This is a genomic window from Mucilaginibacter sp. BGA-UO-ETr-C110 (assembly GCF_059567985.1).
Map to the genome: position 1 here is coordinate 633,223 of NZ_JCAQPB010000002.1, position 230,686 is coordinate 863,908.

Genomic DNA, 230,686 nt, shown 5'->3' on the forward strand with positions numbered 1-230,686 from the left:
CTGTTGCCTTATTAATTAGAAAAATCGTGATTGGAGAATATTTCGGGACTTAAGCCGCATTCGCGTAGAGCTCTGGAGTTGCTGTAAGCCAGTTGTTTATAAAAAGGCTCGTCCTGATTTACAATAATGGGGTTGCTTATCACCAGGTTTATGGTAAATATCTTTGAAAACTTGTTCCCTGATTTTTCTGTGGCCTGGTTTAAATATTTAAAATATCCCGGGATGGAATTGTATTCATTGTTAAGAACAGCCTTTTTAATTTTAAGACTGTAAAACGCCAGTTTCATGTATGGGGTAAACGAATTTTCTTTTGTTTTAAACAGCTCAGAAACATGATCGTGAATAGTTTTAAGCTCCTTTACCCTGCCTAATAAAAAGTACGAATCGGCCAGTAGTATTTTTAAAAAGAAATTATAGCCCGTGGCTTCCATTGAATCTTTAGAATGCACCTTTTGGAGCGCATTAATGTACCTGAGCATTTTCCTGGGTTTCTGGCATATTAAAAGGGTGTAGCCAGCTAATAAGTAAACAAGATCATTCCCCTGGCTGTAACGCAGGTTCCCGGTTTGTTTTGGCGGATTAAAATAAAAGCGGGTAATGGTAACAAAGAAGTCTTTTTTTATAATGCCATACCTAAAAAAGTAATATATGGTATTAAGGCACTCTAATGGACTTATGGTAAACTCCTGGTAATCCTCATGCGAAAAAACGTTGAGCTTTATCAAATAAGCCTCCAGCGAAGACAGATCTAATTGCAGTACAGATATAATAGCCAGGGCGCTATAGGTCAGGATCTTTTTGTAATTAGATAGTTCGAATTTTAACAGCGATTGTAAAGTTTTTTTGTAATCGGGGGTTATCAGTTCCAGCCCAAGAAAGTAATAAAACAAACCATCACTGCAATCTTGCTTAAAGTAATTGGCCATGACGCCTGTATTGTTTTGAACTAGGTGAGCTTTATTAAGCAGATCTCCCAGAAAAACAACCAGGTCTGACCTTTCCCTGGGATTAAGATCGGCTTTGGAAAGTGCCGAAAAGTTTTCTTGCTGCCCGTTTTTCATCGCATGCATAACGCACCACTTAATGATGGGTACTTTAATCTCGTTGTTAGAAAATAACAGGTTAATAGCTTTTATCAGGTTTCCGTCAAAAGTGTTGTTATTGTCGTACAATAATTTATTGGCTATGGCCAGTTCTAAAAAATTATTGTTCCCGAATTGAACGTAAGTATTAAATTGAGCATCATTGCTTGTATTGGTCTCTTTTAAAAAACCAATACTTAATAACTCTTTATAAGCCTGATTATACTGGCTGAACAGATCATTTACCCTTAATTTATCCACATCATATTCCCGCCTCCTAAAATCCATGTTTTCGATGAGCCCTTTTAACAACAGGGCTTTATCTGCAGCGTGGTGCCCCAGGTAAATTTTATTAAATATAAAATTGGAGATCAGATCGTATATGGAAGTATGATCAATATTATTAAGCGAAAAGTTGTCCTTGTGTTGTTTATAGTAAAACTGGAAGTAAAGCGGGTGATTAAAGCTGTTGGCAACCTCGGCCGGTATTAGCGTTTGCATTTCCGGATTAATGTTGAGGCACAGCTCTTTTATTTCCTGTAAATTGAAGAGCGGTACGTTGCTGTTTAATTGCGGATCGGTTATCGTACCAATAAACCATTTGGGGTGATCTGGATCCAGCACATGCCGGTTGTTGATCCAGTTTGACGACCGCATGGTTAAAACCATCTTGAACCATTTGTGCGACTGATAAAATGAAAAAATGTCCATTAACTGGTCAAGTAACAATTGAAACCAGTTGTTTTTAAACATGTGTTCATCCAGGCCATCAATAATAAGGTAAAAGTTACCCTCCTTGTGCTTATTGTCGTCAAGCAGAGAAATAATATCCTCTTCAAGTGTATAGCCTAATAAGGCCAACAGCCAGTCGTTAAAATCCTTCCCGCTTATCAAAACATTCATTAAGGCGTTGCTGCTGAAAAACAGGATGATATCATTGCTGCCCGAAGTAATATTCAGCGCCAGTCTTTCGTCTACCCAATGGCACAGGGCTATAGTTTTGCCATAAGAGGGAGGAGCAAGTAAAACTGTTGCCGCGTAGTCGCCTTTTAAAAATTCATCAAAATGTTTTTCAAGAAAGTTTCTTTTGATGCTCTGATTAAACGGAATGCCTGATTTATTTTTTAAGGCCTGCAGCGTAAAATTAGTGATCTTGGCTGCTTTTTGACTCAGCGAATCCCAATCAACATTTTTGTGGTTACTGTTAGTATGCTGTTTGTCCTGTTTTTTACAAAAGTCGTCCCAACCATTATATCCACAGTAATTTGATAATACATCAATGGTAAATAACGATGGCTTGAATTTGCTTAGCGCGAAGCCATAGATCCGTTTTAAAGTAGTCTCGCTTACAGTATGGCTCGTTTTGTCACTTATCCGGGCCGAAAGTGTTTTACAATCACTTGCCTGGATGCGGGTAAGGTGTGAGTTTTCTAAAACATACGATTTTAATAATTCAAATAGCTGCGATGAAAAGGCTGTCATATTATTAAAAAGTATCGGGCATATGGCTTTTAATGAACGTTTTATTGATAATCAAAACACCATCACCCTACATTATAAGTTTTAGTTGATCAGTAGGTTAATTATAAGTTTATGAATGTATGTAATTTTATAGCCTAACATTTTATTTCTGCTCTTAATGAACGAAATGAATGTTTTCATTGATTTTATTCATTTTTGCCGCTAAATGAACAATTATCCGGGACATATTTATTCATAAATTACTGTTCGGGGGCGATACAGTTGTTGTGCAGATGATCGGACCGGTTGCCTATAGGTTAATTTATGGCCAATAGGGTGTTTTTGCATCTGTTTGTTATAAAAGTGAAAAAATAGATACCGCGCAAATTAACACATGGAAAATACCCATCACCAATAAATCTGATTGTTCATCGGTCAGGATGTTTCCCGGTGCTTTAATGCTTAGTTTTTTTAATTTCACATAGCCATAAATACCTGTTATGGCAGCTAAGATCACGGCAAGTGCCGCAACCTTGTCACTTGTAATGCTATTTATCATAAGTCGGTTTTTAGGTTAAAATCCGCTTGGTGGCTTATAATGGTTATGCATAGTTATGTATAAAGCTTACAAATGAGGTTTGTTTATTTTATTCATTATTATACAGTTGTTCACATTGTTCATTCTGTCAACTTCCCCTTCAAGCCAGTCTTTTGAGCTTAACTTTCCTATAGCTAAACCCGTATTACTTTACAATTTGATACCTGCTTTTGTATCAATAATTCTTGCAGATTAATAATTAAAAAGAACGCCTTAACACCTTGTACTTATATTAAAAAAAACAGATGGATAACACAGACATTTTGGCCGAAAAACTTGATTTTACATACAAAAAAGAAGAAGGGCCCAGCGATGTAAGAGGGTTAATCGCTTTGTGCCTTAATTATTGGTATGTATTTGCATTAAGCATTATTGCTTGCCTGATAGCCGGATTTGTTTATATACAGTATAGTCCGAATCAATGGAGCATATTAGGGAAAGTAATTGTTGAAGATGAACAGGGTACCCCGGAGAAAGCACTGACCAATGGACTTAACGCCGACCTTGCCTCCTTATTCGACGTAAAGAGCAACGCGGATAATGAGGTTAAAATATTAAAATCAACAAGTCTTATAAACCGTACTGTTGCCAAGCTAAACCTGAATATTCATGTGCTGGATAACAATGGCTGGAAAAGCTTTGAAATACATGAAAATGCGCCGTTCTCGGTATTTGTTGATTATAAAAAGAAAGATATCCGTTTTAGTAAATACAAAATAGCGATACTCAGCAATACAACTTTCCGGATTAAGAACAGTAAAGAGGACCTGGATATTAATGGCGAGTTTGGGAAACCGATTCAGCTTGGTCAGTACGATCTTACCTTAAACAAAACAGACAAGTTTAAACCTTCCGGATATTACAAGTTAAATATCCAATCAAAAAAACAGGCAGCAAAAGATCTGACCGATAACTTAGCTGCCGGGCTTGATGATAAACAAGCCACGGTGATAAATCTGCAACTAAGCTATGAAAACCCGGATCATGGTGAATTGATTTTGCAAACGTTGATGGAGATGTATCTGCAAAGCAACTTATCTAATAAGATACGTAAGGCCGATAGCACCATGAAATTCATCAATGCCCGCCTGTTGGTTGTTGGTGACGAACTGGGTAAAGTTGAAAAAAACCTGGAGCAGTATAAGGTTCAGAATAAAATATCAGATATCAACGCGCAATCAAAAGCGCTTGTTGAAGGAGCTAATCAGTATCAAAGTAAACTGAATGATAACTCGGTACAATTGGCGGTGGTAAATGACCTGTACAAATATGTAAATGATGCTAATAATCCGCAGGTTGTGCCTAGCTCGTTGATAACCAAGGATGTTGCCTTTGGTACCGCCATAAATGCCTATAATGAAATGCTTTTACGGAAAGAGCAGCTTAAGCTAAACCTTACTGATAACAGCACCATCATACAAAACCTTAACCAGCAAATTGAACTGTCCCGCCGATCATTGATGGCGAGCATTAAAAATTATCGTAACAGTTTGGAGGTTTCGCAACAGACATTCAAAAAGCAAAACTCATTTATCGAAAACAAGATATCTGATGCCCCGGTAAAAGAGCGGATTTACCTGGATTACTCCAGGCAGCAAAGCTTAAAACAGGATCTTTATTTATTCCTGTTGCAGAAAAAAGAAGAGACGGCCATCTCTCAAAATGCAACCATGTCAAGCGTACGCATATTGGATGTTGCAGAGAGTAGTGAAAAACCTTTCGCACCGAAACAATCGCTGATATACCTTATCGCTTTGTTTGCAGGTATCTTTTTACCGGCCACAGGCTTAAGTATAAAAGAGATGCTGAATATCAAGATCAATAGTAAGGCTGATATTGAGAAACACACTAGTGTGCCATTGCTGGGTGAAATAAGTCGTAACACCAACCGTAACAAGCTCTTAATATACAATGATTTCCGCTCCATAGTTTCGGAAGAGATCAGGGCGGTACGTACCAATCTGAAATATGTTACGGAGAAAGGAAAGTCGAATGTGATCCTCTTTACCTCGAGCATGAGCGGAGAGGGTAAATCATTTATCTCCCTTAACCTGGGTAATTCCATAGCTATGTCTGGCAAAAAGGTAGTGTTGCTTGAACTTGATTTGCGCAAACCCAGGTTGCTGAAAAACATCGGTGTCGAAAACGATCATGGTTTTACCAATTATGTAATTTCAAACGAAGAGGAAAGTATCGATAATTTGATCAAGCCTTCTACTTTTAATGAAAACTTCTTTTTCATATCATCGGGCCCTATCCCTCCGAATCCGACTGAATTGTTAATGCACGACAGATTGAAAACTCTGATAGAAGAACTGCGAACCAGGTTTGATTATGTGATCATTGATAGCGCCCCGGTAGGACTGGTTTCTGATGCCCTGATCATTGAAGAGTTTGTGGATATCACTTGTTATGTGGTAAGGCAAAACTATACCTACAAATCACAACTGGGAATAGTGAACGATCTGCACAAATCAAAAAAGGCCAAACATCTTTACCTCATTGTAAATGATATTGAGCTTAAAAAGAACAGCATTACCGGTTATGGTCACGGTTACGGTAACTATGGTTACGGCTATGAAAGCATTGAAGATAAAGGGAATGCCCTGACATCAATCTTTAATAAAACAAAACAACCTAACACATAAAATATAGCAGATAATTTATGTTACAGGCTATACAAACTCATGTTCAGCGCTTTTTTACAAAGGGACACGAGCGTTCTTTGAAAACTAAAAAGAATATCATTCAATCGGTTTTGTTGAAGGGAGGCAGTGTGGCAATTTCGTTGTTACTCATCCCGCTTACCATTAAATACATTAACCCAACCCAATATGGTATCTGGCTAACGCTGAGTTCCATTATAACCTGGGCTGGTTTGTTTGATATGGGGCTTGGCAACGGGCTGCGCAATAAACTTGCCGCCATGATATCATTGGGCGATGTTTCGTCGGCAAAAAGTTATGTGAGCTCAACCTACGCGTTGTTGTTTATCATATCAAGCACCATGTTTGTAGTGTTTTATTTTGTTAATCCCTACATCAAATGGCAGCAGATATTAAACGCGCATAATACGCCGGCAGGATACCTGAGCATGATCGTACTGATCGTGTTCGCGTTTTTTTGTTTTCAGTTTGTAATACAACTGATCAATAACGTTTTAACGGCAAATCAGGCCCCGGCCAAAACCGCTTTTTTAAACCTCATGGGGCAAATATTATCGCTTGTAGCGGTACTGTTTTTAATGCGGGTTAAACAGGGCGAATTGCTTGATGTGGTTATTATCATAGCCGGTTTGCCATTAGTAGTATTGGTAGCGGGCAGCATCTGGTACTATAATAGTAGCTATAAGGAGCTTGCGCCGAGCTTTGGGTCGATTAACTTAAAACACGCCAAAGAGTTGCTGGGTGTAGGCGGAGGGTTTTTTATTATACAAATAAACGCCCTGGTGCTTTATGAAACAGACAATATTGTGATCACCCAGTTATTTGGCCCTAAGGAGGTAACTACTTTTAATGTGGCTTACAAGTTGTTTTCGGTGATCCTGATGTTCTTTGTTATTGTGATAACGCCATTTTGGAGCGCTTTTACTGAAGCGTATACCAAAAATGACCTGGAGTGGATCAAAAACGCGGTTGCCAAAATAAATAAACTATGGATAGCCCTTAGCTTTTGTGCTATATGTCTGCTCATCGTATCGCCCTGGTTATATCGCCTGTGGCTGGGGAAAACGATAACAGTACCCATTTTGCTATCCATAGCCATGTGCCTGTATACTATTACCATTATATGGCAAGCCATACATGTACAGCTTTTAAACGGGATAGGTAAAATAAAGCTTCAGTTGTATGTGGGTATTGTTGGTTCCATAGTAAACGTGCCACTATCAGTTTTTTTAGGTAAAAAGATAGGAGTGGCCGGGGTAACACTATCCAATGTTATTTTATTTATCATCATGGGAGTGCTTTTTTCTATACAAACAAAAAAAATAATTAATAAAACGGCTACCGGCATTTTTAATGCCTGATACGGGCCAGGGGTGAAATATTATTATCAGGTTGATCATGTATTATATCAGGAAGTTTTACAGGTTGTTACGGGTGCTCTACTATAAAATGGCACGTCAATACTCGTGGCTGATCAGCAGTTTTAAATTTTATTTGAACGGCGTAAAATATCACCGCGACTTTGTTGGTTTTGGCATCCCCATATTGGACATTAACATGCAGGGAACTTTCTCCATTGGCCGGAGGTTTTGGTTCAATAGCGGTAAATATCATGCCATGGGTGGCCGGCAGCAGCAATGCTACTTTGTGGTGGCCAAAGGCGGTGAATTATCCATTGGCGACAATGTAGGTGTTACCTCGGTAGCTTTTATTTGCCATAATAAAATAAGCATCGGCAATAACGTAAAAATAGGTATCAATACGGTTATCTATGATACCGACTTCCATTCGCTTGACGCACGGATGAGGAACAGTTATCCCGAACGGCTGGATGGTGTGAAAACAAAGCCGGTTATTATTCGTGATGGGGCTTTTATAGGCGGACACAGTACTATTTTAAAAGGGGTAACCATTGGTAAAAACTCCATTGTAGGGGCAGGTTCGGTCGTGTTTGAAGATATCCCGGATGAGCAGGTTTGGGCAGGGAATCCGGCCCGGTACGTGCGCGATAATTTTGTTTATGCAACAACGGCTTAAATAATTAAGAAAAATGATCAATCGTATATATCCACTTTTATTACTGGTGCTTATTATGGCTTCATTTTTTCATATGCAGGCCATAGTGATAGTTATTGCGTTGCTGATCATTTTTATGCCCTTAAAACATCGTTTGGCCGCTGTAAAGGCTGCCCGTGTTTTTGCCATTCTATTACTGCCCGTGTTATTCGCCCTGATAGTTGGTTATGAGAACGACAATTATCTTATCGTAAAAGATTTCTACTACTTCAGTATACCTGTGTTGTTTATACTGTCGGGCATAGTACTGGCCTGCCGGCTTGATATCGAAAAGTTCTTGAAAACGCTGGTTTACGCAGGGCTGATCACATCGGTATTGGTAACAGCTATATCGGTATCATACATGGGGATCAGCGCTTTATTCGATCCATACTCGGCCCACTATGCCATGGGTATTGTAGGTGCTCCCGGCCCGCCAATGGGCTTGGCCTGTTTGCTGTTTACCTGGAAATTTAATATCAGGTTGTTTAAGCCACACTGGTTTAAATTATTTATGGCCGTAAACGCATTTGGAATTTACATGTGTGCCTCCCGTACCTACTTTATCATCATGGTATGTTTTGCCCTGCTCATGGTGGCCGACAAGGTTAAAAAGATCTGGATAATCCCCACTATCTTCTTCATGGTTATGCTGATAGCATTGATACCTACTGATATTTTTCAGGCTACCTCGTCCGAAACCTTTATGAGCAAATTGCTGGGTTCATTTAATGAGCTAAAAATGGGCGATTATAATACCGAGCAGGATATCAATATGAAATACCGTGGCTATGAATCTTTCATGGCGTTGAAGAGTTATATGGAGGGCGATACCAAAGACTGGATATTTGGCGGTTTAGGCAAAACCGTCGATCTGAAAACCTTTGTACGCCTGGGTGAGGATACCGATTTTCAGTTTATCCCGGTTTTGCATAATGGCTGGCTTTATCTGCTGGTAAAAATGGGTATAGCAGGTGTATTTACCTATATCGTAATATTTTTTGGATTGATCATCAAAAACTGGCGAAAGTACGCCGATAGTACGGCCAAACCGGCTATCAGGCTATTCGCTGCTTTGAGTATTGGTTGCATATTTAGCCTGCTGCTTACCAATTATATTGTTACCGCGTTATTTAATGCCGAAATGTGTATTGTGATGATAACATTGGGCTATAGTTACCTCAATTTCAACTCGCTGGTTTTTAAGCAGGAACAACGTGAAAAAGAAAAAGTGCGGGCCTATCAGTTTGAAGCCGCTTAATGGATATAAAAATGGAAACACATTTAAATACCCCAAAAGTTACCATTATTACGGTTGTATATAATGCGGTTGCTACTATTGAAGATACCATCCTGAGCGTGATCAATCAAACCTATCACAATATCGAATATATTATTGTTGATGGTGGCTCAACCGATGGTACTTTAAAAGTGATCAATATGTACAAGGAGCGGGTAAGCCGCTTCATCAGTGAGCCCGATAAAGGTATAGCTGATGGCTTTAATAAGGGTATAGCCATGGCTACCGGCTATTGGATAGGGATGATCAATGCTGATGATTGGTATGCCCTTGATGCGGTGGAAGTGATGATGAACAGGGGCGCGGCGAAGGATGATGTACGTTGCGGTAACATTATGCTGATAGGTAAAAATGGATTTGAGCGTGAAAAAAAGAGCAAAGTAGACTGGTTGAATTTTGGTATGTACATCATGCATCCCACCTGTTTTATCCGAAAAGAAGTTTACCAAAAAACAGGGAAGTATGATACCAGCCTGAAAATAGCGATGGACTTTGATATGTTCCTACGGATAAAATATAATGGTTTTGAAATTGCCCATATTGATGAAACCGTAGCTTATATGCGTATGGATGGGGTAAGTAACGATACCGTGAAAATGCACCATGAAGAACTTGCCGTAATGCGCCGGCACTTAAAAGGCCTCAATTATTTCAACTCCTGGTTGTTTAATTATTTGAACCGCTTGCGCTGGAAATATTTTTACAAAGATCCGCTAAGAACACAATTAAACTGAGATAAGCGAGAAACCTGATACCCCTGTCATGAAAAAAAAGATACTTATATCGGCTTATGCAATATCTCCTTTTAGAGGTTCTGAGTATGGTGCGGCCTGGAATACGGTAACCCATCTGGCCAGTCAGCATGAGGTATGGGTGCTTTATGGTATGTCTGATAATTTTATGGGCGATACTCAAACCATGAAAAAATACGTGGAAGAAACGCCTTTGGCTTCGGTGCAATTTATCGAGGTACAGCCTAGGCGTTTGGCCAAAGCCATCACCCTGTTAGATAAAGCCGGCCTGGGCTGGTTCTTCTACTTTGCCTACTATTTGTGGCAAAAAAAGGCCTTAAGTGTCGCCCGCGAAGTTTTAAAAACCGTTGATATTGATGTAGTGCACCAGTTAGGGCCTATCGGCTACCGCGAGCCCGGCTTTTTATGGAAGCTGAATAAACCAACAGTTTGGGGGCCAATAGGCGGCATGAACATCATCAACCCAGAGTTGCTGAAAGGGAAACCTTTTTCAACTCGATTGAAATTCAAGGTTAAAAACGCCATCAACCATATTCAGCTAAATTATTCAAGGCGCATCAGGGAAGCATTTTTGCAGGCTGATGTACTGGTGGCAGCCACATCTGCCGGGCAGCAAACCATTCGCGAAAAATTTGGAGTGGAAAGTTATTATCTATCCGAACAAGGCATCGTTAGCCATACTTTTTTGGATGAATCAAAGTTTGATCACATTAACCAGCAGGTTCAGCTGGTGTGGTCTGGCACGCTTATCGAACGTAAAAACTTCAGCATGTGTCTTGATGTACTGGCAAAAGTTAAACAGAATAACTGGAAGTTGCACGTATTGGGCAATGGTCCGCTGAAAGAAAAATTACAGCAAAAGGCAGCCGAGCTAAAATTAACCGATCATCTGGTATGGCATGGCCACATACCCCGGCCGGATGCTATCCGTGTGATGTCGGGGGCTCATCTGCACATCATCACCAGTATGGCCGAAGATAACCCGGCTGTGATATTTGAGGCTTTAACTTATGGTGTACCCACGTTGACTATGGATCATTGCGGTATGGGTAACGTGATCTGTAATAAATGCGGCATCAAAATAAAACTGGATGTCTACGATACTATCGTCAATAATATGAGCGCTGCCCTGGAGGATGTGCTTGTAAATCCGCATAAACTAGTTGATCTGGCGCAAACTACACTGGCGTGTGCTGCTGATCATAGCTGGGATAACAGGTTGGCCAAACTGAACAGTATGTATGAAGAGGCTATTCTGGTACGTGAAAAACGTTATAATTCATCCCCTACACTAACCCCATTAACTGCCTGATATGCTTGCCAACCGTCAACATAAAACAATCAAATTAGGTATTGATGCCAAGTGGTTTTTCAAAGGGCCGCCGAGTGGCAACATGGTGGTGAAAAATCTGGTGAACGAGATGGTGAATAACCCCAATGATCAGTTTCAGCTTTATCTGCTCATTACCCGCGATTGTAAAAAACAGGCACTCGCGTATTTTCCTGCATCCGTAAAACTTATTTTTTTACCGGTTATCCCAAATATGTTATCTAACATGTTGCTGGTGCCTTTAATAGCCCGGGTATATGGGCTGCAGGCGGTGCTGTTTCAAAATTTCAGTAGCCTTTGGAACAACAAATTATGCAAAATAGTTTACATACATGATGTTTTGTTTTTGGATTATCCGCAGTATTATTCGGGTTCGGAGATCGCGTATTTCAGTAAAATGAAACGCTTAGCTGCCAAGGCCGATATGATCATCACCATATCAAATTCTGAAAAGGAGCGGCTGGTTAAAAATAATGTTGCCGGCGAAAACAGGATAGCCGTTGTTTACCACGGCATTAACCATGCTTTTAAAACATTAGCTAACTATGCCGATGACAGTGTAAGCGCTTTCATGCATAAGTATAATCTGCCCGCCAAATACCTGTTATACGTAGGTCGTGTTAATATCCGCAAAAATATATTTCACCTGGTTAGCGCCCTGAACCTGCTGGATGATAAATCCATTAAACTGGTGGTTGCCGGCGAGTTAGGCAGCGATATCAATTTACTGAAAGATCATATCCAGGCCGAAGGTGTTTCGCACCGGGTGATATTCACCGGGCATGTACCCGAAGAAGATCTGTATTTGATCTATGCCAATGCCACCGTTTTCTGCTTCCCCTCATTTGCTGAAGGATTTGGTCTGCCTCCACTGGAGGCCATGCAATGCGGGGTGCCGGTTGTAGTATCGCGGCGCACCGCTATGCCCGAGGTTTGCGGAGATGCGGCTATATATATTGATCCCGATCATCCCGAAGATATTGCCGAAAAGATAAATTTTTTGCTAAACGATACAGTGTTGTACCAGAAAAAGGTGTTGGAAGGGATTGATCATGCTAAGAAATTCTCCTGGCAACTATCGGCAAATGGAATATTAAAATTAATAGGCGATGCATACATTAATTGAAAAGGTAATACGCAAGCTTAAAAATAACCCCGATTATAAGTTCGAGAACGATTATAGTTTGAGGGAGCTGTCGGTTATTTTATGGGGCAGGGGCCGACAATTATCCCGTGGTGTATGGAAGCGGATGTTTTTTAAAAGCTCAGATGGCTTGGTATTCATAGGTTCGCATGTAAATATCAAGCATCCCTACCTGTTTTCCGCGGGTAAAAACCTCATTATCGAAGATCATGTTTATATCAATGCCTTATCGTCCGAAGGTATCCGGATCAAAAATAATGTTTCTATTGCCCGTAATTGTACGCTGATCTGCACCGGTGTCATCGCTCAAAAAGGTAAAGGGATCATTGTGGGTAATTGCAGCGGTATTAACGCGGGTACTTATTTAGGCGGTCAGGGAGGTATTGAAATTGGCGATAATGTGATCATTGGCCCCGGGGTTAAAATATTTTCAGAGAACCACAACTTTTCTGATTTTAACATCAATATCAAGGATCAGGGTGTAACCCGGAATGGTGTTTTTATTCATGACAATTGCTGGATAGGTGCCGGTGTAACTATATTAGCCGGTGTAACCATAGGCGAAGGTTGCGTAATAGCCGCCGGTAGTATTGTTACCAAAACGGTGGCGCCCCATTCGGTAGTGGCCGGGGTGCCCGCTAAAGTTTTAAAGAAACGCGGCGAGTTGCTTAGCCAGGAAGTACCTGTATAAATCATAACTCCTAAATCAAAATTATGCCCGCAAATAATATGGCAAAACTCAAAGGCTCGGTATTGTACATGGTATGTGGCATCATAGGCTGGCTACCGTTCCATACGCTAAGGATATTTTTGCTACGCATGTTAAAAGCTAAAATAAGCTGGAAGGTTGGCTTGTACAGGAGCTTTGAAGTAAGAAGTCCATGGAAATTGAGTATTGGGGCTGGTACTATAGTGGGGCACAACGCTTTGCTGGATGCGCGTATGGGTTTAACTATCGGTAATAATGTGAACATCAGCAATGAGGTGATGATTTGGACCCTTCATCACGACTATAATAGTCCCGATTTTGCGCAGACAGGGCAACCGGTAGTAATTGAAGATTATGTTTGGTTATGTTCGCGTACCGTTATTTTGCCGGGTGTTACCATTGGTAAAGGTGCTGTGGTTGCCGCTGGCGCGGTAGTTACCCGCAATGTGCAACCCTATACTGTGGTTGGTGGCGTACCTGCCAAACCTATAGCCAAACGCAATGAAAATCTTACTTACGATTTAAGCGACGCGGTTTTACCCATTATTTAATACCACCATTTAATTCCGGTTTTCAATACGCGCATTGGGTTACCGCCAAAAATGGAATTTTCGCCGCTCAATGGTTTGGTTACCATGGAGTTGGCTGCTACCACACTGCCCGATGGTATTACCGCCCCTTTCAATATGGTGCATTTACAACCCACCCAAACATTATCGCCAATGATGATCTCTTTTGGATGGTTAAATACTTCGCCGGTTGCTTCGTCGGCAATATGATGAAAATCGGTATCCATCACCAGTGATTCCCATGATATACCACTGTGATTGCCAATCACTATTTTTTTGGCAGCAACAATAGCGCATTCGGTGCTCATGTTAAAATCGTCGCCAAAAATGAGCTCAGCGTTTTTAAAAACGTTGATTTTGCAGCCGTGCATAATAAAAGCTCTGCCATTAAAAACAACATCGCCGTCTACCTCCCATACCGCTCTTGATCTTTTAAAGTCGGTAATTCCAATAGCGCCATAACCAATCTGTATCAAAGCGGTTCTGATAGGCGCATTGATAATTACCCTGCCTTTTGTTTTGTGCAGGAACACGTTACGTGATATCAATACCGGGAATTTGATGGCGGTTTTAAAAGGGAAATATCTGAAGTTAAAAATGATGCTCTTTAAATTGATCCTCCTCAGGAATTTGAATGCTTTGATCATTATTAATTATTATTTAGGGGCGTAATACATATAAGTATAATAATTTTTTGTTGGAAAATATAATGTTTTTTTATAATCAGCCCTACTTTCCTGTTTATTTTGTTCACTCATGTTTTTAACATCCTGTTTGTTCACATAGCTTATAAACGAAGCTTTTGCCTGTGTTTCTACGTATAATTATACATGGTTCGATCAGAAGAAATATACTGATGACCAGAGCCCTAAAATATTGATCAATTATTGATTAAAATATTAAATATATATTATTATGCGTATAGCTATCATTGGGACCAGGGGTATTCCGAACCATTACGGCGGTTTTGAACAATGCGCTGAATACTTGGCTGCGGGCTTGGTCAAAAAGGGTTATGAGGTAGTTGTTTATAATTCTCATAACCATCCGTACCAGGAAAAAACCTGGAATTCTGTCGAGATATGCCACTGTTACGACCCGGAGTTCAAACTGGGAACAGCGGGTCAGTTTTTATACGACTATAACTGCATAAAAGATTTAAAGAAAAAAAAGTTTGACATTATTCTTCAATTGGGATATACCAGCAGCTCCGTATGGGGTTGGCTTTTACCCAGAAACTCCGTGGTTACTACCAATATGGACGGGCTGGAATGGAAAAGGTCAAAATACTCCAAACCTGTTCAGTCGTTTTTAAGATTTGCCGAAAAACTGGCCGTACGCTACAGCGATCATTTGATAGCTGATTCTGTAGAGATCCAAAGATACATTGAGAACAAGTACAATAAAAAATCGACCTATATAGCTTATGGGGCCGATATATTTGACCAACCCGATCCCTCGGTATTGGATGAGTTTAAATTGACAGCCAACCAATACGACATGCTGGTTGCCCGCATGGAGCCAGAGAATAGTATCGAAACCATTCTAGATGGAGTAGTTAAGGCTGATACCAACCGTGAGTTTTTAGTGGTGGGTAGTACAGATAATGATTTTGGTACTTATTTAAAAGCTAAATTTGCTTATTATCATAATATTAAATTCTGTGGTGGTATATATAATATGAGTAAACTCAATAATTTGAGATATTATTCTAACTTATATTTTCATGGTCATACTGTGGGCGGTACCAATCCATCGCTGTTAGAGGCTATGGCATCAAACAGTCTCATCTGCTCAAATGATAATAAATTTAACCGTGCCATTCTGGAAAACGATGCCCTGTATTTTACAGATACCGATGATGTTGTGTTCCACCTGCTTACCGGTAACAAAAGCGAGGCTCGCTTTATCCAGTTAATGGAGAACAACAAACAAAAAATAACAGAGCTTTATACCTGCGACAAGATCATCGATTTATATGCAGATCATTTTGAATCGATCCTGGCAGAACGCGGGAAAGTTTATCAACCCAAAACGGTTAATCCTGAAGTATCATTCCTTTTAGAAAATTTATAGATCAATGCGAATTAATAGATTACTAAGCTATTTACCGGTACTTTTTGCGGTAAGCGCCCTTACTATGCTTTTGGGTTCATGTTCATACAAACAGAACCAGGCCTATTTTGAACAAAACTCCAAAGCCCAGGCCGCCCCTGTGAAAATGGACGATTACAAGATCGCCGAGTATAAAATTAAGGCTGGCGATATTTTGCGGGTCCGGAATTTGCAGAGCATTAAATTAATTACCGACGAGGCCAGCGCCGCTAGCAGTACAGATCAGGCATCATCCGGAGGTAGTACCCAGGCATTGGATTATCAGGTTGAAAGCGATGGTACTATTGCTCTACCGGTAATAGGACGAGTACAGGTAGCGGGTTTATCAAGACTGGAAACATCAAATAAACTGGACGATCTGTACCGGAAAAATGTGCTTAAAAATCCAATTATAGAGGTGAAGGTGATCAATTTGAAGGCTACATTGGTAGGGGAAGTAAAAAGACCGGGCAATTACCCCTTACTGAAAGATGAAACCACCCTGATGGAAATACTGGGCGAAGCAGGCGGACTTACCGAAAAAGGTAACGAAAAAAAGGTGAGGATAGTGAGGGGCGGAGGGTTGCAAAGTAAACAGATTATTGAGGTTGACCTTGATGATGTGGCTTCTTTATCAAATCCCGAAACCATTATCCAAAATCAGGATATCATTTATGTGGAACAAAACAGGCGCGCTATACGTAATGATAAATTACAGAACATTACCACCATTGCCCAACCGGCTTTGCTTTTATTGAATACGGCTTTAATTATTCTTACACTTAGAAAATAAGTTAGCCCTACATCTGAAACCTGATTACTGTTTGCACTACCTACAAAGTACAATCCCCGGACATAATCTGTCCGGGGATTTGTTTTTTGGAATAGCTGCCTGCTAATTCAACTGATAGCTTAGGCCAGTTTTTTCTTTTTTACTTCAAGGTTGGGTAAAAAGGCGGTAAGTATACCAATGAGAGGCAGAAAAGCACATACATGGAAAACATAGCTAATGCTGGTGCTATCGGCCAGCTTACCCAAAATAGCCGACCCTAAGCCACCCATACCAAAGGCAAAGCCGAAAAATAAGCCCGCTATCGTACCCACTTTCCCTGGCATCAGCTCCTGGGCATAAACTAAAATAGCCGAGAATGCCGAAGATATGATCACACCAATAAGTATGGATAAAATGCTTGTCCAGAATAAATTGGCGTAAGGCAGTATCAGGGTAAATGGCGCCACACCGAGTATCGAGATCCAGATGATATACTTACGCCCGAAACGATCGCCCAAAGGGCCACCTAAAAGGGTACCCGCTGCAACCGCAGCCAGGAATACGAATAAATAAAGCTGCGAACTTTGCACGCTCAAATGGAATTTATCGATCAGGAAAAAGGTGTAATAGCTGGTGATACTGGCCAGATAAAAGTATTTCGAAAAAATAAGCACAATAAGAATCCCCAATGAAATAGAGATACGCCTGGGAGATAGCTTATGGCTGGCTACAACCACATGCGCTGTTTTAGTTTTAGGCAGGGCAGAAGCTTTATACCAGTTGCCTATGTAAATTAAAATGATAATGCCCAGTAAAGCGACTAATGAAAACCACATCACACTGCTTTGTCCAAAAGGAACCACAATTAAGGCCGCCAGTAATGGCCCAAGCGCGCTGCCGGCATTGCCCCCTAATTGAAATATGGATTGTGCCAGTCCGCGTTTGCCGCCCGACGCCAGGTGCGCAACCCTTGATGATTCCGGGTGGAATATGGACGAGCCGACGCCAATGAGAGCCACTGCCACGAGTATCGAGTAAAAGCCCGGAGCAAATGCCAGGCATATCAGGCCCGATAAGGTGAAACCCATACCTATGGGTAACGAATATGGTTTGGGCTTTTTATCGGTATACATCCCCACAAAAGGTTGCAGCAAAGAGGCCGATAGCTGGTAAGTTAAGGTTACCAAACCAATATCGCTAAAGCTCAGATGATAGCTGGTTTTAATAAGCGGGTAAATGGATGGTATAACAGATTGCAGCATATCATTCAGTAAATGCGACAGGCTGATGGTGAAAAGGATAGAGTAAACTGTTTTTTCGGCTATAGTTTTGGTTTGTTCCAGTGGTTCGACTAAAGATTCATTCGTCATATCATCTGATGATTAAAGGTAAAAAAAATTTATCGTTGTATTATTTGTGTAATGCAGTCCCAGGCCTTCTTCTCGTCGCGGTTTTTAATGCTTTCATAAAGCTCAGCGTGAAGTGTATCCTGGAATATGGTAACATCTGGGTATATTTTCAGGAACCAACTCTTGAGTTGTATGGAAAATGATTGATACAGATCGGTCAGGATAGGGTTGCCGGCAGCCTCGGCAATGCTCATGTGAAATTCGATATCGGCCTCTATACAATCTTCCATCGAGCCACCGTGCGCCATGGCTGTACGTTTATCCAGCTTGGCTTTTATTTTTTCCAGGTCTTTTTCGGTACGGTTGGCAGCGGCTTTTTCCGCTATTTTCATTTCAAGTAACTGGCGCACCTCATCCAGGTCATGAGCCTCGGCCCGTTTTAAACGCTGATGAAAGGGTTCGTTGATGCCGGCCGGGGCTTCAATAAATGTACCCACACCCTGCTGTACCCGCAATAACCCGGAGTTAGCCAGGATGCGGATAGCCTCGCGTACAGATGACCGCCCCACACCAAACTGTTTCATCAGTTCGGGTTCGATAGGTAACTGTTCACCGGTTTTGTATTTGCCCGTGGCAATAGCTTTTCGCAATTGTTCGGCAACTTCTTCGGCAAGAGACCTTTTCTGGATAATGGTCATCATCATATCATCTGATGACTAAAGTATAGACTTTCTTTTGGAAAACAAAATTTAATTAAAAAATGATAAATCCTTTGCATGATCAATACTTTCTTTAATGTGCAATATTTATAAATTTATAACCTGATAAAATCCTATTTTCACGGCTCGAAAGTCGAACGTAAAGCACAAGATATTAATCAATAAAATGAAGAAAATAATTTTAGTAACCGGAGCATCATCTGGTTTGGGCCTGGCTACAGCCAGTGCGCTATCGGCCCAGGGGCATACAGTTTACGGCACCAGTCGCGACCTGAAACGCATCAGCAATGTATCGTTTACTCCCCTGGAGATGGATGTTACTAATGATGCCTCGGTAAACGCGGCCATTGCCACCATCCTCAAAGCCGAAGGCCGTATAGATGTGGTCGTAAATAACGCAGGTAACGGTATTGCCGCGCCTTTGTATGCCGTGCAGGTTGATGATGCAAAAAAACAGTTCGAAGTGAACTTTTTTGGTGTGGTACGTGTAAACAGTGCCGTATTACCCGGTATGATTGAGAAAAAACAAGGCCTGGTGATCAACATCAGTTCATTAGCGGGTTTGTTTGGTTTGCCGTACCAGGGTTTATATAGCGCCTCAAAATTCGCTATTGAAGGCTATTCACAAAGCCTGCGCATGGAGTTGCAAAATACTGGCGTTAAAGTTGCAGTGGTAAACCCGGGCGACTTTAAAACCGATTTTACAGGCAGCCGCGAAAAGGTACCTTTTACCCTGCCAAATGAGCAGCTGAAAAAAGAATTTGAAGCAGCCGTAGCCAGCATGGAAAAAGACGAAAGCATTGGCGGCGAAGCCAGTAAAGTAGCCGATCAGGTGTGTAAAATTGTGGCCAAATCAAAACCGGCGCATAACTACCTGGTAGGGGCATTGGGTCAAACTATTGTGCCTACACTTAAAGCCATACTGCCGGGCTCCATATTTGTAAAACTGATGAATGATCATTACGGGATAAAATAATCGTTCAACCCTTTAATGGAAACAGTAAAAAACAACAAGAAAACCATTTGGGCCTGGGCCATGTTTGATTGGGCCAATCAGGCTTATAATATGGTGATCCTATCTACCATATTCCCGGCTTATTATGTGGCTATTACCCAGGATAAAAATCCGGGTGCTATGGTTACCTTTTTTGGTCATCGGTACATCAACACGGTGCTATCTACTTATGTATTAGGCTTGTCCTATCTTATTATAGTAGTTATCCTGCCCATATTAACGTCCATTGCCGATTATAAGGGACATAAAAAGTTATACATGCAATTGTTCACCTGGATGGGGAGCCTGGCATGTGCCGGTATGTTCTTTTTCACGATGAACACCTTCACGTTCAGTATGATCTGCTATGGTTTGGCATCGATAGGGTATTGTGGTGGTTTTGTGTTCTATAATTCCTATCTGCCGCAAATAGCCACACTTGACCAGCAGGATGCCGTGAGTGCAAAAGGTTTTATCTACGGCTTTGCTGGTAGTATTGTGGTGCAGGTGCTTTGTTTTGTATTTGTATTATCGCCCAAAACATTTGGTATTACCGATGACGTGGCGGCACGTTTGTCATTCCTCATAGTAGGTATCTGGTGGATAGGTTTTTCGTTCATCGCTTTTTATATGTTGCCCAAAGGTCAGCCTAACGCAGGTTCGCATGAATATAATGTGTTAACCGGCGGATTTAAGGAACTGGGCAAGGTTTGGCGAAAAGTAAAGCAGCTGCCTTTATTAAAACGGTTTTTGCCCGCCTTTTTCTTTTACTCAGTAGGAGTACAAACCATTTTACTGGTGGCTGCCAATTTTGGAGCCAAAGAACTAAAAATGCCTGAGGAAGATCTGATCATTATCATTCTGCTTATACAGATAGTGGCTATCATCGGTGCGGCTATAACCGCTAAGATGTCGGCTAAATATGGTAACACCAAAGTGCTGGCGGGTATAGTTGGTATCTGGTGCCTGATATGCGGCAGTGTTTATTTTGTGGCCAATGCCCACCAGTTTTATGCCGCTGCGGTAGTGGTAGGACTGGTTATGGGGGGCGTACAGTCATTATCACGATCAACATTTTCTAAGTATATCCCAGCCAATATCCCGGATACGGCTTCCTATTTTAGTTTTTATGACGTTACCGAAAAACTATCGATCGTTGTGGGCCTGTTCGCATTCGGTTTTGTAGAATCAGTGACCCATGAAATGCGCGATTCTGCCCTGATGCTCGATGGCTTTTTTGCCATGGGTCTGATACTGTTATTGTCGTTAATCGTAGTTGAGGCGAGGGTTAGGTCGGCGGAATCTTTGGCGGCGTAGTTATTTGAACCATGATTTTCTTGATTATAGGATTCTTTGATTTTAAAATCCTGGAATCCCTTAATCCCATAAATCGTGGTTCGGACAAAATTACACATTCAAAAGACACACCATCCCTCAAAACTAAGTACATTTGCGGCTTGTTAATTGACTACCATGGCTAAAGTTTCTATCAACCTGGCAACAGGTTCCATACAAAAAGAAGATATTATTGTGGGTATCGATCTGGGTACCACCAATTCCTTAGTGGCATTCATCAACCCTGATAAAGATCCGCGGGTTATTAATGATACGGGTAAAGGTGTCCTGGTGCCTTCTGTTGTGCATTTCGGGCCAACCGGTGATGTTTTGGTAGGTAACGAGGCTAAAGAGTTTCTGATAACCGATCCGCAGAATACCGTTTTCTCGGTAAAACGCCTGCTGGGCCGCAGTTACCATGATATTGAAAATTATAAAGACTTTTTCTCCTACAAAGTTATCGACGACGATACCGAAAGCCTGGTGAAGATTAAGGTTGGTGATAAATTTTATACCCCGATAGAACTATCGGCACTGATATTAAAAGAATTAAAAGCCCGTGCTGAACACGCGCTGAAAACCCCGGTGAACCGTGCGGTGATCACTGTGCCTGCCTATTTTAATGATTCGCAGCGCCAGGCAACACGTGACGCCGGTAAACTGGCTGGCTTGGATGTATTACGCATCGTGAACGAGCCAACTGCCGCGAGCTTAGCCTATGGTATTGGTCTTGATCCCGAAGAAACCAAAACCATTGCTGTGTATGACCTGGGTGGTGGTACTTTTGATGTATCCATACTACAAATACAGAACGGCATTTTTGAAGTGCTGGCCACCAATGGGGATACCTTTTTAGGCGGCGACGATTTTGACCGCCTGATTGTTGATCACTGGATTGAGAAAAACCAGCTGAACAAAGCTGAGATCATTGCCAATAACGAACTGGCTCAACAGTTACGACTGAAGGCCGAGGAAGCTAAAAAAGCCTTTGCGCACCAGAGCCTGTTCAATGAAAAGATAGGGGATATCTGGTGTACGCTTGATCGTACTACTTTCGAAGAGCTGATCATGCCTAAGGTACAGCAAACCATCACCGCTTGCAAAAACGCGCTGAAGGACGCTAAACTAACCATCAAAGAGATCGACGAAGTGATTATGGTTGGGGGATCAACCCGTACAGCATTGGTTAAAAAAATGGTGGCTGAATTTTTTGGTCGCCCGGTACATGATGATGTGAATCCTGATGAAGTGGTGGCCCTGGGCGCTGCTATACAGGCCGATATTTTGGCCGGTAACCGTAAAGATATTTTATTGCTGGATGTTACACCGCTGTCATTAGGTATCGAAACCATGGGCGGTTTAATGGATGTGATCATCCCGCGTAACTCCAAAGTACCTACCAAAGGCGGCAGGCAATATACCACCTCCATTGATGGGCAGGTGAACATGAAGATTGCCGTTTACCAGGGTGAGCGCGATCTGATCAAAGAAAACCGCAAACTGGCGGAGTTTAACCTGAAAGGTATCCCATCGATGCCGGCGGGTTTCCCCAAGGTGGATATCAACTTTTTACTGAATGCCGATGGTATATTGACCATACAGGCGATTGAACTGCGCTCGGGCGTGAAACAGGAAGTAGAAGTAAAACCTACTTATGGCATTACCGATGAGCAGGTAGAACAGATGCTGATGGACAGTATAACCCACGCCAAAGACGATGTAGCCCAGCGCATGCTGATTGAGGCTCGTACCGAAGGCGAACAAACGGTATACGTGGTGGAACGCTTTTTGCAAAAGAACGGTAATTACGTTACGGTTGCAGAGTCTGCAGAAACACATAAACACCTGGTGGCCCTGAAAGAGTCGCTGGTATCTGGTGATAAAGACCTCATCCTGAAACGTATTGATGAGATCAATGAGTTTACAAGACCCTTTGCCGAGCGCCTGATGGATCAGGCCATCAGCACCGCTATGAAGGGTAAGAGTATCGAATAATAGACATTGTTAACAAAAAACAAATAATGAGAATCAGGATATTAGAGTCAAGAATCAAGAAAAAAGTGTTATGTTCTGAAAAAAGTAGATTCCTGGTTCTTGTCTTTTGTCTTTTGACTCTTACTTTAAATGGGGTTTATGCAAATGACCTTCATTATATCCATAAAGACACTACCTTAAAAAGTGCCCCCACACTGGATACCCTGCAATATGATTCGCTGATGAAACGCCTGGCCAATGGCGATCAAACCGGCAGATGGCCCGTGAAAAAAGCGCCATATCCTTTGCCTGGTGCTATTTTGCCCTTCAACCGCATTGTAGCTTATTATGGTAATATGTACTCCAAAAATATGGGCGTACTGGGCGAATACGCGCCCAAAGAGATGCTGGCCAAGCTCAAAGGCGAAGTTAAAGTATGGGAAAAAGCCGATACCCTTACACCAGTTGTACCCGCACTCCATTATATCTGTGTAACTGCCCAGGCAGATGCCGGTAGAAACGGGTTGCATAATTTACGGATGCCTTTTAGAGAGATCGACAAGGTGTTGGACATGGCCAAACAGATCAATGCTATTGTGTTTTTAGATATACAGGTAGGTTTCAGCACCATGCAGACCGAACTGCCCTTGCTGGAAAAATATATGAAAATGCCCAACGTACACCTGGGCATCGACCCGGAATTTTCTATGAAAGAGGGGAGTGTGCCCGGCAAACGTATAGGTACTTTTGATGCCGACGATATTAATTATGTAACCGGTTATTTAAGCGGCCTGGTAAAAAAATACAACCTGCCGCCCAAAATATTTGTGATCCACCGCTTTACCAAACGCATGGTAACCAATTATAAGGATATCAAATTGCGTAACGAGGTACAGGTAGTGATGGATATGGACGGCTGGGGCGGCCCCGATCTGAAAAAAGGCACCTACAAATATTTCATAGCCCAGGAACCTGTACAGTTTACCGGCTTTAAGTTATTCTATAAAAACGACATCAAGAATGTGCCTCACCGCATGCTTACCCCCAAAGAAATTTTAAACCTAAAACCCGCGCCTATTTACATACAATACCAATAATCGGCAGGTAAAAGATAAACCAAAAAGGCCCGGCTTCAATAGCCGGGCCTTTTTGGTTTATCATAGTATACTTTATAACATTTCTGGTGGAGGCGTTACCCCTTTTAAGCGCAGATAAACCGTAGCTTGACCGCGGTGGTGTGTCTGATGTTCAAAAGCTTTACCTAAAACAATAGCCTTTGGCAGATCTTTACCGCCAAATTTCATGCTTTCCTGTAGCTGGGCAGGGGTCATGCCCTGTATCGAGCTGATCACAAAATCGTAACTGTCCATTACTGCTTTGGTAGTAGCGGCTTTTGTTTGCTCAACAGTTTTTTCGGCTGATGTTTTTCCAAGCGGACTTGCTTTGCCGCTTACCGATGAAGCGAAAAAATAATTGGCATCTGTTAAATGTAGCATCTGCCCGGCAAAGGATCTCATTTCGGGGGTTGGTTTAAAGCTGTAACCATCATCGGGCATGGCATCCAGGTAGGTTTTGGTGAAGTTTTTGGCGCGCTGCCATTCGGCAACTATTTGATCGGTAGTAACCTGGGCGCGCACTGTTGCGCAGGCGAAAACAGTTACCATGAAGGTAAGCAGCAGGGTTAGTTTTTTCATGATTTAATAGTTTTAAGATTGGTTAACTTTGGTTGATACTAAGTTATTATATTCCCTTGTCATGCTGAATGATTGAAGCATCTATTTTGCGATATACTTATTGAAGAACATCCTTCGTTCTTACTCATGACGTATTGTAGAATATAAAAGGCCTGGTCAGTCTGCGCCTGTCGAAGACTCGCGTAGGGGCCTTACCCGCCATGGTTCGACGGGGCTCCATGATACCCCTGTTTTATCTTTAAGCTGAAACCATCTAAACCACGGGTTAGAAACCCGCGGCAGCAGCGGAAGAGCGCATAGTAAGATTTGTTTATATCCAATTAAAAATGCAGTTTTAGGCCATCTAATTTTATCACATGAAGCCACTGTATACCTGCCTTACGCTTGTCTTATTAACCCTGTTTACCCGGCAAGTATCTGCACAGAATATGAATGCGAGAATGAATGCTGTTAATAATATATGGAACAAGCAGTTTACTCAATCACAAATGCGGATGCAAATGCAAAACAGGATGAATATGTCCTTTTTTAACCAGAAGAATGGAAGCTATAATTACGACTACGTTTATGTAATAACCATGGCCGATAGCTCTAAAAGGCAGGTTTACTCAAAAATATACTTAGATACTACTAAGCATAAAAACTACTTGTTGTTTTTAGACAGGAATCTTCCTAAAACTGATCCGAACAGGATCAAGAAAATATATGCCAACGAAACCTTGAGCATTGAACGTAATCTTGCCGGAGGTGGGGTGATTGATGATAAATGGTATAAGGGTGTAGCAAAAGACAGCTGCTGGATGTTTAAAGTAATATCCGGGCCTATTAATGCTTATTCGGTATTAAGCGAGGAAGATGGTTCTAAGTTTATGCCGGAAACATTGGTAGGCATCCAAAAAGGAGATGGTCCCATATTACAAGTTTCTGCCGAAAATTTAATGCCCATGGTTGAGCAAAACGCTGATGCTTTTGGATACGCTAAAACAAAAAACTATTACGAAGCCATTAAAAAATACAATCAGGATGCAGCAAAGGCTGCAAAAAAATAGATCCCCGTTTCCGGGGACCTGAATTTTTTATAGTTTGTTGATGGCGTCTTGTTCTTTCAGCGCCTGGATGTTGTTCTTGTCGCTGAAATCATCTGTCTGGTTAGCAAAATCTTCCAGGATGCTCGCAATATTGTCCAGGTTGTCGGCTACGCGCTGGTGCATATCCGGAAGGTCCTTTTCCAGTCTTTTATTGCCCAGTTCTATATTATCTACTTCAATTTTAGCCAGCTTGGTGATAATAGCCTGCTGACTATTCTTCAGGTCTTCCAATTCATGGACAATTTTCTCCATCAGTCCAAACTTCTTTAACTTATCCATACTGTTGTGTTTTTTAATTTAAAGTATACCTCATTAACTCTAAAAAATAAAAATTGTTTAGAATTTGGATTATTTGCAAATAACTAATACTTTAGTTTAAAACTAAAACATTAGTTGTATGAAAAGCCTTGCATTGTCTGTTTTGCTTGTTTTTTGTTTATCGGTAGGGGCAAAAGCGCAGCAACAACCGGCTGTAAATGACTCCTTATTGCTTGATTATTACCAAAACCAGCGCTTTGCCGAAGCGGCCGACTATCTCAAAAAAACATATCCCGAACCGGTAAATAATATCCGCGTACTGGGCAAACTGGCTTATACATCGCAAATGGCGGGGCGGCTTCCCGATGCGGAAGGATACTATCTGCGGATATACAATACTGACTCCACCAATACCGTGGCCTTATTTAGCCTGGGTGCCATTAATCTGCGCCGGGGTAATAATGTAAAGGCCGAAACTTATTATAAAATGATAGCCCAAAAGGACAGCACCAATTTTTTGGTGTATAAGCAACTGGGCAAAATTGCTGCTGATAAAGCCGATTTTGTGAACATGATCTATTATCTGCAGAAAGCCAATAAGCTGAATCCGGCCGAACCCGATGTTGCATCCGATTTGAGCGATCAGTATGTAAACCTGAAACAGTACCCTGAGGCCGAAAAGGTACTGAATGGTGCTATTGCCCAGGATCCCGACAATATGATCTTATTACAAAGCCTCCTCAAATTGGTTTCGTCGCAGGATAAGTTCGAAGAAACAAAAAAGACCTGTTTAAAACTGATAGACCTGGGCAACCGTTCGGGTTATGTGTTAACCAAGCTGGGAGTGGCCTACTACAATCTCAAAAGCTACGCCTGCAGTGTAGAAACCTTTGCCGATCTCAATATGATGGAACAGACCGAAACCAGCTTTTATGTAGCTGCCCTGGCGTACAAAGCGCTTAAAGATCAGCCCAAAGCCATCCAAAATCTGGACAATGCCATTAAAGAGGGGATATCTCCCAACATTGGAGATTATTACGCGGAAATGGCAGATAGCTATGAGGTACGCAAGAAATATCAAAAGGCCGTTTGGGCCTATCAAAAAGCGCTGCAGTTTTCGGAGAAACCGATATTGTATTACCTGCTGGCTTCGATTTATGATACTGAGCTTAAAAACAAGTCGCTTGCTTTAAAGTACTACAGAAAGTACACAGACAGCAAACCGCCCGAAAAGCAGCAGAAGTATGTGACCTATTCCAAATCGAGATTGGACGAACTGGCGCGTTAACGTTGCATGAGCCGGGCTACGTATTTGCCAATGATATCAAACTCCAGGTTAACCACCGAGCCTTCACGGATGTTATGCAGGTTGGTATGTTCAAAAGTGTAGGGGATAATAGCTACAGAAAAGCTGTTGGCTTTGGAATTGACCACGGTTAAGCTGATACCATTAACACAGATAGATCCTTTTTCGACAGTGACATTGCCGATAGCGGCGTCGTATTCAAAAGTGTATTCCCAACTACCATCGAGTTCCTTAAAGGCAATACAAACAGCGGTTTGGTCAACATGGCCCTGAACGATATGGCCATCGAGCCGGGCATTCATTTGCATACAGCGCTCCAGGTTTACAGGCTCGCCCACTTTCAGATGGCTCAGGCTAGTTTTGTTTAGTGTTTCTTCAATAGCGGTAACCACATGCAGGCCATCGGCCAGCGCTACCACCGTTAAACAAACCCCATTATGAGCAACCGACTGGTCGATCTTCAACTCATGCGAAATAGCCGATTCAACGGTAATATGTAAATTGCCCTGTTCTTGCTGCAGATCGGTCACTTTACCCAAAGTTTCTATAATTCCTGTAAACATATGCCCCTGACCCCCTAAAGGGGGAGTTTTTTGATGAGCACCAAAGCTAAAGAATATTATAGATGTTTTTTGTCAGGGAAGTTTGAAATTTAACGAAACGACTCACCCGATCATCGCTTCGCTCGACCCTCCTCTCTTCGCCTGCGGCGGAAGGAGGGGATTTGAAGATGCTGATATTTTCTTTCCCTGTCAACAGATAAGCTTAACAACAAAAAAAACGTACCTGCCCCTACGGTCAAGAGCAGGTATCCGACAGGATTGTCCTACTATGCCTTGTACTGCTTTATGTGATCACGCACTACTTTGGTTTTGAAAATATTGTTTTTAGTATTAGAGTCCTGAAGTTAAAGGATAAAATGATCTTTTTTTACCCAAAAACTCAATTGATGAGCTATCTAGATATTCGTCAATCATAATAACATCGTTTAGATTTCCGGGATTAAGTTCTTTAATTTTATTATCCTTTGTTTTAATAATTCTACCAATTGAAGTCCCATGCTTTGTATTATAAACTGATTCATAATAGCCTGCAATTTCAGATGCTGAAATTGTTTTTTTTGAAAAAAAACGGATCAACGTTATTTGTCCTAATTGTTTATTTATTTCAACTTTAATTATTCCAAAAAATGAAAGACCTATGTTAATGGAAAAGTAAATTAATAATAGGGTTAATGAATATAAGAGCGCAATTCCATTTTTAGCTTTGTTCATTATTATGCCATAATAAACAATTAAATAGATGGCTATAAGGAAAGTAAGTAGAATTATTATCCTACCAATTATGCTTTTAAAATTTGTAAAAATTGTTGCCATACAATTTAGATTGTGAATATACACATTTAGCGATATCAATTAAAGCTGATCTAGGGTTCGTTGCCACTTATAGTAATCGCATAGGCCAGGTTCTAAAGGGCTTTGATATACCCCAATATTTTAGTATATTTACAATAGAGCCCGGTTGTCTTTTTATAAGAGAACCGGGCTGTTTAGTTAAGAGAAAAACAAGGCCAAAAATCGACCAGATAGCATGTAATTATTTGATTATCAATAAATTAATACTTTTTAAACCTTTCAAAACACATCAAAATCATGTTGAAATTTGTTAAAAAGTGTTAAAATGGATGTTTTTCAATCAGTTTTGAGCTCTTTTTAAGCTGTTTTAGACCAGAAAAGTGTTAAAATTTAAGGTTTAAAAAGTTTTACGAACCGTAGACTATTTAAAACTGGTGGCTACATCAACCCTTTTATTACGCAGGTCCTTACCACCCTCAATTACTGATTTTAGATTGGTGAGGTAAAATGTCCACCCGAGCTGGCATTGCACATACAAGTTTTTTGCCGGGTCATTTTCCAGGGGGATGTTTTCCTGGGTAAGTTCAACCAGGGTCATTCCGTATTTGTTCTGGATGTCAATGGTTACAATGCTGCCGCCGGTAAAAGTAAATTTGAGCAGGTCGGAGCCATTGTTTTCCAGTACCTGTCCGTTTTCGACCGTATCATCGTCAAAGCCATGCCAGTACCAGGAGTAGGTATCTTCCTTACTGATGAACTCGTCTTTTTCGCGCTGACGGCCAACTATGGTATAAAAATCAGCCTGGCGTAAAAACCAGCTTTCGAGCCCGGCAGGAGTGGCCCAGGCCTCGTAAATATTGCGGACGTTGGTATTAAAATCTGCGGTTAGTTTAAAAGTTGTCCAGCGGTTGTCAGTCATATATAAATAGCATTGTTTGATATAAAAATAATCATAATACCTTACCCTTTTATTAACTTGCTTTTAAATATTAACCATGGTTAAACAAAGCGCCGGAATACTATTATACCGAAAAACTGAAGGCAAACTACAGGTTTTCCTGGTGCATCCCGGCGGCCCTTTCTTTAAAAATAAAGATGATGGCGGCTGGTCGATCCCCAAAGGTGAATTTTTGGATGACGAAGATCCGTTGGAAGCCGCCAAACGCGAATTTGAGGAAGAAACCGGGCAGTCCATCATTGGTAAATTCGTCCCCCTAAACCCGATCATCCAAAAGGGCGGTAAAAAGGTACATGCCTGGGTCGTAGAAGGTGATATAGACCACCTGACTATTAAAAGCAACCAGTTTGAAATGGAATGGCCGCCACGTTCGGGCAGGCAACAGTCATTCCCCGAGGTGGATAGGGCGGAATGGTTTGATGTAGACATAGCTAAAGTGAAGATCAACCCGGCGCAAGTGGGGTTCATTGAAGAGTTGGTGAGCCTGCAGGGTTTGTAAAACTAATTTCACCTTTTGCCGTTCTGCTTTTACCTTTATGGGCAATTACATAACTTAGTAAAATGAAGTTTTTTAAATATCTACCTATAGCTTTTTTATTGATCTCGATTGTATCGTGTAAACCAAAACCAAAGTCGACCGATGTACCCGTGGTTGGTTTTGTGGATGCATTTGAGGATGCCACCATATCGCAGGCTCGCGCCGGTTTTACTGATGCTTTGAAAAAAGAGGGCTTTAGCGAGGCTAAAAAAACAGTGCAGATAGAGTACAGCAATGCCCAGGGCAATATACCAACACTAACCCAGATCGTTAATCACTTTGTTTCTGAAAATGTTGATCTGCTGGCTACCTGTACAACCCTTTCTACGGTTACGGCAATACAAAAAACCAAAACCATACCCATTTTTGCCATGGTATCGCCAGTACCCGAACGGATGAAAGTGCTTGATGCCAATGGCAAAGCTCCTGCTAATTTGTTTGGTGCGTTGGAAGATCTGAACTATATTGATACTTCGTTTGCTATTATCCCTAAACTGCTGAAACCAAAGGGTGCTAAACTGGTGATCGGTATGATCTATAATCAATCGGAGCCACAGTCGACAGATGCACTAAACCGCATCAAGTCGCTGGCCGAAAAGCAAAATATAACCATTGTAGCCCTGCCTTTAAATTCTTCGGCAGATGCACAGCTGGTTACGCAATCCCTACTAAATAGGAACATTGATGCTTTTTTTGCCAATCCAGATAATACCGTTTTCGCATCATTTGAGACCATTTTGAAAAGCTGCAACCAAAAGAATGTACCCATATTTACCAGCGAAGCTGGCCTGGTACAACGTGGTGCTGTAGCTGCTTTTGGTGCTGATATTTACCAATGGGGCTACCAGGTAGGCGAACAGGCCGCCTACTTCCTGAAAAACCATAAAACAATTGGCCTGGCGCCGCAGATGGTGAAGATCAGGAAAAGGGTATATAATGCTGCCGCGGCCAAAAAATACAACCTTACGGTGCCTTCAAATTTTGAGGCTGTTAAATAAATGGATTTTTATCTTACCACGGTAACACTGGGACTTTGCTATGCGGCTTTGGCGCTGGGTATTTATATCTCCATGAAGATATTTAATATCCCGGATATTACTACCGATGGCAGTTATACGCTGGGTGGAGCGGTTACGGCTGTGATGTTGACGCACCACCAGTCGCCGTATGTTATTTTACCGGCGGTGATCATAGCCGGTGGTGTAGCGGGTGCATTAACAGGCCTGATCCATACCAAGCTAAAAATAAACGCTTTGCTGGCCGGTATCCTGGTCATGACGGCTCTTTTTTCGGTAAACCTGACTATCATGGGGCGTTCTAATATACCTCTGAGTAACTTTCCTTCATTGTTCTCGTCGGTGCTGATAGTTGCCGACCCTAACCAGAATACATTTTGGATCCTGCTGGTATTTGTGGTGCTGATCACTTTTTTGATCGGTTACCTGCTCAAAACAGATTTTGGCATAGCCATGCGGGCAACGGGCAACAGCGAATCCATGATCAGGGCGCTGGGCGTTAATACCGACAGGATGAAGATCACCGGTTTGGCATTGGCTAACGCGCTGACAGCCCTGAGCGGCTACTTTTTTGTCCAATCGCAGGATTTTGCCGATATCAACATGGGTATAGGCATCGTGATCGTGGGCTTGGGCTCGGTAATTATTGCCGAATCGCTGATCAACTGGCTCCGTATTACCAGTGTTTGGCTCAGTTTAATTCTGGTGCTGAGCGGGGCCGTGGTATTTCAGCTGGTTTTGGCGCTTACGCTGGCCATCGGCATCGACCCGAATATGCTTAAAATAGTTACCGCTGTTTTTGTATTGCTGATAGTTAGTTTACCCCGTTTATCATCACTCCGATCATCATGATAGCGATAAACGACGTACATAAGGTTTTTAATAAGGGTAAGGCCAACCAGGTTAACGCAGTTAGCGGCATCACCCTGAATATTGCAGAAGGTGAATTCCTGGTGATCGTAGGTTCCAATGGCTCGGGTAAAACTACCTTGCTTAATTTAGTAGCAGGAAGTGTGTTCCCGGATACAGGGAGCATTAGTATAGATGAAAATAACGTCAGCAAGCTGCCTGATTATCGCCGCAGCCAATGGATCGCCCGGGTGTTCCAGAACCCGGTAAGCGGTACGGCATCTGATCTGAGTATTCTGGACAATTTCAGGCTGGCCGCCATACGCACAAAGGCCAAAGGTTTATCTATCGGTGTTAATGATAAATTTAAGCAACAAGTTAAAGAAAAGATAGCCACGCTGGGTATGGGCTTGGAGAATAAGGTAGAGCAATCTATGGGTACGCTCTCAGGCGGGCAGCGCCAGGCTCTAACGCTGTTGATGAGTGTGATGGATAGTTGTAAGGTATTATTGCTGGATGAGCCTACAGCCGCGCTTGATCCGCGATCCGCAGAGGTGGTGATGCGTACGGCCGATAAACTGATCGCAGATTTTAAACTGACTGCCATATTGATCACCCATAACCTCAAGGATGCCTATAATTACGGCACACGGATCATCCAAATGAGCGAAGGGCTGGTGCTAAGGGATTTGAACAACAAACAAAAGTCAGATTTAAAGCAAAATGACCTTTTTGATTGGTTTGCTTAAAAAATGGCAAAGTAATTGTATGGTGTTGTGCATTATGAAGACTAACAATTTTGAATCCATACTCGACGCTTACCAGTTAGTGAGCGGCGCCAAGATAAAAGGAAAAAAACAAGACGAAATATTTGAACTGGGCATATACGATGCTTTAAAAAGAGGCTACACTCTGTATCCTTTGGAGCATGGCGTAAAATATGATGATTTCAGCGTGATCGTATCAGAAAAAGAATTGAAGAATAACTTTTTGATCGAAGGATCTAAGGCCGCGATTGCTGCTTAAGGCTCTCTGAATTTGGAGACGCAAATATGCGTCTTTACATGAAAATGGAAAACGTAGAGACGCATATTTGCGTCTCTCATCTCGCATTTGCTCCTCATTTTGCAATTTCGATCAATAAGTGTAATTTTGTAAAAAAAATAAATGATGCTGTTTAATAATTCATTCTGCTTTAAAAATATGATGTGGCCCATGGTGGCCCGGCAGAAGGGTTGTGCATCAATGATACTCTTCTCCAGTCCGTTTTAGAAAACGCTATTGCCACGGACAGAATTTATTACATCATTATTTATTCAATTTATGCTTGCTGCAAGTGAGCTTTTGCAATTTTAAAATTTATGAACACTTATTATACTATCGAAGAAAAGTATCTGCAGGCTATCGATAAAATATCATACGGGAAAACGCCCAAAGCCCTTAAATTACTGAACGAGATAATTAGCAACGACCCATTATACGCACGCGCCCATCACCAATTGGGGATGATATATTATTACGAGATCAAGGATTACCAAACCGCAGGCTATCATTTCAAAACCTGCATGGAGCTGGAGCCAGCTTTCCCGGATAACTATAGCCATTACCTTGATCTGTTGGTTTTTCTGAATATGGAGAAACTGGTGAATACCATATCAACCAAAGCTTTAAACACACAGGGTGTTGACGCTGCCGGGATATATAATTTGCTTGGCTTGTTCTATGAAAAGAACAAGCAATGGACAAAAGCGCTGGATGCTTATCAGAAGGCGTTTATGGAGGTAACCGAAAATAACGAAAAGGTAGATATTGAATTGAGCCTGAAACGGGTAAAGTCAAAAATGAAACAAACTTTGGCTTATACGTATCAGATAACGGAGTAAAGAGCCTCACCTAAATCCTCTCCAAAGGAGAGGACTTTAAAATAACTTAAACAACAAAAGCGGGTATACCCGCTTTTGTTGTTTAAGCCTTTAGCTCTTTTTATTAGTCGCCCGTACGGCTTTCACCTGGGCAGCGGTAATGGCAGAGGCCTTATTGCCGAAGCTGTTACGCACAAAGGTAAGCACATCGGCAATTTCCCGGTCTTTCAAGAAATCGTGCGAGGCCATACTGTTGGAGTAAGTTTCGCCATTGATCTCTACATCTTCGTTAAAACCGTTCAGCACAATTTTGATCAGTTTGGTTTTATCGCCCAAAACATAGGTTGTTTTAACCAGGGGTGGATTCATGTGGGGCACACCCAAAGCATCAGCCTGGTGGCAGGATACACAATACTGGGTAAATACCTTCTGACCGGCTGCAATCGATGCTTTCAAACCAACTGTTGTATGCTTTACATGAGCTTTGGCCTTATGCCTGGTTTGGGCTTGTAAACCGGTTACGGTAAACAATACTGATGCGAATATGATTAGGGGGGCTTTTTTAAAGTCCATTATTTTTTATAAGTTATTTTGTAAATAGTTCCCTGGTTATCGTCTGTTACATAAAGTGAGCCATCGGGGCCTTGTGCTAACCCGCATGGGCGGTGCTCTGCACGACCAGATGCAGTTTGCGCTGCGGTACCTGCAAAGCCATCGGCAAATACTTCCCATTCACCGCTTGGCTTGCCATCTTTAAACGGCTGAAATACCACGAAGTAACCCGCCTGCGGTTCTGGCGCACGGTTCCAGGAACCATGAAATGCGATGAAAGCGCCATTCTTATATTTTTCGGGGAATTGGTTACCGGTGTAAAATAACAAGCCGTTAGGGGCAAGGTGGCCCGGGAAAGCAGCAACAGGATCAATAGCATCCTGACCGCCTTCTTTTTTGCCATCGCCGCCATATTCGGGCATTAAGATCTTTTTGTGCTGCTCCTGATCATAGTACATATAAGGCCAGCCGGCGTTATCACCTTTTTTGAGGGCATACATACATTCGGCCGGTAAAACGGCTGATTGTTTGGTGGTAAACATATCCGGGAAAAGATCATGTAGCTGATCGCGGCCGTGTTGCATTACAAATAGTTGGTTGTTTTGCTGGTTCCAGTCGAAACCAACCACATTACGAAGGCCTGTAGCATAACGTACGCCGTCGCCATAATGTTGGTTAAGCTTATCGGCCTTAAATTGCCATATACCGCCTGCAGAGTCTAAAATAGGGCAGCCTTTTTGACCTGGTGAACCTTTTTTACGATCCTCTATCTGACAGGCATTGGAGTAAGCGCCGATGTTCACGTACAGATTGCCATCATTATCAAGGGTGATAGCCTTAGCTTCATGCTCTCGGCGACTCAGCAAACCGGTAACTATTTTCTCAGGCTGATCAGGGCTGACCACTTCGTTCTGAGCATTCAATTTATAACGAAAAACCTCCTCGTCAGATGACGCATACAGGTAACCGTTTTTAACATACACACCCGTCCCGCCAAAGGTACCAAAGCCTGTTTTTACGGTTGCTTTATCACCCTCCTGGTGCAGGAATAAAATGCCTTTGCCGTTTTTTGCACGGTTAAGTTTAACATAAATATCACCCTGTGGGGTTACTGCTATTTCACGGGTACCACCCAGTTTGTCGGCAATAACTGCGGCATTAAAGCCTGCAGGTAGTTTTAATCCGGCTCCACCATCAGTGGTTGGGGTAGTAGTGTTAAGGGAATCTTTGCCGTTATTAGCAGGCCCGCCGCTTTTACAGGCGTTAAATAATATGAACCCCGCTATTGCTGCCACAGGCAGTAATACGGAGAGTAATTTTCTGTTCTTCATGGCAGTTGATTAATGGTTATCAAATTAAATAAATATACAGGGAATACCCAAATCTGTTTTGTAGTAATGCTATGACATAATCAGCGTTTTTGGGAGTAAAGAACAAGGAACAAGGATTTTCTTATCCATGCTCCTTGTTCCTAAAATAGTTGTACTGTTAAACCATTGCTATTGTTTATCGTCCTAACTGTATAAAATTTAACAAACATGAAAAAGTTAATCATATTATCAGCAATAGCAGCAAGCGGATTATTTTATGCCAAAACCGCCGATGCACAAATATCTATCCACTTAGGTTTTAATATACCGGTGCGCCACGTTTATGCACCAGCGCCACAGCCTGTTGTTGTGCAGGAAACCCCTGTTTATGACGATGATAATGTACCTGCCGACTACAATGGTGATGATGATTACTACTATCTGCCCGAAGTTGAGGCTTATTATTCTGTACCAAGGCATTGCTATTATTATAACGATGGTAATTCATGGGTAACCGCAGCTTATTTACCAGGCGCATACCGTAACTATAACTGGCGTAGTGCTGCAAGATACGAAGTACGCTCTCCAAGACCTTATATGCACCATGATCTTTATAGGTCAAGGTGGGGTGGTTACGCTGGTGGTCGCGCCAATTGGGGTCATCGTTTTGACAACAGGTATAACGGAGGTTACGCTTACTCAAGCCGTGATAACCGCGGATGGGGCAGAGGCGACTATGGTCGCGGTAACTGGGGTGGCAGATCAAACCAAAACAACAACGGTGGATGGAACAGAGGTAACCAGAACCGTGGCAACTGGGGTGGCAGAGATAATAACAATGGTAACCACAATCGTGGCAACTGGGGTGGCCAACGTTCAGATAACCATAGCAACGATAACCGGGGAGGCCAGCGTTTTTCCTATAACAGGGGACAATAAATTAAAAAGCTGATAAATAATTAATGGATTAATATTCAACTCCCCAAATATATAAATAATAGAGAGATCGCCCGTAATGGGCGATTTTTTTTGTGGGGTTTTAATAAAGAACTACCTAAAATAACTCGATTTAGCATTTATTTATGCCTATAGTTAACTTATCATACTAAAGGCTCTTTTGTGTTATTATTTATGTTATATATTTGGATAAACAACACTAAAAAATTTGAAGAAGAAATTATCTATCGTTGATATTGCCAACAGCCTTAACATATCTAAAACCACTGTATCCTTTATTCTGAATGGCAGGGCACGCGAAAAACGGATAAGCGAGGAACTGGTTGAACGTGTTTTAAAATATGTAAAAGAAGTTGGCTATAAACCAAATTCACTGGCAAAAAGCCTGCGCACAGGCAAATCAAATATTATAGGTTTATTGGTGCAGGATATATCCAATAACTTTTTTGCCACTATAGCCCGCCAAATTGAGGACAGGGCGTACAAAAACGGGTATAAAATTATTTATAGCAGTACTGATAATGATACCCAAAAAACCCAGGAGCTGATAGCTATGTTTCGTGACAGGCATGTTGACGGATATATCATTGTGCCGCCAGAGGGTATTGAAGAGGATATCAGTGCCCTGATCAAAGATGGCCTGCCTGTGGTATTGTTTGACAGGTATATGCCTGGGGTTGAGACCGATTATGTAGTGGTTGATAATTTGTTCAGCACCTACAATGCAACCCGGTATCTTATTGATAAGGGGTATAAAAATATCGCTTTTATCAGTTTTAATAATCAGCAAACCCAAATGGCCGACAGGCTTAGCGGTTATAAAAAAGCCATCACCGAAAGCAAGCTTAAAACCAATATTAAAGAGGTTGATTTTTACCAGGATGAAAAACTGATGACCGATCCGATCCAGGCTTTTCTGAATGAACACCAGGAAATAGATGCCATACTGTTCGGCAATAATCATTTGGGAACCTGTGGACTAAAAGTGCTCCGGAAACTGGGTAAAAGGATACCGGAAGATATTGCCCTGATATGTTTTGATGATTATGAGGTTTTTGAACTTTGCAACCCTCCTGTAACGGCAATAGCACAGCCCATTGATGCCATTGCTGATAAGGTGATCACACTATTGCTTAACAGGCTCAATACTTCTGTAGAGAATGGTGTAAAACAACAGGTTATATTAAGCACTGACCTGAGGATCAGAAAATCTACAAAATAAAATGCACTGCCAACAGTTTAAGTAAGGTGCTATTTAATTATTGATGATGAAAAAGGTTTTGCTGTTTTTATTATTCCTTAGTACTGGCTTAAGTGTTTTTGCGCAGGGTGTTGGCTTACAGGTGGGTAATCCGGTATCAGAAAAGTTTTCGGTTGAAAGATTACAGCGAATTGATCATCTGATAGAGGATAATATCGACTCCGGTTATATCAACGGAGCTGTCGGCCTCATCGCCCGGAATGGTAAAATAGTGTACAATAAATCATTCGGTATTGCTGATGCGGAGCAAAAAAAGCTGATGAATAATGATAACATATTCCGGATTGCTTCACAAACCAAAGCTATTACCAGTGTTGCGGTAATGATGCTATTTGAGGAAGGAAAGTTTTTGCTGGATGAACCTATCTCAAAATATCTACCTGCATTCGCGCACCCTAAGGTGATCGATCTGTATAATGATAAAGATACCACTTACACCACTGTACCCGCTAAACGGGAAATAACTATCCGCGATCTGCTTACCCATACATCAGGTATCGAGTATGCGCAGATAGGTTCGCCCAGAATGAATGCCATTTATGCAAAATCGGGAATACCCGGTGGCTTTGTAGCCGGTAAACTTCGTGTGGCCGATGCTATGGATAAATTAGGAAAACTACCATTAACCCATCAGCCCGGTGAGCACTGGACCTATGGTTTAAACATAGATGTATTGGGTTACCTGGTTGAAAAAGTATCAGGAAAAACCTTAGACCAGTTTTTTAAAGAGCGCATATTTGATCCGCTGGGGATGAAAGATACCTATTTCTATATACCTGCCGCCAAGCAAAACCGCTTGGTAGCGGTTTATACACCCGATAAACAACAGCACCTGGTAAAATGGAGCACTTCTACACTGCAGGGAGTAGATTTCGATTACCCTAAAGCGGCAGGGACATATTTTTCAGGTGGAGCCGGTTTAAGTTCAACTATTAAGGATTATGCCATCTTTTTGCAAATGATGCTGAATGGGGGCATCTATAACGGTCAGCGTTTACTGGCCAGGCATACGGTTGAAATGATGACCGAAAATCAAATAGGCGATCTGTATATTAACCCAGATAAGGACAAATTTGGTTTAGGTTTTGGTATTACTACTACAGCAAGCTCAACTAAATTGGGCATAAGCCCTGGCTCATTTGCATGGGGCGGCTTTTATGGTACCTTGTATTGGGTAGATCCCAAAGAACACCTGGTTTGCCTGCTTTTTATACAGAACTGGCCATTACCGCATAATGCTATACAGGATAAATTCCGCGCCCTGGTTTACCAGGCTTTGGTGGATTAATACTCCAATTGTAATCGTCCCCAATATCAGGTAAAATCCACACTCAAATAGCGTGTAACTACGGTTATGTATGCCTTTGGCTTTGTTTAATTTTATGAATATAAACGATTGATCTGTAAGTTGTAAATCGGCCTTGCAGATTATAAAAGTATATTTATGGAAGAAGGCCCCTGCTACCGGAACCAGATATCGAATACCGAAAAAGTTATAGCCGGACTTTTATTGTCCCTGCTTACCTTATCGGCTTTAATCACCATGATCGCATTTTGGCCCGACAGATTGCCTTCAAGCGGCAGAGCCGCGAGGTATGATCGTCGCTTATTTAACGTAACCCTGTTAGATAGCACCTGTATCATCTATAATAATACAGCCCCGGTACATCGGGTAAATAAAGTTGAGCCTGCAAAAAATGATACATCCCAAAAAGTTGCGGTAGCAAGTAAAGTGTCGGTTGCTGATAGTCAGGTACCCTGTATTACACCCGTTAACATCAATGATACTATCCAGTTTAATACTTTGATATTGCTTTTAGTGGCCACCGCCGGTTTTTTGGGCAATATGGTGCATATCTCTACCTCATTTACCACTTTTATAGGTGCCGGGCAGTTTAAACGCAGCTGGTTGTTATGGTATTGTGTTAAGCCTTTTACGGCAGCGGCTTTGGCTGTGATCGTTTATTTTGCTTTTAGGGCAGGTTTTTTAAATTCGAACGATCCAGGTAATACCTTGAATATTTATGGCATCATGACCATATCTACCCTGGCAGGTTTGTTTACAGATATTGCCACGCAGAAGCTTAAAGAGATATTTGAAGTAATATTTCGTCCGAAAGAGGCCCGGCCGGATAGTTTGAAAGATGATAAGGTAACTTTTGTAGATACCAATCCCGAAAAATTAAATGCTACTCAATGCAATGATATCGTCATTGCCGGCGAAAACCTGGACAAGAAAAAATGGATCATTAAAATGAACGGAGCCAAAATTGCCGATGAGGTAATTGTGACAACCCCTAAATTGATACATTTTACTTACTCCCTAAGCGAAACCGACGGATCAAAAGGACATGTTATACTCACTGTTGCCAGCGGCCTTGATAAGCCGGAATACACTTATAAATGGGATCTCACAGCGGTAACCTAAATCTATTACAGAACGCCCTTTAAAACGTCCCAAACATTATTGGCCACAATTTTGGCGCCTTGCGCTGTAGGATGGATACCATCAGCCTGGTTCAATGAGGGTATGCCAGCTACGTCTTGTAAAAGAAAAGGCACCAGTTGGGCGTGGTTTTTAGCTGCCAGATTGGGGTAAACGGCCTTGAATTTATTGGCATAGTCAGCACCCATATTAGGCGGAACCTGCATACCTAGTAGCACGATCTTTACTTCCGGATATTTAGCTTTCACCTTATCAATAATACTTTGCAGGTTTTTATTAGTCTCACTTACCGGGATACCGCGTAAACCGTCATTAGCGCCAAGTTCCAGTATAAAAATATCTACCTTTTGTTTCAACAGCCAGCTTAAGCGAGCATTGCCACCGGCTGTGGTTTCGCCGCTTAAACCTGCGTTAACCACTTTGTAGGGTAGTTTCAGGGAATCTATCTTATCTTTGATCACACCCGGGAAAGCCTCCGACGGGTCATCCAACCCATAACCGGCGGTCAAACTATCGCCAAAAAACAAAACGGTTTTTGACGCGGCTGCATCCGGCTGGGCTGCTGCACTGCTTTTGGCTCCCTCATCAGTTGCGGGTTTTTTATTTTGATCGCACGCCGCGAAAATGAGCGTGGTCAGTAACAGGAACGTTAATTTGAATTTGTACATGGTATTAAGCGTTATTGCGTAATATTTCGAGCGGCGGTTTATTTAAAACGCCCCTGCTATTTAACAAACCAATGATAACGGTTAGTATGGATATAACGAAAAATAATATCAACGCGGGCAGATAATTAACTGTATAGGGTATCTCAAAACTGTATTTGGCCAATAACCAACTGCCGCCAAAAGCGATCACTATACCTGTAAGGGCAGATAAAGAGCCCAGGAATAGGTATTCCAACGCGGTAATGGCAAAAATTTGTCTACGGCTTGCACCTAAGGTGCGTAGTAATACACTTTCTTGTATGCGCTGATATTTACTAATGCGAACCGATGCTACCAATACCACTACACCGGTTATGATACTGAACGCGCTCATAAAGCGGATCACATAGCTTATCTTATTCAGCAACTCATCCAATACGCTTAAAACCAGGCCCAGGTCGATAATAGAAACATTTGGAAAGCTATGCACAATGGCCCTTTGGAAAGTAGCCGATACTTTAGTTGATGGCACATGGGTAAGCAATACCTGGAACTGCGGGGCGTCTTCTAAAACACCTGTTGGGAAAACCACCTGGAAATTGGTCTGCACTTTACCCCAGTTTACTTTACGTACGCTGGCCACGTAGGCGGGCATTTCTACCCCTTGAACGTTAAAAACTATTTTGTCGCCAATTTTAAGGTTTGCCCGATGGTACAGATTTTCTTCCACAGAAACGGGAATGTCTTTTCCTGGTGTTGCTTTGCCTATCCAGGTTCCATCGGTCAGTTTTTCTGATCCGGAGAGGGAGTCGCGGAAAGTAACCCGGTATTCATAAGCAAATACCCCGTGCGGGATTTTTATGGTCGAGTCTTTTTGCAGGTCGGCAAAGGTTTTACCGTTGATCTGTTCTATCCGCAGGGTTACAATGGGTACCTGTTGTAATACAGGCAAGCCCTGCTGACGGGTTAAATGGGCAACAGAATCCTTCTGACTATTTTGTATATCAAACAAGATCATGTTGGACTGATTGCTGCTGCTCGACAGGGTAACCTGACCGATGAGCAAATTTTGAATCAAGAACAATATGCAAATGAACATAGTACTTAAACCTATGGATACCATAAGGATAAGGGTTTGATTATTGGGCCGGTATAAATTGGCAAAGCCCTGTCGCCACAGATAGCTCCAGGAGCCGTTGATCAATAATTTAGTAAGGCGCATCAACAACCAGGCTACCGCTGACAGTATCATAAAAGCTGCCAGTATGCCCAGCGTAAAGAACAGGCTCCCCAACCAGCTATCTAATTGTAAATAGGTAAAAGCTATGATGAACAGCATAATGAGTGCATATACCAGCCAACGGAGCGGATCACGGGACAGTACCGCGTCATCAAAGGATAGGCGTAAGGTGTTTAATGGCGATACATTTCGCACGGATATCAACGGCAATAAAGCAAAAAGCAGGGAAATGATTACCCCTAATAAAATACCCTGACCAATAGCCATCCATGAAATTTGAACGGATATGGTGAATGGGATAAAATCCTTAAATAAAATCGGTAGCAGATGTTGTATCGCAGTACCTAATGCTGCCCCAATAACAGAACCAATGAGCCCGATACCAACAATCTGGATAAGGTATATCAGAAAAGCTTCAGATGCTTTAACACCCAGGCAGCGCATAATGGCAATAGATGCTATTTTTTCGCGTACATAGATATGAACAGCGCTGGCCACACCTACACAACCCAATAGCAAAGCAACAAAACCCACTAAGGATAAAAAACGACTCAGATCGCCAAAGTTACGACCGGTATTTTCTTTCCGGCCTTCAATGGTTTCATATCGCATCCCCGCTTTATCCAGCATCGGGTCGAGTTTCTTGGTAAGCTTATCCAGGTTCACTGGTTTGCTGAACTTATAGTAAAAGCTGTAGTTTACCCGGCTGCCAATTTTTACCAGCCCGGTTTGCTCCAGGTATTGCATGGGTATATAAACCACCGGTGCTATTCCAGCTACGGCGCCGGCTTGCCCGGGAGCACGGTTTAAAATGCCTGTAATTAAAAACTGGCTACTGCCGATCTTGATAGAATCGCCCACATGAGCGTTGAATTGCAGCATCAGGGTTTTATCAACCACAGCCATTTGGCCTTTTCTGAAGGATGTGCCCGCTTGTTCAGGTGTGGTTTCAATAGCACCGTAATAGGGGAAATTGCCCTGTAGGGCCCGTACCTGTACCAGCCTTGTGCCTTTGCTTTTCGGAAAATAGGCCATCGAGGCAAAGCTGCGTTCCTGCGAGCGTTCGTCACCTAATGAATCCAATAATTTTTTCAGATTTGCATCGACCGGTTTATTGCCTGATACAGAAAGATCTGCGCCGATCAGAGTAGCTGCCTGTCCGTTGATGTCATTTTGAACATTATACTTAAAAGCATAAATAGCTACCAACGCAGCTATACCAAATACAATGGCGGATATGAACAAAAATAGCCTCGACCGGTTTTTACGGCTATCGCGCCAGGCCATATTAAACAGCCAGGGGATATTCATTTTTCTTTGATAATTAACGAGATTGGTCTCCATAAACTTATCCGTTAATTGTTTTTTCATCAGCTATCAGCTGACCACCTTTTATCCGGATGATGCGTTGTGTTTTCGCGGCCAGGTCCAGGTCATGGGTTACCAGGATAAGTGTAGTGCCGGCCTCTTTATTCAGATCAAAAAGGAGTTTTACCACCTTTTCGCTGGTTTCGGCATCCAGGTTGCCGGTAGGTTCATCGGCAAATAATATTTTGGGCGAATTGGAAAAGGCGCGTGCCAGCGAAACCCGTTGTTGCTCACCACCCGACAATTGAGAAGGGTAGTGGTGCCCGCGATCGGCCAGGCCCACTTTATCTAGCAGATCCAACGCTCTTGCACGTATATTTTTTTCGTTACGAAGCTCTAAAGGAACCATTACGTTCTCCAAGGCGGTCAACGTAGGCAGCAACTGAAAATTCTGAAATATAAAACCAACATATTGGTTACGTACCTGCGCGCGCTGGTCTTCTGTTAAATTTCCGAGGTTAATACCATTTAATTCCACTGCTCCCGCACTGGAGCGGTCGAGCCCGGCACATAGGCCTAACAAGGTGGTTTTACCACTGCCCGAAGGGCCCACAATAGCATTGGTAGAACCGGCAGCAATGCTGAAATTTATATCATGTAGCACGTTGAGCGTACGCCCCGCGCTTTGGTAGGTTTTGCCCAGATCTGCAATGTTGAGTATAGTTTCCAAACGGTGTGTTTTTTATGGTATAGATGCACCTGGCTATAATTTGTTACCCGGCCAGTTTGCATAAATATCCATGAATTATGCCATTTGGAGCTTAAACGCAGATAGGTTTTTATTAAATGACTTTAAAAATACAATTACAACTTAGCTTTCAACCGTTCTTTTACATCCTGCTGCCATTCGTATTGTAAAATGCTCAGGAGAATAGAATCACGCCTGGTTCCGTCTGGAAGGGGCATGTGGCTACGAATAATACCCTCTACCGTACAGCCTATACTTTTCATGGCCGCGATGCTGCGCTCATTCCGGGCATCGGCACGAAAGCCTACCCGTTTCAGGTCCAATTCTTCAAAGGCCAGTTGCAGTAGTAAAAATTTGCAGTGTTTGTTGAGACCGGTGCCTCTGAATTTTTCGCCATACCAGGTATAGCCTATTTCCAATGCCTGGTTGGCCGGTTGTATATCATAAAAGCGGGTACTGCCTGCATATTCGCCTGTTTTTTTATCGTAAATAATAAAAGGGTATTCCTTACCCTCAAGCCTGGCTTTAAGGGCCTGATCAATATAATTACGCATGCCATCAGCGCCTTTGGCACTTACTTGTGAATAACTCCAGGTGTTGGGCTCATATAGGGCAAAAGGCAGCAGGTTTTGATAGTCGTCGATAGTTAAAGGTCTGATCAATACCCTGTCGTCTTCTAAAATATAATCGGTTTCGGGTGAGAGTTTTGAACTCATGATAGTGGTTTACTTTTTAAGTTTTCAGGCTTTATCAGCCATGGCGTGCTCGTACATCTGCATAAATGGCTTGTTCTTTAGTTCAATAGCAAGTGCAGAATTGCGTTGCTCGCAATATTTTAACATTTCATAACAATCAACCAAAACATCATCGCTCAGGTCTTTAAAGGTCATTTCGATTACCTTGGCCGATATTTTATAATATTCATCAAGGGCAGCCGTCCCTTTGGGAGTTATTTTGATGAGCTTAGCACGCTTATCATCGGGCGAGGTACGCTCCGTTATCTTTTTTTCGCGGATAAGCCTGTTGATGATCTCCATGCCGGTAGTGGTTTCGGCAAACATCTGGTTGATCAGATCGCTCTTTTTTACTTCGCCCATGTGCACAAGCGTATTCAGATAATAAAAGCTTTCCGCAGGGGGCATCTCGATATGGTTAACTGCCGATCGGAAGTAAAGGGAGTAGGCGCTCAAAATACGGCCTACTGTTTTAAGCAGACTAACACCATTCATAATGCGTTCGCTTTTTTTGCCCGGATGTTTGGGTTTTGGTCGTTGTTTTTGAAGGTAATATCGACAAAAAGCTTCAACGGATTGCTCATTGCTAACCTCTTCAAAAGTAGTCCATTCCTCTACCAGTTGTACAATAGGTTTCATGTTGTTACTATTTAGTTGTAAAATTATGAAATTATATCTAAAAAGTTTTAATTATTACCAAATAGGAGTATATTTGAATTAATGTTTCTGTTTAGTAGTAATTTGGTGCGATTGTAAATTATTTGTCCGCCAGCAAAATGTTTTACTTTCATAATCGTCATCATACATATAATGGTGTATTTTTACTAAGCCGTTAACCTTATACTTTGAAACATCTGTAGATGTATATCTGAAAAAGACATGAAAACTGATACTCAAAAACCCGATAAAAAACCACCTGGTGTTTTTAGCTTGCTAAAGCCGTACATGGGCCTCGTTTCTCTGCTTTTGTTGTTTGCATTACTCAGCAATGGCGTGAATCTTTGGTTGCCCAAGATAATAGCCAGCGGAATAGACGATTATACTAAACAACACTTTGTGTTTAGCGATATCATTAAAAAATTCTCATTAGCGGTACTGGTCATTTTTATTTTCAGTTATCTGCAAACCATTATTCAAACCTATGCTTCGGAGCGTGTAGCCCGTGATCTAAGGCAAAAGCTGGCCGATAAGATATCCAGGCAAAGTCATGCTTTTATTGAAAAAGCCAATCCGTCCAAGCTGCTTACCAATTTGACTGCCGATGTTGATTCCATAAAGTTGTTTGTGTCGCAGGCGCTGGTATCCATTGTGTCATCGCTGTTTATCATTATTGGTGCAAGCATATTGCTGTTTACTATTAACTGGAAGCTGGCCTTGGCCGTGATCGCCATTATCCCTATCATAGGCGGTACATTTTTTTATGTGTTAAAGAATGTACGCGCATTGTTTATAAAAAGCAGGGGCGTAATTGACCAACTGAACAAGGTAATTAACGAAAGCATCCTGGGTGCAGCGCTTATTCGTGTGATCAATTCGCAACAGTTGGAGTATAATAAGTTTTTAGAGGCCAATACCGAGGCTAAACAATATGGCTTAAAAATACTGGGCTTTTTTGCCGGACTGATACCTATTGTAACCTTTACAGCCAACCTGGCAGCCTTAACTATTTTAATGATGGGCGGCCATTTTGTGATCAAGGGCAGTATGACCCTGGGTAGCTTTGCCGCCTTTAACAGTTATCTGTCGTTACTCATATTCCCGATATTTATATTAGGTTTTATGAGTAACCTGATCGCGCAGGCCTCGGCATCGTTTACCCGTATCAGTGTGGTGCTGGATGCACCGGATATGGTTGATGCCGGAACCTTAAAAGAAACACTGCGCGGTGATGTGGAACTTAAGGATGTATCATTAGTTTACGGCCAAAAACCGGCACTTAAAAATGTATCGTTTTCGGTAGCGGCAGGATCAAAAATTGCTATCATCGGGCCTACAGCTGCCGGTAAAACGCAGCTGCTTTATTTGCTCACTAATCTCATCAATCCAACGTCGGGTTACGTACATTATGACGGGCGGAGCATTGATAGCTATAACAGCGAATCGTTCCATAGTCAGGTGGGTTTTGTTTTTCAGGATAGTATCATTTTTAACATGAGCATCCGCGAAAACATCGCTTTTAGTGATACGGTTACAGATGAATCATTGGAAAAAGCCATTGAAACAGCCGAATTGAGGGATTTTATAGACAACCTGCCCGATAAGCTGAATACTATAGTTTCCGAACGTGGATCGAGTCTTTCTGGCGGACAAAAACAACGAATCATGCTGGCCAGGGCTTTGGCCGTTAACCCAAAAGTTTTATTGCTGGATGATTTTACAGCCAGGGTTGATACCAATACCGAGAAAAAGATATTAAGCAATATCCAGAAAAATTACCCCGGACTAACCCTGATATCGGTTACCCAGAAAATAGCATCGGTTGAGCATTATGACCAGATCCTCCTGCTTACCCAAGGCGAAATAGTAGCTCGTGGCGTGCATGATGAGCTGATGCAAACCAGTCCTGATTACGTACAGATATTTAATTCGCAGCAAAGCACCAGTAATTACGAACATGGCGTTGCTCATTAAAAATAGATGTGTAGATTTCAGATGTGCGGATTCTGTTAATTCTAAAATTCTAAAAATTCGAGTTTAGACAAAAATCACTAAATCACTAATTCACTAATTATATATGAATTACGATCTGAATAAGCTTAGCCATGCACAGCAAAAGACCTCGACCCTTGCAGGACTTAAAAAGCTGTTACAGCTAATTGCTCACGAAAAGAAAATACTTTTATTAGCCCTGTTGGCTATATTAACCAATTCCTCTCTCAACTTACTGGGCCCTCTTGTTATTGGGCACACGATTGATACCTATGTGCAGCATAAGGATTATAGCGGGGTTATTCATAACGCCATTATATTGTTATGTATGTATTTGCTGGCTTTGTTTACCAGCTATAGTCAAACCAAGCTGATGGGTAGTGTAAGTCAGCGTATGTTGTTTACCCTGCGTAACTCTATATTTAATAAGTTACAGCAACTGCCGGTAGGTTTTTTCAATCAGAATAAGGCGGGCGACCTGATATCGCGGGTAAACAATGATACTGATAAACTGAACCAGTTTTTTTCCCAATCGCTGATGCAGTTTATCGGGAACATCTCCATTATGGTAGGCGCGGGCGTGTTTTTGTTACTGATCAAGTTTGAATTGGGTGCCGCAACGCTTGCTCCGGCTGTACTTATTTTGGTGCTGACACTGGTTTTATCGCCATGGATAAAGCGTAAAAATGCACTGAACCTGAAAAGCGTAGGGGGGATGAGTTCGGAGATACAGGAAAGCCTGCATAATTTTAAAGTGATCATCGCCTTTAACCGCCGCGATTATTTCCGGAAACGTTTTGAAACGGCCAATCGTGATAATTACAAAACCGCGATCGGATCAGGATTGGCAAACAATGTTTTTATACCCGTTTACGGCTTGTTTGCCAGTATAGCGCAACTGATCGTGCTGGCCTTTGGTATTTATTTGATCACCATCGGGCAGTTTAGTATTGGTTTGCTGGTGAGTTATTTATCATACTCCACCAACTTTTATAACCCTTTGAGACAATTGGCCGCGTTATGGACAAACTTTCAACTGGCTATGGCGGGCTGGGACAGGATATCACAAATACTGTCTCTCGAAACCGATCTGCCTGTTATGGAAAATGGGATATCTGAACAAAATGCCGCCCTGCTGGAATTCAGGAATGTGCACTTTGGTTATAATGATGATCAGGAAATACTGCACAACATCAGCTTTAAGCTGGAGCAGGGTAAAACCTACGCCCTGGTTGGGCCAACCGGTGGCGGTAAAACCACTACAGCATCATTGATTGCCCGCTTATATGATCCTTCAAAAGGATTGGTTATGCTGGATGGCAGGGACATAAGAACCTACAGCCTGGAAGAACGTACCCAAAAAATTGGATTTATTTTACAGGAACCGTTTTTATTTACCGGAACGGTTAAGGATAATATTTTATACGGTAACGATCTGTATAAGGGTCACACCAATGAGCAACTGGAAAAAGTGATCATTGATGCCAACCTGGGTAGCCTGCTGGCTATTTTTGAAAGTGGACTGGAAACCCAGGTGCTTTCTTCGGGTGATAGTATCAGCCTTGGTCAAAAACAACTGATCGCTTTTATGCGGGCGGTATTGCGTAATCCTCAGATATTGATTTTGGATGAGGCTACGGCTAATATTGATACTATAACCGAGCAGTTATTGAGCGATATATTGAACAAGTTACCGGATACTACCACCAGGGTGATCATCGCGCATCGCCTGAATACCATTGAAAATGCCGACGAGATATTTTTTGTCAACTCTGGCGAAGTATCACGGGCCGGTTCGCTTAACGATGCTATGGATATGTTGCTGCAGGGCAAGCGGGTTAGTTAAAGGATTTGGCTATGATATTTATTTATGATGATTGGTGCTAAGGTTTTAACCCGCTACAATAAGTGATCTTATAAAAATTAAAAAATGTTGCCTCGAATAAAATAGTTGTAGTATCGACACTAAATAATTGCATAATTATTTTTACACTTGCAAATAAACTTTAACCAAATTATGCAGAAGTATACCGGCGAGACACGCATTTTAGCGGCAACAGATTGTATCATTTTTGGATTCGACGGATTTAATATCAAACTATTGCTTGTACAGCGTGGTCTTGAACCCGAGAAAAATAAATGGAGCCTGATGGGAGGCTTTATACAGCCTTCGGAGTCGCCAGATGATGCCGCCAACCGCATATTAGAATTACGTACCGGACTTAAAAATGTATACATGGAGCAGTTTCATGTATTTGGTCATCCAGACCGCGACCCGGTGGAGAGAACTTTGTCTATCGCTTACTTCGCGCTGATTGATATTCATCAGTATGAAAAACAGCTGAGCGAAGAATATCACCCGGAATGGTTTTTACTGAATGAAATGCCCGAGCTGATATTTGACCATACAGAAATGGTAAGGCTTGCCTTACGCCAGTTGCGTTATAAGGCCGCGTTACACCCAATCCTGTTTCAGCTATTACCAGAAAAATTCACCATACCGCAACTGCAGGCACTTTATGAAGGCGTTTATCAAACCAAGTTTGACGATCGTAACTTTAGCCGTAAACTATTATCAACCGGCTTGCTGGTAAAACTACCCGAAAAAGATAAGCTATCTTCAAAGAAAGGCGCTTTTTATTACAAGCTTGACCAATCGCATTACGAACAGAATTTTGAATCATTCCTGAACCTGGTGCCTAATCCTGAGAAATTCTTTTAATTAAGATAGGCTAGAAGTTATATTGAAAGCTTTACTAAGGGAACTCATATCGAATAATGAATTTTGAATTTCCAACATCGAAATCATTATTCCACAGTTCGTGCCCGATCCATTATATTTCAGACCCCTCAGGATCCTTTTCAGGTGACCTTGAGTGGGTTTACATATAAACCCACTATATAATCATAAATTATGGTTAATTTATTGATTATCAATTATGTATGTTGATGTTAACCATAAAAAGTGTAAACCATGTAAACCCAGTTTTAACAAAATGGACCACTTGTTCAGGGTTTACTAAGCTAAGTTTTTAGGGATCGATACCATGAATGTGGCACCTTTATTTGGCGATGATGTTACTTCGATACTGCCCCGGTGTTTTTCAATGATACCAAATACGATAGAAAGCCCCAATCCGGTGCCTTCACCTATACCTTTAGTGGTAAAGAATGGTTCAAAGATCCGTTGTTTGGTTTCTTCGGTCATTCCTACACCGGTATCAGTAATTTCGATGGTAATGTGATCGGTATAGTCCTTAGTAATGATCATAATACATTCATCGTTATGGTGATCTTTGCTTTTAATGGCATATATGCTGTTATTGATCAGGTTAATGATCAGCTGGTTAACTTTACCCGGGTAGCAGTTTAAAGGCTCCAGTTTATCAAAAACAGGCCTGATCTCAATATAATACGGAATTGTACTTCGTAAAATAAGCAGGTTGTTCAGGATCGATTTATTGATGTCTGCGGTTTTTAATACCTGCTCATCGGTACTGCTAAAGGTGCGCAGGCTGTTTACTATTTCTGCTGTTCTGTTTGCACCATCCTCTATTCCATTTAATAAAACAGTTATCTCATCCCTGATAAAATTGAGGTTGATCTTTTGTTTATAATCGTTTAGGTCCCTTAAAAAGAGCATCTGCTCCGGGTTATTCAAGGCGTCGTCATACTTATCCAATAAAGCTAAAAGCTCATCAAAATCAAGCCGTAAAGGTGCTATATTGGAACTTACAAAGTTAATGGGGTTATTAATTTCATGGGCCACGCCAGCTGTAAGTTGTCCCAATGAGGCCATTTTTTCGTTATCTATGAGTTGCTTTTGGGTAGCTGTAAGATTATCGATAGATAACGAAAGACTTTTATTGATCTTAGTTAATTCTTCAGTTCGCTCTTTTACCTTGCTTTCCAATAAAATATTTTGCTGAATTATTAATCGCTCATTTTCCTGGGCAACGGTAAGCGCAAAACTTTGTGATTCGTTTTTTTGGTAGCGGTAAAAGTTAATTTTTTCTGCTAAAGCTGCCGAAAACAGGATCAGTTCTAAAACAGAACTGTAAATCACAATATTAGCCGTTATATTGTTGTAAGGCATAAATCCTTTATTACGCGCTACAGATATCAACAAACTGATTAAGAACAGCCCCCAGCCCAGTAAAAAGAACTTAGCTGGTTTAAAATTGCTCTTCAAGTATAGATAAGCTCCTATCATAAGCAGACTAATTGCAATGATAGCTGTACTAATGGTGATTAAATTATAGGCAATACCGGCCATGCCTGCTACAATCACCATAAGAGTTACTAAGTAGAATAGATAGAGTAATAGATAGTATTTATACCACTGCTTTAAATTTTGTTTGAGCTGTAAAAATTTGCTCATAAAAAGCAAGATGGAAAACCCGAGCAGCACCCTGATCACTGGGATCACATAATTATTTAAAGTAGTTTTGTCGGTTGTAAATAAATTGACTCCATAACCACGTTTAAGTAACTGGGAAAGGCCTAAAAAAACTATATAATTTACATAATATAAGTAGCTGTAATCACCAACAATAAAAAACAACAATAAATTATATAGGGCCATCACTATAAAAACACCTACTATGATACCGGTGGTTATATTTTCAATATTACGGCTTTCTAAAAACGCTGGGGTGCTGTAAATTTCTATCGGAACAACGGCAGATGCATTGCTTCTTATACGCAAATACACGGTGCTTGATGTTTCCGGCAATAACGGGAAATTGATAAAAGTTAGGTTTTGAGTATGATCGGGACTTAGATGGCGCGGGACTATGCTTGTGTTTACTGCATAATAAAGGTCGAATTCATCAATAACACTTGCATTTATACCAATAGTGATCAGCGGCTCTTTACTATTGTTTTTTAAGTTGAATTTTACCCATGTGGTAGACTTTGAAAACCTTAAAGCCGGAAGTGTTTGTTCAACGCGGTGAAACTTATTGCTATTTACAACCTGGGCAATGGTTAAATTATTGTCAGGAGCCTCAAGCTCGTAAAAATATTTATTGGTTAACAGGTGTGATTGATCATTATTAATAACCAATGTATCAGTTGGGTAGGCAAAAGTTGCAAGCCCCAATACCAGCAGATACCCGGTTAATAATATTTTTTTCATGATATAGTTGTTACACCTGTACAGAACAATAATTATAATAAAAATGCGCAGTAAATTAAACTTTGCATAAATTTACTTTTGTAAGCCGATATTATCCGTTCACTAAAGTGTTTTGCTATGGCCGTAGGAGTGTTGTATGTTGATGATGAAATAAATAACCTGAATAGTTTTAAAGCAGCCTTCAGACGTGACTTTAACATATATACGGCCAGCTCTGCTGTTGAAGGGCGCAGGATACTGAATGGGAATGAGATTGGGGTGATCATTACAGACCAGCGTATGCCCGTTACTACCGGGATTGAATTTTTGGAATCTGTTTTGCAAACGAATCCCGACACGATCAGAATATTACTAACCGGGTTTTCAGATATAAACGCAGTTATTGATGCTATTAACCGGGGACAGGTTTATAAATACCTGGTAAAGCCATGGCAAAATGATGAACTCCGGATCCACATTCAAAATGCCATTGAAATTTATATCCTTCGAAAAGAAAATAAAGAGCTCACCTATAAATTACAGATAGCTAACATGGAGCTGGAAACACTGGCTAAAGCTTTCAGGTAATGCGTACCCCTGTCTGGCCTTCTGGGCAATATTACTTATAAAGATTATATTAGTTTATTGCCCGTATTTGGGGCTATTTTGCCTTGAAATAAGGTTGAATTAGGCGGGTTGTAAACGTTAACCAATGAAAAGGATCTTATTCATAGCCTTTAATTTTGTTCTTTTTATTCAGTGTGTTATAGCGCAACAACGGCCTCAGTACACACAGTATATTTTTAATAGTTATCTCTTAAACCCTGCCTTATCAGGTATTGAGAACTATACCGATGTAAAAACAGGCTATCGCAGCCAGTGGACAGGCCTGGAGGGTGCGCCGGTAACAGCCTATCTGTCGGTAAATATGCCCATTGGCAAAAACTTTATACAGGGCGATGCTACCGCTTTTCCGGCCAGTGGGGGGCTTAATCCGGCCAGCAGGTTATATACGCAACAATATCAGGCTGCGGAGCCGCATCACGGCGTTGGGTTAACTGTGGTATCAGACAAGGCCGGGCCTTTTACACAAACAAATATTGATGCAACTTATGCCTATCATCTGGGGCTAAGCAGTCGCCTAAATCTGGCGGTTGGGGTATCGGCTGGTTTCAGCCATAATGTACTAAACTTATCAGCGGTCACAACTGCTGACCCTTCAGATCCTATATTTAACAGCCTGAATAATAACCAATGGAAATCAGATCTTGGGATAGGGGTTTGGGCTTATGCTTCTGATTATTTTATAGGTGTTTCGGCCCAGCAGATATTACCTCAGAATGTGTATATAACCAGTAAGGCAAACCTGTATCAGAATAAAACTGTACCACATTATTTTTTAACAGGAGGGTTTAAAGTTTTTTTATCTGAGGATGTTACGCTTATACCGTCGATTATGCTGAAGTATATCCAACCTTTACCCACAACCTATGATATCAACATGAAATTATCCTTTGCCGATAAACTTTGGATAGGTGGCTCATACCGTCATAATGACTCCTACGCAGGGTTGGTTGGACTTAATTTGAGCTCATTTGTCAATATTGGCTACTCTTATGACGTCACTACATCCGCGTTGAATACTGTAAGCAATGGTACACATGAAATTGTCATCGGAATATTACTTAATAACCATTATAAGGTAAGTAGTGCTCAACATACGTTTTAGCCGGAGGCTAAAGTTCCCTTCTTAGCCTGGCAACCGGGATGTTCATTTGTTCACGGTATTTGGCAACGGTTCGGCGGGCAATATTGTAACCGGCATCTTTTAGGATATCAGTTAGTTTTTCATCGGCTAAAGGATGGCGTTTGTCTTCCTTGCCTATATGCTCTTCCAGGATCTTCTTTACTTCCTTGTTAGATACTTCTTCACCGCTTTCGGTCTGGATAGCTTCTGAGAAGAATGATTTGAGCAGGAAGGTGCCAAATTCTGTTTGTACGTATTTGGAGTTAGCTACACGCGACACTGTTGAAATATCCATGTTTATCCTGTCGGCAATATCCTTCAGGATCATGGGTTTAAGATTCTTGTCGTCGCCGGTTAAAAAGAACTCATATTGGTACTGCATGATGGCATTCATGGTCTTCAGCAAAGTTTGCTGACGCTGTTTGATGGCATCAATGAACCATTTGGCCGAATCGAGTTTTTGCTTTACAAACTGTACCGCTTCTTTGAGTTTTTTATCTTTTTGTGCTGCTTTATCATAATGCTGAAACATTTCCTGGTAGGAGCGACTTACCCTTAGTTCCGGCGCATTTTTAGAGTTGAGCGTTAATATCAGCACGCCATCATTGTTGGTGATATGAAAATCGGGTATCACCTGCATTTGCTTGGTGTTGATTTCGTTGGAATCGCCCGGTTTGGGATTAAGTTTTAGTATTTCATTCACCACACCGCGTAACTCGTCGGAGTTCATGTTCAATGATTTTTCGAGCTTATCGTAGTGTTTACGGGTAAATTCGTCAAGGTATTGTTCAACAACAACAACAGCTTTTCCAATGATCGGATCGTTGGGGTCTTTTTTACGCAGTTGTATCAGCAGGCATTCCTGTAGGCTTCGTGCCCCAACTCCAGCCGGGTCAAATCCTTGTATTACCCTCAGCATATCTTCTACTTCTTCATCTTCGGCCATTACATTTTGTGAAAATGCAAGGTCGTCGGTAAGCGACATGATAGGGCGGCGCAAATAACCATCATCATCCAAACTACCGATGATTTGCTGACCGATCTTAAAATCTTTATCGCTCAAGGGTAAAAGGTCAAGCTGTAATTGTAGACTTTCAAAAAATGAATTTTGTACAGCTATCGGGATCTCTTTACGTTCGTCTTCATCATCGCCATTTTGGTCATAACGTGATCCGTAGTCGTTCACGTTATCGTCCTGCAGGTAATCATCAATATTAAACTCATCCATTTCACCCTTTTCCTCGTCGCCATTATAAGTGTCTTCGTCTGGATCGCGGTCAGGGTATTGTTCTTCGGGTTCGTTTAAATTGGTTAAGCTCAGATCTTCAAGCGCAGGGTTCTCTTCCAGTTCTTCTTTTATTCTGGTATCCAATGATACTGTAGGAACCTGCAGCAATTTTATAAATTGTATTTGCTGCGGCGAAAGCTTTTGTAAGAGTTTTTGTTGAAGATTCTGTTTAAGCATAATTAAGATGAGCCCAAAAATACATCAATTACCATTAACTTTAAAATATCTTATAGCCTATGGACGCTGGTATTAAATATTAAAAAATATAATTTGTTTGAATACCATTAAAATTTATTCGCTACTTTAGTTAAAACTAAAACCAATTTATTCCGTTACCAGAACTAAATTATTAACTAAAATCTATCATTATGGCAATAATCAAAGAGTTTAAGGAGTTCGCCATGCGCGGCAACGTTGTTGACCTTGCAGTGGGCGTTATCATCGGTGCAGCTTTTGGTAAAATAGTTACCTCATTGGTAAATGATGTAATTATGCCGCCAATTGGCTATTTAACCGGTGGTATTGATTTTAAAAACTTAAAGATACTTCTTAAGGCGGGTGACCCGGCTAAAAAAATAGCCGATGTATCTATCAATTATGGTAGTTTCATCAACACGGTGATCGAGTTCCTGATTGTTGCTTTTTGTATTTTTATGGTAGTAAAAGCTATCAACTCGCTCAAAAAACCAGAAGAAGCTGCTCCGGTTGCAGATCCTGCACCAACAAAAGAAGAAACTTTACTTACCGAGATACGCGATCTGTTAGCTAAAAAAGCATAATAAATTTGAACAAAGATTTTTGGATCAAAGATAAAGGATCATTGACGGGGATATCCTTAGTCTTTGATCCTTTCGTCTTTAATCTTTATTCCTTGCTCGTCAATTTTGGATCTGTTAGAATAATATAATCTGCCAGGGTTTTGAATTTTGTCCAATCGGGGTTGTCAAAACTTTCATCCGCATAAGAGGCTATGGTTAATACTCTTGCTTTTGGCGCGTATTTTTTGAGTTGAGCCACTGCTCCCAGCTTTTCTTCGCTGTGAAAACCGCCATTAAGCTGTAATATTTTAAATCCGGTATGGGTTTTAAGAAACTGCGCTATCGACCAGGCCATCGTAGCATCCCACAGGTTTTGTGACTGATAGATTTGCATGCCAGCCATCGCTTCATGCCCGCCCATGATCTTAACAAACTTATCATAATAAGCCCCGATAGCGGTATCAATAGGGAGGGGAGCCAGATAACTTTTGGCTTGGATACTCAGTTGTTGTAAACTGCCCAGACCATTGCGCGTAACCATATTGGTATAACGTGAGGGGGCATTGGCAGCAATAACAGGTAAGCGGTTCAATTTGGCTAGTTCAACCAGTGGCCGATAGTCTTTATAATTTGGCCAGGCACGGGCATCAGTTAATAGGTTTTTTTCGCGGATAAGATCGTTAAGATATTCGTTTAACACCAACTGACAGTCGGTTTGAAACATCTCCATGGAAAGGGCCGACTGGTTTGGATATTTTTCTGTCAGGCCCTTAAATAGGACATACTCGAGGGAATGAGCGGTTGAATCGTTATGTTCCTCGCCGAAAAATAGCACATCAATTTTACTGGTTTGCTGAATAATATCGGTAATTGTTACCAATTTTTGTTCGGTAGTGCTGTATATTTTGTAATGAGAAGGCGATATATCCTGCCCCAAAACAACTGATGGTAAACCTATTAGGAGCAGGATAAGTAATGATTTCATATTGCGGTTTTAAAGTGCTTAATTTACAGTAAGAAACATAGAGCAACAAATAAGAAAAATAGTATTTGAAATGTTTTGAAAAATTACTACATTTGCGCTCTTGTTTTTAAAAAGATCGAATAGAATAAAAATATAGCCATGAAAAGAACTTTCCAGCCTTCTCAAAGAAAAAGAAGAAACAAACACGGTTTCCGTGAGCGCATGTCAACTGCTAACGGTAGAAGAATATTAGCAGCCAGAAGAGCTAAAGGCAGAAAAAGATTATCAGTTTCTGACGAGGGTCGTCATAAAGCATAATCCTGGTTGCTTGGTCCTTTCATAGGGACATGGACCGTTTATATGCTTAATGTCTCCGGTTCAAATAATGGCAACTATGTATACTTTTAAAAAAGAAGAACGATTATGTAATAAAAGGCTTATTGATAAGCTTTTTCATAACGGTTCTTCTTTTTTGTGTTATCCCTTCAAAGCTTCGTGGTTATTTCATTCCGAACCACAGATATTCCCGGCCCAGGTTTTATTTTCGGTTTCCAAAAAGCGTTATAAGCACGCTGTTGACCGTAATTTAATAAAAAGATGCATGCGCGAGTCGTACAGGTTGCACAAGCAGCAATGCCTGTATAATTTACTCACGGCAGCCGATAAAACAATTGTGCTGTCGATAGGGTATATCGGAAAAGAAATTGTCCCTTACAGTGTTATCGAAAAAAAGATGCTGAAGATGTTGGGTCAGCTTGGTGAGCAGTTAACGGCTGCAAGTAACGTTCCGGTGAAATGATATGAACGCGGTGATCAATATATTGAAGACAATTGTCGGCAGCATTTTTATACTGCTGATTAAGATATATCAATATTTTATTTCTCCGCTCACAGGCGCTTCATGCCGGTATACACCAACCTGTTCACAGTATGGTGTGGAGGCTATCAAAAAACACGGGGCCTTTAAGGGCGGATGGTTAACTTTGAAACGCATTGCCAGCTGCCATCCTTGGGGCGGCCACGGCCATGATCCGGTACCTTGAATTTAAGTTCTGAGTCTTAAAAAGATGAGTGTTATTTTACAAATTGAAACCGCCACCACTTCCTGTTCAATAGCCCTGGCTATTGATAGTAAAGTTGTAGCGTTTAAGCAGATAAACGAACGTAACATACATGCAGAGGTGATCACTTTGTTTATTGATGAACTGGTGACCTCAGCAAATTTAACTTATAATAATCTTGATGCTATTGCTGTGAGTAGTGGCCCGGGCTCCTATACCGGTCTGCGTATCGGGGTTTCAACAGCTAAAGGGCTATGTTTTGCCCTGGATAAACCACTCATCGCCATTGAAACACTGGAAGCTATGGCTTATGGTGTTATTCATAGCGATGATTTTACCATTGAGCAGGATACGCTTTTATGCCCCATGATAGACGCCCGACGTATGGAGGTTTATTGTGCCTTGTTTGATGCTACAGGTCAGAAAGTTAGAGCTACCTCTGCGGACATTATAGATGAGTACGGTTTTGCTGAAGAGCTCAATAATCACCGGATCATATTTTTTGGCGATGGTGCCGATAAATGTGAAACCACATTAGGCGCTAGTCCTCATGCTCAGTTTTTAACAGGCTTTGTTAATTCGGCAACTTTCCTTACCCAAAAGGCTGCAGAAAAGTTTGATAAAAAAGAATTTGAAGATGTGGCTTATTTTGAACCTTATTATCTCAAAGATTTTATAGCTGGAAAGAAAGCTTTATAAATAAAACAAAGCGATTGTCTTGGTTCCTGATGCTAATATCTAGATGCCTTTATTGGTGCTGGTTTTAAATAAACGACCAAACAGGCGACCAAAAAAGCCTTTTTCACCCATCGGGATAACACTGGCATTCATAGGATGTTCAATCACGTGCCCAAACTTCAGGGTGAATCCTAAATAAAAATCCCCTCCCGAATAATTGCCTACACGATTTATCTGAGAGTTATTATTTACCGCGGCCAAGGCTAATCTGCCTGTATTGGTAAGCCTTTCGGTACCTATGTAAAATTCTGTATTTGGCGATTTGACCATGAGCTGCGTACCAATATTAAAAAAATGCATGTCGTCATAGCTTGTAGTAAGGGTAGCAGTAAAAATGCCACGGTAATTAAAATGGTTAACCAGGGCTCCTTTAAAATCCGGGTAAAACAGCGCTTTTGAGGCTATAAGGGTGGGAGAATATTTCCATGTATTACCATAACCTATCCAGTAACTTTTGGTCGCACTCAGTTCCGCAAGGCCATTTATGGCAGTGGTGAGTGGTTTAACCGTTTTATTATTATCGTCCTGCATTATTTTATGCACCCGGTTGTAAAGTGTATCTGCAAAGTGCTCAGATCCTAAGTTTTTGATCACGCCACTGTTATTGAAATCATAAGTAGTTGACCGGTTACTCCAGTGAATAAAACCGAGATCTTTAATATTACCTTGTATGGTTATGCGGTCGTCGGTAATGTATGAAACCCCGAAACTTACAGCGGCACCAGGGTTGCGCAAATTGGGTAGAAAATCACGGGAATCACGTTGGCCTGGTATGTAATTGGCATAATAACGACCGGCTAAGGCCAGTACCGCACTTGGGTTATTCGGATCTGTCCGGTCAAAAGCAATTTGCGATTGGGTGATGTTAAACTGCTGATATTCTATACCCAGCAACGCGCTTATTTTAAAACCCAGTGCTATCTTTTTATTGATACGTTCGCGGTACGAAAAGCCTATCTGGTGATATGCCTGATACCGGTAATTGTCATTAAATATGTTGGTATAATTATCGTTTGGGAAATTCCGTGTACCGTTTAACATGGCCAATGATTCGTCTGAGAAAAGTCCCCGGGCCTCAGCTTTGGTCTGCGCCGAAAAGCCTATCTCCACATCGCCATTAAAACTTGTAAACAGTTTGAACATAATAGCGTAGGCATTTACGTTGGCGTTAAAATGGTTGTATTTTCCCTGTCCTATTTGTAAATTATCGGTATCGTATTTTGAATCGCTGCCAAATATCTTGGTTTTAATAGTACGTTGTGCATTACCAGTTAAATAGGTATTCACATTGAAACTTGGGATAAAAAAGTTAAAGGCATACTGCCTGCTGGAGTCGGGGATGAATGATCGTTGCGAAGGATTTTCGAAAGAATCATATAGAGTGCCTGTATTGTATTGCGAAAATTGCTGTGCAGAAGCGGATAAAGAGAAAAATAATATACCAAAAACAATTAATAGCTTATTTCTATTCATACAACAATTTGCCAACTTTCTGTTTAGTAATGGTTTATTTTGAACCAGTAAGAAATATTTCCATAAACTATAGGGAAATATTGCAGACACAATAGCCCCTTTTAACGGGAATTGTTAGCGTATGGTTGTATGTTTTTTTATTTAATTGGAGTAGCGGTGCTGTCTGTATTATTCAGGCGCATACATAGGTTGGTGTAGAAGTTTTTATCAGAGGCGCTAAACTGATAGGCAGCCGCGTAAAAGCTTTTCCAACTGGGGGCGGAACTTTCAAAAGCATCATAAAAAGCATCTTTCAGATCTCTTTTAAATATGGATTGCGAGTTTTTAAAGTTGATAAAAAAAGCCACGTTGCTTCTTTCGGCCACCAGGTTGTCAAACTGGTTGTATTGATCGGTTTTATTGATAAACTTACGGTTATAGTAGGTATCTGAATAACTTGTCAACTCGGAGGGGGTTGCAGCCAGCACAAGGTAATTATCGATGATCATGAAGTACGGCTTTCTGAAAATGCTGAAAGCATCACCTAACAGATAAAATGGTACTTTATCGTAATTAAACTGCCCTATATTATCATTGGTCATGGTGCTGATATTCATCATGATGGGTCTTAATTTTGAACCATCCTTAACAGAAACAATAGCGTATTTTTCCTGGTAACGTGTAGTAATCACGGCAAATTCGTTACCCAGTAAGTGCTCAAACTCCGGCTTTAGAAGTACGCCGGTTTCTGCCTTTATCTTACTGAAAAGCTGATCTTTCTCCTTGCTGATTCCCGCTTTAATATGCCACTGTGCAAGCCCCGCAGAAAATTTTGAAGGATCAGATACCGCGAAGTTGATAGTGTAAGCCGTTGTGGATGGGAAAATCTCCTTTAGGTGATTCACTACAGGCTGCTGATCGGCAAATAAATTTAAATAACTGGCTGTATGGTTGTGTTGTAGGGTGGTAAAGCCGCTAAACATCAAAGCATCGTTCTTAAAGTTTAAAGTAAGGGCCGCTAAAGCGGGCAATAGCTTAAAGCTCTTAAAAATATCGGTGTCCTTGTTTTTAAATATCTGGTCAAAAAGAGGGGTGAGCTGGCTATAATTAATATAAAGGTTAGCCAGGGAATTGGCGTTTTGCTGTTCGGGCAGCGGAATAAAAACATTCTTATCGTCCTTATATAAGATGCTTTGATCTATCAATTCTTTTGAAAAGCTGCCGGCAAAAATATTATTCTCTTTTTGGGTAATGTAAAAGTGTTTATTAATGGCCTTAACTAGTACATCGTAGGTTATTCCAACAGTATTGTGTACCGTGGCTACCGATAAGCCGCTATTGGGTTGGGTATTTAAAGCAGTAAAGGCATCTGTTTTAAAATCGTTGGTGGTAGGTATGGTGATGAGCAGGTTAACGTCGTTACCGTTTGAGGGGTGTACCGAGATAAATACATTTTGCCCGTCAAAAAAACGCTCCAGCTGTGCCGATGTGATTAATAGCTTACGCAGTGTATCCAGATCGGCCAGCTTGTCTTTACCAATAACCGCACTGAGTAATTGGTTGCCCTTAAAAATGTCGTAAAATCCTTTTTCGCTGTTGAATTCAAATACCGCGGTAGCATTGTCGGGGATGGTATGCATCACCTGGCCGGTACGTACCCCAGGCGGACTTAAGTTTTTAAAGTAAACAACCGTTATGGCTATTGTAGCGGCAAGTAAAATTAAGGTGATAACTATCAGACGTTTCATAGCGGATTGCTTTACAAAGATAGAATTTTACCCTGCGCCATTAAAGTAATACTTTCAATTGGTTAACTTAGCTTTTTATATCTGCATGAACAAACAAATAATTATCACGGCTTCGGTTTTTGGCATGCTGGCCGTTATTACCGGGGCTTTTGGGGCACATGGCTTAAAAGGCCGCTTATCTGCCGCCGATTTGGAGGTATGGCACACCGCCGTACAATACAATTTTTACCATGTATTCGCACTGCTTTTCCTGTCGACCTTTGCTCGGTTTAAAAATAGCCAGATAACCTGGGCCTATTACTTTTTTAGCTTTGGGATCCTGTTTTTTTCGGGTTCATTGTACTTGCTGTCGTGCCGTAGTCTGTTGGGTTGGAATTGGCTGATAGCGCTTGGGCCGATTACACCGCTGGGCGGCTTGCTGTTTATTTTAGGCTGGCTGATGCTGGCCATTGCTGCTTTTCGCAATAAGTGATTTTTGATTTCGGACGTCGGATGTTCGATTTCGGATTTAGAGTTTAGTATTTAGTTTTTAGAATTTCCCCCTTCCATGTTAGAATTTGCTGAAATTGACCATACCGATCGTAAAACGCTTTTTGCCGAAGTGATTTTACCACTGGCAATTTCAAAAAACTATACCTACCGGGTTCCGTATGAGCAAAATGATGCCATAGCCATAGGTAAAAGGGTAGTAGTGCAGTTTGGTAAAAGCAAGCTCTATACGGCCATTGTTAAAGAGATAAGCACGCTTGCACCTGAAAAATACGAGGCGAAATATATTATTGAGATCCTGGACGATCAACCGGTAGTAACCCCTCATCAACTTCATTTTTGGCAGTGGCTGGCCGACTATTATATGTGCAATATTGGCGAGGTAATGAATGCCGCGCTACCTGCTGCGCTAAAACTGGCCAGCGAAACCCGTATTGTACTCAATAAAGAGTATGATATTGACCGATCAACCCTGCACGATAAAGAGTTTCTGATCGTAGAGGCCCTGGATATTCAACCGGAGCTTACCGTAAGTGATATTGCCAAATTATTGGGTCAAAAAACGGTAATGCCTATCCTGAAACTGATGTTCGAGAAAAACATCATTCATATATCCGAAGAAGTAAGCGAACGTTACAAACCCCGTAAGCGAACTTTTATTACGCTGAACCCGGTTTATAATCACCCCGATAATTTGCGTGAGCTTTTTCCGATACTGGAGAAACGCGCCCCCAAACAAGCCGACGCACTGCTAGCCTATATTAAATTGGCAAGGCATCAAAAAGCCATCACCAAGAATGAGTTGATTGAAGAAAGCGGTGCAGGTGAATCGAGCATTAAATCCCTCATAGAAAAAGAGATCCTGATAGCCGAGGAAAAAAATGTAAGTCGTCTGCATTTTGAAGAAGAGGAAGAGCTGAACAGTAACTTTGAATTAAGTGAACAGCAAACCGAAGTGCTGCAAAGTGTGCGTACGCAATTCAAGGAGAAAGATGTAGTACTGTTGCACGGGGTTACTTCATCGGGCAAAACACAGGTATACATCAGGCTGATAGAAGAAATGATGCGTAACGAGCGGCAGGTACTTTATCTGTTGCCCGAAATTGCGCTCACCACCCATATTATTGAACGGCTGCGCCTGTATTTTGGCGCCGACATTGGTGTTTACCATTCTCGCTTTAACGATAATGAAAGGGTAGAAGTTTGGCAAAAGGTGCTCAATAATGATTATAAAGTGATCCTGGGAGCTCGGTCGTCGGTATTTTTGCCTTTTAATGATCTCGGCCTTATTGTGGTTGACGAAGAGCACGAAACCTCCTACAAACAGTTTGATCCGGCTCCGCGATATAACGCCCGTGATGCAGCCATTTTTCTGGCTAATACGCATAAGGGAAAGGTGCTGTTGGGCTCTGCTACGCCATCATTCGAAAGTTATTTTAATGCCCGTACCCATAAGTATGGTTTTGCCGAGCTCACCGAACGTTATGGTGGTGTACAACTGCCCGATGTGCAGGTGGTGAGTATCAGCCATGAAACCAAGCAAAAAACCATCCAATCACATTTTACCAGTGTGTTGATGGAAGGGATCAACCAGGCCTTGATCAATAAGGAGCAGGTGATCCTGTTTCAGAACCGGCGTGGTTATGCGCCGGTGCTCATGTGTAAAATATGTGCTTATACGCCAAAATGTATTAATTGCGATGTGAGCCTTACCTATCATAAAAGCAGTGGCAAATTGCATTGCCATTACTGCGGTTATAAAGAGGATTCGCCATCTGTTTGTCCGGCTTGTGGCTCAACGCATCTGGAATACAAAGGTTTTGGTACCGAGAAGATAGAAGATGAACTAAGTCTGTTGCTGCCCGAGGCGCGGATTGCCAGGATGGATTTGGATACCACCCGTGCCCGCAACTCGCTGCAAACCATATTGAACAACCTGGAAGAAAAAAAGATAGATATACTGGTAGGTACCCAAATGGTAGCCAAAGGGCTTGATTTTGCCGATGTAACCCTCATAGGGATCATTAATGCCGATAGCATGCTTAAATTTCCGGATTACCGGGCAAACGAGCGCAGTTTCCAGATGCTGGCCCAAGTAAGTGGTCGGGCCGGGCGGAGAGGCAAGCAGGGTAAAGTGGTGATACAAACTTACGATCCCAATCACCGGGTTATCAAGCAGGTGATCGCCAATGATTACAACGATCTGTATTTTACAGAAATGGAGGAGCGTAAAAGCTTTAAATATCCACCGTTTTATCGCATCATCAATCTGGATATTAAACACAAAGATCCCGACGTATTGTACAATCAGGCCAATTATCTGGGTAATGAGCTTCGCAGGCATTTTGGCGAGCGGGTAATAGGTCCCGAGTCACCATTGATCAGCCGTATTCGTAATTATTATATCAAATCAATCATGCTCAAATTTGAGCGGGATGGTATTTCCATTGTTAAAGCCAAGGCCATATTACGGGATGTGATCACCCAGTTTCAAACTACCAAGCTAAGCAAGGGTAGCATTATTCAGCCCGATGTTGATCCGTACTAAGGAGGATACTCTACAACACGTCATTGCGAGGAGGAACGACGTGGCAATCCCCGATTAGCAGAGCCGCTCTGTACAGTTAGGGATTATTAATTATTATTAATTTTCTTTAAAAGTATTAATGAGCTCCCTTCGGTCGGTTGGCCACGCTATCGCTCGCAATGACGCGTTTTTTTATACGATGTTAATCGTTTAAACTTTTTATTGGTTAAGGCATAATGAATTATCCATCCATACGTTATCCACATCCCTTAAATGCTGAAATTCCTGCTAACTTTGCCGTATAAATGGCTTATAAGTATATTGATAATTACCGCGAAAAAGGCGCCCGGAAACGATTAGTTGACATCCTGAGAAAAAAAGGTATCCAGGATGAAGAGGTGTTGCTGGCCATAAGCAAAGTACCGCGTCACTACTTTTTTGATGAAACTTTCTGGAACCAGGCCTACAGCGATATTGCTTTTCCAATAGGCGAGGGGCAAACCATATCGCAACCCTATACAGTTGCCTACCAAACAGAATTGCTGCACATCCGCAAAGGAGATAAAGTACTGGAGATCGGCACAGGCTCGGGTTATCAAACCTGTATATTAATGGAGCTCGGCGCAAAAGTTTATACCATTGAACGCCAGGAAAAACTGTATGAACGTACCCGGTTTATCCTGCCCGAAAAAATGGGGTACAAACCCCACTTCTTTTGTGGGGATGGTTCCATTGGCAAAGCCGAACACGCGCCCTACGATAAAATCATTGTAACCGCCGGTGCGCCTACTGTACCTGATGTACTGCTGAAACAACTAAAAATAGGTGGCATACTTGTAATCCCGGTAGGCGACGAAGAAACCCAAAAAATGGTAACCGTACTCAAAGTTGCCGAGCATGATTACGAAAAGATTGTGCTGGACACTTTCAGGTTTGTACCATTGGTAGGAGATAAGGCTTGGTAGGAAGATGTGCAGATGTGCGAGTTTCAGATGTGCAGATGAAATCACGTATTAACGTGCAAAGATGATTTTGATATAAAATATGAAGCCCGGCTTTTACTAAGCCGGGCTTCATTCATTTCAATTAAAAAAATCATCTGCACATCTGAAACTCGCACATCTACACATTCCCGAAGAGTTACCTTTTCATCGCCCGGTCCATTTCAACTTTGGTGTCGCGCTCTTTTAGGGTTTCGCGTTTGTCAAATGTCTTTTTACCCTGTGCCAAACCGATCTCCAGTTTGGCAAAACCTCGCTCGCTAATGAACAAGGCCAGTGGCACAATGGTCAAGCCTTTTTCTTCGCCGCGGGTCAGGAGTTTTTTGAGCTCTTTTTTGGTGAGTAACAACACACGGTCGCGTTTGGCCTCGTGATTGTAAAACGATCCGTATGAATATTCTGATATATGCAGGTTGCGTACAAACAATTGGTTATTGATAAAGGTGCAAAAAGCATCATTGATGTTGGCCTTGCCCTCCCGTATCGACTTTATTTCGGTGCCTAATAATTGAATACCGGCTACATATTTATCCAGTATGTGGTATTCAAAATAAGCCTTCTTGTTTTTTATATATATTTTATCCTGAGTAGTCATGTTTTCCTTTCGGTGAGGTACAAATTTACGTAAAATTTTAACCTCTTGATTTTAAGAGGACCGCAAATATCCGCCAATGTACCTAAATAACCAAATGAGTATGTTTGGGACTATTACCTACTCGGCTTTACCACCAATACAGGCACATTAACCATATGCCTTACGGAGTTTACAGTTGTGCCAAAAATAAGGTCCTTGAGCGCTTTGTGACCATGTGAGCCCATCACTATAAAATCAACGCCTTCTTCATTCACGATCTTAGCGATGGCACTTGCCGGATTACCATAGCCAATTTGCGCCTGTGCTTTGAATCCCAGGTTTTCCAACGCGGTAACGTACTGATTGAGATTGTCTGCATCACTTTGGGTTTCACTATCCATAACCTGTTTGCCATAGTAGCGTGCACCGGCAGTTTCCACTACGTGGATGAGGGTATAATTGGCCCGTTTACCACCCTGCATAATGGCATGCCGTAAGCAGTCGTTATCATTTTTTGAAAAATCGATGGTAATGGCTATGTGTTTGTAGATAATGGCATCAAGCTCGGTAATGGCGCTGGCAATGCCATGGGGCGCGTAAACTGGTTGATCTTTGTGCTTGTATAGCATCGGCCTGAAGAATACATATATCAGCAGTGCCACTACGCCAATTACGATGGGAAAAACCAGGGCATAGATCCAGATAGCTGAGGATGGGTATTCTTTTATCCAGTCAAATAATTGTTCGTATACCAGTTTGGCGTTTAAAGCAACAATAATGACGGCACAGATCCAGGCCAATACTTTTACTTTAAGGCTGATGGCAAATTTACCCATCCGTTTCTTGTCGGATGTAAAGTGGATAAGCGGGATAACCGCAAAACCTAATTGCAGACTCAGTACCACCTGGCTTAATATGATCAGGCTGCCCAAGCCCGCCTCGCCAAAATAAATAATGGTGAATACGGCCGGTACAATAGCCAGCACGCGGGTGAGCAAGCGGCGTAACCAGGGTTCAATACGCAGATTAATGTGGCCTTCCATAATAATTTGCCCGGCGAGGGTGCCCGTAATAGTTGAACTTTGTCCCGAAGCGATCAAGGCAATGGCAAAAAGCACAGGGGCAACCCTGCCGAAAATATGTTCCAGTAATTTATAGGCGTCTTGTATCTCGGCAACCTTAAAATAACCGTTCTTGTAAAACGCGGTGGCTGCCAGTATCAAGATAGCCGCGTTCACCAAAAAGGCCAGGTTAAGCGCGATAACGGTATCAAACAAATTAAATTTAATAGCCGATTTAATGCCCGCGTCTGTACGGGTGATCTGCCGGGTTTGCACCAGCGAGGAGTGCAGGTACAGGTTATGCGGCATCACTGTAGCGCCAATAATACCAATAGCAATGTATAACGATTCGCCGCTTAAATTACCCGGGGCAAAGCCTTTGGCAATTTCCACTACGCTGGGGTTCACAATAAACATTTCTATTAAAAAAGATAACCCTACAATAAATATCATCGATATGATAAAGCCTTCCAGCTTACGCATACCCTTGTTCATAAGATAAAGCATGAGAATGGTATCGGTAATGGTAAGCGATACACCCCATATCAGGGGAAGGTTAAACAGTAGTTTTAAACCGATGGCCATACCGATGATCTCGGCCAGATCACAGGCTATAATGGCTATTTGGGCCAGTATGTACAACCAAAAATTCACAAAGCGGGGATAGGCGTTTTTAGATGCCTGTGCCAGATCGAGCCCGCGAACGATGCCCAGACGCGCGCTGAGCGATTGTAAAAGGAGCGCTATCAGGTTCGAGGCGAACAATACCCATATCAGTTTATAGCCAAACGCGCTGCCGCCGGCAATGTCGGTTGCCCAGTTGCCCGGGTCCATATAACCCACACTAACCAGATAGGCAGGCCCCAGGAAGGCCATTATTTTGCGCCATCCTGTTTTGTTTTCGGTGGTAACCGAACTGTGTACGTCTCCTAATGATTGATTGTGGTTATCGGTCATAAAGCTATCAGTAAGTTATTGGCCGCTTCGCGGCTGATGTGTATTTCTTTTTTATTTTCAATTTGTAAGATCATGGAATGGTCAAACTCAACAATTTCCACGATGGATATTTTTTTTCCGAGCGTAAGCTGCTGTCTTTCGAGATATTGTAAAAAAGATGAACTATGATCGCGCACGCCGGATATGGTTCCGCTATCGTTTACGCTTAGTGCGGATATGGGCTTTAGTTCTGAGGCGTTAAACTGGCCATTACAGTCGGGGATAGGTTCGCCATGCGGGTCATGCTGGGGATAGTCCATAAACTCATCAAGCCGGTCAATCAGTTCGGCCGATGATATATGCTCCATCTCTTCGGCCATATCATGTACCTGGTCCCATTTAAACTTGAGCTTCTCCACTAAAAAATACTCCCAGAGCCGGTGTTTGCGGATAATATTTACGGCTATCTTTTCGCCCGATGGGGTGAGGCTTACGCCCTGATACCGGGTATAGTTGATCAGGGCCTTATCAGACAGCTTTTTCAGCATATCAGTTACCGACGAAGCCTTGGTGTTTAATGACGCGGCAATTTGATTAGTGCTCACATTTTCGGCATCAATAGACAGGTGATAGATTGATTTTAAATAGTTTTCCTCGGCTAACGTATTCATTTATACAAATCTAATAAAAAATTTAGACTTATCTAAATTATGAAAATCGTGGGAAATATATTTTTGTTGAATTACTTTTAAGAGAAATATAATTTTGTGAACAGAGGAAAACTGTATATTTGCGTACATTATTGTAACCTAATGGCTGCGGAATTAGATAAAATCGATCTTCAAATACTTAAGATATTACAGGAAAACGGAAGAATAACCAACCTTCAACTTTCAAACGAGATAGGGCTTTCACCGGCACCAACCTTAGAACGCGTACGTAAGCTGGAAAATGCCGAGTACATCAAGAGCTATCATGCCCTGGTTGATGAAGAAAAACTGGGCCTGGGTATCAAAACCTTTATACAGATATCGCTTGATTTTCATCAGAAAAATACCATTCAAACATTTCTGGATGAGATCAAACACATTAAAGAGGTAACCGAGTGTCACCACGTAACCGGCCAGTGCGATTTTTTACTAAAAGTTTATGTGCGCGATATTAAATCATATGAACAACTGATCATGGAAAAGATAAGCCGCATCACGGTAGTTAAAACTTTCCAAACCATGATGATCATGTCAACCAGCAAAAAGGAACCGATTGTTCCGTTGGAATATTAGTTAGAAGAGAAGCAAGAAGTTAGAGTCAAGAATCAAGATAAAAGTGTCAAGGTTCTTGACTTTTGTTTTTTAGCTCTTGATTCTTGACTCTAACTTCTTGGCTCTTTCCTTAGCGTATCTGCCAGTCTATCTGTTTCTTTCCTTCTTTTTCTAAAATGGCGTTGGTTTTTGAAAATGGTTTGCTGCCGAAAAAACCACGGTCGGCAGAGAAAGGTGAGGGGTGGGGCGATTTCAGGATAAAATGTTTTTTCTCGTCTATTAATGCCGCTTTTGATTGCGCAAATGCTCCCCAGAGTATAAATACAATGCCTTCTTTTTTGTCGGATATGGTTTTGATCACCTCGTCGGTAAACTCTTCCCAACCCTGTTTTTGATGCGAACCGGGGCTACTGGCTCTCACCGTTAAAGTAGCATTTAATAATAAAACACCCTGTTTGGCCCATTCTTCGAGATTGCCGTGGGCGGGTATTTTAAAACCGGGAATATCTGTTTGCAGTTCTTTATAAATATTGATGAGCGAACGGGGAGTGGCAATGCCTTTTTGTACCGAGAAGGAGAGTCCGTGAGCCTGGTACGCGCCATGGTAAGGGTCCTGGCCCAATATTACCACTTTTACATCGTCAAAAGGAGTGGTGTTAAACGCGTTAAAAATTTCACTGTTTTTGGGGTAAACTAACTGGCCTGCCGCCTTTTCTTTCTGTAAAAAATCCTTTAGTTTTATCATGTAGTCTTTCCCAAATTCGGCCTTCAAAACTTCCATCCAGGAGGGGTCTAATGCATTTGCCATAAATATTGATATAATGTTGATTAAGCGTACAAATTAACGGATATTTGTACTCAATATATAGTATCATAAATTATGTCAAATATTGTTAGGCTAATTATAGCCTGTGTATTGTTCGGTGCGGCGGTTGCGCTTTGTGCCTTTGGATTTTGGGGCTGGGGAATTTTAGTTTTGTTTTTAGGCGGTATTGTGCTGTTGAGCTTCTTCTTTAACGAGAACATGCTCATATCGCAATTTTACCTGCGTAAAGAAAATTCAGAAAAAGCCGAAGCTTGGTTAATGAAGATCACTGATTACGAAAAACAGCTGCATAAAAATCAGCATGGTTATTATAACTTACTCATAGGTTTGGTTGAATCGCGCAAGGCGCCGATGAAGTCGGAAAAATACTTTAAAAAAGCGCTTCAGCTGGGCATGAAAATGTCGCACAATACGGCTTTGGCTAAATTGAGCCTGGCAGGTATCTCTATGGCCAAACGTAATAAACGCGAGGCGCAGATGTACCTTTCAGAAGCTGCAAAAGATGATAAGAATAAATTATTGGCCGAGCAGATCAAGATGATGAAGGGACAAATGGCTCAGATGGATAAGCAACAGGTAGTAAGGGGCGGATATCGCCAATTCTGATCGGGAAAGAAAATAAAAATGAATAAAATAAAAAAGGGACGCGAAAGCATCCCTTTTTTATTTCTCGTCAATAGCGCTAAAATACTCAGCTGTAGCCGAGTGGTTCTGGTAGGGCGATACTACACGGTCGCTATATGAATAATCGCTTTCTTCACTGGGATTGGCCACTTCGACCATCTTTAATAAACTCCTGATGAACGATAAGTTGAAGTTACTTCTGTTCAGTTTGATCAGGTATTCGTTCTCGGTGATCTCCAAAATTGAATTGGTCATGACTTTTTTTGATAGTTGTTTATTGCAAGTATAATCAACATAATTAAACACAAAGTACCGTTTGCTTTAAGCTTTTATTAATAAATTGTTATTAAATTACTGATACAGAGTTGGGTATCAAAATAGCCCCGATAGGAGCCCTGTTAAGGTGTTAACTGGGGTAAAAATAGCATAAAAAGAAATACAAACCGGAGAGTTTTCGTTTTTATTTTTTATATATGGACACTTATCAGCATCTCCTGTGGCTTATATCTTGATATCTTAACCGTAGTTGGTGTTATTACCGTACCGCACTTTTTATTAATGCTGGTTACGATAAGCCACAGGGCTGAGACCTGTTTCTTTTCTGAAAAGCCTGGAAAAATAAGGAGGATTTTCAAATCCAAGCTGATACGCGATCTGCGCCACCGTAAGGTCGGCACCAATCAATAGGTTTTTTGCTTCTGTGATCAGGTAGCTGTGGATATGGTCGATTGCTGACCTTCCTGTTTCCTGCCTTAACAGATCACTAAGATAATGGGGCGACATTTTGAGTTGTGCTGCAATGGCCGTAACGGTCGGCAAACCATCCGTCTGCAATGCACCACCCTCAAAATACTGCCGGATGGCTTTGTTAAATTGGGAAATTACCTTACCTGTCAGTTCGTTCCTGTTCAGGAACTGACGTTTATAAAACCGCTGAGAATATTTGAGGATAGCTTCAATATGTCCCAAAATAATCTCCTTACTGTACTCATCCTGATTGTTATTATATTCTGTCTCGATCTTCCGGAATAGTTCCCACATAATTTCTTCCTCGCGGGGTGAAATGTGAAGGGCCTCATTGGTTTCGTAATCAAAAAAACTATATTTTTTGATGGTCTGATGCAACGATTCCCCATTCAGGAAATCACGGTGAAACATAATCGTAAACCCACTACCTTCCAGTTTAATGTTTTTAAGTTCAACAATCTGACTTGGTTTAATATAGATCATGGAACCTCCATTGTGATCGTATTTGGTACGGCCGTAATAAAGACTGCCGGATATGACTTTCTTAAACGCGATGGTATAAAAGTCGGTTGTATATTCATTGTTAGGGATACCGCAGGTAGTTGGGCATGTATCTACACATGTAATCAGGCTAAGTAAGGGGCTTTCCGACATCGGCCACCCTCTGGCTTTATGCAGTTCGCTTAAGCTTTTAAAATGCTTCATTTGAATAAAGATACAGCATCCGGCTGATAGGATACTGTATCGTTTTTTAATTTAACTGATTAATGACCATGTGCTGCTGCGGAAACTTCTTTCCATGATTCCCAAACTGCCAGCCGGTCTGCATAAACCTGTTGTACTCTGGGTAAGGCGACTTTTCCTAAAAATAAACGCAATGGCGGCTGATCGCTATCCACCAATTTTAAAATAGCCGGTACTGTTGCTTCGGGGTAGCCAACCATTTCCGGGGTAAAATAGCCATTGAATGTTTCCTTAAGGCCGTTATATATGGCAAGAGATTGAGTTTTAACGGCCGAATCGCCACTCCAGTCTGTGCCAAAGGCATTGGGTTCAACAAGGCTTACCTTGATACCGAATCCTTTTACCTCTGCAGCAAGACTCTCGCTTAATCCTTCAACTGCCCATTTAGAGGCGATGTAAATACTTATAATAGGTGCAGCAGTGTGACCTGCCAAACTTGAAACTTGTACGATATGCCCATAACCTTGCTCCCGCATAATTGGGATAATCGCCTGCGTCATCCATAGCAAGCCGAATACATTGGTTTCGAACTGATCCCTGGCTTCCTGTTCAGTCGCCTCTTCAATGGCACCAAACAAACCATAACCTGCGTTGTTGATCAGCACATCTATACCTCCAAAATGTTCATGAGCTTGTTTAACGGCTGCAAAGCATTGTTCCCGGTCGTTTACATTCAATTTGACGGGCAACACCGCTTCCCCATAAATGCTTACAAGGTCTTTTAACGAGTTAAGGTTTCGTGCGGTGGCGATTACCTTATCACCACGTTTTAAAAATGCTTCCGTCCATATTTTACCCAATCCCCGGGATGCGCCTGTTATTAAGATTACTTTAGATTTCATATGCATTATTTTATGCCACAAAATTACCGGTGGCAGGTATCGGTGAGTTATACATATCGCTGAATATCGGATACATATTTTTCCAGTATGGGATTCTGGGGCTTTATATCATATCAATGGAGATTGATCCAGTAAACAGCCGCCCTGCTTCAACCGAGTGTCTGCGGTATCATTATATTGATGAGTATACGATTTCTTGCTTGTTTTATTTAAAAAGCAAGGCCGGCAAACCTACACCTATAGCTACCCCGTAAGCCAGGTCGGCCCAAAAAAAGCGCAATATGTTAAATACGTATATAAGTCCGATAATAGGAAAGGAGATAAGGGCAAGGATGTTTTTCTCTTTAATTTTCTCTTTGGCTTGTTTATATAAATTTCTGGCATCCTGGTTAGATGGAATAGCGTGCATGCCGATGGATACACCCAGCCACATCAAAAAATAGGATAGGGGATGGCTTATATTAAAAAAGTTGATCGGTATATAAGCCGGTAGGCAAATGAGCAGGCACAGTAAAGTATTTACAAAAAACGGGCCCATACTTATTAAAAAGGTGGTGTAAAAGTTGGTGGTGTTTTCATGTATCACATAACCCACCGGGTTAGCAAATTGAAAATAACATACCTTAAAAACCGCTACCTTACGCAGCTTGCAGAAAAATAAATGTGCAAATTCATGTACAATAACACCTGGAAAGGTGAAGATCGAGATCAGGATGCCGGGAATAAACATATTTTACTGATTAGATGAGGTGTAACCATTTGGGAATTTTTTATGAAACTGATCTCTGGTGATGATCTGCCGCGAATCAAGCCGGTACTGGATCAGGCTGTAATATTCCTTTGCTTCGGCGCTGGTATCACCAAGTGTTTTTGCTTTATTGATATACTTAAGTGACAGTTGCCTGAGCGAATCCACATTGTTTTGCGCATATAAACAGGCATAAGCAGATGACACTCCGGCCCATGATTGCGCCTGCGTAGTATCTAACAGTAAAAAACGTTGAGAAGCGGCCAAAAACTGGCTATAGTTCTTACTATCAAAGTCCGATCCTATTTCAGCCTGCAGGATATATTCTTTCACATGAAAATCAGGCGAAAGGTCTTTACATTTTTCGAATTGCGCCAAGGCTGCTGTCGACTTGTCTTTCGACATTAGATCAACGGCCTTAAAGTAGGCTGTCATTTCGGCTAGGTCGCTGATTTCTGGTACCTGCGCGGATGCCTCGCCCATAAAATTTGCCGCTCCGGAAAAACTTTTTTGACCGAAAGCCTCATTGGCGTGTTTAATATTGCGATAAGCTGAATAAAACCGCCAGTTCCAGAAAATGGAAAATACAACCAGTACTAAAACTCCGGCAAAAAACAGCTTTACCCAAGAAGGAAAAATACTTTTATCAAGATTGATTTTGCAATTATCACAGATGGGATAAACGGATAGTTTATTGAGTGTTACATCGCCAAAATCCTGTTGGCAAAAAGCACATACCGATCCGGAAGGCGTGGCTTCGGGGCCCTCAACCGGTTGTTCCTTTTCGTCGTTAATGTTTTCGGAGCAGGATATGGTATACTGTTTACGGGCTTGAACCCGATCCTTTTGGGAATGGTTACCGGCATCTGCGCCGGCGCATTTTAATGGTGACATGTGATATAAGTGATAAGGCCGTTTGTATTACGCTTGTTGCATTTGTTATACAAGGGTAAATATAATTTAAAAAACTAATCCATGAATACCGTAAAAGGAAATTTTTATGAGATAAAATGGTATTATCCTTTGATAAACCTATGTTTTAGAATGCGTTCCGTGACACTATCGGTATAGGTTAGCCCCATCGTTATTAGCGTCAAGGGCTTGGCTGTCCTCCTTGTGAAAGTGGTTTACATTACCGTTGGGCGATAATTAATCCCAAATGCCGTTCTGCGCTGTAAATATCACCGGCACACCGCCAGTTACCATAATAGTATGCTCATGCTGCGCAACAAAACCACCTTTATTACCGCGCAGCGTCCAGCCATCAGCTTGTGTATCTGCAATTGTTGACCGTGTTGAAATGAATGTCTCTATCGCTACCACCGAATTCTTTTTGAAACGCGTAGTGTTATATCTGTCACCGTAGTTAGCTATCTCGTGGGGTTCTTCGTGCAAACTGCGGCCAACACCGTGTCCGGTCAGGTTTTTTATAACCGTGTAGCCGGCTTTTTTGGCTTCAGTCTCGATCAACCTGCCTATCTCTGATATTCTGACACCACCTTTAATGTTGCTGATCGCCTTCCTCAATATGTTTTTTGAGGCTTCTACCAGTCTGCCATGGCCGTGAATATCTTCGCCCAATACAAACGAGCCGCCATTGTCGGCCCAATAGCCATTTAATTCTGCCGACACATCAATATTTACCAGATCGCCTTCTTTTAGGATTTTATCCACTGACGGTATGCCATGCGCAGCTTCCTCATTAATACTGATACAGGTATGCCCGGGAAAACTGTAGGTTAGCATAGGTGCAGAACGGGCACCCATCTGTGCCAGCAATTCGCCGCCATACTCGTCAAGTTCCTTTGTTGAAATGCCTGGTTTGGCAAACTCACGCATCTTTTTAAGCGTGATGGCAACAGCATTACTTGCCTGCTGCATTCCAATTCTTTCGTCTTCGGTAGTTATGGACATTGTTAAGCTTTTATCTGTTACAAAAATAACAATTAATACATTTCACACCGTTTACCAAACGTCAGTTTATGAAAACAAGGCCATGGCAATTATTCAGCTTTTCCTGCTGTTGTGACTAAATTGGAATAGTTTTTAAAGAGCCTTACCACATATAAAGAAATCTGTTCTCCTGTAATTAGTCAGAATAAAGAGGGGAGGAAACTTTTTTTAATAAAATTTGCGAAACCAGTCAGTTGCGCATATATTTGCAACCAGTTGGTTTCTTATTTAAATAAATAATTATGAAAAGTAAAATTCTCTTTGTTTTATGTCTATTGACCAGTTTGATGTTTATTAATGCGGGCCTGGATAAATTTTTTCACTATATGCCCATGCCAAAGGAAATGCCGGAGAAAATGGTAAAGACCGGAAAGGCATTTATGGAAATTGGCTGGCTTATGCCCCTGGTTGGTGCGGTGGAAATCCTTGGTGGTTTGTTGTTGATAGTCCCCAGAACGAGGGCGTTAGGTGCTGTTGTTATTGTGCCTGTTTTAACGGGTATTCTACTGGCCAACATCAGTATGGCTCCGTCTGGTTTGCCTATTGTATTTGCTTTGATCGCCATTATTGTTTGGGTAATTATTGACAACCGGGAAAAGTACCTGCCCATGATCAGGAAATAGATTTAGTTACAGGGCTTGATTGTCATAATGCAAGCCGGTATAAAAAACACTTTAATGAGACGAGATATTTTTCAAGCCATAGCCGACCCGACACGGAGAGCGATCATTGCTTTAATTGCCATACAAGCAATGACACCTAATGGTATCGCCGAGCATTTTGATACCTCACGGCAGGCAATTTCAAAACATCTAAGGGTTTTAACTGAATGCGAACTGGTGAAACAAGCGCACCAGGGCCGGGAAATTTATTATCAATTGGAGATTGACAAAATGAAAGAGGTGGACAAATGGCTGGAACAATTCCGGCAGATTTGGGAAACCCGCTTTCAACAACTTGATGAACTTTTATCAACTATTAAAAATAAAAAATAATGAAACACAATTTGTACTTCGACTTTATTGCAGACAAGATAAAAAATACACTGACAATCAGGCGCGAGTTTTTAGCCGACCGCCAATTGATTTGGGACTGTTATACCAAGAGTGAATTGCTTGACCGTTGGTTTGCCCCCAAACCATTAACCACCAAAACAAAATCAATGGATTTTCGTGAAGGAGGACATTGGCACTATGCAATGGTAGAACCAAACGGTACAGAATACTGGGGTTATACAGAATATGTAAAAATAAAGCCGATTGACTACTATACATCTTTAGATGCTTTCAGTAATGCGGAAGCTGAAATAAATAAAGACCTGCCCCGTGCAGAATGGCTGGTAACTTTTACCGATAAAGAAGAAAACGCTTTGGTAGAAACTATCGTTACCTACAAATCACTTTCAGATTTGGAGCAGGTTATCCAGATGGGCATGGAACAAGGAATGATGGCGACCCTGGAAAAATTGGATGAATTATTATTGATCTTGAAAAAATAACAAGTCGGCTTTTTGCTGACGCACGTCTGACAGCAATTAAAGACTTACGGATAAACTGTGTCAAGCCGGGGCTTGACACAGTTTATTTTACAGATCCTTTTGGTTAGTTTGTTGATCTTTTAATATCTGTTCAACGGTTAACCTCAACTTTTCTAAAGGAATGGTTAAATTACAGCCAGGAGCACCTTCAATAGCGTTGTCTGAATCGGGTTGTCCAAACAGGTAATAATATTTTTGCCCCAACGCCGCCGATAAATGCCAGTAACATTGGTTGTGGTATACTTTATCTCTTCTAAATTCCAATACAGCTGTTTCTTTCGGCATAAAAATGGCGTTAGTTAAGCCCGCACCATGCATAGATATCATTATTGACGTGCTGTTGGCTAATTGTATTTGCTGTTCAATGCTAAAATCTTCAAAATTAACCACTTCAAAATCGTATTCTTTTAATAATGCAACAACCTGATCGTCATTTAATACTTTACGATTAGATGCTTTACTGCGACTAATATAAATTCTGCGGGTGGCATGTGGATTGTTAGATACGAGAATATCGCTTAGTCTGCTTTGCACCTGTTTTATTAACTCATCATGTACTTTGCCGCTTAAAACCACAGAGGTTACGAGTGTGAGATCCGGCGCTTTAACAAATTTACCCCTGCTTATCCATTCAATACCGCGGGGTTTTAAATTAAGGAGATCTAACAGTTTAATACCCACATTTTTGATGTAAGGTTCATCAGGTAGCAATAAGGTATAATTTTGTAATTCGGCAGCTAACAGGGTTAGTCTGGGTAAATAATCATTTATCCAGTGGTAATGGTTATTACTCCACTCATCAAAAGCTAATAAGTATTTTTCATTATAGGCAAGCTTCCTTTTGGGTTTTAGAAATACTTTTTTAAGGAATCTGAACCAACCACGATTTCTAAATACCGATGGTGCTACCAATGATGCCTCAACTAATTTATAAGCAGAAGTATATAAATTACCAGAGAAATTTACATAACAGTTTTTAAAAGTTAATAGTTCTACATTATGGGTATCATAAGAAAACTCAGATTTGCAAAAATCCAATTCTCCTGTGCGGTAGTTTTCAGGAAGTTTTCTGTTGATAAGCTGTGATGGATATAAAAGCATGCCGGGCCAGATAGATATAAAAAGGTAGTTGTATATTGTAATTTCTGCGCCAAATTACGTAATAATCTCATAGATGTGTCTCTATAAAAAGATCATCCTGATCGCTCCAGACTTAATCTACTGGTTAGGGTATCAACACAAATAATTATTCAAAATCCCACCATACTAATTTCCTGGGCGGATCACCCAAAGTATAAGGCTCCCCGATACGCGGAACGTTTACAGGGATGCCCAGCTTTTCAGCGGCGGGCAGGAGGCTTTTTATAGGTTCGTTCCAGGGATGATCAGCTTCTACAAACTTGGCCCAGTGGATGGGCTGTAACAAACGGGCATGCAGGTCGACGGCAGCCTGGGCAGCTTGCCCAAGCCACAGATGTGTCCATGGCCAGTTTGGACTGTATTGCCCGCATTCCAGCAGCGCCAGGTCAAATGGTCCATATTGCTGGCCTATTTGTTTAAAGTGTGGTCCATAACCACTATCGCCACTGTAAAACAGCCGGTAACTACCTGCTTGTATTACATAAGATGCCCAAAGTGTTTTATTTTCTTTGCTATACGAACGATTGCTGCGGTGCTGCGCCTGCGTAGCGGTGATCCGGAGACCGCCAGGCAGGATGGCCGATTGGTTCCAATTCAGTTCGATGATCTTTTTAGGGTCAAACCCCCAATACACCAGATCTGAACCGACACCCAGCGGCACTACCGCTAATTTAATATGGTCTTTCAGTTTTTTTAGGGTGCGATAATCCAGGTGATCATAGTGATCGTGCGAAATGATCAGCACATCAATCGGCGGCATATCCTCTGCGTGATAATGCTTAGTGCCCGGAAAAGCAGTAACCAACCCAGGCACCGGCCCGGCATGGTTGCTAAAAATAGGATCGATGAGTATATTACCCTGCCCCGTTTTGATCAGCAAAGACGAATGCCCGAACCAAACGATGGTAGGTGCAGGGGCAGTCAGCGTCTTTAAATCAGTTTTAACCCATGGTAGTGCGTGAGAAGGTCTGATGGTTTCAGGGCGTCTGTGTAGCATCATACGTAGCCGGCTGCGCTTGACGGTAGAGTCGGAACGTTCAGCCAAATTTTCGAAACTGCCATTTTTGTAATTAGGTAAAGTATCCAACCGGGCAAGCTCTTCGCCCTTAGGATCCTTCCCCAGTGACCTTACTATACCACAGCCAACTGCCTCTATCAGCAACAACACAGCCAGTCCCATCCTCAAACACCAGTATTTCATACCCTACAAATAACGGTTAAGGTTCACTTATTGTTTTATTTCATCAATGACGCAATTGGTAACACGCTTGCGGTAGATGAAAACACTAACCAGAAGCTGAATATATTACATTTCATTTTTACAATAAGCCGCGATATATATTACTAGCTGTTGATAACAACTATAAGTAGCACAAATACAACTATAAGTATTTGTATTTTTTTGATTCTGGAAATGTAGCCAAATACCTTTGCAGTGTCGAATTAAATTAATCATACTATGTTAAATACTAAAATGATCGGTAATAGAATTACCGAAGCACGAAAGAAAAAAAATATATCTCAAGCGCAATTGGCTCAATTTCTGTTTATCAGTCCGCAAGCAGTTGGAAAATGGGAGCGGGGAGAATCAAGTCCTGATATCATTACTTTTAACCGGCTCTCGGAAATTCTGGATGTTGACCTGAACTATTTTTCAGAAAACTTCCAATTCCCGGATGAGGAAACAGCTTCTAAGATGCTTACTAACAATACCAGCGACAGTGAACAAACGACGCCGGAGGTTGCTAACCTTTCCCGCGCCGAGGAGCGCCAGGTGCCGATAGACCTCACTGCTGTCGATCTGCAAGAGAGCGATTTCGCGGGCGTTGTTTTACACAAAGGGAAATTCAAAGCGAGCCCGTTGCGCGGAGCCAACTTTGCTGGCGCCGACTTGACCGGTAGCTTGTTTGAGGTCAGCCAAGCGCATGAAGCCAATTTTGACTGTGCAAATCTTACAGACTGTACCTTTTCCATCACTGACCTTGCAGATGCGAGCTTCTGCAAATCAGTCCTTGTAGGTACCGACTTCAACAAGTCATCGCTGGCCGGAACAAAATTTACGGATGTAAAACTGACCGACGTGAAGTTAACCATGATCGATCTCAGACAAACAATCTTTGAGAACTGCATTTTTAATGGTGTGGATTTCAAATATTCAGACCTGCGGGGAATGCGTTTTGAGGGGCATACCTTCATTGGGGTCCAGTTTGACAAGTCTGCACTGAACGATGTTTCGTTTACAGGAGCGACACTCAGGAACGTATCATTCCGTCTGCCTTTTTCCGTGACAAACAAATCGTATCGTGCCTTCAAAACCGTCTGTTTTGACGGCGCCATGATGGATAAGCTAACCTATGCGGGGCTTAAAGGTCTATGGGTTGTCGACTTGTCAAAAGTTATAGTTATATAAAGGGGAAAGTATGTGCAAAACAAGGCAATCTAGATGAAAGGATCGCAAAAGCCCCCCCCCATGCTGCAAGCGCCCCGTTTGTGGTATTTATAACCACGATGGAAATTTAATAATTACGGAGCATAGGTAGTGCCAGGTGGCACATGTATCGCATATGATCAAGAATGTTTAATGAAAGCCTACGGGCCAGTAAGGGGTAATGTTTAGACTTACACACTATTGTCAGAAAATACAAAAGCCAGACCTCGTGTGGCTGGCTTTTTGTATTAGCTAAGTTTTCCTTACTATTGAAGGTATACTTTATATTTTAACTGCCAGGTTTGCGCTAAATCTGCGTGGCATCATCTGGTTTACATAACTTCCCCAATAAACTTTGTTGGTTAAATTATCTAACTTAAAACTCAAACGGAAGGTTTTGTTTTCATAGCTTGTTACCGCATTTAAAACAGTATAGGCTGGTATATAAAATTCTCCGGTGCTACGCGACTGGCTAATGTAGTTCTTGCTATTATAATTACCTCCAATACCCAATGACAGCCCTTTTAAAGTTTTCCCCTGGAAGGCGTAATTAAACCATAAGTTAGCCGTTTCGGCCGGGCCAGTCCACTGCCTTAATCCATCAATATCCGGATCTGTATTGATGGTATATGCGTTATTATGCGAATAGCCGGCAACTACGTTGAGCCCTTTTGCAAAGTTAGCGATCAGCTCTGCTTCAAATCCTTTACTGGCTTGTCCGCCATCCTGAACGCTGAAACCAACCCGGTTAGGATCAAGGCGGATCACATCTTTCACTTTTATATCGTAATAACTAAATGTTGAATTCAACATACCATCAAGCAGATCAATTTTAAAACCCAATTCCCATTGATTGGCGTTGCTGGGTTTAAAAGTGGTCCTTTCGCCGTCAGGCTGTATCACAGGGCCATTATTTGAAAAGCCGTTCATGTAATTACCAAATAAAGAAACCTTTTCGGGGATAACCTGGTAAACAAGTCCCAATTTTGGAGATAAATTGGTTTGATTATATTTTCCTGTGGTTGTATCAGCAGTAACATTGTATGATCCGCCTGAACTAAAATGATCAAGCCGAAGGCTCACCATAGCCATAAAATTATCCGTAATATTAAACACATCAGAAAAATAAGCGCCGTAAACGCTTTGTGAGGATATATTTCTGATCGGACTTAGTTTAGCAAGCGCCACATCAACACTTTGTTTACTGATGTTGGTATACTCCGGATCTTTTCCGGTCAGTTTTACCTTATCATACGGGTAGGCAATTAAAAAATTCTCATTAGCACGATTGGTATAATAATCGAGCCCGATAACCAGTCTGTTGCGGTGGTTGCCGATCTTGAAATCACCGGTAAAGTTTTGTTGCGCTTCAATGGCATTATAATTTGAATTGCTGTACCGGATATTTCTATTTACTGAATCGCCATGAATTTCATTCCATACCCGGTACCCATCACTTGAACTTTTGGTTTGAGATAAAATAGTTTGTGATTTCCATTTGTCTGAAAGTTTATAATTCACCTCGGCGATCAAACTTACCGAAGGTTTTGATTCGGTAAGATCATTTCCCTGATAATACCGCTTCCAGTTTAAGTCCAAACTTTCGGTATTGGTTTTGGTAAACGAGTTTTCGGGAAACAGACGATGAAAGTCATTTGACTTTTGCTGATAAATTTCTGCATCTAACGAGATTGATAAACGATCATTTACGTTATAAAGCAGCGATGGCGCTATAAATAGCCTCCTGGTAAAACCAGCATCCATATAGTTACCTTCGTCATGGTAAGCGATGTTGGTACGCAGCAATAAGCCTCTTTCTTTATTTAGCGGGGTATTGATATCGGCAGTAATTCTATTTAGATCGTAACCGCCTATGGTATAGGTAACCTCTCCTTTAAATGTGTCGAATGGTTTTTTGGTAACCCGGTTAATTAAACCACCAAATGAAGTTAAACTATTGCCAAACAGCGTTGCCGATGGGCCTTTTAATACCTCAATACGTTCGATATTGGCTACATCCAGGCTATTGTCTTTATTATCCTGAACGCCGTTTCTCAATAAACTTTGGTTTGAAAAGCCCCTCATGTAAAATGAATTGCTCCCATTAACCAGGCCCTGACTAACGCCGGTAACGTTTTTTAAAACATCGTTATAACTCACAATAACCTGGTCCTGCAGAAGGTCTTTGGGTACCACATTATAAACCTGCGGATTTTCCAGGTTTTTGAGGGGTAGCTTTGCCACGCCATCAGTCTCTTTTTTGGCGAACTTATTATAGCCTGAGGTGATCACTACTTCCTGTAAAGCCTGGTTGTCTTCGCTCAGTACAAAATCGGCTGTAATCGTTTCGTTGGCTTTAACTGTTACCTGCCTGTTTTGCGAAACAAGGCCAATGTGCTTTACCGTTAAAGTATAAGTGCCTGCTGGGATGTTGGTAAGTATATAATTACCACTCTCGTTTGTTTTGGTTGCTTTAACACCTGTTAACGTAACACTAACTAGTGGCGTTGTATTGCCATTGGCCAGGGTGATTGTGCCCTTAACAGTACCGTTTTGTTGTTGCGCTGAAGCTGATAATGAAAAAGATAAGTAAAGTAATAGCACGGTTGTAGCTTTATACACCCGGCGCGGTATATGTAATAGGGTAAAACTTTTAGGCGTAAAAGTGCATCTGCATAGTAAAAAGGATTTCATAGTTTTGTTAAAATGATTAATTGATTAAAAGGATCGGTTAATGTTACCCGGTGTAAAGTTTGGCGACCAAGCACCGGGTTTTTTGTTTTATCAGGAAGCAGGATCAGGGCGGGGCTTTATACATGAGCTTTGCGGGATTAGGGGTGGATGCGTCGCAAAGAAAAGTCTTATTTAGAATAAATCCAAATAAAAATAATATAAAGTACTTATTGATCTTTGTTGCTGTAAGCGTCCCGCTTGTAGTATTTATAAGCTTATGGAATATAACTATTATGCAGCGTGGTAAACGCAAGCGGGATGCTTGCGGTGGTGGGCGTTGTAACATGGCACACAATCGCAAGAACAGAACAAATTAAAAAATATAGAACAGAGTAACAATATAATGCAGATTTAGTCACATTGGCGGTTTACAAACCGATACCTTAGGCAAATGATCAAGAAATATTCAGTTTTAATAGGAGTAGTAATCTCGCTGATTTTAATAGCCATAGCGATTTTAATTTACCCGGGCGGTACCATGTTCGATGAAACTTCTATAGGCTTTAGCTGGACAAAAAATTTCATGAGCAACCTGTTTGGAACAAGAGCGTTGAATGGCGATGAAAACCCTTCCAGAATTTGGGCATACTTAGGAATGATTTTCCTCCCAGTTACTTATGCCATATTTTTCATCAATATGTCAAAAAAGATACCTGATAAAAATGCTGCCAGTATTATAAAGTATGCAGGTGTAGCTAATGTAGTGTTTACGTTTTTAACCGTAACACGTTGGCACGACACCATGTTAATCATATCAACCGCTTTGTTTTGGACATGTTTGGTTATTATCACGGTTTTTATCCTGAAGACACGACATCATTTATTTAAATTCTTTTGCATAATTATTCTTTTGGTTTTTTATTACAGTGTTTACCTATGGGGCATAAGTGATTGGAGTTTATTACCAATCATGCAAAAAGTAAACTTTGTCAGCTCAACCTTATTGATTTTAGGACTTGAATATTTTACCAAACAGGAAGATTTTGCTCATATTAAACCAAGAAAACATAAAGAATTAGCAACGAATCGCTGACAAAGGTTTTGCAGTAGCGGGGAGCTTAATTAAAAAGCACACGCGGTACGCGTGTGCGAGCGAAGGGGGGCCTCATTGTCTTATCACTTTCAAGCGCGTGTTCATAAAACCCGATATATCTTTCAAGAGCCTCCTTCTACTTTTCCTGTTTGACCACATCTCTGGTATCAGCATCACGAGGCCACTAATCCTCAGCAATGGTTATTTTTGCTGAAATCACGTTTAAAAAGTATCTTGTTATTTCGCTCAATATAGTCGCCCGATATAATCAAATATGGATGATTAGGCGAATACCCTGCGCTGCGGCTTCTTACAATTATTTTGTCGTTAACTTTCAGGCTATTTAACTGCTGAAAATCCTTAGGAATAAATTGCATCATGTATTCTTCGCCATTAATCCTGACTATAAGCCATTTTGGTCCTGATGATTTCGCGTTTGCGCGCTGAAAAGTAAGAGAGGTTACCACGGCCTCCATATTGGCAAAAGCTTTTATATACTTCCTTATTTTATCAGCACTGGCGTGCACCTTTTTACCTTCAGGAGAAACCTCCCATTCTTTGTACTTTATACCGTCAGGAGAAGCCTCCCATTTTTTCCTGTCATCCGCCATGCGGGCTTTCCTGTCAGCAATGGACAACGGCTTTGGGGATCGCTTAGTTTCATTTTTAACTTCACGATTAGCAAATACTAGTCCGCTCACCACAACCAGCGGTAAGATCAGCGCATAGATGAGAATTTTTTATTTTTCATATCCTTTCAAATTGATTCAGCGAATCTACTTTGATATTTTTCGGGTCGAGTGGTTTGGATTGTAAATAAAAATGTAAATTTTGTAAATAAATTATAAAATAGTAGCGGAATCGTCAGTCCCGGACGGATCCGGAATGAAAATCAGGCGTCCCCACGCTGCCGCAAGCGTCCCGCTTGTGGCATTTATAAACATGATGGAAATATAACAGTTGCTCAGCATGATAACCACAAGCGGGACGCTTGCGGTAGCAGCGGTTTGTATAATTGTTAATCTTTACTGATGCCGGGCTTTTAAATGCACTTATCAATCATGAGATCATTAAGTCCAAAGCAGACTTTCAATAAATCTCTTTCCCCTCAATTGTTTTCATATTCAAGGAATCTACTTCGCAAAGTCCGTTTGACATAAAACCGATGCCGGTTATCAAACCGCACGAGTGGTGATAACTCGCGGAAAATATTTTTGCGCCGTTAATGCTGATTGTGACGTATTTGTTTTTGACTCTAAACTCCACATTTTGCCAGGCCCGTACGTCGCTTCCTAGAGCTGAGAGATCACTGGTTTTTCCGTTTAGGGCGTTTTCTCCAAACTGGCTAATTAATTCGCTGGTGCAGCCCTTTAAAGTACTCATGAAATACATAGGCTTACGCTGGCAAAAAACCTCGCTCATCAAAAAAGGGCAGGGTTCGTTTTTCAATTCATCAACCTTTATCCGGAACCTGAGTACGAAATTATCACTGCTGCTTTCAATGTGGGAAGGGAAATAGACATTGAAAAATAAAGTTTCCTTTTGAGTATCGATCTTGCTTTTTGCCAGATCGTTTTTCGTTAGTTTTAAAGAGCGCCCCTTTACCCCATCTGCCGCAATATATTTGGGCAGGCCCTTGGCAAAGCCTTCTTTCGCGTAAAATATCCACCGGTCGGTGGGGATGCTAACATCAACGGTTTTAATTGTTTTATCATTTGCGATCAATTTGGCAGTATGATAGCCTGGTTCATAATAAACGTCAGTAAGTGTATAGTTGTGTTTGAATACCTTTACACGCCGGTTTTTGTCCCATGATTGCTGGATAAAAAAGCTGTCGGCTGCCACTGAATCAACATTATAGCTGAAGACAACCGTATTCGGAATATCATTACCTGTAACCTTCCTGGCGGAGAACCTGGCCTTGTCGGCAGCGGTCAAGCTGGCTTTCCCGGCTGTCATCATCACGGCAAGATATACGGTAACTAACAATATAGGGGCAGCCCATAAAAACTTCCGGCTATTAAAAGCTTTGGCCCCGCCAGGCGAAGGAGCGCCGGACTTTTCTTTGTTTGCCTTTCCATTTTGATTTACTTCCAGGTTTTTACTGATCTTAAACTGCTGCCAGTTTTGATACCCCGACGTCACAGCTATCGCGTCCAGCGTCGCAATTTGCGGCAAGCGCGAAAACTGACCGTTCAATAACCGTTTAATGGTCGATAAACTAATAATTACACCAGTTTGGGATTCAATCCGATCACATAAAAACATCAGGTTGCGTTGGACCAGATTTTTTGAATCAGCGAATCCGGCATTTTTGCAAAGCTCGGTCATACAAATACTCACTAACCGATGTTCACCGGGCTCTTTTGCCTGCGTTTTGAACTTTATTGAATGGCTTTTGAACATGAATTTGAAATTACCCCGGCTAAGTTTGTCAAGGAAAATAACGCTATAACGACCAAATCAAATATATTAATCTTAAAACTTAAAAACTATCGATAATGAGCAAGTTCTTCAAAACCGTACTTTTAACAGGTCTATTCGTGGGCACCACCGATATTCTTTCGGCATTCATCTCTATTGAAATAAAAAACGGGAAATTTCCCGAACAAATGTTCAATTACATTGCGGGCGGAGCGCTGGGCTTGCCCGCCGCTTTGAATGGGGGCACGCCAGCAGCGTTCCTGGGCTTGTTTTTCCACTATTTTATCGCTTTATCGTTTACGCTCTTTTTCTTCCTGATATTTCCCAAACTGAAGTTTTTGACCTTCAATAAATACTTGGTTGGGATGCTTTATGCTGTTTTTGTAAGCCAGGCGATGGCGCTAATTTTAAAGCTTACCCCACTTCCCTCAGGCCGGTTCGGCCTTGCCGGCGTATTTATAGGTTGGATCACACTTGGTATTGTATTTGGTATTCCCATTGCGTATAATGCCTACAAATATTACGAGGTTGATTAAATACCCCGCCAGTTCAAGCGTCTGCGCTTGAACTTTTGATAGGTGAGCGTCGACGCTCACCGTTTTTTGCTTAAGCGTGGACGCTTAAACAGGCGAAGTTTTAAAACTTCGTAAGTCTTACTTGGCGCAAGTCTTGCCTCCGCTCCCGCAAGCGTCCCGCTTGTGGTATTTATAAGCTTATGAAATATAACAATTACTTAGCATGATAACCACAAGCGGGACGCTTGCGGCAGCGTGGGGGAAAATATTAAAAATATTATATTACTTTGATTTAAGTTGCTTATATTTAGTTACTTAAACCAAATCACAATGAAACAACTAATTTGTCCGGCAGGGCTTCTTGCCATTCTTTTAACATTTGCGGCGTGTAAAAGCCAACACCCTCTTGTAGCTGGCAATCCTGCAACTCAACCTAATGTAAATCCCGTTAGGCTTGATCTATCAACAGGGCTCAATATCGATTACGGACCGTTAACCAATGGCTACGCCAGATCAAATGACGTGTTTATGGTTGAAGTCACCGGTTATAACCCATTGAAATACCGCATTGGAGCTACTACCACAGGACTTGTCACTTTCCAAAATAGTGCAAGCCCGGTTATTGCCTATACAACCATTACTGCTCCAACGGCCACAACTAACGTGGCGCCTGGTGCAACGCGAGATTCTTCGGCAACGTTGGCAGCAGATGTTACTAAATTAAGAGCTATTATTTTGCGCATTACCGGAGCAACTCCCAAGATCAACAATGACATCAAAACGATCTCGGAATTCCTGAATATTTTGGCAGATTATCAGAATACGATTGATAGGTCATGGAAAAAGATTGAACAATTGACAAGCCTTACCATCCAAACTGAACAAAAGAAAATTTACAACAGGTTAGGAAATCTTATCAACGATTATTTCCCCGAAGGAACGAAGAATCCATACCAGCCGACACTCGGGGCAACCCCCGCTTGCCAGATCGATTATTATATGATCACCGATTTTCCAGTAACAGTTAATAATGATCTGACAAAACGGATAGACGAATATAAACTTGCTTTAAATGACCTTACAGCTTTTGAAACTGCCCATGCAGACGATATAGAAGGTTACGCCAGGCAGGTTGGAATTAGCGATTATGATAGTTTTAAGACGGATTTTAAGAATAGCCTGGCAGCTACTCAAAGTTATCAAATCGATTTTACTACCACTCAACAACCGAAGCTCGCTCCTTTTGCGGCATCGGTCACCGATGTGGCGGCGCTTCAATATTCAACGTTGGTTGGGCCATTTACACTGCAGCAAAATGATGAGATCACCATTAAATTTTCCAAAACTGATTTAATAACTAATGCCGATGCTTTATCAACTTTTCCTGGTATTGTTATCAAACGGAGAGGCGGAGCAAAGATCGATTTTTCGGCAGGACTCTTTTTTTCGGGACTTAACGACAAATCCTATGTAGCTTCTCAAACCACGCGCATTACGCAGGATTCAACCGTTGAGAACGGAACGGTTGTAGTAAAGCCCAATCAATCTACTTTTAGTTCCATTAAGCAACGCAGTGGGGCTAATTTTAGTTATGGACCAATGGCGTTCATGCACTTTCATAGCATGACAACCGGCCCTCTTAACTATGGTGCATTCATAGGAACAGGCTTTATGTTTAAAGACAATGCAAAACCCGTGCTGGCAGTGGGCGCAAATTTCATGATATCGAATTTTCAAAGGGTAGTCTTCGGAGTAGGCGGCGCATGGGGAAGTGTGACCCGGTTGAGCTCCAAATATCAGGAAAACGTACTTTATCGCGAAACGATAACCGACGTGACCACTGAATCGCATTTAGATTTTAAAGGTATGTTTTCTATATCATGGAATTTATCAAAGTAAATGTTATGAAAAAAATAATGTTGCTCATATTCACGTTCGCTTTGATTAGTGTCAAAGCTTTAAACGCCCAAGTTACTCAGGAATCGAAGACCGGACTGCTTAAACCGTCGGAGGATTATCTTAAACGGCTGCCACACGCCGCTGCTGCGTCTGTGCCTGACGATTTCGTTCCGGACCCGAAGGCCGATCTGTCTGACCAGATGCCGCTACCGGGTAACCAGGGAAGCCAGGGCAGTTGTGCGGCGTTTACCGCAGTTTATGATTGCCTGACCTACATCCAGAATCGTAAGAATAATACAAGTGCTACAGTAAACGGAGCAATTGATTCCCTGCGAACCTACAGTCCGAAATATCTTTATAACCTGCTAAAAATGACTGAGGTTGGCATTTCCGACTGCCAGGGTGGCGTGTTGTTATCAAAAATTTTAGATGGATTGAGGGACAAAGGCTCTCCCACACTTCGTGATCTTCCTTACAAAGGCCAGGATGCCATGGATTGCCTTTCACCTATACTTATAGAACAGCTTTCGGCATTGGCAGAGGAAAATAAAATTTTGACGTACGATATTTTAACGTCCTTTAATACAAGGCAATTCCAATATTTACTGACTACATTCAATCCGATAATAATAGGGATGGATTTAGATTCAAACTTTGTAAAAAAAGGCTACACTACGGGTCAGCATGGCGAGCTATTCGTTTATAAATTTGATCCTGGAAAGCCGTACTTAGGCTATCATGCCTTACTCGTTACTGGGTATGAACAATCAACAGGTTGTTTCAAAATCTTAAATAGTTGGGGAAGTAGTTTTGGAACCAACGGCTATTTTTTTATGAAGTATCAGGATCTCATCGGCAGCGTTAAGGAAGCATACATAGCAAAGGCGAATACAACAACAGCCATAGCACCCACAGCACTGGTTAGTAATGAAAGCCGGACTTATAGTTTGGACAACCGGGGACGCTATCAAGGGTATTTTCGATTGGGATTTTTTAAAAAATTTGGGAAATACAATATTGGTGTGAATTATGTAAATAAAATCAAGGGGGAGGTTATTGTTTCTGTACTTACACCATCAAAAAAAACACTTATCGCTAATCTTTTGCTGTTTGAAGATGATACCAAATATTTTTATTACAATAAAGAGAAGATCAACATAACATTTTCAGGCATTGATATTGATGGCGTCAGTTCCTTAAAAAACGATGTTCTATTGACGATAAAGGTCAGTCCTGATTCACCTGACCCGGTAATCAGAAAAATGTTAAATTAATGGGTTTGAACAACCGTTCCGCCAGTTTAAGCGTGGACGGTTAAACTGGCGAAGTTTTTAGTTCCATCCAACAAAAAAAGAGACGCACATCGTGCGTCTCTTCAAAAATTATATCAATCCCAAAATCCTTAAATCAAAGTCCGGAATTATTCAAACCAGGCCATCACCACTTCTTTGGCAGGCATGGTAATGTCCAGTTTTAGTTTTTTGCGCATACCGCCCAGGTCGTTGAAAACCTTGTTGGGGTTGCCGGCTTTGAGTTCTTCAACAGTGTTAAAACCCATTTTATTTAGTACGGGTACCCATTCGGCAGGTACGCCTATGTTTACAAAATCTTCGGCGGTGGCTACTTTCGCTTTTTTCTCGGGGCGCATTTGCGGGAAGAACAATACTTCCTGTATGGTGCTTTGGTTGGTCATCAGCATCACCAAACGGTCGATACCGATACCCAGTCCCGATGTTGGCGGCATACCGTATTCCAGGGCACGTAAAAAGTCGTCGTCCATGGCCATCGCTTCGTCGTCGCCACGACCTGCCAGTATCAATTGCTCCTCTAAGCGCTCACGCTGATCGATAGGATCGTTTAATTCCGAGTAGGCGTTCGCTATCTCCTTGCCATTCACAAACAGCTCAAAACGCTCCACAAGGCCATCCTTGCTGCGGTGCTTTTTGGCCAGTGGGGTCATTTCGATAGGGTAGTCGGTAATATAGGTCGGTTGGATCAGGTTAGCCTCCACTTTGGCGCTGAAGATCTCGTCGATCAGTTTTCCTTTGCCCATGGTCGGGTTAACTTCTATTTTAAGTTCGGCGCAGGTTTGGCGCAAAGCGGCTTCGTCCATAGCCGATACATCGATACCGGTATATTTCAGGATCGAATCATACATCGACAGCTTTTCGTACGGACCTGCAAAGTTAATCTCGTTTTTACCTACCTGTACCACCGGGATGCCATGTACGGCACGAGCTACGGTCTCCAGGCATTCTTCTACCATTTTCATCATCCATATATAGTCTTTATAGGCTACATAGATCTCCATAGCGGTAAATTCCGGGTTGTGGGTACGGTCCATACCCTCGTTACGGAACATTTTACCAAACTCATACACACCGTCGAAACCGGCTACAATCAGGCGTTTTAAGTACAGCTCGTTGGCGATACGCAAAAACAGCGGCATATCCAGCGTGTTATGATGCGTAGCGAACGGCCGTGCCGCCGCGCCGCCATGTACAGGCTGCAGTATAGGGGTTTCCACCTCCATCCAGCCCTGCTCATTAAAATAACCACGCATAGCGCTGATCACTTTAGAGCGATTAATAAAAATGTTTTTGAATTCGGGGTTAACCGTTAAATCCACATAACGCTGGCGGTAACGCAGTTCCGGATCGGTAAAGCCATCATGTATAGTACCGTCATCCTCGCGTTTTACAACCGGCAGGGGTTTAAGCGATTTGGAAAGAACGATCAGTTCACGAACATGGACTGATATTTCGCCGGTCTGGGTTAAAAATACATAACCTTTAACACCAACATAATCGCCAATGTCCAGCAGTTTTTTAAATACGGTATTGTATAAAGTTTTATCCTCATCCGGACAAATATCATCGCGTTTCAGATAGATCTGTACGCGACCGGTTGAATCCTGGATCTCGGCAAATGACGCGCTACCCATGATACGACGGGTCATGATACGACCGGCAATTACTACATTTTGGTAGGCCTCGGGTTTGTCCTTAAAGTTATCGGTAATATCCTGTGCCCAGGCGTTAACATCAAAAGCTTCGGCAGGGTATGGGTTAATACCCAATGCCCTTAATTGTTGTAAAGATTCGCGGCGTATAATTTCCTGTTCGGATAGTGCAATACTCATGCTATAAACGGTATTTTAAATAATTTGCAAAAATAGCGTTTTTAATGAGTTTGGTGGTGAGTTTTTTTATTGAGAATGAAAGGGCGTAGAAATCGACTCACCCGATCTGTGCTTCGCTGGATCACCCTCTCTTCGCCTGCGGCGGAAAGAGGGTTGGGAAACACTAATAAATAGCGTCATTGCGAGGTACGAAGCAATCTCTATGCTTTATAGAGAAAACATACATGGTCGACCTGCATAAGTAGAGATTGCTTCGTACCTCGCAATGACGCGTGAAGAGAAAATCCCCTCTTTCCGCCGCAGGCGAAGAGAGGGATGGCGAGCGCAGCGATGCCAGGGGGAGTCGACATCGCGTGCCGATGGGGTTGCCATTCTCCCTATATTTTCGTATCTTCGTATATACAGCAGCCCGGTTCTCTTTTAACAGAGTACCGGGCTGTTTAGTTTAAGAGAAAACAAGGCCAAAAATCAACTGTTTTGCATGTACTTTATTGTAAATCAATTATTTAATACTTTTTAAAGTTTCAAAAACTGCTCAAAACTGTGTTAAAATTTGTTAAAAAGTGTTAAAATGAGGTTTTTCTAAACGTTTTTGGCCTGTTTTTATGCTGTTTTTGATGAGAAAAGTGTTAAAATTAAAGGTTTAAAAAGTTTTTGAACTCCGTATTTTAACATTTGAAAAACCTAATATAATGATGATGAAAAAAATGGCTCCTATATTTCTTTTTTTGGTAGCCCTGTCGGGTAGGGCGTTTAGTCAGGATGCCCCGGGTTTGTATGATGCCGGTACCAAACCACAACTGGTATCCAAGCAATTTTCCTTTACCGAAGGGCCCGCTGTGGATAAACAGGGCAACATATTTTTTACCGATCAGCCCAATAACAAGATCTGGAAGTATGATACCGATGGTAAGCTGTCGATTTTTCTGGATAGCGCGGGTCGCTCCAACGGGATGTATTTTGATAAAAAGGGCAACCTCATCAGCTGTGCTGATGCTAAGGATGAACTGTGGTCTATCAGCCCAAAAGGTAAAGTTACCGTGTTGCTAAAGGATTATGAAGGGCATCTGTTTAATGGCCCGAACGATGTCTGGATCCACCCCAATGGGGGCATGTACATCACCGATCCCTACTATCAGCGTGATTACTGGGCCCGCAAAAAGCCCGATCTAGATGGTCAAAAGTTGTATTACCTCGCCAAAGGAAAACATAAAGCCGTTATTGTAGATGATAAATTTGTGCGCCCCAACGGTATTGTAGGTACACCTGATGGCAAAACATTATATGTAGCTGATATCGGTGATAGCAAGATCTATAAATATGATATCAACAAAGATGGCTCATTAAGCAACCGTAGCCTGTTTTTTGCCCAGGGATCTGACGGGATGGCTATTGACGAGCGCGGAAACATTTACTTATGCGGTAAAGGCGTGACCATTGTAAACCCTAAAGGAGAAAAAATAGGGCATATTGATATTGATGAACCATGGTCGGCTAATGTATGTTTCGGCGGTAAAAACAAGGATGTTCTGTTCATCACCGCTTCAAAGGCCGTGTACACTATGCAGATGAAGGTGAAGGGCTTTGATTAAGATGCTTGTTGCTGTATAAAACGGGCTACCTGTTGCTGTTCATCAAGGCTAAGCAAGTCGCCGGTATACTTCCATTGTTGATGCATAGGCTCTATAACCATATTGCCCAGGTAATCCGGATTGGCTTCATCGGGTAAGGCAGGTGCACCTTCGGCTATCTCCAGGTCTTCCGTAAATAAGGTCGATTCGTTGTCGATAGCTGTTTTATAGATTTTGTAAGTGCCTGTGTCTGTAAGGTCTGGCCATAGGATGGGCTCAACAATAATATTTCTTGAACTGCCGTCGGGATGCTTTAGAATAAGAGTGGCCGGGTTTTTCATAACAGGTTATTTCCTGATTAATACAGTAGGTTTCACACTTTGTTTGCATGGGTTGTTTTCAAAAATGTATAGAAACAAGAAGCGCCCCTGATGGGCAGGGGCGCGTTCTAACCAATTATAAACCTAAATTATGAGAAGAGTTGCAAGGGAGGAGTCGAACCATCGTTTGCTGCCTGTCAGCTCCTTACAATAACTATGGTACAAATATACAAAGTATGTTTTATATTGCAATAGTTTCAATGATAATATTTATGTGTTAACAATTTGTTAATCATATGATACTTGGAGTATGATATTAATAATCAAATAAGTGTACTTTTTACAGCTAAACGCTGAATATCAATTAGATTTATCATGTAGTGTATGTTAATAATTACCCCTGCATTGATGGAATTTTGTAAATTGAACATGATTTTTGTACCAGGGTTGCAAATTAAATTGCTTTTCGCTGACAAAAAAGGATCAAAAAATCGAAACATTTCTTCACAAAGGGCGTAGGTCGGGACATTTCGGACAGGTAAATAAAAAAGCTGCCCCAAAACAGGAACAGCTTTCTAAATTTTTTATTTGATCGTATTAAATTATTGCTTTGGAGCAGCATCGGCCGCATTGGCAGCTTTTTTCTGATCATGTTTTGCTTTTTTAGCGGCTTTTAAATCGGCAAAAGCTTTTTTCTGGTCGGCGGTTAAAATGGCATACAATTTTTGATCTGTTTGGGCCTGTATCGCTTTATGAGCGGCTTTGTTGGCTTTTTTATTAGTCTTATGCGCTTTTAAACTATCTACGCGTGTAGCCTCGGTTAAAAATAGGGTGTTCACCTGCTTGGTTTGACTGGCAGTAAGTTTTAGTTTCTTTTGCAGGTTTTGAGTTTTGTGCGCTGCCTTTTGCGCAGGCGTTTTAGCGGTTTGTTGCTGGGCATTGGCCAATACGTTTAAGCCGGTTACCAAGGCTATGATTAGAATTATTTTTTTCATTATCTTTTTTATGAATGGTTTGTTAGGTATGACAAACGGAGACTCGTTTAGTTTAACAAATATAAAATGAATCTAATTAACAGAAACTTAACACAAAAAACTCAAATTTATAGTTAAACCAAAGTGTCATATTAAAGTCAAAGCATTTATAATTTATGATCCTGCGCAAATGATCATCTATGAAAAAGACCATAAAGTACCTCTGCTGTATCGCATTGCTGATTTTGGGAACAGTATCGCTTTCCTCGTTTTTTGTTGCACGTAATCATAATTCGCCTTTCAGATGGAAGTTTCCTTACCGGCAACAAGGCTTAACCGAAAGACAGGCTGCTGCACATTTACTAAATCGCTTCACCTATGGAGCCACTCCCGGCGAAATTGATGAAGTAGTAAAATCGGGCCTGGAAAACTGGTTTAAGCAGCAAATGGATGCCGATCTTCCGGATGATTCTCTTAACCGCCTATTAGCGCCATATGATGCTCTTAAGCTGAGTAATACGCAGGTGGTTACCGAGTTTCCCAAAAATGCGCAGGTATTACGCATGGCCATAAGCGCCGGCGTAGTGAATAAAGACTCTGTGAAAACTGATCAGAAAGCTTACAAAGATGTGCTGCAAAATTATATGCAGCAAAATGGTATGAAACCCGAACAGGAACTTTTCAGGCAGTTTATCAATCAAAAAATATTGCGTGCCGCGTATACCAATAACCAGTTGCAGGAGGTAATGACCAGCTTTTGGTTTAATCATTTTAATGTATCCATCACCAAAAACGATTGCGCGCAGTTTATACCAGCCTATGAGCGCGATGTGATCCGCCCTAATGCATTGGGTAAATTCAATGATATTTTACTGGCTACGGCTAAATCGCCGGCCATGCTGTACTACCTGGATAATTTTACCAGTTCGGCTCCTACCAGTGATGCGCCTGTAGTAAAAAAGCTGATCCGCGCCGCGCAGATACAAAATATGCCCGGTCAGATGGTGGATAGTGGCAGGCGTGCGACCCTGGTGACCAAATTACAAAAAGCAAAAAATACGCAAGGATTAAATGAAAATTATGCCCGTGAGGTAATGGAACTACATACGCTTGGTGTCGACGGTGGATATACACAACAGGATGTAACCCAGGCTGCCAAAGTATTAACCGGTTGGACAATATACCCCATAGGGCAATATGGCAAGCTGGGGAAAAATATTATGGATAAAATAGGTGCCGATCGTTTGGAAAAGCGGGGCTTTGTTCGTGACAGCGACTTTTTATTCAATGCCAACCGCCACGATAAGACGGATAAAGTGGTTTTAGGCAAGCATTTTGGTCCGGATGAAGGATATCAGGAAGGAGTGCAGTTATTGTCCATGCTGGCACATAGTCCGGCTACGGCAAAATTCATCAGTCGCAAAATAGCAGTACGTTTTGTAAGCGATAACCCGCCACAGAGCCTGATCAATAAGATGGCCAAAACATTCCTGGATAAAGATGGCGATATTAAACAGGTATTGATTACCATGGTAAGTGCCCCCGAGTTCTGGAGTCCATCAGCCCTGCGCGAAAAAACAAAATCGCCTTTTGAACTGGCTATAGGCTCTGTGCGCAATCTGCATGCCAACATTGAACAGCCTTATCAGTTATATAACTGGATCAATAAAATGGGCGAGCGAGTGTATTACTACCAGGCCCCAACCGGTTTTCCGGATAAGGGACAATACTGGATCAATACAGGTGCGCTACTTAATCGTATGAATTTCGGCCTTGCTCTGGCTACCGGCCGTATACCAGGTGTAAAGATAGACCTGGCAGCGCTAAACAATCATCACGAACCTGAAAGCGCACAGGCCGCATTAGCTATCTACAGTAAACTGATCATGCCCGAACGTAAACTCGACGAAACCATCAAACGCCTTACGCCACTGCTAACGGACCCTAACCTGGCACAAAGAGTTGATGAAGCAAGCTCTAACAAACTTTATGTAAAAGAAGGGCAACCTGCCAGTATGACTATGACTGCTCCGGAAAAGATGATGGCCGATAATAAATTGGCTGCACAAGGTAAGCGGCCAAATAATGTGATGGCTATGCAAAAAACGGGTGGCAACAACTCCATGCTGGGGCAGGTAGTAGGGGTGATCATCGGTTCACCTGAATATCAACGACGTTAATCTATAAAAACATAGATCATGGTATCAAGAAGAGGATTTTTAAAATCAGGAGGCTTAGCCTTATTGGGCGTAGGTTTAATGGGTGGTATCCCCGGCTTTTTGGCTGAGGCTGCCGCAAGCGAAAAGATCATATCGCCCTATAAAAAACGTAAAACGCTGATCTGTATATTTCAAAGGGGAGCTATGGATGGTCTAATGGCGGTGACACCGTTTACCGATCAGTATTTAAAAGAGGCCCGGCCAACATTGTTTATGTCGGCAGCAAAAACGGGTAATAATAATCCCTTGATTGATCTGGATGGCAAATTTGGTTTGCACCCATCCATGAAATCTTTTGAATCCTTATTCAGGGAAAAACGATTAGGCATAGTACAGGGCATCGGGTCGCCAAATAATACCCGCTCGCATTTTGATGCGCAGGATTATATGGAGTCGGGTACGCCTTTCAATAAAGGTACCTCAAGCGGCTGGCTTAACCGGGCCGTTGGTTTATTAGGTCATGATGCCTTAACACCATTTACCGCTGTGAGCATGACATCGGCTATGCCCCGGTCTTTTTATGGCGATAACCCCTCAGTATCCATCAGCAATCTACAGGATTTTGCCATCCAGATGCGCGGTAACCCCATGGGAGCCAATATGGCCGCTAAAAGCTTTGAAGATCTGTATGATCAAACTTCATCAGGCCTGCTAAAACAAACCGGGAAAGAAAGCTTTGAGGCGGTTAAAATGCTGCAAAAAACAAATATTAAAAACTATACACCAGCCAATTACGCGGTATATCCAAATTCGGCCCTGGGGAATTCATTAAAGCAAATTGCCCAGCTAGTTAAAATGGATGTGGGTTTGGAAGTAGCCTTTGCCGAATCAAACGGGTGGGATACACACTTTAACCAGGGGACAGAAAACGGCATATTTGCCCGTAATGTGGCAGATCTTAGCGACAGCATCAGCGCCTTATGGTGTGATTTGGAAGCTTACCAGGATGATGTTACCGTAATGACCATGACTGAATTTGGGCGCACCGTACACCAGAATGGCACCGGAGGTACAGATCATGGCCGGGCATCATGTAACTTTATTTTAGGGAATGACATTAACGGGGGACTGGTGCATGGCAACATGCAACCCCTGGCTATCGAAAACCTAGAAGATGGGCGCGATTTGGCAGTTACCACCGATTTCAGAAGCGTATTCAGCGAAGTGGCAGATAAGCACCTGAACATTAATAATGATCATATCCTGTTCCCGGATTGGAAGGGCGATAGGATAGGAGTAATGAGGGGGTAATATATGCTGATGTCTTATCCCAGCCAGGCAAAAGGTAGTTTTATATAAAAAACTGTACCACGGCCTACAATGCTTTCTACATCGATGATGCCGTTGTGTTTTTCAATAATCTGGTGTACAATACTTAAGCCCAGGCCGGTTGATTCTTCGCCTCTGAGGCCGGTTCTTCTTGCCTTTGAAAAACGGGTAAATATGTCTGGAAGCATGTCGGCTGGTATACCAAGACCATAGTCTTGTACTTCAATAACCAGTTGTTCGTCCTTTTTATTCAACCTGACATCTACGCGACTGTTATCTTTTGAAAATTTGATCGCGTTACTGATCAGGTTATCAATGGCACGGTGTAGTTTTTCCTTATTTACTTTGGCAAAAGCCGGGTTAATGTGGCTGGTAAATATCACATCTGCTTTAAGGTCCTGTTGTATCTCCCAGTCGTTCACAATGCCTTTTAGTAACTGGTTCAGCTCCGTTCTTTCCATTTCAAAAACGTCGCCGGTGTCATTACGTGCGGCTTCCAGCAAATCATCAATAATGGTTCGGGCTTTCACGCAGGATGCTTTCATCATATTCAGGTTCTCCTGCATCTCGTCGTTTAGTTCATGATCCATTTCCATGATCATGGCCAATGATTCTACCGCCGCGATCGGGTTGCGCAGGTCATGTGCCACCATGCCTAATACTTGATTCTTAAATTCGCCCGCTTTTTCTATCTCTACATTTTTTTCCCTGATCTCGATCACCTGCTGATAATAATTAACCTTGTAGGAGAAAAAGTACCGGGAGGTAAGATAAAAGGCAGAAAGCAGAATAGCCGAAATTAACTGGTTATACACCATTTGAGTAGAGCTGGTTTGGCTGTAGAACAAAAGGGCGGTGAACAGTATTTCGATAGTGATGATCAATATGATGGTTTCGTAGTACTCAAAAACGTATATAGCGCTTATCAAGCTTAGTGCAATGAGGTAAAGTGTTAAAGCATTGCTGGGATCGGATGTGGCAATAAAGCTGGAATACATACCACAGGATATGATGTATATCGAAAATAAAAATACCAGGAGTGCCATACCGGCAGTCGCTTTTTTATGGCTTTTGAAATTTGCAATAAACAAATTGCTAAAGATCAGGAAAATGGGGGTGATGATAATAAACACCCAATTACTCAAACTAAATTCCGGGAAGTTTTGAGCGCGGGTAAGGCTCACCGGGAAAACAAAATACAATATCCTTATAATAACATTCAACAGCAAGAATATCATACTCCCGGCCCTTATAGCCACCAGGTTTTGATAGGTATAGTAATCCCGGTATGATGCCTTATATTTTGCTGGCAAGCTATTAAAAAAGAAATGACTATTCAATTGTATCGCATATAAGGTTGTTGGGCAAAAATATCAAAATTTAATAAGAAATTTTTCAAATAATAACAAGCCAAAATGTCGTTTAAGTTTATATTTACCTGACTTTTTTTCACTTAACGTTAAGTGGCAAGCGTTTTGATTAACACTCATCAATATGAACTTTAACAACTTTACAATAAAAGCCCAGGAAGCTGTACAAAAGGCTTCGGAAATTGCCGCTGGAAATCAACAGCAGGCAATTGAACCCGCACACCTGTTAAAAGGCTTGTTGCTGGTTGATGAAAATGTTATAACCTATTTATTAAAAAAATTAAACGTAAACCTTAACCGGTTGAATGAAACGCTCGATGCGCAGATCAGCTCGTACCCCAAGGTTAGCGGAAGCAATATTTATCTGTCATCAGATGCCAATTCGGCCCTGCAAAAAGCACAAGGCTATTTAAAGGAATTTAAAGACGAATTTGTATCGGTTGAACATATCCTATTGGGTATACTGGCAGCAGGTGGTACCATCAGTTCGCTGTTAAAAGACCTCGGTGTAAATGAAAAAGACCTTAAAAAAGCCATTGTAAGTTTACGTGGCGACAGTAAGGTAACCGATCAGAATGCCGAAGCTACCTATAACGCTTTAAATAAATATGCCCGTAACCTGAATGAATATGCAGGATCGGGCAAGCTGGATCCTGTTATCGGCAGGGATGAGGAGATTCGCAGGGTGATCCAGATCCTGTCTCGCCGTACCAAAAATAACCCGATACTGGTGGGTGAGCCCGGTGTAGGTAAAACTGCCATAGCCGAGGGTATTGCTTTCAGGATCATTAAAGGTGATGTGCCTGAGAGCCTGAAAACCAAGGTGGTTTATTCGCTGGATATGGGTGCCCTCATAGCCGGTGCCAAATACAAAGGCGAATTTGAAGAGCGTCTGAAAGCCGTGATCAAAGAAGTTACCCAAAGTGATGGCGAGATCATCCTATTTATTGATGAGATCCATACATTGGTAGGTGCAGGTGGTGGCGAAGGTGCTATGGATGCGGCCAATATATTAAAGCCCGCATTAGCCCGTGGCGAACTTCGGTCAATAGGTGCTACTACGCTTAATGAGTATCAAAAATACCTGGAAAAAGATAAGGCCCTGGAACGCCGTTTCCAAAAGGTAATGGTTGAAGAACCGGATACTGCCGATGCCATATCTATTTTACGTGGTTTGAAGGAACGTTACGAAACCCACCATAAGGTGCGGATTAAAGACGAGGCCATTATAGCCGCGGTTGAAATGTCGCAAAGATATATTTCCGACAGGTTTTTACCCGATAAAGCTATCGACCTGATGGACGAAGCTGCTTCTAAACTGCGTTTGGAAATGGATTCGGTACCTGAAGTGGTTGATGAGCTGGAACGCCGCATCATGCAGCTGGAAATTGAACGTGAGGCTATCAAGCGTGAAAAAGACGACCGTAAGGTGACTGATTTAAGCGAAGAGATTGCTAATCTATCTGCCCAGCGCGATTCCTTACGTGCCAAATGGAAAGGTGAAAAAGACCTGGTTGATGGCATCAATCAAAAGGTGGAACTGATTGAAAACTATAAGCTGGAAGCCGAACAAGCCGAACGCGCCGGTGATTATGGCAAAGTAGCTGAATTACGCTACGGAACCATTGTACAGGCCCAGGCCGAAGTGGAAAAACTAAAGGCCGCGCTGCTGGAAAATCAAAGCGATAGCCGCATGCTGAAAGAGGAGGTTACTGCCGATGACATTGCCGGTGTGGTTTCCCGCTGGACAGGTATACCTGTTTCTAAAATGATACAGAGTGAGCGCGAAAAGCTGCTGCACCTGGAAGAAGAACTGCACAAACGTGTGGCCGGGCAGGAAGAAGCTATTGAAGCTATCAGTGATGCCATACGCCGTAGTCGTGCTGGTTTACAGGATAAACGCAGACCTATTGGTTCATTTATATTCTTAGGTACAACCGGTGTAGGTAAAACCGAATTGGCCAAAGCCCTGGCAGAATATCTGTTCAACGACGAGGCTGCCTTAATCCGTATAGATATGAGCGAATACCAGGAACGCCATGCGGTATCCAGGCTGATCGGAGCGCCTCCGGGCTATGTGGGCTATGATGAAGGTGGTCAGTTGACTGAGGCTGTGCGCCGCAAGCCATATAGTGTGGTGTTGCTGGATGAAATTGAAAAAGCCCATCCGGATGTGTTTAACATCTTGTTGCAGGTGTTGGATGATGGCCGCTTGACCGATAATAAAGGTCGTGTGGTAAACTTTAAGAATACCATCATCATCATGACTTCTAACATTGGCTCAAACATCATACAGGAAAACTTCCAGACCCTGGAGGATGATAATCGTGAAGAGTTGATAGCCAAAACCAAGAACGAGTTGTTCACGTTGCTGCGTGCTACTATCCGTCCGGAGTTTTTGAACCGTATTGATGAGATCATTATGTTCACTCCGCTTAGTCGCGATGAGATCCATGACATTGTGAAACTGCAGTTTAACCAGGTAAAACAAACCCTGGCCGAAATGGGTATTAGCATGGAAGCTACAGACGAGGCATTGGACTGGCTGGCCCAGTTAGGTTACGATCCGCAGTTTGGCGCCCGCCCATTAAAACGTGTTATTCAGAAAAAGATACTGAACGAGCTATCAAAACAGATCCTGGCCGGCACGGTTGATAAGGACAGTACCATCAAAGTAGATATGTTTGATAACAATTTTGTGTTTTTAAACACGCCAAAAACTACCGATGAACCTGTAAAACAATAAAATAATAATTCCATTATATAGCAAAGAGCCACCCAAATGGGTGGCTCTTTGCGTATTAAGGTTTTTCCTCGTCATCTTCCTTGCTCTTTTCTTCAGCCATTTCTATTAAGGTTTCGTTGTCGATAATTCTGTCCCTGTTTTTTGATTGGGTTGGGCCCGCTCCGGTAATAGCTATACCGGTTACGGCCAATAATAAAAATAAGACCAGGCAAAAAAGCCTGATTATTTTTTTTAGCTTTTTCATGCCGGTAGCAATGTGAGCCCGATATGCTTTTGAGCATAGCTAAGCCATGTAATAAAATTTATATATGGGTTTTTGATAAACAGGCAGATTAGCCTATTTGGGAAAACGTGGTGTTATTATACTGATCGGCTCTGTGATACAGGTGATCGATAGGGTATGCGAAGTAATGTTTAGTAGATAAAAATAAGTGCACTAAATATTGATAGCGGATTAACGTGAGATCGTTATAAATAATAATTCTATGACCGGTATGTTTTTTACTTGCTGCGTATGATGAGGTATTAGTATAAAAAGCTAATGCTGCTCTTTTATAACTGATTCCGCCTTTTGAAACGAAATTTTTATCAGTAAATAGTTCGGTATCCGAAACGCGGTTACCGCTGGTACCGCTATGACTCACATAACCTGATAGCGCAAAAAAGCCAAGCAGGAAGGTAAATGCCAGGAGGTATTTCTTAAAAGAAGCCTTTATGTTGTTATCAAGCACATGTAAATATAGCTAAATGGTTGCTATGTCTAATGATTTGTGAATGAGTATTTTTTTTATTTAGATGTCTTTTGTTTGTATTCTTGATATTATTTAATAATATGTTAATATTGTGTAAACGTTTGAGTATAAACTTTTATAGAAGTTTACCGCACAATTATTTAGTACCGACACATATACAAACTTACCGAAAATCACTATGCTTAAATTTACCCAACCCGGGCTATTGTTCATAGCCTCTGCCCTTACCGGAATGCTGGTAATGGGTTGTCAGAAAAACAGTGCTCCAAAAGGTCAAACTCCTGATGCCGCCGCCTCAATCAACACAAACATCAAAACTCAGGCAGTATCACTTACACAGGGTTTCGAAGTTGGATCAACCAGTCCTAAAACAGCTTATGATGTATCACCCACCGGCTCAAGCAGCGGCGACAACGTTACCCTGTCTGGCAGTTCATGGAATATGTTTGACGCGCTGATAGGTAACCTGGCCGCAGATCAAAAAGCAGGCTCATGGAGCGCCCGTATACGTAATACCGGCAAAATTACCATGTTATTTGACGTAACTACCGGCATAAGCACAGTTACCATTAAATCTGCAACTTATAACGGTGATACCGCAAGTCAATGGGGTTTATTTTATTCTGTTGATGGTGGTACTACCTGGGCCCAATCTGGTTCGAACATAACAACCGGCGCAACACTGGTCCTACAAACATTTACCATTACAGTAACCGGCAATGCCCGTTTAGAGATCCGTAAACTAACCGGTGGCAGCAACCGTATCAATATCGACGATATCACTATTAATGATAACGGTGGTGGTACAACCCCTCCGCCTGTGGTTGTTACAGGTAAAAAATATCTGTTTGATGCCAGTCACCTGGAAAACGCAGGTAGCGCCGATTGGCAGATCGATGCCGATGGGACTGAAAGTGTGCCAATTTATACTGGCGGCACAACTACAGAAACCAAAGCACAACGTATCCCAACCCCATCATATACAGGTATCACCTCCAGCACCCCAGAAACTTATTGGAAAGGCGGCATATCATCATGGGCTGTTTCCTTAGTGAAATTAGGCGAACTGGTTGAAACTTTACCTGTAGGCACAGCTATTACTTATGGTAACGCATCAAATCCACAGGATTTAAGTAACTATGATGTATTTGTAGTAGTTGAGCCAAACCGTTTGTTTACTGCTGCCGAAAAAACAGCGCTGATGAACTTTGTTTCAAACGGTGGCGGTTTATTTATGATTGCCGACCATACTGCTGCTACCACAGCCGGAACTGATGCCAATGGTTATAATCCATCTGACAGGGATGGCGATGGTTACGATTCACCACGTGTTTGGAATGACCTGATGACCAATAACGGTATCAACAACAACAATCCTTTTGGCTTCAATATCAATTATGTTGATATCAGCGAAGGCCCATCAACCAATGTTTATACCGGTACAAATGCCAATGCGCAAAAAGTATTGACTGGTGCAACCGGTACAGCTTCCAAACTGGCCTTTTATAATGGTTCAACAGCAACTTTGACACCAACAAATAATTCAAGTGTTCAAGGTTTGTTCTGGCGTAATTCAGCTACAAACGGTGGCAACAGTAATGTAATGGCTTTATTAGCTACTTACGGAAGCGGTCGTATTGTATGGATCGGAGATAGCTCACCTGCTGATGATGGTACAGGAGATACCGGCGATAGCCTGTTTAACGGCTGGTCTGGCGATTCACCTTCGGGCTTTACCTCACATCCGGCTTTACACCTTAACGCGTCGTTATGGTTAGCTAAGGCTATATAAATGTTTCCGGAGCCCTCGTGAATGGGGGATAGGATGCATCCTGAAACTTACGAAGTTTTTAAAACTTCGTAAGTTTTTTGTTTTAAGCCCACCTTATTCAAACAAGGCTCGTGTTTGGTGGTTGTACATAATAAGCAGCTAAACACTGCATCCTGTAATACTAAACAAAACATCACCACCATGAGAAGTTACGAAACCTTAGTGGATGCCACTAACGACCTCCTGAAAAGAGGATATACCGCCAACCTGAGTCTGGATGGTGACACTATAGATGATAATGCACAAAATATACACATGAGGGCCGACGACTTTGAAATTGATGAGTTTTACCGGTTTGAAGGAGCCAGTAATCCCGATGATATGTCGATAATTTATGCCGTATCATCGCCTAAATATAACCTTAAAGGGGTACTGATCAATGCCTACGGAACCTACGCGGATAATAGCGAATCGGCAATTGCTGCAAAACTGCATCATCATCAGGTGAGCCACAATTTGCACGGGGAAGACAGGCCGACTTCGGATTAGTTTTATGTGCGAATATGCAAAAAGATGGTTTACACATTATATGATGGTTTTGTTGTTAATTAATTGATTATAAGATATATAAAACAATGTTAGCCATGAAAAGTGTAAACCATGTAAACCCACTTTTAACAAAATGGTACGCCTGTTTGGGGACAATGCTTAGACCCCAACTGCACATTATTTTTGAATTAGCTTCAACGTAGTTTTTGCTGCCGATCTCATACCGGCGCTCTTGTCGCACAGGAATATCTTGAGCTGGCCCTCTAATTCTTCGGCGATCCAATCATAGCGGTCCTTCAAATTAAAAAGCGCTTTACCGGCAAAGGCTTTTACAGCTACCTTAACTTTTGGATCTATCATCCAGTCAAAAAGTTGTTCAACTACCGGCTCCAGGTCAATAGTTTGTAGTTTTAACCTGACAGGGGCTGGTGACGTGGTGTCGGTCATATGCATCATCAGTTTAGTGTAATGCCGCATACAACTCGGATTGCTGACCCCCTTAAACCGGGACGCAAAGTATTCCAGATCATTAAGATAGTGTTCCGGGTCTTTCAAATACATGTTCTCTAATATCCATACTGCACGGAAGCCGATCACCTTATCCTGATGAAAAGTAATGTCGATCAGATCGCGTAAAGCGAAATGCTGTTCCTCTAAAATACGGGTTAGTTTCAATACTTTGGTTTTGCCCAGCGTATGCGATAATTCGTCGGTAAGTTGTTGGTTGGTAAGCATGTGATATCAAATTTAAGGATTTTTGTTGCGCCTGATAATGTTTTATTGGTCTGAAAATTGCTTTGTTTTTTCAGACTACCTAAAACATATATCATGAAACCATGCCTGTCATTATTGATTTGTTTGTTGTTTTCAATTAGTCTTTTTGGCCAGGCATCCATTGCACCTATTCCCGGATGGAAAATGGATCTAAGCAATGGTCGTTATCGTTTTACTCCACCCGATGCCATCGGAACTTACGGGTTTAGATATGAGATATTTCCACCGGTAAATAATAAAGAAGGCGATCTGACGGAATGGCTTAAAATGGCTACACTACAGGATCTGCGGGCATCCGGATATTCTGATCCTATACCCGGCGAACCTCGTGATGCAAAAAATATTCAAACGTTAACCACTTATTCTGTTATTGTTCAGGATGCATCAAAGAAAAAAATGGCGGCGATGTATTTTGCTTATTCCAGGCCCGATCATTCCATCCGGTACGGGAAGATCATGCGTTTGCGGGAATATGCTGGTAATTACATCAATATTGCCGCCACTCATTTTGTGTCGTTATTAAAACAAGAGTCGGTACAAAATCAAAATAGCAACAGTACAACCGCTGCTGTACCTCCTCAACAAAAAACAAGCGTTACAGAATCAATACCACTAACCGGAGGTAAGGGGTTATCATCCGCAGATATCCGCGGCATAGTATTACATAGCGAGAGTAGCTATGGTGTTGGGGGCATGCTGGTACTTATATACAAACCATATATTTTGCTGAATAATGGCAGTCTTTATGAACACCCAGAAATTAGTCCGAACGATTTAAATGTTGCGCAATCGCGGCAATCAGAACCCGAGAAATGGGGCAGCTGGAAGCTGAACGGAAAAACACTTACTATTGTTCATGGCAGCAAAAGTGGGGCGATTGGTAAACCAAATGAGTGGACAGGCGGTTGGACCTGGGCTACTTCTGCCAAAAAGAATGAAAAACTAACGGGTACCTATGGCAGTATTTCAGGAGGTGGCAATACCGCTATTGGTGGTGGATCGATCACCGTGTCTTCCAAATATATTACGTTTAACAACAAAGGGCAGTTTACCTATGAAAGCGTAGGTGGAGGTAGTTATAATGATGCCAGCGGGGGCGTATCGGCATATTCCTCAAAAAATACAGCCGGTACGTATTTGCTTGACGGCTATTCTATTGAATTGCGTTTTAACAACGGAAAGCTAATACGCCAGTGTTTTTATTTTTACAGTGATGATCACGAAGTGTTTGGTATTGGCAATCATCCATACACCATTTCTAAATAAATTAGTTGATCAAGTATTGATTTGTAAGGTTGTTTTTAAGCTTTTTGCAATTTATACCTTATAATTACATACAGCCAAAACTAAAAATTATACCTTTACCCGTTTTTAAATTAAAATTACTACATGGTTAAATTCAACCGTTTCACACTGGATAATGGTCTTCGGGTTATTGTTCACGAAGATAATACTACACCTATGGCGGTGCTTAACATTCTGTATGATGTGGGCGCCCGCGACGAAAACCCCGAGCAAACCGGTTTTGCGCATCTGTTTGAACACCTGATGTTTGGTGGATCGGTAAATATACCCAGCTATGACGAACCCCTGCAAAGGGTAGGAGGCGAAAACAATGCCTTTACCAGCAACGATATCACCAACTATTATATCACGCTTCCTTCGGCTAATATTGAGACCGCTTTTTGGCTGGAGAGCGACAGGATGCTAAGCCTTGCCTTTAGCGAAAAAAGCCTGGAAGTACAGCGTAACGTAGTAATAGAGGAGTTTAAACAGCGTTATCTGAACCAGCCTTATGGCGATGTATGGTTAAAACTGCGCCCGCTGGCTTACAAACATCACCCTTACCGTTGGGCCACTATCGGTAAAACCATTAAACATATTGAAGATGCACGTATTGAAGATGTAAAAGCCTTCTTTAAAAAGCATTATACTCCGCAAAATGCCATTATGGTGGTTGGTGGCGATGTTACTACGGAGCAGGTAAAGCAACTGGCCGAAAAATGGTTTGCACCTATCCCAGCCGGCGAAAAGTATCATCGTAACTTGCCGCAGGAGCCTGATCAACATGAGGAACGCCGTGAAACGGTTACCGCTAAAGTTCCGTTGAACGATGTTTACATCAGTTTTCAGATGGGTGGCAGACTGGATGACGACTTTTATGCAACAGAGTTGTTGTCTGATGTGCTTTCGCGCGGTAACTCATCACGTTTATACCGCAGTTTGGTTCAGGACAGGCAGATTTTCAGCGAAGTACACGCTTATATAACCAGCAGTCTGGATAAAGGCATGTTTATACTGGAAGGTAAACCACTCGAACATATCAGCATTGAACAAGCGGAAGCCGCCTTGTGGGAAGAACTGGAAAAAGTTAAGGATGAAGAGATCCCTGCGGATGAGTTAACCAAGGTGCAAAACAAGACCGAATCGACCATGGTCTTCTCGGAAATGTCACTGCTTGACAAAGCCATGAACCTGGCTTCATTTGAATTGCTGGGCGATGCCGAAATGCTTAATCAGGAAACATCCAAATACCTGGCAGTAACTGCTGCACAGATAAAAGATATGGCAACTAAGATCTTCAGGAAAGATAACTCATCAACCCTTGTTTATTTAGCCGAAAAAACTGAATCGGCATTAGCTTAAATAAATTCTGATTCAGACAAAAAAATAAAAAACATGATCGACAGAAAATTAGCCCCGGATTTTAAGGCTATTGAAAATATAAACCTCATAAAACCTGAACATAAAAAGCTGGATAACGGCTGCAATGTTTATTGTTTTAACTCGGGCGACCAGGAACTGGTACGGATTGAATGGGTATTTAACAACCTGCGTTTTGACGAGGCTAAGCCTTTGCTCAACATGGCTGTAAATACCATGCTTACTGAAGGAACGACAACGCTTTCGGCCTCTGAAATTGCCGATAAGGTTGATTTTTACGGCGCCTTTTTACAAGTTGATTACGGGTATGAGAATTCGCTGGTTACACTGTACAGCTTAAATAAACATTTACACCATACGCTGCCGGTTATCCTGGATATTCTTACAAATTCTGAATTCCCGGAAAAAGAGCTGGAGACATTTAAGCGTAATCAGCAACAAAAGTTACAGGTAAGTCTTCAAAAAAATGATGTGGTTGCCCGTCGCGATTTTAATAAAGCCATTTACGGATCGACGATCTATGGCCTGGGTGCAAGCTTTGATAACTATAAAAGCCTGCAGCGTGAAGATCTGCTGGCGCATTTTAAACAGATGTACCAGCCTGCAAATTGTACTTTAATAATTGCGGGTAAAATTGAACCGGATACTTTAACACTGATCAAAGAAACTTTTGATAAAAGCTGGACAAATGGTCCTGTAGCCGCGGATACGTCACAACCGGAGCTTAAGCCAGCCGCTGAGCTGTTTTATTTAACCGAAAAGCCGGATGCCCTGCAGTCGGCTATCAGGATAGGCTTACCGGTAGTTAACCGTAACCATCCGGATTTTCAACCTTTGCAGGTGTTGAACACGGTTTTAGGTGGTTATTTTGGTTCACGCCTTATGGCCAATATCCGCGAAGATAAAGGTTATACCTATGGCATTGGTTCTGGCTTGAACTCGTTTAAACAGGGTGGAGCTTTCTTTATTGCTACCGAGGTTGGTGCCGATGTATGCAAAGCGGCAATTGGTGAAATTGAAAAAGAGCTCGAATTGCTTAAAACCGAATTGGTACCCGAAGAGGAATTATCGCTGGTGCGCAACTTTATGCTGGGATCTTTACTGGGTAGCCTGGAGAATGTGTTTTCACATGCCGATAAATTCAAAAGCATCTATTTTGCCGGTTTAGATTATGATTACTACGAGAGGTACGCCACAACAGTAAAAACAACAACCTCCGTTGAATTGCGCAACCTGGCTAATAAATACCTCAACTTCGATCAGTTTTATAAGGTAATTGTAGGTAAGTATTAGGATTTGATCCTCGGTCCGAAACTCATGTCATTGCGAGCGAAGCGTGGCAATCGCGAATTATGCAAGTCACCCTGTATAGCATGCGATTGCCACGCTTCGCTCGCAATGACATTTTTATTATAGCGCCAAATCAGATTTATCATACAAAGGCAATTTTATACCTGCTTTTAAATAAATCCTAAATCAAACATCCGAAATCCGAAATATTTATTACCTTTGCCCGGCAAATAATAACTCCAAAATAATTATTTGCTATGCAGTTAGACCCATCAAAATTTGTTGCCGAAGGATTAACTTACGACGACGTTTTACTACTCCCGGCTTATTCAGAAGTTTTACCGCGCGAAGTTAACACCAGTACTTTTTTAACAAAAAACATCCGGTTAAACATTCCCATTATCTCGGCAGCTATGGACACCGTTACCGAATCTGGTTTGGCTATTGCCATAGCCCAGGCCGGTGGTATAGGCATATTGCACAAAAACATGACCATACAGGCCCAGGCCGACGAGGTACGCAAAGTTAAACGTTCAGAAAGCGGAATGATACAAGATCCCGTAACGCTACTGGAAGATGCCTTGCTTGCTGATGCTTTCCAGATCATGAGAGAGTTTAGCATTGGCGGTATCCCGGTAATTGATGCAGATCATAAACTGAAAGGGATCATTACCAACCGCGACCTGCGTTTCCAGAAAGATATGTCAGTGCCGGTAAGTGAGGTAATGACCAAAACAGGTTTGATCATTGCTCCAGAAGGCACTACACTAACCGAAGCCGCAGCTATTTTACAAGGTAATAAAATTGAAAAACTACCTGTGATAAACAAAGATGGTAAGCTGGTAGGCCTGATCACTTATAAAGATATTCAAAAAGTAAAAAACTTCCCTAATGCCTGTAAAGACGAATTTGGTCGTTTACGTGTGGGTGCCGCTGTTGGAGTTGCTGCGGATAACATTGACCGTGTAACCGCGTTGGTTAACGCCGGTGTGGATGTGGTTACGGTTGATACCGCCCACGGTCATTCAAAGGGAGTTATTGAAATGGTTAAGGCGGTTAAAAAATTATACCCTAATTTGCAGGTTATAGCCGGTAACATAGCAACCGGCGATGCTGCCCTTGCCCTGGCCGATGCTGGCGCCGACGCTGTAAAAGTAGGTATTGGTCCGGGTTCTATATGTACTACCCGTATTATTGCCGGGGTGGGTGTACCACAGCTTTACGCGGTATATGAATGTGCCAAAGCATTAGAAGGTCGTGGTATACCGGTAATTGCCGATGGGGGTATCAAACAAACCGGTGATATTGTTAAGGCTATCGCGGCCGGTGCAAGTTCTATTATGGCAGGCTCGCTGTTTGCCGGGGTGGAAGAATCACCAGGCGAAACAATTATATACGAAGGCCGCAAATTTAAATCATACCGTGGTATGGGTTCTGTAGAAGCCATGGCTAAAGGCTCAAAAGACCGTTATTTTCAGGATGAGACCGATGTAGTTACCAAACTGGTTCCCGAAGGTATTGTAGGTCGCGTACCATTTAAAGGTAACATGGCCGAAGTAATATTCCAGTACATTGGTGGTTTACGAGCCGGTATGCACTACTGTGGTGCCGCCAACATCGAGGATCTGCAAAGAGCCAAATTTGTACGCATCACCGCAGCAGGTATGCGCGAAAGCCATCCGCATGATATTACGATAACTAAAGAAGCTCCTAACTATACCAGCAGATAATTCTTAGTTTAAAAACTGCATAATATAACAGTCTGTAAAATACGTTGAGATTATTCTTACGTATTTTACAGACTGTTTTGTTTTACAGCATTACTGGCCGGTTATAGGTGATGACTTTGAAATTAAGCTGTTGGCGGTGATGATCTTTAATGCCTGGTCATCATTGAAACCTACTTTAATAAGTGCATCAAAATAGTCTTTATTTAATTTGGCTATTTCGGCTATTTTACCGGGTTGCTTAAAATAGGCAAGTTGAGCGTCAAGTACTGATTTTGCCATAGATGCGTACATTGGGCCCATAGAACTCATGGCATTTTGCATTTCATTGGAGTTTCCATAAAATAATCCTGTAGTGGCTGTGTCTCTTTGTATTGGCGGTGGAGGCATTAATACCACATCGGTTACTTTTATTTTTGTTCCTGGAGGAAATGATTTTGTAAGGCTTACATTATAAAAATTAAAAAAAGTAATGCCATCGTTTCTGATACCTGGTCTTTCAATGATATCAATGGAGTTTGCATTTGCAGGTATTTTTTTAAAATAAACTTTGAATACAAGCTTATCACCTTTTTTACTAAAAGTATGTTTGGCTGGTACCATAGCTATGTTTTCTGATTTTACATAATTATAATGCTCATTATTTACATCGGTTTGGATGAATATTTCTTTATTGAGTTGGGCCCATGTGTTGTCGCCGTTGGCCGTATACTCAAAGCTGACAGTCGTAAATTGTTTATCGGTTTCAATTTTGGTTATCCTGCTGTTCCAGTCATCGCTGCCTCCTAACTGTGGATTTTCAATATTTTGCGTAAAGCCAGGTAAGCTGGCCATCAGCAGGAAAGCTGATAAGATTAAGAATTTTCTCATTGTGAATAATTTAGGATATGATTTTTATAAGTATAAAAATAAGCCTTAAATGTAAAGCTGACAAATAAAAAACAAGTAATAATTAATCATTCCATAAGCTTCAATATAAATTGGCCTGATATATTTGTGGGATGAAAGCTATCTGCGTATTCTGTGGTGCCAATTTCAATGGCGACCCGGTATTGAAACAAGCGGTTGAACAACTGGCCGAACTCATGGTAACCCGCAATATTACCCTGGTATATGGTGGCGGTAAAGTAGGGATAATGGGCCTGCTGGCCGATAGTGTCCTGACACGCGGTGGTAAAGCCATTGGTATTATTCCCCAGTTTCTGATGGATAAAGAGGTTGGGCACACCGGCTTAACCGAGTTGCATATTGTTGAAAATATGCACCAGCGTAAACAAATGATGAATGATCTTTGTGACGCCATCATCACCTTACCCGGTGGGATAGGTACCCTTGAAGAGTTTTTTGAGGTGCTTACCTGGCTGCAGCTGGGCCTGCATAAACACCCGATAGGCCTATTGAATGTAAGCGGTTTCTACGATTTCCTGCTTAAACAACTGGATGTAATGGTTGAACAAAAATTCATGAAGCCCGCCAACCGCGAGCTGGTGATAACTTCTGGCGATCCTATAGAGTTGATTAACCTCATGGATGGTTTTAACGTTACACCTGATGAGGTTTGGTTTAAGGATAGGAATCTTACGTAAGTCTGAAGTCTTTAGTCGGGAGTCTTAAGTCTGGTAAGGTCGATTGCCCAGACTTAGGACTACAAACTCAGAACTTAAGGCTTTATTCCCCACCTTCCCGGCCGTAAAAAATAACCCAAGTGGCGAAGTCATCGGTGAAATTTTCAAAACGGTGCTCAATGCCGGCCTTCACAAACAATACATCACCCTGTTGAAAATTGGTGCGTACACCATCATTCAAAAATTCCCCATATCCACTGATGATCACGTACAATTCATCCTGTAGGTGCGGTGTTTGCGGATCGATATTTACAGGCCGGTATATCTCAACCGACATGCTGCCATGCTCAATAACTTTAACAAATAAATTTTCGGGCTTGTTGCTTAAATGCTGCAACGCTTTAATGACCGAGGATTTCATTATAATTAGGGATTAAAACGTACAACCTGAAGCTTATGCTACCTGACTAATGGTCCAAAAATCGTCGGCCAGATCGGTACTGGTGATATAATCATAAGGCATATAAAAATAACCCTTCAATCCCCAGCTATTGCCCCAACTGTTACGTACAATAAAGGCCTTCTTTTGATCATCATAGCCCACGGCCATTACCGCATGTCCGCCTATTACACTTTCTGTTTTGGAAGGCATAGGTAAAACACCGCTTTTTGCTACAGCATCACCCTCAAAGCTTTGGTAAGCTGTAAAGCCAAATACAAAAGGATTGCCACCGGCAAGGCACGTTTTTAACTCATTTATAGCCGTATTGTTTAAACGGGTGTATTGCAATGCCTTGTTTTTCAAAGCCTTTGTGTATAACGATTTGGTAGGTTTTTTAGCAAATTTACTAACAGCGTATGGCCAAAGAGTTTCGTCGCAAACGCCTGAGGTAGCAACAGATTTTACACCATCACGTAATTGCGCTCCGCTGTCTTCTTTTACGTGGCCCTCTAAAACGCGTTCGTTATAATAAATAAACAGGCGTGATGGATTAAATACCGGCAGCTTTTGTTTCATGAGTTCAAACTGAAAAGCGCCTGCTATAGCATTGGCCGTACAAGAACCCAGATTCCCCTGGTCATAAACTGGTGGGCACTGTGCGCGGAGATCGACCAGTGGAGGAGCGGGTTGAGCTAAAGCCTCATGGCGTACAACTGCATATTGAAAGTCGCGGTGATCGGGCAGGTCGGGTAACCAGCCGTAGTGTTTGGTTTGTTGTATCATATCCGGGATGAATAATTATGCAATAAAGGTATAGTGTTTGATGCTCATTCACATGCGTGTTTTTACGTTATCTGATGCGTGCTGATACCCGAATGTTTGAACAAGATAAATAGTTGATTAGCAATGTCAAAAGATTTGTTACGCTATAATGTGCAAAACAAAACAGCAATTCATTAGCTTTTGATCCTTTAATTTTTCCTAATTTACATTTTCCTATTATAAACCAATTATGGATATCGCATTCAATATCAATGAGGATATAAACAAACAGCTTGTTTATGAGCTGAATACCAGGCTCAAAAAAATACATGAAGGCGGGGGCGAAAAGGCCGCAGCCAAACAAAAAGAAAAGGGAAAAATGTTGGCCCGTGAACGTGTGGCCTATCTGATTGATGACGACAAGCCCTGGTTGGAGATGGGGGCCTTTACCGCCGACGGTATGTATGCCGAACATGGCGGTTGCCCATCAGGTGGTGTGGTGTGTGGCATTGGCTATGTATCGGGACGGCAGTGTGTGATAGTTGCTAATGATGCCACAGTAAAAGCAGGTGCCTGGTTTCCGATAACCGCTAAGAAAAATCTGCGTGCGCAAGAGATATCCATGGAGAATCGTTTACCGATCATTTACCTGGTTGACTCCGCCGGCGTTTACCTGCCTATGCAGGACGAGATATTTCCGGATAAAGAACATTTTGGGCGCATCTTTCGGAATAACGCCATCATGAGCAGCATGGGCATCATCCAGATCTCGGCCATTATGGGCTCCTGCGTAGCTGGCGGAGCCTATTTACCTATCATGAGCGACGAGGCCATGATTGTGGAAGGTACCGGATCCGTTTTCTTGGCGGGATCATACCTTGTAAAATCGGCTATTGGTGAGGATGTGGATAATGAAACACTCGGTGGCGCAACAACCCACTGCGAAATATCAGGAGTTACGGATTATAAGCAGCCAAACGACAAAGCTTGCCTCGATTCTATCCGCAATATTATGAGTATGGTGGGCGATTACAACAAAGCTGGTTTCGATCGTATTAAACCTGTTGCACCCAAATTAAACGAGAAGGATATTTACGGCATCCTACCTGATAACCGCGAAAAAGCCTATGACATGCGCGAGATCATTTTGCGTTTGCTTGATGATTCGGCTTTTGAGGAGTACAAGGAAGGCTATGGTCAATCCATTATTTGCGGTCTGGGCCGTATAGACGGTTGGGCGGTTGGTATAGTGGCTAATCAGCGTAAGGTGATCAAATCAAAAAAAGGAGAGATGCAGTTTGGCGGTGTTATTTATTCCGACTCGGCCGATAAAGCAACCCGCTTTATCATGAACTGTAACCAAAAAAAGATTCCCCTGGTGTTTTTGCAGGATGTTACCGGCTTTATGGTAGGCAGTCGCTCAGAACAAGGAGGCATCATAAAAGATGGCGCCAAAATGGTGAACGCCGTAGCCAATTCGGTAGTGCCTAAATTTACTATTGTAATAGGTAATTCCTACGGAGCGGGTAATTACGCTATGTGTGGTAAGGCCTATGACCCCAGGTTGATATATGCCTGGCCCTCGGCTAAAATCGCGGTAATGGGTGGGGGACAGGCTGCTAAAACCTTATTGCAAATACAGGCAGCCGGCCTAAAAGCCCGGGGCGAGGTGGTTGATGAGGTAAAAGAAGCCGAGTTGCTGAAACAAATAACCGATAGATATAACAGCCAAACAACCCCATATTACGCCGCTGCAAGGCTTTGGGTTGATGGTATTATCGATCCGCTGGAAACCCGCAAGGTGATATCCATGGGTATCGAGGCCGCCAATCACGCACCTATTGAAAAAGCGTTTAATGTAGGAGTGATACAGACGTAAGTAAGCTGTGCAATTTTCAATATGTCATTGCGAGCGGAGCGTGGCAATCTCCTCATGTGTTATTGATGAGAATAGCTACGAGATTGCTTCGTCGTTCCTCCTCGCAATGACATAGTATTATCGGGCATCTATTACATTCTGCACCAATTATAAAATCACCAGCCAAAACCCTATCTTGAAACATGAAAAAACTGCTGCTCCCTTTACTGCTTATTTCATTAAGACTTTCGGCACAAAATGCGCAACAAATACATGAAAGAGCTATTCTGATAGATACGCACAATGATATATTATCAACCCAACTGATCACTAAAAACGATCTGGCTAAACGACAAAGTACGGGTAATTTCGACCTGGTACGGGCTAAAGAGGGTGGGTTAGATGCGCAGATATTCTCGATCTGGTGCGGTGAAAAGTATGGCAAAGGCACAGCTTTTGCACAGGCTAACCAGGAGATAGACTCATTGTACGCGCTTATTAAGCGCAATCCTGATAAAATAACCCTGGTGCGTAATAGCGCCGAGCTGAAAAAAGCGGTGGATCAGAAAAAACTGGCTGCCCTGATAGGTGTAGAAGGCGGGCATATGATCGAAGACCGGATGGATTATATTGATAGCCTGGCTAAACGCGGGATGCGTTACTTAACCCTCACCTGGAACAACAGTACTTCCTGGGCCACATCGGCGCGTGACGAGGTAACCAAGAAAGATAGTCTGCCGCATTTGGGCCTGACAGATTATGGCAAACAGATCGTACACCATTTGAATGAGCTCGGGGTAATGGTTGACATATCCCATGTAGGTGAACGCACTTTTTATGATGTGCTGGCTACGACCAATAAACCGGTTATCGCATCGCATAGTTGCGTTTATAATATCGACCCGAACAGACGTAACTTAAAAGATGATCAGCTTAAAGCCCTGGCAAAAAACGGGGGAGTAGTATGCGTGAATTTTTACAGTGGTTTTGTGGATAGCGCTTACACACCAAAAGTAACTGCTTTTTATTTGAAACATAAAACCGAGATCGATTCGCTGAGTAAAGTATATAATGATTACGACCTGGGATTTATAAAGGCAAGCTCCCTGCACCAGGTCGAGGCTGATAAACTACGGCCGCCTTTAAGCATGCTGATACAACACATTGATTATATAGTTAAGCTGATTGGTATTGATCATGTAGGTATAGGCTCAGATTTTGACGGCTCCGAATCATTTCCGCTGGGTATGGATAGCGTGGCCGATTACCCCAAAGTAACCGCAGCACTGCTTAAACTCAATTATAGTGAAAAGGATATCGATAAAATACTGGGTGGTAATGTCATGCGGGTATTGAAGGCTAACACAGGTAAATGATGGCACAGTATTGACCATTCGCCTCTTGTCTGATAAACAGATAAATCGTAAATTCGCATACATTTTTTTATAACAATGTCTCAAGAAACTGAACACATCAAATGCCTTATCATAGGCTCAGGACCGGCTGGTTATACCGCCGCTATATACGCTTCAAGGGCCGATCTTAAACCCGTTATGTATACTGGTTTACTGGCCGGCGGGCAGCTTACCCAAACTACCGAGGTAGAGAATTTTCCCGGATATCCTGAAGGCATCATGGGCCCCGAAATGATGGAAGACCTGCGTAAACAGGCCGAACGCCTGGGTACCGAGATCCGTTTTGGTTATGCCAGCTCTGTTGATTTTTCGAGCCTGCCGCATAAAGTGGTTATTGACGAAAACAAAACTATTACTGCCGATACGGTGATCATCGCTACCGGTGCTTCAGCTAAATGGCTGGGTTTGGAATCTGAACAAAAATATAGTGGCTTTGGCGTTTCAGCCTGTGCCGTTTGCGATGGTTTCTTTTTCAAAGGGCAGGATGTGGCCATTGTTGGTGCCGGTGATACCGCTGCCGAAGAAGCTACTTACCTGGCTAAACTGACCCGCAAGGTTTATATGATCGTTCGCCGCGATGAGTTCCGTGCATCAAAAGCCATGGTACACCGCGTGTTGAATACACCTAATATCGAGATCCTTTACAATACCGAAACCAAAGAGATTCTTGGCGATGGGCAAAGCGTAACCGGTGTAAGAGTTACTAATAACCAAACCAATGTTGATACCGATCTGGATGTTACCGGATTCTTTGTAGCTATAGGTCATCATCCTAATACCGATATTTTTAAAGGCTGGTTAAATATGGATGAGACTGGTTATATCCTTACCCGCCCGGGATCAACAGAAACTAATGTTGAAGGCGTGTTTTGCTGTGGCGATGCCCAGGATCATATCTACCGCCAGGCGGTTACCGCCGCGGGTACAGGTTGTATGGCAGCCATTGATGCCGAACGTTACCTGGCAGCTAAAGAACATGTAGTGACCGCGTAATAGCCCCACCCAACCCTCCCCTGAAGGGAGAGGGCTTTAAAAAAATATATTAAACGCCAACTGTTTCCAGTTGGCGTTTTTGTTTTAATTAGAATTTCCGGAAAGCTCCCCCTTCAGGGGGCTGGGGGGGGCTAACACATTTTTTACATGCCAAACTTCTTATATTTTTTTAAAAACATCTATATTCACCATTCAGTACCAACCTGATTAATAAATATGTATAAAAAAGCATCCCTAATGCTGTTTGCCGTGCTTGCAGTATGTACATCTGTTGTCAACGCTCAGGATACCGACCCAAACCTGGGTATTATTCCGGCCCCTGTATCATTAAAAAAGGCTCCCGGTGAGTTTGTGCTAAGCCAGGGAACGGTTATCCGGGCCGATTCTCCTTCGAATAAAGCCGTTGTGTTTTTTAAAGATTATCTGGAAAACAACTTAAGCTTTCATAAAGTTGTTTTGGCAAAAACCATGGAAAAAATCCGTAGGGATGCAAACACCACTGTTGTCTTAACAGCCAATGGTACAGAAAATTTGCCTGCCGAAGGTTATCGCCTTACTATCACACCACAGCAAATCACCGTTGCCGGCAAAGGTTCCGGGCTTTTTTATGGGGTGCAAACGCTGTTACAATTGATGCCCTTGGAGAGGAGCGCTACGGCCAAGTTCCCATGTGTGGAGATAGAAGATTATCCCCGTTTTGGTTATCGTGGGGCGATGCTGGATGTTGGTCGTCATTTTTTCTCAGTAGAGCTGGTTAAAAAATACATTGATCTGTTGGCTGCTTATAAACTGAATACCTTTCACTGGCACCTGACCGAAGACCAGGGCTGGCGTATCGAAATAAAAAAATATCCAAAGCTTACCCAGATCAGCAGCCAGCGGGCACAAACCTTAATTGGCGGTTACCGCGACCGTACCCCGCAGCAATTTGATGGTACGCCATATGGTGGTTTTTATACCCAGGATCAGATCCGTGATGTGGTGAAATATGCAGCGGACAGGTATATCAACGTTGTTCCCGAAATTGAGATGCCAGGCCACTCATCGGCGGCTTTGGCTGCTTACCCAGAATTAGGCTGCGATCCCGGAACGCCTGTTAAAGTAGCCGAAACCTGGGGCGTGTTCCCGGATATCTACTGTCCATCTGATAAAACATTCAGTTTTCTGGAGGACGTTTTAACCGAAGTAATGGCGCTTTTCCCAAGTAAATATATCCACATAGGCGGTGATGAAGCACCAAAAGATGCCTGGAAAAAATCGGCCTTTTGTCAGGACCTTATTAAAAAATTAAACCTGAAGGATGAACATGGCCTGCAAAGCTATTTTATCCAAAGGATAGAGAAATTCCTGAACTCTAAAGGACGGAGCATCATCGGTTGGGACGAGATACTGGAAGGTGGCCTTGCACCCAATGCCACGGTAATGAGCTGGAGAGGTGAAGAAGGTGGTATTGCAGCGGCCCAGCAAAAACATAACGTGATCATGACCCCCGGAAGCGGTGGTTTATACATTGATCATGGCCAGGGCAAACCAAGCCAGGAACCGCTAAGCATAGGTGGTAACGAGCCTTTGTCAAAAATATACAGCTATAACCCAACTCCAGCTGTTTTAACAGCGGAGGAGCAAAAATATATTGAGGGGGTACAAGCCAATCTTTGGACCGAGTACGTACCAACCGATGCTAAGGTAGAATATATGCTGCTGCCGCGATTGATGGCCTTGTCAGAAGTGGCCTGGTCGCCATTGGCCAATAAGAACTTTAAGGATTTTTCGGAAACGCGCTTACCGGGTCATTTAGCCTGGCTGGATAAAAATAATATCAATTACCGTGTGCCGGTGGCCATTGGCGCTAAGGATACGGTGATGATAGGTACGCAGTTAAACGCTACTTTAAAACCATCGGTTGATGGGGCAAAAATATACTATACCATTGATGGTTATACCCCACGTGAAACCGATCTGATCTATACCATCCCGGTGAACCTATCTGTTCCGCTAGATCAGTATCGTGAACTACAAACCATCGTGATCACCCCATCGGGTAAAAGGAGCGTGGTGACACGTACTGTGGTATATAATAAAGCACCCATAGCACCCGTTAATTATACAGGATCAACACGAGGCGTAAAATACCAGTTATTTCCGGGTACTTATACGGCTACCAGCCAGTTAACAAATTTGCTGGCTGCCGACAGCGGCGCTGTGAAAACTTTCAGCACTATTGATTTCCGGAAAAGTAAAGGTAAATATGGCATTATCTATTCGGGTTATCTGAATATTGATGCCGATGGCAATTACGGGTTTTCCACCCTTTCGGGTAACGGATCGGTGTTACTGATCGATGGTCAGCCGGTGGTTGATAATGATGGTAAACATGCGGTTACCGAACAGGCGGGCGCAGTACCCTTATTAAAAGGCTATCACAAGGTTACTCTAAAATATGTAGATGCTGGCGGGCCAAGTAACCTAAAAGTATTCATCAACGCGCCGGGCAAACAAAAAGCTGAATTAACAGCCGATACTTTATATAATTAATATCCTGCAAAATAAAATGACCAACAGATTTTATCTTTTCGCGTTATTAATAGGTACTGTAATTGCCGGTTGCGGCGGTAACGAAAAAAAACCTGCAACCACTACATCGGTAGCTAAAAAGCCGGAACTGATACCACCTTTCAGGTTTCATAAACTGATAGAGGTATCGCCCGGGCAAAGCTATGATATATTGAGCTGGGGACGTGGTTCCTTAGACGCGGGATCGTTCATGATCCTGCATTCAGACTCATCAGCTATAAAATATACCACCACCACAGGCGATCTGGATGGTGCCATAGTGGATGTATACAATGCTGATATGGATCTGGATGGTAATCCGGAGATATTGATCCAGGCCAAATCAAAAGATACCACCAATTACGCCAGTATTTATGCTTTTGAGTTTAGCAACAACAAAGCCAATAAGCTCGATTTTCCCAGACTGAATAATTCGCAACGTAAAGGGTACCGGGGTAATGACAATTTTTACATTCGCGATGGTAAACTGATGCGAGAATTTCCGATTTACAACGGCAGCGGAAAAGAGGCTAAACCTACAGGCGCCAAACGTCAGTTGGAGTATGGTTTAAGAAGTAATGAGTTCACTGTAAAACAGCTCAGTAAGGATTCGACCGATGTTGCTGATAAAAAGGGGGCCGTAGCAGCTACTACACCTGTTAAGCAGAACACGGAAAAGAAAACTACCACCACAAAGAAATCTGAAAAGAAAAGTAAGTCGTCTTCATCAAAATCAAAGAAAAAGAAGAAACACAGAAGACATAGCGATGAATAAAAAATAGCGGCATCATTTGATGCCGCTATTTTTGTTTACGCTTAGATGTCATTGCGAGCGAAGCATGGCAATCTCCTCGCGTTCTCATGGATAGGAATAGCTACGAGATTATTAATGTTGCGTTTGTTTTTCAAGGTATTAATGAGCTCTCTTCGTTCGGTTGTCTTCGTCGTTCCTCCTCGCAATGACATATTTTTTATGGGTTACCCAACAATTTCCAGATCACTCAGCTGGTTATTGATAAATTCCATTTCCTCTCCGTTGATGTGGATCTCAATGGCTTTGGCATTTTGTTTGGCTTGCGCGGCATTACGTGCGCCTACAAGAGCTATGGTAATACCCGGGTGGTTGATGGTCCAGCGGATCACTAACTGGCCCAGGGTAGCGCCTTTCTCATCGGCCAGGGGCTTTATTTTAGCCAGGAACTCATTGGTCCGTTTGATATTCTCTTCTTTGAAATATTTAACGCCAGCGCGATGATCACCGGCCTCAAATTGATGTCCGGGTTTCATTTTTCCAGTCAGCAGGCCACGTTCCAGCGGGCTATAAGCCAATATCGATTTTTTATTTTCGATGCAATAGGGGATCAGTTCATCCTCAATATCCCGTTTCACCATACTAAAAGATACCTGGTTTGAGGCTAGCTTAATGCTTTTTTCGGCAGTAGCCATTTGCTGTATATCATAATTACTTACACCGGCCTCGCGTATTTTGCCCTGTTCTTTAAGTCGAAGTATAGCCTCCATGGTTTCGTCAATAGGTGTGGTGGCATCGGGCCAGTGGATCTGGTACAGGTCGATATAGTCGGTCCCTAAACGTTTCAGGCTGTTTTCACATTCCAGTATGATACTTTCTTTACCGGCATATTTGTAAACATCAATATCCTTGCCATCATTATCCTGACTTTTAAAACCAAAAGTACCCTTTGCCAGGTCCCAGCGCATGCCGTATTTAGTGAGGATTTGAACTTTATCGCGAGGAAAACTTTTTATGGCCTGGCCAACCAGCTCTTCACTTTTACCCTGCCCGTAAATAGGCGCGGTGTCAATAGAGGTGATGCCCATATCGTAGGATACGCGCATGGCTTCAATGGCTTCTTTATCGTCATTGCCACCCCACATCCAGCCACCTGCAGCCCAGGCACCAAATGTTATAACCGAAACAGCCAGTTTAGTTTCTCCTAATCGTCTAAATTCCATAGATAAATAAGTAGTTTAAAATCCGGCAGCAAAATGTATTTAATTGTTGAGATTAAAAAATTATTTAGACAACGAAATCATATCTTTCGCGTTACCAACACCAACCGCGTCAAAATCATTATTAAAATAAAACCAGCCTTCGCGGGTATCGGGGTTTTGCTTTACTGTGTTGATGATTTTTTCAAGGAAATTTTTTGAATAGGGCGAGCGGTATAATACAGGCACCCCGTGAAAACGATAATACACCATAGGCGTATTTTGTATCACATTATCGGGCAATGTGGGGTGACTCATGCCGCAAAAGGTAATATGATGTTTAGCCAGTTTTTCATAAACGGAATCATTCCACCAGCTTACATGGCGTAGCTCCAGCACGTTCTTAAAGGACGGGTTCAGGCTGTTGATGATGCGATCAAGTCGTTCGTCATCATAAGTAAAGCTGGGGGGCAACTGAAACAATACTGGACCGAGTTTTTCCTGCAATCCCTGGTTAATGGTATCATAAAAACTGGTGATCAAATCCGCAGTATCGTTGAATTTTTTGTAATGGGTAATAGCACGTGGGGCTTTTACCGCGAAACGGAAATCGGCTGGACTTTTACCATACCAGTTTTGCAGGAACGAAAGCTGCGGGAAACGATAAAAGGTCACATTAAGCTCCAGCGTTTTAAAATGCTCGCAATAATAATCAAACCATTTACGCTGCGGCAGGTCATCGGGGTAAAACTTACCCTTCCAATCTTTATAATGAAAACCCGAACAACCGATATGCCACTCCATTCCATATAAAAGAATGCGGGTGGCGTTTTGTTTTAAACTTAACTGATGATGCTGAGCAAAAAATCAATAGCCTGTGGCGAATGTAGTGCAGCTGTTGATTCCATGGTGATCATGGCTATTTCACTGGCCCTTGCCCGCATCTGGGTTTCATAAGCAGCTATAGCCGATTGCGTATCCGCAAAATCATCATTGAGCAGGCACTGGCTTAGCTCCAGGGCATCCAGCATGGCCATATTCACGCCTTCGCCAGCATAGGGGGGCATCAGGTGCGCGGCATCGCCCAGCATGGTGAGGTTGGGTAAAGCTTCCCAGGTTTGGTCAAAAGGCATACAGTATTGCGGGCGCGGTACAAAGGCATAGCTCGCGTTCTCAAACAATTCATACCATACGCTATCCCAGTCTGCATATGCGGTTTTGAACCAGGCCAATACCTGTGCTTTGTCGGTAAAATCTATGCCTGATTCGCGGCTCCAGTTTTCATTGATTTTGAAGCCTGGATAAAAAACCAGGCTGCCATCACCTTTAGAACTTACTATGAGGCTTTTTTCACTGCCCATGGCAAATATTTTACCACCTTTTAATAGCTGATGTATTTTGGGGCTTGCTATTTCGGAATGATGTACGGCTCCCTCAATAGCTGTAACGCCAGAATAAAAAGGCTTGATAGGTGTAATATAGGGGCGTAGTTTGGAGTTTGCCCCGTCGGCAGCTATCACGATATCGGCAATAACCGAAGCGCCATTTTTAAATTCCAGTTTCCAGGAATCGTCTTGTGGTGAAAGACTTAAAAAATGGCTATCCCAAACAACCGTGCCAGGTAGCAAAGAATCCAACAGGATATTTTGCAGCGGTCCCCGGTCAATTTCGGGCCTATCCATGGGGCGCTTGGGAGCGTCATGTTCATCAAGGATGATGTTTGCTTGTTTGTCCATAATACGCACTCTATCGGCATCGGGGCGGAAGTTGGCGTTAAATGCATCCATCAACCCGGCTTCGTGCAGAGCTTTCAGACCCGATTCCTCATGCAGGTCAAGCGTAGCGCCTTGCATCCGGGCATCTTTGTTGATATCCCGCTCGTAAACTTTTACGTCGGCACCGTTCATTTGCAACAGTCTTGCCAGCGTTAATCCGCCCGGGCCACCGCCTACAATGGCTATCTTTTTATTTTTAATATTGTTCATTTTTTATGTTTTAATTTATTTCAGCATTCCTTTTATCACCGCATCGCAGCATTGTAAAAGGGTCTCTTCGGTAATGATCTGCTCAGGTCTTTCCTGGTAATCAAAATACTCGCTCATCAGGTCGATCAAAGGCGAAAACAACAGAGCCCGTTGTATATCCTGATGGAAATTCCGGATAGCACCTGCCGCCGCATGATGTTCCAGGAAGTGGATAACAGGCCCAAAGTAATCGCCCTGTTTGATATTTTTTTTCTGGTAAGCCTTATTCAGTAGGGGCGAAGATTTGCCATATTGCATCAAGGCAAAGGCATGGCGGTTGTTTTTAAAATATTCAAAGCCGTTGAGCCAAAGTTTTTTTACACCTTCGGCAAAATCCATGTCAAACCTAAAATCTTTCAGCACCGCCCGCTCATAAGCGCCTAATACCTCTTCAATAAAAAGTTTTACCAAGAGATCCTCCTTATTGTCGTATTTGATATAAATGGTACGGGGCGATATATTGGCAGCCTTGGCCAGCTTTTGCATGGTTAGGTTTTCCAGACCTTCCTCAGCTATGATCTGCAGTGCAATGGTACGGATGGCTTCTTCTTTTTCTAAATTCTTTGGTCGCATAATGCTTTGGTTATTATATCGATACAAAAGTAAGTAAATGATTATTTACTTACAAGTATTTATTTGGATTTCTATTTTGGATAGAGAGATCAACCATCAAAAACCCGCGTCATTGCGAGGTACGAAGCAATCCCCGATTTGCAGGTCGGCTCGGTATAGCATAGAGATTGCTTCGTACCTCGCAATGACGTGTAGTTGGGAAGGTCTTCTGAAATCTGCACATTTATTCGCACATTTGTATATCTGCCTATTGCACTGATAAAATATGCGCTTTATATATCCGGCTTTTTTATTTGCACTGCTCACGTTAGCTATCCCGGTCATTATCCATTTGTTCAACTTCCGTAAGTTTCAGAAGGTGAATTTTAGCAATGTGCAGTTTTTAAAGGAGATTCAGGAGCAGCAGGCATCGCGCCGCAACTTAAAAGAGCGGTTAATACTGGCTGCACGTTTACTGGCCCTGTTTTTCCTGGTGCTGGCTTTTGCCAGGCCGTATCTGCCGGGGCAAAATTCCGGTAATACCGGCAGGCAAAATGCGGTAAGTATTTTTGTAGATAACTCCTACAGCATGGAAACCCTCAACCGCGAAGGCTCGCTGCTGGATGATGCCAAACAAAAAGCTAAAGAAATTGCATCCGCCTATAATATTAACGATCGTTTTCAACTGCTTACGCAGGATTTTGAGGGCAAACACCAACGCCTGCTAAGCCGTGATGAGTTTAATGACGCGGTTGACCAGGTAAAGATCAGCGCGCAGAGTCGTACCCTGCAGCAGATCCTCAACCGTCAGCAAAACCTGTTGCTTACACAACCGGGAGCTATCAAATCGACTTATATCATTTCCGATCTTCAAAAAAATATGGCGGCTAAGCCATTAAAAACCGATACCAGTATAGCCACCAGCCTGATACAGCTTAAAGCCGGTAACCTGCCTAATGTGGCGGTTGATTCTGTCTGGCTGTTAAGCGCGGTACACCGCCCCGGCGAAAACGAAAAACTGGTGGTTCGGCTCCACAATTATGCCGGTGAAAGGGCCGATAGAGTGCCGCTAAAAGTAACCATCAACGGTGCTCAGAAAGCGCTGGGTAGTTATACCATCCCGGCGCGCGGGGTGCAAACTGATACACTGGCTTTTATGGGCCTGCAAGCTGGCTGGCAGCAAGGCTTGGTTGAACTGCAGGATAATCCCGTTACGTTTGATAATAAGTTCTACTTCAGTTTTAATGTAAGCGCCCAGATGCCAGTGCTATTGATCGATGGCGGTACACCTAATCCATATTTAAAGGCTGTTTTTGCTTCCGATCCATTTTTTGCCGCCCGGCGCGTGCCCGATGGTAATGTAGATTATGCAGGCCTCAACAGTTTGCCTATAGTGGTGATCAGTGATGTAAAGGCCATATCCACAGGTCTGGCACAGCAATTAAAAACCTATGTGGCCAAAGGAGGCACACTGGTTGTTTTCCCTGCTACAGACGCCGACCTGGCCAACTATCGCTCGTTTCTGCAACCCATGAATGCTGCCTGGCCAGAAAAACTACTGACCGAAGCTACTAAAGTATCCACACTGAACAGGCAAAGCCCTGTGTTTAAAAATGTGTTTGAGAATTTCCCTGAGAATCCGGATCTGCCGGTGGTTAAAAAATATTACCAGTTAAATACCTCCCGCGGAGGGGCGGATAATTTGATGAAATTAACCGGCGGACAAACCTTTTGGGCGGGTTATACCAGCGGTCGCGGTAAGGTTTATGTAGCCGCTGTACCACTTGATGAGGCGTATAGCAATTTACCCAGGCACGCCCTCTTTGTACCTACGCTGTTTCGGATAGCCCTGTTGAGTGGACACGATCTGCCTTTGTTTTACACCCTGGGGCAGGATGAAACGCTGGAGATTCCACCCGTACAGGTTACCGAAAAGCAATTGCTTAAACTGGTGAAAGGCGACCAAAGCACCATTCCGGATGTGCGACAGCAGGAGGGGAGCACGATGCTGTACCTGTCTGATCAGTTGCGCGAAACCGGGATCTATACGCTGAAAAAGCAGGATAGTACGCTGGCTGCGCTGGCCTTTAACGATAACCGCAGCGAATCTGACATGAGTTATTTGAGTCAGGCTATCCTGAAACAATTGATGCCCGCTTCAACCGCCTTATTAACAGGGGGTAACGCTTCACTAAAAGGTATTGTAGCCGAAACAAATTTTGGCACACAATTATGGAAACTTTGTATAATTTTGGCATTGATTTTTCTGGCCGCCGAAATTTTGTTGATCAGGTACTTTAACCCGGGTAAACAAGCCGTAAAGCAGCCTGTTTGATCCATACAAATCCTTAAAGCAGTGCTCATGAATTTGCTTATCAAATCTGCCACCATTCTTGATCCCGGATCAGCCTTTCATCAACAAGTTACCGATATTTTAATTGAAAATGGGGAGATTACCCGCATTGCCGAAGATATTGAGGCCGATGCCGAACTGGTAGATGGGGAAGGCAAATACGTATCGCCCGGTTTTTTCGACCTGAACTGTAACATAGGCGAACTGGGCCTGGAAACCAAGGAGGATATGCACTCGGGCACACGTGCTGCTGCTGCCGGTGGTTTTACCGGCATTGCCCTGATGCCTAATACCACCCCGCCGGTGCACTCCAAAGCCGAAATTGAATACCTGCTTAACCGCGCCAAAAATAACCTGGTTGATGTTTATCCCTTAGGAACCATATCGCATAAGCGCGAAGGCAAGGATCTGGCCGAGATGTATGATATGTACCTGAGCGGCGCCAAAGCCTTTACCGATGGTAACCGCCCGGTGCAGGATGCAGGCCTGATGGAACGCGCCTTACTGTATGCCCAGGGTTTTGATGCCATGGTGTTCTCGTACCCCGAGGATACGGCCATAGCCGGTAAAGCCAAAGTGAATGAAGGGGAGATAAGCACCCTGCTGGGTATGAAAGGCATTCCATCACTGGCCGAAGAATTGATGATTGCGCGCGACCTTTATCTGGCCGAATATACCGTATCCAAAATACATTTCAGTACCGTATCAACCGCCCGTTCGGTTGAGCTTATCCGCGAAGCTAAACGCAAAGGACTGGAAGTTACCTGCGACGTAGCCGCGCACCACCTGGTGCTTACAGACGAGGCTCTGATGGGCTTCGACAGTATGTACAAGGTAAAACCGCCGCTGCGTACCAAAGATGATGTTTTGGCGTTGATAAAAGGGCTTAAAGACGGCACCATTGATGCCATTGTAACCCAGCATACCCCGCACGAGGTGGAGTTTAAAGATGTGGAGTTTGAAGTGGCCGAATACGGCATAACCGGTTTCCAAACCGCTTTGCCGTTGGCTCTAAAGACAGGTTTACCGGTAGAGCTGCTGGTTGATAAGCTGGCCATAAACCCGCGCGAAATATTGGGTGTTGCCATACCGGTTATTGCCGAAGGTGAGCGGGCCAACCTGGTTCTTTTTGACACCGAAACAGAATGGGAATATAGTAGTAAAAGTAATCGCTCCAAATCGGTTAATTCACCGTTCTTTGGACAACAGCTAAAAGGAAAAGTACAGCTAACCTATAATAACAAACAAATATTTAAATAACGACAATCATGATCGATCCAAAAATACAAACCGCTTTTGAAGCCGCTCTGGAAGCTTTTTCTAAGTACAGCAGCTTTGATGCTACCCTCCTGAGCAATAGCTTTGGCGAAGTTTTTGCGCTTGACGAAGACTTTTTGACCAAGGTTGATGCTTTGGACGAAGTATTTGATAATAACCCGGCCGTTGAATCATTACGCGAAGTGTTTTTTGACCTGCTGCTGGTGAACTTTTTTAGCGCCGATGTTAAAAAACTGGAGGAAGATTACCTGGATACGCCTGAGTGGGAAGATATTGAAGAACAAACGCTTGACCGCGGTACCGAGTTGCTAAACCTGCTGCTGTACCTGAACGAGTGCGAAGACGAAGATATTGAACCTGAACTGGAAGATTACCTGAAAGAGTTTTTATTGGTTGATGAGGACGAGTTTCAGGACGAATACCGCATTTACGAACCGGTGATAGCCAACCAGATCCTGATCGAAAGCCCGGTTTCGGAGGTGAGCAAAGTAGCTCAAAGCCTTCCGCAGGATTCGGAATTAAAAGAGCTGTTTTACCCGATGATCTGCTTTTTCCAAACCATCGATCCAACTGAGGAGGCAAAGGCCGAAATAGCAGCAAACGCCCTGGACAAAGAGTTCGATATGGCTGTTTTAGATATATTAATCAATTTTCAATAATATCAATGGCCTTTGAAATTGACAAAAAGAGGTTAAGGATCACCGGTATAGTTTTTGGCTTATTGCTGGGTGTGGTTTTAACCGTACTGAGTATCGCCTCGTTTTATATTATACTATCGGCAACATCGGTGGTGATCATATCCTCCGTACCTTTTATATTTTCGGTACTATTTCCCATTTTACTGGTGGTGGTATTATGCTTTAATTTCAGGAAAAGGGTGGGTGGTTTCTGGACCTTGCGGGAAGCGGCAACAGGCATATTCATTATGTTTTTTACAGCTTTTGTAATACAGTTTGCCCTGCGCGATCAGTTATTTGCCAAAGTAATTGAGCCGCACATGATCGAAAAAACACAAGCGGCCATGACTAATTCGGTAACCAAATATCTCAAAGAGAGCAAAACCAGTCCGGATATTATCAAAAAGAAACTGGCTGAGATCCAGGGAGAATTTGACGCGCAAAAAGATGTTACCATCGGCAGGCAGATACAGGGAGTCGGTATTTCTATCATCTTTATGTTTGTGCTGGCTATTATCTTTGCTGCTTTCTTTAAAAAAGAAGTTGCTTGATTGATTTCGGAGTTCGGATGTTCGATTTCGGATTTTAAATAAAACAAAAGCGGCTTTCCTCATAGGAAAGCCACTTTTGTTTTTAGTCTATTCCATTTAAATTTATCGTAGGTGATTATCATCATAGATATCCGGAAGAAATAAAAAGGCTGTCATTTCGAACGAGGTACGAGGAGAAATCTTCTGCTTATGGAAAGCTAAGACTTTGTATTCTGCAGAAGATTTCTCTTTCGCGCAGTGCTCATGCCCACCCATGCTCTATCGAAATGACATTATTCGTAAAATCAAAATACAATCCGCTGTCTGAAGTCAGAGAATCGAACAACGCGGGGCTATTATCTATTTCTTCTTGGCTGGTGTAAATCGATCTGTTTTAGAATCGTAAGTTCCTAATGAAACAAAAGGTGTAGTTTGTCCTGCCGGGTCGGTATGGAAAAATTTAAAATTATCCGGCGTTACGACAACCTCAACCGTGCCATGCTCGCCATTGTCAAATTCCACGTATTTCGCTTTGGATTTATCCTGCGTTGAATAGTCTTTAATAGTCAGCGCTGCTGTTTCACTTTCCACCAGCCATGTTTCAAAAATACCATTGATCTCTTTAAGGGAAAGCACCAGTTCTGAATCACTTGTAATAAACGCATCAGCTAAGTTAAAAGCGATCTTAAAGGGTAATGTCAACCTGCCGCCAAGTTCCTCTTTTTTAGAATTGCGCATCAAATTAAAAATAGCCTGTTCCCAAATCTTATCTTTATTGTCGATAATGGTCTGATTGATCAAAGCTAACACATCGCTGCGCGAACCCTGATAGACAAACCAGCACTCCTGTCCCGGCTGGTTGACTGTTTCTAGTGATTGCTCATCAGTTTCCAGGGCGAAATTGAATTCTTTAACCTCAAAACGTAGTCCTAATTGTTTGATGGGTAGCCATTCGTGGACAGCGGTCGCGTCGATATCAGCTACATGATATAATTCTATACCGAATTCCTTTGCAGCTTGGATCGCATCGCGTTGGTAGCCATTTGCTGCGACGAATACCTTTTTATTGATATCCGAGATACGGCTGCATTTAGCTTGGAATGCCTCGATCTTTTCAACACCGACGGCTTTGGCGTAATCCTTACATTCTATCGCGATCTTGATTGGAAAGTTATTGATGTTACCTTCAATAAAAACGTCGAATTCGCGTTTATTACCGCCGGCATTTCTGACTTTTTTATTGCCGTAAATTATAGTGTTGGGGGAGTCTTTTAAAGTCTCCTGTATCAGTTTAACCAAGCTTTCTAACTTTTTACCGTCTTTCATTATTAGACTAAAGATAGCAAAAAGCAAAGTCTTCAGCTGTCAGAAGTCGGAGACTTTCGAACAGCGCAGGTTATTAGTCTATGGTCGGTATTATCACCGACCCCTCGGTAGGGGTTCTACCGAACTTTTTCTTAAAAGAGTGAGAGAAATGTGAAAGGGTTTCGAATCCTAAGTCAAGATAGATCGCAGATGGTTTTTTATTCTTTGTTTCTATCAGGCGCCGGGCTTCCAACAGGCGTTTTTCCTGTAGCCAATGCCGTGGCGCCATACCGAATGTTTTTTGAAAGTCACGCTTGAAACCCGCGAGGCTTCTCCCTGTAAGCTGCGCGAATTTTTCAATAGGTATATTGAAGTGAAAGTTGTTAAGCATGAATTTTTCAATATCGATCTTATATGGTTCGGAAAAATCGAACAGGAAATCTTTGAGCGCGGGCATGATATGCAAAAGCAATAGTACAGCTTCTTTTACCTTAAGCATGCCCACCGCATTGGTTATCTTTTCTTCCGAATGACGTACATAAGGAATCACCGATTGAAAAAAAGCCTTAAGGAAATCGTTTCCGGGAATAAGAATGTTGGGGGCGCCTGTGTATTTTTTTCCCTGTTCTATTTGTTCTTCCAGCGCGATCTGTCTGAGGAGGTGTTCTTTCAAACAAATTACTATAGTTTGGTAATCCTCACCATTTAAAGGAGTTTTAGTGAGTTCTCCCAATTGATTTCTTCGGATGAGCAACATTTCACCCTGAACCATCGAAAGCTTTTCGCTGGCGGTTTCCAATGTAAAACGACCCGAAACCTGCAATACCAGGGTAGTATGTTCTAAAAATGCCACTTTATCCTTTCGCACAGAAGCGTGATAGGAATAAAAAAGAACCCCCGGAATTATTTCAGTCGGATTTATCATTACGTAAAGATATAAAATAGGAGGGGCTTATATACAGCCCCACCTGGCTAACGCTGTAGGTATGTGCCTCCAAGTATCGAGCCTGGAGAAAAATGATCATTAAGAACATTCATTTCTTCCGGAGTAAAAACTATCTCCATGGCTTGTATGTTTTCCGGTAACCTTGATCTGCGACTCATGCTCACCAATGGCATAATATGATTTCCCTGGGCATTCACCCAGGCTATTGCCAGTTGTGTTGGTGTATATCCTTTTTTTGTTGCCATTTGTTTTAATGCCTCAACTTTCTCCAGGTTCTTTATCAGGTTATCTCCCTGAAAACGCGAGAAGTGATTATGGTAATCGTTAGCAGCCAGCGGGGCTTTCATCTCACCTGTAAGTAATCCTTCGGCCGTATTGGCAAAGGCTACTACACCTATACCCAGTTCTTTCGCGGCAGGTAACAAGTCGTTTTCTATCTGGCGATCGGCCAGCGAATAGCCTATTTCCAATGCGGTTACCGGGTGCACGCTATGGGCCTTGCGCAGTTGATCGGCCGTAATTTCAGAAACGCCAAGATAACGTACCTTGCCCTCTTTGATCAGATCGGCGACAGTTCCAATCACATCTTCAACCGGAACACTATTATCCAGCCTGCAGGGTTGATAAAGATCAATAGTATCTATCCCCAATCGTACTAATGAATAGTTAATAAAATTCTTGATGGCTATTGGGCGTAAGTCCAGTCCAAGCCACTGGCCGCCATAGAAGATAGCACCAAACTTTACGCTGATGAAAGCGTCGTCCCTTCGTCCTTTAATAGCTTTACCTACCAGCAGTTCGTTGTGGCCCGCGCCATAGAAGTCGCCGGTATTCAGAAAATTAATGCCGCTATCCAGCGCTGACTGAATGGTGGCGATACTTTCAGTTTCGTTATTCCCCTGATTTCCCCAAACGGGCGACATGCGCATGCAGCCTAATCCGAGTTTAGAAACAAGCGGGCCATCTTTGCCGAGGGCTATTTTTGTTATGTTTGACATTGCTGTATTTTTATGAGTTAACGATACAAATATCGTCCTTATATTTAATGGCAAATGTCTTTCACGGCTCAATTTACTTGTCTGTGTGGCTCAGTGTTTGATTTTATCTTAAGCCTGATTTTCGTTTTTTATTAAAAAGGTCTGAAATATGGCCGACTTGTAAGCGGTGAAAATGCCCAGGGAATAGAGGATAGAATGAGAACCAACGCGATACTGAACCAGATGGCTATTGTTTTGAATTTTTCTTTATCCGTAGTTTTGCGTTTTGCTTTTGCTGAGCCTATGGTAATTAAAACGATACTTATCAGCATTACTGTAATATGCTCCATCCCAAAAAAACGGATCTGCCTTTGATGAACAGCTGTGTTGAAATTATAAAGGAAATAATGAACGATAGGGCTGATAAAATATAACCAAAGTCCGATGATGAGTTGAATATGTGCTATGGTTACAGTTATATATCTAACTGTGTTATCGAGCTTAAAAAAAGGTTTGTTGAGCAACCAACCCCTGTATGCCCGGTAAATGGTAAAAAATAAGCTAATTAATACCAGCCACCGGGTTAATGAATGTAATGCTAATAGTGGGATATACATATTGCGTCAATATTAAGAATTAAAAGCAGAATTGAAATTATAGTTTACACTATGGTGATAACACTGCACCATAGTCTAAATATTCCGAATTCAAGAATTTCGAAATAATCATTACCTCCCTGCAATATTCTATGGTTGATTTTTTGAATAGGAGAGAATAATAATTACTTTTAATAAATCATAAACCAATACAATATCATGGAAATACAAAAAACAAGTCCAATGCCGGTAATTATTAAATGGGGAGCAATATATGTAATAGCTTCTATTGTAGTTACTTATATTATCCAATTTATGAATGTCGATCCGGATTCGCCTATTAAATGGTTAAGTACATTACTGTTTATCGGTTTTATGTTCCTGACACAAAAAGAGTACAGGGATGTAAATGGCGGGTATTTAACTTTTGGCGAAGGATTTAAAGCAGGATTTTTGTTTGCGATATTATCGGGTATTGTACTGGCTGTATTTACTTATCTGTACTTCGCTGTATTGAGCCCAGAGATGCTCCAAAAAATAGTTGCCTCTACCGAGGCTAAATTGGCGGCAAAAGGCATGTCGCAAGAGCAGATAGACCAGGCGATGTCCTTTACCAGCAAATTCCTTAGTCCGGTGGGTATTACCATCAGTGCGCTTATTGGTTCGGCGGTTATGGGAGCTATCATAGCGCTTATTGGCGCGGCTATCTTTAAAAAAGATCGTCCGCCGGTTTTAATATCTGATACCGATGGAGATACAATTGAACCAACAGTTTAAGAACAGGCAATAATATAAGAAAGCGGTCCTTTTCATAAAAAGGCCGCTTTTCTTTTGCAAATAATCCCCATACAACTCTTCTTTTCAAAAAAAGCCTGAACCATGGATATTCAAAAAATTAGCCCAACTCAAATAGCTATTAAATGGGCATTAATTTATCTGCTTTTAGAAATAATCCTTACCTATATCTGGAAGATTTTTAATATTGATCTTGGAATTGGTTTTTGGGGTATTTGCTTACATTTATTTCCTGTAATAGCTTTTACATCTTTAACACAAAGGCAGTGCAGAGATCAGCTTAATGGCGATATGACTTTTGATGAAGGCTTCTCAGCTGGATTTAAGTTTACCTTAATTTCAACCCTATTGATAGCTGTTTTTATTTATCTGTATCTATCACTATTCAGTCCGGATATATTTGAAAAATCCTTAACCCATATCCGAACCCGTCTGGTACTTAAAGGAAGATCACCTCAACATATTGAAAAACAGATCAGAGATATACGCAGGTTTGGGCCAGGCGGGTTTGCTTTCTTGTATATCATTTTGCAAGGGATCATTGGCTTAATGATAAGCCTTGCGGGTGCAGCTATATTTAAGAGAAAGAACCATTTGTTTAATACAACCCATACGCCTGCTGCTTAATATCGACCATTGCTGATCTGCAGATTTTTTAGTATATTTATAAAAAGCAACAGCCCGGTTTTCTTATCAGAGAAAACCGGGCTGTTTTGTTAAGGCCAAAACAGGTCAAAAACAGACCGTTTGGGATGTAGTTATTTGATAATCAATGAATTAAAACTTTTTAAAGCTTTAAAACCGTGTTAAAATTTGTTAAAAAGTGTTAAAATAGATGGTTTTGAAGCAATTTTAAGCAGTTTTTGACTCGTTTTTCCCTCTTTTTGAGCAGAAAAGTGTTAAAATAAAAGCTTTAAAAAGTTTTTGTAAAAAAAGAATTAAGCAGTTGCCACCAACCTGCTGATGCTGCGGTACACATAGTCGTTATAAATATGTCTGCGGGCAAAACGTCCGGGTGAGTCGGCATTGATCAACTTGATATAAACCGCCTTGGGTACGTCGAAATACTCGTAAGTATTACCATCGGTAAAACTGATCTTCAGTACCTGCGATTTATATTCAAAATCGGCTATACTTGAGGTAGTTGTGGTGATGGTATACTCTGCAAAAGATTGTTCGCGGGTTTCCGGGGCGATGCTTACTAAAAAGTGGTAAGCTTCAATAATGGTTTTGCTTTTTTCTTCGGCTTCCAACTTACTTTCCGGGCTATCCTGGAATTTATCGGGGTGCCAGGCCTTCATCAGACTGCGGTATGTTGTTTTTAATTCCTGTAGTTCAGCTGCTTCATTTACACCTAATAACTTGCGGTAGTCGACAATTTTTTTCATTGTATTGATTAATAAGTATTTATTGTCGTTGAAGAGTTAAGCAAATGGAAGTATGCGCTTTTCAGGAAAATAATTGCGCAAAGGTACGCTTTTAAAGCTTATAAAAAATCGCTCAAAGTAAAGTTAGGGTAAACGCAGGTTTATCAAATGCCCGGGGCAGTTGATGTGGCAACAAAAAAGCCCCCGGAATAACTCCAGGGGCTATATATATCCATTTGCGGAGATTATTTTTTGATGATGATTTTTACGATATCGTTACCAAAAACAAAAACCATAAGGGTAACTAATATAACAAAACCAACAATTTGGGCACGTTCCAGGAACTTATCGCTCAGTGCTTTGCCTTTGATCATCTCGATGATTAGGAACAGCGCATGGCCACCATCAAGCGCCGGGATGGGCAGCAGGTTCATCAGGGCCAATACCATAGATAAAAAGCCTACCAGGCTCCAGAAATGCACCCAATCAACATGGCTGCCAAACAGGTTGGCAATAGCAACAGGGCCGCTTACAGCTTTGCTGAACTTAACATCGCCTTTGAAAATTTTACCTAAGCCTTTAGCATTATCGGTAAATGTTGCCCAGGCCCTTGAAGCGCCAATTGGCAATGAGCCGAAGAAACCATAATAAATGGTTTTTACTTGAGGCAGATCGTTCTTTGACTGTGCAAAGCCAAGAGTTCCATCGGCAGTAACCTGTGCTTTTAAAGTGATAACCTGGTCGTTACGTTTTACACCCAGGTCAACCGTTTTGCCTTTGTCTTTTGCCAGTTCAGTTTTCAATTCGTCATAAAATGCGATAGGCTGGTTATTAATAGCTACGATGCTATCGCCTTTGGCCAGACCCGCTTTTTGCGCATTGCTTTTTGGTACAATAGAGTCGACTATGAATTTGCTGCGGGGAATTCTGCTTATAAATTCTTCAATGCCGTGGTCAGAGAGGTCATTTAGTATGGTGCGTGGTATAGTAACACTTACTGTTTCGGCACCACGTTGTATGGTAAATACCGTGTTTTCCAATAATACTTTGGGGCTGGTTAAATCATCAAAGCGTTCAACAGCTTTGCCATTGATCTTTACAATTTTATCACCAGCTACAAGACCAATTTTTTTACCGATCTCACCTGGTACAATGCCGTATTTGGCGCTTGAGTTAGGGATATAGCTATCGCCAAAACGTATGGTCAATATCCAGAATATCAGTATGCCCAGGATAATGTTTACAGTAACACCGCCAAGCATCACGATTAAACGTTGCCAGGCCGGTTTTGAACGGAACTCCCATGGCTGCGGCGGACCTGCAAGCTGATCGGTATCCATTGATTCATCTATCATACCGGCAATTTTAACGTAGCCGCCCAGGGGCAACCAGCCAATGCCGTATTCAACGCCGTTAAAGGTAAATTTAAAAAGACTTACGTTCCAGGCATCAAAAAACAGGTAGAATTTCTCGACTTTGATGCCAAAAGCACGTGCTGCCAAAAAGTGTCCCAGTTCGTGCAGGATTATTAAAATTGAAAGGCCCAGTATCAGCTGGCCCACCATGATCACTATACTCATTATCTACGTTTATGTATATTAAAATTGTATTGCCTTTACCGGCGTTTTTTCTATTAAATTTTGCGCAAAGATGCGTGTTTCTTTATCAGTATTCAAATAGTCGGTTAAGGTTGGTTGAGTTATGAAATTTATCTTCTGCATGCACTCTTCAATAATTGTGCTCATGGCTAAAAAGCTGACAGAGTGGCTTAAAAAGCCGGCAACAACAACTTCGTTTGCCGCATTGATAATGCAAGGCATGTTGCCGCCTTGTTTTAATGCCGCATAGGCTAAACCAAGATTACGAAAGGTATCGAGATCCGGTTTTTCGAATGTAAGGGTGGGGTAGTCTGTAAAGTTAAACCGCTTAAAATCGTTTGCTATCCTGTTTGGATAGGTTAGGGCGTACTGTATAGGCAATTTCATATCAGGGAGGCCCATTTGCGCTTTGATAGAACCATCCTTAAACTGCGCCATCGAGTGGATGATAGATTGAGGGTGAATGATCACATCGATCTGATCGGCTTCCACATCAAAAAGCCACCGGGCTTCTATTACTTCCAGGCCCTTGTTCATCAACGAGGCCGAATCAATAGTGATTTTGGCGCCCATTACCCAGTTAGGATGCTTAAGTGCATCCTGCGGTGTTACATTAGCCAGGAAATCAAGGTTTCGCCCGCGGAAGGGTCCGCCGGAGGCAGTAAGGATCAATTTCTCAACTGGGTTGTGTTCCTCGCCGGCAAGACATTGAAATATGGCAGAATGTTCTGAATCAACGGGTAAAATTTTTACGTTGTGCTGTTTGGCTAACCCGGTTATCAGCTCACCTGCAACTACCAGGGTTTCTTTGTTGGCCAGTGCAATGTCCTTATTGGCTTTTATGGCGGCAATGGTAGGCTCAAGGCCAGCAAAGCCAACCATGGCTGTTAATACCACAGCAATATCCGGATGGGTTACCGTATCAATAATAGCCTGATGGCCTGCAAGCACTTTAACGGGTAAATGCGCTAAGGCAGATTTAACTTCCTGGTATTTGCTTTCGTCGCATATAATGGCATATTCAGGCTTAAATTCAATAGCCTGCTTAATAAGCAGATCGGCGTTGGAATGCGCGGTAAGTAAAAATGCCCTGAACAAATTATTATTGTTCCTGATCACCTCTAATGTTTGCGTACCTATACTGCCTGTGGAGCCAAGAATGGCAATGTTTTTTGTATGATTAATCAATGATATTCCTGTTTCAATGAGTTAGTCAGGTAAACGGTTAAATGGGCAAACTGTTTATCTGAATAACGTCAAATTTACTTATTATATAGTGTATTCCTTTAATACATCGGCAATCTTCCTGTCGTTGGCTAATCGCGGTACTTTATTTTGCCCTCCGAGCTTCCCCTGCGAGCGCATATAATTAATGAACGCGTCTTTTTGCAGGCTTTGGATGATCAAAGGCTGTAAAATGTTACCTTCAATGAGGTCAAAATAGTAAATATTTTTCTTTTGCAAGGCTTTATCTACTTTAACTGCAAATGCCTTTAAATCGGCCGGCGCCGAGCCAAATTCAATAAACCATTCATGGTAGGGTAGTTCCCCTGCCATAGGGTTAACCTGTGGTGCAACGGTGAATTCTACCACATCAACACCTTCCTGCTGGGCAACACTCATTAAGGATTGTTCTACTTCTTCGCCTATTACATGTTCGCCAAAAGCCGATATGTAATGTTTGATGCGTCCGGTCACCGTTATTCTGTAAGGATCTTTTGATACAAACTTGATGGTATCACCCAAACTATAACCCCATAAACCCGCGCTGGTGTTCATGATAAGGGCATAGTTTTTATCCAGTTCTACATCCTTCAGGTTAATACGGGTAGGGTTTTCATTAAAATATTCTTCTGACGGGATAAATTCGTAAAATATGCCCGAATCAACCAATAGCAGCAGGCCTTTTTCCTTTTGCGAATCCTGGAAAGCGATGAACCCTTCAGATGCAGGATAGGTTTCGATAGCATCGATCTTTGCCCCAATGCTCTCTTCCATACGAGCCCGGTAGGGTTCGTAATTTACGCCACCATGCACGTATAGTTTAAAATTAGGGAATATATCTTTTATCTTTTTACCATCCACTTTAGCCGATAACCTGTCAAAATACATCTGACACCAGGGAGGTATGCCCGATATGAGGCGCATATCCTGGTTAAAAGTTTCCTCCACTATGGCATCAACTTTTTGCTCCCAATCCTCAATACAATTGGTTTCGTAACTGGGCAGCCGGTTTTTTTGCAGATAGGCAGGTACATGATGAGCCACAATGCCTGATAGTCTGCCGGTTGATATACCCGCCTTAACCGTAAGAGTAGGACTGCCTTGCAGAAATATCATTTTGCCATCCACAAAATCGGCATTACCGGTTTCGTGAATATAGCTAAGCAGCGCGTTACGTGCAGCCTTGATATGTTCGGGCATACTTTCTTTGGAGATGGGGATATATTTTACCCCTGATGTGGTGCCCGATGTTTTAGCCAGGTAAGCGGGTTTTCCGGGCCACAAAACATTTTCTTCGCCATTGACAACACGATCAATGTAGGGACGCAGGTCCTCATAATCATGTATGGGTACATTCTTTTTAAAATCGTTGTAATTATTGATCTCTGCAAAGCGATGTTCGCGACCAAAAGCGGTGTCTTTAGCTGCATCAACCAGATCAGAGAATGTGTTTTGCTGTAGTGCTATGGCATTTTTGCGTAACTGGTTTAGCTGCCGGTTCACTGCGGCTGCAAATATTTTGCTTAATGCAGATTTTAGTCCCATGTGCTAATTAGTTTCGGCGATGTCATCGTCTACATCCAGGTGGCTGTAAACCAATTTGCGGTAGGCTACTATCAATATGATATTTACAAACGGAATAACCAGTATTAACCCTACAATAGTTATAGCGCCCAACATCATAAGTGCTTCTATCACTAAAAATATTAAGAAATATTTAAGAAAATTTCCCCTAATTAAATGAAAACTCTGAGCTAAGGATTCAAGAGGGCCAGAGGCATCATCTACAATAAAGCAGGTACATATCGGAAAATAGAACAGAAAGAAAAACTGTACAACTAAGCCGAGAATAAAGTTTAAAAAGTTTTTTACATTAAGCACATTGATATTCTCAATCAGATGGGTAGCAAAAACGGCGAGTGTACTCACCAATACCAATAAAGTTAAATAACTTACAAGCATTCTGAACTTAGGAATGATTTCGCTGAAGTCAAAATCATAATAAGCTTTGTCCATGAGTTTAAACCCAAGCTTTATAAACGCTAAGAAAATAAATGTGATCTCGATCAATAAAACAATAAAGCCCACAGAACTGATTATAGCGTCATCGTCAAAGTAAAACACTAAAAACCCAGAAATAAAAACGATAGCAAAGGCAATTACTGAGTATACTGTAATTGTGGCGAAGTTTTTCTTTAATACATTCCATGCAGTTTTAATGGTTTCTGCAACAGAAAATGGGTGGTACATAAGTTCTTATGGTCTGTTAAAAATTACACGCTTCCAAAAATCCTGCATAAATCCTAACCCGTAGGCGATAAGTTGGGTGAAGGCGGCTATAATGCTCAAAAATGCGATTTTTACTGATTTATTTTTCCACCACGCGTGAAAAAATATTAACAAAATGTAAACTGCTAATATAATGTTAGCTAATATAGCTATTTGCCAGCCTAACAGGTTGAAAATGAGCGTGAATATAAGCCCGGTAGTAAATGCCGCCGGAAAAAAATGAACCGCCTTTAACTCTTTAGGGAAAAATTTATAAATGTTGATACGCGCCCTGCCAAAAAAATGAAGCTGTTTATAAAACTGCAAAAAATTGGTACGTCGTTTATGGTAAACTACGGCATCAGGTATCAAGCCTATTTTAAAACCCAGTGAATGGATACGGATGCTGTATTCAATATCTTCGCCCAGTCGGGTAATGATAAATCCACCGGCTTTTTCCCATACCTGGCGCGATATACCCATATTAAAACTGCGTGGGTGAAACTGCCCGATAGCTTTTTTATTGCCGCGTATGCCCCCCGTAGTAAACGGAGAGGTCATGGAGTAGCTGATAGCCTTTTGTGTTGGTGTAAATGAACTATGTGCGCCATCCGGGCCTCCATAGGCGTCAAGATAGTTGGTACTGAGTGAGTTATTTACAATTTCAAGATAGTTGGCAGGGATCAGGCAATCAGAATCAAAAACGATAAAATAATCGCCTTTGGCTCGTTCGAAACCAAAATTGCGGGTAAAGCCCTGTCCTTCATTGGGCTTTTTAAAATAACGCAGCTCCAGTTTATCGCTGAAACTGTTTACAATCGCTTCGGCATCATTTACAGAACCATCCTCAATTACCAAAACCTCAAAGGCCTTGTAAGTTTGTACCACAAGAGTCTCCAGTAGTTCTTTGATCTCCTGCGGGCGGTTGTATAAAGGAATGACGATGGAAAAAAACATGTTTTAAAATAGAGTCAAGAAACAAGAGTCAAGAATCAAGAGATAAGAATAAAAAATGTCTTGATTCTTGACTCTTTATTCTTGTTTCTTCAATTAAATAATCTCTTCTATTTGGTAATTATTGCGTTCGCTTGAGTTTCTGGAAACCAGCTCGGCAACAAAGCCGGTTAAGAATAATTGAGAGCCTAAAATAATAGCTACAAGCGCTATGTAAAATAAAGGATTATCGGTTGGTTGGCGTACAGTAATACCATGAGCCAGGTTATACAGTTTTTCACTGATGATCCAAACGGCAATTATCAAACCTGCAAAAAAGCTCAGAGTGCCCATCATGCCAAAAAAGTGCATAGGGCGCTTACCAAACTTGCCTACAAAAAATATAGAAAGCAGATCCAGGAAACCATTTACAAAGCGGCTCATGCCAAATTTTGTTTTACCGTATTTGCGCGCACGATGCTCAACAACCTGTTCACCAATTTTGGTAAAACCGGCCCATTTAGCCAGTACAGGTATGTAGCGGTGCATCTCGCCATAAACCTCAATGTTTTTAACAACAGCTTTACGGTAGGCTTTTAAACCGCAATTAAAATCATGCAAATTATCTATGCCGCTCATTTTGCGTGTTGCCGCGTTAAATAACTTGGTTGGTATGGTTTTACTCAGCGGATCATATCGTTTGGCTTTCCAGCCAGATATCAGATCGTAATTTTCTTCGGTAATACGGCGGTATAGTTCCGGGATCTCGTCGGGGCTATCCTGCAGGTCGGCGTCCATGGTGATAATAACATTACCATTAGCTGCCTCAAAACCCGTATTCAATGCTGCCGACTTGCCATAATTACGCCTGAACTTAATGCCTTTGATAAAAGGGTTGTTCAGCTGCAGCTTTCTGATCATTTCCCATGAACCGTCTTTACTACCGTCGTCAATTAATATGATCTCGTAAGTGAAACGGTTTTCATCCATTACCCGGCTTATCCATGAGGTTAACTCTGGCAATGATTCTATCTCGTCATAAAGTGGTACTACTACTGATATATCCATTTATTAGGAATGTGATTCGGAGCAGCGATTTTGCGTACTCTCAATCATCCGCAAAAATATAAAAAATAGATAATGGTTTGCATACTGTTTTTGTGAGGCATGATAATTACAAACAGCACTTTGGGGCGGATGTAACAGTAATGATATGTTAAAATATGTTATAACCGTTCAATTGTCATAATGGCATCGCCATAATTTTGATATATTGGCGTTCATAAATGATAAATCACCTACATGAAGCTTTATAACCTAACGCTTTGTATACTGCTATGTGCCATAACCTTTAAAGGATATGCGCAAAACACCGATCAGCCCGGTGTAAAATACGACCAGCACAAAGTATTCAATCCTAATTTTTATCCCGAAAAAGGTAACGCGTTCAGGAACGCCGGGGGAGCCCCTGGTTCAAAATACTGGCAAAACAGGGCCGACTATAAGCTGAATGTTACTTTAGATACCTTAAAACACAGGATTGATGGCACTGCATTGATCACTTACACCAATAATAGTCCGGATGCGCTGGGTTTTTTGTGGCTACAGGTGGAGCAAAATATTTACAGGGAAGATTCAAGGGCCGAAGCTACCAGCCCGATAACTGGCGGCAGATTTAACAACCGTACTTATACTAAAGGTGATGAGATAAAGGCCATATTCGTAACCAAAAACGGCAAAACCGAAAAAGCAGATTATATTGTAACCGATACCCGTCTGCAAATAAAGTTGAAAGACTCGTTACGGGCCGAGGGGAGCAAGTTACAGATCAGGATAGAGTATGGCTTTGATATTCCGCAGTATGGCACCGACCGTATGGGGCGCCTGCTTACTAAAAACGGCTGGATATATGAATTGGCCCAATGGTATCCCCGTATGGAGGTTTATGACGATGTAAGCGGATGGAATACCCTGCCATATCTTGGGGCTGGCGAGTTTTACCTGGAATACGGCAATTTTGACTATACCGTTACCGCACCGGCCAGCCTAATTGTGGCAGGATCGGGCGAACTGCTTAATCCTAACGAGGTGTATTCCCCAAATACTCTGAAACGTTTGGCTGAGGCCCGGAAGAGCGATAAAACAGTAATGATCAAAGACTCGGCTGATATCGTGCGAAATGAGGACTATCCTAAGAAGCCAACACTTACCTGGCACTTTTTATGTAAAAATGCGCGGGATGTTGCCTGGGCGGCTTCAAAAGCGTTTATATGGGATGCAGCACGCATTAATCTGCCCAGTGGAAAGAAAGCCCTGGCACAATCTGTTTACCCGGTTGAAAGTAAAGGTAAGCAAGCCTGGGGCCGTTCTACAGAATATGTAAAAGGCGCTATTGAACTATACTCCAACCAATGGTTTGAATATAGTTATCCGGTAGCTACCAATGTGGCCGGTACTGTTGGCGGTATGGAATATCCGGGAATCGTTTTTTGCGGATCTGAAAATAAGACGGGGGAGTTGTGGGAAGTGACCAATCATGAGTTTGGACATAACTGGTTCCCGATGATCGTAGGATCGAACGAACGTAAATACGCCTGGATGGACGAGGGTTTTAATACCTTTTTAAATAATGTAGATACCAAAGTATTTAATAATGGCGAGTATTATGTAAAACCCGATCAGCAAAAGGCAGCATTGCAATTATTCAGTCCAGAGGCAGAGCCGATCATGACGATACCAGATGTGATCCAGGCCGATTTTTTAGGTGCGGCGGCTTATGAGAAACCGGCACTGGGGCTTACTATTCTGCGTGAGCAGATACTGGGTGAACAACGCTTTGATTATGCCTTTAAAACCTATATCAAACGCTGGGCATTTAAACACCCAACGCCATGGGATTTTTTCCATACCATGGATAACGCGGCAGGAGAGGATCTGAGCTGGTTTTGGAACGAGTGGTTTTTCACCACCTGGAAACTTGACCAGGGTATAAGGGATATTACTTACCCGGATGGCGATGCCTCCAAAGGGGCGTTGATTACGTTGGAGAACCTGGAAGAGATGGCTTTGCCGGTAACTATCCTGATCAAAGAAGAAAATGGTAAAACCGCCACCATGAAACTCCCGGTTGAAATATGGCAGCGGGGTGGGCTTTGGACATTCCATTATAAATCAACCTCAAAAATTGTTTCGGCTATTGTTGATCCGGATCATCTTTTGCCTGATATCAATCCAGAAAATAATTCATTTAGCGGGTTGCCGGTACCAGTTGGCACTACTGCTGCCAGCGTCATCAAAACTTATATTGATGCCATAGGCGGAGCCGAGAAGTTGAAAAATATTAAAGACCTGCAAATATCATCAACAGGTACAGTTCAGGGTTCTGAAGTACAGATGGTTAGCCGGTATAGATCGCCCGATATGTTTTTTCAGCAAATAACCGTACCATCATACAATAATTTGATTGTGACCCATGTTTTGGTGAACGGCGAACGGATCAGTGTACAGCAGTTAAACCGCGAAATATCGTTGGATGATGCCGGCAAAAAAATAATAAAAGCGAAAAGCAGACCTTTCCCAGAACTTGACTATGAAAAAGGCGGATATGTCATGGAGCTTGATTCTACGCTTAAGATCGTAAACGGCGATCTGGCCTATGAAGTTGATATAAGCCTTGCCGAAGGAACTCAGATACGGAATTTTTATAATCAGAAAACGGGTCTCAAAATAAAACAAGTAGTTGAAGGCTCCGTAAATTCCGTAACCGAATTTGGTGATTATGAAGGTATCAATGGTGGCATCCGAATACCCTTCCTGATCAAAACTACCCTACTGGGGCAGTCAGCGGAATTCAAGGTTAAAGAAACGGCAGTGAATAGCGGCATGGCTGCCGGGGGCTTTCAGTAAGCTATTTATAATTGATACTTTGGGAAACGGATAACGTAAGTTCCGAAAACTTATCACCTCAATATTTGATCGGATAGATATTCACTGCTACGTCAACTTTGCCGGGTTCTCCTAAGCTATTACTATGTTCAAAAATAATACAGCAGATTCCCTACTTTAGGGGATAAATCATGGTTTACACTGTAAACCCACAATATGATGATAAAATATATTAACTATTTGATTGTCAATTAAATATAATAATGTAAACCATGAAAAGTGTAAACCATGTAAACCCACTTTTTAATAAAATGGCCTGCCTGGTACATATGTATCTACACTAATCCTAACACCTGGCTCGTCCTCGTTCTGGTAACTTCGCTTAGCGCTTCATCATTAGCTAATGATTGCCCATATGAAGGTATCATTTCTTTTAATTTTTGCTGCCATTCATCGGTTTTAACGTGGGTTTTAAAACAACGTTCAATGAGTTGTATCATGATGGGTACCGATGTTGATGCACCAGGTGATGCACCCAATAATGCAGAGATGCTACCATCTGCAGAGGTTACTACCTCGGTTCCAAATTCCAGTACACCGCCATGTTTGGCATCTTTTTTAATTACCTGTACCCGCTGACCGGCTATATCCAGGTCCCATTCGCTGGCTTTGGCTGTAGGCATGTACTCCTGTAAGGCTTTTAAGCGATCTGTAGACGATTGTAATACCTGGCTGATGAGGTATTTGGTGAGCGGCCAATTGTCGCGCCCTACGGCAAGCAGGGGGAGTATATTGTTTAGCTTAATGGAGCAAAACAGATCAAGTAATGAGCCCCTCTTTAAAAAACGGGTAGAGAAACCAGCATAAGGGCCAAAAAGTAATTCTCTTTTACCATTGATCATCCGGGTATCCAGGTGAGGTACAGACATTGGCGGCGAACCTACCGATGCCTTACCATATACTTTGGCTTCATGGCGCTCCACAACAGCAGGGTTGTTGCATACCAACCACTGTCCGCTTACGGGGAAACCACCAAAACCTTTACTTTCGGCAATGCCCGATTTTTGCAGCAGGGGCAAAGCGCCGCCACCCGCACCAACAAACACAAAATTGGAGGTTAGTTTTCTTCTTTGTCCGGTTGTTTTGTCTTTTACGGTTATCAGCCAGCTGTTATCGTTATTGCGTTTAATGTTACGAACATCATGGTTAAGATGAAGGGCAACTCCCTTTTTTTGTTTAAGCTGATCCAGCAAACTACTGGTTAAACTGCCAAAGTTTACATCGGTACCTAAATCCATAAATGTGGCCGAAACTTTTTCGTTTTCCTCACGTCCTTCCATCACCAGTGGGATCCATTGCTGAAGCTGTGCTTTGTCTTCAGAATACAGCATCCCCTTAAAAAAATGATGTTTGGTAAGAGCTTGCTGACGCTTTTTAAGATAGTTTACATTTTCGGGCCCCCAAACAAAGCTCATGTGGGGCACTTTGCGGATAAAGCTTTGTGCTGATTGAATATATTTTTGTTCGATAAGATATGACCAAAATTCTTTGGATATCTCAAACTGTTCGGCAATTTTAATGGCTTTTTTTATTTCTACGGTTCCGTCAGGAAGTTCGGGAGTATAATTTAATTCGCAAAAAGCAGAGTGACCGGTGCCTGCATTATTCATCGGGGCCGAACTTTCGGCGGCTATAACTTCAAGTCGTTCAAAAATTTCAATAGTCAAATCGGGTTGTAGTTCTTTAAGCATTACTCCCAATGTAGCGCTCATGATACCCGCGCCAATTAAAACTACGTCAACCTTTGTTTCTGAAACTTTATCGCTATTAGCCATCTTTTTATAATACCTTGTAAAGGTATGCTCAAGTTAAATTATACCAGGTATAACCCGGTTTTTTGAAAATTGTTGTGATGATTAAGTCCTGCAGGCATGTTTAGCAGCAAGGGAAAATTAAATCAGACAATTTTAAGAAATTTTTATAGAAAATCGGGTCTTTTCGTGTCCATTAAATGCAATAAATAACTTGTTTAAATTAAAATGGCAATGGTTTTGCCAATTTGGATGATGTAGTTTACATATGGTTAACACAAAAAGCTTTCATCACTGTATATACAATAAATAATAGGTGATCTGGCATGAGGATATTAAAATTGAATACTTGTTTTTGTATAATAGTAATGGTAGCATTATCTGCCTGTCAACACGCCAAAACCAAACCTGTATCAACGGATATTACCAAAACCACGGTACAAGTGGCGGGGAAAAAAGATAGTGTGATCAATAATCCACAGAAAAATTATGGTACCGCTACCGTGGCAGAACCTTGTGTAAAGTGCCTGTTGCAAGTGATACAAGCCAGTAAAAGTTACAAACAAAACACGGCGTCTGTATCATCGCAAAATATAACTTATACCGTTAATTGGATCAGAGCATCAGTACCCGCAGAACCAGCAAGCAAATCCAACATGACTGATGGACTCAGGATAGATGTGCGAAAAAACGAAGATGGGGAAGAACATAAGTTATGCTCTTATGCGTATAACAATCAAAGTGGAGCGATGTACCTGCTTAATAATGAAGGTAAATACCAACAATCTATATCCAGCATAACACCCGAGATATTAAAAAAAATCAGAAACAGCTGTTACTGGGGAGTGGCTTCAGGGAAGTGAGTTTGCAGTTTGCAGTTTGCAGTTTGCAGTTTGCAGTTTGCAGTTTGCAGTTTGCAGTTTGCAGTTTGCAGTTTGCAAAAAATGCCAAACAAATTAGGTAAAAAAATCAGCGCAATCAACGTCATCATACTGATCAACGGTCAAAAAAATAGCGATGGGTTTAAACCCATCGCTATAAATAAAATATGATATGAGTTGTGCTAACTGCTAACTCAAAACTGCAAACTTTTACGTAGTATATCCCAGTATTTTCAATACTTGTTTACTGTTCTGTTCTTCGCCAAATACCTCAAAATTGAATGTTTCGTCGCGGTTGCGGCGAATGATTACATGTTTAGGCGATGGGAGCAAGCAATGGTGTATACCACCATATCCGCTCAGTACTTCCTGGTAAGCTCCTGTGTTAAAAAAGCCCAGGTATTGTACCTTACGGGTTTTAGGCATAAATACACTGTTCATGTGTGCCTCCTGGTTATAATAATCCTGACCGTCGCAGGTAATACCACCCAGGTTTACGCGCTCATATTCAGAATCCCAGTTGTTAACCGGAAGCAAAATATATTTTTGGTTCAAAGCCCAAACATCCGGCAAGTTGGTGATGAATGAACCATCAAGCATCAACCATCTTTCGCGGTCATTTTGTTGTTTACGACCTAATACTTTATATAAAATGCCCGAAGCTTCGGCAACGGTGTATTTACCAAACTCAGTGATAATATCCGGTTCCATGGTGTCGTTATCGGCGCAGATCTCTTTGATACGGCTTACGATCTCATTGATCATATACTCGTAATCAAAATCAAATACCAACGAATCTTTGAAAGGCATACCGCCACCAATATCCAGTGTATCCAGAGCCGGGTTCACTTTTTTGAACTTGCAATAAAGCGTTACGTATTTTTCCAACTCGTTCCAGTAGTATGGGGTATCAGATATACCTGAGTTGATAAAGAAGTGTAACAGCTTTACCTGGAAATTAGGGTTCTCTTCGATCTTATTATGATAAAAATCGATCACATCCTCCATCCGCACACCTAAACGTGAGGTATAGAACTGGGAGTCGGGCTGCTCTTCAGCCGCTATACGGATACCCAGGTTACAAGGGGTGTCCATCTCTATCTCATCGTCATACAGGTTAAATTCCTCTTTATTATCTAGTACCGGGATGATGTTTTTGAAACCATCATGCAGCATGTCAATAATATAAGTTTTATACTGGAAGGTTTTGAACCCGTTACATATTACGGTGATATCCTTGTTTACCGCTCCTTTTTTCTCCAGCGCATCAATCATTGGCATATCAAAAGCCGATGATGTTTCCAGGTGGATCTCGTTTTTCAACGCTTCCTCTACAATATGTCTGAAATGCGAACTTTTGGTACAATAGCAGTATTTATAGCTGCCGCGATAGTTGTTTTTAACAATAGCCTGTTGAAATAACAGTTTTGCCTGCTGTATTTTCTTGGTTATCATGGGCAGATAAGTAAAACGTAATGGCGTGCCATACGTTTCGATCATCTCCATTAAATTAAGGTCCTGAAAGTATAGTTCATCGTCGATGATCTCAAAACCATCCTGCGGGAAACCTACACTCAAATCAAGAAATTCCTGGTAACTCTGCATCCTTAAAAAATTTGGGGCAAAAATGTGATTTTTAAACGGAATTAACGGCTAATTGTTAGGATAAATTTTATAGTCTGAATGTAATTTATTTAACAGGGGGTATATCGCAGTATATACATATCGTTTTTGTGCTAATAATCAATGAATTGCGATGTATTATATAAGTCGCGGAATAATGGTTTAAAGTGGGTAAAAAGAGATAAGAAAAAGCAGGGAAAGTTGTCTTATTAAAGCAATGTTTTTATTCTATAGTTAAAATATTTATTGTGTGGCATTCATTTTGTTCACTCATGGTTATTATTGCATTAAACAAAGAGTAATTTATGTCGCCTCAATCAATAACAACGGATCATTCAGGTAATTTTAAGAAACAATTACTTTGCACAAAATGCGGTGCAGAACGGGTTGAAAGGATTTCAAGAGGTACAATATTCAAAACCTTTTTCTTTTGGCTGCCATTTAAAAGATACATTTGTTATAAGTGTTTGCATAAATTTTATTCTCTATAGTTAATTTTAATTGATTATTTTCTTATTTTTATCTCAATGATTAAATGGAATTTTCTTTTTGATTAAATATGAGTAAAAAAATTTATAATGATAAAAAGTACTATTGCTCTACCTGCAAAAATCAGTTTCACTTCCGAATGCACAGAAGTTGGTTTGTCAAAAATATTTTATTCTTTCTGTCTGTAAGAAAGTTTTTTTGTGCCAAGTGTCAGAAAGCTGTATACATTTTGGTGCAAAATAATAGAGGGCAGATTAATAATTAGATACAGCGGGTAGGTGCACCTCGGCCATCATGCATCGGGCGCTGCCACCACCATTGGTTTCTATAGTATTGATATCAGCATAAACCAAATTGCCGTATTTTTTGAGCTTGTCTTTTTGTTCCTCGAGGAGCGCATCATATGCATTTTTCGACATCACGATCAAGGTTTCGCCTGATTTATTCTTTACCTCCAGCATATTACCCGCAAATCGGTTCATTTGTTCAAATGATATTTCAATGATCTCCTTTCGGGTTGATCGCAATGATTCCAAAATCTCCACTTTTTCATGCGGGTTAGGGATGCTATCCGCACAAACCACGGCGAACTTGCTTCCAACACACATCAATACATTGGTATGGTAAATAGCTTTTCCGTGCTCGTCAACCGCGTCAAAGCTGATGGCCCGGTAACCTGCCTTTTCACAAAACAGGCTCAATACTTCTTTATCAGTACGGGGCGAAAGGCAGGCATAAGCAATTTTGTTCTCTCTGTCGAGCACCATACTGCCGGTGCCTTCCAGAAATTTATTTTCTGCTTCAAAACGGCTCAAATCTATTATGTGATTTACCTTGAAATGATCTTCCAGTTTGCTGATAATATCTTCCCTGCGCTCCAGCCGGCGGTTTTCGGCCTGCATGGGGTATAAAAATATCTGACCATCGGTATGAAATGATACCCAATTGTTCGGAAAAATAGAATCAGGTGTATGTGGTTGTGGGGTATCGTCAACCACGGTAACACTAACTCCATTTTCTTTCAGCGTTTTTACAAAACCATCAAATTCGGCTAACGCCTTATCCTGAACGACTTGCTGATCTGCATCACGGTTCTGAAAAGCGTTACTTCCTGCTGTTTGTTCATTAAAGCCGAAATTGACCGGCCTGATCATTAATATATTATTGGTGGATTGATTATTGGTCATTTTATTTAGTCATTGGGTCATTAAGTCATTAAGTCATTGAAAGTTTAGAAAATGACTTAATGACTCGATAACTATAAAACTTTATCTCTTAAAAGCGGCATGCTCATACAATGAAAACCACCACGGGCCCTCGACAATTCTGCCGATGGCATTAAAATTAAAGTATTGGTTAGTTTTTGAGGGTCAAGCTCACCCGATTCAAACTTTTGTAACAGATCGTTCACCCTGATCACGTTAAAGCCATTTTGTTTAAATGCTTCTACGGTTTTATCATTACGGTCGTACCCTAAAACTACGCCTTCTTTGATGGCCAACAGGTTGCAGGAATCCGTCCATTGTTCGCGGGCATCAAAGGGGAAGGTGTTATTGCCAGAGTAAATGAATTTTGTTTTATGACCGCTTTGCAGGTCGTTTTCGCTGATATCGGCTAACAGATCTTCAATACAGCTAAATAACCTGGGTTTCTCGCCTTTTTCAAACTGTACAATTTCTGGTCGTTCCTTTTGTTTTTTATCGGCAAACCACGATATCGGCTCCTGCTCTTCTATTGGGGCCTCGGCAACGGCCAGGGAGCGCAGCAATACCCAGGTATCGCGTCTAACTTGTGTAAAAACCGTATCGATATGCATGTAATCGCGCTTGTGCGGAATTTTTACAATGGTTACTTTCTTCACCACATCATTATCAAACAAAAGCTTAATGGCCTCATTGGCACCACTGATGGATGTGCGTTCACTACAACCAATAACCAGGTGCTGTGGGCTTACCATCATTACATCACCACCTTCCAGAGTTGTTTTTTCGAGATTGTCTTCACCCGGTCGTAAAAAGTGCTGGGCAGTTTCAGGTATCTCCAAAATGTTGTTGCGATACTCGGCAAACAACGGGTGATTAAAAAATATGTATCGTGCCAGCAACGTTTCGCGGAAACGCGCTTTTTTTGCAGGCTTATTCAACAGCATATGATTGTTGATGGCAATACCAATATCCCTCGAAAAAATGAGGTTAGGTATGGGCGCGAAGATCATCTCTTCGGTGCTTAATGAGCCCGATATGAATATTTTGGACAGTTCAACAGGGTCGGTATCTATCAGTTGCTGTTGCAGGCGGTAATTACAGCTTTCAATGGCGCAAACTGATGCTACCAGTTTTTCACGAATATCGTCTTGTTTTAAAATATCGGCCAGTAGGGTTTGTATCTCAATTACTTTACCCGATGCATGAAAACCCGGGTTGTCGGGCTTAAAAAACGTGCGTTCAGTGTCATTATCTACCTCTTGGAGTTTGCCTTTGATCTTATCCTGATCCAAAAAATAAAGCAACAGTTTTACGTAATAATCGTATTCGTTTTTACGCATAGTATCCAGGTGCACAATGTCTTCAAACAGCCAATCCTGGGCTTTTGAGGGTACTACCTTACCCAGGCCGCTATCGGGGCTGTGGATAAGTAGGGTGCGGAGCGTTCCAATTTCGGAGGTTACATCTATTCTAAAATCGTTGTTTTTAAGTGTCATAAATGGATATAAGAAGAACAAATCTATTCAGAATAATCAACATTTTATTATAACAAGGATATTGGCAATTTAATTAATTTTGCCGAATGGATTTTATTATTGAGGCGGCTGTTAAAGCAATAAAACAACTATATCAAACAGATGTAGCCCCGGCTGCTATAAGTTTACAGGAAACCCGCAAGGAGTTTGAAGGGCAAATAACTATAGTAACATTTCCTTTTACCAAATTTTCGCGTAAAGGGCCTGAACAAACTGGCACCGAAATAGGGGAATATCTAAAAAACGAAGTAAAGGAGATCGCTGCGTTCAATGTGATCAAAGGTTTTCTGAATATTTCTATAAGCGATGAGTACTGGATTGGACAATTATATAACCGTATACTACCGGATGATTTTACCATTGCAAAACCTAACGGTCAAAAAGTAATGGTGGAATATTCCTCACCCAACACCAACAAACCGTTGCACCTGGGGCATATCCGTAACAACCTGTTAGGTTATTCGGTAGCGCAGATATTAGGTGCAGCCGGGTACGATGTGGTAAAAGCAAACCTGGTAAATGACCGTGGTATCCACATCTGCAAATCCATGCTGGCCTGGCAAATGTTTGGCAACGGTGAAACACCGGAGTCATCTGGCTTAAAAGGCGACCATTTGGTAGGCAAATATTATGTGTTGTTTGATAAGGCTTATAAAGCCCAGATTGAAGAGCTGAAAGCCGAAGGCCAAAGTGAGGACGAGGCTAAAAAGAATGCCCTTGTTATCAGAGAAGCCCAGCAAATGCTACAAAAATGGGAAGCAGGCGATACTGAAGTGATCGACCTGTGGAAAACCATGAACGGCTGGGTATATGCCGGTTTTGCGGAAACATACAAGCAACTAGGTGTTGATTTCGACAAATATTACTATGAATCAAATACCTACCTTTTAGGTAAGGACATTATTGAGGAAGGACTTGAAAAAGGTGTTTTTTTCAGAAAACCGGATGGCTCCGTTTGGATTGACCTTACACCTGATGGACTGGACGAGAAACTGGTATTACGGTCTGACGGCACATCGGTTTATATTACCCAGGACCTGGGTACCGCTCAATTAAAGTACAACGACTTTCACATGGATAAATCTATCTATGTGGTTGGTAACGAGCAGGATTATCACTTTAAAGTACTGTTCCTGATACTGCGTAAACTGGGCAAAGCAGGTGCGGATGGGTTGTTCCACTTGTCATACGGGATGGTCGACTTGCCGTCAGGCAAAATGAAATCGCGTGAGGGTACCGTAGTTGATGCCGACGACCTGATGGCCGAAATGGAAGCCACTGCTAAAGAACAAACCGAAGCTATGGGTAAGGTTGATGGTTTTAGTGAAGAAGACAAGCAGCAACTATATCATACCATTGGTATGGGGGCGCTGAAATATTTCCTGCTCAAGGTCGACCCTAAGAAACGTTTATTGTTTGACCCTAACGAATCGGTTGATTTCCAGGGACACACCGGGCCGTTTATACAATATACTCATGCCCGTATCAAATCAGTGCTGAGCAGGGCAGATTATCAAGTCAATTCCACTATTGAAATTACGGAGCTTGCCGATGTTGAGCGCGATCTGATCGTTCTATTAACGCAATTTCCTGACGTGATTAATGCAGCTGCCAACGATTATAGCCCGGCAGTTATAGCCAACTATGTGTATGAGTTAGCCAAGGTGTACAACAAATTCTATCACGAAAAATCAATCCTCCAGGCAGAGGACGAGATATCAAAGCAATTCCGCTTGCAATTATCAGCATCGTCAGCAAAAGTGATCAGCAAGGCTATGAACCTGCTGGGCATTGATGTGCCGGAGCGGATGTAGATTTCAGTAAGCAGTTTGCAGTGGGCAGTTATTAGTTTGCGATTTTTAACTGCTAACTGCAAACCACCCACTGCCAACTGAAACTATCTCCAGTATCCCCTGTGCCATGCATAGCCGCGGTGAACCGGGTGCCAGTATCCTTGTACATAAACCCTGCCCGGACGCGGATGGGCATAATAACCATTTATATAAACATATCTTCCGCCGCGCCAGGTCCACTCGCCAGGAACCCAATAGGCACCTGGATAGGGAGCAACAGGGCGAACATACACAGGCTCAGCAGGGCGATCGGCCACATAATAGTCAGCAGCACACGAGCTGAACAAGGTGCCGGTTAAGGCCAGTAGTAATCCTATTTTCGCTATCTTTTTCATCTGTAAAATGGTTTAATTTAAAATACTTACAGATTATAGACCATTGGGATAATTATAGGTTTAATGAATTTTTGGTGAATTTGTCGGCTACTATCAATTCTTTACTGCCCGGAGTATACTTGTAAAAACCATTTCCTGATTTGGCACCAAGATGACCTGCAGTTACCATATTCACCAATAATGGACAAGGCGCGTATTTTTGATTGCCAAAGCCATCATATAATACCTTTAAAATGGCCAGGCAAACATCAAGTCCAATAAAATCGGCCAGTTGCAAGGGGCCCATGGGGTGAGCCATACCCAGTTTCATCACGGTATCGATCTCTTCAACACCGGCAACGCCTTCATACAGGGTATAAACAGCTTCGTTGATCATTGGCATCAGGATCCGGTTGGCAACAAAGCCGGGGTAGTCATTCACCTCAACCGGGTCTTTCCCTAAAATTTTGGAAAGCTGCATCACGGTTTGCGTCACTTCATCAGTAGTAGCGTAGCCCCTGATCACTTCTACCAGCTTCATTACCGGTACGGGATTCATAAAATGCATACCTATCACATTGCCAGGATTTTTGGTGACCGCGGCAATTTGTGTGATGGATATAGAGGATGTATTGGAAGCCAAAATTACTTTATCACCGCAAATATCGCTGAGCTGTTTGAATAGCTTTAGTTTGATTTCCCGGTTTTCGGTAGCGGCCTCTATCACCAGGTCGGCATTCACGACTCCAGATTGCAGGTCGGTATACGTTTTAATGCGACTAAGCGTGTCGTTTTTTAACAGCTCATCTATAGCTCCTTTTTTTAGCTGACGATCAAGGTTGTTGGTAATGGTTTGTACAGCCTTATTCAAAGCTTCGGCATTAATATCAACTAATGACACTTCAAAATTATGCTGGGCAAAAGTATGAGCTATGCCGTTGCCCATTGTCCCTGAACCTATTACGGTAATATTTTTCATAGTATGTGCTTATAAATGGTAAAAGCTAAGTTGAGGCAAATTATTTATTTGACAAAATATTACGCTATCATTATAAAGTAATATAGGTTCCCGCTTCAAGTATTGTTTTTGGGGTGATATTATCGAATGAGGGTACGTGACCCAGTTCTGTTACTCCGGAGTAATTGAGGATAAATGTTTTTGAGTAGATATCCTTATCGCCATTAAATATAATACCCATTACTGGTATATCATATTGTTTGAGCATACTAAGCGATAGTAGTGTATGATTGATGCTACCCAGGTAATTCTGTGATACCAGTATCACCTGAGCGTTTAATTGTTTGATCAGGTCAATGATCAGGGTATCGTCATTCAATGGTACCATTAGCCCTCCGGCGCCTTCAATAACCAGTTGGTTATCGGTTTGGGGAGGAATGATACTTTGAATATCTATCACTATTTTATCAATAGCGGCAGATTTATGTGGCGAGAAAGGCTGTGTTAACCGGTAAGCTTCGGGATAGAAACGGGTAGTTTTGTTTGATACAAGGCCCCGCACTTTTAGGGTATCGCTGCTATCCAGATCCCCGGATTGTATGGGCTTCCAATAGTCGGCCTTCAGCTTTTCTGTTACGATGGCCGAAATAATGGTTTTACCAACACCGGTGCCTATGCCGGTAATGAATATAGGCTGTTTATCAGGCATTTATAAACTGATTAATAATGGTGGCAAGTTTGTTTATATCATTGGCTGTATTAAACGCGTGCAGGCATATCCGTATCCTTTCGGTTCCGGCGGCAACGGTTGGGCTAAGTATGGCTCTCACATCAAACCCTTTAGCTTGCAAAATGTTTGCCATATCACGGGCCTTATCATTACTCTTAAATACAATACATTGAATAGGGCTGTCGCTATTTAGTAATGGATATACGCTTTCCGGGTTGATTTGTTCTTTAAACAGTTTGATGTTGTTTTTAAGACTGATGATCTCCGGTTCTGCATTATTTAACAGCTGATAAGCCATTTTTACGGAGGCTAGTTGATGAAAGGAAGCAGCTGTAGTATAAATAAAAGGACGCGCAAAATTGATCAGGTATTGCCGTAATGTGTCGCGGCCCAATACAATGGCCCCATGGCCACCCAGCGCTTTGCCAAAAGTAATCAACGATGCGAAGATCCTGCTTTGTAAGCCAAGTTCAGTTACCAATCCTTTAGGATATAAACCTACTGCATGAGCTTCGTCGACAATTAAATGGGCTCCGTATCTTTCGGTAACGTTCAATATATCCAATAGTGGGGGAGTATCCCCATCCATGGAATAAACACTTTCTATCACTACATAACAATTTCCTTTAGCCAGTTTTAGCTTAGCTTCCAGATTATCGGTATTATTATGTTTGAAGCTGTAACGATTGGCGTAGCTCAGTCTGGCGCCATCAATGGCCGAGGCATGGATCAGTTCGTCTAATATGATGGTATCGCCCCGCTGCGCTAATGATGATAACAGACCAAGGTTGGCATCATACCCGGAATTGAAAAGGAGACCAGCCTGGTGCTGATGATGAGCAGCAATGGTTTTCTCCAGGTCTTCGGCATATTGTAAATTGCCTGATAATAACCGTGACCCGGTTGATCCATTTAAACTTTGCGGGTAATTTTGCACTTCCTGATCAATGCTGCTTTTTAAAGCGGCAGATCGTGCAAAGCCGAGATAATCGTTAGAACAAAAATCAATAAGATCATTCTCGGGTTTTAATGTCCTGTAAATGCCGGATGATCGTCGTTCTTCGAGTTTGCTTTCGATATATTTTTCGGCAGATGTCAAAATAGAAATGATTTGTGCAAAGGTAAAAAGTTACCGTTTATACACAGGGCGAAATCATTTATTTTTTAGGCCGATCAGCTGCACCTATTAGCAACAAAAAAGGGAATGAATAGCATCCATTCCCTTTTTTACTTTTATAGTTTTGTTTAAGCCGGAAGCGGGAGCTTGCAGGCTACCAGTCGCCAGGTAATTTGTGTGCGTTCCAGCAGTTCGTTAAATTTATCGCCGGCTTTGCCGCCCAGGTAACCTGTTTTACCAAGACCGAAAGTGCCGCCGTCCCCTTCGCCTTTAGGGCTTGCTGGTGTACCTTTGCCGATATTTAATCCCAGGAAAGTGTGATACAGCAAGGGTGCATCGGCAATGGTTTCAAATTCCACAATGTGACTATTAGTATCGCTAAAATAACTACTAGCGTAGTCAAAGTTGGTGGCAATGCCTCCGTAGCTGTCACCGCCCAACAATACATCTCTTCTTTTCAGGTGTAAAAAATCATTTTGTGACATGCACCTGTACCAGTGTTTTGCTTCGTTGACATCTTTCCCAGTGGTTTGTTTAGGCGGCACACTGCTTTTAAACTGAATGCTGTTGTTGTTATGGTGTACGTATTCTAATCTGCCTCTTCTGATGAGGTAAATTTCATGTTCAAACTTATTAGCGCTTTTGGTTATCAGCTTATTAATAGCCTCTTCGGAAGTAAGCTTCATTTGATTTTAATTTTGGTTAATATTTAGTGCGTAAACACTTATTGTTTTTTTAATAGATGATAAGCAAAAATATATATTGTTAATTTAATTATAGCAATGGTTAATAAAAATAACTCAATAAATATTTTTTATTCTTTGGTAAACAATATTTGCTTTTGTTTGTGGTTTAAGAGTTAAAGTGCCGAAAGCCGGTACTTTATTTAAAATAACCTCCAAGTTTAACTTTATGGCTTTCAAAGCAAGATTAAATTTTTCGGGCAGGGATTATGATGTACTCACCTGTTCTTACGCACTTGACCGCGATGTTGATTCTAAAGGACGCCCTTCATCGGGTATTTACGGCGGAAAAATTGAAGTTGAGATAGAATCAACTGAAGACACCTCCATTATTGAAACAATGGTAAACAACCAGTTTAAACCTTTTAAAGGCACCCTGTTGATCAAAAAGGCAGAAGAAGATGCCAAAATGAAGGAGCTTACTTTTGATGACAGCTACATTATAGCCTATGATGAAGGAATAAATATAATTGGAGAAGTACCGATGAGCATGAAATTAGTAATTTCGGCCAGGACGCTTAAAGTTGGCGAAGCCGAGCACATCAATGACTGGCCTAAATAAGCCATATGGTTCATACATAAAAAACAAAGGCTGCCTTTTTACAAGGCAGCCTTTGTTTTTTATAAGCTGGGCGCTGTTAGTTCTGTGAACCACCTCCGCCGCCGCCTTGTCTCATTCTGTCCATTCTGTCTTTCATGGCCTTATCATAGGCAGCTGCCTGGTCGGCTGTTAAAACAGCTTTAATTTTTGTATTGGTAGTTTCCATCATTGGGCGCATGGCACTTCTCATGGCATCTCTGTCGCCATTTGCAGCTGTTCTCACGCTGTCCATCTTTGTAGCCTGCTCTTTATATATAGCGGTTATTTTAGTGGTTTGGTCGTCAGAAAGCTTTAGCTGTGTTTGCAGATCTTTAGCCCTTTCTTCCGGACTTTTTCTCATACCGCCACCTTGTGCATGGCTTACCGCTGAAATCCCGATCAGGAAACAGCACATTAACAATAATTTTTTCATAGCTCTTTAATTTATTACGTTTTATAATCTTAGGATAAAGATATGCCGTAAAGGTTTAAATAAGCCGATGTAACTTAATTGTTGCTTTGTTGTAAATTTGATATGGAGCGTTGCATTTGGGCCATCATACTGGTGAGGCTTTCCATAGTAGGCTCTGGGGTAGGTTGCGGCAATTGTGTAGAGATATAGCCTTTTGCTTTCCATATTTCCAGCACATCCTCACCGTTTATTTCATAAGGCTCGTAAACGGGGTTATCTGATATCAGCTTGAGCTTTTTGTTTTCTTTAAATTTATTACCGACGCGTTTATATACAACACCATCGTTTTTAGATATTACGATATAAGTTTCACCGCTTTTAATATCGGCCCAGTTTTCCAGGTATTCACCTATAATAATATCGCCTGATAATATAGGCAGCATCGAATCGCCTTTTATTTCAAAAGCGCGGTAGGTGCCCTGTTTAAACATAGGCAGATAAAATTTAGGCAACTGGGATACATATTCGGGATCGGCATAGCCATTCAAATAGCCCGCACTTGCTTTTAGCGGTACCATTTCAATATTTTCATTATCCTCTTTATCAACAGAGATACTTAGTATACGCAGGTTGGCTGGATTGCCTTTTGGTTTCGGCGCCCATTTTTCATCGATGGTCTCATTAATGAAATCATCAATAGTAATGTCAAAAAATATTGCTAAAGTTTTTAGTAGTTCGTATTTTGGTTCAGCTCTTTCTTCTTCGTATGCGCCTACTAATGAACGTTTTATACCTAATTGGTCGGCAAATTGTTGCTGGGTTAAACCCTTCTTTTTGCGGAGAAACTTAATATTTTGTGAAATTATTGACATAAAATTTGCATTTGCTAAAATTATTAGTAATTTTATGCTCATAAAGTTAGTAATAAATATTGGTTCACCAAAATTTTTATCATAAAATGAAACGTTTTGTATATATCATCACCGACAGAAACAGGAAAAATCTTCACGTTGGTTTATGCTCAGATCTTGTAAAGACACTGCAATTCTACAGCGATATGCCTACTTTATTTTTCGACAGCGCGCAGCAGCTTAACCGTTTGGTTTATTTTGAAGAGATCAATACCGAAGAGCAGGCTATGGAACGTTTTAAAGTGGTAAGCACTTACACCCGTCCGCAAAAAGAAAAAATGATCAGACCTGTTAATCCTGATTGGATAGATCTGACCATTGGTTTAAAGTTTGAAAGTGGTTTACGGGTAAGGCCGCAATTGCGCCCATCTGTAAATGCTAATCGCCGGGCGGTTACTTTTTAATAAATTTTAATGCGCCCGAGTTCATGCAATATCTTTTGCCACCGCGGTTGGCGGGGCCATCGTCAAAAACATGACCCAGGTGTAAACCGGTGCTTTTTTCAATAACCTCGTCGCGGCTCATGCCGTAACTGTCATCATGTACAATAGCAACTTTTGTGGAGTCGACGGGTTTAACAAAACTTGGCCAGCCTGTTCCACTGTCAAACTTATCGTCAGAGCTAAATAATACTTCGCCGGTAGCCGCGCTTACGTAAACACCCTTTTGGTGATTGTTCCAATAGTCGTTTTTATATGGCGGTTCTGTTCCGCTTTCAACCATGATGTGGTATTGGTTGGGCGTTAGTGTTTTTCTCCACTCATCTGCTGGTTTGCTCAGCTTCCTTTTGTCACCCTGCCCACTGCTGTTCTGACAGCCAAATGCGGTTACAATAAATAATATCGCTATTGCTAAAACTGATCTTTTCATTTTTAAGTATTTATCAATATAAATAGAATGATGAGCTATTACAGTCATCGTGCTTTTGTGTGATTAGTCGTTATTAGCAACTAAACCTTACAATTCATTATATCTTAAATACGTAGTGCTGCTGTAGACAGATTGTCATTCGCCTGTATTATTATACGGCTTTTGGTTTGGGTAACAGCACTTTGCTGATGATGTGGACTACGCCGTTGCTTTGTGTAATATCAGACCGGTTGATGATACACCGGCCACCGGTTTCATCCTCCAATGTGATATTATTATTGTCATCAATTTTAGCGATCAATTTACCTCCGCTAATGGTAGTCAAAATGGTTGAACCTTTATGCTTATTGATGAGCTTATGTAATTCTTTAGCGCTAAATTTCCCGGCTACAGCATGATAGGCAATTATATGAGTTAACTCCCAAACATGCGCTGGTTTTAACAATGAATCGAGCTTACCGGGAGATAAACTTTCAAATGCTTCATTAGCAGGAGCGAAGATGGTAATAGGGCCTTTGCTTTTATATGTCTCGGCTAAATTGGTCGAATTCACAAAATTATAGAATATGGACAGATCCTTGTCTGTAGCTATATTTTGTACAATATCATTGGCTGGTAGCATGGCATCCCCGGCAATGGTTTTCATCGTGCCTGAAGCCGGCACATTGCTAACTGGGTCGGTATCAGCTGCCTGGGCAAGTACGGCGAAGCTACACATCATCAGAGCCAAACTCAACAACAGTATTTTTTTCATATCAGGCTGCAAATATAAACAGATATTATTTGATAACTATTTTAAGCCGTTTAGGTTTTAAATAAAAAAAGCGACTTTATGGTCGCTTTTACTTTTAGATGATCATTTAGTTACCATCCTGGTGTAAATCCTAAGCCAAATAATGGCTTTTTAACATCGGTACGATTAAACGGAATGGCCAGGTACGGCTCCAATACAAAGGCGCCAAATACATTGATCCTTAATGATATACCCGCGCTTAATGCCGGAACCCTACCATATACCGGCTCGGTAACCGGTTGCCCGTTCACTACAGTAGGTGTGCCATCGTCATTAAGTACCGGTTGCTGACCTATTACCGGTGGGTTTTTCTGGAAATAAATATGGTCGCCGGCGTTCCAGGCCAGGCCTGCGTCGAAAAATAAGTTAAGATCGGTAAACAGGAACTTTGATTTGATCTGGGCCAGTTTCTCCGGGCCGGTAAAAGGTAAACGCACCTCGAAGTTAAATACCGCAATGCGGCTACCAGATAGCTGATCGATGCTGAAACCATTTGTACCGGCTTTGCCATTGTTGTAAAAGGTTTGCCCTTCGTAACCACGAATATAAAAAGGATAGCCCACGTATAAAGGATAAAGCCCGGTGGCATCACCACCAAAACGCCCGTAACCATAAAACCTGGCTGCGAAGGTAACGGGTTCAACCCGCACATATTTCCGGAGATCGATGGTTGGCGCAAAGAAATGATAGGTGCCAAAATTGTATTCAGCTTCCAGGCGATACCTGAAGCCATTAAGTGGCGCGGTTACGCCAAAGAAAGAATTATCGCCAACCAAAGCGGTGGATACTTGGAAAAGCGAGTATGATTTTAAGCTGGTACCGATTAACTTACTTTCGTCATCATTAGCTATCTTTTTCTTATCAGATGTTAAATAATTTGTAGTAATGGTTTTACTTTTATCAGCATTGATAGTAGTATCCAAGGCGTAATAATCGCTGTAACGGTCAACACGGTAGGAGTTATAGGAAGCACCTGCTCCAATCTCGAAACGTGTGGTTTTGGAGATTGGATAGGAGGTAAACACCCTGGCTGCATCTTCAAAATTGCGGATGATGTCAATATTGTCCGACAGAACGGTTTCGTTTTTGCCGCTCACACTTTTTGTCGGGAATGTTCTGGTTTGGATACCAAATTGGTATGGGATATGAGATATGCCAAAGCCGAGGTTCCACCGACCGGTTTGGTTTACATAGGTTATTGCTGCACCAGAGTCATAGATCTGTCCGTTGACTGACGCCGCAGCGAAGATCTGATTGCGACCCAGTATATCACTGAACACGCCCTGTATGCCGCTTGAAAGACTTGTGCCATAAAAACTGCTAACGCCAATGCCAATACCGCTACCAGCCAAATAATCAAGCTTAAATTTGGGTTTGTAAGCGATGTTAACAACCGAGTCGGCAGGGATTTTTTTATAAGCCAGGTAATTATTCAAATTGGAGTTGATCAGATCGACGCCAACTGCACGGGCCGGTGGTAGTATGCCAGCGCTAAAGTTTACATCAGTTGCCTGCAAAGTAGCCGGTTTAAAATCAGATGCCTTTGCATTATAAATGGAATATTTTTGAGCACGATAATAGGAGTAAACCACATCATCGTGATTGGAGATACTTAATGCCGGTGAATACTCGGTAATACCACAGATGCCCGTAAACAGATCGGTCATTTGCTCAATTTTACCGCTGCTGAGGGTATAACGGTACATATTGCGAAAACCATCGCGGTTGGATAAAAAGTACACCTGCGAACCATCGGCAGAGTATTGCGGGTTTAGGTTGTTGGAGCCATTGAATATCTTAATGTCGGTTATTTTGCCCGTAGCCAGATCAAGTTCAGCCAGGTTAAAGGGGATATCTTGTTCTAAAGATTGGTCGTAAGTAGTTCTGTCGCTCGAGAAGATGATCTTTTTGCCATCCCTGGAATAGCTTGGTTGGTAATCGGAGTATTTATCGTTGGTCAACTGGGTCACTTTTTTAGTATCGAAATTATAAGAATACAGATCACCCTGACCTTCGGATAAACCCTGGAAAACAACGTCTTTACCATTGGGCGACCAGGACAGGTTGCTGAACTGTTCGGCTTTTTCCATAGAGACGTCATTCAGCGTGTTGCCGCTGGCTACATCCACCACGATCATCCGGTTTCGACCTTTGCTGAATGCGCTGAAGGCAAAGCGTTTACCATCTGGTGACCACGCGCCCGCCGATTCTATAAAGTTAAATTCATCAATATGCGTATTGGATACCTTGCTCGTAAGCTTTCGTAAGATGCGCCCAGTATGCGCGTCGGCCAGGTAAAGATCAATGGAGAACAAACTTTTAGCCGATAGAAAGGCTACATAGTTACCATCCGGGCTTACCGCTGGTGCCACTACGAGGTCACCGCCTGTTTTGCTGTCGATCAGTTTAAGACCTACAGGTTTTTGAACGGTATCTTTTAGAAAAGGTTTATAAGTGTTTTCGATGGATGTTTTCCATAAGCGCGACAAAGTCTTGTCATCATATCCAAAGGTGCGCCTGATGCCATAATTAAGACCGTAGCGTGCTGTATTCTTAAAGAAGGGTACAATTACCGTGTCGCCATAGGTTGAGCCCAGGAACGACCAGAAAGCCTCGCCATAACGATAAGGGAAATACTTGTTGCTTTCCGTAAGATCGCGCACGGAGGGGATATCATGGTTCAGGTACGCATCGCGCATCCACATGGCTGTGTAGGAATCCTTTTTACCTAATGATAGATACTCGGCCATACCTTCAATCATCCATAAGGGAATATTATTGATCTCCTCAAAACTATCACCTTCACCAGCCTGCAACGCCCGGTACTGAAACGCGTGCACCAACTCGTGACCGATAACATGGCGGGTGGTTTGGTTGGTTTCCATCACGGGCATCACCACCCGGTTCTTCAAACCTTCGGTAACACCGCCGGTACCCACGCCAATTTCACCGTCGATAGCGGTAGTTTGCTGAAAATCGGGGTGGTTGGCGTATAGGATAATAGGATTGGCTGTCTTAAATGTGTCTTTAAAAACCTGCTGATGCAGTGTGTACCACAATTCGCTTTCCTGGGCAAAGCGCTTTACCATACTATCATTTTTTAGGTAGTAGTAAATTTCAAAATGCGGGGTTTTATAAACTTTAAACTTGAGGTTTTTATAACGTACCTTATTTTGCCCGAAATACTGGGCATGGGCACCAGTACTTATCAATAAAGAACCTATAAGACAAAGGAATATAAGGGTGAGCTTTTGGGCCTTATTTGATAAGGGGTAGTGTTTATTCATAACTTAACTAAATAGATATCGCTAATTTAATTAAAAAAGGTATCAAGTAGCTAGTATCAAGTATCAAGATAAATCTATCTCAATTAATGCTATAGGATCCCTTCTCTGCATTTAAAGTCTTGATACTAGCTACTTGATACTAATTAACCTTACTGCCCCGGTGGCGTACCTTCCGGATTTTCAGGTGTAGTGGTTGGTGCTGCCGGTGTAGGTAATACGTGCGTTGTATCAATAGGGTTGCTTGTACTGTCAACTGTCGCTGTATCGGTCACTATCCTTGGCGACGGACAATTATATTCCTTGGTGATTTTTACCCATGGTTTCGGGAACGGTCCGTAAGTATATCCCGATTTTGGGTCGGCATAAACTTTTTCCATAAAGCGGCCGAAAATAGGCAGCGCGGTATGTGATCCTTCGCCGGTCTCGGACGTGGTAAAGTGTACGCTGCGATCATCAGCGCCAACCCATATACCGGTTACCAGATCTTTAGTAATGCCCATGTACCAGCCATCGACATAATCAGACGAAGTACCGGTTTTACCACCTATCTGGTTATTGTCCTTTTTCCACAGACCAGGGTATTCCCATAAGGCTTGTGAGGTGCCGCCCGGTTCTTCCATACCACCACGGAACATATATAGCATAAGCCAAGCTGTTTCCGGGCTGATCACCTGTTCTTGTTTTAAGGTAAATTCTTTCAATACGCTACCGTCCTGATCCTCAATTCTGGTTACCAGTATGGGGTCTAATTTCTGGCCCTTGTTCAGGAAGGTGCTGTACGCCCTCACCATTTCAAAAACCGAAACATCGTTTGAACCTAATGATACCGATGGCACCGATTTCAACGGACTTTCAATACCGCATTTATGGGCGTATTCTACAATCTTATCCCAGCCCACTTTTTCGGTCAGCTGCGCGGTAATGGAGTTTACAGATTTACCCATGGCCCAGCGTAAGGACATTTCGCGGTACGAAAAATTAAAGTCGGCATTGTTGGGTTGCCAAACTTCATCCTTACCATTGTCTTTATATTTAATGGTTACGGGTTTATCGGTGAATTTATCGCAGGGAGTAAAACCATTATCCAATGCGGTTAAATAAGCGAAAGGCTTAAAGGTTGAACCCGCCTGGCGGCGTGCCTGGTTTACGTGATCGTAATTAAAAAAGCGATGATCGATACCGCCTATCCAAACTTTTATTTTACCCGTTGATGGCTCCAGGGTCATCATACCGGTGTTTAGGATCTTCGCGTAATATTTGATCGAGTCGATGGTCGAGAAGGTCGTATCCTTTTCGCCGTTCCAGGTAAAAACGGTCATCCGTTTTTTCTGTTTAAAATATTGTTGAATTTGAACGGTATCGCCTTTGTATTTCTTTTCCAGCAAACTGAAGATAGGCAGGCGTTGCTCGTTTTTCAGGATGAAATCTTTAATCTCTACACCTTTGGAGTCGCGCCATGGGTTTTTGTTGCCCCATAGGTTGTTGAAACGCTTTTGCAGCATCTTCATTTTTTCGGCAACAGCTTCTTCGGCATATTGCTGCAGATGCGAATCGATAGTGGTGTATATCTTTAAACCATCCTCATACAGGTTATAGCCATTCTCCTTACACCATTTATCCAGCCATTTCTCCACGGCGCGGCGCAGGTAAGAGTCGCCATGCGAATCTTCTTCCACATAACTCAGGTTAAGCTTGATGGGCGATTTAAAACTGGTATCGTAACCAATTTTGGTCAGATAGCCATATTTCTGCATCTGGCTTAAAACCGTATTACGGCGCTCCAAAGCACGATCTGGATTTTTAATAGGATTGTAGCTCGAGGTAGCTTTGAGCATGCCAATAAGCAATGCCGCTTCTGCCGGTGTAACCTTATCCGGTGTTTTATTAAAATATTTTAACGAGGCGGTTTTAATGCCGAAGGAGTTGTTACCAAAAGGCACCGTGTTTAAATACAGCGTAAGTATTTGCTCCTTGTTATAAACATGCTCAATTTTAAAGGCGGTAAGCCATTCCTTACACTTATAAACTATGGTGCGGATCACCGGGATATGTTTAATAAAGCCCTGCGATTTGCGTTTACGGGTTTCGAACAGGTTTTTGGCCAGCTGTTGTGTAATGGTACTGCCCCCGCGGCGCTCGCCTTTAGCGGTGGATAGCATACTGGTAAAAAAGGAGTAAAAATCGACACCGTTATGCTTGTAAAAGCGTACGTCCTCAGTAGCTATAAGGGCGTTAACGAGGTTGGGAGAGATGTTTTTTAGCTCGACAGGGGAGCGGTTCTCTTTATAGTACTGGCCAATCAGCTTACCATCGGCTGTATATACCTCAGAACCAACAGACATTACTGGGTTTTTAATATCCTGCATGTCAGGTGAGTAACCTGAAAGCCAGAGGAAATTGAGTTCGATACAACAAAAAAAGATGATGACGAAGTAAATAAATATGGCGAAATATCTAAGAAATCGGTTTCGTATACGTCGGAACATTGGGTAAAGATGTAAAATAATGACACTAAATCATAGTATCAAACAAATATTAATATATACAGTTTACATAAAAGTTACAGTATACCCGTCACCAACCTGTTTGCAAGCATAAGGCATTAAATTTTCAGTACCTTAAAACCGTTTTACTATAGGTTCGGTCAAATCGAATTGACCCTCGGTGTGGATATTTATAAATTTAAATAAACAGCATCATTATCAACGCAATTTTAACATCTAAATTTTAAGTTGGCAAAGTGTAAAGCAATTTTTTTGATATGAGTAACATAATTAACAAGTTTAAGATCGATAATGGTAAAGGGTTTTCGCTTAAAGAGCATGATGCCGCTTATGCCGATGGTTTTGAGAAAGACGATGCCAAAGAGGTTTTAACCGCACTGATTGAACAGACTTTCGATCTGCAGTCTGAACTTTACGCTGCCAATAAATATGCGCTGCTAATTATTTTTCAGGCGATGGATGCTGCCGGGAAAGATAGTGCCATAGCGCATACCTTTTCAGGACTAAATCCTCAGGGCTGCCAGGTATATAGTTTTAAACAACCCAGTACTGAGGATTACCAACACGATTTTTTATGGCGCCATTATAAAACCCTGCCTGAGCGCGGCCGGATCGGTATCCACAACCGCTCGCATTATGAAAATGTCCTGATTACCAAAGTGCACCCTGAGCTGGTGCTGAAAGAAAATTTACCTGGCGTGAGTAGTGTGAAAGACATCGACTCCAAATTTTGGAACGAGCGTTATAAAAGCATCCGTGCGTTTGAAGAGCACCTTACTGCTAACGGGACAGTAATTATTAAGTTTTTTCTGCACGTGTCTAAAGACGAGCAAAAAGAACGTTTTTTGGAGCGAATAGACGACCCGAAAAAGAACTGGAAATTTTCCCTGGCTGATATTGAAGAACGTAAACATTGGGACGAATATATGAAAGCCTATGAAAAGGCTATCCGGGAGACAGCCACCAAGGATTGCCCCTGGTATGTGATACCCGCCGATAAAAAATGGTTTACCAGGATTGCCATTTCAACCGTTATACTTCAAACCATTAGCGACCTGAAACTTAAATACCCCGTACTGACCAAAGAAGAAAAAGGTAGGCTGGATGATGCGAAAAATATATTGGAAAAGGAGTGAGGGGAATTTTCTCTAAACGCGTCATTGCGAGGCACGAAGCAATCTCTATACTATACAGAGCGAACTTTTCTGATTGCCCTGCTCACGTAGAGATTGCTTCGTGCCTCGCAATGACGAGTTGATAGGTTTCGTGGTGTCCATCATCACAACCAACTTAAATTATTGCCAGTGAGGACACATTTAAACGAGATAAGACGATTATATACTCGAGAACATAGTTTGTGCTCTTTCGCCGATAAGCGGTATAGGTTTGCTTTCGCCGTTAATGGCTCCTATAAAGCCTATTACCCATAAAATGAATAAGCCAAGCCTGATTACCCAAAAAAGGGAATAACCAATAGTACCTCCTCCAGAGAAAAATATAGCTGCGAAAATGGCCCCGGCAGCATAATAAATGATCATAGAGGCAATGTGAAATAGTAGAGTTTGTCTTAACTGATAGCTTGCCTGCGCGGTTTTATTATCCTTATACATAGCGAAATAAGCTATAAGCCAACCGATGATAAAGAAATAACTAACAATTCCGGCTGTTTTGCCGCTGTCTGTTGATGGTGAGTCGTTCATGGTGATAGGTTAATTAATGATTTAATAAAGCTAACCATATTTTACCACCAAATGTTTGAATTTTTTGTTAATTATTCCATTCAATTCTCCTTCACAAAACTCGCCTCATCAATGAAGCTGTTTTTACCATTGACTATAGCTACGGCCTTAATCGTTGTATTGGCTGAGATAGTTACCGGTGCGCTATACAATGTTGAACCAGCGGTTGGTGCCGATCCATCGAGTGTATAATATATTTTAGCATCGGCATCCGCGCTTTTGATCTGGATGCTGAAAGGTTGTTTGAATGTTTTGGATGGCGCTATAATGTAAGGGTTTGCCACGATGAAATTATCATTGATAATGGATACGGGTTTTTCCAGGTCCTGTAAAAATAGCTTGTTGGAGAGCCTGCCGGTAAACACTTCAAATTCGCCACCATCGGCTATATCGCTGTAATTTAAATATAGTTTATTGTAGGACTTTTTAGCAAGGCTCATGCCTTGCAAATAGGTATTGGCCCTGCTGATGCCCGCGCCCGAATTGGTGATGGTGAGTTTTTTGCCATTCTCCAGGTAAACCGTAGCCTTATCAAACTGGGGGATTCCCACCAGGAACTGATTTTGCCCCGGCGCTATGTTATAAATGCCCAATGAGCTCATCACATACCAGGCCGACATCTGTCCGCAATCTTCATTACCAGCCAGGCCATCCGGTTTTTCGCTGTATTCCTCACGCAGGATACGGTCTATATAGAACTGGGTCTTATCAGGCGAATCGGTAAAGTTATACAGGTAAGCCATGTGGTGGCTCGGCTCGTTGCCATGCGCGTACTGCCCGATCAAACCGGCAACATCAGGCGGAGCGTTACCGCTCAGTTTGGAATCGGTAGTAAATAATTCGTCCAGTTTGGCTTCAAAAGCCTGTTTGCCGCCCATGCGTGTTATCAGGCCATCCACATCCTGTGGCACCAGGAAGGAGTATTGCCAGGAATTGCCTTCGGTATAATTACGGTTGATCTCGGTAGGATTAAAAGGGGCGAACCAGCCGCCGTTGACCCGGGCCTGCATAAAACCGTTCTGATTATTATATACGTTTTTCCAATACTGGGCGCGTTGTATGTATTCGGCATAATCCTGGGGCTTATCCAGCATTTTGGCCATTTGGGCAATACACCAGTCGTCATAAGCATACTCCAGCGTTTTCGAAACAGATTCCTTTTGCGCATCGGCCTGTACGGCGCCATTTTTACGGTAATTATCCAAACCAAACTGATCACGGTTTACGGCGGCTTTCATAGCGGTAAAGGCCTCGGCAGCATCAAAATCACGGATACCTTTGGCGTAAGCGTCAACAATAACCGGGATAGAATGATTGCCGATCATACAATAAGTTTCGGAACTGGCCAGCGGCCATATCGGCAATAAACCACCCTGCTCATACATGGCCAGGAAGGTTTTGATAAAATCGCGCGTCCGTTTCCTGTCGATCAGTGTCAGCAAAGGGTTTTCGGCACGGAAAGTATCCCATAATGAAAACACGGTGTAGTAGTTAAATCCCTGCGCGGTATGTACTTTTTGATCAAGCCCCAGGTATTGCCCATCCACATCATTATAAATGTTTGGGGCGAGCATGGCATGGTACAGGGCGGTATAGAAAATGGTTTGTTTAATGCGGGAATAATCGGGCACTACCGGTCTCTTCTCTTTAGGCACACGACCATTGCCGCCGCCATTGGCCCGGAGCTCTGTTTGGGCGGCTTGCGTGGCTTGAGCAACGCTGGGGGCGCCACCTTCTACCTGGATCTTGTTCAATTCGGTATTCCAGGAAGCCCTCGCCGCTTTTTGTACTTTTTTAAAGTCGAAATCAGGAACTTCGGCATCCAGGTTTTTTAAGGCGCCCTCGGCGCTTACCGCGGATATACCTACTTTGGAGATCAGCTCGCCGGGATTATCAAACTGCAGGTACATTTTGATGTTTTTACCTTCCACCTTTTTCTGACCCTCCTGTAGTTGGTCGTTACTGGCTATACCATAGGTTTTAAAGGGTTTGGAGAATTTGGCATAAAAATAAATCCGCTGACCCTTGGCCCATGATCTGGATTCGCGATAACCACGGATTTCATGGTCGTTCACTACCTCTATCCAGGAGTTGATCACGATATCGCGGTGCTGCAAATCTATGATGATATTAGCGTTTGGCGTGCTGGGGTAATCATAACGATGCACACCAACCCGGGTAGTGGCGGTAAGCTCCACACCGATATTATACTTATCCAACAGGGTTTTATAGTAGCCGGGTGTGGCCAGTTCATTTTTCTTTTTGAAGCCAGAGCGGTATTCAGTGTTTTTAAACTGCGGATTGCCGATGGTAGGCATAAACAATACATCACAATAATCGGCAATACCGGTACCGCTCAAATGTGTATGCGAAAAGCCATAAACCACAGTATCCGTAAAATGATAACCCGAGCAGCCATCCCAGCCGGTTAAGCGCGTATCCGGACTCAGCTGCACCATACCAAAAGGCAGCACAGCGCCCGGATAGGTATGCCCATGCCCGCCCGTACCGATAAAAGGATCAACCAACTGCGCGTAATCTTTCTCTTTTTTCTTTTCGGCCTTTTGAGCTAGGGCCACAGACGCTGCGGCAAATAATAGAGTAAATGCTAAAGTATTACGGAGCACAAATTTTATAGCGGGCATACAGGTAAATGCTGTTTATTATATCACGCAAATTAAAACTTAAATGTTACAATCAGTAAAAAATCAGTGAACTCAGGCTGGGAGGATACGTAACAAGATTGTCGCAGGTGACTCAGAATATTTTTGGATAAAAAATCAAAACCATGTCATTGCGAGCGCAGCGCGGCAATCGCATACTATACAGAGCGTAAATGTCTATCGTAGACCCGCTCTTGGCCGCGGGAGGGCCAGTTACTTTGTAGCCACAAAGTAACCAAAAGGCTTGTCACCAGAAATGCTTCTTTGCGCACAAGGCCCTTGCCCTGCAAAACAGTCAGAATCACGGGCTGCTAAACCTTACCTCCACTTCGTTCGCTCATTACTCTACTTCGGCAAGATTTGCTAATGCCCCTGCCATCGCACAAGCCAACATATTCTGCCTGCTTTCGCCCGAAGCTGTTCTGCTGACGGAGAAAAGAGATTATAAATAAGACACCATTATTTCCCCACCCTCTTTCCGCCGCAGGCGAAGAGAGGGTCGCCCAGCGAAGCGCAGGCGGGGTGAGTCGTCTACGCTGGCAAGGATTTCCCACTGATTTTCCGTATATTTGTATACAACAAGAGCCCCGGTTTTCCTGAATAATGGAAAACCGGGGCTCTTTAGTTAAGGTCCGCAAGGGACAAAAATAGACCGTTTTTTATATAGTTGTTTGATTGTCAGCTTTCTAATACTTTTTAAACCTTTCAAAACCTATCAAAAATTTGTTAAAAAGTGTTAAAATGGCGTTAAAACTTTGTTAAAACGGGCAAAAGTGATGCGTTTTTACCTCGTTTTCGACTAAAAATTGTTAAAATAAAAGGTTTAAAAAGTTTTTAAGCATTACGTACAACACCCATTTTTTTCAAAAGCTTACGGTTTTCGCGACGATGGATCAGTCGGTAAACAATGGCATAAATGATCGGCAATATCAGCAATGTTAATATGGTCGAGGTCACCAGACCGCCGATCACCACGATGGCTAATGGTTTTTGGGTTTCGGAACCAATACCAGTTGATACTGCCGCGGGTAATAAACCAATGGCTGCCATTAGGGCGGTCATTACTACAGGTCGAACCCTCGAAATTACGCCTTCCAGTATAGCCTCGTTAAGGTGCATGCGCTCTTCGAGGTTCTTCCGGAAAACGGATACCAGGATCACACCATTCTGGATACAAACACCAAATAGGGCAATAAAGCCAATGCCTGCGGATATACTAAAGTTGGTATTTGTAATATGCAGAGCCAGGATACCGCCAATAAGCGCGAATGGTACGTTCATGATAACCAGTACAGCATCTTTGGCATTGCCAAAGGTGATAAACAAGATCAGGAATATAACCAGCAAACATATTGGCACCACATGGGCTAAAGTAGTTGAAGCGCGGATCTGGTTTTCAAATTCACCGTTCCAGGTAAAGGAATAGCCCTGGTCGAGCTTAACGGCGGCATTTACTTTTTGCTGCGCCTCGGCGATGGTGCTGCCCAAATCGCGGCCACGCACCGAAAATTTAACCGCTATATAACGCATGTTATTATCGCGATAAATAAAGGCCGGCCCGGTTTGGGTGGTGATGTTTGATATTTCCTTGATAGCGATCTTAGCCCCGTTCATGGTAGGTACCATCAGGTTTTCGATCTTGTCCTGCGTGTCTCTGAAGGGTTTTTGATAGCGGATCCGAATATCAAACTTGCGCTCACCTTCGTAAAGGGTAGTAGCTGCTTTACCGCCAATGGCCATTTCTATAACGGCATTGGCATCGGCCGTAGATACACCGTAAAGGGCCATTTTACGCTGGTCAAGTTCGATCCTGAATTCTGGCTGGCCCAAATTACGCAGCACGCCAAGATCTTCAACGCCCTGGACATGTTTCAGGACATCCATTACAGAGTCGGCCTTATGGTCGAGCACACTAAAATCCGGACCGAATATTTTTACCGCCATGGATGCCGGTACACCGGCAACGGCCTCGGCAACGTTATCAATAATAGGCTGCGAATAGTTGAAGATGATACCCGGGAACTGACTGAGCTTTTTATCGATATTAGCGATCAGCTGTTCCTGCGTCAAGCCACTTTCCCATTGGTCTTTGGGTTTCAGATCGACCTGGATCTGTACGTTAAAGAAACCTTTAGGATCGGTACCGTCATTAGTACGGCCCACCTGCGACAGGGTCTGTTTTACCTCGGGGAAGGTTGACAGCACGTCGCGCATTTTGTTGGTGACATTAACCGAGCTTTCCAGAGACGTGCTCATGGGTAATTGCGCTGTTACCCACAAAGCGCCCTCGTTAAGCTGTGGTAAAAATTCGCTGCCTAAAAATTTGCCAGAGAAGAAGGTTACCGCCATAAAGGATACCGCCACAATTAAGCTTAGCTTTTGGTTGCGATAGGTGTAATTAAACATCCGGCGGATGCCGTTCTCGAAGAATATAACAATAGGGTTATGTTTTTCCCTAACGTTCTTACTCAGTAATATACTGGATAGGGCCGGTACCAATGTAAGGGTAAATATCAGTGCTCCCAATAACGCGAAGCCTAAGGTGTAGGCCAATGGCGAGAACATTTTACCTTCAACTTTTTGGAAAGCGAAAATGGGCACCAGACAGGTTAGGATGATGAGTTTGGAGAAGAATATGGCTTTACCCATTTCGGAGCCTACATTTTTAAACAGCCCCAGCTTGGCAAGGCCATTAAACTTTTGCATCCCTACTTCTTTGGCCTTGTGGTCGAGGGCTACAAATATGCCTTCTACCATCACCACGGCACCATCGATGATGATACCGAAATCGACGGCACCCATCGAGAGGAGGTTAGCGCTCATGCCTTTTAAGCGTAAACATATAAAGGCAAATAATAGCGCAAGTGGTATAATGATGGCCACAATAAGCGTAGTGCGCCAGTCGGCCATGAACAGGAATACGATCACGGTAACCAGGATAATGCCCTCGCAAAGATTATGGATAACCGTTTCGGTACAAAAATCCATCAGGTTGGTACGATCGTAAAAAGTGTCGATCTTAACATCTTTGGGTAGTACGTTATTGTTCAGGTCGGCTACTTTATCCCGGATACGTTTTAGAACTTCGGCGGGGTTTTCGCCTTTACGCATCACTACGATACCTTCAATAACATCGTTATGCTTGTCGCGCCCTACTTGTCCTAAACGGGGCAGACCGCTTTCCTTAATTTCGGCAACGTCTTTGGCCAGTATGGGTACGTTATTTACGTTTTTGATGATGATGTTCTGGATCTCATCAATATTGTTGATCAAACCAATACCCCGTACAATGTAGGCCTGGTCGTTCTTTTCAATGATATCGCCACCTACGTTGATGTTACTGCGGTTAATGGCATTGTACACGTCCAGCGAGGTAAGGCTGTATTTCTGAAGCAATGCAGGGTTAACACTTACTTCGTAGGTTTTTTCTTCACCTCCAAAGCTGTTTACGTCGGCAACACCCGGTACCGATTTAAACTGACGATCCAGGATCCAATCCTGAATGGCGGTAAGTTCATGGATGGTTTTGGTACGGCTTTTAAGCGTGTAGCGGTATATCTCGCCGGTAGGGCCGTAAGGTGGTTCTACTTCGGGTTTTACACCATCAGGCAGATCAGCATTACCCAGGCGGCTCAAGACCTGTTGCCGGGCAAAAGCATCATCCACGTCATCATCAAAAATGATGCGGACATAGGATAAACCAAATGAGGAGGTAGTACGCAGGTTAGCCTTTTTTTGTACGGAGTTTAAAACGGTCTCCATAGGTATGGTGATCATTTTTTCGACCTCTTCGGCGCTTCGGCCCGGCCATTGCGCTATAATGATGATCTGCGTATTGGTAACATCAGGGAACGTTTCAATAGGGGTATTAAGGTAGCTCCATATACCAAGCACTACCAGTACCAGCGTCATGAAAAACACGAAGTAGCGGTGCCTTAATGAAAAGTAGATTATATTTTTAATGAATTTATTCATTTTAGTATCAAGTAATTAGTATCGAGTATCAAGATCTGTATCAGGTAGTTAGTATCAAGTGTCAGGTGTTTTGTATTTAAAGTCATGATACTTGATACTAGCTACTTGATACCAATAAAAAATCTATTTATCACCCATTAGCGCATCATAAAACAATAACTGATTTTTAGATATGATCTTATCGCCGGCATTTAAGCCCGATGAGATATAGCTTACGTCATCAACCGTTTTAATCACGCTTACTTCGCGTACTTTTAAATCGCTTTTGCTATTGTATACCACTACATAATATTTGCTGTTATCAAAAATAACCCCCTTCGCCGGTACCGCTACCGATTGGGCCTTGTCATTATTGGAGATCACCACATTGGTAAACATCTCAGGCTTCAGCAACATATCGGTGTTAGGTAGCACGATCTTTATTTTCATGACCTTGTTATCGGGATCAAGAACAGAACTGATAGCATCAACCTTACCGATGAATACTTTACCCGGATAAGCTACGGTAGTAACTTTTGCGGTATAGCCTGCTTTTACTTTGCTGATATCAGATTCAAACACATTGGCCCATATCCATACATCTTTCATATTGGAGATGGTGAACATGTTGCCGCTATTATCCGGACGTATAAAACTTCCGGCTGTAATATTTTTTTCGACGATATAACCGCTCTCAGGTGCTTTAATGATCAGCGAACCGCTTGCAGAGGTATTGCCGCCGCCATTGATAGCAATTTGCTGCTGAACTTTGGTACTGGCAGCCGCTGCTTTATTATAGTTTTCTTTGGCTTCTGTATAGTCGCGCTCGCTTGATATCCCATTTTTGTACAGGTATTCTGCCTGCTCCAACTGACGTTTGGCAATGGCCAGATCTGACCGGGTTGCTGTCAGGTCGGTATAATTACCGGCAATATCTGCGCTCCGCATCACAGCCAGTGTTTGGCCCTTGGTAACCTTATCACCCAGGGAAACCTTAACCTCTTGTATTTGGCCACCAGCGAAAGGGAATACTTTGATCACGTTGTTATCATCATATGATACCTCACCCGAAAGACTGAGTTCCTCTTTCATAGCAGTGGTTTTAGCCGTATCAATAGTGATCATACGCGCCATCGAGTCGCTAACGGTAACAGGTAGATTTTCTGCCACAGGCTGGGGTTTGCCTTTGCAGGCGGCAAGTAATAGTAAAGCGGAGATGCCGGACAACAGCGTTTCTCTTTTCATCATTATTTTATATTTATAAAAATTATCAGGATTTAATTACAGGAATACCAACAGCAAAATTGAGATCAGCAATAGACTTTTGAAGATTATACTGCTGTTGCAAGATCTTAAGCTTCGTGTCTTTATAAGTATCAAAAAAGTCGACAAACTCAATCAGGCTGATCTGCCGTTGCTGAAAGCTTTTGAGCATGCTGCTAAATAATTTATCGTATTGCTCATTAAATTCAACCTGCTGCGTAGTAAACAGCTGCTGATTTAATTTATATTGATTTACAGCGGCAACCACATCATTTTTAAGCTGTAGCTCACTCTGTTTTAAAGTGCTTTCCTGGCTTTGGATGTTATACTTGGCCGATTTGATATTACCCTGGTTACGGTTAAAAAAGGGCAGGGGCAAACCGATCTCCAAACCATAATAGTTAGGGGCATAATTGCTGTTTTTATCATACGAGGCTCCAATAGTAATGTCTGGAACCGCCAATGCCCGCTGATAAGCCAGGTTATGCGTGGCCGAGTTCAACTGGTATTGGTTCGACAGATAATCGGGCCTGCTCGTTTTGGCTTGCTCAATTAATGAAGGAATATCAAGCGCTACATTCTCCGTTGGGTTATCATTAATGATGGGGTCAACAAAAGCGGTCTCCTTGGTTTGCAGCAAAGTTTTTAGTTCGGTTTGCAGATCATTGATCTGGCGGCTGTTCTCTATCATGTCATTCTGCAATCCAAAAAGCAAAGCCTTAAGCCTGATCAGGTCTTTCATGGATGTATTACCAGCATCGTATGATTTTTGGATGGCCTTAACCAGGTTAGTGGCCGAAGTGATCTCGTTCTGATAAACTTTCTCCTGGGCGTTAAGCGTAGCCAGCTGACTAAAATCGAGCCGGAGATTATACCGCAGGTTACGCATAAGATCATTAAAAGCGGCCTCCTGCACCATGGCATCATCTTTGGCCATTTGTACCTGTTTGCCGCGTTTACCAGCAGTGGTAAATACCTGATTTAATTGCACAAATACCTGTCCTTGACCTTTACTATGGTCAAAGAATTTATTGCTGCCACCGGTATGGATGTTTTGATCGGTGCTTAATACCGGATTATCCCATAGCTTAGCCTGTTGTATGAGTGCCTTCGACGCTTCTACATTATACTTTTGGGCTAAAAGGCTTAAATTGTTTTCAAGAAATTGTTTCTCAGCATCCTGAAAGGTAAGCTTAACGGTGTCAGTTTGGGCCTGGGCCCGGGCAGTACTAAAAGTAAAAAGTACGACTGATAAAAAAAGCAGGGGTTTTATTTTATACATAGTCCTCGTCTATTCAACAGTACAAAAATTCATAATAGGTATGAATTTTACATGAAGATGGGTTAATGATATAATTAAAAGAACTTAGAATATAAGTCTTAGCGATACAATATAAACTACAATATATTACATCAGGAAGTGTACGAAGTTTATATACAGTTAAATATAAATGTTATAAAAGTATCTTAAATGAAGTTTTTAAAATTAGTTTACAACTAATTCTCCCCTAAACAGGCGGGGGTGTTTGTTAAAAAAGTGGGTTTACATGGTTTACACTTTTTATGGTTTACATTATTATATTTAATTGATAATCAAATAAATATGTGTATTTTATCATTATAAAATGGGTTTATGTGTAAACCCACTTTATAACGATGAGAGGAGTTCTGAGGGGATCTTAAAGATTGTCATTTCTCCTCACGCCTTCGTGTTGTCCGTCGCTGTTTGTCGAAATGACATAAAGGGGTTCTTATATCGAACTCACGTTAAATAAGGGTTATGAAGTATAATATCAGGTACAGACTATGGAATAATGATTTCGATGTTGGAAATTCAAAATTCATTATTCGATATTAATTCTCTTATTCCTGATTGGGATAGCAACAGTTAGATTTCTATTTCAAACCCATCAGCGTCCTTTAAAAAAGGCAAAGCGCGACGGGCTTTCTTAACCTCATCGGCTATGATCGAAAAAGTGTAAACATCGTCTTCATCACGTTTATAATATACTACGTTACCATTCGGGTCGATACAGGTTGAATCGCCGGAGTGATAAACCTCGTTGCCATCATGACCCACGCGGTTTACGCCAATTACGTAGCTCTGGTTCTCCACAGCGCGTGCAGGCAGCAAGGTGCGCCAGTGTAAGGCTCTGCGTTCGGGCCAGTTGGCTACTACAATGAGCAGGTCATAAGCGTTTTCGTTAATATTACGCAACCATACCGGAAAACGAAGATCATAACAGATAACCGGACAAATTACCCATCCCTTAAGTTCAACAAAAAGCTTTTCGGTACCTGCTGTGTAGGTGTTATGCTCCTTGCCTAATGCAAAAAGATGACGTTTATCATAATGTTTATAACTGCCATCTGGGCGCATCCAGATAAGGCGGTTGTAAAATTTATCACCTTCTTTTATAATAATACTGCCGGTTACTACACAATCATATTGCTCTGCCGTTTTGAGCATCCATTTCATAGTTTTGCCATCCATGGGCTCTGCCAGTTTATCGGCATCCATGGTAAAACCGGTGCTGAACATCTCGGGCAATATAATAAGGTCGGTTTTTTCACGTATACCACCTGATAATCTTAGCGATATATTCTGTAAATTTTTATCAGTATTTTCCCAGAAAAGGTAGCCTTGAAAAACAGTAATTTTAAGATTATCCATAAGCAGTATTTTAGTAGTTCATAGATGACAGATCTCTGTAATTGAATTACAATCACCCAGTCTTATTGCTATTAACCAAAACTATGGTTTATAAACAATATATTAACCATAAATTAAACCTTCAACAACCTATCAACGGCTTTATCTAAGGTTTCTTGCCTTTTGGCGAAACAAAATCGTAACACGTGGTGGTCAATTCCCTTGGTATAAAAGGCTGAAACAGGTATAGAGGCCACCCCGTTTTCCTTCGCCATGCGAATAGCAAAGTCAGCGTCTTTTTCATCGGTTATATTGCTGTAACGGACTGACTGAAAGTATGATCCGTAGCAGGGTAATAACTCAAAACGGCTTTGTTCAAGCCCCTTCCTGAAGTAGTCTCTTTTCTGTTGAAAAAAGTCGCGTAAACCCAAATAGGTTTCTTCATTTTTTAAATATTCGGCAATGGCATATTGGATAGGCGTATTTACCGCGAACACCAAAAACTGGTGGATCTTTCTGAACTCAGTCATCAGGTGTTCGGGTGCCATACAATAGCCTACTTTCCAGCCGGTAGCATGAAAGGGTTTGCCAAATGACGCTACTATAAAACTGCGCTGTTGCAGTTCGGGATACCGGGCCATGCTATGGTGGATTTCGCCATCATATATCAGGTGTTCATACACTTCATCGCTCAATATCAATATGTCCTGGTTTTTAACTATAGCACTCAACTCTTCAATATCCTGCCGGTGTAATATGGTTGATGTTGGGTTTTGAGGCGAATTAAGAATGATCATTTTAGTTTTATGATTGATCAACCTTTTTACCATATCCCAGGCAATCCGATAGTTTGGTGGTTCAAGTGCTAATGATTTTACAACGCCCCCCATCAGTTTAATGGCAGGAGCGTAACAGTCAAAAGCAGGTTCAAAAATGATCACCTCATCATTGGGGTGTATAACTGCGCTGATGGCGGTAAATATAGCTTGTGTGCCCCCTGCAGTTATCGTGATCTCGGTGTCCGGATTGTAAACAGCTCCGTATAACTTTTCTGTTTTCTCGGCAATTTTTTCGCGCAGGCCCATTACACCGGCCATCGGGGCGTATTGATTATGGCCATCTTTCATAGCCTTATTCACCAATTCAATAAGCTCTGGAGAACAATCGTAATCAGGAAAACCCTGCGAAAGATTTATTGCACCAACCTCGTTGGCCAGGGCCGACATGATGGTGAATATGGTTGTGCCAGTTTGGGGGAGTTTTGAAACAACAGGTATCATTGGGGCTAAAAATAAACAAAAAACGGTAACCACCCATACGTAAAAACACGTTTTTTTTGTTTGTTGAAATTATTTATTCTTATATGAAAATTAATTACGCCCAATGTGTTACTGCATATAAGGCACTTGCAGATATGGCTATCCATAATAATATACTCTGATACAGGGGCCTGAAACCTACGGATAACAGAACTGTACGGGACAAACCTGCTCCGATAAGGAATAAGGTAAGCGTTAACCCGGCTTTGGCAATTTTTATAATATAGGGACTAACAATGGATATGGCAGGTAGGTAAGTGTTAACAATCATAGCCAGAATAAACAGGCCTATAAAATACGGTACCTTAATTTTTCGTGAATCGTTTTTAAATAGGAATGAGGATAGAAAAGCTATAGGTATTATCCATAAAGCCCTGGCAAGTTTAACCGTAGTAGCAACTTCCAAAGCATGGGTGCCATATTTACCGGCTGCACCTACTACCGAACTGGTGTCATGAATGGCTATTGCGCACCACAAACCAAACTGGTTTTGCGATAAGTTTAAATGATGCCCGATCACCGGGAAAATAAATAATGCTACAGAATTAAGGATAAAAACACATCCCAGCGCAACTGATATTTGTTTTTCTTCGGCTTTGATAACCGGGGAGATCGCCGCTATAGCGCTGCCGCCGCATATAGCCGTGCCTGACGAGATGAGGTAAGCCGTTTTCTTTTCAATCTTAAACCATTTGCCTGTCAAATACCCAAATATCAGGGTACAGGTAATGGATGCGATAGTAAACAGAATACCTTCTTTACCGGCCTGCAACGCGCTATGAACATTCATGCCAAAGCCTAAACCTACTACAGATATTTGCAGCAACAAATGAGTAGCCTTATGATTTAAATGAAGATAGGGGTGACCGGTGAACTGGGCTATGATAAGCCCCATTAACAGCGCTACTGCCGGGCTTATCAATGAGGTTAAACAAAGTGCTGTACAGATGATGAATATTACTATGCGTGCATTGGCACTTACATTCAATATTAAGTTATGGGAATTATTAGCGAATTGATTCTGAGTATGCATGTGATGTCTTCTTTAATACACCGCAAAGGTGAGGCATTAATGCATACGGTTTTTATCACAAAGTGATATCCTGAATAACTTTTAGTTATATGCTGAACTTAGATTATAATCAACCAAGAGTAATTAACTATCTAAAATGTTATGGCCTAAGGAAATGTTGTTTCTGTAAAATACTTATATGTTTGAACAATTAGTCTTGCTTTTTCTTTTATTAATACGTAAATTTAACTGTCCTGCCAAATTTTGACAACTCATGAAAAATGCATTTGTTAGCGGTTTAGTTGTAGGTGTTTTTAGCGGAACCTGGCTGTTCGTGATGCACACGTTTGGTTACAGCAATTCAGGTAATCATGTTTACCCTATTGAGTATTTATCTATTTTAATACCAATGATAGGGGTTTACATGGGAGTGAAGAGTTATAAGGAAAATGAAAAAGGCAATAGTCTTAGTTTTTTCGAGGCCCTTTTCCAAAGTTTCAGAATATTAGTCATTGGTGGTATCGTTGCCTGTCTAGCCGGGCTCGTCTACCTTAATTATGTTGATCAGGGTAATAACTTCCTGGGTTTTTCCGGTCGTTTACTGGGCGGGGCGTTGATCGGGATATTGATTTGCATAGCTGTTTCGCTTGCACTGATGAACAGGGCAAGTAAACTGGAATAAGTTATCACCTGTTAAATCTGAAAATGTCAGCATCGGCATTTTTCTTACCCAATATCATATCGTGTATAATTCCTGCGGCTATTACACTGAAAGTGATTCCATTACCGCCAAAACCCAGGGCAAAAAAAGTATTTGGTCTTTCAGGTATAGAACCAATGTAGGGCAAGCCATCTTTTGTTGATGCAAACGCGCCCGCCCAGCTAAAATCAGGCACTAAGGGAATATGCGGCATCTTCTTTAAAAAAGCCTTCTTTAACATTTCTGTTTTCCGATTAATTATTGATGGATGAATATGCGGATGATGAAACGGATCATCGCGCCCGCCTACCAGGATGCGATTCTCGCTGACCACCCTGAAATACATATATGGCGTAGCAGTTTCCCATATCAGGCTGTTCTTGTGCCAAAAAAACTCATCACCTATAGGTTCAGAAACCAGGGCATAGGTAGAGTTGATATCCGCAATTTTTTTGGGGATATATTGCAGGCTTTCATAGCCGCAGGCAATAACCAGTTTTTTTGCTTTTATGGTTAAGTTATTTGCTGTAAGCAGCGTAACACCCTGCCTGGTATGTTCAATATGATTGATAGCTGTGTTATTGTAAACTTGATGACCGGCATCCTGAAAGCTTTTGAGTAAAGCATGGGTAAGCAAGTAAGCATCAACTTCACCACCATCTGCCGAAAGCATGGCTGCAGGAGCATCAAAACCAAATGTTTTCTTCACATCTACCTGGTCAAGCCACTCTATTTTAAAACCATGTTTCTTACGTAGTTTAAACTCCTCCAGCAAACGGGTTGTATGGGTTTTAAAGCTGGCATATTGCAAACTTGGCCTCAGGTGAAAGTCAAATGCCGGTTTAAATGATTTGCAGAGATCGCCAATATCATATATCGCTTTACGGCAAAGTTCATAACTTTTTACAGCATCAGCTTCGCCAACTAAATTTTTCAATGTAGTAAGCGGAGTATCAATTTCATATTGCAAAAAGGCTGTGCTTGCCGCGGTACTGCCTAACCCTGCATGGTTTTTATCAAACACAGCAATCTTTAATCCGGAGTTTCGTAATTGCCAGGCGGTTAAAGCCGCGCTGATGCCGGCACCCATAATGGCTACATCCACCTGCAGATCCTGTTGTAAGGAGGGGTATGATGCTACGATGCCGTTCTTCATTAACCAATAAGGATGCTGTTCGTAAAGGTTCATATACTTTTTTCAGTAGGTTGCTTGAACAACATGGCATGCTATTTAAAGTTTTAACAGCTCCTGATATCTTTAAATTACAGCTATAATGTCTTAAAAAGATAAGTATAGAACTTTTTTTTAAATTCAAATCTGTGCTAATGAATGCATTAGCATTTAACTTGAAACTTCTTTGAAAAAAAGTTTTGTAACTTGATTTTAAATCCTACTTTTGCAAACCCAATCGGAAACGGGATGTAGCGTAGCCCGGTATCGCGCCACATTTGGGATGTGGAGGCCGCAGGTTCGAATCCTGCCATCCCGACGATACCAAAGCAAACCGCCTTTAAAGAAATTTAAAGGCGGTTTTTGTTTTTATAAAATTTTCTCCTGAATGTTTAAAACTGGATTTGTGGTTTGGTTATTTGTAACTTATGCATTCGTATATTTGCTTTGAACCCAAGTCCCATAGATTCATGGGTTTATAAAAGGTAATGAGGCTTAAATCCGTTTTAATTATAGGGCTGATCATTAATGCATTTATTATTTGCTTTTCAAGCGCTTTTGCGCAAAAAACAGCTATCAGGTTTAAGCATATCTCCTACAAAGACGGCCTTTTTCAAAGCCCTATATCAACTATTTTGCAGGACAAAAACGGCTACATATGGGTTGGCAACTGGAGTGGTTTGTCAAGGTACGATGGTACTACATTCAGAAACTTCAGGCAAAATGACACCACCAATACCAGCATCAGCCATAACCGGATAAACAAAGTTTACGAAGACCGGAAGGGGAACTTATGGATAGGCACTTCGGGTGGTTTGAATTTGTATGATCAAAAAAACGAACAATTTCGTCACGTCGGCATATCAACCGCCAAAGGGGGGGCAAATTATATAGCCACATTACAGCAGGACAGTTATGGCACCATCTGGGTATCAACCTTTAAGGGCATAAAACAGGTAAGCGCAACTAATGACCGGCTTGAAAATATACCCTTGTGGCAAAAAACAGGTGAAGACGACTTATACCAGGGTGTTTCCTTTGCCTTATTAGAGGATGACAAAAAAACGATCTGGGCAGGTATTAAACAGGGATTAAAAAGATTTGATCCTAAAAGTAAGCGAGTGTTACCGTTGCCAGCCATATTACAGGCGAATAAGGAGTTATCGGCTGCTAAGATCGTCGTAATTAAGCAAGGCCCCGGGGGCGACCTCTGGTTTGGGACCGAGGAAAACGGATTGTTCCGCTATAATGCCGAAAAGAATTATTGCATCAGGTATTTACACCAGGAAAACGATGCCAGCAGCCTGCCCTCCAACTGGATCAATGACATTTTGATCAGGAGCGATAAGGTATGGATAAGCACCCGGAATGGACTGGCCATTTTTGATACGCAGCAACAAGCATTCTCGAATTATAATCATGATAGTGCAGACTACAGAAGTATTAGTGACGACGCTGTATGGAGCTTAATGCAGGATAAAACCGGCAATGTTTGGATTGGCACCTATGCGGGCGGCATCAATATTTACTATCCCGGCAATTCAAATTTTACCAACATAGGCGAGCGGATAGGGAATAACATTGGCTTAAACAAGCCATTGGCCAACGCCATTGTTGAAGACAAGGACGAAGGCTTGTGGATAGGAACCTCAGGTGGAGGACTTAATTACATCAACAGGAATAAGGCAATTGCCCGGTATTACCCGGTAACGGATATTAAGAAGCATAAATTAAGCAATGAGATTAAAGCCATGACAAGAGATCAGGCTGGTAATTTATGGCTGGGGACTTTAGATGGCCTATGTAAGTTTGATACCAGGAATGGGAGTATCAGGTATATTGATCTGGAGATAATTAATAATAAAACAGGCGCCAAACTAATTAACGCCTTTGCAACAGATCAGGACGGCATTTGGGTAGCAACCAATGGCGGCGGTTTAAGGTTTGTGAATTTTGATGGTCATGAATCCGAAACCATCATCAGTATTCCTGGTAAAAATGACGGGCTTAGTGATAATTATATCAACGCTTTACTGCATGATGGCGACGATATATGGATAGCAACTCAAAATGGTTTAAACTGTTATCATAAAACCAGCAAAACGTTTACTATTTATAAAAGGCAAAAACGGGCCGGACTGGGAAAGAATAATGTGCTGTGTTTGTTTAAAGATTCGAGGGGTATACTATGGATAGGCACTGATGGAGGCGGACTTAGTTATTTAGATCCCAAAAACAATATAGTTTATACCATTAAACAACAGAACGGACTTATTGATGATGTGGTGGTATCAATAGTTGAAGATAATCATGGCAAATTATGGATAAGCACCAATAATGGCCTGTCGCAAGTAAGTCTTAATAATATTGAATTTCCATTAAAACCTTCAGATTATCAGATTGCCAATTATAACTCGGCCAATGGCTTACCCGGTAACCAGTTTTTAAGTAACGCAGGTATTAAAACAGGTAGCGGTGAAATTCTTTTCGGGGGAATGAATGGGGTAACCGCATTTTATCCGGATAGGATAATCAAAAACAAATACAGGCCCGATATATTGCTGACCGGCTTTGCTATCAAAAATAAAGAAGTCGCTTTTGGAAATAACTCGCCTTTAAAGCTTCCGGTTAATGAAACATCAAAGATTTCTCTATCCTATGCCGATAATAATATCAGCATCAAATTTTCGGCACTAAACTTTATCAATCCGGATAAGAATTTGTATGCCTATAAAATGTCGGGGCTTCCAAAAGGGGATGAATGGAGCGTAATTGGGAATCAAAAAGAGGTCAGCTTTATTAATCTGGAACCGGGCGATTATATTTTTAGTGTAAAGGCAGCCAATAACGATGGCGTATGGAACAATACAGGGCGAAGCATTGCCATAACCGTATTACCGCCCATGTGGCGCACCTGGTGGGCCTATCTGCTGTATGTCATTGTGATTGTAGCGGTTTCCTACAAGATTATCCAATTTTTCCGCATCAGGGCCAAACTGGAAAGCGATCTGCACCATGAGCACCTGGAGAATGAAAGACAGCAGGAGTTTTACAAAATGAAGCTCGATTTCTTTACCAATATCTCCCATGAAATACGCACACCGCTTACCCTGATCCTGGGACCCGTTGAAAATCTGGAGAAAAACACGCAGGATAATTCCGTATTGAACAGGCAGGTTTTGCAAATAAAAAGCAATGCCGAAAGATTGCTGCGCTTGATTGGTGAGCTGATGGATTTCAGGAAAGCCGAAACCGGGAATATGGTACTATATATCCAAAAGAATAATATAGTGCCATTTATTAAGGAGATATATCTGTCCTTCCTTTCGTTGGCCGAAAGCAGGAATATACAGTATGACTTTATTTGCGAAGAAAAGGAGATCATGCTTTTTGCTGACAGGAATCAATTGGAGAAAGTATTTTTCAATATTCTTTCCAACGCGTTTAAGTTTACACCCAACCAGGGGAAAATAAAGCTGGAAATATTAAGTAAAGGCGATACCTTTTTAACAATCAGGATAACAGACAGCGGCAACGGTATTCCTTTGGAATTTCAGCATAAATTATTCACCAATTTCTACCAGGTGCAGCCCGATAATTCAAAACCGGGAACAGGGGTAGGATTGGCCCTGTCAAAAAATATCATTGAGCTTCATCAGGGCACTATTGCGGTAGAAAGCAGGCCAGCTACGCCGGATACAGCAGGAGAAACCGTTTTTACAGTAAAGCTGCCGTTTAACAATACCACAACAGATAACGTTCATGTGGTGCCCGAAAGCGAAAGTACCGATCATGTGAGTTCCTATAAACTCCAATCTGAAATTGACGTTCTTACGCATACTTCTCCCCAGGGAGGAGATAGGAAGTACTCCGTACTGTTGGCAGAGGATAATGATGAGTTAAGAAATTTTATAGCGGAATCTTTACCGGATTATCAGATCATTTCTTGTATTAACGGTTCCGAGGCCTATGAAAAAGCAATTGTTAAGATCCCTGACCTGATCATTAGTGACGTAATGATGCCGGTAATGGATGGCCTGGAGTTTTGCCGCAGGATAAAAACGGATGAAAGAACAAGCCATATCCCGGTAATACTGCTCACGGCCCTTGCGGCCCATATCCACCAGGTAAACGGCTTTGAAACCGGGGCCGATGTATACCTCACCAAGCCATTCAGCACCCGGATCTTAGAGCTCAATGTTCATAACCTGCTGACATCAAGAGAGCTGATGCGGAAAAAATTCGCCCAGCAAATTACCCTGCAACCTCAAAACCTGCCCATAAGCGCCCCAGACGATCGCTTCATCAAAAAATTGATGCAGATCATCGAAGATCATATGGAAGACCCCGAATTTGGAGTTATTGCTTTGGGTAACGAGATAGGGATGAGCAAAACGGTGCTGTACAAAAAAATGTGCGCGTTAACTGATCAATCGCCCGCCGATTTTATAAAATCCATGCGCTTAAAAAAGGCCGCCATGTTGCTACAACAACATGCATTGAACATTAATGAAGTATCATCACTGGTTGGTTTTAACGATCGTAAATATTTCAGCAAAGAGTTTAAAAAACAGCACGGCGTATCGCCATCAGAAATGATGGAATCAAACGCGTAATTTATGGCTTATTTCGGCTCGATCTAAGTCAAAAACCGTCAGGAAATAATCCCATTAAGCACTTTATTGAATCATTTTGGTCAATAAAAATGATCAAATAAGTCATTTTTTACCCCCATAAAAAACCATTTTTCGCCCTCTTCCAAAATTGCGATCTGCAGATTTGTTCAAACCAATTGTAACGATCAAAGCCCGGGTAATAACCGGCTCTGCTATTTATTGACTCAATTTTATTTAAACCATTATGAAGAGATTTTTACTAATCATTTTCCTGGCTGTCTGCAGCTTTTTTTCTCTGCTCTCTTTCCAGGCCCAGGCCCAAAACAGAACTATTAAAGGTACGGTCACCGATTCAAAAGGAGCTCCACTTACCGGTGTAAGTGTGCGGTTTAAAGGTACGGTTACCGCCTCCATGACCAACACGGCAGGGTTTTATAGTATCAGCATTCCTGGTAAACAGGCTGTACTGGTTTTTAGCTATATCAGTTTTATAAGCCAGGAACGTGACGCAGGGGATAGTACCACCATCAACGTGGTATTAAAAGAAGACGAGATCAAACTAAACGAGATCGTCGTGGTGGGTTATGGCGAGCAAAAAAAGAAACTGCTTTCCACCTCCATCAGTTCATTAAACGCTAAACAGCTGCAGGATAGACTAGTTGCCACCCCGGCCGAAGCTATGGCGGGCCAGGTAGCCGGCGTCAATATCAGCCAGGCCTCCGGCGATCCCGGCTCGGCTCCGGTGATACAGGTGCGGGGCATCGGTTCGATAGGGGCAGGTAACAGTCCGCTGTTTGTGGTTGATGGGTATCCGCTTAATAGCCCGGATAATTTTAACCAGATCAACCCGGCCGATATTGAATCTATCCAGGTGCTCAAAGATGCCGCATCTGCCGCTATTTACGGTTCAAGAGGTGGTAACGGGATCATCATCGTCACTACCAAAAGGGGAGCCCCTGGAACTACCAAATTTAATTTTACAGCCAATACGGGCCAGCAACGGGTAGCTAAAAAGATAGATGTCCTATCCAAAGATCAATATGTGGATTATGTGCGCGATGCCTTTATCAATGGCGGCAAAACTGTACCTGCTATTTATAGCGATCCCTCGCAATTAACTAACACCAATTGGCAGGATCAGATCTTCAGAACCGGAATACAGCAAAATTATGCGCTGTCCGCATCTGGTGGAACAGACAAGTTGCGGTTTAATATCACCGGGTCATACTACAAACAAAACGGCATCATCAAAGCAACAGATTTTGAACGTTATACTTTACGAGCAGGTATTGATGCCACGCTTACCAAAAAACTGAAACTAAGCTTTAATATCGCGCCATCCTATGCCACAAATGACCAGACTGCCACCGGCGGCGGATTAAATAACGCTACCATTAACGGAATAGGAGTTAACCCAACGGGCGTTGGTGGTACCGTGTTGAGCGCTATACTGCAACCGCCCATATTGCCTGTAAGGAACCCTAATGGCGATTATTCAAGCCCGCCGGTCACTTTATCAGGCAACGGGCAGATCTTTAATGGTAACCCCTACAACCCGGTGGCTGTACTTGATCTGTATAAAGACAGGACCTCAACCGGTCGTCTGTTGTCAAACACCGCGTTAAATTACGAGATCATTAAAGGGCTTACTTTTAAAACCAGTTTAGGTTTTGAAGCCATCGTCAATAATCGTAATTGGTTTGTTCCGGCTACATTAATGTCTGATAATGCGCCAACAGCCAATCTTTCTAATCCAATACTCAGCAACGTAAGGGCCAGGGTAACACAGGCTACCAATTATAACTGGGTATCAGAAAATACCTTGAACTATACCCGGGTATTTAACAAGGATCATAACTTATCATTATTGGCAGGCTATTCCTTTCAAAAGAACACTTATAATGAGGGGAGTCAGTATGGGCAAAATGGAACGACTACCAATTCTATTGTAGAGTATCCAACCAACGCAGGGGTTATATTGGGTTCAGTAGCCTATAGCGCCAATGCTTTGGTATCAGAGTTTGGCCGGGCAAATTATAGCTATAAAGATAAATACCTGTTTTCGGCATCGGTACGCCGGGATGGTTCATCGCGCTTTGGTACCAATAAGCAGTATGCGGTATTCCCGGCCTTTTCGGCAGCGTGGCGAATTGGCGAGGAGAAATTCATCCAGAACTTATCCTATATCAGCGAGTTTAAGATCCGTTCCAGCTATGGCGTTACGGGAAATAATAATATAGGCGATTACTCATCACAGAGCTACGCGCAACAGGTTAATTATATTTTTGGCGCTAATGCGGGCACACAGGTGTTTGGTTTTTCACCATCTACTCTTGCCAATAACAACCTGACCTGGGAAACTAATAAACAGTTTGATTTTGGTATTGAACTGGGTTTTTTGCAGGACAGGATCTACCTGACGGTTGATGCTTATCGCCGTATTACCAGCAACCTGCTGCTCAGCAGGGGAGTGCCTGCCATACTGGGTTTTGCCACCAACATATTGAGCAATATAGGCGAAGTAAGAAATAACGGATTGGAGATCGCCCTGAAAACGGTTAATACAACAGGCAGGTTCAAATGGACTACGGATATGAACATCTCTTTTACCCGTAATAAGGTACTGTCATTAACAGACGATGGCTCTTTTGTTGGGTATGATGCCGCGTTTGGGTATACCAACTCCATACGGGTTGTCCCGGGCGAATCGATCAGTAGTTTTTATGGTTATAAGCAGATCGGTGTTTATAAGGATGCCAATGATGTAGCCAATAGCCCCAAATGGGCTGCCGGCGGATCAAACCCCGGTGATATCAAGTATGCTGATATCAATGGCGATGGCAAGATAGATGCCAGTGATATCACCAATATCGGCAGTCCGCTACCTAAGTTTACCTATGGCATGACCAACAGGTTTAACTATGCCAATTTCGAATTAAGTTTCCTGCTGCAGGGATCATACGGCAACAAAATATTAAACGCCGCCGACAGGTATACCAACTATTACAATGGTTCATTTAACGTACGTACCAATGCGCTGAACCGCTGGCGCTCCCCTGATGATCCGGGCGATGGCATGACGCCCAGAGCCGTAAATCCTAATCCATCATCCGTATCCGTAGTATCAACCCGTAATATTTTTGATGGTTCATTCCTGCGTGTGCGGAATGTGACACTGGGTTACAGCCTGCCATCAAACTGGCTACGCACATTAAAAGTAAGCAGCGCCCGTATTTATCTCACCGGCGAAAACCTGCTCACCTTCACCCATTATTTTGGATACAATCCTGAAGTAAATGTTTGGGCGGGATCAAGCCAGCCCCGGTATGGTGTTGACCAGGGTACGTACCCCATAGCCAGAACTGTTTCACTCGGATTAAATGTTGGTTTTTAAGTTATTAAAGAAATTGTCATGAAAAAATATTTAGCTATATCAGTTTTATTATTGTTACTCCAAAGTTCTTGTAAAAAAGATTTCATTGATCTGCAGGATCCAACAAAAATATCGGCAGATGATCTGTATAAAGATGCTACCGGCTTAAACCTCGCGGTAAATGCGGCCTACGGTACCTTACAGGATATCTATGGTAAAGGCTCGGGCGGTGTGGGCATGTATCTTTTTGCCGAGGTACCATCTGACAACAGCACCGCCCTGGTTTCGGGCGCTGGCCTGTCTGATCTGGAATTCTTTATAACCGCGCCCGAGAACCCCAACCTGCAAACCATGTGGACTAACCTCTATAAAAGTATAGCCCGCTGCAATGCCATTATTGGCAGGGCGCCAGCCATCAGTATGGATGCTACGTTGCGGGACAGGTATATAGCAGAGGCTAAGTTTTTACGGGCCTTATCCTATTTCAACGCGGTACGGATCTGGGGCGGCGTTCCATTGGTAACCAAAGAGTTAACAACGGTAAACGATGCCTTATCCTATGCCCGTGAATCAACAGCCAATGTATATGCGCAGATTGAACAGGATCTCAAGGATGCGGAAACCGTACTTCCGGTTACCTATACCGTAAATACCGACCTGGGAAGGGCTACAAGGGGAGCCGCTAAGGCGATGTTAGGAAAAGTATACCTAACTGAAGGAAAATATGACCAGTGTAAATCAAAACTGGGCGAACTGGTGCCAAAAGGCTCCAATCCGTATGGTTATGATCTGTTGCCAAAATATGCCGATATATTCAGCACAACCAATGAATTGAATAAAGAGATCATATTTGCGGTACGTTATACTAAAGGAGGATTTGGGACAGGCAGTCCGTTCTTCAACTGGTTTTTGCCCGAAGCAACAGGTTCAACCATTGCCAAAATTGGTGGTGCATCAGGCTTTAATACCGTACGGCAGGATCTGTTTGACGCTTTTCCGGCTGCCGACCCAAGGCGCGATATATCTATAGGGAAGTATGTTGGTACATCAACAGCGTACTATACTAAAAAATATACGGATGTGCCGGCAAATGCCTTTGATGCCGATAACGACTGGATCGTGATCCGTTATGCGGACGTGCTTTTGATGTATGCGGAAGCCGAAAATGAGTTGAATGGGCCAGCTGGCGCTGTTAGTTATGTAAATGCCATCCGCAGCCGCGCGTATGGAGCTGCAGCCGATCTTACCGCTGATCAAACCAGTACCCAGGAAAGTTTAAGACTGGCCATTGAAACCGAACGCCGCCTGGAGTTGAATATGGAGGGCCATCGCTGGTTTGACCTCGTGAGGACAAACCGTGCGGTTGATGTGATGAACGCGCACTTCCAAAAATACCAGATCAAAAACGGACCGAATGTAGTGAGTATCTCAACCCGGAATATGCTGTTCCCGATTCCGCTTCGCGAAATTCAGATCAATCCAAAGCTTACGCAAAATCCATAAATCATTATATATACATCATGCTACAAAAGGTTTTTCTATTACTATTGATATTAACTGTTAACGGAGCCTACGCGCAAACTCCCAATGAGTACACTTTAACGGTTAGCGCCAAGATCTCCAACCAGCCTTTTACCCGTAACCCGCCGTTCCGGGAGTGGAAGGAATATCCAACCCGTACCCTGGCCACACTGATGGGATTTGATAAAAACAAGCAGGTAAAGCTGGATAAATACGGCGGCCGTATCGATATGAAAACCAAGGCGACCGGCTTTTTTTATGTACGCAAGATCGCCGGCCGCTGGTGGGCTGTTGACCCTTTGGGTAATTTATTTATTGATAAGGCTGTGAATGACATACAACCCGGCGGATCTGAAAATAATAAGAACGCATTCAGCAAGAATTACGCTAATGATCATGACTGGGCGGTTAAAACTACCCAGCTGCTGCAAGGCCTTGGTTTTAATGGTACAGGCGCGTGGTCGAACTATAAAGACCTGCGCGATGTAAAACCTGAAACACCTTTGGCCTATACCGTGATACTGGATTTTATGGGAAGCTATGGGCGCGAAAAAGGCACTTATCAGCAGTCTGGTCATTTAGGTTACCCTGACAATACCATTTTTGCTTTTGACCCCGCTTTTGAAAAACATTGTGATGAATACGCCAAACAAATTGCTGCAAACCGTAACGATCCTAACCTGTTTGGCTATTTCTCGGATAACGAGATGCCTTTTTACAAAAAAACACTGGACAGTTATCTTTCCAAAAAAGATACTACTGATGCTGGTTACCAGGCGGCTAAACATTGGCTAAAAGATCAGCATATTAACCCAGCTGATATTACTGACCAGGACCGGAATAAGTTTTTAGGAGTGGTTGTCGACCGGTATTTTTCTGTCGTATCTAAAGCCATCAAAAAATATGACCCGAACCATATGTACATCGGCTGCAGGTTTCATAGTTACGAAAAAAATATACCTGAGGTATTTGAGGCGGCAGGTAAATACCTTGATCTTATCTCGATCAATTACTATGATAAATGGACACCCAGCGCTACAGATATGGCGAATTGGACGGCATGGTCGGGTAAGCCATTTGTGGTTACCGAGTGGTACGTGAAAGGCGACGACTCAGGTATGAGCAATTACGCGGGAGCAGGCTGGGTTGTTAAAACACAGCAGGAGCGGGGGCTTTTTTATCAGAACTTCACGCTTGGCTTACTGGAATCGGGCAATTGTGTGGGCTGGCACTGGTTTAAATACCAGGATAATGATCCATCCAACAAAAATGTCGATCCCTCCAATACTGATGCCAACAAGGGTATACTGGACAATCACTATCAATTGTACAGAGGATTAACAGATCAAATGAAAGCACTGAACGACCAGGTGTATCAGCTGACAGACTTTTTTGACAAAAGGAAATAATCATGATCAGGTACCTGTACGATGGGCGAACAGGTGCCTGTTTTGAATACGATAACAAGTGATGAAAGGAGGATACACAATAGGTTAAGAGCTTGCAATATGCGGTGGGCGCATTTGTAAACAACAATGCTATTTATTTCAATAAACCAATAAACCAAATCAATTATGAGAAAGTACATTATTGCTCTGTTTTTTCCGGGCTTGCTATGGGTAAGCTGTTCCAAAAACGCTGTTAAAGACGCTGTTCCTGTTGGGGGAATAGGGTCTGAACGGAGGACGGTTACGTTGGCCGATACCGAAAAGATCTTACAGAATGCCAATCCTAACGTGATGGTAGGCGCAGCGGTAAACATTAATCTGTTACCACAAACAGGTGCTTATCGCGATCTGGTCATTAAGCAGTACAACAGCTTAACTGCCGAAAATGCCATGAAAATGACAGCCCTGCAACCGCAGGAAGGTAGTTTTAATTTTTCTGATCATACTATTGAAGACGTCGCGCTGAATTATGGTATGAAGCGCATTCACGGTCATACACTCGTGTGGCATAACGGCTTGCCAAACTGGGTAAAAAACTGGGAAACGGCTCTTCTGCCGCCTGCCTTCCCAACCAGGGTCGCGAAGTTCGATTCGATCATGAGCATACATATCCGTACGGTGATCGCCAATTATGATAACCCTGCCTCCATTTATAAGGATGCAACCGGAAATCCCTTAATGAAATCATGGGACGTGGTGAACGAAGCGCTGGATGATAACGGCGATTACCGTTCAACCCAAAACATTGTAAACGGTGTTGATAAAGGAAGTATCTGGTACCGTACCATCGGTAAATCATACGTGGAGAAGGCATTTACCTATGCCCGCATGGCTGCAGAAGCACAGGGCGATACCAATTTGAAACTGTTTTACAATGATTACGGTCATGATTATTCTGCAAAAAAGCTCGATTCTATTTATAAAATGGTGATGGCACTGAAGCAAATAACCGTGAACGGAAAACCGATCATTGACGGCATTGGCATGCAGTTTCATATCAATATCAATTCATCCAACACCAATATTAAAAACGCCCTCATTAAAATGGCATCCACAGGCTTGCTCATCCATATGTCTGAACTGGATATCAGCCTGAATAAGCCTGGCTTACCTTTTTCATCAACAGTGTTAAATCTTCAAAAGCAAAAGTTTGAGGATGTGGCTATGTTGTACCGGAAATATGTTGTTGCCGCGCAACGATGGGGCATCACCACCTGGGATGTAGGCGACAATGATTCCTGGTTAACCTATAGCAATGGCGTGCAGGTTGATGGGGCCACGGTGTATGATATTAACTATGTAAAAAAGCCGGCGTTCTATTTCCTTTACGATGGCCTGTACCTGGCCATACCTACTTCGCTGTAACCAATACAACAAATTATAGGGTATCCATATGATCGGCATAAAACCCGGCCACACGGATACTTATGCCTAAAGAATTCAAAAATGCTTTTATCAATTAACCAGGTTATAAACCAAAAACTAAAAATTATGAAAGTAACATTCAAAAATGCGGCACTAAGTTTATTATTTGCCGGTTTAATTTCGGGCTGTGGTAAATCATCGCTTAAAGAGGGTAACAGTAGCCAGGAAAGTGGTGCAAAGGAAAAGGTAAAACAAACTCAGGCCTACTCCCAGCAATGTGATAATGGTAAAACAATTACGGTAGGTGCATCCTACAAACTGAATAATAACATTTGGGGTGCATCCAGCGATGGAGCCGGATCGCAATGTGTTTGGTATGATAGTACGGCCGGTACATGGGGGGTAAACGCGAGTCATACTTCAGGGGCGGATCAGGATATTAAGGGTTACCCTTCTCTGGTTAGGGGATGGGTTTGGTACAACAGTTCGGGAGTTATTTGGGCTTCTGCTTCAGATACCACCTTCCCGGTTCAGGTAAGCCAGGTGCAAACCTTTACCAGTGGTTGGAATGTAACCGTCCCTGCAAATGGCGAAAAGTATAATACATCCTACGATATCTGGTTAGACACGCAGAGCAATCCCAACTATAAGCCACAATACGAAATAATGGTATGGATCAACTACAAAGGCCCTGCATATGGCGGTACTGATTTTAAACCCATAGGTACAAAAGTAGGATCAAATGTTACGGTAGCGGGTAATACCTGGGATATTTACACCGGCCAAAATAGTACTAATAATGTGTACACATTCAGGCGAACTACCAATACCAGTACTGTCAGTAATCTTGATCTCAAGGCGCTGATAACCTATGCAAAGAACGCCGGATTTATTCAAAACTCCTACTATTTACTTGGTGTTCAGGCTGGTTGGGAAATAGTTGCCGGCGGAACATTTACTACAAATAGTTATTGGACAGCTTTAACAAAGCTTTGATAATACCCGGGTTTTAGTAAGTGTCAAAAAGCCTTTAAATCTATGATTTAAAGGCTTTTGTTTTAATAGCTTTAATCGGGCATGCCAGCCGGGCCACCATGCATAGGAGGCCCATCTTTACCTCCAGGGCCCATATCGGGTCTTTTACCGGCAAAACTTTGCAGTCTTAAAGTAAATGTTAGCAAAAAGTACCGGCCCAACCTATTTGCTGAGGTTTGTGTTGCATAGCTGCCGCTTTGTGTACTGGTATATCCTGTATTTTGATTAAATACATCATTCACCGAAAAGCGGATGGTGGCCATATTTTGTTTTAAAAACCGCCGCTCAATATAAGTATTCAAAATATTGGGGTTCGTGGCGCCCTGGTATCCATAATAAATAACTTTTGAATAATCATAACTAAAAGTCCAGTCTTTCCATACATAGTTTTTACCATTAAGACCGAGGTTTAGCGATCTGAAATTATTATTGATGTTGGCATTGCTCAGGGAATTGTCTGATTTATTGATGCTGTAAGATGCGCTTGCTTCAGATTCGATAACATCAGGAATGCTTACCCTGAAACGTGCCCCCTGCGATAGCACCAGGTTTTTAGCGATGTTCTTTTCCGTTGTGATCGTGTAAGTATCAGATGCAACATTACTTATATAGGATATGTTGTTGTTATATGTGACGTTGCCGTTAAATGACAGGCTGTATTTTCGCTCTTGCCAGGGCTTTGCAAACACGTAGGAACCCGTTGCCGAATAGTAACCGTCGGCGTTTAAATACTGAGTTAATATGCTTCCGGCAAGCTTACTGTCAGGTGCATAATTAGCAGGGTAGGTGATAGTATTGGCAACAATTTTATTATCTGTTTTGGTGAACGATAAATTACTGAAAAACACATTCCCTGATTGAAAGTCGAAATTGTTATAACGCAATGACAGGTTATTATTAAACTCAGGTTTTAGGTCTGGATTACCCTGAACAGGGTATGATGCATTGGAGAAATCTGTTACCGGTTGCAGTTCGGTATAGGTGGGCTGTAAGCTGCTGCCATTATAGTTCAGGCTCAATGATTTATTCTTTGAGAAATTGTAAATAAAGCGGGCATTAGGCGCTATATTGAAAGTATTGATGTTGGTAGGTTCCCCGCCCGAGAGTGACTGCCCCGTTAAAGTTGCAGGTTGTGCCACCACACCCAGCGTATAATTATATTTTTTATCGATAAAACGATAATTGATGCCAAAACGATTGGTTATGAATGTTGAATTATAATTATTGCTCAATAGGTTATACCTGTTCCGGTCGCCATTGTCAGCAAGCGTATCTGTTACTTTATCGGCAGTGGTATAAGCATAATGATAGGCATAATTAAACTCAAGATAGGACTTTTTGCCAACGGGCTCCAGGTACGAAAGTGTAGCCCCTAAACTATCGGTCCGGCTGTTGGTATTGATGAACTGGTTTAGCGGAGCATTGGCAGCACCTTCGATATAGGTATACACCGGGTTTTGATATTTGTTGATACTGTAAGACCCTGCACCTACATTCAGGCTCAAATTTCTGCGGCTACTTTTAAAACGGTGGTTAAACAATACATTGGCTCCATAATTTGGCTCTGTGGTATTGGTTAATGAAGTAAAACTATAATCTGACAGGGTTTGCGAATTATTAACCAACTTGTTTAGTCCGCTTTGAAGGGTATTAGTGCTCGCGTAAGCATAAGAAGGGGTTATTTTTATATAATTCAGTGTATCGGGTTTATACTCAATATTAAAGTTAAACCGGTGATTTATTTTCTCATCATTTTGGGTACTGCTTTGGGTATTGGTACTGGGATTTGTAAGGGAGATATTATTTTGAATGGTTGAGCTGATGGTATTTACCGTATTATCGGCAAAGCTGTAGCTGCCGTAAGCGGATATCTTTTTACCCCAGCTATCACGATAGTTAAAACCGAATGAACGGGCGGTGGTAATGCCATTGGCTGTATTGCTGGAAGCCCCGGGCCGGCCTCCCGGACCGCCTCCTCTGGGGCCACCGCTACCAAAACTGAACAGGTTGGTATTGGTGTTATTTAAATTACCCAGGAAAGCCAGTTGCCTATCGCCGCTAAAACTAAACAAATTGGCCTGCGCCACATAGCGGTTACCTTCGTCGCTGTTGGCTATACCGGGGATGGCATCCTTTCCTCCGCCAACGCTGGCCTGTCCAAAATAACCATAGTTCTTGTTCTCCTTAATGGTGATGTTCAGTACTTTATCAGGCTCGCCGGTTTTTACACCGGTAAGATTAGCCTGATCGCCATAATCATCAATAACCTGAATATTTTGTACAATATTGGCGGGTATATTTTGGGTGGCTGTTTTTACATCACCATTAAAAAAATCTTTTCCGTTTACTCTTACCTTGGTAACACTTTTACCCTGGGCGGTTACATTGCCATCCTTATCCACATCAATTCCCGGCAGTTTTTTCAATACATCCTCGACGGGCGCGTTGTCACGTACCTTATAGGCGTTGGCGTTATATTCAACGGTATCTTCTTTCAGCCTAATGGGGTTAACAGCCGAAATGGTTACCGTATTTAACATATAGGTTGATGATTTAAGCGTTATGGGTTGTAATACAACTGCTTTGGTATCATTATCCAGTATAAACCGGCGCTTTAATGATTGATAACCTATGGACTGTAATACCAAACTAAACTGGTTTACACTTACAGCTTTAAATATGAATCCACCTTTCGCATCGGTAATTACGCTCATGCTGTCTTTATCTGTTAGCAATTTAACCGCTGTGCCGGGCAATGTTATACCTGTTGAATCCTGCACCGTACCACTAACCTGGCGGCCGGTTTGCGCGTAACTCTTAAGGCTAAGCAGTAATGCAAGGGTTATCAATAAATAGCTGTATCTCATTTTAATATCGTTTAGATATTGCAAATCAATAGCATTAGCAAAGCGCTTAAAAATGAAATAGACCGACAAACCCCAAACGCAGATAAGCGCCCCTTTTGAGCCGATAAAGTGATGATTTATACTGATATATAAAATTGGGACCTGTTTAAAGATGGAAAATCTTCCTCCGTCGGTGAACTTTGCCCTTTGAGCGATTCTGGTTGTATTAAACGCTAAGTGGCTTTAATATTGGATGAATTACTATATTTCTTAATTTTAACAATCCCGGTGTAAAACGCACCGATGCCTTAGCTTAAATGAGTCTTAAATCAAAAAGTAACTTAATAACGGTACTTATCCATATCCTCATCTGGGTGATATTTGGCATTGTGCTATTTCTTTATCAGCCACTTCCCTGGAATGTGGATATCCCTGTTCAATTCTGGATAAAGCAATGGCTTATATTCTGTTTTCTTGTTATAGCTTATTATTTAAACGCAAAATTCCTTGTCCCCCGGTTTTTACTCGAAAATCGAACGGCGCTCTATTTCACCTTTGTCATAGGCCTCATTATTGGATTGTCGGTTTTGTTTAACCAGCTGGATAACTTTTTAAATATTCACCAGCTGATGGATGCGGCGTTTCACAAACACGGGCCAGCTCGGCACCGGGAAAGGGGCAGGGATATAGATATAGTTACCCTGGCCCTTATTGCATTGGTACTTGGCATTGGCACCAGCTTTACCGCTATACAAAAATGGCAGGGAGATATCAGGCTCAGAGCAGCATTGGAACAGGAAAAGATCAGCTCCGAACTATCATTTCTTAAGGCGCAGATCAATCCACATTTCTTTTTTAACACTTTAAACAATATCTACGCCTTAACTTCGGTTAATATTGATACTTCGCGTAAGGCGCTTCATCAGCTATCACGTATGATGCGTTATGTATTGTATGATACCCAAAACGCCACCACGTTGTTAAGCCAGGAAATAGCCTTTATTAAAGATTATATTAACCTGATGGAATTGCGTCTTACCGAAAAGGTTACTGTCAGCTTTCAATCGCCAGCCGTGTTAAAAGATGTACCACTTGCGCCTATGTTGTTTTTACCTTTTGTAGAAAATGCTTTTAAACATGGCATAAGTGCTGTTTTGCCCAGTAATATTTTGATCAGTGTGGAGCAATATGAAGAGAGCCTGGTGTTAAAGGTCGAAAATTCAGTGTTTGATGATCAGAGTGTAAGCCTGGAAGAAAATAAAGGTATAGGGCTTGTCAATACCATTCGCCGGTTGGACCTGTTGTATCCGGGCAAATACACTTTAGAAATCAATGAACCGAACGTTAATAATATTTATTCAGTTCACTTAACCCTCAACCTGTTATGATATTAAATTGTATAGCTGTTGATGATGAGCCCCTGGCCCTTGGCCTGGTATGCAGTTTTATTGAACAAACCCCATTTTTAAAACTTATTGGGCGCTATGCCAGTGCTGTAGAGGCGTTAACCGGTTTGCAGGAGCAAAGTATTGATGTGATCTTTTTGGATATTCAGATGCCTGATTTAAATGGTATGGAATTGGCAAGAGTGCTGGATAGCCGCAGCAAAAATAAGCCCCGGATAATTTTCACCACTGCTTTTAACCAGTTTGCATTACAGGGGTACCGGGTTGATGCACTCGACTACCTGTTAAAGCCCTTTAACTATGAGGAGTTTTTACATGCGGCCACCAAAGCTTTAACTTATGCCGAATTACTGCAAAAATCAAATAGTGCGCCTTCGGCTGCTGATGAACGGATCGAGGATAACTATTTGTTTTTGAAAATAGAATACCAGCTGGTTAGAATTGCACTGAATGAGATACTTTATATAGAAGGGTTAAAGGATTATGTAAAGGTATATGTACAAAATTCCGAAAAGCCTTTGCTTTCTTTGACCAGCCTGAAAGCGCTGGAAGAAAAATTGCCTTCCAAACGTTTTTTGCGGGTTCACCGCTCTTTTATTGTTTCGCTCGATAAGATAAACTCCATAACCCGTAATGCGCTTCAGATTGGTAAAGTGAACATAACCGTTGGCGACCAGTATAAAGAAGCTTTCGGGCAGTTTTTGAGTAAATGGGTTTAGGAGGCGACAAAAAACGATACCTTTTTCAGTTCATACTATTTCATGAGATTTATGAGACCGACCTGTTTTAAATTAAACATTTGTAAATTACAGCGCTTTTAACAATAAAAGCGTTATCAATGGATTTTTTAGCTTATCAGCAGATCTTTCAAAGTATTTTAGACGATCCAAATCCTCCTGTCCCTTATGATAACCCTGATTACTTGAATTATACCAGGTTAAACTGGTCGCGGCAGCAAAGATGGTTAAAGACAGGCATACTAAATGATGAGTTAGTGGCAGTAATACAAAGTATAAAAAAAGAGCAACTATGGACGATCATTACTGAACCCTGGTGTGGCGATGCGGCTCATTCTTTGCCATTTATACATCGATTATCAGAACTGAACCCATTGATAAAGGCAGACTACCAGTTAAGGGATACAGCGCCCTTTTTGATCGATCTTTATTTAACCAACGGCAAAAAAACTATCCCTAAGCTGATCATCTCAGATCATGAAAATAATGATCTTGCCGTTTGGGGATCACGACCAGCAGAGTGCCAGCTATTATACAACAGATTGCTCGAAGAACATGTTGAAATGGAGCAAAAAAAGATTGCCTTGCAGAAATGGTATAATGAAGATAAGGGCGTGAGTTTACAAAATGAGCTTCTTTTAATTTTCTATAAGCTAAACCATTAATTTCCCGTTCCTATCAATTGTTGAATGGCCTCATCCCGGCTTTTACCTTCCATGTACATGATAAACTCTATCGGGCCACCATCTTTGCCACAACCAAAACATTTGAAGATGTTTTTTTCCGGAGATAACATAAACGAGGTACCCTGATCGGCATGGAATGGGCAACGTCCTTTTAGGTTTCTGCGGCTTTCTACAAGCAAAATGTATTTGGAAGCAATGTTGACCAGGTCGGCCCTGGTGTGGGAATAAGTTTCTTCGGCAGACATAGATGGTATTCTGTTTTACAGCGGGCAAAAATACATTTTCAGTTTTTTTTCGAAAGATTCAGCAAGTCATTGTGGAAAAATAATTGAAGAAGAGATTTTAAATACAACAGCCGTATAGAATAGCTACTAGATCATATTTATGATCATAAATATGATCACAGCGGTATTCTTCAGTATGGATCTAAGAAATTTTAAAGCTGTTGTAATTTGATTTTCTACGGTACGCTTGGAAATGCCAAGTTGCTGAGCAATTTCATCATTTGTTAAATTACTCATCCTGCTCAAAAGAAAAATTTCGCGGCAACGTTTGGGTAAATCGCTCAATGAAGTTTCTACAGATTTTTCTAACTCCAAGTAGGTTATATTTTCATCAACCCGATCTGTACCATTGTTTAAGATGGTGAGATGATCATAATTCTCAATGTATAATATAGCGGAAGATTTTTTTGCTTTTAACTTTTTATAAACATGATATCGTGCTGCCGAGGTAAGATAGTTTTTTAAGCAACCAATTTTAAATTCGCTCCTTTTTTGCCAGATATTCAAAAATATATCCTGCACAATTTCCGAACAGGCTTCCCTGTCCTTTAAATATGAAAAAGCGGTGCCGTAAATAACACTCCAATAACGTTCAAAAAGTGTTTCAAACGCTTTGGGGTTGTTGCGTGTTATTTCCTCCCACAGTTCAGAATCGGAGCAATTGTTTAAATGCATAATTGGTAAAATAAAAGTAGGTAATTAATTCAATAATGAATTGTATTTATTACAATTAATATTGACATTTTGCTTGGCGGTAAAATTTATTTTTTATTTTATGTGTGTCCCTTGCCTAAAAAGTCTCTACACTTCAATAAACCGGATAATTTTCCATGAGCCCGCAAGAATTTATTGACCTTTATGAGAAATACCTGTCTGGTAATTGTACACCGGAAGAAATAAATCAGCTCGAAGTATATCGTGATAACTTTGAACTGAAGGATTTGCCATGGAATGACGGGATGGGAAATAGAGAGGAAGTTAGGCTTGATATATTATACAATTTAAACCATAACATTACCACGCCCAAAAAAAGTTCTAAAAGATATTGGATAGCGGCCGCGGCGGTTTTAATTTTTGCTCTGAGTTTAATATGGGTGACCAGCCACAATGCCAATAACGCATCAACTGAAATAGTCAAAAACTCAGTAGGAGTAAAGGGGCCTGTACTGCCTGGAAACAACAAAGCTACTTTAACACTCTCCGACGGCTCTAATATTGACCTCACCGACTCTAAGAAAGGCTTATTATCAAAACAGGGAAGTGTGGCTGTAGGCAAATCCGGCGAAGGCGAAATAGTTTATGATGCCAAAGAGGGTGAAGCAAAAAGCTCGGTTACCTTGTATAATATGATCAGCACGCCCCGGGGAGGGCAGTACCAGGTTGTTTTATCAGACGGTACAAAAGTATGGCTCAACGCTGCGTCCTCTATAAAATTTCCAACGGTTTTTACAGGTCATGAAAGAAAAGTAGAGCTAACAGGAGAAGCTTACTTTGAGGTGGCAAAAAATAAGGATATGCCTTTTAAAGTCGCCGTTGACCATATGAGTGTTGAAGTTTTGGGAACGCATTTTAATGTTGACGCCTATAAAGACGAAGCAGTTATTAAAACAACCCTTTTAGAGGGTGCTGTAAAATTAGTAACCGGCGACCGTCAGGCCTTCTTAAAGCCTGGGCAACAAGGAGTACTAAATCAACAGCAATCATTTAATATCCGATCTGTGAATACGGAAGAGGCCGTAGCCTGGAAAAATGGCTATTTCATATTTAACAATGAAAACATTCAGAGCATCATGCGAAAAATTTCGCGCTGGTACGATGTTGAAGTTGTGTATAATGGTAAAGTTGATGAACGGGATTTTGGTGGCACCGTATCACGTTTTGATAGTGTTGCCGATGTATTAAAATCATTGGAATTAACAGGTACAGTTCACTTTAAAATGGAAGGAAGGAGGATTATCGTAATGCCATAAACTTACTTAATACTACTATTAAATAAGTTACCATAAAACCAGGAGCGATTGCAGCGCCCCCGGTTAAATATGCCTGCTTTTTAAGCAGCTAAAAGGGTAACAATCAATTGCTTCTACAACCAATTTAATTAAACCTTTTTTCAAATGTATAAAGATAATATTGCATTTCCATGCAGGAGGGTCTCCTGTATGCCATTTAAAATTTTTAGGGTGATGAAACTTGTGTTAATTTTATTAATTACCACTATTATTCAGGCAAATGCTGCCTCTTATGCCCAAACTGTAAGTCTGAACTTAAAAAATGCTTCCATGAAAGAAGTTATCGAAGAGTTAAGGCAACAAACAGGGTATCATTTTTTATATAAGATGCAGATGTTGGATGAAACCCGGAAGATCAGTCTTTCGGTAAATAATGAGCCCCTGGAGCGGGTACTCGAAAAATGTTTTGCAGATCAGCCAATAACCTATACAATTAATCATAACACGGTTGTTTTACGAAAAAGAGTACCAGATAATATTCAGGCACAGGCAGTAAAAATAACGGGTACAGTTACCGATGAAAAGGGCCTACCATTGCCGGGTGTTAGTGTAAAAGTAAAAGGTACTACTAGTGGAATAATCACGGATGGTAATGGTAAGTACGTCATTACTGTTAATGATAGTAAGGCTGTATTGGAGTTCACTTTTTTGGGATTCAGCAAACAGGAAGTTAGTATTAACGGCCGTACCGAAATAAATGTAAAGTTACTGGAAGCTCAAACCGCTTTAAATGAGGTTGTGGTGATCGGGTACGGAACGGTAAAACGTTCTGATCTTACCGGTGCTGTTGCGTCGGTTAAAGGTTCTGATATTAAAGCCCAGGGTGTAAGTGACGTTACCAAAGCCTTACAGGGAAAAATGCCAGGTGTTACTATAGAAGCCGCTGGTGGTGATCCGGGCTCCGGAACCCGCATCCTGATACGCGGCGTTGGTACCTTAGGTAACTCGGCGCCATTATACATTGTTGATGGTGTACAGGTAGCCAGTATCAATAACCTGAATCAAGCCGATATCGAATCTATTGATGTATTAAAAGACGCATCAGCCGCCGCTATTTATGGTTCAAGAGCCGCGAACGGTGTAGTATTGGTGACTACCAAACTAGGCAAAAATGGAGCGCCGGTAGTGCAGTTCACTTCTAATGTTGGGCAGCAGAAAATAGCACATAAGATTGATGTTCTTAATGCCCAGGATTGGGCCACTGTGAGTAACATGGCGCATGATAATGCTGGTTTGCCCAGACTTGATATCGCTAAAAACCCAGATCAGTTAGGTGCCGGTACCGATTGGCAGGATGCTATATACAGAACTGCTCTTGTTCAGCAGTATAATATGCTGGTAAGTGGTGGCAGCGAATCAACCAAATACAGTGTATCGGGTGGATATAACGATCAGCAAGGTATTGTGGATGTAACCGGTTATAAGCGTTATAATTTACGCGTTAAAACAGAAACAACCAAAGGGCGATTGAAGTTTGGCGAAACGGTATTGCTATCAAGAGAAAAATTTATCACCATGCCCGGTGGCTGGGGTGGTCAGGGTGGTAACCCGGTAGGATCAGCCGCAAAAATGATCCCTGTTTTTCAAATTTATGACCCAACAGCGGTAGGGGGCTTTGCAGGAGCTTATGGCCCGGTAGTTAACGTGGCCAACCCAGTTGCCCAGTTAAATCTGGAAAATATTAACCGCGAGTTCACCAGTATTTTGGCTAACGCCTATGCCCAGGTAAATCTTTTGCCTGGTTTAAACTATAAGCTGAACCTGGGATATACCAATGGTTTTAACAGCAATTACGATTACGCTAAACGATATAGCGTAGGTACACTGTTCTCTCATCCAACCAATGATATTAACTTGAATAAAGATCAAACCGTATTAACATTGTTGGAGAATACGCTGAACTACGACAAACATTTTGGTAAACACAGTATACAAGCTTTAGCCGGTTATACCTATCAAAGTACTAAATATAATTATACTGCAGCCGGCAGAACAGATCTGCCGGATGGAATTGACCAGATAGATGCGGGTGCAGGTATTTCCACTTCAGCAGGTAACAGTAAGGTGAGTAATTTGGTATCGGTACTTGGACGTGTTATCTACTCCTATGATAATCGTTATTTGTTAACCGCCAGTTTCAGGCGCGATGGCTCGTCTAGATTTGGCGAAGCTAATCGTTACGGTGATTTTCCTTCCGTTGCTTTAGGCTGGAATATCTCAAACGAAAAGTTCTTTCAGTCGCTGACAAATACCTTTTCTACTTTAAAATTAAGAGCGAGTTACGGCGTTTTGGGCAATCAGGAAATAGGTGATTATCAATATAGCGCTGCCGTTGCTTCAAATATCAATTATGTTGTCGGTAACGATCAGCAAAAATGGTTCGGGGCAATTCAAACCGCGTTTGCATCACCTTATATCAAATGGGAGAGCACCAAAACCTCAAACCTTGGTATAGATGTGGGCTTTTTCCATGATAAACTGAATATTACTGCTGATTATTTTAATAAAAAGACTTCCGATCTTCTTTTAAATGTTCCTATACCAGGCTCTGCCGGTTCTACATCAAACCCGGTAGTAAATGCCGGCGATCTGCGGAATAGCGGTATTGAGTTTGGTGCAAACTTTAATGATCATATCGGCAAACTGAATTACACTGTTTTTGGTACCATAAGCGCGGTACGAAACAAAGTAATAGCCCTGGGCACAGGTTCGCAGCAAATATTTGGCGGCCAGCCTACCCATCACGGCGCTTCCAGTACTTTAACCGAAGCCGGTGGCTCAATAGGCTCTTTTTACCTGATAAAGGATATCGGTATATTTAATTCACAGGCCGAAATTGATAGCTATACCAAAAATGGCAAATTGATACAGCCTAATGCCGCTCCTGGCGATGTTAAATTTCAGGATACCAATGGCGATGGACAAATAAATGATAACGATAAAGTTAATGCAGGAAGCCCCTTCCCTAATTTCGAATACGGCTTTGGTGTAAACGCCTCTATGTATGGCTTTGATATCAGCATGTTTTTTCAGGGCACGCAGGGTAATAAAATTTACAATGGTTTAAGGCAGGATCTGGAAAGCACAAACCTGGATTTTAATTACGCTAAATCAATGCTTAACGCCTGGACACCGACCAATAACTCCAGTATACCAAGAGCGGTTACCAGTGACCCTAACTTTAATAACAGGACATCGACGCGTTTCCTGGAAGATGGTTCTTATTTGAGAATGAAAACTTTGCAAATTGGTTACACGCTTAATAATGCCTTAGCAAAAAAGATCAGAATAACCTCTTTGCGTGTTTATGCCAGTGCCGACAATCTTTTTACAATAACCGATTATACCGGCTTTAACCCTGACTTAGGCAGAACAGGGAGCATTTTTGATAGGGGGGTAGATTTTGGTCATGTGGCTTATCCATTGGCCCGGACTATTTCATTAGGTGTTCAATTAACATTGTAATTAACTGGCGCTATTAAAACTTAAATTATGAAAAATTTAATAATCATATTTTGTATAGCTGCTGTATTTTGTAGCTGTAAAAAAAGCACATTAGAACTTCAAAATCCAAATCAGATAACTACAGAAACATTCTGGAAAACCGAAACCGATGTGCAAAGCGCATTTGCGGCTACCTATGGGCTGTTAAGGGATGTAAACGGTGGTTTTTATGGAGTAAGGGGTATTGAGCTTGCCAATGGTCGCGGCGATGACTTTTTTATCCGTAACGATGTGGCCGATTTGTATAAGCTATCAACATTTACCAATACACCTGATAACGGGCCTGCCAATGATCTGTGGAACACATCGTTCCGGGCAATTTTCAGGGCAAATCAAATATTAGCTAACATTGATAAAGTGCCTTTGGATGCTAACGCAAAAAAAGCCTATATAGCCGAAGCTAAGTTTCTGAGAGGCTTAAATTATTTTATCCTGGCCATTAACTTTGGAGATGTTCCACTGATATTAACCGTGCCGGCTACAACTGAGAACTATTTTACAGCCAAATCTCCCGAAGCTGCTATCTGGCAGCAGGTGATCGCTGATTTTACTGCAGCTAGTGCCGATCTGCCCGCATCCTATTCTTCGCAATGGGTAGGTAGGGCAACCAAGGGCGCGGCCCTGGCTTACCTGGGTAAAGCTTATGTATACACCAAAGCCTGGGCTAATGCGGAAACCGCTTTAAAGCAGGTAACAAGTTTATCATATCAGTTGATGCCAAACTATGGTGATAACTTTATAGCATCTAAAAAGAACAACCAGGAATCGGTGTTTGAGATCCAGCTGGCTGATGTTGGCGGCACTAATCCATGGGCCGGTGAAAACGCAAACGAAGCTTTAGGTGTTACCACAGCACAGGAATTCGCGCCCTCAGAAGTAAGCGGATGGTTTGAAGTGAGTCCTACTGATAAACTTTTTAATGAGTTTAAAAAAGAAAAAACTACGACTAATGATTTCGATCCTAGGATGTATGCCACTTTGATCTGGGATTACCCGGGTGCTACCTTTTATCAGAAACCGTTCAGTAGTTTTACATTAGTGTTTGGTTATCATTCCATGTTCAAAAAATACCAGAATTATACCCAGACCAACGAGCTCACCGGAGCAAGTGGTGCCTCGGATTATACCTCAAGTAACAATGAGCGGGCTTTGCGTTACGCCGATGTATTGCTGTTACTGGCCGAGTCTTTAACCATGCAGGGAAAAGTACAGGATGCCTATCCTTATATGAAACAGATCAGGGATAGAGCTCAATTGGCTGCTTTACCGGGTGGATATAGCCAGGATCAGATGATGACCGAAATAGTGCACCAGCGGATGATTGAATTTGCAAGAGAGAACCAGCGCTTTTACGATCTGAAACGCTGGGGGAAACTGGCGCAGGAGATCACTAATAGCGATAAAGTAGGGAAGCAATTTTATGTAGCAGGTAAATATGATTACTTCCCGATCCCTCAAAATGAGATCAATAGCAATCCATTAATGAAACAAAACTCCAATTGGTAACCATCAATTGGTTTTAACCTAAACCTTTTTACCTTTTTGATCTGGTTGCTTCCATAAACAGAAGCAACCGGATCATTCTGTTAAATTATAAATACCAATTATAAACAGATGAGAAAACTAATCTTGTTTTTGTTAATTGCCTTTTTACAATTAACGCTTATATCCGTTGTTAAAGGCCAATCAAAAAAAAGCGCTGTAACAGTAGGCTACAAAATAGATCTTTCGGGTAAATGGGCTTTTCAAATTGATTCGCTGGATATAGGAATAAAGCAAAAATGGTATGGAAGTGCGCTGACAAATAAAATCACACTTCCGGGATCAATGACCACAAACGGATTAGGGAACGATATTACCGTGAATACCGCATGGACAGGAAGTATTGAGGATTCTACCTGGTTTCGTAGTCCCGAATACGAGCAATATCGCAAACCTGGTAATATCAAAATTCCGTTCTGGCTTCAGCCCACTAAATATTATAAGGGAGCCGCCTGGTATCAAAAAAAAGTAACCATTCCTGCTTTATGGTCTAAAAAGCATATTGAACTATATATTGAAAGAAGCCATTGGGAAACAACTGTGTGGGTTGATGATAAGCAGATAGGCATGCAAAACAGCCTCTCCACTGCCCAGATTTTTGATCTTTCCGCTGAGTTATCTTCCGGTAGCCACCAAATAACTATTCGTGTGGATAACAGGGTAAAGGATTTTAATGTAGGGCAAAATTCACACAGCATTTCCGATCATACCCAAACTAACTGGAATGGAATGATCGGTCATTTGTTTTTAGAAGCTAAACCGCTGGTATATATTGACGATGTACAGCTATATCCTGATATCAAGAATAAACTGGTTAAAGCGCGCATACAGATCGTTAATCGTACCGGGAAACCGGTTAGCACCTCCCTTAGTCTTTTAGCCACCTCGGCAAAAGCCACAACGTTAAAAACAGTATCAAAAAAAGTCTCAGTACTAAAAGATACTGTTGTAGAAATAACTTACCCGATGGGCGAAAAACCATTACTATGGAGTGAGTTTACACCTGATATTTATAAAATGCGCGTAGGACTAACTACCGCCGCGAATGAAAAAGATGAAAGATCGGTCACATTCGGTATGCGGAGCTTTTCGAGCCAGGGTACACAATTTACCATTAACGGCAAGCCTACGTTCCTGCGCGGGACTTTAGAGTGCGCGGCCTATCCCAAAACCGGTTTCCCACCAACAGATCTGCAATCGTGGATGCAGATTTTAACGGTGTGCAGATCCTATGGGCTTAATCATCTGCGTTTTCATTCCTGGTGCCCGCCCGATGCTGCTTTTGAAGCTGCCGACCGTTTGGGTTTTTATTTTCAAATTGAATGCGCTTCCTGGGCCAACCAAGGTGCTACTATTGGCGACGGACATCCCTTGGATCAATATATCTATAATGAAAGTAACCGGATAGTAAAAGCATATGGAAACCACCCGTCTTTTTGTATGATGAACTATGGCAACGAGCCTGCTGGCAAGAATATGGTTAAATACCTGACGGATTTTGTAAGCTATTGGAAACAAAAAGATCCCCGCCATTTGTATTCTACAGGCTCTGGTTGGCCCATCATCAATGGCAGCGATTATAACAGTACACCGGATCCCCGGATTCAGGGATGGGGGCAGGGTTTAAAAAGTATTATCAACGGCCAGTCGCCCCGGGCAGATTATGATTGGACCGATATTATTAAAAAATGGCAACATCCAACAGTGAGCCATGAAATTGGTCAATGGTGTGTTTATCCTGATTTTAAAGAAATAAGCCAGTATGATGGTGTATTAAAAGCAAAGAATTTCGAGATCTTCCATGATCAGCTAAAAAAACAGGGCTTGGGAAATTTAGCCGAAGATTTCCTTTTTGCATCCGGAAAATTGCAGGTTTTATGTTACAAGGCAGATATTGAAGCCGCTCTACGCACACCCGGTTTCGGTGGTTTTCAACTATTGGGCTTAAATGATTTTCCGGGACAAGGTACGGCTTTGGTAGGTGTGCTTAATCCGTTTTGGAGAGATAAAGGATACGTTACCGGGAAAGAGTATAGTCAGTTCTGTAATGCGATTGTCCCATTGGCCCGTTTGCCTAAAATGGTCTATTTGAATAACGAAACATTTACGGTACCGGTAGAGATCGCTCAATTTGGCCGACAGGAACTAAGCCACATAAGCCCCAAATGGGATATAAAGAATGACGCCGGGGATATTTTATTTAAAGGAGAGTTGGGCACAACAAACATCCCCTTGGGAAACAATATAAAGTTGGGTGTAATTAAACAGCCATTAAACTCAGTAACCAAGCCAGCTAAACTTACCTTAACCGTATCTATTGCCGGTTATGAAAACTCCTGGGAGGTATTTGTTTACCCGGCTGTGCTACCCAAAGTTAACCAGGAAATCATGGTTACAAATGTTATGGATGACAAAGCCGTTGAAACCCTTAATAAAGGCGGTAAAGTATTATTGACCCTAAAAAAGGGAGCGCTAAAAGAGGGTAAGGGAGGCAATATAGCCATTGGTTTTTCAAGCATATTCTGGAATACGGCCTGGACTCACAATCAGCCCCCGGTTACTTTAGGTATCTTATGCGATCCGCAACATCCGGCTTTGAAGGAGTTTCCCACACAACGTTACAGTAATTGGCAATGGTGGGATGCTATGTCACATTCCAACGCTATACGTCTTGACTCAGTAGCAACCGGTTTGCAGCCAATTGTAAGGGTTATTGATGATTGGGTAACGGCGCAATCGCTGGGTTTGATATTTGAATGCAAGGTTGGCAATGGCAAACTCATCGTATCGGGTATCGATCTGCAGTCTGATCTGGATAAACGGCCCGAGGCCCGTCAGCTATTATATAGTCTTCAAAGCTATATGAATAACGATAAGTTTGATCCGAACCTAAAGATTGACATTCAAAAAATAAGATCATTATACCAGTAGATATAAAAGGAAAAGATCGATCCATTGCTCCAGGCGGTTTTTAATAGTTTATGAGAAAATATCCCCTGTAATTGGCGATTTTACCCCCTTTGTTTTACTTAAAAAAGCCTGTATTTAGCAAATACAACCTAATCAAAATAATACGAACAATTAATTTTATGCTTTTAAGAAATAAGTTACGCGCGCTGTGTTCCGGTATTTTAATGTTAACAGCTTTATATACCCAGGCACAAACCCCACACTCTTTTGCTTTGTCTGATGCTGCCTTTCTGCTGGATGGTAAACCTTTCCAGATGATCAGCGGCGAAATGCATTATCCCAGGGTTCCTCGCGAGGCCTGGCGTGCCCGGATGAAAATGGCCAAGGCCATGGGGTTAAATACCATTGGTACCTATGTTTTCTGGAACTTGCACGAGCCTCAGAAGGGCACATTTGATTTCAGCGGGAATAACGATGTGGCTGAGTTTGTAAAAATAGCTCAGCAGGAGGGCCTGTGGGTGATCCTTCGTCCCAGTCCATACGTTTGCGCCGAGTGGGAGTTTGGCGGTTATCCTTACTGGTTGCAAAATGAAAAAGGCCTGGTTGTTCGTAGCAAAGAGGAGCAATACCTGAAGGAGTATGAAAAATATATCAAGGAAGTTGGTAAACAGCTTGCGCCCTTACAGATCAATCATGGGGGTAACATCCTCATGGTACAGATCGAAAATGAATATGGATCATACGGTAGTGATAAAGAATACCTGGAGATTAATCAAAAACTATTTAAAGAAGCCGGTTTTGATGGCCTGCTTTATACCTGCGATCCTGCACCCGACCTGGTAAAAGGTCATTTGCCCGGATTATTGCCTGCTGTAAATGGTCTGGATAATCCCGCTAAAGTAAAAAAGATCATTAATGAAAATCACGACGGTAAAGGTCCTTACTATATAGCCGAATGGTACCCGGCCTGGTTCGATTGGTGGGGTACAAAGCATCATACCGTGCCTGCGGAACAGTACAGCAGCCGGCTCGATTCTGTTTTAGCGGCAGGTATCTCCATCAATATGTACATGTTTCATGGCGGTACCACCCGCGGCTTTATGAACGGGGCCAATTTTAATGATGTATCACCCTATGAACCACAGATCAGTAGTTATGATTATGACGCCCCCTTAGATGAGGCCGGTAACGCCACGCCTAAATTTATGGCATTCAGGAGTGTGATCGGGAAGTATTTACCAGCCGGTCAGCAATTGCCGCCGGTTCCGGCTACTAAACCCGCTGTGCAGCTCCCGGCTATAAAGCTTACGCAGGCAGGAGGCATACTTCAGAATCTGCCGGCACCTAAGACCAGTCCGAAGCCGCTTACTTTTGAAGATCTGAACCAGGATTATGGCTTTGTGTTGTATCGTACTACCATAAAAGGCGGTGCAAGTGGCCTGTTGAAATTGCAGGAGTTAAGAGATTATGCCATTATTATGATCAACGGGAAAACTGTGGGTACGCTTGATCGTCGTTTAAAACAGGATAGCTTGTCCCTTACCTTACCAGCAGGTAATGTTACGTTGGATATCCTGGTCGAAAATCTTGGACGGATTAATTTTGGCAAATATCTTTTACAAAATAAAAAGGGCATTACCGAAAAAGTGGTGTTTAACCATAAAGAGCTTAGCAACTGGAAAATGTATAGCTTGCCTTTCAAAAATTTGAATGGTTTAAAATATCAACCGGTAGCCTACAAAGGCACGGCGCCGGTGATCAAAAAAGGTTCATTTAATGTGGATAAGGTTGCTGATACTTATCTGGACATGAGCAAATGGGGTAAAGGCCTGGTATGGGTAAATGGTCATAACTTAGGTAAATACTGGGGCATTGGCCCGCAGCAAACCTTATATTTGCCGGCTGAGTGGCTTAAAAAAGGCCAGAATGAAGTAGTTGTATTGGAACTACTTAAACCCGGACAAAGCCTTTTACAGACATCAGCAAAGCCGATTTTAGATCAGTTGCAATAAAATTTTCTTCAACCTAATAAGCCCCTTATGGAAAGAGTCGCTTTTAAAATGCATCTTTTACCTGGTAAAGCCCAGGAGTATAAAATGCGGCACGATCAGATATGGCCAGAACTGGTTGCCTTATTAAGGCAGAGTGGTATCTGTGATTATCATATTTACCTGGATGAAGAAACAAGCACCCTTTTTGGTACCTATTTGGCAGCGGATTTAGATGCTGTTAACCAGCTTCCGGAAAATCCGGTGATGCAAAAATGGTGGCAATATATGGCCGATATCATGGAAAGTAACAGCGACTATTCGCCTGTAAGCGTCCCATTGCAGGAAATGTTTTATTTAGCTTGATGAATTTATAAGAATAGGATGATGAAAAAGATCCTGATCATATTAGCATGGCTTCTTGCCGGTAATAGTTTTGCAGGCAAATGTCAGGTTAAACCGATTGATACTACCGGTAATTATAAACTGGTATGGGCCGATGAATTTAATCAGGAAGGCGCGCCGGATACCACCAACTGGAAATTTGAACATGGCTTTATACGTAATCATGAGTTGCAATGGTATCAGCCGCAAAATGCGGTTTGCCATAAGGGGTTATTGGTGATAGAAGCTAAAAAAGAACATTTGCCAAATGCGGCTTATGTTGCAGGGAGCAATGACTGGAAAGCCAGCCGGGAATTTATAGAATACACCTCGTCGAGCATGAACACGCGTGGACAGCATAGCTGGCAGTATGGCCGTTTTGTGATGCGGGCGAGGATAGATGTTGAGGCCGGCTTATGGCCCGCTTTCTGGACATTGGGTATTAGCAAACCCTGGCCATCCAACGGCGAAATTGATATTATGGAATATTATCGCGGGAAACTCCTGGCCAATATAGCCTGCGGAACGGCCGAGCCTTTTAAGGCCAAGTGGTATAGCAATACCAAACCGGTCACAAGCTTTGAAAAAAACTGGAGCCGGAAATTTCACATCTGGCGCATGGATTGGGACGAAAACGCGATCAGTTTGTTTGTTGACGATCAATTGCTGAACCGGGTGGCGCTCAAAGATCTGGTTAACCGCGATGGCAGTAATTTTAACCCTTTTATGCAGCCGCATTATATTTTGCTTAACCTGGCGCTGGGGGGCGACAATGGTGGCGATCCGTCACAAACAAAGTTTCCCCGCCGTTTTGAAGTTGATTATGTCAGGGTTTATCAGAAGAAATAACGTTAAGTTGTAAATATCAAAAGAGGCCGTATCATAAATCAAATTGACCACCCTTGCCGCTGTGCCACCTATGAATTGAAGTTTAGCCGATCATATTTATGGTTTACACTGTAAACCGTTTTTTTGATAGAAAAATATTGTAAATAATTGATATTCAATGCAATAAATAAATTTAAATCCTAAAAAGTGTAAACCATGTAAACCCACTTTTTTTTAACGGAGTTAATCCAACCCAAGACTGTACATCAATGCGTGATTGAATATCCGGATAGATCAAAGAAAAAAGAGGCTGATCATGATTGATGATACAGCCTCTTTTGATTAAATAGCATATTGATAATGCTGATCTACCAGAACTTTACATAAAGCGCGGTAAGCAGCAATAAGGTTACTATAATAAGTGCCAATGTAGATGGTTCCACCTTAAACATGGCTTTATCAAGTACAAAAGCTTTTGGATTGATCTTTGGTCCGGCAAAGCTTACCAAAACTATAGCAATAACCGTGAAGAGGAACGACAGGCCCATGCAGATCAAAAAGGGGATCTCATAACCACCATGCCCGTTCGGGAAAGCGGTATACAATAATGTTTCATGACCAAACAATCTTGGCGCGTAGTTATTAAACAATACCGACATCAGAAAACCGGTGATGATACCCACGATAGCGGCAGCGCCGGTAGTGCGTTTCCAGAAGAAGCCCAGTATGAATATGGCAAAGATACCCGGACTGATAAAGCCTGTATATTTTTGGATGAAAGTAAAGCCGCCTTCGCCACCAATGCCCAACAAGTCCTTCCAGGTTAGTAAAACAGATAGTAACATAGCCAGGGCGATAATGATTTTACCCATCTTCACCATGCCTTTTTCATCAGCATCTTTTTTGATGTATTTTTTGTAGATATCCATCGTAAATATGGTGGATATACTGTTTGCTTTGCCAGCCAGTGAAGCTACGATAGCCGCGGTTAAAGCCGCTATGGAAAGCCCTTTTAAACCACTTGGCAAAAATCCAAGCACTGCCGAATAGGCATTGTCAGCGTTTAAATGTCCGCCTGAATTCATCTCATTGTGTAAGCCGCCATTCTTATATAAAACATAGGCTGCTATGCCGGGCAGGATCACGATGATAGGCATGGCCAGTTTCATTAAACCTGCAAATAGTATCCCGGTACGAGCTGTTTTCAGGTCGGAGCCTAAAGCCCTTTGGGTGATGTATTGGTTACAGCCCCAATAATTTAAATTCACTATCCATTGCCCCGCAAAGTACATAGCGATACCCGGTAACAGCAGGTACTTATCAATATCAGCCTGCGACGCGTGCGGCCCTGGTTTGGCTAATATCATTTTAAAGTGCTCGGGCGAATCTTTCAACATCGCGGTAAAACCGGCTAAGGCATCTTTACCTAAACCAAAACGCTCGCTAACCAGCGTTAAAGCAATATAGGTGGTAGCCAGGCCGCCAATGACCAGTACCAAAACCTGTATCACATCGGTAAAGCCTATAACTTTCATACCACCTAAGGCAATAACCAGTGCGAAAGCAGAAAGCGCGATAATGATCCAGTGGAAAGTAACAGGATCGCCGCCGGCTAAGCTGTTGATGGCCAATGCACCCAGGAAGAGAATGGAGGTAAGGTTTACAAAAACATATAAAAACAGCCAGAAAATAGCCATGATCAAACTCACAGACTGATTATACCTGGTTTCCAGGAATTGTGGCATGGTAAATATCTTGTTTTTGAGATATACTGGGATAAACCATACGGCTACAATGATGAGCGCGATGGCGGCTATCCATTCGTATGCGGCTACGGCAATACCCACGGTAAAACCCTGGCCGCTGGCACCGATAAACTGCTCTGCAGAAATGTTAGAGGCTATCAGCGAGGCGCCGATGGCCCACCAGGTAAGTGAACCTTCGGCCAAAAAGAAATCGTGACTGCCGGAGATACTGGTTTTTTTCTTACGGCTGTATACCCAGTAACCATATCCGGCCACTACAAAAAAGTAGATGATGAATACGATATAATCAATAGTGGAGAATTTACTCATAATGTGGTTTAATTTTAATTGGGTTGATATGATTGATCTGGCGGCTTAAGAACCCATCGAATAGCCGCCAGATCAGTTTTTTTGATAGGGGATAATTATTTATAAGCTACCTCGTTCCACCTGATCTCGTTACGGAATTGGTCAATACGGGTATCTTTTCCAATGCGTAAAAATTCAATGCCCGCCATGTCGGCAAAATCCTGCAGATGCTCCGCGGTTAAATTCTGACTATAGGCAGTATGGTGAGCGCCACCGCCATATATCCATGCGGCACAACCGGTTTTCATATCAGGGTATGGTTTCCAAAGTACGCGGGCAACGGGTAGCTTAGGCAGGTCGTTCACAGGTTCAACAGCTTCCACTTCATTGATCAGTAAACGGAAACGGTTACCCATATCCACCAGCGCCGCATTAAGCGCGGGGCCGCCTGTTACATTAAATACCAGCCTTGCGGGATCGGCCTTGCCGCCTATACCTAAAGGATGAACTTCTAAAGCTGCTTTACCATTTGCCAAAGAAGCATCTACCTCCAGCATATGCGAGCCTAATACCAATGCATTATTGGGGTCGAAATGATAAGTGTAATCTTCCATAAAAGCGTTGCCGCCCTTTAATCCGGCTCCCATTACTTTAAAAGCACGTACCAGGGCTGTGGTTTTCCAATCTCCTTCGCCGGCAAAACCGTAACCATCAGCCATCAGGCGCTGGGCAGCAATACCTGGTAATTGTACCATACCATGCAGATCTTCAAATGTGTCCGAGAAACCTTTAAAGCCTCCATCGACTAAAAACTTGCGCAAACCTAATTCTATCTTTGCAGCTTCATAAACGGATGAATGCTTTTCGCCACCCTTTTTAAGCGAAGCATCCATGGTGTATGTAGTTTCATATTCATCGATCAATGTATTGATATCCGTGTCAGCTATCGCATTGATCACGGCTACCAGGTCGCCAATGCCATAAGTATTTACCGAGAAACCAAATTTTAACTCGGCCTCTACCTTGTCGCCATCGGTAACGGCAACAAAACGCATGTTGTCGCCAAAGCGGACAAACTTAGCACCCTGCCAATCGTACCAACCGGCTGCTGCACGTGTCCATGCTTCTATCTGACTTAAAACTTCGGGATCCTGCCAGTGCCCAACAACCACTTTGCGGTTAATGCGCATGCGCGATACCATAAAGCCGAACTCACGGTCGCCGTGGGCACTTTGGTTCAGGTTCATAAAATCCATGTCGATAGAGCTCCATGGGATATCGCGGTTATATTGGGTATGCAGGTGTAGCAGCGGCTTTTTCAGGATACTTAAACCCCGGATCCACATTTTGGCAGGGGAGAAGGTATGCATCCAGGTGATCACACCAATGCAATTTTCGGCCAGGTTTGCCTGTTGCAGCGTAGTGTATATTTCATCAGTGCTTTTTACAACGGGTTTGTAAACCACACGCACGGGGATTTTACCGGAACTGTCCAGCCCCGCTGTAATTTGCTGTGAATGCTCGGCTACCAGCCTTAATGTTTCTTCTCCGTACAGGTCCTGGCTCCCGGTAATGAACCAAACTTCAAATGTTTTCAGGTCGATCATTGTATAATTATTGTGTTATTGAATTAGTGATTGATATTTAATTGTTGTCCGTCGATAACCTGAGTAGGGCTGCACCATGTGCATTGATATTTTGTTGATAACCCTTTTTTATCTGACCGATATCTTGTTTTTTCCAGAGATTGCGCACCTTTACTTTGCCTTTAAGGCCAAGGGATGCAAAATCTACAGTCACCGGTTTTGGATTATCACCAATGTTAAATAAGGCTACATAGAGGTCTTTGCTACCCTGCACGTGCGAATACCAGACCATGGCGCCGTCTTTTTTATACAGTTGGCGCGGGTTTTCTCCCTTTTGATTAGCGCCAAGCACCTCATCGTTGGTAAATAGCTTCAGCTCCAGATCCCGGTTTTCGGGTAGGTTACCACCCAGCATCAGCGGCGAGCGATAGATACTCCAGAAGGTCATGTGGGTATAAAGCTCATCTTCGGTAAAACGGCTGTATCGTTCAACGCCAACCGGGCCGCGTTTGGATAGCTTACCGATCTGTATCATGTCGCAATCGGGCCAATGGCCGGGGCCGCCTACGCCTTCCCAGCTTTTGGCGTAATCAAACATATGCAGTACTTCTTTCCAGTTGTCCCAAAAGTCGTCGGCCATGCGCCACATATTGGCGTATTGGGTGGCATGAGCAGCTTGGTTAAGCGGCGTTTCGCCCGGTGAAAGACTTAAAACAATAGGCCTGCCACACTGATCGATGGCTTTTTTGTAGCCTTCAACTTCGGCCGCGCTGTAAGGGCGCGACAGGTCATCAACCTTAATAAAATCTACTCCCCATGATGCGTATAGTTCTAACAACGAATTCAGGTATTCCTGCGCGCCGGGCTTTTTCATGTCGAGCCCATACATGTGGTTCATCCAGGGGCATTGCGAGTTGGTATCTGCAACCATATCCGCAGTAATGCCATTGGTGCCTTTTACCGGTGATTTTGCCCATACCGCCTGTCTTGGGATGCCACGCATTACGTGGATGCCAAATTTTAATCCCTGCGCGTGCACATAATCGGCAAGTGATTTAAAGCCATTACCGCCCAATGCCGATGGAAACTTATTGGGTTGTGGTGTTAAACGTCCCCATTTGTCCATAGTTAACCAGGGGATGTATGAACCATCTTGTAGCCGTTTTTGAAAAGGGTTGCCAATATTGCTGCCCGGAGGGTTATCATACGACCATAAAAAATCGACCACAATATATTGCCATCCATACGGCTTTAAATATTTGGCCATATAATCGGTATTGGCTTTAACCTCATCCTCGTGAACAGCCGAGCCAAAACAGTTATAACTATTCCAGCCCATTGGCGGCGTAGCGGCAACTTTTGTTTGGGCCGATGTTTGAATGCTGAGCAGAATGCCTGCGGAAAATATAATTAAACAGGATAATTTCATGAGGTGTATTATTGACCGTAATAAGAATCGGGCCCGTGTTTGCGTTCGTAATGTTTTTTAATGAGCGACTCTTTTAAGCGGGGAGCATAATTATCTATTTGTTCCGTTAAATGGGCCATGTGCGCTACTGCCTCCAGAACTGCACTGTTGTAAACCGCCTTTTCGGCTGTTTTGCCCCAGGTAAAGGGGGCATGATTACCTACCAGTATCATTTCAACCTCTTGATGATCAAGGTCGTTTTCCTTAAAATGATTGATGATCTGGTGACCGGTTTGGTACTCATAATCGCCTGCTATCAGTTCATCACTCATGGGGGGGGCGCAGGGTACATCAACCGTTAAATGATCGGCATGCGTAGTGCCAAAAACCGGGATGCAGCGCTGCGCTTGTGCCCAGGCTGTGGCATAGGTAGAGTGGGTGTGTACAATCCCGTTAATACCATCCCAATGTTTATACAAAACAGCATGTGTTCTGGTGTCCGAAGAAGGGCGCAGGTCACCTTCAATGGTATTGCCATCAAAATCAACGATCACCATTTTTTCTGGTGTCAGCTCATCATAGGGTACGCCGCTGGGTTTGATAGCAAAAACACCGAGCTCCCTGTCTGCTGCGCTCACGTTGCCAAAGGTGAACAGTACCAGGCCTAATTTGGGTAACTGCATATTTGCCTCATAAGCTGTTTGCTTTATATGTTGATACTTGCTCATTTGATTAATTGTTTTGAAGTTCGGCTGCTGTGGTTTTGGCTGTTTGACTGGCTACAAACTCCCCGAGGCCTTTATATTGCTCATAGCGTTTGCTGTAAATAGCTACAAGGTCGGCATTGGGGTAATACTCCTCATCAAAACCGCGCCCCATGGCCGTCATAGCTTCTTCAACCGTAGGATATATACCGGCTACCACGGCGGCAAACATGGCTGCGCCCAGGGCACAGGTGTGTTTAAACTGGTGGATCCGGATAGGCATGCCCAGTACATCGGCCATCATCTGCATAACAAAAGGCGACTTTTTGGCCACGCCACCAATACCGATAATACCTTTTACCGGAATACCTTCGGAAATGAATCTGTCCACAATACTTTTTGCACCAAAGCAGGTGGCTTCTGCCAGGGCGCGAAAAACACGAGGTGCGTCGCTGCCTAAACTCAAACCGGTTATAGCTCCTTTCAATTCCTGGTTGGCATCAGGTGTACGGCGGCCGTTAAACCAGTCGACAGCAAGCTCGTTGGGCTCATCAACAGGGATTAAAGCCGCCTGCCTGCTCAGTTCGGGTATGATCAGATCGCTTAGCTCGGCTTTTAGAGCTTTGGCTGTAGCTTCGTCAATTATTTTTGATTGGGATAGCAAGTGATTAACAGGCCATGAAATTATATTTTTAAACCAGGCATAAGTATCGCCAAAGGCCGATTGCCCTGCTTCCAGACCTACCATCCCCGGAATAACTGAGCCATTTACCTGTCCGCATATACCGCGCACCAGTTTGCCCTGCATGTTGGCTGTTGGAGCAACCAATATATCGCAGGTAGATGTACCCATTACTTTGCTCAGGTAATAAGGTTCAATTTGCCCGCCTACTGCTCCCATGTGCGCATCAAAAGCGCCGGTCCCCACTACAACTTCAGTTGACAGGCCCAGGCGTTGCGCCCATTCGGCACTTAGCGTACCCGCGGCCTGGTCGGCAGTATAAGTATCTTTATATAGTTTATGCGTGAACCCTTTTAATAGCGGATCAAGCAACGAAAAGAAAACATCGGGAGGTAAACCATCAAATTCTTCGGCCCATAAGGCTTTATGCCCGGCAGAACAGCGCCCGCGTTTTATGGCTTTAACATCGGTGCCCCCGGTGAGTAAAAAAGGGATCCAGTCACAATGTTCCACCCAGGAGGCGGTCGCGTTTCTTACAGTCTCGTCAACTCTTAAAACGTGCAGCAGTTTGGCCCAAAACCACTCGGATGAGTAGATGCCACCCACATATTGCAGGTAATTGGTATCAAATAAAGCTGCGTGGACGTTGATCTCAGCAGCTTCTTTAACAGCCGTGTGGTCTTTCCAAAGCACAAACATGGCGTTCGGGTTATTTTCAAAACCGGGTGTTAAAGCCAATGGTGTACCATAAGCGTCAACCGCTACGGGAGTGGAGCCTGTGGTATCAACAGAAATACCTTTTATAGATGCAACAATATTGGCACCGCCTGCCTGAGCAATACAGTCTTTAATGGTGACCTCCAGGCCATCAATATAATCCTGCGGATGCTGCCTGAACTGGTTGATGCCCGGCTCGCAAAACAAGCCATCGCGCCAGCGCGGGTATTCATATACCGACGAAGCTATTTCTTCGCCATTTGAAGCATTTACTATAACGGAGCGTACAGAATCTGATCCGTAATCCACCCCAATCACTAATTGATCTTTGTTCATGTATTATTAGTGTTTAAATAACACTTATTTTGATTTGTATTACAATATGGCCAACCGGACTTTTTTTATTGCCTCTTTAACTGACTAATAGAAAAGACGAGCTGACGGAATTGCTGGTAAAATATTTATAACTGGTCATGTAATATTAATTGTTAATATAACACTAAAACAAAAGTATAAAAAGTTTTATACAAACAAAATTTAAAATGTTGTACTTAGCTATAAGCGCATCCGTAACAAAATTGTTAGGTGGCTTCGCTTATTTCCAGCGCTTTGATAATGGTATATAAAGTTTCATTAACAGGAGTAGGTACCTGGTACTTCTGGCCGAGCTCTATCACCGTTCCGGCAAAAAGTTCCACCTCACTTTTACGGCCAGCCTCAATATCTTGTAACATAGAAGTTTTCCCTTCGGGACCGAGCCCGTCAACTATCCGGGTAAATTCATCAATATCCTCCTGACCCAGAAAAATGCCCATCTGATGCGACAAGGTAACTACCTCTTCGGCGGCCATCAACATGAGTTTGCGGGCTTCTTTATTTTGCTGAAATTGCCCGTAGGGGGCCTTCAATACGGCTGATGCCTGGTTAATGCCGGTATTCATCATAAATTTAAACCAAAGGGCCTTGTACATATCTGCAGGAATGTGATTAGGTATAGCGGCCTTGTCAAATAACTCCTTTACTGCCTGTACCCGTTGTGAATCAGTGCTATCTTCCTTTTCGCCAAAAACTATCCGACCTGGATTAGAATAAGTAACTATGCTGCCTTCGCGAACGGCATCCATCCCAACGCCATAGGCAAAAAGTAAATGCTTCATCCCGATCTTTTCGCCGATCTGTTCTTCGCTGGATATACCATTGAGTAACGAAATGACGATGGTATCATCGTGCACAAATCCGCTAAGGTCGTTTATGGCCGAGGCAAGCTGAGGAGATTTAACCGCAACAATGATGAGATCGGCAGGGGGCTGAGAATGGTCGCCAGGCTGGACATAATTGAATTCATAGAGCTTCCCGTTAACCTTGATCCTTGAGTTTTGATAGTTTTTTATGCGTTCTGCTGAAGCGATGACCTTTACTAAGCTGGGGTTTATATCCTGTAGTTTGGCCGCGTACATACTGCCCATTGCACCAAGTCCTACGATATAAACATTATTGATATGATTTTTCACGATAAATAAGAAAGGATGATATAGTGGCCCAAGTTAGGCAACCCTGCAGATGTTTACCAATTTCTGCCCGGAATAATCTATTATTTACAGTTGGATGATCCTACTTTACTGAAATTTAGTCTGACCGTTCATCATAAAATAATCACTTCATAAGTGTCCTGGATACGCTTGTTTAGGATTTTGCCCCCATTTTCTTAGGATTTTACCCCTTCCTCCGCTGCCAATAACTTCAAATTTGTTGCAACCATTAAAACCAGATTATGAAAGAAAAGATATTTTATTAGGCCTCCGGGTAATGCGACTTAGCGCGATTGATGTTCCCAACGGTCAGGGATCGGAAACTAATTAAAGGTATGCCTATACCTTTTTAATAACCATACACCAACAAAATTTAAAACTTATTGAATTAAAATGGATAAAATTTACTCCTATAGCGACCAGGGTAAAGGCATCATAAAAAGGTGCTTTAAAAACTCCCTCGCAACCCTAATGATACTCGTCTTGTTTATTGGCAGTGCCTACGCTCAAACGCGGAAAATTACGGGTATTGTAAAAGACGGTAAAGGCGAAACTTTACCAGGGGTTAGCGTTAAACTAAAAGGTACTGCAAACGGTACGGTTACCGATGCGAAAGGTACTTATATGATCAGTGTGCCTGATAACAATGCCACGCTGGTGTTTTCCTATATCGGCTTTGTTACCCAGGAAAAAACAGCAGGCAATGCGCCGGTTGTAGATATTGTACTGGCAGAACAAAGCACCAGCCTTAACGACGTAGTGGTTGTAGGCTACGGAACCCAGAAAAAGGTTAACCTGATAGGTTCAGTAGCTACCATCAGCGCAAAAGATATCGAGAACCGACCGGTAACCAATGTGTCATCTGCTTTAACCGGACTAAGCGCCGGTGTATCGGTGATGCAAAGCTCCGGCAAGCCTGGTGCAGATGGTGCTACCATCCGGATCAGGGGCCTGGGTACCTTAAATAACAACAATGCCCTGGTAGTTATTGACGGTATACAGGGTACTTTAGATGCCGTAAACCCCGATGATATAGAAAGCATCTCTATTTTAAAGGATGCTGCAGCGGCTTCCATATATGGTTCGTTGGCTGCCAACGGCGTTATCCTGGTAACCACCAAAAAAGGAAGCAAAAATAAAACTACGGTAACTTATACCGGTATTGCCTCCAAAACCAATCCGAGCAGGATGCCTTCGTTCGTGTCTGATTATGTGCGGCACATGCAACTGGTCAATGAGGGTTACCAAAACCTGGGTCAAACTCCGGTTTATACCGCTGCTACCATAGCGCAATGGCAAAAAGCCGATGCTGATCCCAACGGTTTAAACACCATAGGTGTACCTAATTATATTGCTTATCCCAATACCAACTGGGCCAAAACAATTTTTCAGAATAACATATTACAGGATCACAACCTATCCATCAGCGGCGGTAATGAAACTACCCAGTTCCTGCTATCAGCTGGTTATACCGGTAACCCGGGTACCATGCAAAATACCGGATCAGACAAATACCAGTTCCGTGTGAATTTGCAGACCAAACCAACTAAGTTTTTAACCGTTGGTACGCAAACATTTGCCTCATTGCAAACTTTTGGCCTGGCAAATACCGGCAATGCTTTTAACTATTTATGGCAAACCACCCCTGGTGTTTATCCCTATTATAATGGTAAATATGGTTTTCCTTCGGCTCCGGAAGAGTCATCCACTGCGAATAATATCGCGAGTTATTTAACCACTACTGGCGGAAGCGATCAGGAATCGAGGATCAATACCACGTTTTTCGCTAATATCGACCTGTATAAAGGTTTAACCCTGGAAACCAAATTCAACTACCAGACTCGTTTTGAAGA

191 protein-coding genes and 1 tRNA gene (1 of these 192 cut by a window edge) are annotated in these 230,686 nt (G+C 42.2%); 97 read left to right on the top strand and 95 right to left on the bottom strand.

Annotated features, from left to right (window positions below; translation table 11 throughout):
• Positions 1 to 11: 11 nt before the first annotated feature.
• Positions 12 to 2,564 (bottom strand): hypothetical protein, encoded by a 2,553-nt coding sequence (locus AC57BQ_RS04095; protein ID WP_496405054.1) that lies wholly within the window; start codon positions 2,562 to 2,564, stop codon positions 12 to 14.
• A gap of 334 nt (positions 2,565 to 2,898) precedes the next feature.
• The gene (locus AC57BQ_RS04100; protein WP_496405055.1) at positions 2,899 to 3,102 is read right to left on the bottom strand and encodes a hypothetical protein; all 204 of its coding nucleotides are present in this window, start codon (positions 3,100 to 3,102) and stop codon (positions 2,899 to 2,901) included.
• A gap of 284 nt (positions 3,103 to 3,386) precedes the next feature.
• Here AC57BQ_RS04100 and AC57BQ_RS04105 point away from each other — a divergent pair, with 284 nt between their 5' ends.
• The 9 genes from AC57BQ_RS04105 (at position 3,387) to AC57BQ_RS04145 (ending at position 13,648) form a co-directional block, all read left to right on the top strand.
• Positions 3,387 to 5,789: a GumC family protein gene (locus AC57BQ_RS04105; protein WP_496405056.1), complete on the top strand. Its 2,403-nt coding sequence runs from the start codon at positions 3,387 to 3,389 to the stop codon at positions 5,787 to 5,789.
• Positions 5,790 to 5,806: 17 nt separating this feature from the next.
• Positions 5,807 to 7,168, top strand: a complete 1,362-nt coding sequence (locus AC57BQ_RS04110; RefSeq protein WP_496405057.1) for a lipopolysaccharide biosynthesis protein — start codon at positions 5,807 to 5,809, stop codon at positions 7,166 to 7,168.
• Between the two features lie 88 nt (positions 7,169 to 7,256).
• Entirely contained in the window at positions 7,257 to 7,844 is a 588-nt protein-coding gene (locus AC57BQ_RS04115; RefSeq protein WP_176851955.1) for an acyltransferase, read from the top strand.
• Between the two features lie 13 nt (positions 7,845 to 7,857).
• The gene (locus tag AC57BQ_RS04120; protein WP_496405058.1) at positions 7,858 to 9,123 is read left to right on the top strand and encodes a hypothetical protein; all 1,266 of its coding nucleotides are present in this window, start codon (positions 7,858 to 7,860) and stop codon (positions 9,121 to 9,123) included.
• Positions 9,124 to 9,134: 11 nt separating this feature from the next.
• Positions 9,135 to 9,896: a glycosyltransferase family 2 protein gene (locus AC57BQ_RS04125; protein WP_496405059.1), complete on the top strand. Its 762-nt coding sequence runs from the start codon at positions 9,135 to 9,137 to the stop codon at positions 9,894 to 9,896.
• Between the two features lie 28 nt (positions 9,897 to 9,924).
• Positions 9,925 to 11,226 (top strand): glycosyltransferase, encoded by a 1,302-nt coding sequence (locus tag AC57BQ_RS04130; RefSeq protein ID WP_496405060.1) that lies wholly within the window; start codon positions 9,925 to 9,927, stop codon positions 11,224 to 11,226.
• A 1-nt stretch (position 11,227) separates the two neighbouring features.
• Positions 11,228 to 12,370 (top strand): glycosyltransferase family 4 protein, encoded by a 1,143-nt coding sequence (locus tag AC57BQ_RS04135; protein WP_496405061.1) that lies wholly within the window; start codon positions 11,228 to 11,230, stop codon positions 12,368 to 12,370.
• Positions 12,354 to 13,079: an acyltransferase gene (locus AC57BQ_RS04140; protein WP_496405062.1), complete on the top strand. Its 726-nt coding sequence runs from the start codon at positions 12,354 to 12,356 to the stop codon at positions 13,077 to 13,079. The genes AC57BQ_RS04135 and AC57BQ_RS04140 overlap by 17 nt, the downstream gene beginning before the upstream one ends.
• Before the next feature lie 296 nt (positions 13,080 to 13,375).
• Positions 13,376 to 13,648, top strand: a complete 273-nt coding sequence (locus AC57BQ_RS04145; protein WP_496409456.1) for a DapH/DapD/GlmU-related protein — start codon at positions 13,376 to 13,378, stop codon at positions 13,646 to 13,648.
• Here AC57BQ_RS04145 and AC57BQ_RS04150 read toward each other — a convergent pair.
• Entirely contained in the window at positions 13,645 to 14,313 is a 669-nt protein-coding gene (locus AC57BQ_RS04150; RefSeq protein ID WP_496405063.1) for an acyltransferase, read from the bottom strand. The two genes, AC57BQ_RS04145 and AC57BQ_RS04150, sit on opposite strands and share 4 nt — an antisense overlap.
• Before the next feature lie 268 nt (positions 14,314 to 14,581).
• Here AC57BQ_RS04150 and AC57BQ_RS04155 point away from each other — a divergent pair, with 268 nt between their 5' ends.
• Together AC57BQ_RS04155 and AC57BQ_RS04160 are read left to right on the top strand one after the other, a co-directional pair.
• Entirely contained in the window at positions 14,582 to 15,742 is a 1,161-nt protein-coding gene (locus AC57BQ_RS04155) for a DUF1972 domain-containing protein (RefSeq protein ID WP_496405064.1), read from the top strand.
• A gap of 4 nt (positions 15,743 to 15,746) precedes the next feature.
• Positions 15,747 to 16,553, top strand: coding sequence for a polysaccharide biosynthesis/export family protein (locus AC57BQ_RS04160; RefSeq protein WP_496405065.1), 807 nt, complete (start codon positions 15,747 to 15,749; stop codon positions 16,551 to 16,553).
• A 119-nt stretch (positions 16,554 to 16,672) separates the two neighbouring features.
• Here the strand turns inward: AC57BQ_RS04160 and AC57BQ_RS04165 are convergent, their stop codons facing one another.
• Together AC57BQ_RS04165 and AC57BQ_RS04170 are read right to left on the bottom strand one after the other, a co-directional pair.
• A complete protein-coding gene (locus AC57BQ_RS04165) occupies positions 16,673 to 17,902 on the bottom strand; it encodes an MFS transporter (protein ID WP_496405066.1) in 1,230 nt (409 codons plus the stop codon).
• A 29-nt stretch (positions 17,903 to 17,931) separates the two neighbouring features.
• Positions 17,932 to 18,585, bottom strand: coding sequence for a FadR/GntR family transcriptional regulator (locus AC57BQ_RS04170; protein WP_496405067.1), 654 nt, complete (start codon positions 18,583 to 18,585; stop codon positions 17,932 to 17,934).
• Positions 18,586 to 18,766: 181 nt separating this feature from the next.
• Here AC57BQ_RS04170 and AC57BQ_RS04175 point away from each other — a divergent pair, with 181 nt between their 5' ends.
• From AC57BQ_RS04175 to AC57BQ_RS04190, 4 genes are all read left to right on the top strand, one after another.
• Positions 18,767 to 19,576 (top strand): SDR family oxidoreductase, encoded by an 810-nt coding sequence (locus AC57BQ_RS04175; RefSeq protein ID WP_496405068.1) that lies wholly within the window; start codon positions 18,767 to 18,769, stop codon positions 19,574 to 19,576.
• 15 nt (positions 19,577 to 19,591) lie between these two features.
• Positions 19,592 to 20,911 (top strand): MFS transporter, encoded by a 1,320-nt coding sequence (locus AC57BQ_RS04180; RefSeq protein ID WP_496405069.1) that lies wholly within the window; start codon positions 19,592 to 19,594, stop codon positions 20,909 to 20,911.
• 156 nt (positions 20,912 to 21,067) lie between these two features.
• A complete protein-coding gene (gene hscA / locus AC57BQ_RS04185) occupies positions 21,068 to 22,924 on the top strand; it encodes a Fe-S protein assembly chaperone HscA (protein WP_496405070.1) in 1,857 nt (618 codons plus the stop codon).
• Between the two features lie 113 nt (positions 22,925 to 23,037).
• Positions 23,038 to 24,000: a hypothetical protein gene (locus AC57BQ_RS04190; RefSeq protein WP_496405071.1), complete on the top strand. Its 963-nt coding sequence runs from the start codon at positions 23,038 to 23,040 to the stop codon at positions 23,998 to 24,000.
• A gap of 72 nt (positions 24,001 to 24,072) precedes the next feature.
• Here AC57BQ_RS04190 and AC57BQ_RS04195 read toward each other — a convergent pair whose 3' ends face one another.
• Positions 24,073 to 24,597, bottom strand: coding sequence for a DinB family protein (locus tag AC57BQ_RS04195; protein WP_496405072.1), 525 nt, complete (start codon positions 24,595 to 24,597; stop codon positions 24,073 to 24,075).
• A gap of 356 nt (positions 24,598 to 24,953) precedes the next feature.
• Between AC57BQ_RS04195 and AC57BQ_RS04200 the strand changes: the two genes are divergently transcribed.
• A complete protein-coding gene (locus AC57BQ_RS04200) occupies positions 24,954 to 25,646 on the top strand; it encodes a hypothetical protein (protein WP_496405073.1) in 693 nt (230 codons plus the stop codon).
• Between the two features lie 27 nt (positions 25,647 to 25,673).
• On the opposite strand, the gene AC57BQ_RS04205 is transcribed toward AC57BQ_RS04200, so the two are convergent.
• Entirely contained in the window at positions 25,674 to 25,964 is a 291-nt protein-coding gene (locus AC57BQ_RS04205) for a hypothetical protein (protein WP_496405074.1), read from the bottom strand.
• A gap of 118 nt (positions 25,965 to 26,082) precedes the next feature.
• On the opposite strand from AC57BQ_RS04205, the gene AC57BQ_RS04210 reads away from it, so the two are divergent.
• The gene (locus tag AC57BQ_RS04210; RefSeq protein WP_496405075.1) at positions 26,083 to 27,231 is read left to right on the top strand and encodes a tetratricopeptide repeat protein; all 1,149 of its coding nucleotides are present in this window, start codon (positions 26,083 to 26,085) and stop codon (positions 27,229 to 27,231) included.
• Here AC57BQ_RS04210 and AC57BQ_RS04215 read toward each other — a convergent pair.
• From AC57BQ_RS04215 to AC57BQ_RS04225, 3 genes are all read right to left on the bottom strand, one after another.
• A complete protein-coding gene (locus AC57BQ_RS04215; protein WP_496405076.1) occupies positions 27,228 to 27,812 on the bottom strand; it encodes a riboflavin synthase in 585 nt (194 codons plus the stop codon). The two genes, AC57BQ_RS04210 and AC57BQ_RS04215, sit on opposite strands and share 4 nt — an antisense overlap.
• A 330-nt stretch (positions 27,813 to 28,142) precedes the next feature.
• A complete protein-coding gene (locus AC57BQ_RS04220) occupies positions 28,143 to 28,625 on the bottom strand; it encodes a hypothetical protein (RefSeq protein WP_496405077.1) in 483 nt (160 codons plus the stop codon).
• Positions 28,626 to 29,025: 400 nt separating this feature from the next.
• Complete coding sequence (locus tag AC57BQ_RS04225) at positions 29,026 to 29,523, bottom strand: SRPBCC family protein (protein ID WP_496405078.1); 498 nt, start codon at positions 29,521 to 29,523, stop codon at positions 29,026 to 29,028.
• Positions 29,524 to 29,599: 76 nt separating this feature from the next.
• Between AC57BQ_RS04225 and AC57BQ_RS04230 the strand changes: the two genes are divergently transcribed.
• From AC57BQ_RS04230 to AC57BQ_RS04255, 6 genes are all read left to right on the top strand, one after another.
• Complete coding sequence (locus tag AC57BQ_RS04230; protein ID WP_496405079.1) at positions 29,600 to 30,061, top strand: NUDIX hydrolase; 462 nt, start codon at positions 29,600 to 29,602, stop codon at positions 30,059 to 30,061.
• Between the two features lie 62 nt (positions 30,062 to 30,123).
• On the top strand, positions 30,124 to 31,098 hold the full coding sequence (locus AC57BQ_RS04235; protein WP_496405080.1) for an ABC transporter substrate-binding protein: 975 nt from the start codon (positions 30,124 to 30,126) through the stop codon (positions 31,096 to 31,098).
• Positions 31,099 to 31,968, top strand: coding sequence for an ABC transporter permease (locus AC57BQ_RS04240; protein ID WP_496405081.1), 870 nt, complete (start codon positions 31,099 to 31,101; stop codon positions 31,966 to 31,968).
• The gene (locus AC57BQ_RS04245) at positions 31,965 to 32,714 is read left to right on the top strand and encodes an ABC transporter ATP-binding protein (RefSeq protein WP_496405082.1); all 750 of its coding nucleotides are present in this window, start codon (positions 31,965 to 31,967) and stop codon (positions 32,712 to 32,714) included. The genes AC57BQ_RS04240 and AC57BQ_RS04245 overlap by 4 nt, the downstream gene beginning before the upstream one ends.
• Positions 32,715 to 32,748: 34 nt before the next feature.
• Positions 32,749 to 32,991, top strand: a complete 243-nt coding sequence (locus AC57BQ_RS04250; protein WP_496405083.1) for a hypothetical protein — start codon at positions 32,749 to 32,751, stop codon at positions 32,989 to 32,991.
• A 335-nt stretch (positions 32,992 to 33,326) separates the two neighbouring features.
• Positions 33,327 to 33,848 carry a tetratricopeptide repeat protein gene (locus AC57BQ_RS04255; protein WP_496405084.1) on the top strand — a complete coding sequence of 174 codons (522 nt, stop codon included), beginning with the start codon at positions 33,327 to 33,329 and terminating at the stop codon, positions 33,846 to 33,848.
• 90 nt (positions 33,849 to 33,938) lie between these two features.
• Here AC57BQ_RS04255 and AC57BQ_RS04260 read toward each other — a convergent pair whose 3' ends face one another.
• Together AC57BQ_RS04260 and AC57BQ_RS04265 are read right to left on the bottom strand one after the other, a co-directional pair.
• Positions 33,939 to 34,400, bottom strand: a complete 462-nt coding sequence (locus AC57BQ_RS04260) for a c-type cytochrome (RefSeq protein ID WP_496405085.1) — start codon at positions 34,398 to 34,400, stop codon at positions 33,939 to 33,941.
• Positions 34,400 to 35,710 (bottom strand): PQQ-dependent sugar dehydrogenase, encoded by a 1,311-nt coding sequence (locus AC57BQ_RS04265; RefSeq protein ID WP_496405086.1) that lies wholly within the window; start codon positions 35,708 to 35,710, stop codon positions 34,400 to 34,402. The genes AC57BQ_RS04260 and AC57BQ_RS04265 overlap by 1 nt, the downstream gene beginning before the upstream one ends.
• A 207-nt stretch (positions 35,711 to 35,917) precedes the next feature.
• On the opposite strand from AC57BQ_RS04265, the gene AC57BQ_RS04270 reads away from it, so the two are divergent.
• From AC57BQ_RS04270 to AC57BQ_RS04285, 4 genes are all read left to right on the top strand, one after another.
• Positions 35,918 to 36,628 (top strand): hypothetical protein, encoded by a 711-nt coding sequence (locus AC57BQ_RS04270; protein WP_496405087.1) that lies wholly within the window; start codon positions 35,918 to 35,920, stop codon positions 36,626 to 36,628.
• Between the two features lie 226 nt (positions 36,629 to 36,854).
• Positions 36,855 to 37,868 (top strand): LacI family DNA-binding transcriptional regulator, encoded by a 1,014-nt coding sequence (locus AC57BQ_RS04275; RefSeq protein ID WP_496405088.1) that lies wholly within the window; start codon positions 36,855 to 36,857, stop codon positions 37,866 to 37,868.
• A 43-nt stretch (positions 37,869 to 37,911) separates the two neighbouring features.
• Positions 37,912 to 39,195 (top strand): serine hydrolase domain-containing protein, encoded by a 1,284-nt coding sequence (locus tag AC57BQ_RS04280; RefSeq protein WP_496405089.1) that lies wholly within the window; start codon positions 37,912 to 37,914, stop codon positions 39,193 to 39,195.
• A 156-nt stretch (positions 39,196 to 39,351) separates the two neighbouring features.
• A complete protein-coding gene (locus AC57BQ_RS04285; protein WP_496405090.1) occupies positions 39,352 to 40,335 on the top strand; it encodes a hypothetical protein in 984 nt (327 codons plus the stop codon).
• A gap of 5 nt (positions 40,336 to 40,340) precedes the next feature.
• Here AC57BQ_RS04285 and AC57BQ_RS04290 read toward each other — a convergent pair whose 3' ends face one another.
• The 5 genes from AC57BQ_RS04290 to AC57BQ_RS04310 form a co-directional block, all read right to left on the bottom strand.
• The gene (locus tag AC57BQ_RS04290; protein ID WP_496405091.1) at positions 40,341 to 41,021 is read right to left on the bottom strand and encodes an arylesterase; all 681 of its coding nucleotides are present in this window, start codon (positions 41,019 to 41,021) and stop codon (positions 40,341 to 40,343) included.
• Positions 41,022 to 41,025: 4 nt separating this feature from the next.
• The gene (locus AC57BQ_RS04295) at positions 41,026 to 43,611 is read right to left on the bottom strand and encodes an ABC transporter permease (protein WP_496405092.1); all 2,586 of its coding nucleotides are present in this window, start codon (positions 43,609 to 43,611) and stop codon (positions 41,026 to 41,028) included.
• A complete protein-coding gene (locus AC57BQ_RS04300; protein WP_496405093.1) occupies positions 43,589 to 44,278 on the bottom strand; it encodes an ABC transporter ATP-binding protein in 690 nt (229 codons plus the stop codon). Before AC57BQ_RS04300 ends, AC57BQ_RS04295 begins: the two co-directional genes overlap by 23 nt.
• 134 nt (positions 44,279 to 44,412) lie before the next feature.
• Positions 44,413 to 45,012 carry a GNAT family N-acetyltransferase gene (locus tag AC57BQ_RS04305; protein ID WP_496405094.1) on the bottom strand — a complete coding sequence of 200 codons (600 nt, stop codon included), beginning with the start codon at positions 45,010 to 45,012 and terminating at the stop codon, positions 44,413 to 44,415.
• 24 nt (positions 45,013 to 45,036) lie between these two features.
• Positions 45,037 to 45,669: a MarR family winged helix-turn-helix transcriptional regulator gene (locus AC57BQ_RS04310; RefSeq protein ID WP_496405095.1), complete on the bottom strand. Its 633-nt coding sequence runs from the start codon at positions 45,667 to 45,669 to the stop codon at positions 45,037 to 45,039.
• Positions 45,670 to 45,909: 240 nt separating this feature from the next.
• On the opposite strand from AC57BQ_RS04310, the gene AC57BQ_RS04315 reads away from it, so the two are divergent.
• From AC57BQ_RS04315 to AC57BQ_RS04325, 3 genes are all read left to right on the top strand, one after another.
• Positions 45,910 to 47,661, top strand: coding sequence for an ABC transporter ATP-binding protein (locus tag AC57BQ_RS04315; protein WP_496405096.1), 1,752 nt, complete (start codon positions 45,910 to 45,912; stop codon positions 47,659 to 47,661).
• A gap of 103 nt (positions 47,662 to 47,764) precedes the next feature.
• The gene (locus AC57BQ_RS04320; RefSeq protein WP_496405097.1) at positions 47,765 to 49,525 is read left to right on the top strand and encodes an ABC transporter ATP-binding protein; all 1,761 of its coding nucleotides are present in this window, start codon (positions 47,765 to 47,767) and stop codon (positions 49,523 to 49,525) included.
• A 171-nt stretch (positions 49,526 to 49,696) separates the two neighbouring features.
• Positions 49,697 to 50,401: an NUDIX hydrolase gene (locus AC57BQ_RS04325; RefSeq protein WP_090465445.1), complete on the top strand. Its 705-nt coding sequence runs from the start codon at positions 49,697 to 49,699 to the stop codon at positions 50,399 to 50,401.
• Between the two features lie 297 nt (positions 50,402 to 50,698).
• Here AC57BQ_RS04325 and AC57BQ_RS04330 read toward each other — a convergent pair whose 3' ends face one another.
• A complete protein-coding gene (locus AC57BQ_RS04330; RefSeq protein WP_496405098.1) occupies positions 50,699 to 52,819 on the bottom strand; it encodes a sensor histidine kinase in 2,121 nt (706 codons plus the stop codon).
• 117 nt (positions 52,820 to 52,936) lie between these two features.
• Between AC57BQ_RS04330 and AC57BQ_RS04335 the strand changes: the two genes are divergently transcribed.
• Both AC57BQ_RS04335 and AC57BQ_RS04340 read left to right on the top strand, forming a co-directional pair.
• Positions 52,937 to 53,386, top strand: coding sequence for a response regulator (locus AC57BQ_RS04335; protein WP_090465451.1), 450 nt, complete (start codon positions 52,937 to 52,939; stop codon positions 53,384 to 53,386).
• A gap of 124 nt (positions 53,387 to 53,510) precedes the next feature.
• A complete protein-coding gene (locus AC57BQ_RS04340) occupies positions 53,511 to 54,527 on the top strand; it encodes a PorP/SprF family type IX secretion system membrane protein (protein ID WP_496405099.1) in 1,017 nt (338 codons plus the stop codon).
• Positions 54,528 to 54,534: 7 nt separating this feature from the next.
• Here AC57BQ_RS04340 and rpoN read toward each other — a convergent pair whose 3' ends face one another.
• Positions 54,535 to 56,010 (bottom strand): RNA polymerase factor sigma-54, encoded by a 1,476-nt coding sequence (gene rpoN / locus AC57BQ_RS04345; RefSeq protein WP_090465457.1) that lies wholly within the window; start codon positions 56,008 to 56,010, stop codon positions 54,535 to 54,537.
• Between the two features lie 191 nt (positions 56,011 to 56,201).
• Here rpoN and mscL point away from each other — a divergent pair, with 191 nt between their 5' ends.
• Positions 56,202 to 56,612 (top strand): large-conductance mechanosensitive channel protein MscL, encoded by a 411-nt coding sequence (mscL, locus tag AC57BQ_RS04350; protein WP_090465460.1) that lies wholly within the window; start codon positions 56,202 to 56,204, stop codon positions 56,610 to 56,612.
• An 85-nt stretch (positions 56,613 to 56,697) separates the two neighbouring features.
• Here mscL and AC57BQ_RS04355 read toward each other — a convergent pair whose 3' ends face one another.
• Positions 56,698 to 57,576, bottom strand: a complete 879-nt coding sequence (locus AC57BQ_RS04355; protein ID WP_496405100.1) for a ChaN family lipoprotein — start codon at positions 57,574 to 57,576, stop codon at positions 56,698 to 56,700.
• A gap of 138 nt (positions 57,577 to 57,714) precedes the next feature.
• Here AC57BQ_RS04355 and rpmH point away from each other — a divergent pair, with 138 nt between their 5' ends.
• The 4 genes from rpmH to tsaB all read left to right on the top strand — a co-directional run bounded on the left by rpmH (position 57,715) and on the right by tsaB (position 59,315).
• Positions 57,715 to 57,873 carry a 50S ribosomal protein L34 gene (rpmH, locus tag AC57BQ_RS04360; protein WP_076375290.1) on the top strand — a complete coding sequence of 53 codons (159 nt, stop codon included), beginning with the start codon at positions 57,715 to 57,717 and terminating at the stop codon, positions 57,871 to 57,873.
• 76 nt (positions 57,874 to 57,949) lie between these two features.
• Positions 57,950 to 58,354, top strand: a complete 405-nt coding sequence (gene rnpA, locus AC57BQ_RS04365) for a ribonuclease P protein component (RefSeq protein ID WP_496405101.1) — start codon at positions 57,950 to 57,952, stop codon at positions 58,352 to 58,354.
• Between the two features lies 1 nt (position 58,355).
• Positions 58,356 to 58,598 (top strand): membrane protein insertion efficiency factor YidD, encoded by a 243-nt coding sequence (gene yidD, locus AC57BQ_RS04370; RefSeq protein WP_090465468.1) that lies wholly within the window; start codon positions 58,356 to 58,358, stop codon positions 58,596 to 58,598.
• 24 nt (positions 58,599 to 58,622) lie between these two features.
• Positions 58,623 to 59,315 (top strand): tRNA (adenosine(37)-N6)-threonylcarbamoyltransferase complex dimerization subunit type 1 TsaB, encoded by a 693-nt coding sequence (gene tsaB / locus AC57BQ_RS04375; protein ID WP_496405102.1) that lies wholly within the window; start codon positions 58,623 to 58,625, stop codon positions 59,313 to 59,315.
• Between the two features lie 39 nt (positions 59,316 to 59,354).
• Here the strand turns inward: tsaB and AC57BQ_RS04380 are convergent, their stop codons facing one another.
• Together AC57BQ_RS04380 and AC57BQ_RS04385 are read right to left on the bottom strand one after the other, a co-directional pair.
• Positions 59,355 to 60,827, bottom strand: a complete 1,473-nt coding sequence (locus AC57BQ_RS04380; RefSeq protein WP_496405103.1) for a DUF5723 family protein — start codon at positions 60,825 to 60,827, stop codon at positions 59,355 to 59,357.
• A 137-nt stretch (positions 60,828 to 60,964) separates the two neighbouring features.
• Positions 60,965 to 62,554: a hypothetical protein gene (locus tag AC57BQ_RS04385; protein WP_496405104.1), complete on the bottom strand. Its 1,590-nt coding sequence runs from the start codon at positions 62,552 to 62,554 to the stop codon at positions 60,965 to 60,967.
• A gap of 85 nt (positions 62,555 to 62,639) precedes the next feature.
• Here AC57BQ_RS04385 and AC57BQ_RS04390 point away from each other — a divergent pair, with 85 nt between their 5' ends.
• The 3 genes from AC57BQ_RS04390 (at position 62,640) to AC57BQ_RS04400 (ending at position 66,535) form a co-directional block, all read left to right on the top strand.
• Positions 62,640 to 63,026, top strand: coding sequence for a DUF423 domain-containing protein (locus AC57BQ_RS04390; RefSeq protein WP_496405105.1), 387 nt, complete (start codon positions 62,640 to 62,642; stop codon positions 63,024 to 63,026).
• A 75-nt stretch (positions 63,027 to 63,101) separates the two neighbouring features.
• On the top strand, positions 63,102 to 65,591 hold the full coding sequence (gene priA, locus AC57BQ_RS04395; protein ID WP_496405106.1) for a replication restart helicase PriA: 2,490 nt from the start codon (positions 63,102 to 63,104) through the stop codon (positions 65,589 to 65,591).
• A gap of 284 nt (positions 65,592 to 65,875) precedes the next feature.
• Positions 65,876 to 66,535 (top strand): protein-L-isoaspartate(D-aspartate) O-methyltransferase, encoded by a 660-nt coding sequence (locus tag AC57BQ_RS04400; protein WP_496405107.1) that lies wholly within the window; start codon positions 65,876 to 65,878, stop codon positions 66,533 to 66,535.
• Between the two features lie 175 nt (positions 66,536 to 66,710).
• Here AC57BQ_RS04400 and smpB read toward each other — a convergent pair whose 3' ends face one another.
• The 3 genes from smpB to AC57BQ_RS04415 form a co-directional block, all read right to left on the bottom strand.
• On the bottom strand, positions 66,711 to 67,166 hold the full coding sequence (gene smpB, locus AC57BQ_RS04405; RefSeq protein ID WP_090465488.1) for an SsrA-binding protein SmpB: 456 nt from the start codon (positions 67,164 to 67,166) through the stop codon (positions 66,711 to 66,713).
• Positions 67,167 to 67,279: 113 nt separating this feature from the next.
• Complete coding sequence (locus AC57BQ_RS04410) at positions 67,280 to 69,163, bottom strand: Nramp family divalent metal transporter (protein WP_496405108.1); 1,884 nt, start codon at positions 69,161 to 69,163, stop codon at positions 67,280 to 67,282.
• The gene (locus tag AC57BQ_RS04415; RefSeq protein WP_496405109.1) at positions 69,160 to 69,813 is read right to left on the bottom strand and encodes a metal-dependent transcriptional regulator; all 654 of its coding nucleotides are present in this window, start codon (positions 69,811 to 69,813) and stop codon (positions 69,160 to 69,162) included. Before AC57BQ_RS04415 ends, AC57BQ_RS04410 begins: the two co-directional genes overlap by 4 nt.
• A gap of 141 nt (positions 69,814 to 69,954) precedes the next feature.
• Here AC57BQ_RS04415 and AC57BQ_RS04420 point away from each other — a divergent pair, with 141 nt between their 5' ends.
• On the top strand, positions 69,955 to 70,425 hold the full coding sequence (locus AC57BQ_RS04420; protein WP_090465496.1) for an Lrp/AsnC family transcriptional regulator: 471 nt from the start codon (positions 69,955 to 69,957) through the stop codon (positions 70,423 to 70,425).
• A 109-nt stretch (positions 70,426 to 70,534) separates the two neighbouring features.
• Here the strand turns inward: AC57BQ_RS04420 and ung are convergent, their stop codons facing one another.
• Positions 70,535 to 71,212, bottom strand: coding sequence for a uracil-DNA glycosylase (gene ung / locus AC57BQ_RS04425; protein WP_496405110.1), 678 nt, complete (start codon positions 71,210 to 71,212; stop codon positions 70,535 to 70,537).
• Positions 71,213 to 71,284: 72 nt separating this feature from the next.
• Between ung and AC57BQ_RS04430 the strand changes: the two genes are divergently transcribed.
• Positions 71,285 to 71,836 carry a DUF2892 domain-containing protein gene (locus tag AC57BQ_RS04430; protein WP_496405111.1) on the top strand — a complete coding sequence of 184 codons (552 nt, stop codon included), beginning with the start codon at positions 71,285 to 71,287 and terminating at the stop codon, positions 71,834 to 71,836.
• 57 nt (positions 71,837 to 71,893) lie between these two features.
• Here the strand turns inward: AC57BQ_RS04430 and AC57BQ_RS04435 are convergent, their stop codons facing one another.
• The 6 genes from AC57BQ_RS04435 to map form a co-directional block, all read right to left on the bottom strand.
• Complete coding sequence (locus tag AC57BQ_RS04435; protein WP_496405112.1) at positions 71,894 to 72,109, bottom strand: hypothetical protein; 216 nt, start codon at positions 72,107 to 72,109, stop codon at positions 71,894 to 71,896.
• A gap of 300 nt (positions 72,110 to 72,409) precedes the next feature.
• Positions 72,410 to 73,306, bottom strand: a complete 897-nt coding sequence (locus AC57BQ_RS04440) for a helix-turn-helix domain-containing protein (protein WP_496405113.1) — start codon at positions 73,304 to 73,306, stop codon at positions 72,410 to 72,412.
• A 59-nt stretch (positions 73,307 to 73,365) separates the two neighbouring features.
• Positions 73,366 to 74,187, bottom strand: coding sequence for an SDR family NAD(P)-dependent oxidoreductase (locus tag AC57BQ_RS04445; protein ID WP_496405114.1), 822 nt, complete (start codon positions 74,185 to 74,187; stop codon positions 73,366 to 73,368).
• 205 nt (positions 74,188 to 74,392) lie between these two features.
• Positions 74,393 to 74,917, bottom strand: coding sequence for a hypothetical protein (locus tag AC57BQ_RS04450; protein WP_496405115.1), 525 nt, complete (start codon positions 74,915 to 74,917; stop codon positions 74,393 to 74,395).
• Positions 74,918 to 74,920: 3 nt separating this feature from the next.
• Complete coding sequence (locus AC57BQ_RS04455; protein WP_496405116.1) at positions 74,921 to 75,829, bottom strand: hypothetical protein; 909 nt, start codon at positions 75,827 to 75,829, stop codon at positions 74,921 to 74,923.
• A gap of 255 nt (positions 75,830 to 76,084) precedes the next feature.
• A complete protein-coding gene (gene map, locus AC57BQ_RS04460) occupies positions 76,085 to 76,849 on the bottom strand; it encodes a type I methionyl aminopeptidase (RefSeq protein ID WP_496405117.1) in 765 nt (254 codons plus the stop codon).
• 281 nt (positions 76,850 to 77,130) lie between these two features.
• Here map and AC57BQ_RS04465 point away from each other — a divergent pair, with 281 nt between their 5' ends.
• The 3 genes from AC57BQ_RS04465 to AC57BQ_RS04475 are packed head-to-tail and all read left to right on the top strand — an operon-like array spanning position 77,131 to position 78,386.
• The gene (locus tag AC57BQ_RS04465; protein ID WP_496405118.1) at positions 77,131 to 77,511 is read left to right on the top strand and encodes a MauE/DoxX family redox-associated membrane protein; all 381 of its coding nucleotides are present in this window, start codon (positions 77,131 to 77,133) and stop codon (positions 77,509 to 77,511) included.
• Between the two features lie 54 nt (positions 77,512 to 77,565).
• Positions 77,566 to 77,883: an ArsR/SmtB family transcription factor gene (locus tag AC57BQ_RS04470; RefSeq protein ID WP_496409457.1), complete on the top strand. Its 318-nt coding sequence runs from the start codon at positions 77,566 to 77,568 to the stop codon at positions 77,881 to 77,883.
• Positions 77,883 to 78,386: an SRPBCC family protein gene (locus tag AC57BQ_RS04475; protein ID WP_496405119.1), complete on the top strand. Its 504-nt coding sequence runs from the start codon at positions 77,883 to 77,885 to the stop codon at positions 78,384 to 78,386. The genes AC57BQ_RS04470 and AC57BQ_RS04475 overlap by 1 nt, the downstream gene beginning before the upstream one ends.
• Before the next feature lie 87 nt (positions 78,387 to 78,473).
• Here AC57BQ_RS04475 and AC57BQ_RS04480 read toward each other — a convergent pair whose 3' ends face one another.
• Both AC57BQ_RS04480 and AC57BQ_RS04485 read right to left on the bottom strand, forming a co-directional pair.
• Positions 78,474 to 79,526, bottom strand: coding sequence for a glycosyltransferase family 61 protein (locus AC57BQ_RS04480; RefSeq protein WP_496405120.1), 1,053 nt, complete (start codon positions 79,524 to 79,526; stop codon positions 78,474 to 78,476).
• Between the two features lie 145 nt (positions 79,527 to 79,671).
• On the bottom strand, positions 79,672 to 80,766 hold the full coding sequence (locus AC57BQ_RS04485) for an MBL fold metallo-hydrolase (RefSeq protein WP_496405121.1): 1,095 nt from the start codon (positions 80,764 to 80,766) through the stop codon (positions 79,672 to 79,674).
• A gap of 258 nt (positions 80,767 to 81,024) precedes the next feature.
• On the opposite strand from AC57BQ_RS04485, the gene AC57BQ_RS04490 reads away from it, so the two are divergent.
• Positions 81,025 to 81,975 carry a pentapeptide repeat-containing protein gene (locus AC57BQ_RS04490; protein WP_496405122.1) on the top strand — a complete coding sequence of 317 codons (951 nt, stop codon included), beginning with the start codon at positions 81,025 to 81,027 and terminating at the stop codon, positions 81,973 to 81,975.
• 300 nt (positions 81,976 to 82,275) lie between these two features.
• Here AC57BQ_RS04490 and AC57BQ_RS04495 read toward each other — a convergent pair whose 3' ends face one another.
• Positions 82,276 to 84,687 (bottom strand): TonB-dependent siderophore receptor, encoded by a 2,412-nt coding sequence (locus AC57BQ_RS04495; RefSeq protein ID WP_496405123.1) that lies wholly within the window; start codon positions 84,685 to 84,687, stop codon positions 82,276 to 82,278.
• Positions 84,688 to 85,117: 430 nt separating this feature from the next.
• On the opposite strand from AC57BQ_RS04495, the gene AC57BQ_RS04500 reads away from it, so the two are divergent.
• On the top strand, positions 85,118 to 85,759 hold the full coding sequence (locus AC57BQ_RS04500) for a hypothetical protein (protein ID WP_496405124.1): 642 nt from the start codon (positions 85,118 to 85,120) through the stop codon (positions 85,757 to 85,759).
• A gap of 191 nt (positions 85,760 to 85,950) precedes the next feature.
• Here AC57BQ_RS04500 and AC57BQ_RS04505 read toward each other — a convergent pair whose 3' ends face one another.
• Together AC57BQ_RS04505 and AC57BQ_RS04510 are read right to left on the bottom strand one after the other, a co-directional pair.
• A complete protein-coding gene (locus AC57BQ_RS04505) occupies positions 85,951 to 86,460 on the bottom strand; it encodes a hypothetical protein (RefSeq protein WP_496405125.1) in 510 nt (169 codons plus the stop codon).
• Positions 86,461 to 86,848: 388 nt separating this feature from the next.
• Complete coding sequence (locus AC57BQ_RS04510; RefSeq protein ID WP_496405126.1) at positions 86,849 to 88,090, bottom strand: hypothetical protein; 1,242 nt, start codon at positions 88,088 to 88,090, stop codon at positions 86,849 to 86,851.
• 170 nt (positions 88,091 to 88,260) lie between these two features.
• On the opposite strand from AC57BQ_RS04510, the gene AC57BQ_RS04515 reads away from it, so the two are divergent.
• From AC57BQ_RS04515 to AC57BQ_RS04525, 3 genes are all read left to right on the top strand, one after another.
• On the top strand, positions 88,261 to 88,719 hold the full coding sequence (locus AC57BQ_RS04515; protein ID WP_496405127.1) for a hypothetical protein: 459 nt from the start codon (positions 88,261 to 88,263) through the stop codon (positions 88,717 to 88,719).
• Between the two features lie 309 nt (positions 88,720 to 89,028).
• A complete protein-coding gene (locus tag AC57BQ_RS04520) occupies positions 89,029 to 90,597 on the top strand; it encodes a hypothetical protein (RefSeq protein WP_496405128.1) in 1,569 nt (522 codons plus the stop codon).
• A complete protein-coding gene (locus AC57BQ_RS04525; protein ID WP_496405129.1) occupies positions 90,579 to 91,871 on the top strand; it encodes a C1 family peptidase in 1,293 nt (430 codons plus the stop codon). The genes AC57BQ_RS04520 and AC57BQ_RS04525 overlap by 19 nt, the downstream gene beginning before the upstream one ends.
• Positions 91,872 to 92,017: 146 nt before the next feature.
• Here AC57BQ_RS04525 and lysS read toward each other — a convergent pair whose 3' ends face one another.
• Entirely contained in the window at positions 92,018 to 93,739 is a 1,722-nt protein-coding gene (gene lysS, locus AC57BQ_RS04530) for a lysine--tRNA ligase (protein ID WP_496405130.1), read from the bottom strand.
• Between the two features lie 692 nt (positions 93,740 to 94,431).
• Here lysS and AC57BQ_RS04535 point away from each other — a divergent pair.
• A complete protein-coding gene (locus AC57BQ_RS04535) occupies positions 94,432 to 95,331 on the top strand; it encodes an SMP-30/gluconolactonase/LRE family protein (protein WP_496405131.1) in 900 nt (299 codons plus the stop codon).
• Here AC57BQ_RS04535 and AC57BQ_RS04540 read toward each other — a convergent pair.
• The gene (locus AC57BQ_RS04540; RefSeq protein ID WP_496405132.1) at positions 95,328 to 95,651 is read right to left on the bottom strand and encodes a hypothetical protein; all 324 of its coding nucleotides are present in this window, start codon (positions 95,649 to 95,651) and stop codon (positions 95,328 to 95,330) included. The genes AC57BQ_RS04535 and AC57BQ_RS04540 overlap by 4 nt on opposite strands.
• Before the next feature lie 581 nt (positions 95,652 to 96,232).
• On the bottom strand, positions 96,233 to 96,625 hold the full coding sequence (locus AC57BQ_RS04545; protein WP_496405133.1) for a hypothetical protein: 393 nt from the start codon (positions 96,623 to 96,625) through the stop codon (positions 96,233 to 96,235).
• A gap of 179 nt (positions 96,626 to 96,804) precedes the next feature.
• Between AC57BQ_RS04545 and AC57BQ_RS04550 the strand changes: the two genes are divergently transcribed.
• Positions 96,805 to 98,784 (top strand): DUF1800 domain-containing protein, encoded by a 1,980-nt coding sequence (locus AC57BQ_RS04550; protein WP_496405134.1) that lies wholly within the window; start codon positions 96,805 to 96,807, stop codon positions 98,782 to 98,784.
• An 18-nt stretch (positions 98,785 to 98,802) separates the two neighbouring features.
• Positions 98,803 to 100,074 (top strand): DUF1501 domain-containing protein, encoded by a 1,272-nt coding sequence (locus tag AC57BQ_RS04555; RefSeq protein WP_496405135.1) that lies wholly within the window; start codon positions 98,803 to 98,805, stop codon positions 100,072 to 100,074.
• A gap of 14 nt (positions 100,075 to 100,088) precedes the next feature.
• Here AC57BQ_RS04555 and AC57BQ_RS04560 read toward each other — a convergent pair whose 3' ends face one another.
• Positions 100,089 to 101,405, bottom strand: coding sequence for a sensor histidine kinase (locus AC57BQ_RS04560; protein WP_496405136.1), 1,317 nt, complete (start codon positions 101,403 to 101,405; stop codon positions 100,089 to 100,091).
• A 181-nt stretch (positions 101,406 to 101,586) separates the two neighbouring features.
• Here AC57BQ_RS04560 and clpB point away from each other — a divergent pair, with 181 nt between their 5' ends.
• Positions 101,587 to 104,208, top strand: a complete 2,622-nt coding sequence (clpB, locus tag AC57BQ_RS04565; RefSeq protein ID WP_496405137.1) for an ATP-dependent chaperone ClpB — start codon at positions 101,587 to 101,589, stop codon at positions 104,206 to 104,208.
• Between the two features lie 55 nt (positions 104,209 to 104,263).
• On the opposite strand, the gene AC57BQ_RS04570 is transcribed toward clpB, so the two are convergent.
• Both AC57BQ_RS04570 and AC57BQ_RS04575 read right to left on the bottom strand, forming a co-directional pair.
• Positions 104,264 to 104,452, bottom strand: coding sequence for a hypothetical protein (locus AC57BQ_RS04570; protein WP_496405138.1), 189 nt, complete (start codon positions 104,450 to 104,452; stop codon positions 104,264 to 104,266).
• A gap of 88 nt (positions 104,453 to 104,540) precedes the next feature.
• Positions 104,541 to 104,939, bottom strand: coding sequence for a hypothetical protein (locus AC57BQ_RS04575; protein ID WP_496405139.1), 399 nt, complete (start codon positions 104,937 to 104,939; stop codon positions 104,541 to 104,543).
• A 199-nt stretch (positions 104,940 to 105,138) separates the two neighbouring features.
• Here AC57BQ_RS04575 and AC57BQ_RS04580 point away from each other — a divergent pair, with 199 nt between their 5' ends.
• Positions 105,139 to 106,752, top strand: coding sequence for a hypothetical protein (locus tag AC57BQ_RS04580; protein ID WP_496405140.1), 1,614 nt, complete (start codon positions 105,139 to 105,141; stop codon positions 106,750 to 106,752).
• A gap of 180 nt (positions 106,753 to 106,932) precedes the next feature.
• Positions 106,933 to 107,280 (top strand): phosphoribosylpyrophosphate synthetase, encoded by a 348-nt coding sequence (locus AC57BQ_RS04585; protein ID WP_496405141.1) that lies wholly within the window; start codon positions 106,933 to 106,935, stop codon positions 107,278 to 107,280.
• 177 nt (positions 107,281 to 107,457) lie between these two features.
• On the opposite strand, the gene AC57BQ_RS04590 is transcribed toward AC57BQ_RS04585, so the two are convergent.
• The gene (locus tag AC57BQ_RS04590; RefSeq protein WP_496405142.1) at positions 107,458 to 108,015 is read right to left on the bottom strand and encodes a HEAT-like fold family protein; all 558 of its coding nucleotides are present in this window, start codon (positions 108,013 to 108,015) and stop codon (positions 107,458 to 107,460) included.
• A 93-nt stretch (positions 108,016 to 108,108) separates the two neighbouring features.
• Between AC57BQ_RS04590 and AC57BQ_RS04595 the strand changes: the two genes are divergently transcribed.
• The 4 genes from AC57BQ_RS04595 to guaB all read left to right on the top strand — a co-directional run bounded on the left by AC57BQ_RS04595 (position 108,109) and on the right by guaB (position 113,738).
• Positions 108,109 to 109,320 (top strand): hypothetical protein, encoded by a 1,212-nt coding sequence (locus AC57BQ_RS04595; RefSeq protein ID WP_496405143.1) that lies wholly within the window; start codon positions 108,109 to 108,111, stop codon positions 109,318 to 109,320.
• Between the two features lie 123 nt (positions 109,321 to 109,443).
• Positions 109,444 to 110,700 carry a M16 family metallopeptidase gene (locus AC57BQ_RS04600; protein ID WP_496405144.1) on the top strand — a complete coding sequence of 419 codons (1,257 nt, stop codon included), beginning with the start codon at positions 109,444 to 109,446 and terminating at the stop codon, positions 110,698 to 110,700.
• Positions 110,701 to 110,733: 33 nt separating this feature from the next.
• Complete coding sequence (locus AC57BQ_RS04605) at positions 110,734 to 112,011, top strand: M16 family metallopeptidase (RefSeq protein ID WP_496405145.1); 1,278 nt, start codon at positions 110,734 to 110,736, stop codon at positions 112,009 to 112,011.
• Positions 112,012 to 112,265: 254 nt separating this feature from the next.
• The gene (gene guaB, locus AC57BQ_RS04610) at positions 112,266 to 113,738 is read left to right on the top strand and encodes an IMP dehydrogenase (protein ID WP_496405146.1); all 1,473 of its coding nucleotides are present in this window, start codon (positions 112,266 to 112,268) and stop codon (positions 113,736 to 113,738) included.
• A 90-nt stretch (positions 113,739 to 113,828) separates the two neighbouring features.
• Here guaB and AC57BQ_RS04615 read toward each other — a convergent pair whose 3' ends face one another.
• Positions 113,829 to 114,605: a hypothetical protein gene (locus tag AC57BQ_RS04615; protein ID WP_496405147.1), complete on the bottom strand. Its 777-nt coding sequence runs from the start codon at positions 114,603 to 114,605 to the stop codon at positions 113,829 to 113,831.
• 131 nt (positions 114,606 to 114,736) lie between these two features.
• Between AC57BQ_RS04615 and AC57BQ_RS04620 the strand changes: the two genes are divergently transcribed.
• A complete protein-coding gene (locus AC57BQ_RS04620) occupies positions 114,737 to 115,321 on the top strand; it encodes an LOG family protein (RefSeq protein WP_496405148.1) in 585 nt (194 codons plus the stop codon).
• Between the two features lie 82 nt (positions 115,322 to 115,403).
• Here AC57BQ_RS04620 and AC57BQ_RS04625 read toward each other — a convergent pair whose 3' ends face one another.
• Together AC57BQ_RS04625 and AC57BQ_RS04630 are read right to left on the bottom strand one after the other, a co-directional pair.
• Positions 115,404 to 115,721 carry a cupin domain-containing protein gene (locus tag AC57BQ_RS04625; protein ID WP_496405149.1) on the bottom strand — a complete coding sequence of 106 codons (318 nt, stop codon included), beginning with the start codon at positions 115,719 to 115,721 and terminating at the stop codon, positions 115,404 to 115,406.
• A gap of 33 nt (positions 115,722 to 115,754) precedes the next feature.
• Positions 115,755 to 116,525, bottom strand: coding sequence for a C1 family peptidase (locus tag AC57BQ_RS04630; RefSeq protein ID WP_496405150.1), 771 nt, complete (start codon positions 116,523 to 116,525; stop codon positions 115,755 to 115,757).
• Between the two features lie 229 nt (positions 116,526 to 116,754).
• Between AC57BQ_RS04630 and AC57BQ_RS04635 the strand changes: the two genes are divergently transcribed.
• The 5 genes from AC57BQ_RS04635 to AC57BQ_RS04655 all read left to right on the top strand — a co-directional run bounded on the left by AC57BQ_RS04635 (position 116,755) and on the right by AC57BQ_RS04655 (position 124,098).
• Complete coding sequence (locus AC57BQ_RS04635) at positions 116,755 to 118,383, top strand: acyl-CoA carboxylase subunit beta (protein WP_496405151.1); 1,629 nt, start codon at positions 116,755 to 116,757, stop codon at positions 118,381 to 118,383.
• A 182-nt stretch (positions 118,384 to 118,565) separates the two neighbouring features.
• A complete protein-coding gene (locus AC57BQ_RS04640) occupies positions 118,566 to 119,738 on the top strand; it encodes a dipeptidase (protein WP_496405152.1) in 1,173 nt (390 codons plus the stop codon).
• Between the two features lie 75 nt (positions 119,739 to 119,813).
• On the top strand, positions 119,814 to 120,770 hold the full coding sequence (trxB, locus tag AC57BQ_RS04645) for a thioredoxin-disulfide reductase (RefSeq protein ID WP_090471758.1): 957 nt from the start codon (positions 119,814 to 119,816) through the stop codon (positions 120,768 to 120,770).
• 216 nt (positions 120,771 to 120,986) lie between these two features.
• Positions 120,987 to 123,305, top strand: a complete 2,319-nt coding sequence (locus AC57BQ_RS04650; RefSeq protein ID WP_496405153.1) for a family 20 glycosylhydrolase — start codon at positions 120,987 to 120,989, stop codon at positions 123,303 to 123,305.
• A 16-nt stretch (positions 123,306 to 123,321) separates the two neighbouring features.
• Positions 123,322 to 124,098, top strand: coding sequence for a hypothetical protein (locus AC57BQ_RS04655; RefSeq protein ID WP_496405154.1), 777 nt, complete (start codon positions 123,322 to 123,324; stop codon positions 124,096 to 124,098).
• A 203-nt stretch (positions 124,099 to 124,301) separates the two neighbouring features.
• Here the strand turns inward: AC57BQ_RS04655 and AC57BQ_RS04660 are convergent, their stop codons facing one another.
• Genes AC57BQ_RS04660 through AC57BQ_RS04675 form a run of 4 tightly spaced genes read right to left on the bottom strand, consistent with a single transcriptional unit; the run spans position 124,302 to position 127,870 of the window.
• On the bottom strand, positions 124,302 to 125,297 hold the full coding sequence (locus tag AC57BQ_RS04660; RefSeq protein ID WP_496405155.1) for an aldo/keto reductase: 996 nt from the start codon (positions 125,295 to 125,297) through the stop codon (positions 124,302 to 124,304).
• Between the two features lie 60 nt (positions 125,298 to 125,357).
• Positions 125,358 to 126,077, bottom strand: a complete 720-nt coding sequence (locus AC57BQ_RS04665) for a DUF72 domain-containing protein (protein WP_496405156.1) — start codon at positions 126,075 to 126,077, stop codon at positions 125,358 to 125,360.
• Positions 126,078 to 126,115: 38 nt separating this feature from the next.
• Complete coding sequence (locus AC57BQ_RS04670; protein WP_496405157.1) at positions 126,116 to 127,258, bottom strand: FAD-dependent oxidoreductase; 1,143 nt, start codon at positions 127,256 to 127,258, stop codon at positions 126,116 to 126,118.
• A gap of 15 nt (positions 127,259 to 127,273) precedes the next feature.
• Positions 127,274 to 127,870, bottom strand: a complete 597-nt coding sequence (locus AC57BQ_RS04675) for a TetR/AcrR family transcriptional regulator (protein ID WP_496405158.1) — start codon at positions 127,868 to 127,870, stop codon at positions 127,274 to 127,276.
• A 265-nt stretch (positions 127,871 to 128,135) separates the two neighbouring features.
• On the opposite strand from AC57BQ_RS04675, the gene AC57BQ_RS04680 reads away from it, so the two are divergent.
• The 4 genes from AC57BQ_RS04680 to AC57BQ_RS04695 are packed head-to-tail and all read left to right on the top strand — an operon-like array spanning position 128,136 to position 132,708.
• Positions 128,136 to 130,184, top strand: a complete 2,049-nt coding sequence (locus AC57BQ_RS04680; protein WP_496405159.1) for a BatA domain-containing protein — start codon at positions 128,136 to 128,138, stop codon at positions 130,182 to 130,184.
• Positions 130,185 to 130,211: 27 nt separating this feature from the next.
• The gene (locus AC57BQ_RS04685; RefSeq protein ID WP_496405160.1) at positions 130,212 to 131,462 is read left to right on the top strand and encodes a dihydroorotase; all 1,251 of its coding nucleotides are present in this window, start codon (positions 130,212 to 130,214) and stop codon (positions 131,460 to 131,462) included.
• Positions 131,463 to 131,470: 8 nt separating this feature from the next.
• Positions 131,471 to 132,139 (top strand): hypothetical protein, encoded by a 669-nt coding sequence (locus AC57BQ_RS04690; protein WP_090471776.1) that lies wholly within the window; start codon positions 131,471 to 131,473, stop codon positions 132,137 to 132,139.
• A gap of 5 nt (positions 132,140 to 132,144) precedes the next feature.
• The gene (locus AC57BQ_RS04695) at positions 132,145 to 132,708 is read left to right on the top strand and encodes a DUF4199 domain-containing protein (protein ID WP_496405161.1); all 564 of its coding nucleotides are present in this window, start codon (positions 132,145 to 132,147) and stop codon (positions 132,706 to 132,708) included.
• 339 nt (positions 132,709 to 133,047) lie between these two features.
• Here the strand turns inward: AC57BQ_RS04695 and AC57BQ_RS04700 are convergent, their stop codons facing one another.
• From AC57BQ_RS04700 to AC57BQ_RS04715, 4 genes are all read right to left on the bottom strand, one after another.
• Positions 133,048 to 134,013: a restriction endonuclease gene (locus AC57BQ_RS04700; RefSeq protein ID WP_496405162.1), complete on the bottom strand. Its 966-nt coding sequence runs from the start codon at positions 134,011 to 134,013 to the stop codon at positions 133,048 to 133,050.
• A gap of 73 nt (positions 134,014 to 134,086) precedes the next feature.
• On the bottom strand, positions 134,087 to 134,917 hold the full coding sequence (locus AC57BQ_RS04705) for a helix-turn-helix domain-containing protein (protein WP_496405163.1): 831 nt from the start codon (positions 134,915 to 134,917) through the stop codon (positions 134,087 to 134,089).
• Between the two features lie 47 nt (positions 134,918 to 134,964).
• Positions 134,965 to 135,936 carry an aldo/keto reductase gene (locus tag AC57BQ_RS04710; RefSeq protein WP_496405164.1) on the bottom strand — a complete coding sequence of 324 codons (972 nt, stop codon included), beginning with the start codon at positions 135,934 to 135,936 and terminating at the stop codon, positions 134,965 to 134,967.
• Between the two features lie 131 nt (positions 135,937 to 136,067).
• Complete coding sequence (locus AC57BQ_RS04715; protein WP_496405165.1) at positions 136,068 to 136,532, bottom strand: hypothetical protein; 465 nt, start codon at positions 136,530 to 136,532, stop codon at positions 136,068 to 136,070.
• Positions 136,533 to 136,730: 198 nt separating this feature from the next.
• Here AC57BQ_RS04715 and AC57BQ_RS04720 point away from each other — a divergent pair, with 198 nt between their 5' ends.
• Together AC57BQ_RS04720 and AC57BQ_RS04725 are read left to right on the top strand one after the other, a co-directional pair.
• Entirely contained in the window at positions 136,731 to 137,288 is a 558-nt protein-coding gene (locus AC57BQ_RS04720; RefSeq protein ID WP_496405166.1) for a DUF4199 domain-containing protein, read from the top strand.
• Between the two features lie 102 nt (positions 137,289 to 137,390).
• Complete coding sequence (locus AC57BQ_RS04725) at positions 137,391 to 137,933, top strand: DUF4199 domain-containing protein (RefSeq protein WP_496405167.1); 543 nt, start codon at positions 137,391 to 137,393, stop codon at positions 137,931 to 137,933.
• A 311-nt stretch (positions 137,934 to 138,244) separates the two neighbouring features.
• Here the strand turns inward: AC57BQ_RS04725 and AC57BQ_RS04730 are convergent, their stop codons facing one another.
• The 7 genes from AC57BQ_RS04730 to AC57BQ_RS04760 all read right to left on the bottom strand — a co-directional run bounded on the left by AC57BQ_RS04730 (position 138,245) and on the right by AC57BQ_RS04760 (position 145,764).
• Complete coding sequence (locus AC57BQ_RS04730) at positions 138,245 to 138,694, bottom strand: KTSC domain-containing protein (protein ID WP_496405168.1); 450 nt, start codon at positions 138,692 to 138,694, stop codon at positions 138,245 to 138,247.
• 224 nt (positions 138,695 to 138,918) lie between these two features.
• Positions 138,919 to 140,253: an RIP metalloprotease RseP gene (gene rseP, locus AC57BQ_RS04735; protein ID WP_496405169.1), complete on the bottom strand. Its 1,335-nt coding sequence runs from the start codon at positions 140,251 to 140,253 to the stop codon at positions 138,919 to 138,921.
• Between the two features lie 18 nt (positions 140,254 to 140,271).
• Complete coding sequence (locus AC57BQ_RS04740; protein WP_496405170.1) at positions 140,272 to 141,459, bottom strand: 1-deoxy-D-xylulose-5-phosphate reductoisomerase; 1,188 nt, start codon at positions 141,457 to 141,459, stop codon at positions 140,272 to 140,274.
• A gap of 81 nt (positions 141,460 to 141,540) precedes the next feature.
• Entirely contained in the window at positions 141,541 to 143,040 is a 1,500-nt protein-coding gene (locus tag AC57BQ_RS04745; RefSeq protein ID WP_496405171.1) for a GH3 auxin-responsive promoter family protein, read from the bottom strand.
• A gap of 3 nt (positions 143,041 to 143,043) precedes the next feature.
• Positions 143,044 to 143,745 (bottom strand): hypothetical protein, encoded by a 702-nt coding sequence (locus tag AC57BQ_RS04750; protein ID WP_496405172.1) that lies wholly within the window; start codon positions 143,743 to 143,745, stop codon positions 143,044 to 143,046.
• A 6-nt stretch (positions 143,746 to 143,751) separates the two neighbouring features.
• Positions 143,752 to 144,720 carry a glycosyltransferase family 2 protein gene (locus AC57BQ_RS04755; protein WP_496405173.1) on the bottom strand — a complete coding sequence of 323 codons (969 nt, stop codon included), beginning with the start codon at positions 144,718 to 144,720 and terminating at the stop codon, positions 143,752 to 143,754.
• A gap of 93 nt (positions 144,721 to 144,813) precedes the next feature.
• Positions 144,814 to 145,764, bottom strand: a complete 951-nt coding sequence (locus AC57BQ_RS04760) for a glycosyltransferase family 2 protein (RefSeq protein WP_496405174.1) — start codon at positions 145,762 to 145,764, stop codon at positions 144,814 to 144,816.
• A gap of 234 nt (positions 145,765 to 145,998) precedes the next feature.
• Between AC57BQ_RS04760 and AC57BQ_RS04765 the strand changes: the two genes are divergently transcribed.
• Positions 145,999 to 148,602 carry a M1 family metallopeptidase gene (locus tag AC57BQ_RS04765; RefSeq protein WP_496405175.1) on the top strand — a complete coding sequence of 868 codons (2,604 nt, stop codon included), beginning with the start codon at positions 145,999 to 146,001 and terminating at the stop codon, positions 148,600 to 148,602.
• A 314-nt stretch (positions 148,603 to 148,916) separates the two neighbouring features.
• On the opposite strand, the gene AC57BQ_RS04770 is transcribed toward AC57BQ_RS04765, so the two are convergent.
• The gene (locus tag AC57BQ_RS04770; protein ID WP_496405176.1) at positions 148,917 to 150,416 is read right to left on the bottom strand and encodes a malate:quinone oxidoreductase; all 1,500 of its coding nucleotides are present in this window, start codon (positions 150,414 to 150,416) and stop codon (positions 148,917 to 148,919) included.
• 344 nt (positions 150,417 to 150,760) lie between these two features.
• Between AC57BQ_RS04770 and AC57BQ_RS04775 the strand changes: the two genes are divergently transcribed.
• Positions 150,761 to 151,255 carry a hypothetical protein gene (locus AC57BQ_RS04775; RefSeq protein ID WP_496405177.1) on the top strand — a complete coding sequence of 165 codons (495 nt, stop codon included), beginning with the start codon at positions 150,761 to 150,763 and terminating at the stop codon, positions 151,253 to 151,255.
• Between the two features lie 228 nt (positions 151,256 to 151,483).
• On the opposite strand, the gene AC57BQ_RS04780 is transcribed toward AC57BQ_RS04775, so the two are convergent.
• The 3 genes from AC57BQ_RS04780 to AC57BQ_RS04790 all read right to left on the bottom strand — a co-directional run bounded on the left by AC57BQ_RS04780 (position 151,484) and on the right by AC57BQ_RS04790 (position 156,086).
• Positions 151,484 to 152,878 (bottom strand): arginine decarboxylase, encoded by a 1,395-nt coding sequence (locus AC57BQ_RS04780; RefSeq protein WP_076370485.1) that lies wholly within the window; start codon positions 152,876 to 152,878, stop codon positions 151,484 to 151,486.
• Positions 152,879 to 153,639: 761 nt separating this feature from the next.
• The gene (gene ctlX / locus AC57BQ_RS04785) at positions 153,640 to 154,572 is read right to left on the bottom strand and encodes a citrulline utilization hydrolase CtlX (protein WP_496405178.1); all 933 of its coding nucleotides are present in this window, start codon (positions 154,570 to 154,572) and stop codon (positions 153,640 to 153,642) included.
• Positions 154,573 to 154,643: 71 nt separating this feature from the next.
• Entirely contained in the window at positions 154,644 to 156,086 is a 1,443-nt protein-coding gene (locus AC57BQ_RS04790; RefSeq protein ID WP_496405179.1) for an arginine deiminase family protein, read from the bottom strand.
• Between the two features lie 86 nt (positions 156,087 to 156,172).
• Here AC57BQ_RS04790 and argS point away from each other — a divergent pair, with 86 nt between their 5' ends.
• Entirely contained in the window at positions 156,173 to 157,939 is a 1,767-nt protein-coding gene (argS, locus tag AC57BQ_RS04795; protein WP_496405180.1) for an arginine--tRNA ligase, read from the top strand.
• Between the two features lie 83 nt (positions 157,940 to 158,022).
• Here argS and AC57BQ_RS04800 read toward each other — a convergent pair whose 3' ends face one another.
• The 5 genes from AC57BQ_RS04800 to AC57BQ_RS04820 all read right to left on the bottom strand — a co-directional run bounded on the left by AC57BQ_RS04800 (position 158,023) and on the right by AC57BQ_RS04820 (position 161,783).
• Positions 158,023 to 158,313, bottom strand: a complete 291-nt coding sequence (locus AC57BQ_RS04800) for a YXWGXW repeat-containing protein (protein ID WP_090471816.1) — start codon at positions 158,311 to 158,313, stop codon at positions 158,023 to 158,025.
• Positions 158,314 to 158,365: 52 nt separating this feature from the next.
• Positions 158,366 to 159,271 (bottom strand): 3-hydroxyacyl-CoA dehydrogenase family protein, encoded by a 906-nt coding sequence (locus AC57BQ_RS04805; protein ID WP_496405181.1) that lies wholly within the window; start codon positions 159,269 to 159,271, stop codon positions 158,366 to 158,368.
• A 70-nt stretch (positions 159,272 to 159,341) separates the two neighbouring features.
• Positions 159,342 to 159,959, bottom strand: coding sequence for a dethiobiotin synthase (gene bioD, locus AC57BQ_RS04810; RefSeq protein WP_496405182.1), 618 nt, complete (start codon positions 159,957 to 159,959; stop codon positions 159,342 to 159,344).
• A complete protein-coding gene (locus tag AC57BQ_RS04815) occupies positions 159,952 to 161,079 on the bottom strand; it encodes an aminotransferase class I/II-fold pyridoxal phosphate-dependent enzyme (RefSeq protein WP_496405183.1) in 1,128 nt (375 codons plus the stop codon). The genes bioD and AC57BQ_RS04815 overlap by 8 nt, the downstream gene beginning before the upstream one ends.
• A gap of 146 nt (positions 161,080 to 161,225) precedes the next feature.
• The gene (locus tag AC57BQ_RS04820; RefSeq protein ID WP_496405184.1) at positions 161,226 to 161,783 is read right to left on the bottom strand and encodes a hypothetical protein; all 558 of its coding nucleotides are present in this window, start codon (positions 161,781 to 161,783) and stop codon (positions 161,226 to 161,228) included.
• Between the two features lie 226 nt (positions 161,784 to 162,009).
• Here AC57BQ_RS04820 and tssD point away from each other — a divergent pair, with 226 nt between their 5' ends.
• Complete coding sequence (gene tssD, locus AC57BQ_RS04825; protein WP_496405185.1) at positions 162,010 to 162,402, top strand: type VI secretion system tube protein TssD; 393 nt, start codon at positions 162,010 to 162,012, stop codon at positions 162,400 to 162,402.
• 76 nt (positions 162,403 to 162,478) lie between these two features.
• Here the strand turns inward: tssD and AC57BQ_RS04830 are convergent, their stop codons facing one another.
• Both AC57BQ_RS04830 and AC57BQ_RS04835 read right to left on the bottom strand, forming a co-directional pair.
• Positions 162,479 to 162,853: a DUF4890 domain-containing protein gene (locus AC57BQ_RS04830; protein ID WP_496405186.1), complete on the bottom strand. Its 375-nt coding sequence runs from the start codon at positions 162,851 to 162,853 to the stop codon at positions 162,479 to 162,481.
• 74 nt (positions 162,854 to 162,927) lie between these two features.
• Positions 162,928 to 163,704: an XRE family transcriptional regulator gene (locus AC57BQ_RS04835; protein WP_496405187.1), complete on the bottom strand. Its 777-nt coding sequence runs from the start codon at positions 163,702 to 163,704 to the stop codon at positions 162,928 to 162,930.
• An 86-nt stretch (positions 163,705 to 163,790) separates the two neighbouring features.
• On the opposite strand from AC57BQ_RS04835, the gene AC57BQ_RS04840 reads away from it, so the two are divergent.
• Positions 163,791 to 164,147 (top strand): GIY-YIG nuclease family protein, encoded by a 357-nt coding sequence (locus AC57BQ_RS04840; protein WP_090471830.1) that lies wholly within the window; start codon positions 163,791 to 163,793, stop codon positions 164,145 to 164,147.
• Here the strand turns inward: AC57BQ_RS04840 and msrB are convergent.
• The 4 genes from msrB to AC57BQ_RS04860 all read right to left on the bottom strand — a co-directional run bounded on the left by msrB (position 164,137) and on the right by AC57BQ_RS04860 (position 171,179).
• Entirely contained in the window at positions 164,137 to 164,613 is a 477-nt protein-coding gene (gene msrB, locus AC57BQ_RS04845) for a peptide-methionine (R)-S-oxide reductase MsrB (RefSeq protein ID WP_496405188.1), read from the bottom strand. The genes AC57BQ_RS04840 and msrB overlap by 11 nt on opposite strands.
• A 151-nt stretch (positions 164,614 to 164,764) precedes the next feature.
• Positions 164,765 to 165,367: a fasciclin domain-containing protein gene (locus AC57BQ_RS04850; protein WP_496405189.1), complete on the bottom strand. Its 603-nt coding sequence runs from the start codon at positions 165,365 to 165,367 to the stop codon at positions 164,765 to 164,767.
• 110 nt (positions 165,368 to 165,477) lie between these two features.
• Entirely contained in the window at positions 165,478 to 168,693 is a 3,216-nt protein-coding gene (locus tag AC57BQ_RS04855; RefSeq protein WP_496405190.1) for a TolB family protein, read from the bottom strand.
• A 149-nt stretch (positions 168,694 to 168,842) separates the two neighbouring features.
• Entirely contained in the window at positions 168,843 to 171,179 is a 2,337-nt protein-coding gene (locus tag AC57BQ_RS04860; protein WP_496405191.1) for a penicillin-binding protein 1A, read from the bottom strand.
• A 275-nt stretch (positions 171,180 to 171,454) separates the two neighbouring features.
• On the opposite strand from AC57BQ_RS04860, the gene AC57BQ_RS04865 reads away from it, so the two are divergent.
• Entirely contained in the window at positions 171,455 to 172,333 is an 879-nt protein-coding gene (locus AC57BQ_RS04865) for a polyphosphate kinase 2 family protein (protein WP_496405192.1), read from the top strand.
• 198 nt (positions 172,334 to 172,531) lie between these two features.
• Here the strand turns inward: AC57BQ_RS04865 and AC57BQ_RS04870 are convergent, their stop codons facing one another.
• The 8 genes from AC57BQ_RS04870 to AC57BQ_RS04905 form a co-directional block, all read right to left on the bottom strand.
• Positions 172,532 to 172,897: a magnetosome magnetite crystal formation protein family gene (locus AC57BQ_RS04870; protein WP_090471844.1), complete on the bottom strand. Its 366-nt coding sequence runs from the start codon at positions 172,895 to 172,897 to the stop codon at positions 172,532 to 172,534.
• An 80-nt stretch (positions 172,898 to 172,977) separates the two neighbouring features.
• Positions 172,978 to 175,581, bottom strand: coding sequence for a GH92 family glycosyl hydrolase (locus AC57BQ_RS04875; protein ID WP_496405193.1), 2,604 nt, complete (start codon positions 175,579 to 175,581; stop codon positions 172,978 to 172,980).
• Positions 175,582 to 176,433: 852 nt separating this feature from the next.
• Complete coding sequence (locus AC57BQ_RS04880) at positions 176,434 to 179,574, bottom strand: efflux RND transporter permease subunit (protein ID WP_496405194.1); 3,141 nt, start codon at positions 179,572 to 179,574, stop codon at positions 176,434 to 176,436.
• A gap of 123 nt (positions 179,575 to 179,697) precedes the next feature.
• Positions 179,698 to 180,801: an efflux RND transporter periplasmic adaptor subunit gene (locus tag AC57BQ_RS04885; RefSeq protein WP_496405195.1), complete on the bottom strand. Its 1,104-nt coding sequence runs from the start codon at positions 180,799 to 180,801 to the stop codon at positions 179,698 to 179,700.
• 22 nt (positions 180,802 to 180,823) lie between these two features.
• Entirely contained in the window at positions 180,824 to 182,098 is a 1,275-nt protein-coding gene (locus AC57BQ_RS04890; RefSeq protein WP_496405196.1) for a TolC family protein, read from the bottom strand.
• A gap of 606 nt (positions 182,099 to 182,704) precedes the next feature.
• On the bottom strand, positions 182,705 to 183,490 hold the full coding sequence (locus AC57BQ_RS04895; protein WP_496405197.1) for an amidohydrolase: 786 nt from the start codon (positions 183,488 to 183,490) through the stop codon (positions 182,705 to 182,707).
• 113 nt (positions 183,491 to 183,603) lie between these two features.
• On the bottom strand, positions 183,604 to 184,749 hold the full coding sequence (locus tag AC57BQ_RS04900; RefSeq protein ID WP_496405198.1) for a methionine aminotransferase: 1,146 nt from the start codon (positions 184,747 to 184,749) through the stop codon (positions 183,604 to 183,606).
• A gap of 94 nt (positions 184,750 to 184,843) precedes the next feature.
• The gene (locus AC57BQ_RS04905) at positions 184,844 to 185,821 is read right to left on the bottom strand and encodes a YeiH family protein (protein ID WP_496405199.1); all 978 of its coding nucleotides are present in this window, start codon (positions 185,819 to 185,821) and stop codon (positions 184,844 to 184,846) included.
• Between the two features lie 253 nt (positions 185,822 to 186,074).
• Here AC57BQ_RS04905 and AC57BQ_RS04910 point away from each other — a divergent pair, with 253 nt between their 5' ends.
• A complete protein-coding gene (locus AC57BQ_RS04910) occupies positions 186,075 to 186,482 on the top strand; it encodes a DUF4199 domain-containing protein (RefSeq protein WP_496405200.1) in 408 nt (135 codons plus the stop codon).
• Between the two features lie 4 nt (positions 186,483 to 186,486).
• On the opposite strand, the gene AC57BQ_RS04915 is transcribed toward AC57BQ_RS04910, so the two are convergent.
• On the bottom strand, positions 186,487 to 187,689 hold the full coding sequence (locus AC57BQ_RS04915) for an NAD(P)/FAD-dependent oxidoreductase (protein WP_496405201.1): 1,203 nt from the start codon (positions 187,687 to 187,689) through the stop codon (positions 186,487 to 186,489).
• 227 nt (positions 187,690 to 187,916) lie between these two features.
• Here AC57BQ_RS04915 and AC57BQ_RS04920 point away from each other — a divergent pair.
• From AC57BQ_RS04920 to AC57BQ_RS04950, 7 genes are all read left to right on the top strand, one after another.
• Positions 187,917 to 187,990, top strand: a tRNA-Pro gene (locus tag AC57BQ_RS04920).
• A 169-nt stretch (positions 187,991 to 188,159) separates the two neighbouring features.
• Positions 188,160 to 192,287: a hybrid sensor histidine kinase/response regulator transcription factor gene (locus AC57BQ_RS04925; RefSeq protein WP_496405202.1), complete on the top strand. Its 4,128-nt coding sequence runs from the start codon at positions 188,160 to 188,162 to the stop codon at positions 192,285 to 192,287.
• Between the two features lie 244 nt (positions 192,288 to 192,531).
• Positions 192,532 to 195,681 carry a SusC/RagA family TonB-linked outer membrane protein gene (locus AC57BQ_RS04930; RefSeq protein WP_496405203.1) on the top strand — a complete coding sequence of 1,050 codons (3,150 nt, stop codon included), beginning with the start codon at positions 192,532 to 192,534 and terminating at the stop codon, positions 195,679 to 195,681.
• Between the two features lie 18 nt (positions 195,682 to 195,699).
• The gene (locus AC57BQ_RS04935; protein WP_496405204.1) at positions 195,700 to 197,163 is read left to right on the top strand and encodes a RagB/SusD family nutrient uptake outer membrane protein; all 1,464 of its coding nucleotides are present in this window, start codon (positions 195,700 to 195,702) and stop codon (positions 197,161 to 197,163) included.
• A 17-nt stretch (positions 197,164 to 197,180) separates the two neighbouring features.
• A complete protein-coding gene (locus AC57BQ_RS04940; protein WP_496405205.1) occupies positions 197,181 to 198,590 on the top strand; it encodes a hypothetical protein in 1,410 nt (469 codons plus the stop codon).
• A gap of 165 nt (positions 198,591 to 198,755) precedes the next feature.
• Complete coding sequence (locus AC57BQ_RS04945) at positions 198,756 to 199,994, top strand: endo-1,4-beta-xylanase (RefSeq protein WP_496405206.1); 1,239 nt, start codon at positions 198,756 to 198,758, stop codon at positions 199,992 to 199,994.
• 126 nt (positions 199,995 to 200,120) lie between these two features.
• Complete coding sequence (locus tag AC57BQ_RS04950) at positions 200,121 to 200,990, top strand: GH12 family glycosyl hydrolase domain-containing protein (RefSeq protein ID WP_496405207.1); 870 nt, start codon at positions 200,121 to 200,123, stop codon at positions 200,988 to 200,990.
• Between the two features lie 71 nt (positions 200,991 to 201,061).
• Here the strand turns inward: AC57BQ_RS04950 and AC57BQ_RS04955 are convergent, their stop codons facing one another.
• Positions 201,062 to 203,896, bottom strand: a complete 2,835-nt coding sequence (locus AC57BQ_RS04955) for an outer membrane beta-barrel protein (RefSeq protein WP_496405208.1) — start codon at positions 203,894 to 203,896, stop codon at positions 201,062 to 201,064.
• 296 nt (positions 203,897 to 204,192) lie between these two features.
• On the opposite strand from AC57BQ_RS04955, the gene AC57BQ_RS04960 reads away from it, so the two are divergent.
• From AC57BQ_RS04960 to AC57BQ_RS04970, 3 genes are all read left to right on the top strand, one after another.
• Complete coding sequence (locus AC57BQ_RS04960; protein ID WP_496405209.1) at positions 204,193 to 205,263, top strand: sensor histidine kinase; 1,071 nt, start codon at positions 204,193 to 204,195, stop codon at positions 205,261 to 205,263.
• Positions 205,260 to 206,000 (top strand): LytR/AlgR family response regulator transcription factor, encoded by a 741-nt coding sequence (locus tag AC57BQ_RS04965; RefSeq protein WP_496405210.1) that lies wholly within the window; start codon positions 205,260 to 205,262, stop codon positions 205,998 to 206,000. The genes AC57BQ_RS04960 and AC57BQ_RS04965 overlap by 4 nt, the downstream gene beginning before the upstream one ends.
• 119 nt (positions 206,001 to 206,119) lie before the next feature.
• Entirely contained in the window at positions 206,120 to 206,683 is a 564-nt protein-coding gene (locus tag AC57BQ_RS04970; RefSeq protein WP_496405211.1) for a thioredoxin family protein, read from the top strand.
• On the opposite strand, the gene AC57BQ_RS04975 is transcribed toward AC57BQ_RS04970, so the two are convergent.
• Together AC57BQ_RS04975 and AC57BQ_RS04980 are read right to left on the bottom strand one after the other, a co-directional pair.
• Positions 206,680 to 206,949, bottom strand: coding sequence for a CHC2 zinc finger domain-containing protein (locus AC57BQ_RS04975; RefSeq protein ID WP_496405212.1), 270 nt, complete (start codon positions 206,947 to 206,949; stop codon positions 206,680 to 206,682). The two genes, AC57BQ_RS04970 and AC57BQ_RS04975, sit on opposite strands and share 4 nt — an antisense overlap.
• Before the next feature lie 126 nt (positions 206,950 to 207,075).
• Complete coding sequence (locus AC57BQ_RS04980; protein ID WP_496405213.1) at positions 207,076 to 207,663, bottom strand: RNA polymerase sigma factor; 588 nt, start codon at positions 207,661 to 207,663, stop codon at positions 207,076 to 207,078.
• Positions 207,664 to 207,818: 155 nt separating this feature from the next.
• Here AC57BQ_RS04980 and AC57BQ_RS04985 point away from each other — a divergent pair, with 155 nt between their 5' ends.
• The 7 genes from AC57BQ_RS04985 to AC57BQ_RS05015 all read left to right on the top strand — a co-directional run bounded on the left by AC57BQ_RS04985 (position 207,819) and on the right by AC57BQ_RS05015 (position 220,174).
• Complete coding sequence (locus AC57BQ_RS04985; protein WP_496405214.1) at positions 207,819 to 208,958, top strand: FecR family protein; 1,140 nt, start codon at positions 207,819 to 207,821, stop codon at positions 208,956 to 208,958.
• A gap of 213 nt (positions 208,959 to 209,171) precedes the next feature.
• Positions 209,172 to 212,462, top strand: coding sequence for a TonB-dependent receptor (locus tag AC57BQ_RS04990; RefSeq protein ID WP_496405215.1), 3,291 nt, complete (start codon positions 209,172 to 209,174; stop codon positions 212,460 to 212,462).
• Positions 212,463 to 212,489: 27 nt separating this feature from the next.
• Entirely contained in the window at positions 212,490 to 214,007 is a 1,518-nt protein-coding gene (locus tag AC57BQ_RS04995; protein ID WP_496405216.1) for a RagB/SusD family nutrient uptake outer membrane protein, read from the top strand.
• Between the two features lie 108 nt (positions 214,008 to 214,115).
• Positions 214,116 to 216,974: a DUF8487 domain-containing protein gene (locus AC57BQ_RS05000; protein WP_496405217.1), complete on the top strand. Its 2,859-nt coding sequence runs from the start codon at positions 214,116 to 214,118 to the stop codon at positions 216,972 to 216,974.
• 158 nt (positions 216,975 to 217,132) lie between these two features.
• A complete protein-coding gene (locus tag AC57BQ_RS05005) occupies positions 217,133 to 218,965 on the top strand; it encodes a glycoside hydrolase family 35 protein (RefSeq protein ID WP_496405218.1) in 1,833 nt (610 codons plus the stop codon).
• Between the two features lie 27 nt (positions 218,966 to 218,992).
• Entirely contained in the window at positions 218,993 to 219,307 is a 315-nt protein-coding gene (gene rhaM / locus AC57BQ_RS05010) for an L-rhamnose mutarotase (RefSeq protein ID WP_496405219.1), read from the top strand.
• Positions 219,308 to 219,325: 18 nt separating this feature from the next.
• Complete coding sequence (locus AC57BQ_RS05015; protein ID WP_496405220.1) at positions 219,326 to 220,174, top strand: glycoside hydrolase family 16 protein; 849 nt, start codon at positions 219,326 to 219,328, stop codon at positions 220,172 to 220,174.
• A 347-nt stretch (positions 220,175 to 220,521) separates the two neighbouring features.
• Here the strand turns inward: AC57BQ_RS05015 and AC57BQ_RS05020 are convergent, their stop codons facing one another.
• The 6 genes from AC57BQ_RS05020 to AC57BQ_RS05045 form a co-directional block, all read right to left on the bottom strand.
• Positions 220,522 to 222,228, bottom strand: a complete 1,707-nt coding sequence (locus tag AC57BQ_RS05020; RefSeq protein WP_496405221.1) for a sodium:solute symporter family transporter — start codon at positions 222,226 to 222,228, stop codon at positions 220,522 to 220,524.
• Between the two features lie 95 nt (positions 222,229 to 222,323).
• The gene (gene araA, locus AC57BQ_RS05025; RefSeq protein WP_496405222.1) at positions 222,324 to 223,814 is read right to left on the bottom strand and encodes an L-arabinose isomerase; all 1,491 of its coding nucleotides are present in this window, start codon (positions 223,812 to 223,814) and stop codon (positions 222,324 to 222,326) included.
• Positions 223,815 to 223,851: 37 nt separating this feature from the next.
• On the bottom strand, positions 223,852 to 225,222 hold the full coding sequence (locus AC57BQ_RS05030; RefSeq protein WP_496405223.1) for a glycoside hydrolase family 27 protein: 1,371 nt from the start codon (positions 225,220 to 225,222) through the stop codon (positions 223,852 to 223,854).
• An 8-nt stretch (positions 225,223 to 225,230) separates the two neighbouring features.
• Positions 225,231 to 225,929 carry an L-ribulose-5-phosphate 4-epimerase gene (locus tag AC57BQ_RS05035; protein ID WP_496405224.1) on the bottom strand — a complete coding sequence of 233 codons (699 nt, stop codon included), beginning with the start codon at positions 225,927 to 225,929 and terminating at the stop codon, positions 225,231 to 225,233.
• A 4-nt stretch (positions 225,930 to 225,933) separates the two neighbouring features.
• Positions 225,934 to 227,640 carry a ribulokinase gene (locus AC57BQ_RS05040; RefSeq protein WP_496405225.1) on the bottom strand — a complete coding sequence of 569 codons (1,707 nt, stop codon included), beginning with the start codon at positions 227,638 to 227,640 and terminating at the stop codon, positions 225,934 to 225,936.
• 245 nt (positions 227,641 to 227,885) lie between these two features.
• Positions 227,886 to 228,815: a ketopantoate reductase family protein gene (locus tag AC57BQ_RS05045; protein WP_496405226.1), complete on the bottom strand. Its 930-nt coding sequence runs from the start codon at positions 228,813 to 228,815 to the stop codon at positions 227,886 to 227,888.
• A 411-nt stretch (positions 228,816 to 229,226) separates the two neighbouring features.
• On the opposite strand from AC57BQ_RS05045, the gene AC57BQ_RS05050 reads away from it, so the two are divergent.
• Positions 229,227 to 230,686: the 5' portion of a SusC/RagA family TonB-linked outer membrane protein gene (locus tag AC57BQ_RS05050; protein WP_496405227.1), read on the top strand. Its footprint extends 1,852 nt past the window's final position; only the first 1,460 of its 3,312 coding nucleotides appear in the window; it begins with the start codon at positions 229,227 to 229,229; the stop codon falls past the right edge of the window.

What these genes read in the sequence shown, in the direction of transcription:
- AC57BQ_RS04870 (WP_090471844.1), bottom strand. Translation starts at nt 172,897, where the DNA reads ATGAACGACTCACCATCAACAGACAGCGGCAAAACAGCCGGAATTGTT.
- AC57BQ_RS04955 (WP_496405208.1), bottom strand. Translation starts at nt 203,896, where the DNA reads ATGAGATACAGCTATTTATTGATAACCCTTGCATTACTGCTTAGCCTT.
- AC57BQ_RS04660 (WP_496405155.1), bottom strand. Translation starts at nt 125,297, where the DNA reads ATGGAATTTAGACGATTAGGAGAAACTAAACTGGCTGTTTCGGTTATA.
- AC57BQ_RS04435 (WP_496405112.1), bottom strand. Translation starts at nt 72,109, where the DNA reads ATGACCAATTCAATTTTGGAGATCACCGAGAACGAATACCTGATCAAA.
- AC57BQ_RS04115 (WP_176851955.1), top strand. Translation starts at nt 7,257, where the DNA reads ATGGCACGTCAATACTCGTGGCTGATCAGCAGTTTTAAATTTTATTTG.
- AC57BQ_RS04380 (WP_496405103.1), bottom strand. Translation starts at nt 60,827, where the DNA reads ATGAATAGAAATAAGCTATTAATTGTTTTTGGTATATTATTTTTCTCT.
- AC57BQ_RS04305 (WP_496405094.1), bottom strand. Translation starts at nt 45,012, where the DNA reads ATGAGTTCAAAACTCTCACCCGAAACCGATTATATTTTAGAAGACGAC.
- AC57BQ_RS04135 (WP_496405061.1), top strand. Translation starts at nt 11,228, where the DNA reads ATGCTTGCCAACCGTCAACATAAAACAATCAAATTAGGTATTGATGCC.
- rpoN (WP_090465457.1), bottom strand. Translation starts at nt 56,010, where the DNA reads ATGCTTAAACAGAATCTTCAACAAAAACTCTTACAAAAGCTTTCGCCG.
- AC57BQ_RS04915 (WP_496405201.1), bottom strand. Translation starts at nt 187,689, where the DNA reads ATGAACCTTTACGAACAGCATCCTTATTGGTTAATGAAGAACGGCATC.
- AC57BQ_RS04885 (WP_496405195.1), bottom strand. Translation starts at nt 180,801, where the DNA reads ATGATGAAAAGAGAAACGCTGTTGTCCGGCATCTCCGCTTTACTATTA.
- AC57BQ_RS04550 (WP_496405134.1), top strand. Translation starts at nt 96,805, where the DNA reads ATGAAAAAGACCATAAAGTACCTCTGCTGTATCGCATTGCTGATTTTG.
- AC57BQ_RS04310 (WP_496405095.1), bottom strand. Translation starts at nt 45,669, where the DNA reads ATGAAACCTATTGTACAACTGGTAGAGGAATGGACTACTTTTGAAGAG.
- AC57BQ_RS04590 (WP_496405142.1), bottom strand. Translation starts at nt 108,015, where the DNA reads ATGCTTACCAACCAACAACTTACCGACGAATTATCGCATACGCTGGGC.
- AC57BQ_RS04295 (WP_496405092.1), bottom strand. Translation starts at nt 43,611, where the DNA reads ATGAAAAAACAATTAACGGATAAGTTTATGGAGACCAATCTCGTTAAT.
- AC57BQ_RS04105 (WP_496405056.1), top strand. Translation starts at nt 3,387, where the DNA reads ATGGATAACACAGACATTTTGGCCGAAAAACTTGATTTTACATACAAA.
- AC57BQ_RS04290 (WP_496405091.1), bottom strand. Translation starts at nt 41,021, where the DNA reads ATGTACAAATTCAAATTAACGTTCCTGTTACTGACCACGCTCATTTTC.
- AC57BQ_RS04840 (WP_090471830.1), top strand. Translation starts at nt 163,791, where the DNA reads ATGAAACGTTTTGTATATATCATCACCGACAGAAACAGGAAAAATCTT.
- AC57BQ_RS04705 (WP_496405163.1), bottom strand. Translation starts at nt 134,917, where the DNA reads ATGATAAATCCGACTGAAATAATTCCGGGGGTTCTTTTTTATTCCTAT.
- AC57BQ_RS04900 (WP_496405198.1), bottom strand. Translation starts at nt 184,749, where the DNA reads ATGATACCTGTTGTTTCAAAACTCCCCCAAACTGGCACAACCATATTC.
- AC57BQ_RS04225 (WP_496405078.1), bottom strand. Translation starts at nt 29,523, where the DNA reads ATGACTGACAACCGCTGGACAACTTTTAAACTAACCGCAGATTTTAAT.
- AC57BQ_RS05015 (WP_496405220.1), top strand. Translation starts at nt 219,326, where the DNA reads ATGATGAAAAAGATCCTGATCATATTAGCATGGCTTCTTGCCGGTAAT.
- AC57BQ_RS04950 (WP_496405207.1), top strand. Translation starts at nt 200,121, where the DNA reads ATGAAAGTAACATTCAAAAATGCGGCACTAAGTTTATTATTTGCCGGT.
- smpB (WP_090465488.1), bottom strand. Translation starts at nt 67,166, where the DNA reads ATGACTACTCAGGATAAAATATATATAAAAAACAAGAAGGCTTATTTT.
- AC57BQ_RS04400 (WP_496405107.1), top strand. Translation starts at nt 65,876, where the DNA reads ATGGCTTATAAGTATATTGATAATTACCGCGAAAAAGGCGCCCGGAAA.
- AC57BQ_RS04605 (WP_496405145.1), top strand. Translation starts at nt 110,734, where the DNA reads ATGATCGACAGAAAATTAGCCCCGGATTTTAAGGCTATTGAAAATATA.
- AC57BQ_RS04675 (WP_496405158.1), bottom strand. Translation starts at nt 127,870, where the DNA reads ATGCGACCAAAGAATTTAGAAAAAGAAGAAGCCATCCGTACCATTGCA.
- AC57BQ_RS04440 (WP_496405113.1), bottom strand. Translation starts at nt 73,306, where the DNA reads ATGAAGCATTTTAAAAGCTTAAGCGAACTGCATAAAGCCAGAGGGTGG.
- AC57BQ_RS04760 (WP_496405174.1), bottom strand. Translation starts at nt 145,764, where the DNA reads ATGGATATATCAGTAGTAGTACCACTTTATGACGAGATAGAATCATTG.
- AC57BQ_RS04095 (WP_496405054.1), bottom strand. Translation starts at nt 2,564, where the DNA reads ATGACAGCCTTTTCATCGCAGCTATTTGAATTATTAAAATCGTATGTT.
- mscL (WP_090465460.1), top strand. Translation starts at nt 56,202, where the DNA reads ATGGCAATAATCAAAGAGTTTAAGGAGTTCGCCATGCGCGGCAACGTT.
- AC57BQ_RS04980 (WP_496405213.1), bottom strand. Translation starts at nt 207,663, where the DNA reads ATGCATTTAAACAATTGCTCCGATTCTGAACTGTGGGAGGAAATAACA.
- AC57BQ_RS04700 (WP_496405162.1), bottom strand. Translation starts at nt 134,013, where the DNA reads ATGAAAGACGGTAAAAAGTTAGAAAGCTTGGTTAAACTGATACAGGAG.
- AC57BQ_RS04390 (WP_496405105.1), top strand. Translation starts at nt 62,640, where the DNA reads ATGAACAAACAAATAATTATCACGGCTTCGGTTTTTGGCATGCTGGCC.
- clpB (WP_496405137.1), top strand. Translation starts at nt 101,587, where the DNA reads ATGAACTTTAACAACTTTACAATAAAAGCCCAGGAAGCTGTACAAAAG.
- map (WP_496405117.1), bottom strand. Translation starts at nt 76,849, where the DNA reads ATGTCCATAACTACCGAAGACGAAAGAATTGGAATGCAGCAGGCAAGT.
- AC57BQ_RS04995 (WP_496405216.1), top strand. Translation starts at nt 212,490, where the DNA reads ATGAAAAATTTAATAATCATATTTTGTATAGCTGCTGTATTTTGTAGC.
- ung (WP_496405110.1), bottom strand. Translation starts at nt 71,212, where the DNA reads ATGGCAAATGCATTAGACCCCTCCTGGATGGAAGTTTTGAAGGCCGAA.
- AC57BQ_RS04535 (WP_496405131.1), top strand. Translation starts at nt 94,432, where the DNA reads ATGATGATGAAAAAAATGGCTCCTATATTTCTTTTTTTGGTAGCCCTG.
- AC57BQ_RS04545 (WP_496405133.1), bottom strand. Translation starts at nt 96,625, where the DNA reads ATGAAAAAAATAATTCTAATCATAGCCTTGGTAACCGGCTTAAACGTA.
- AC57BQ_RS04330 (WP_496405098.1), bottom strand. Translation starts at nt 52,819, where the DNA reads ATGAAAAAAATATTATTAACCGGGTATCTGCTGGTATTGGGGCTTGCA.
- AC57BQ_RS05035 (WP_496405224.1), bottom strand. Translation starts at nt 225,929, where the DNA reads ATGAGCAAGTATCAACATATAAAGCAAACAGCTTATGAGGCAAATATG.
- AC57BQ_RS04280 (WP_496405089.1), top strand. Translation starts at nt 37,912, where the DNA reads ATGATGAAAAAGGTTTTGCTGTTTTTATTATTCCTTAGTACTGGCTTA.
- AC57BQ_RS04510 (WP_496405126.1), bottom strand. Translation starts at nt 88,090, where the DNA reads ATGACCGAGCTTTGCAAAAATGCCGGATTCGCTGATTCAAAAAATCTG.
- AC57BQ_RS04780 (WP_076370485.1), bottom strand. Translation starts at nt 152,878, where the DNA reads ATGCAGAGTTACCAGGAATTTCTTGATTTGAGTGTAGGTTTCCCGCAG.
- AC57BQ_RS04470 (WP_496409457.1), top strand. Translation starts at nt 77,566, where the DNA reads ATGAGACGAGATATTTTTCAAGCCATAGCCGACCCGACACGGAGAGCG.
- AC57BQ_RS04410 (WP_496405108.1), bottom strand. Translation starts at nt 69,163, where the DNA reads ATGACCGATAACCACAATCAATCATTAGGAGACGTACACAGTTCGGTT.
- AC57BQ_RS04620 (WP_496405148.1), top strand. Translation starts at nt 114,737, where the DNA reads ATGAAAGCTATCTGCGTATTCTGTGGTGCCAATTTCAATGGCGACCCG.
- AC57BQ_RS04465 (WP_496405118.1), top strand. Translation starts at nt 77,131, where the DNA reads ATGAAAAGTAAAATTCTCTTTGTTTTATGTCTATTGACCAGTTTGATG.
- AC57BQ_RS05040 (WP_496405225.1), bottom strand. Translation starts at nt 227,640, where the DNA reads ATGAACAAAGATCAATTAGTGATTGGGGTGGATTACGGATCAGATTCT.
- AC57BQ_RS04355 (WP_496405100.1), bottom strand. Translation starts at nt 57,576, where the DNA reads ATGAAATCATTACTTATCCTGCTCCTAATAGGTTTACCATCAGTTGTT.
- trxB (WP_090471758.1), top strand. Translation starts at nt 119,814, where the DNA reads ATGTCTCAAGAAACTGAACACATCAAATGCCTTATCATAGGCTCAGGA.
- AC57BQ_RS04580 (WP_496405140.1), top strand. Translation starts at nt 105,139, where the DNA reads ATGCTTAAATTTACCCAACCCGGGCTATTGTTCATAGCCTCTGCCCTT.
- AC57BQ_RS04485 (WP_496405121.1), bottom strand. Translation starts at nt 80,766, where the DNA reads ATGAAATACTGGTGTTTGAGGATGGGACTGGCTGTGTTGTTGCTGATA.
- AC57BQ_RS04270 (WP_496405087.1), top strand. Translation starts at nt 35,918, where the DNA reads ATGAAAAAGTTAATCATATTATCAGCAATAGCAGCAAGCGGATTATTT.
- AC57BQ_RS04145 (WP_496409456.1), top strand. Translation starts at nt 13,376, where the DNA reads ATGATTTGGACCCTTCATCACGACTATAATAGTCCCGATTTTGCGCAG.
- ctlX (WP_496405178.1), bottom strand. Translation starts at nt 154,572, where the DNA reads ATGACCAATAATCAATCCACCAATAATATATTAATGATCAGGCCGGTC.
- AC57BQ_RS04640 (WP_496405152.1), top strand. Translation starts at nt 118,566, where the DNA reads ATGAAAAAACTGCTGCTCCCTTTACTGCTTATTTCATTAAGACTTTCG.
- AC57BQ_RS05020 (WP_496405221.1), bottom strand. Translation starts at nt 222,228, where the DNA reads ATGAGTAAATTCTCCACTATTGATTATATCGTATTCATCATCTACTTT.
- AC57BQ_RS04805 (WP_496405181.1), bottom strand. Translation starts at nt 159,271, where the DNA reads ATGAAAAATATTACCGTAATAGGTTCAGGGACAATGGGCAACGGCATA.
- AC57BQ_RS04325 (WP_090465445.1), top strand. Translation starts at nt 49,697, where the DNA reads ATGCAGAAGTATACCGGCGAGACACGCATTTTAGCGGCAACAGATTGT.
- AC57BQ_RS04855 (WP_496405190.1), bottom strand. Translation starts at nt 168,693, where the DNA reads ATGAATAAACACTACCCCTTATCAAATAAGGCCCAAAAGCTCACCCTT.
- AC57BQ_RS04195 (WP_496405072.1), bottom strand. Translation starts at nt 24,597, where the DNA reads ATGAAAAAACTAACCCTGCTGCTTACCTTCATGGTAACTGTTTTCGCC.
- AC57BQ_RS04890 (WP_496405196.1), bottom strand. Translation starts at nt 182,098, where the DNA reads ATGTATAAAATAAAACCCCTGCTTTTTTTATCAGTCGTACTTTTTACT.
- AC57BQ_RS04965 (WP_496405210.1), top strand. Translation starts at nt 205,260, where the DNA reads ATGATATTAAATTGTATAGCTGTTGATGATGAGCCCCTGGCCCTTGGC.
- AC57BQ_RS04670 (WP_496405157.1), bottom strand. Translation starts at nt 127,258, where the DNA reads ATGAACAATATTAAAAATAAAAAGATAGCCATTGTAGGCGGTGGCCCG.
- AC57BQ_RS04205 (WP_496405074.1), bottom strand. Translation starts at nt 25,964, where the DNA reads ATGGATAAGTTAAAGAAGTTTGGACTGATGGAGAAAATTGTCCATGAA.
- AC57BQ_RS04790 (WP_496405179.1), bottom strand. Translation starts at nt 156,086, where the DNA reads ATGACACTTAAAAACAACGATTTTAGAATAGATGTAACCTCCGAAATT.
- AC57BQ_RS04975 (WP_496405212.1), bottom strand. Translation starts at nt 206,949, where the DNA reads ATGTCTGCCGAAGAAACTTATTCCCACACCAGGGCCGACCTGGTCAAC.
- AC57BQ_RS04180 (WP_496405069.1), top strand. Translation starts at nt 19,592, where the DNA reads ATGGAAACAGTAAAAAACAACAAGAAAACCATTTGGGCCTGGGCCATG.
- AC57BQ_RS04555 (WP_496405135.1), top strand. Translation starts at nt 98,803, where the DNA reads ATGGTATCAAGAAGAGGATTTTTAAAATCAGGAGGCTTAGCCTTATTG.
- AC57BQ_RS04230 (WP_496405079.1), top strand. Translation starts at nt 29,600, where the DNA reads ATGGTTAAACAAAGCGCCGGAATACTATTATACCGAAAAACTGAAGGC.
- AC57BQ_RS04800 (WP_090471816.1), bottom strand. Translation starts at nt 158,313, where the DNA reads ATGAAAAAGATAGCGAAAATAGGATTACTACTGGCCTTAACCGGCACC.
- AC57BQ_RS04235 (WP_496405080.1), top strand. Translation starts at nt 30,124, where the DNA reads ATGAAGTTTTTTAAATATCTACCTATAGCTTTTTTATTGATCTCGATT.
- hscA (WP_496405070.1), top strand. Translation starts at nt 21,068, where the DNA reads ATGGCTAAAGTTTCTATCAACCTGGCAACAGGTTCCATACAAAAAGAA.
- AC57BQ_RS04990 (WP_496405215.1), top strand. Translation starts at nt 209,172, where the DNA reads ATGAAACTTGTGTTAATTTTATTAATTACCACTATTATTCAGGCAAAT.
- AC57BQ_RS04175 (WP_496405068.1), top strand. Translation starts at nt 18,767, where the DNA reads ATGAAGAAAATAATTTTAGTAACCGGAGCATCATCTGGTTTGGGCCTG.
- AC57BQ_RS04970 (WP_496405211.1), top strand. Translation starts at nt 206,120, where the DNA reads ATGGATTTTTTAGCTTATCAGCAGATCTTTCAAAGTATTTTAGACGAT.
- AC57BQ_RS04245 (WP_496405082.1), top strand. Translation starts at nt 31,965, where the DNA reads ATGATAGCGATAAACGACGTACATAAGGTTTTTAATAAGGGTAAGGCC.
- AC57BQ_RS04110 (WP_496405057.1), top strand. Translation starts at nt 5,807, where the DNA reads ATGTTACAGGCTATACAAACTCATGTTCAGCGCTTTTTTACAAAGGGA.
- AC57BQ_RS04850 (WP_496405189.1), bottom strand. Translation starts at nt 165,367, where the DNA reads ATGAAAAAAATACTGTTGTTGAGTTTGGCTCTGATGATGTGTAGCTTC.
- AC57BQ_RS04250 (WP_496405083.1), top strand. Translation starts at nt 32,749, where the DNA reads ATGAAGACTAACAATTTTGAATCCATACTCGACGCTTACCAGTTAGTG.
- AC57BQ_RS04690 (WP_090471776.1), top strand. Translation starts at nt 131,471, where the DNA reads ATGATCGATCCAAAAATACAAACCGCTTTTGAAGCCGCTCTGGAAGCT.
- AC57BQ_RS04155 (WP_496405064.1), top strand. Translation starts at nt 14,582, where the DNA reads ATGCGTATAGCTATCATTGGGACCAGGGGTATTCCGAACCATTACGGC.
- AC57BQ_RS04925 (WP_496405202.1), top strand. Translation starts at nt 188,160, where the DNA reads ATGAGGCTTAAATCCGTTTTAATTATAGGGCTGATCATTAATGCATTT.
- AC57BQ_RS04935 (WP_496405204.1), top strand. Translation starts at nt 195,700, where the DNA reads ATGAAAAAATATTTAGCTATATCAGTTTTATTATTGTTACTCCAAAGT.
- AC57BQ_RS04820 (WP_496405184.1), bottom strand. Translation starts at nt 161,783, where the DNA reads ATGAAGCTTACTTCCGAAGAGGCTATTAATAAGCTGATAACCAAAAGC.
- AC57BQ_RS04285 (WP_496405090.1), top strand. Translation starts at nt 39,352, where the DNA reads ATGGAAGAAGGCCCCTGCTACCGGAACCAGATATCGAATACCGAAAAA.
- AC57BQ_RS04745 (WP_496405171.1), bottom strand. Translation starts at nt 143,040, where the DNA reads ATGGGACTAAAATCTGCATTAAGCAAAATATTTGCAGCCGCAGTGAAC.
- tsaB (WP_496405102.1), top strand. Translation starts at nt 58,623, where the DNA reads ATGAGTGTTATTTTACAAATTGAAACCGCCACCACTTCCTGTTCAATA.
- argS (WP_496405180.1), top strand. Translation starts at nt 156,173, where the DNA reads ATGGATTTTATTATTGAGGCGGCTGTTAAAGCAATAAAACAACTATAT.
- AC57BQ_RS04930 (WP_496405203.1), top strand. Translation starts at nt 192,532, where the DNA reads ATGAAGAGATTTTTACTAATCATTTTCCTGGCTGTCTGCAGCTTTTTT.
- AC57BQ_RS04255 (WP_496405084.1), top strand. Translation starts at nt 33,327, where the DNA reads ATGAACACTTATTATACTATCGAAGAAAAGTATCTGCAGGCTATCGAT.
- AC57BQ_RS04200 (WP_496405073.1), top strand. Translation starts at nt 24,954, where the DNA reads ATGAAGCCACTGTATACCTGCCTTACGCTTGTCTTATTAACCCTGTTT.
- AC57BQ_RS04260 (WP_496405085.1), bottom strand. Translation starts at nt 34,400, where the DNA reads ATGGACTTTAAAAAAGCCCCCCTAATCATATTCGCATCAGTATTGTTT.
- AC57BQ_RS04865 (WP_496405192.1), top strand. Translation starts at nt 171,455, where the DNA reads ATGAGTAACATAATTAACAAGTTTAAGATCGATAATGGTAAAGGGTTT.
- AC57BQ_RS04125 (WP_496405059.1), top strand. Translation starts at nt 9,135, where the DNA reads ATGGAAACACATTTAAATACCCCAAAAGTTACCATTATTACGGTTGTA.
- AC57BQ_RS04150 (WP_496405063.1), bottom strand. Translation starts at nt 14,313, where the DNA reads ATGATCAAAGCATTCAAATTCCTGAGGAGGATCAATTTAAAGAGCATC.
- AC57BQ_RS04100 (WP_496405055.1), bottom strand. Translation starts at nt 3,102, where the DNA reads ATGATAAATAGCATTACAAGTGACAAGGTTGCGGCACTTGCCGTGATC.
- yidD (WP_090465468.1), top strand. Translation starts at nt 58,356, where the DNA reads ATGAACGCGGTGATCAATATATTGAAGACAATTGTCGGCAGCATTTTT.
- AC57BQ_RS04210 (WP_496405075.1), top strand. Translation starts at nt 26,083, where the DNA reads ATGAAAAGCCTTGCATTGTCTGTTTTGCTTGTTTTTTGTTTATCGGTA.
- AC57BQ_RS04720 (WP_496405166.1), top strand. Translation starts at nt 136,731, where the DNA reads ATGGAAATACAAAAAACAAGTCCAATGCCGGTAATTATTAAATGGGGA.
- araA (WP_496405222.1), bottom strand. Translation starts at nt 223,814, where the DNA reads ATGATCGACCTGAAAACATTTGAAGTTTGGTTCATTACCGGGAGCCAG.
- AC57BQ_RS04540 (WP_496405132.1), bottom strand. Translation starts at nt 95,651, where the DNA reads ATGAAAAACCCGGCCACTCTTATTCTAAAGCATCCCGACGGCAGTTCA.
- AC57BQ_RS04895 (WP_496405197.1), bottom strand. Translation starts at nt 183,490, where the DNA reads ATGGATAATCTTAAAATTACTGTTTTTCAAGGCTACCTTTTCTGGGAA.
- AC57BQ_RS04515 (WP_496405127.1), top strand. Translation starts at nt 88,261, where the DNA reads ATGAGCAAGTTCTTCAAAACCGTACTTTTAACAGGTCTATTCGTGGGC.
- rpmH (WP_076375290.1), top strand. Translation starts at nt 57,715, where the DNA reads ATGAAAAGAACTTTCCAGCCTTCTCAAAGAAAAAGAAGAAACAAACAC.
- AC57BQ_RS04240 (WP_496405081.1), top strand. Translation starts at nt 31,099, where the DNA reads ATGGATTTTTATCTTACCACGGTAACACTGGGACTTTGCTATGCGGCT.
- AC57BQ_RS04635 (WP_496405151.1), top strand. Translation starts at nt 116,755, where the DNA reads ATGGATATCGCATTCAATATCAATGAGGATATAAACAAACAGCTTGTT.
- AC57BQ_RS04860 (WP_496405191.1), bottom strand. Translation starts at nt 171,179, where the DNA reads ATGTTCCGACGTATACGAAACCGATTTCTTAGATATTTCGCCATATTT.
- AC57BQ_RS04650 (WP_496405153.1), top strand. Translation starts at nt 120,987, where the DNA reads ATGTATAAAAAAGCATCCCTAATGCTGTTTGCCGTGCTTGCAGTATGT.
- AC57BQ_RS04985 (WP_496405214.1), top strand. Translation starts at nt 207,819, where the DNA reads ATGAGCCCGCAAGAATTTATTGACCTTTATGAGAAATACCTGTCTGGT.
- AC57BQ_RS05000 (WP_496405217.1), top strand. Translation starts at nt 214,116, where the DNA reads ATGAGAAAACTAATCTTGTTTTTGTTAATTGCCTTTTTACAATTAACG.
- AC57BQ_RS04165 (WP_496405066.1), bottom strand. Translation starts at nt 17,902, where the DNA reads ATGACGAATGAATCTTTAGTCGAACCACTGGAACAAACCAAAACTATA.
- AC57BQ_RS04835 (WP_496405187.1), bottom strand. Translation starts at nt 163,704, where the DNA reads ATGTCAATAATTTCACAAAATATTAAGTTTCTCCGCAAAAAGAAGGGT.
- AC57BQ_RS04430 (WP_496405111.1), top strand. Translation starts at nt 71,285, where the DNA reads ATGTCAAATATTGTTAGGCTAATTATAGCCTGTGTATTGTTCGGTGCG.
- AC57BQ_RS04455 (WP_496405116.1), bottom strand. Translation starts at nt 75,829, where the DNA reads ATGTCACCATTAAAATGCGCCGGCGCAGATGCCGGTAACCATTCCCAA.
- AC57BQ_RS04960 (WP_496405209.1), top strand. Translation starts at nt 204,193, where the DNA reads ATGAGTCTTAAATCAAAAAGTAACTTAATAACGGTACTTATCCATATC.
- AC57BQ_RS04910 (WP_496405200.1), top strand. Translation starts at nt 186,075, where the DNA reads ATGAAAAATGCATTTGTTAGCGGTTTAGTTGTAGGTGTTTTTAGCGGA.
- AC57BQ_RS04600 (WP_496405144.1), top strand. Translation starts at nt 109,444, where the DNA reads ATGGTTAAATTCAACCGTTTCACACTGGATAATGGTCTTCGGGTTATT.
- bioD (WP_496405182.1), bottom strand. Translation starts at nt 159,959, where the DNA reads ATGCCTGATAAACAGCCTATATTCATTACCGGCATAGGCACCGGTGTT.
- AC57BQ_RS04695 (WP_496405161.1), top strand. Translation starts at nt 132,145, where the DNA reads ATGGCCTTTGAAATTGACAAAAAGAGGTTAAGGATCACCGGTATAGTT.
- AC57BQ_RS04265 (WP_496405086.1), bottom strand. Translation starts at nt 35,710, where the DNA reads ATGAAGAACAGAAAATTACTCTCCGTATTACTGCCTGTGGCAGCAATA.
- AC57BQ_RS04385 (WP_496405104.1), bottom strand. Translation starts at nt 62,554, where the DNA reads ATGAAACGTCTGATAGTTATCACCTTAATTTTACTTGCCGCTACAATA.
- AC57BQ_RS04945 (WP_496405206.1), top strand. Translation starts at nt 198,756, where the DNA reads ATGAGAAAGTACATTATTGCTCTGTTTTTTCCGGGCTTGCTATGGGTA.
- AC57BQ_RS04715 (WP_496405165.1), bottom strand. Translation starts at nt 136,532, where the DNA reads ATGTATATCCCACTATTAGCATTACATTCATTAACCCGGTGGCTGGTA.
- AC57BQ_RS04730 (WP_496405168.1), bottom strand. Translation starts at nt 138,694, where the DNA reads ATGAAAAAAATTGTCGACTACCGCAAGTTATTAGGTGTAAATGAAGCA.
- AC57BQ_RS04875 (WP_496405193.1), bottom strand. Translation starts at nt 175,581, where the DNA reads ATGCCCGCTATAAAATTTGTGCTCCGTAATACTTTAGCATTTACTCTA.
- AC57BQ_RS04725 (WP_496405167.1), top strand. Translation starts at nt 137,391, where the DNA reads ATGGATATTCAAAAAATTAGCCCAACTCAAATAGCTATTAAATGGGCA.
- msrB (WP_496405188.1), bottom strand. Translation starts at nt 164,613, where the DNA reads ATGAAAAGATCAGTTTTAGCAATAGCGATATTATTTATTGTAACCGCA.
- AC57BQ_RS04880 (WP_496405194.1), bottom strand. Translation starts at nt 179,574, where the DNA reads ATGAATAAATTCATTAAAAATATAATCTACTTTTCATTAAGGCACCGC.
- AC57BQ_RS04905 (WP_496405199.1), bottom strand. Translation starts at nt 185,821, where the DNA reads ATGCATACTCAGAATCAATTCGCTAATAATTCCCATAACTTAATATTG.
- AC57BQ_RS04170 (WP_496405067.1), bottom strand. Translation starts at nt 18,585, where the DNA reads ATGATGATGACCATTATCCAGAAAAGGTCTCTTGCCGAAGAAGTTGCC.
- AC57BQ_RS04630 (WP_496405150.1), bottom strand. Translation starts at nt 116,525, where the DNA reads ATGATACAACAAACCAAACACTACGGCTGGTTACCCGACCTGCCCGAT.
- AC57BQ_RS04120 (WP_496405058.1), top strand. Translation starts at nt 7,858, where the DNA reads ATGATCAATCGTATATATCCACTTTTATTACTGGTGCTTATTATGGCT.
- AC57BQ_RS04500 (WP_496405124.1), top strand. Translation starts at nt 85,118, where the DNA reads ATGATCAAGAAATATTCAGTTTTAATAGGAGTAGTAATCTCGCTGATT.
- AC57BQ_RS04415 (WP_496405109.1), bottom strand. Translation starts at nt 69,813, where the DNA reads ATGAATACGTTAGCCGAGGAAAACTATTTAAAATCAATCTATCACCTG.
- AC57BQ_RS04750 (WP_496405172.1), bottom strand. Translation starts at nt 143,745, where the DNA reads ATGTACCACCCATTTTCTGTTGCAGAAACCATTAAAACTGCATGGAAT.
- AC57BQ_RS05030 (WP_496405223.1), bottom strand. Translation starts at nt 225,222, where the DNA reads ATGAAATTATCCTGTTTAATTATATTTTCCGCAGGCATTCTGCTCAGC.
- AC57BQ_RS04490 (WP_496405122.1), top strand. Translation starts at nt 81,025, where the DNA reads ATGTTAAATACTAAAATGATCGGTAATAGAATTACCGAAGCACGAAAG.
- AC57BQ_RS04625 (WP_496405149.1), bottom strand. Translation starts at nt 115,721, where the DNA reads ATGAAATCCTCGGTCATTAAAGCGTTGCAGCATTTAAGCAACAAGCCC.
- AC57BQ_RS05005 (WP_496405218.1), top strand. Translation starts at nt 217,133, where the DNA reads ATGCTTTTAAGAAATAAGTTACGCGCGCTGTGTTCCGGTATTTTAATG.
- AC57BQ_RS04830 (WP_496405186.1), bottom strand. Translation starts at nt 162,853, where the DNA reads ATGAAAAAATTATTGTTAATGTGCTGTTTCCTGATCGGGATTTCAGCG.
- AC57BQ_RS04220 (WP_496405077.1), bottom strand. Translation starts at nt 28,625, where the DNA reads ATGGCAACAATTTTTACAAATTTTAAAAGCATAATTGGTAGGATAATA.
- AC57BQ_RS04775 (WP_496405177.1), top strand. Translation starts at nt 150,761, where the DNA reads ATGGTAGCATTATCTGCCTGTCAACACGCCAAAACCAAACCTGTATCA.
- priA (WP_496405106.1), top strand. Translation starts at nt 63,102, where the DNA reads ATGTTAGAATTTGCTGAAATTGACCATACCGATCGTAAAACGCTTTTT.
- AC57BQ_RS04770 (WP_496405176.1), bottom strand. Translation starts at nt 150,416, where the DNA reads ATGGCTAATAGCGATAAAGTTTCAGAAACAAAGGTTGACGTAGTTTTA.
- AC57BQ_RS04445 (WP_496405114.1), bottom strand. Translation starts at nt 74,187, where the DNA reads ATGAAATCTAAAGTAATCTTAATAACAGGCGCATCCCGGGGATTGGGT.
- AC57BQ_RS04495 (WP_496405123.1), bottom strand. Translation starts at nt 84,687, where the DNA reads ATGAAATCCTTTTTACTATGCAGATGCACTTTTACGCCTAAAAGTTTT.
- AC57BQ_RS04520 (WP_496405128.1), top strand. Translation starts at nt 89,029, where the DNA reads ATGAAACAACTAATTTGTCCGGCAGGGCTTCTTGCCATTCTTTTAACA.
- AC57BQ_RS04315 (WP_496405096.1), top strand. Translation starts at nt 45,910, where the DNA reads ATGAAAACTGATACTCAAAAACCCGATAAAAAACCACCTGGTGTTTTT.
- rhaM (WP_496405219.1), top strand. Translation starts at nt 218,993, where the DNA reads ATGGAAAGAGTCGCTTTTAAAATGCATCTTTTACCTGGTAAAGCCCAG.
- AC57BQ_RS04570 (WP_496405138.1), bottom strand. Translation starts at nt 104,452, where the DNA reads ATGAAAAAGCTAAAAAAAATAATCAGGCTTTTTTGCCTGGTCTTATTT.
- AC57BQ_RS04585 (WP_496405141.1), top strand. Translation starts at nt 106,933, where the DNA reads ATGAGAAGTTACGAAACCTTAGTGGATGCCACTAACGACCTCCTGAAA.
- AC57BQ_RS04665 (WP_496405156.1), bottom strand. Translation starts at nt 126,077, where the DNA reads ATGGAGTGGCATATCGGTTGTTCGGGTTTTCATTATAAAGATTGGAAG.
- AC57BQ_RS04710 (WP_496405164.1), bottom strand. Translation starts at nt 135,936, where the DNA reads ATGTCAAACATAACAAAAATAGCCCTCGGCAAAGATGGCCCGCTTGTT.
- AC57BQ_RS04340 (WP_496405099.1), top strand. Translation starts at nt 53,511, where the DNA reads ATGAAAAGGATCTTATTCATAGCCTTTAATTTTGTTCTTTTTATTCAG.
- rseP (WP_496405169.1), bottom strand. Translation starts at nt 140,253, where the DNA reads ATGAGTATAGTGATCATGGTGGGCCAGCTGATACTGGGCCTTTCAATT.
- lysS (WP_496405130.1), bottom strand. Translation starts at nt 93,739, where the DNA reads ATGAGTATTGCACTATCCGAACAGGAAATTATACGCCGCGAATCTTTA.
- AC57BQ_RS04615 (WP_496405147.1), bottom strand. Translation starts at nt 114,605, where the DNA reads ATGAGAAAATTCTTAATCTTATCAGCTTTCCTGCTGATGGCCAGCTTA.
- AC57BQ_RS04480 (WP_496405120.1), bottom strand. Translation starts at nt 79,526, where the DNA reads ATGCTTTTATATCCATCACAGCTTATCAACAGAAAACTTCCTGAAAAC.
- AC57BQ_RS04595 (WP_496405143.1), top strand. Translation starts at nt 108,109, where the DNA reads ATGAAACCATGCCTGTCATTATTGATTTGTTTGTTGTTTTCAATTAGT.
- AC57BQ_RS04685 (WP_496405160.1), top strand. Translation starts at nt 130,212, where the DNA reads ATGAATTTGCTTATCAAATCTGCCACCATTCTTGATCCCGGATCAGCC.
- AC57BQ_RS04450 (WP_496405115.1), bottom strand. Translation starts at nt 74,917, where the DNA reads ATGTTTATTCCCGGCATCCTGATCTCGATCTTCACCTTTCCAGGTGTT.
- AC57BQ_RS04215 (WP_496405076.1), bottom strand. Translation starts at nt 27,812, where the DNA reads ATGTTTACAGGAATTATAGAAACTTTGGGTAAAGTGACCGATCTGCAG.
- AC57BQ_RS04765 (WP_496405175.1), top strand. Translation starts at nt 145,999, where the DNA reads ATGAAGCTTTATAACCTAACGCTTTGTATACTGCTATGTGCCATAACC.
- AC57BQ_RS04755 (WP_496405173.1), bottom strand. Translation starts at nt 144,720, where the DNA reads ATGTTTTTTTCCATCGTCATTCCTTTATACAACCGCCCGCAGGAGATC.
- AC57BQ_RS04420 (WP_090465496.1), top strand. Translation starts at nt 69,955, where the DNA reads ATGGCTGCGGAATTAGATAAAATCGATCTTCAAATACTTAAGATATTA.
- AC57BQ_RS04130 (WP_496405060.1), top strand. Translation starts at nt 9,925, where the DNA reads ATGAAAAAAAAGATACTTATATCGGCTTATGCAATATCTCCTTTTAGA.
- AC57BQ_RS04655 (WP_496405154.1), top strand. Translation starts at nt 123,322, where the DNA reads ATGACCAACAGATTTTATCTTTTCGCGTTATTAATAGGTACTGTAATT.
- AC57BQ_RS04475 (WP_496405119.1), top strand. Translation starts at nt 77,883, where the DNA reads ATGAAACACAATTTGTACTTCGACTTTATTGCAGACAAGATAAAAAAT.
- AC57BQ_RS04335 (WP_090465451.1), top strand. Translation starts at nt 52,937, where the DNA reads ATGGCCGTAGGAGTGTTGTATGTTGATGATGAAATAAATAACCTGAAT.
- AC57BQ_RS04940 (WP_496405205.1), top strand. Translation starts at nt 197,181, where the DNA reads ATGCTACAAAAGGTTTTTCTATTACTATTGATATTAACTGTTAACGGA.
- tssD (WP_496405185.1), top strand. Translation starts at nt 162,010, where the DNA reads ATGGCTTTCAAAGCAAGATTAAATTTTTCGGGCAGGGATTATGATGTA.
- AC57BQ_RS04320 (WP_496405097.1), top strand. Translation starts at nt 47,765, where the DNA reads ATGAATTACGATCTGAATAAGCTTAGCCATGCACAGCAAAAGACCTCG.
- AC57BQ_RS04160 (WP_496405065.1), top strand. Translation starts at nt 15,747, where the DNA reads ATGCGAATTAATAGATTACTAAGCTATTTACCGGTACTTTTTGCGGTA.
- rnpA (WP_496405101.1), top strand. Translation starts at nt 57,950, where the DNA reads ATGTATACTTTTAAAAAAGAAGAACGATTATGTAATAAAAGGCTTATT.
- AC57BQ_RS04525 (WP_496405129.1), top strand. Translation starts at nt 90,579, where the DNA reads ATGGAATTTATCAAAGTAAATGTTATGAAAAAAATAATGTTGCTCATA.
- AC57BQ_RS04140 (WP_496405062.1), top strand. Translation starts at nt 12,354, where the DNA reads ATGCATACATTAATTGAAAAGGTAATACGCAAGCTTAAAAATAACCCC.
- guaB (WP_496405146.1), top strand. Translation starts at nt 112,266, where the DNA reads ATGCAGTTAGACCCATCAAAATTTGTTGCCGAAGGATTAACTTACGAC.
- AC57BQ_RS04680 (WP_496405159.1), top strand. Translation starts at nt 128,136, where the DNA reads ATGCGCTTTATATATCCGGCTTTTTTATTTGCACTGCTCACGTTAGCT.